Source organism: Vibrio sp. G-C-1 (assembly GCF_021728015.1).
Taxonomy (GTDB): Bacteria; Pseudomonadota; Gammaproteobacteria; order Enterobacterales; family Vibrionaceae; genus Vibrio; species Vibrio splendidus.
Genome location: NZ_JAKKCR010000007.1, coordinates 65,464 through 260,171 on the forward strand (window position 1 = coordinate 65,464; position 194,708 = coordinate 260,171).

Genomic DNA, 194,708 nt, shown 5'->3' on the forward strand with positions numbered 1-194,708 from the left:
CGGCACTGCCTTCGATGGTTCGAATCCGTCTCCCTCCACCATATTCTTCTTACCTCTTTCGAGAGTTAAGAGAACAACCTGATTGATGGGCTTATGGGAAAACATCAATTTAGGCTTACTTTGTGAAAAGTAAGACACACCCTGGAGGGGTTCCCGAGTGGCCAAAGGGAGCAGACTGTAAATCTGCCGGCACTGCCTTCGATGGTTCGAATCCGTCTCCCTCCACCATATTCTTCTTACCTCTTTCGAGAGTTAAGAGAACAACCTGATTGATGGGCTTATGGGAAAACATCAATTTAGGCTTACTTTGTGAAGAGTAAGACACACCCTGGAGGGGTTCCCGAGTGGCCAAAGGGAGCAGACTGTAAATCTGCCGGCACTGCCTTCGATGGTTCGAATCCGTCTCCCTCCACCATATTCTCCTTAATTGGAAAATCGAAAAGCCAACTCATTGAGTTGGCTTTTTTCGTTTCCGAGCTTTATATCTTTCTAAACGTACCTTGCCGAACCTATCTTTCTAAACACGGCCCTCAACTAACTAAACACCAACCCACACTACAGCAAAAAAGACTAAGCGAACTAGCCCATTCAAACATCAGTGATCCCATACTTCAGCATGACGCTCGCAAACCAGATAAGCAGCGCAACCTAAGCAATTGGTCGATACATGATCTTCACATTCATTCGCAATTATCTGTTTCTTCTGCAAAGTAATCTTAGGCTCCAATACGGGTTCAAAGAACTTTGTCATTACTCATAAAATCCGAATAAAATTAGTTAGTTAGTTAGTTAGTTAGTTAGTTAGTTAGTTAGTTAGTTAGTTAGGTTAATCCAATCTTTGAATAAGATACACCTCTTAATATTTGTCGTGATGACACTCTTCCTCTACTCATGTTACTTGTCTGTTCCACATGTTTCGTCATATTGGTATTGCTCCGTGAATCTAAAACTCTCCCCCCCCTCCCCAAAAAAATGCTCAAAGCCAATTCCCCAGCAGCAACTTACAGGTGCATATCATTAGACACAAAAAAGCCCCTGCTGATTTCTCAGCAGGGGCTTTCAATTATTTGGTGTCATTCCGAATAACTACATCATATTGATGTTGAGTTAAATCTTGGAATTAGCCTTGAATACCAACAATTAACCAAGGTGCATTGTCAGTTGTTAGGTCACGCTCTAGGTGCCAGATATCTGTGATATCTTCTTCAACGCCATCCGCAGTGTCACGGTAACGACCGCTGAACTGAAGGCTTAGCTGTGCTTTGCTACCATCGTGGTCTGCACGAACGATTTCAGCATCAACGTACATTACGTCTGTGTGCTGATCACCGTCTAGCTTATTACGCTCAGCTTTTAGGTCTTCAAATAGGCTTGGAGATACGTATTCTTCAATCGTGTTTAGCTCGTTGTGATTCCATGCACCTTGCAGTGTACGGTAGTGCTCACGAGAACCGTTGATGAATGCCGCTTGATCAAAGCCCGGTGGGTAGTTATGTGGAACATCGCTTTGTGCACCAAAACCGAAACCACCAGCAGAGCCTTGTGATTGAGGTTGTGCTTGCTCGAAGTTATGAACATTTGGCTGTTGCTTAGGTTGTTCAAACTTGTTCTGACCCATGCCGCCGAATGCTGGCTGTTGACCACGTGCATTCTGCTGATTCATTGAGCCCTGCTTCGCACCCAACATTCCGCGTAGAAATTTAAACGCTAGGAAAGCAATCAGACCCATAATTAGAATATCCATGAACTGGATACCTTCAAATGCGCCACCAAAGAATGCAGCTAAAAGACCACCAGCAAGTAAACCACCTAGCAGACCGCCCATAAGGCCTTTCTTGCTAGAGTTAGCTGCTGTGTTCTTACCCGTTTGATCTTGACGGATCGAATTCGTGTTTTGTTGTTTTGGTGCTGGAGCCGTTTTAAAGCTTTTGCCAAATGACTTACCACCACCAAACTTTTTCGCTTCCGCGATTGGCGTCACCGCGACTGTTACCAACAGGATCGCGACTAGTGAGAAAAATCGTTTCATTATTATCCTTTATAGGTTTTTTATCTTTCGACACCTTAATCATACTCGTTAACAATGAACAATGAAATATTCACGGCGTTTACACATGTATCATAATATTGCGGCTATTAATTGATTACTAAACTAGCGAAGGGATTGACGGCACTCTGGGGCAGCATTAAAATATTGAACGATGTTCATTTAATAGAAAGTACCCATGGCAAGACGAAACGATCATACTCGCGAACAATTAGTGCAATTAACCTTAAAAACGGTGACCGACTTCTTAGAAGAGCACTCTTATCACGAGTTAAGTCTACGCAAAATCGCCAATATGATTGGTTATGTTCCAAGTACCTTGGTGAATGTATTTGGCAACTACAACCTATTGCTATTGCATGTTGTTGCTCAAACATTAGATGAACTGGCGTCAGAATCTGCTGTAGCAGTTGAACAATCGAGCAATCCTCAGCAAGCTCTATTCAACCTTGCCTACTGCTACCACGATTTTGCACAAAAACACCCTCACCGTTGGCAGCTTATCTTTGAGCACAACATGAACGGTGAAAACCTTCCTGAATGGCAATCGAACCGTATCGATAGAATGACAGGTATGCTAGAGCAACTATTAATCGCGATTGCTCCTGAACATACTGAAAGCGAAGTCGTTAAAGCCAGCCGTGTATTATGGTCTGGAGTACATGGAATTACTCTACTTAGCGTTGATGATAAATTTTTCGCCTCTGAGCCTATCGATGGTAAAGAGTTGATCAATAACCTAGTCTCAAACTACTTAACCAACTGGTAATCATCCAAGGAAAGACAATGAACAACAGCAGCCAATCTTCGCTGTTAACGCAAAAAAGGTTCCTACCCTACTTTATTACCCAATTTCTGGGAGCCTTTAATGACAACATATTCAAAAATGTTCTGTTACTGTTTGTTGCTTTCGCAAGCGTAGACACGCTACCTATTTCCAGCAATTTATTCATTAATTTGGCCGCTGGCCTTTTTATTCTGCCCTTCTTCCTATTTTCTGCTTTGGCTGGTGTGCTGGCTGACAAATATGAAAAATCGTGGTTTATCCGTAAAGTTAAGCTTCTTGAAGTGGTGATCATGTCACTGGGTGCGGTCGGATTTATCTACGAAAGTTACGAAATATTACTACTGCTTTTGTTTTTGATGGGGACACAAAGTGCCTTCTTTGGCCCAGTTAAGTACGCCCTACTTCCGCAACAGTTAGAAACCAAAGAGCTTGTGTCCGGAAATGCTTTGGTTGAAACAGGCACATTCTTAGCCATCCTAATCGGTACTCTAGGTGCTGGTATTATTGCATCTGAAGAAAGCGCGAAGCTCATTGCTGCGATATGTATTGTTTCGTTCGCCGTACTCGGGTATGTATCAAGTTGCTTTATCCCACAAGCGCCAAGTAACGCACCAGATCTGAAAGTAAAGTGGCAGCCAGTAAAGCTAACCCGCGCAACACTCGCTATTGCCAAAAAAGACCGCCCAACCTTTCAAGCACTGATGTCGATCAGCTGGTTCTGGTTCCTCGGTGCAGCTTACCTCACTCAGTTTCCCAACTTCACCAAGGTTTACTTAAACGGTACTGAAAGCGCTGTCGCGTTTTTGTTGGCACTGTTCTCGGTAGGCATTGCGATTGGCTCGTTGGCTTGCGATAAGTTATCTAATCACCGTATTGAAATCGGCATCGTGCCAATGGGCAGCCTAGGTATTTCGATCTTCGGCCTGTTGATGGCGATATCCATTCCAGAGTCTTTGCCTGACTTTAACTCTTTCCATCAGTTTGTGACGTATTCAGAACTATGGCCGCTGTTTGCTTATCTTCTACTACTGGGGATCTCTGGTGGTATTTTTATTGTTCCGCTTTACTCTCTAATGCAGCTACGAGCAAAGCCAAATGAGCGAGCTCAAGTAATCGCCGGGCTCAATATCTACAACTCGCTATTCATGGTCGGGAGCGCTGTTTTAGGTATTGTTTGCCTTAGTATTCTGGAGCTTTCAATTCCACAACTGTTTGTACTGCTCGCGATAGGAAACACTTTGGTTATGCTGTATCTGTTTTATCAGGTGCCTATTTACGCTTTCCGTTTCTTTACGTGGGTGGTCACTCACACCATGTACCGAGTTAAACATAAAAATTTACATCACCTGCCAGAAAAAGGCGGCGCATTGATTATCTGCAACCATGTGAGTTATATGGATGCATTATTGCTGAGCGCCGTTTGCCCTCGCCTGATCCGCTTTGTGATGGAAGAAGATTACACCAAGTTGCCGCCTATTAGACGTTTCTTGAAAAGAGCTGGGGTTATTCCAATCTCCGCAACCAACCGTAGCTCTATTCGAAATGCTTTTAAAGAAGTAGAACGCGCTCTGCATGAAGGCCACATCGTGTGTATTTTTCCAGAAGGAAAGCTAACCTCTGATGGTGAAGTCGCAGAGTTCATGCGTGGTATGGAGCTGATTATCAAACGATCTCCTGTGTCAGTCATCCCAATGGCTCTCAAAGGGCTATGGGGCAGCTACTTCAGTCGTTATAAAGGCAGTGCCTGCAAAGGGTTACCAACCCGCTTCTGGACCAAGTTAGAAATAGAAGCTGGCAAGCCAATACTCGCTAAAGATGCCTCATGCAAAACTCTTCGGCAGTCAGTCTCAGACCTTCGCGGGACACTACGCTAGCTAACCAGCCCTTTATTCATATCAGCTGAACAAGCGTTAAGTTTTCCTTAACGTTTGTTCAATTCATTTAGACTTACTTATCATTTTATTGAACGTATAGTGGTCTCATTACAATAACGCGACAATACAACAAGACTCTAAATACAATGAACCTAAAAAAGTCTGCTCCATTTTATCTTGCTGCACTGTTTTGCTTAACACCTTGGGTAAGCTCTCCTACGGCCCTCGTTATTGGCTTCCTGCTTGCTAGTTTAGGTTTAGTCCCTGAGCATCTAGAAGTAGGCAAACTCACAAAGAAGTTACTGGCCTACTCGATTGTCGGCTTAGGCTTTGGCATTCAGTTTGAAAAAGCATTGGCGGTAACAGGCGACGGTATTGGTTTAATTGTCACGACCATCATTGGTACGTTAGTCATTGGTTGGTTCTTAGCCAAACGAATGGGATTGGATCGCACCACGGGTTACCTAATCTCTTCAGGTACCGCTATTTGTGGTGGTAGCGCGATAGCAGCTGTGGCACCTGCGATTAAAGCGGACGATGAACAGATTGGCTTGGCGCTAGCTACGGTATTTGTGTTGAACTCGGTAGCTCTATTCTTATTCCCGATGATTGGCCACGCGCTTGAGTTAAGCCAACAAACATTTGGTACTTGGGCCGCCATTGCAATTCACGATACATCTTCTGTGGTAGGTGCAGCTTCGGCTTATGGTGAAGAAGCACTGACGACAGCGACAACATTGAAGCTCGCTCGTGCACTTTGGATCATCCCAATCGCTTTAGTCAGCGCGATGATCTTCAAGAACGATCAAAAGAAGATTACGATTCCTTACTTCATTTTCTTCTATTGCGCCGCCATTGCTATCAGTGACTTGCTGCCACAATTTGAGATGGTCTACCAAGGGATCTTTGATGTGTCCAAACGCGCGTTGGTTGTGTGTCTGTTCTTAATTGGCTGTGGTATTTCTGTAGAGAAGTTAAAAGCAGCAGGGCCGAAGCCATTGATGTTTGGTATTACGATGTGGACGATGATTTCGACGGGTTCTTTGGCGTGGTTAACCCTTGCTTAGTTCGCAAAGAAACGCTTTAGCTGGTTGTTCGGTTACCTAGACACTCAGATTAGCGAGCCACAAAACAAAAAGGCAAAGCTCCAATGGGCTTTGCCTTTATCGTTTGTGGTAAAGATATTCTTTGTTGCAAAAATCACAAATCAAACAGGGGCTTATCACTCTTCTTGCTCTCTCTTTTCATTAAAACAAGTACCACAACCAACACAAATGCGGTGAGTTCGGCCAACGAGCGAGTCAACCCTGACGAAGTGACCGCTTGGCCTATCTGCAGTAAAACCGCAATGATGAGGGCAATTTTCATAATAAGACCTTATTCTATAATCCGTTATTTATAGGGCTTATTATGATGGATGGTTATAAAGATAATAAATTCTGTTTTGAACTATCTAATTGCTAAATTAACTAACCGCCTGACAACTTAGTCACCTAACAACTTCGCAAATAACGTCGAGGTAAGCGCTTACCTTTAACTCCTATGCTGAGACAACCAAGATGCCAATCCAGCGCGTGAGACCTTAATACCCTGCTGTTCTTGCTTAGGCATTCGATAATACTCAACAGGAAATTTGAACCGCTCAAGACGGCCATTCAATTGCTCAGCAAACCACTCTTTGGTTGGCAAATCAGCACAATCTACAATAGCGACAGGTCGAAACCCGAACTCATCGTCTTCAATAGGAACAATAAACGCCTGATTAACCTCAGACAACTGATTGAGTGCTCGCTCAATCTCTTCGCAATGAATGTTCTCACCACCAGAAATAAACTGATTGTCGGCGCGACCAATAATCGACACTTGTTCACCAACCCACTCACCAAGATCTTTGCTATCGAACCAGCCGTTCTTATCAACTAATGGCGTTAATTTACCTTGGTGGTAATAACCGGAAGCGAGCGTATCGCCGCCAATAAAGATACGTTGTTCTTCAATTTTCAGCTGGCGATGGTTAAGGACACAACCTGCAGTATTACTAGAATCAACGGGCTTCGCAGTCACTGTTGAAGCCGCTTCTGTCATGCCGTAGCCAAGCCATGTTTCAATGCCCATTTGTTGAGCTTCAAGCCCAAGAGCCTCAGGTATATGGCTACCACCCAAAAGTACATGCGTTAAAGTAAGTGCTTGCTTACTCTTTAGTAATCGATGTAGCTGAGTAGCGACTAATGAAGCGTGACTGCATTCTTCTATATCAGTCTCAAGCTGACCTGTGCCTATCTTGATGCAGCCACCAGCCGCTAACCAACGATGAACTATCGCTAGCCCCGACACATGGTACATAGGTAAACTCAGTAACCAAGTGTCACCTTGTTGATAACGAAACACCTCAAGCAACCCGACCGCCGAGCATAAATGTTGCTCAAGCGTGTGAGCCACTGCTTTGGGATTTCCGGTAGAGCCAGAAGTGAATACGATGCTCGCTAGATTTTGCGGATTGAAGTTGGAGTCTTGAGATGTCGTTATCCGATTATCATCACCATCGACCTTCACTTCATTTAAGCAAGACAAGGTCACCAACTGAGTATTTAAATCGACAGTCTCTGATTGCTCTATCCCGCTACTGTCCAAAAGCCAAAGGTAGCTTTGTTGACCCGCTTGATATAAGGAATCGAGCTTTTGCTTCAGGCGTAAGCGAGGTTGAGGCATGGTGAAAGCGCAAATAACACCCAAATTAAGTGCGGCAAGATAAGCAGGAATCACTTCAGCTTGATTCTTACCAACAATCGTCAGTACATCACCTTCAGATAGGCCTTGATGAGATAGCTGTTGTTGGTACTCACTCACGAGCACAGACACTTGCTGCCAAGTATAAGTGTGGTGAGTAGTCACTAACGCTGTTTGATGTGGGTTTTGCTGCGCCCACTGTACCCATAGCGGGTGATGATTAGATTGTGGGCGCATCATAAGATAACCAAATTATAGATTGAAAACGATCTAAGCCAATCGAACGATCAGCTTAAGAAGACCAAATCAATCGTTGCTGTTCAAGAGTAGAAACCGGAAGCTGACAACCTGGCCAAGAGACTTCGAGTTGTTGTTGATACAAACCAATAGTATCAAGCCCTGGCACTTCATTAGGTAAGTATTGTTGTGCTAATCGAGCAATCTGAGTTAAGCCAAGGCTCGACTCTATGCTTGAGCTTAATACAGGCTTAATGCCAAGTTGCTGTGCTCGCTCAATGATTGCCACACAACGCTCGACAGAACCAATAAGAGTTGGCTTGATCACGACAGCTTTAACACCAGTAAGGTCGCTAAGATCAAACTCTGGGCTTCGCACCGCTTCTTGCAATGTTTCGTCCCATGCAATCGCTACACCATGGTCAATGGCAAATGCCAAGCTGTCTTCTGGTTTTTGGCAAGGCTCTTCAATAAAGCTAATACGTTGACGCAGTGACGGCGCAATGTACTTGATAAACTGCTTAGCCTTTTCCGGCTTCCATGCACGGTTAGCATCAAGTCTTAAGGTTAAATCAGGGATCGACTCAAGGAATAAGCTGACAAGCATGCCATCACGAATCGCTTCGTAGAGACCGACTTTCACTTTCGCGACCTTCTCGCCTTTCATCTCATTCAGCACAGGGATCAGTTCATCTGGGTCTCCTGTACACAACGGCGCGGCTTGGTAGTTACCTTCAGCATTGAGTTCGCCTCGTAATTCCAACATCGCCATCGAAAAGCCAAACGCAACAGAAGGATATAGCTCATCAAAAGGCGTTTGAGGGTTATTGTGGCTCCAAAGCTCTAATTCGTGTTGAAGCTGAATGCCAGCTTGTTCGGCATCTTCTTGGCTAAAACCTGGCAAAGGTGCGACTTCGCCAAAGCCAGTTTTACCATCACACTCTAGTTGGATGATATAGCCAACGCGTTCGTTCAACTTATTGTCACGAAGAATCACGCCACTATCCATAGGCAATTGATAACGGTAGAGTTTAGCGTGACGCTGAGAATTCACTGAGTTCATAAAGTTTCCTAAAAAACGGGGAACATCAAAACAAAACGAGCCGCTATTAGCGACTCATTTTAAAGAAGAGAAAGACTATGGGTTACGCGGAAATTTGTCGAAATCAGGTCGACGCTTCTCGTTAAATGCGTTTCGGCCTTCTTGGCCTTCTTCTGTCATGTAGAACATCATGGTTGCGTTACCCGCCAACTCTTGAAGACCAGCTTGGCCATCACAGTCTGCGTTTAGTGCAGCTTTCAAGCAACGCAGCGCCATTGGGCTATGTTGAAGCACTTCACGACACCAACGAACGGTTTCTTTTTCTAGGTCGGCAACAGGCACCACGGTGTTTACCAGGCCCATGTCCAATGCTTCTTGAGCATCGTAGAAACGACACAAGAACCAGATTTCACGTGCTTTCTTCTGACCAACGATACGAGCCATGTAAGAAGCACCCCAACCGCCATCGAATGAACCGACTTTAGGACCCGTCTGACCGAACTGAGCGTTTTCAGCTGCGATAGTAAGGTCTGCCATCATGTGAAGTACATGACCGCCACCGACTGCCCAACCCGATACCGCTGCGATTACTGGTTTTGGACAAGTACGAATTTGACGTTGGAAATCAAGTACGTTCAAGTGGTGTGTACCTGAATCATCTTGGTAGCCGCCGTAGTCACCACGAATACTTTGGTCACCACCAGAACAGAACGCCTTCTCACCAAGACCCGTCAAAATGATTACGCCAACTTTCTCGTCATAACGAGCATCAGCCAGTGCATTGATCATCTCTTTTACGGTTTGTGGACGGAACGCATTGTGGACTTGAGGACGCGCAATCGTGATTTTCGCAATACCGTCGTCAGACTTGTGGTACTGAATATCTTCAAATTGACTGCTTTCATCGCTCCAGTTAACTGCCGCGTAAAGTTCTTCTTCTGTGATGCCTACTGTTTTAGCCATGGTGATTCCCATTGTTCTATTAGAGACCACGACTAACAAGTAGTCGTGACGGTATTGCTCTGCTTTTGATAGTGCTTGAGACTAGAGATCCGCTCAGTCTGATTAGCGACGACTGGCGATACATTGGATTATCAAGTTTGAAAACAACTCTGGTTGCTCAAAATGAACATTATGACCAGCGTAGTCGACCTGACTATATTCAAAGCCACTATTCTCAGCTAGCTCCATGAATTTACGATCTTTTTCTCCACACACATAATGCAATAAATGCTCATGAGATTTCAATGTGGCACGTAAATCCGGTTGCTTAGCTAACGAAGTAGATAACAACATATTTGCTACGGATACTCCAAGGTTACCACTACGCTTTATGACCAAAGTTTGTCTTTGCTCATGATTTAGTGAAGAAAAGACGCTTTGTTGATACCAATCGTCTAAAACATCTTCAATCGACTGCTGCGCAAAGCGAACAGCCCACTGCGTATCATGTACTAACCTCTGTGCTCTCTCTTCATCACATTCCAAGCCAAAGTTGCCACCTTCAATGATGACTTTCTCTAGGTTGAGCGTCTCAAAGCAAGGGCTTGTCACTCCATACATAGCGAGCCTTCCCCCCATAGAGTAGCCAATCACCACGATAGGGTAATCAGCAGGAAGATCGTTTATCGCCAATTGAGCAGTGATGCACTGGACAATTTTCTTGCAGCAATGATCAAACCCTACCGGATCGATAAAGCGACTTTGTCCGTGTCCGGGTAAATCGATGCAAAGAAGAGGAAAATTCTCGAGAAATGGATGACATGCACTCCAATCATCCCCGCTTCCGAGTAAACCATGTAAAAAAACAAGCAAAGGTTTGTCGGAAGGTTCTTGTACAGCTGGGTAATAATTGGAGTAAAGCATGTAAAGTCCTTAGGCTAATGCCTCGGTGAGCATTGAACTGAATTGTTTCAGTAAAGTAGACGCTTGTTCGGGAGGCGTCTTAACTTCAACGAGCAAGGTACCCTGACCCTGTTCGAAATGTTGTTCGATAATCGTTTGATAGCAATTCAAAGTTTCTGGCGCCGCATAACCAAGTTGGAACTGCGCAGCAGCGTGTTCAAAACTGAAACCATGAGGCATTTGATAAAGTGACTGTTTTTGCTGCTCTGGTACCGGCAACAAGTCAAAGATCGCACCACCGTCATTGTTGGTCACAACAAGAACCATCGGCGTTAAATTATGAGTCAGCAGAGCCAGTGAATTGAGGTCGTACAACAAAGAGGTATCACCAATCAACATCAGCAAAGGATTCTGGTTGGCTTTCACCACGCCCGCAGCCGTCGCCACCAAGCCATCAATGCCCGATGCACCACGGTTACTGTAAACTTGATTCGCAGATATTGATGACAGCATATCCACCAGCCTTACCATCAAGCTATTTCCCACAAATAGCTCTCTGCCTTTAAGTCTAGACGACAAGTCAACGGCAACACTGAGTTCCGTCAATTGGTCATTGTTGGATATTTGCGCGAGGGCGAGTTGCTGAACAGTATTTGCGACCTCGATTAAAGGAGCCGCCCAACCTGCATGTTGGCCTAATAAGGTGGGTAAATGCTGCTCTGACACCCATGAATCGATAGCAGCAACGATATGGGTTTGAGGCAGATGATCTTGGTTGATTCGGTGCGTATCTGGTGACACAACAATATATTGTGATGAGCAGAATGATGATGCTTGCGACTTTATCCAATGATTAAGGCGCTTAGAAACAATGCGCTCACCGAACTGAAGGATGAAATCACATTGGTTAAGTTGTTCTTTCGCTACATCACTCTGCATCCACAGATCATAATGTTTCCAATCACTTGTGATACCTGATTGAGGGTCACAAAAAACTGGCCAACCTAATGCAGTGGCAAACTGCTGAGCTTTTGTCGCTTGTTCAATATCGAGCGAACCGAGAATAACCACACCCTTACGCCCAAGATACTCACCTGGAGCAATAGGTTGTGTGTTCACTTGATTAGGTAAAAACGTTTGGCTGTAACAACCTGTTCCCGATTTCCACCCAGCGACACTGGATGTGTATTCCGCATACATTTCCGCGCTATTCGCAGAATATAGAGGTTCTGGGAACGGACAGTTTATATGAATCGCACCACCAACATTGCGTTGTTTCACTAGGGCGTGATCAACCGATGTCAGTAACCAATTCAGAGAAACTTGTGTACTAGGGCTTGGTAAGTTTAAAGCACTTTCAACATGGGAAGAAAAGATACCCTGTTGCTGAATCGCTTGATTGGCACCACAGTCGACCAAGTCGATGGGTCTATCAGAGGTCAGCAAGATCAGCTTCTCTCGTGTCAGCCCAGATTCAGCCGTCGCAGGAAGAAGGTTAGCGACAGCAGTACCAGAGGTAACAATCACGGCAACTGGCTTATCACTGGCTTTAGCTAAACCTAAAGCTAAGAATCCAAGACCACGCTCATCAAAGTGCGTGTGTAAGGTTAACTTGGGATTAGCTTCCGCTTCGAGAGTTAATGGTGTTGAGCGAGAGCCCGGTGCGACACAAACATGTTCAACACCGTTGCGTGCTAGCTCTTCAAGTAATGTGTGACTCCAAACTCTATTTAATACGGCTTGGTCGTGATTCATGACGCCACACCCAACGGCGGGTGATCCGAAATCAAGCTGAGTAAGGTCGACATCTTCTTGTTCAATTCTTGCCATTCATGCTCGGCAACCGACCCCGGCACGATCCCTGCGCCAGCAAACAGCTGTACTTGATCGTTTACAACTAACGCACTTCGAATCGCGACACAAAACTCCGCTCTTTGATGACTGATATAGCCAACAGAACCTGCATACCAGCCTCGCGCAAACGGTTCGTGTTCAAGAATGAAATCCATCGCCTCTTTACGCGGTAAACCAGCCACCGCAGCAGTCGGCTGTAATGCAGCAAGCAACTGTACACCGTTAACGCCATTATTAAGCTGGGCGTGGATATTACGCTTGAGATGCTGCACCTTACGCAAGCGCACAAGACGCGTATCCTTTTCAACATGAACTGTTTGAGAATGAGGAGTGAGGCGCTCAATGATGTCGTCAACCACATACTGGTTCTCATTGAGGTTTTTACTGTCTTGAGAAAGCCAGTTCGCTAACTCCATATCTTCTGTCGCGTTTTCTCCGCGACCAATGGTTCCCGCTAGAGCTTCAGTATCAAGCTCTGTCCCATATCGGCTATACAAACGCTCTGGCGTTGAGCCAATAAAGCTGTGTTTAGAATCCAATACCAACATAAAGTGAAAACTATGATGGTTTTGCAGGTAGCTGGCCTTGAGTAATTGAGCCGCGCAGATTGGCGCATCAAGCTGCAGTGTGGTTTTACGCGCTAAAACCACTTTCTTGTACTCTTCGTCACTAATGCCCTGAAGCACTTTATCGACCAAATTACCCCACTGCTCTCGTTCTGGAACGTGGTTAATCTGTTCAATGTGAGCCGACAAAGGTGCCAATATCGCCGCTTCTACAGAAAGCTTATTCAAAGCATTAATGGAGACAACGCGATCAGGAGACAAGTTAACCGCTAGCGACCAAGTGTCGTCAAAGCGGATCAATTCAACCTGAGGAAGGAAGAAAAACGATTCCATGCAACGACGGTTCTTTGCGGTATGTCCATCAAATGAACGTCCACCCCAGATTCGTTGGTCTTCACCAAGAATTGCGTACGCGGGAGCAGGATCAGAAAAAGTGTGCAGTTGACCGAGCGCGACGACCTCTTCACGAGTGTCACGTGACTGCCAGTAGAACTTTGGAAAGAGCGGTTGAGCATGAAGCCATTCTATAAATGCAAACGATGGTTTTTGCGTTAGAACTTCAACACAACGAACTTCACTTGCTTGGGCATTTTGTACTCGCTCAATCAAAGCGGAGATAGTTTGCTGGAAATGTGACAAATCGACCTCGTTCACATCTAAATTATTATTATATTAGTTTGATACTTTATGGGCAGCACCCACTTAGATCAAGAATCTACTATATCTTTTGAACATTCCTGTGATTTTAAGCGATCCAGCCTCTTTATTCATCTTAGACAACAACAAAGAAAGCGACTAATTAAAATTTAGAAAAGAGTGACAACAAAAAGACCAAACGTGACACTGAAATGCGACATTCATCAGATTTTTATTCTATCAAACCCCATTTTGCGGTACTTTAATAAAGTATTTAAATTAATTTCAGGAAATCGGCAATGCAAAATATCGGGATGTCGTCAAAACTCAACAGCGTATGCTACGAAATCAGGGGACCTGTACTCAAACATGCTAAGCGCATGGAAGAAGAAGGGCATAAAATACTGAAGCTTAATATTGGTAACCCCGCCCCATTTGGTTTTGACGCCCCTGATGAAATCCTTGTTGATGTAATCCGTAACCTACCGACATCTCAAGGTTACTGTGACTCAAAAGGCATCTATTCAGCCCGCAAAGCGGTTGTTCAGCACTACCAGAAAAAAGGCCTACGTAACCTTGATGTAGAAGACGTTTACATTGGTAACGGCGCATCAGAGCTTATCGTTATGTCTATGCAGGCGCTACTGGATAATGGTGATGAAATCTTAGTTCCCGCTCCGGACTACCCACTATGGACAGCGTCTGTTGCGCTTTCTGGTGGTACACCGGTTCACTACATGTGTGATGAAGATGCTGATTGGTATCCAGATCTAGACGACATGCGTGCAAAGATCTCACCAAAGACTCGCGGCATCGTTCTTATCAACCCGAACAACCCAACGGGCGCGGTATACAGCCGTGATTTCCTATTACAAGTTGTTGAGATTGCTCGTGAGCACGGTTTGATCATCTTCGCTGATGAAATCTACGACAAAGTGCTTTACGACGGTGCCGTACACACTTCAGTCGCAACGCTTGCTGAAGACGTACTAATGGTCACATTCAATGGTCTATCTAAGGCTTACCGCGTGTGTGGTTTCCGTGGTGGCTGGATGTTCTTAACGGGTCCGAAACACATAGCGAAAGGCTACGTTGAAGGGCTAGAAATGCTGGCCTCGATGCGTTTGTGTGCCAACGTACCAATGCAGCACGCCATCCAAACAGCACTGGGTGGTTATCAGAGTATCAACGAACTGATTCTTCCTGGTGGTCGATTGCTTGAGCAACGTGACCGTGCATGGGAACTGATCAACAAGATCCCTGGCGTTTCTTGTGTGAAACCAAAAGGCGCGATGTACCTGTTCCCTAAGATCGACACCAACATGTACAACATCAAAGACGATCAGAAATTCGTGCTCGATTTCCTTAAGCAAGAGAAGGTGCTATTGGTTCAAGGTACTGGCTTCAACTGGCCAAAACCGGATCACTTCCGCATCGTGACTCTGCCACATATCGAAGACCTAGAAATCGCGATTGGTCGTCTAGAGCGCTTCTTACAAACCTACAGCCAAGACGACCTCATCGAAGGTTAATTAGCACAAAGAAAGATGACTACAATTTGCTGTTTTAAAAGACTTTAACTTGTAATCAATCACTTCTATGCTTAAAGGGCTCCTGTTTGGGAGCCTTTTTTGTATCCGCTGTCTCGTATCACTATGTTGAACACATGATACGAGTGGAGCACAGTTTAGAAAGGACTCTTATGAAACAAAGCCATTTCTTTGCCCATCTTGCCCGTATGAAGCTGATTCAACGCTGGCCCCTGATGCGTTCAATCTCAAGCGAGAATATTTCAGAACATAGCCTGCAGGTGGCTTTCGTCGCACATGCCTTGGCATTAATTAAAAATAAGAAGTTTGATGGTCAGCTCAACCCCGAGCACATTGCTCTGCTTGGCATGTACCACGATACCAGCGAGGTACTGACTGGGGATTTACCAACTCCGGTTAAATACTACAACCCAGACATCGCACAAGAGTATAAGAAGATAGAAGCGGCAGCAGAGCAAAGACTGCTTTCAATGCTGCCAGAAGAATTCCGAGACGACTTCGCCCCGTTTTTGATATCTGGAACAGCAAGTAAAGAAGAGCAAAGCATCGTTAAACAAGCCGACACGATCTGTGCTTACCTGAAATGCTTGGAGGAGCTCAGTGCGGGCAATCATGAATACGAGCAAGCGAAACGCCGACTGGAAGAAACACTCGAACAGCGTAAAAGCCCAGAAATGGACTACTTTCTCACCACATTTGCGCCAAGCTTTGAATTATCACTAGACGAGATAAGCTAGCTGGGTATAACTTGAGTGTAATTAGCTAAATAAATCAGATTGATAGGTGCTATTTTGACTTCTCCACTCGAACCACCATTTGAACTCGAACAAGAATGGCAACATCGAAATGACGATGAACATAAAATAAGGCGTGATGACCATCGTAGCCCGTATCAACGCGATCGTGCGCGTGTGCTTCACTCTGCGGCTTTTCGTCGCCTCCAAGCAAAAACTCAAGTTCATGGCACCACGGTAAACGATTTCCACCGAACTCGCCTTACCCATTCGCTAGAAGCCGCACAACTTGGTACTGGCATTGTCGCTCAACTCAAGAAAAAGCAGCCCGAGTTTCGAGATCTTCTCCCCTCAGATAGCTTGATTGATTCACTGTGTTTAGCTCACGACATTGGCCACCCGCCTTATGGGCATGGTGGTGAAGTCGCACTCAACTACATGATGCGCGACCATGGTGGCTTTGAAGGCAATGCCCAAACGTTCCGAATAGTGACTCAGTTAGAACCCTACACCGAACATCACGGGATGAATCTATCTCGACGCACTCTGTTGGGGCTGATTAAATACCCTTCACTTCTTAGCGAAGTTCAAGCTAAATTACAGTCTGAGCCTGTTAAGCACCAACGACAACTCCGAGCCAAAGATTGGATGCCAGCAAAAGGCATCTACGATCATGATGAAGAACTTTTTAACTGGGTACTGGAGCCGCTTTCAAGCAGCGACCAACAGCTTCTAAAACAGAAAAGAAAAACGCATACCGAGCCACTTGAGCACAATAAGACCAAATATAAATCACTTGATTGTTCAATCATGGAGTTGGCTGATGACATCGCCTATGGCGTCCACGATTTAGAAGATGCCATTGTGCTTGGCTCTGTGACCAAAACACAATGGGTAGATTCAGCTTACCCTCAACTTAAAGAGATGGCCGATCCTTGGATTTGTGAACACCTAGATTCAATTACAGAGATGCTTTTCTCTGGTGAGCAGTATCGTCGAAAGGATGCGATTGGTGGGATAGTCAACGCTCTGTTGACCAGTATTTCGATTGAACGAGTGGATGCTAGCTTTGAGAATGTGCTGTTGGCTTACAATGCCGTGCTTGAACCGAGCATGGATGGCACACTCGATAAACTGAAGCACTTTGTCAGCGAGTTCGTGATTCAAGTGCCTCAGGTTCAAGTCATCGAATACAAAGGCCAACAGATCATCATGGATATGTTTGAAGCATTCAGCGCAGATCCTGAACGCTTGCTGCCACTGCCTATCAAGAAGCAATGGCTACAACATCAAGATGAATCAAGAAAGATGCGCGTGATTGCGGATTACATCTCATCAATGACCGATGACCTTGCGCAGAAAATGCATCAGCAATTGTTCTCAGCTCATACCGAGTTTTAATTCCTGACTCGTACCAGTGAATCGGCTTAATCTAAGTAGTTTTTCTCAAACACACCCGGCGGCATTTGATTGATTTGAAACTGAATCATTTGGTCAAATGCCGTTAGCAAAGGGCTAAAGTCACCATCACTCTCTAGCAAGCTAAGCAAATGATAGCCAGCTTCGACGGTAGAAAGGCTGTTTTCACTGGGCGCTTTACGGATTCGATAATTGCCCTTGAGCTCTTTCGGTAAATGAACCGTGCTCAGCGCATGCAAGTTACTCGACACCTGCCACATCTTGAACGCCTTCTTCCACGTCCCATCCAATAAAATCACACGCAGCTTCTTGCTTGGGCATGTCGCAGATTCAACTGAAACAGAGTTTTCGCTTGGGTATAAAATCACATGTTGGTAATGTTCATCGGCCAGCAATGCGTTCAATTGTTCGTTGTCTGAAAAGTCTTCACCGACAAGCGTCACGCTGTTATTTAGAGATAACGAGAGGATACGCGCAGTTCCCATCGGGCGATGCTCTTCTGATGGGTGCTGAAGAATGATAAGCTCAACATTCGATTCGAGTGGTGTAACCCACTGACAAATACAAGCTTTCAAAGCCTTGCTGCATTGGGGGCAATAACGAGACATGGATTTAATGTGTACCCTGTTTTAATTTTCACTTCACTTTTATGCGTCTTATTCCAATTTGAGCCAATACAAGCTTGGGTCGTATGGGATAGCAATGCGATTGCCGAGGGGCAATGGTGGCGGATCCTAACAGGAAACTTTTCACATACCAACTACTCGCACCTTCTGATGAATCTAGCAGGCTTATGGATCATCAGCTATCTGTTTCAACCGAATAAAAAACAGCTTGTTCTTGCTCTGCTTGTGATTAGTTTAGTGACTGGGATCGCTCTGCTGTTTTCGAGTATTCAGATCTATGTCGGCCTATCTGGCACTTTGCATGGGTTGTTTGGCTTATTCGCGCTCAGTGAGGCTTTAAACGGTAGGAGATCAAGTTGGCTGTTAGTATTGGGATTAATCGCTAAAATCGCTTGGGAGCAGCTTATTGGCCCTTCTAGCACGACTGGCGAACTGATTAATGCTCGTGTCGCGATTGAAGCCCACCTAGCAGGTGCATTGGCCGGAGGCTTCATATCTATCGCTTCATTTCTAACAAGTAGAAAAACGGATCAAAGTTGAATTCTTTCGCGGTTCTTTTCAACCGTCGCTTCACCTATCCCTTTCACACTCACCAAATCCTCAACATTCGTAAACGCACCGTTTTGATCTCTGTAATCGACGATCTCTTGGGCTTTCTTGTCCCCAACACCAACTAATAGCGCTGAGAGTTCTTCTGCCGTCGCAGTATTGATGTTTACCGTAATCTCAATGCCATCGTAAAGCTCAGCTTTAGTTGGGCTATCAGAAAACGCTGGGGAGCTCAGGGCCATCAGAAATGAAAGAAGTAGTGTTGAATATATCGTGCGCATAAACCGTTCCTTTGAACAAAAAACGTAACTTATGCATTTACCGCACTAGATAACACAATCACCAGACAAAAATAAAGCGGGTCACCTGAGTGACCCGCTTCGTTATACATCTTGTTTTCATCAGCTTGTTTGTTGGCTCGCAATTCTTATTTATCGAATAAACCTAATTTGCAAAACAACAACCATCGCATGTTGATTCTCGGTAGTCAGCCACCAAACAGGCTTAACTACCGAGCTAATCTAACTCAAGCTAACCTGAGCTTACTGACCTTGACCCACTACGTAGTATTCAACGTCTGCATTTTTACGCAGTACGTTTAGTACATTAGTAAGGTCTTGCTGATTACCAACTCGTTCCAACTGTGCACCAATTTGAGTGCTGTAAGCTGGGTTGATTTCAGCCGTTACTTTAGAAAGCTCAACAACAACGATGTTACCGTCTTGGTCTTTAGATTGACCAAACACAGCTTGACCTGCTTCTGGTTTCGCTAGAGCGAATACAGACGCTGCTAGTGGCGAGTTACGGTCAATCGTTTCAAGTTCAGTGAACTCAAGGTTGTTATCTGCAAGTACTGTTTCGTTGCCTTGCTTAAGCTCGTTCACTAGAGAAACACCTAGCTCAACTGCTTGTTGCTCAGCTTGTACAGCAGACAATGCAGCGACAACTTGATCTTTCACTTCAGCTAGAGGAAGAACTGTCTCGTCGCGAGTCTCTTCTACACGAACAACAATCACGTGCTCAGGTGCAACTTCGATAACTTCAGAGTTCAGACCGTCTTCTTTCACTTCAGGGCTCAAGATAGCTTGCATAACTGCAGGCGTCATCAGAACTTCCGGAGCGTCAACTTGAGAGATGAAATCTGTTGTCGTGATCTTCGCATTGATAGCTTCTGCAGAATCATCTAAGGAATCTGGGAATTCAAACGCTACTTTTTCTAGTTCAGTTTGCTGTTCGTAGAACTGGTCTACAGCATGCTGATCTAGTAGTTCTTGCTTAATCTCAGCCGCTACTTCTGTATAAGGCTGAGCTTGAGACGCTTTTACTTCGTCTAGCTTGATGATGTGGTAGCCAAAATCAGATTTAACTAGTCCAGTAGTATCACCAATATTCTCAAGAGCGAAAGCCGCGTCTTCGAATGCTGGGTCCATAACATCGCGTTCAATCCAACCTAAGTCACCGCCAACATCTGCACTACCGAAGTCGTCAGATTTCTCTTCCGCTAGCGTAGCAAAATCAGCGCCTGCATTTAGCTCGTTTAGGATTGACTGAGCTTTCGCTTCGTCATCGCCTTGAACTAGAATGTGGCTAACTTTACGTTGCTCTTCAGTTGAGTACTTGTCTAGGTGCTCTTGGTAGTATTTCTGTGCTTCTTCATCGCTTACTTCAAGCTGAGACTTAAGTGCTTCAGCTGAAAGCTCGATGTAAGACACCTTAGCTTGCTCTGGACGAGTGTAAGCTTGAGGGTTCTCAGAATAGTACTGTTCGATTTGCTCGTCAGTTAGTTCGATGCCTTTCGCTAGATCAGCAACAGACAGGGTCACTGTACGAATGTCACGAGTTTGCGCAATAAGTTTGCTTTGCGTATCGATTTCGCCTTGAAGAACAAATTCACTGCCTTGAAGCGCAGTCACAAGCTGGTTACGCATTAGGTCACGACGCATGTATTCAGCGAAGCTTTCTGCGCTGAAACCTGCACGACGCAGTGCTGATTGGTAAACTTCTTGATCAAATTGACCAGCAGTTTGGAACTGAGGCATTTCTAGAATCATTGTACGGATTTGAGAATCACTGATTCGTAGGCCTAGTGACTCAGCTTGCTGCTCAAGTAGAACATCGTTGATCATGCGATCAAGTACTGATTTACGGAAAGACTCTACGTATGCAGGGTCTGCAAGCATTTGAGCGAAGTAATCGCCAAGTTGAGACTGCATACGATTACGTTCGTTTTGGTAAGCTTGTTCGAACTCACCACGAGCAATTTCTGTGTTGCCAACTTTAGCTGCTGCGTTGTTACCGCCACCGGTGATGTAGCTGCCTACACCTGCGAATACGAATGACAGGATAATCAACCCAAGGATAATTTTTACCGCGATGCTATTCACGCCTTCGCGTAATCGATCCATCATAATTTAAGTGCTCTCCGGATATGAAGCATTGGCTTCAAAATAAAATCTATTCACGCGATATTATCAGAAAAAGAAATGCGCATCAGTAGGATGCGCATAATTTAAATAAGTTCAATGTGCTTTGCACACATACTGTCTAAGAATGAAACATCATTTTTCAAACAGTAAACGCATTTTACTGCCTTCCCCTCTCTAAAAGCGAGGTTTCAGCAGTGAAAATTAGTTACATGCGTCTTTAAGTGCTTTACCTGCTTTGAAGCCAGGTACTTTAGCTTCTGCGATTTGGATCTCTTCACCAGTTTTTGGGTTACGACCTGTACGAGCAGCACGAGTACGAACACTGAAAGTACCAAAGCCAACAAGTGCAACTTGGTCACCTGATTGTAGCGTTGTGCCAACTGCTTCGATGAAAGCGTCTAGAGCGCGACCAGCTGAAGCTTTAGAGATGTCTGCGTTTTCTGCGATTGATTCTACTAGTTGTGTTTTATTCACTGTTTTTCCCCTATGTGTCATCTGTGACTACTTCTCGATGACTGTACGTTCCATTTTGGTTTTAATTTAGCCGCAAGCCTTATTGCAAAAGGGCTGCCGCTTTAGTCAAATAACTTAGCGTCCAAAAAAAACGCTGACAAGCCTTTTCGGGTCTATCAGCGTAATTCTTTACTTATTTTTGCTATGCATCACTATTTTTTCACGTCAAACTCGACCCCTGACGGATCTCGTTCTAGCGCGACTTTAAGTACTTCATCAATCCATTGGACCGGAATCACCTTTAAGTCAGCGATTACATTGTCTGGAATCTCTTCCAAATCACGCTCATTGTCTTTAGGAATCAAGACAGTTTTGATGCCGCCACGGTGTGCTGCAAGCAGTTTTTCTTTCAAGCCACCGATAGGTAAAACTTCACCACGAAGGGTAATTTCACCTGTCATACCGACCTCAGCTTTCACCGGATTACCCGTTAAGCTAGATACCAATGCAGTACACATTGCGATACCCGCACTTGGGCCATCTTTTGGTGTTGCACCTTCCGGTACGTGAACGTGAATATCACGTTTCTCGTAGAAATCTGTGTTAATACCCAGATTTTCCGCACGAGAACGAACCACAGTCATGGCTGCTTGAATCGACTCTTTCATCACATCGCCAAGAGAACCGGTTTGCGTTAGCTTACCTTTGCCTGGCATTGATTCAGTTTCGATAGTCAGTAGGTCACCACCCACTTGAGTCCACGCTAAACCAGTCACTTGACCGATACGGTTACTCTCATCCGCTTTACCAAAGTCATGACGTTGAACGCCTAAGTACTCTTTCAGGTTATCAATGTTAACCGTTACAGACTTAAGGCTGCTGTCTAGCAAGATATTCTTAACTGCTTTACGACAAATCTTCGAGATTTCACGCTCTAGATTACGCACACCCGCTTCACGCGTGTAATAACGAATAATGCCAACGATAGCTGAATCTTCGATATTAATCTCGTGAGGCTTAAGGCCGTTACGTTGGACTTGTTTGTCCAGTAAGTGACTTTTAGCGATGTTCAGCTTTTCATCTTCTGTGTAACCCGACAGACGAATCACTTCCATACGGTCCAGTAACGGGCCAGGAATGTCCATTGAGTTAGACGTTGCAACAAACATGACGTCTGACAGATCGTAATCTACTTCTAGGTAGTGATCGTTGAATGCAACGTTTTGCTCTGGATCTAACACTTCTAGAAGCGCTGAAGATGGGTCGCCACGCATATCAGAAGACATCTTATCGATTTCATCTAATAGGAACAGTGGGTTCTTAACACCAACTTTAGACATCTTCTGGATCAGTTTACCCGGAAGTGAACCGATGTAAGTACGACGGTGACCGCGGATTTCCGCTTCGTCACGTACGCCACCAAGAGCCATACGAGTGTACTTACGGCCCGTTGCCGCTGCAATCGAACGGCCTAGCGAGGTTTTACCTACACCAGGAGGACCAACAAGACAAAGGATTGGACCTTTTAACTTGTTAATTCGATTTTGTACTGCCAAGTATTCAAGGATACGTTCTTTAACACGCTCTAAGCCGTAGTGGTCTTCATTCAAGACCTCTTCCGCTTTCGCTAAATTCTTTTTAACTTTTGAACGCTTAGCCCAAGGAACACCAACCATCCAATCAATGTAGCTACGTACTACTGTTGCTTCAGCAGACATTGGCGACATCATTTTCAGTTTTTGCAGTTCTTGCTCGGTTTTTTCACGAGCTTCTTGAGGCATTTTTGAATCTTCGATCTTCTTCTTCAGAGTCTCGAATTCATCAGGTGCGTCATCCATCTCGCCCAGTTCTTTCTGAATCGCTTTCATTTGCTCATTCAGGTAGTACTCGCGCTGAGATTTCTCCATCTGCTTCTTAACGCGGCCACGAATGCGTTTTTCAACTTGCAGGATGTCAATTTCTGACTCCATCTGGCCCATTAAGAATTCCAGACGTTCAGTCACATCTGCAATTTCTAGAACGTGCTGCTTATCAACCAATTTAAGTGGCATGTGCGCTGCAATCGTATCGGCTAGGCGTGCAGCCTCATCAATACCGTTCAGAGACGTTAGAACTTCTGGTGGGATTTTTTTGTTTAGTTTAATAAAGCCTTCGAATTGATTGATCGCGCTGCGAACAACCACTTCTTGTTCTTTTTCGTCAAGTTCTGAGGTTACAACGTATTCGGCATCCGCTAAGAAAAACTCACTCTCTTTGAACTGGTGAATTTTTGCACGCTGCTGACCTTCGACAAGTACTTTCACAGTACCATCAGGCAGCTTTAGCAACTGAAGAATAGTAGCGACGGTACCTACGTTAAATAGGTCGTCGATTGAAGGCTCATCAGTGTCCGCTTCTTTCTGTGCTACAAGTAGTACTTGTTTGTTAGCTTCCATTGCCGATTCAAGGCAAGTAATCGATTTTTCACGACCGACAAACAATGGAATAACCATGTGTGGGTAAACCACTACATCACGTAGAGGTAGCACGGGGATTTCGATACGCTCGGAACGTTCCAAGTTCATATATTTCTCTCTTCCGCTTTAACTTATAAAGCAGTATATGGGGCTTAAACGACTGGATTCAATGGAAGAATAAAAAAAAGGAGGTAATTGCTTACCTCCTTTTTCAATTTGAGTGACTTGTCTAAAAAAGACCTACTCTGCAACCGCGGCTTGGTTATCTGAGTTGCTGTAAATCAACAGTGGTTCTGACTCACCATTAATTACCGACTCATCTATCACAACCTTGCTTACATCTGTCGAAGATGGCAGTTCGTACATAGTTTCTAGTAGAACACCCTCTAAGATAGAACGCAGACCACGAGCACCCGTTTTACGTTCCATTGCTTTCTTCGCAATTGCACGTAGAGCATCGTCGCGGAATTCTAATTCAGTCTCTTCGATTTCAAATAATGCTGCGTACTGCTTAGTAAGCGCATTCTTCGGTTCACAAAGAATTTGAACTAGAGCTTCTTCGTCAAGTTCTGTCAGTGTCGTTGTCACGGGTAGACGACCAATGAATTCCGGAATTAGACCGTACTTCACGAGATCTTCAGGTTCAACTTGAGTGAACAGTTCACCCACAGTTTTTGCTTCATCTTTTGAACGCACTTCTGCGCCAAAACCGATGCTCGAACCTTTTTCTACACGTTGCTCAATCACTTTATCTAGGCCAGAGAACGCTCCGCCACAAATAAATAGGATCTTAGACGTGTCCACTTGCAAGAACTCTTGCTGTGGATGCTTACGACCACCTTGAGGTGGAACTGAAGCAACTGTACCTTCAACAAGTTTAAGTAGAGCTTGCTGTACACCTTCACCAGACACGTCACGCGTGATTGATGGGTTTTCAGCTTTACGAGAAATCTTGTCGATTTCATCGATGTAAACAATGCCGCGTTCTGCTTTCGCTACGTCATAATCACACTTCTGAAGCAACTTCTGGATGATGTTTTCAACATCTTCGCCCACATAACCGGCTTCGGTTAGTGTTGTTGCATCTGCCATTGTGAATGGAACGTCTAGGAAACGAGCCAGTGTTTCAGCCAGTAGCGTTTTACCACTACCAGTAGGACCGATAAGAAGAATGTTACTCTTACCTAGCTCTACGCCTTCAGCTGTCGTGTCACCATTACGCAAACGCTTGTAGTGGTTGTATACCGCAACTGCTAGCACTTTCTTCGCGTATTCTTGACCGATTACATAGTCGTCAAGATGCTCACGAATCTCACGCGGCGTTGGCAGCGATTCCGATTCTTTCTTAGGAAGAACATCTTTAATTTCTTCACGAATAATGTCGTTACAAAGATCGACACATTCATCACAAATGTAAACAGAAGGACCTGCGATTAACTTGCGAACTTCGTGTTGGCTTTTGCCACAGAAAGAGCAGTAAAGCAGTTTACCGCTACCACCCTCTTTGCTTTTGTCTGTCATTCGCTAACCTCTTAGCCTTTACTCTCTATGCTTGAGTGTATATCAATTTGAATCACTTTGCGTTAAACAATTGCCGTGCAATTATTGACCGCGGTGATTAAGAACTGAATCTACCAAGCCGTATTCTACTGCTTGATCAGCAGACATAAAATTATCACGATCTGTATCACGCTCAACAACTTCTAAAGGCTGACCAGTGTGCTCTGCTAATAGTTTGTTTAGCTTTTGTTTGATCGTTAGGATCTCTTGCGCGTGAATTTGAATATCAGACGCTTGGCCTTGGAAGCCGCCAAGTGGCTGGTGAATCATTACACGTGAGTTTGGAAGCACGTGACGCTTACCAGGAGTACCACCCGCTAGTAAGAATGCACCCATAGAGCAAGCTTGACCCATACAGACTGTGCTCACGTTTGGCTTGATGAACTGCATTGTGTCGTAGATAGACATGCCCGCTGTTACGCTACCGCCAGGTGAGTTGATGTAAAGATAGATATCTTTGTCTGGGTTTTCTGATTCCAAGAAAAGCAGTTGAGCCACGACAAGATTTGCCATGTGGTCTTCCACTTGACCTGTTAAGAAAATGATACGTTCTTTTAATAGACGAGAATAAATATCGTAAGAACGTTCACCACGGGAAGTCTGTTCAACCACCATAGGAACTAGTGCGTCCATAATCGATGGCATTGTATTTTTTTCTTGGTAGCTCATATTCTTATGTCCCTAAAATAAATGGCCCGAATGATTAAATCATACGGACCATTGTTAGCAGAATTGTTGACCGTACGTCAACCTTCTACGTCAGATATTACTATATTAAGCAGGTTGCTGATTCATTAGCTCGTTGAAGCTAACTTCTTTATCAGAAACTTGAGCTTTAGCGATGATTGCATCAATAGCTTGCTCTTCTAGAGCAACATTGCGCATGTTGTTCATCATTTGCTCGTTTTGCTCGTAGTAAGCAATAACTTCTGTTGGATCTTCGTATGCTGTAGCCATCTCTTCGATGATAGCTTTAACTTTCTCGTCGTCAGCTTTTAGTTCTTCAGTCTTGATTACTTCACCAAGAAGAAGACCTACAACTACGCGACGTTTAGCTTGCTCTTCGAACAGCTCACGTGGAAGTTGGTCAGCAGCTTCAGTGTTGCCACCAAAACGTTGAGCAGCTTGTTGACGTAGAACACCGATCTCTTGATCGATTAGAGCAGAAGGTACGTCGATGTTGTTTTCGTTAACTAGACCGTCGATTGCTTGCTCTTTGATGCGGTTCTTAACAGCTTGCTTAAGCTCACGCTCCATGTTCTTACGAACTTCAGCTTTAAGGCCTTCAACGCCTTCAGCTGCGCCGAACTTAGAAACGAATTCTTCGTTTAGTTCTGGAAGCTCACGAGCTTCAACTTTGTTCAGCTTGATAGAGAACTTAGCAGCTTTACCTTTTAGGTTTTCAGCGTGGTAATCTTCTGGGAAGTTTACTTCGATTTCGAATTCCATACCTGCTGTTTTACCAACGATACCGTCTTCAAAACCAGGGATCATGCGACCAGCACCCATCTCTAGTGGGAAGTTCTCAGCTTTACCGCCTTCGAACTCTTCACCGTCGATAGAACCAACGAAGTCGATAGTTGCACGAGAACCAGCGTCAGCAGCAGCTTCAACTTCAGTCCAAGTTGCTTGTTGCTTACGTAGAGTTTCGATCATCTCTTCAACGTCAGCTTCTTTAACTTCTACTGCTGGTTTCTCAACAGTGATGTTTTCTAGACCTTTCAGCTCAACTTCTGGGTAAACTTCAAAAGTTGCGTTGAATACTAGGTCAGCGCCTTCGTTGTTTTCAACTGGTGCGAAAGTAGGTGCGCCAGCTGGGTTGATTTTCTCTTTAACGATCGCTTCGATGAAGTGACGTTGCATTACTTCGCCCATCACGTCTTGACGTACTGCTTTGCCGTACATTTTAGCAACCATCTTCATAGGCACTTTGCCTTTACGGAAACCATCGAAACGACGGTTTTTCGCGATGTTGCGTAGTTCAGCTGTAACTGCATCTTCGATGTTAGCAGCAGGAACAGTAATATTAAGACGGCGCTCTAGGCCTTCTAGCGTTTCAACAGTAACTTGCATTATATAAACCTCAAAACTGGCTCAGTAATCTGAGCATATGAGCCGTAACTTAGCTTTAATTCAAAAGCCGACGTTGTTGGCTGCATTCTTGTGTAGTGCTCTATCCGAACACCTAATTTAAAATCGAGCATTGATGTCTGAATTGATTATTCAACCAAACACCAGACTAATCAGCGATATCTTCGTTCTTCACATGCTTATTGAACGTTCTCACGCAGTTATAAAACGTTTTCACGAACCTATAAAAAGCAGTGAAGCTTGTTTTCGGAAACAAGAAAGGTATCTCCGATTAGCCTCAGGACAGAAATTTTAGATGCGACATTCTAGCGATCTGTTTAATCTCTGTCGAGCCGTTCACCTCTGCATGATGATGAATGCTCTAAATTCGTCCAACTAAATGATACAAAAACGATCAAATCATCACTTAGCACAACAGAAATGGGGACAATAGCGACTTTTTCAAGGGAATCGAGGGCTTTTTTTGCTAAAAACCTTAAAAAGAGATCTTGCTCTTGTTTTACCCCTCAGAGTCGATAACTTTTTCAACAATCCCCGTTACAAACCCTTAACCTACCCCCACCTGTCGACTTTCTCCTTTCAGCAAAAACTACCGCTATTTGCTACCATAAATGAGAGAAGACGGGCTTGATTGATTACCAAAGAAATTAGCGGAGAGCCTTCATGTTTCAAGCTTTTAGAATCCCAATACTATTAATGGCCATATACAGTCTACTGATGGTATTTGGCGGTCATTGGGTGTGGAGTACAAGTCATGAAAGTTTGTTAAATGATCATCAATCTAAGCTAGACCGCTTTTCGGTTCATATTTCAAGCCAACTGGATAAGTTCGCGCACATTCCCGAGCTGCTTTCAAAAGACAAAGAGCTGGTCGATGCCCTTCACTCTCCAAGTAACTCTGCGCAAATCGAACTCACCAATCGCTATCTAGAGCACGTAAATTCGGTGATTCAAGCGTCCGACACTTATCTATTAGACAGCATTGGCACCACTATCGCAGCCAGTAACTGGAATCAACCGCGTTCTTTTATTCGTCGAAACTTTGCTTTCCGTCCCTACTATCAAGAAGCCATTCAGGGCAATGAAAATCAATATTTTGCGCTAGGGTCAACGTCTGGAAAGCGAGGCTATTATTATTCTTATCCGGTCTCCTATGCCGCTGAGATTATTGGCGTCATTGTCGTAAAGATGGATTTATCGCTGATTGAAGCAAGTTGGAAAGGCAAACAGAGTTTTTTTGTTGCTGACGATAAAGACCAAATCGTATTCATGTCGAGTAATCCTGAATGGCTGTTCAAAAGCCTTCAGCCGCTGAGCCAAGCACAGCAAGCTCGAATTCACGAAAGCAGACAATATCTCGATACCAAAATAGAAAGCCTTCACTTCTCTGGTGATTTCGAGAGTGCGACTAGCAATATTGAGTCTCCGCACAAGCTCGTCCAAGAGCAATTCTTTAGCTCATCACGCTTCTTAGCCGAACCGAAACTCACCATACGGGTATTTTCTCCGACCCACTTAGTTTGGTGGGATCTGGTGGCTTACCTAGTGGTTTTGAGCCTTATCTTTGCGATTATTTATCTAACGATGCAGCTCAATCACCATCGACAACAAAGGCGTGCCCAAATTGATAGGCTGCAATCTGAAGCCAAACAAAAGCTGGAATTTCAAGTGCTTGAGCGCACATCAGAGCTGCATGTCGAGATTAAACATCGTATCGAAACCGAACATGTACTGAGACAGACACAAGACGAACTCATCCAAGCCGCCAAACTGGCGGTGCTAGGGCAAATGTCGGCAAGCATCAGCCATGAGTTAAATAACCCTCTCGCTGCGATTCGCAGTTATGCCGACAACGGCCGACTGTTTCTTGCCAAAGAAAAGATCGATCGTGTCGATGACAACCTCTCGCGAATCTCAGCGCTCACTGATCGCATGGCGAAAATCAGCCACCAGCTTCGCTCTTTTGCAAAGAAATCCACCGCGGAAGAATTACATACGTTGCAGATACTTCCCGTATTACACTCGTCAAGAGAGCTGATGAAACCACAACTCAAGAGTGAACGAGTTAAGGTTAACGAACTCCCTGAAATCTTTGATGCTTGCGTGCTCGCCAACGCTATCCAATTGGAACAAGTGATCATTAATTTGCTGACCAACGCGATTCAGGCGATGGAACAACAAGACAACAAGCAATTGGCTATTCTGTTAGAGATTAGGGAATCCGACCATCGACAAGCCAGCACCTTGCTGATTCATGTCGATGATAATGGCCCCGGCTTCACTTCCCCTTCGAGCGGAGATTTTTTTGAACCTTTCCATACCACCAAGAAAAACGGACTTGGACTTGGGTTATCGATTTCTCAACAAATAATCCGCGGAATCAACGGCAAGCTCGTTACCGGTCACAGCCCTCAAGGTGGCGCTCGGTTCAGCATAGAGTTGCCCCTTGTTGAGCAAGAACAAAAAGAAAAAAAACCAACACCCAAACCAAAAACAACAGACTGAGATTAAACCGTTAGCAAGCTAGCTATTGAACAAGCGAGTCAACCAACAAGCAAAAAACTCAGCGATAATCAGAATACAAAGAAGTAAAGGAATCACTATGTGTCACGTCTATTTCATTGATGATGAATCCGACCTAAGAATGGCGATTGAACAGAGCTTTGAGCTCGCCGATATTGAAGCGGAGTTCTTTCCCGATGCCGAATCTGCTCTGCTCGCAATTCAAGAGAACGGCTTACCCCACGTAATCATCACTGATATCTGTTTACCGGGTATTTCCGGGCATGACTTGCTCAACACCGTAATGCACAAAGACAAAGAAGTCCCCGTAATCATGATCACTGGCCACGGCGATATCTCCATGGCCGTGCAAGCAATCCAAGACGGCGCCTATGACTTCATTGAAAAGCCGTTCGCCAATGAACGTCTAATCGAAACTACTAAGCGAGCGATAGAAAAACGCCAACTTACCCTTGAGAATCTTGAATTGAAGCGCTCTCTCAAGGCCAGTAAAGCGCTTGGACCAAGAATCATTGGTGACACGCAATCAATGACCGAACTGCGTTCTATCATCACCCACGTTGCCGACACTAACGCCGATATTTTGTTGTTTGGTGAGACAGGCACGGGCAAAGAATTAGTCGCACGATCCCTACATGAGCAAAGCAGTCGACGAGAACAAAACTTTGTTGCCGTCAATTGCGGGGCGGTTCCAGAAAATCTGATTGAAAGTGAGTTGTATGGCCATGAAAAAGGCGCATTCACAGGTGCTGAGAGTAAACGCATTGGCAAGTTCGAGTTTGCTCAAGGCGGAACCCTATTCTTAGATGAGATCGAATCCATGCCGATGCAGGCACAAATTCGCCTGTTACGTGTCTTACAAGAACGCGTCATCGAAAGAGTTGGCTCAAACGGATTGGTCCCACTTGATATTCGAGTAATCGCCGCAACCAAAGTGGACTTGAAAAAGGCAGCTGAAGAAGGGACTTTCAGACAAGACCTTTACTACCGATTGAATGTTGTCACCCTAGATTTACCGCCGTTGAGAAGCCGCCAAGAGGATATCCCAGCACTCTTCCACCACTTCTTACTGGTCGCTGCGGCACGTTATGGCAAAACAGCCCCGGCAATTCCACAGAAAGAACTGCACGAGCTTTTAGCCCACGATTGGCCGGGAAATGTACGAGAATTGCGTAACACTGCGGAGCGTTTCGTACTTTTAGGCAAACTATCTCACTTATCAGACAGCACCACTGAAACTACTCAAGAACTGTCTTTGGCAGAATTGGTATCTGACTTTGAAAAAAACACGTTGAAGCAGGCACTTATTGAATGCAATGGCAGCATCAAAGAGACGATGGAGAGGCTGCAATTACCGAGGAAAACCCTCTACGATAAGATGCAAAAACACCAGCTAACGAAAGAATCTTATAAGGTAGAACCAAACTAAATTAGATTTGGGAGCAAGATCACCTATACTTATTTCAATAACAGGATGTTATGCAATGAATATAATAAGGAAGTCGTTATGGGTGAGAAAACAAGAGTTCCCTCGATCACCGATACTTTCGAGATAGATGGTATTTTTTATACTGACAATCATGTCGATCTATACATGCCAGAATTAGAGGCAAAAAGAGCGCTCTATGAGCAGATTGATTCAGGTTCTAGATATGGCAAGATTATCGATGAGGAGGTTTAACCCTCCTCATCACTTCGTTGTTACTTCACTACCTACTTAGTGATGATCTCTGGCCCCATCAACGTGGTCGGTAACCATGTTGATACCCAAGGTACGTAAGTTACGATAATCAAGAACAAGAACATCACGCCAACCCACGGCAACGCTGCTTTTACCACGTTCATCATCGACATCTTCGCGACCCCGGCGGTCACAAACAAATTGAGCCCAACAGGCGGCGTTATCATCCCTATCTCCATGTTCACCACCATCATGATACCTAGGTGAATTGGGTCGATACCCAGTGCAATTGCAATTGGGAATACCAACGGCGCAACGATGATCAGCAAACCTGATGGCTCCATGAACTGCCCACCAATCAAGAGTAGAACATTCACCACAATCAAGAAGGTGATCGGACCTAAGCCTGCAGAAAGCATAGACTCAGTGATCATCTGAGGAATGCGTTCCTCTGTCAGTACATGCTTAAGAATCAGAGCATTGGCAATGATAAACAGCAGCATGATCGTCAACTTACCTGCATCATAGAGCGTGTCTTTGGTATCTTTATGGAAGAAGGTTTGGAACACCTTAACCAAAGCAGGCTTTGTATTCTTCTTGTCAGCGAAAGGCCCCATATCTTTATAAATAAAGTTGGCAATAAAGAACGCGTATACCGCTGCAACAGCCGCCGCTTCCGTCGGCGTAAAGATACCGCCGTAGATACCACCCAAAATGATGACAATCAGTAGCAGACCCCAACTTGCGTCTTTTGCTGCTGCGAACATCTCACCCCAGCCCACAAACGGCTGTGCAGGAATCTTCTTAATACGTGCTGCAATGTAGATAGCAATCATCAACATCACACCCGCCAACAGGCCAGGAATAACGCCACCGAGGAACATACGACCTACAGATACATCCGTCGCCGCAGCGTAAACAACCATAACAATTGACGGTGGAATCAAGATACCCAAAGTACCCGCATTACAGATAACCCCTGCCGCGAATTCTTTTGTGTAGCCGTTTTTGATCATACCAGCGATAACAATACTACCGATTGCTACTACCGTTGCTGGAGACGATCCAGATAATGCTGCGAACATCATACATGCCACAACCGACGCCATCGCTAAACCGCCGCGGAACCAGCCGACCATTGCGATAGCAAAACGGATAATACGTTTCGCCACACCACCGGTGGACATGAAGCTAGAGGCCAAGATAAAGAAAGGGATCGCTAAGAGTGTGTAGTGGCCTGCAAATGCATTAAACAGCGTTTGTGCAACCGAAGCTAGTGACGCATCAGAGTGCATCAACAAGAATATGACACTTGATAAACCAAGGGAAATCGCAATTGGTACACCGACCAACATGAAAGCAATTACCATTAAAAATAGAAATAACATTGCCATGTTCAGTCTTCCTTACCGTTAGATTTTGTACCCGACTCGTTCGCCTTATTTTGCTTAGTCGAATCCAATACCGCTGTCGCGTCTTCATCAGAACCCGCTAACACATCAGCTTTCAATGCATCCAGCTCTTCTTCGGCTTCATGGCCTGCAATCATGCGGTCAAGCTTGCCCGTCGCCACTTGATAAGCGATTTGGATGAATCGGAACGTCAGCATAGCCATACCAATCGGCAGCGCCATATAAGGAATAAAACGTGGCAGTTTCTCGTATCGCTCGCCTTCATTCAGCCAGTCAGCAAGAAACTGAAGCATCTCGGGCATTGGAATATCATCGGTCTCGTACCAAGCTCGCTCGGTCGCGAACGGGTACCAGTAATTCCAAGAACCGATAAGAAGTAAGATTGAGAATGCTAGGCAGCTTGTGACGGCGATTAACGCATACACTTTACGTAGCTTTTCTGGGGCAAGGTTGATGATCACATCAACGCCAATGTGGAAGTGTTTTTTAACGCCATAAGATGCGCCCACTAACACCATCCAAGCGAACATGAACACAGTCAGTTCTAGTGCCCACAAGATATTGCCATTGAATGCGTATCTGAATACAACATTGGCAAAAGTAAGTAGCGTCATTGCGCCAAGGAAAAATGCGATTAATGACTCTTCAATCACATCCGTAACTCTTCCGACTTTGGAAAAAAAAGAGGTTTCCAGTGCTGATTCGCTAGAATTTGGTTGTTCCATTTGAGGATTATCCATAATTGACTCCGCTTATAGTTATTTTAATAAGGAGTGGCGAAATGCACGCCACTCCCTTAGCGGTGTTATTGGTTTGAAGCTAACGCTGCATCGATAAGGTCTGAACCGATGTCTTTTTCAAACTTCTTCCATACTGGTTGAAGTGCAGCTACCCATGCTTCACGCTGTTCAGGCGTAAGTGTACGAACCTCACCACCGGCTTCGATGATGTTATTTTTGTTCGCTAGGTTAACTTTTGAAGATTCTGCATTACGTGTTTCAGAGACTTCTTGAACGATAGTGCCAAGCTGCGTACGTACATCTTCAGGTAGGTCTTTCCAGAAGTCGTTTGACGTTACAACTAGGTAATCCAAGATACCGTGATTGGTTTCAGTTACGCCGTCTTGTACTTCAAAGAACTTCTTACCGTAGATGTTTGACCATGTGTTCTCTTGACCATCGATAACCTTAGTTTGCAGGCCACCATAAACTTCTTTGAAAGACATCTTCTGTGGGTTAGCGCCTAGTTGTTCAAATTGAGCCACCAATACGTCTGATGCTTGAACACGGAATTTCAAACCTTCCGCGTCTTCAGGGTTGATAAGAGGCTTATTCGCCGACATCTGTTTCATGCCATTGTGCCAAAACGCTAGACCTTGAAGGCCACGACGCTTCATCGCATTCTTCAGTTTTTCGCCAGATTCTGAGTTTTGGAAACGGTCAACGGCTTCTACGTCTTCAAATAGGAAAGGAAGGTCAAAAATGCGGTATTTCTTAGTGAACTTCTCAAATTTAGACAACGATGGCGCCGCCATTTGAACATCACCATTTAACAGGGCTTCCAGTACCTTATTATCATCGTAAAGCGTTGAGTTAGGGAAAACTTGCATACAAGCTTTGCCATTCATTTCCGTGTTTACTCGCTCTTCCAGTAAAGAAGCGGCAATGCCTTTCGGGTGCTTATCCGTATTGGTTACATGACTGAATTTAATCACGATTTCACCTGGATCACAGTTTGCAGCAGCATTAAAACTTGTGAGCGCCAGAGCAGAGACAGACAGCAGGGTAAGAGGCTTAAACATTATTATTCTCCTTAGTAAACAAAACAGCCCTTCAATGGGAACTGCGTGCTTTCACTAAGGCAATTAGCGCGCCACATTAACACAAACCATTAACAACCCTTCAACCATAAGGCTTCATGATATTTGCCTGCTGCACTCGCCAACTCGCTGCAAAAATCAATGGGTGGGAAATGACACATAGAATATTTGTAAATGGGTGGGAGTTGACCAACGTATCACTAATGGATACGACCGAATGAGGTCTGACCAAGAGCCACATTGCCGATGATGCCTTGAAGTAATTTCGACCTATCCTGTAGAGTGCTGCACAACTTAGTCAGATTTACAGCCCCACTACTTACCAAGAGTTGATACTAATGAGTCAGATCTACCATCACCCAGTACAAATTTACTATGAAGATACCGATCACTCAGGTGTGGTTTATCACCCTAACTTTCTAAAATACTTTGAGCGTGCGCGCGAACATGTCTTGGGTAGCGATAAACTGGCGGAATTGTGGAACGAGCACGGACTAGGTTTTGCGGTCTATAAAGCCAACATGACTTTTCAAGATGGTGTTGAATTCGCTGAGATCTGCGACATCCGAACCTCTTTTGAACTCGATGGCAAATACAAAACGCTATGGCGACAAGAAGTGTGGCGTAAGAATGCGACCAAGCCTGCTGTGATTGGTGATATTGAAATGGTCTGTCTTGATAAAGACAAGCAACTGCAGCCAGTACCCGCTGAAGTATTAAAAGCGATGCTTGGAGAGTCGAGCTAACTTCACCTCACCAAGCTAGCTTAAAAGAGGTGAGACGACGAAAAGGTTCTCACCTCTATCTGCATGGGTAGCAAGTTTCCGCCAAGTGTAACCGCAAAGCGATACTGTTCGTCCAGCCGCCCTAAGCAACACTGCCAATCTGTAGAACTATCGGTTTTCTCAGTAACATCCAACCCAACTCCACTGTATATGCTGATTTCACCATGCAATCTAATTTCATCCTGCAAGTTTGGTTGAAAATCCGAAGCGTGAATTGGCAATGTTTGCTCCGTCAGATTGGAGAATTCGAACGAAAAGCTTCGCAACGATGTGGCCAGCCCCTTACCCGTCGCTTTGATGTACGACTCTTTCAACGCCCACAGATCGAAAAAACGCTCTCTCTGTTCTTCTTTGCTGAGCTCAAGTAAATCCGCCAATTCTTTATCTGAAAAGTAGTGCTTCATGATCGAGTCGATATTGGTCGAACTTCTTGCGTGTTCAATATCAACACCCAATTGAACTTGCTTCCCTTCTATCTGGCAAACTGCAATCAACAAATGTTCTTTGCTATGACTAATATTGAAATTTAACCCCGTCTTGAGTTGCTGTTCGACGACTAAACTTGGCTTTCCTTTCTCGCCATATTCAAAGCGCCACGCTTCAGGCATCAAATCAGAATAGCGAGACAGCACCTTTCTAAGGTAATTTCGAACATACAGAGCCTGAATTTGAGATGAGGGCATTCGATAGCGCTCAACTTTGGCTATCTCATCGGCTGTCAGTCTCTTTTTGAGCTGCGATACATTGTCTGGCTGGTCATCTAAATTACTCAGAGAACATAGCCACAAATCAACAACGGAAGTTTTCATTTAACTCGAACTCACTTCTAGAAATCACTCTTCAAAACACGATTGGAACAACCAAATCGAACAAATTTAACTCATCTATGATTTAAGTAAAACCTAGAGAATACGGGAGGGAAACACCCTTCATATACGGGCTTAAAACCAATTTTTTAAATAATAACAAATTAAAACACAGATCACACTTAGCCTTGCACAAGAGGCATCCATTAAATGTTACTTACAAAAACATGACATAGATCTCACCAAATCAAAATATAGAGTAAAAACACTAAATAACAACTCATAACCATTAATTATCAACAAGTTAATGAAATTGAAAATGCAAAAATCAAAACCATGCCAAATTCATCTGGTCTGAACAGATCATAGTGGCCTCTCGGAGCATTGTATCAATAAGTCACCTCGGGTAGCCTGCTCAACCATTAAACAAATTCACGCGTTTTCTTTGCGGATACCGACTTTTCAATTAGTCAGACTTTGAACAGGATTTTAATGGACATCGCCTCAACATTTGAATGCCACCGTCGCGCATGAAACACCTCCCCTACTCTCGTAAGTCAACGCACTTCGAAAGCCTAATTTCTATCTGGTTGCCGCCACTCAGCAACCTGAATTTTCAGCTGCGCTTCCCTAAATCTGTTTCAGATTTTCTTTCTTTAATTTTAAAAGCGCAGCCTCAAAACACGACATCACTTTCTGTGATTTCTAGTGGAGACTCATAATGAGCCAACCCGAGACAAATACACCGGAATCAGTCGACGATACTCGACTGAATAAACGCCTTAAAGATATGCCTGTCGCTATCGTTGGTATGGCGAGCATGTTTGCAAACTCTCGCTACCTGAATAAATTTTGGGACCTTATCAGCGAAAAAATCGATGCGATTACTGAAGTACCAGATACGCACTGGCGTCCAGAAGATTACTACGACTCAGATCGTACTACGCCAGACAAGTCTTACTGTAAGCGCGGTGGTTTCATCCCAGAAGTGGACTTCAACCCTATGGAGTTCGGTCTTCCGCCAAATATCCTAGAACTGACTGATACGTCGCAGCTGCTTTCTCTGATCGTTGCAAAAGAAGTACTTGAAGATGCCAAGCTGCCTGAAGGCTACGATCGCGATAAGATCGGTATCACGCTCGGTGTTGGTGGTGGTCAGAAGATCGCTCAAAGCCTAAATGCTCGCCTGCAATACCCTGTTTTGAAAAAAGTCTTCAAGAGCAGTGGCATCAACGACGAAGACAGCGAAATGCTGATCAAAAAGTTCCAAGACCAATACATCCACTGGGAAGAGAACTCATTCCCTGGTTCATTAGGTAACGTAATTTCAGGTCGTATTGCTAACCGCTTTGACCTTGGTGGCATCAACTGTGTGGTAGATGCTGCGTGTGCAGGTTCTCTAGCCGCAATGCGCATGGCACTGAGCGAGCTGGTTGAAGGCCGCAGCGAAATGATGATCACAGGTGGTGTGTGTACTGATAACTCGCCAACCATGTACATGAGTTTCTCTAAAACACCTGCATTTACCACCAATGAAACCATTCAACCTTTCGACATCGACTCAAAAGGCATGATGATTGGTGAAGGCATCGGTATGGTTGCTCTGAAGCGCTTAGAAGATGCAGAACGCGATGGCGACAGAATCTACTCAGTGATTAAAGGTGTCGGTTCTTCTTCGGATGGTAAATTCAAGAGTATTTACGCACCTCGCCCTGAAGGACAAGCAAAAGCACTGAAACGTGCTTACGACGATGCTGGTTTCGCACCGCACACGCTTGGCCTATTAGAAGCGCACGGTACAGGTACAGCAGCGGGTGATGTTGCTGAATTTGGAGGCTTAAACTCGGTATTCAGTGAGAACAATGAAGAGAAGCAACACATTGCGTTAGGCTCTGTGAAATCTCAAATTGGTCACACCAAATCAACCGCGGGTACTGCAGGTTTAATCAAAGCTGCATTAGCACTGCACCACAAAGTACTGCCGCCAACGATCAACGTATCGGCTCCGAATCCTAAACTGGATATCGAGAACTCTCCGTTCTACCTAAACACACAAACGCGTCCTTGGATGAAACGTGTCGACGGCACACCACGCCGTGCAGGTATCAGCTCATTCGGTTTTGGTGGCACTAACTTCCACGTTGTATTGGAAGAGTACACACCAGAGCACGCTCGCGGTGACAAATACCGTCAGCGCCAAGTGCCGCAAACGCTGTTATTCAGCGCAGAATCTCGTCAAGCACTGATCAATGAGCTCAAGCAGGTTTCAACTCAAGCTGCAGACGCTGCGTTCAAACTGGAAGCGCTTGCTGAACAACACGCTCTACGCGAAGTTGATGCTAAGCATGCTCGTATTGGTTTAGTTGTCACTGACCAAGCAGACCTTCAAGCGCAACTGACTCAAGCGGTTTCTATGCTTGAGAGCCAAACCAAAACACATTGGCAGATGCCAAACGGTACTAGCTACCGTGAATCAGCACTGATTGCTGAAAACGGTGCTGGTAAAGTGGCTGCATTATTTGCAGGTCAAGGTTCGCAATACCTAAACATGGGTCGCGAGCTTGCTTGTCATTACCCTGAGATGCGTCAACAGCTTGCTCAAGCGGATCAGGTATTTGGTCAACACAAGAAAACGGCTCTGTCGCAAATTCTGTTCCCAATTCCAACCTTCACACCAGAAGCAACCAAAGCTCAAGAAGCGGTGCTAACCAACACGGCCAATGCGCAAAGTGCGATTGGTACTGTGTCTATGGGTCAGTTCGACATCATGACTCAAGCTGGCTTCAAAGCCGACATGGTCGCAGGCCACAGCTTTGGTGAGCTAAGCGCACTATGTGCATCGGGTGTTATCTCGCAAGACGATTACTACCAGCTAGCTTTCGCTCGTGGCGATGCGATGGCGGCGATACCAGAACAAGGCGACAGCGGTACTATGTTTGCGGTCATCCTAGACGCAGACAAGCTTCCAGCCGTTGAAAGCTGCATCAGCCAATTCGAAGGTGTGAGCATTGCCAACTACAACGCTCCGACTCAATTGGTTATTGCAGGTCCAACAGCAACCGTTCAACAAGCAGCACAGGCGCTAACAGAACAAGGCTTCAAAGCGATTGCTCTGCCAGTATCTGGTGCTTTCCACACACCACTTGTTGCTCACGCTCAAAAGCCATTTGCTGCGGCAATTGATAAAGCTTCATTCAGCGCTCCAACGCTGCCGCTTTACTCAAACGCAACAGGCAAGCTGCACAGCAAAGACGCGAAAGCGATTAAGAAAGCATTCAAACAGCACATGCTGCAATCGGTTCGTTTCAGCGAACAAATTGAAGCGATGTACGAAGCAGGCGCGCGCGTATTCGTTGAGTTCGGTCCGAAAAACATTCTTCAAAAGCTGGTTGAAAAAACATTGGCTGATAAGAACGAAGAGCTTTACGCAATCAGCATCAACCCAAGCCCTAAAGGCGACAGTGACCAACAGCTTCGTTTAGCTGCGGTTCAACTGTGTGTGGCAGGTGTTTCATTAGACAACATTGACCCTTACCAAGCTGACATTGCTGAACCTGCAAAGGCATCACCAATGAACATCAAGCTGAATGCAACCAACTACATCAGCCCAGCTACTCGTAAGAAAATGGATCAATCATTAGCTTCGGGCAACGTCACCGAAAAGACTGAGATTGTTGAAGTGAAAGTTGAAGTCGAGAAAATCGTGGAAAAAGAAGTGATTAAAACAGAAATCGTTGAAGTACCTGTGGCTGCTCCTCAAGCTTCAAATGTACAACAGTCAACTGCTCCAGCACCAAGTGCACAAGTAGTAACAGCAGCTCAGCAGCCACAAGTGGCGCAACCTGCACCAGCGACTATCCAGCCAGCAGCTCAAGTAACGGTTGATGAGTCTTCACTGCAATCGTTCTTCAATGCTCAACAACAAGCAGCAGAAGTACATCAGCAATTCTTGGCGATTCCTCAGCAATACGGTGACACATTCAATACCCTAATGTCTGAGCAAGCGAAAATGGCAACAGCAGGCGTAGCAATTCCTGAGAACCTGCAACGTTCTATGGAAATGTTCCACCAGCACCAAGCTGAAACGCTAAAAGCTCACGCTCATTACCTAGAGATGCAAGCACACAGCAACAACTCAGCACTTAATATGCTGACGCAAGGTTCAGTACAAACGGCACAACCAACCTTCGTTGCTTCTGTAAATGCTCAGCCAGCGATTCAAGCTCCAGCTACTCAAACTACTCCAGCAGCTACCGTCCAACAGCCTGTAGCTCAAGTACAGTCGGCTCCTGTACAAGCTGCGCCAGTTCAAGCTCAGTCTGTTCAAGTTACACCAGTACAGAAAGCAGCTCCTGCACCACAAGTAGCGGCTCAAGCGGCAGCGTCTGTTGCAGCTCAACCTGTGCCAGTTAAAGCGCAACCAGCTCCTGTGGCTGCACCAGTAGCAGTACAAACAGCCGACGCTGAAAAAGTGATGCTAGAAGTCGTTGCCGAGAAAACGGGTTACCCAACGGAGATGCTTGATCTAGAAATGGACATGGAAGCAGACCTTGGTATCGACTCAATCAAGCGCGTAGAGATCCTTGGTACCGTTCAAGACGAAATGCCAAACCTACCTGAGCTGAACCCTGAAGATTTAGCTGAGTGTCGTACTCTTGGTGAAATCGTCGAGTACATGAACAGTAAAAGCATGAACAGCAAGATGCCAGCATCAGCGCCTGTGGCAGCACAGCCAAGCGCAACTGCTGCTGTTCAAGCAGCTAACGGTCTTGATGCGAAAGTCGTTCAACAAACCATGCTAGAAGTGGTTGCTGAGAAGACAGGTTACCCAACTGAAATGCTTGATCTAGAAATGGATATGGAAGCAGACCTTGGTATCGACTCAATCAAGCGTGTTGAGATTCTTGGTACGGTTCAAGATGAACTGCCTACTCTTCCGGAGCTAAACCCTGAAGACTTAGCTGAGTGTCGCACTCTTGGCGAAATCGTTGACTACATGAACAGCAAGCTTCCGGCTTTGGCACCTGTAGTCGCTCAAACTGCAGCAACTTCAGTTCAAGCAGCTAGCGGTTTAGATGCGGCTGTCGTTCAGAAAACCATGTTAGAAGTAGTCGCAGAGAAGACGGGCTACCCGACTGAAATGCTAGATCTAGCAATGGATATGGAAGCTGACCTTGGTATCGACTCAATCAAGCGTGTTGAAATTCTAGGTACGGTTCAAGACGAGCTACCGACTCTTCCAGAGCTAAACCCTGAAGACCTCGCTGAGTGTCGCACTCTAGGTGAAATTGTTGACTACATGAACAGCAAGCTTCCAGCTTCTGCTCCAGTAGCGGCTCAAGCATCTGCACCAGCGCAAGCAGTATCAAACGGTTTAAACGCAGAACAAGTTCAAGGCACAATGCTGAGCGTAGTAGCGGATAAAACGGGCTACCCAACAGAAATGCTAGACCTAGCAATGGACATGGAAGCAGACCTTGGCATCGACTCAATCAAACGTGTTGAGATCCTTGGTACGGTTCAAGACCAGCTACCAACATTGCCAGAGCTAAACCCTGAAGATCTAGCTGAGTGTCGTACACTAGGCGAAATCGTTGCTTACATGAACAGCAAGCTAGGTGCTAATGAAGTTCCTAACGCAGCACCTGCTCCAGAAGCAGCTACAGCCGCTGTAGAAAGTGCGAGCAATGACCTAAACCCTGCTCATGTTCAATCAACAATGATGGAAGTGGTTGCTGACAAAACAGGTTACCCAGCAGAAATGCTCGACCTAGCGATGGACATGGAAGCAGACCTTGGTATCGACTCAATCAAACGTGTTGAGATTTTAGGTACAGTTCAAGACCAGCTACCAACGCTGCCAGAACTAAACCCTGAAGACTTAGCTGAGTGTCGTACGCTTGGTGAAATCGTTACTTACATGCAAAGCAAGCTATCCGCTGCTGCACCCGTAGCGACTCCAAAAGCTGAATCAGTAACGCCTATCGCAGAAACAGCGACAGCGGAACTTCCTCCACACAATGAGGTAGCGCTAAAAAAGCTACCAGCGGCAGATAAACTCGTCGATTGTTTCTCAAAAGACGCTTGCGTCGTGATCACAGATGATGGTCACAACGCTGGTGTTCTAGCAGAAAAGTTGACCGCTAACGGCATTCAAGTTGCCGTAGTGCGTAGTGCCCTTTCTGCCGCGTCACCTTTAAACAGTGAAATCGCAAGCTACACACTCAACAGCGTCGATGATGCTGGTGTGACTGCAGTTATTAACGACATCGAAGCAGACCTTAAAACGTCAAACAAAGTGATTGCTGGCTTCATTCATTTACAAGCTATCGTTGATGCGAAACAAAGCAACGAGCAAGCGGTTAACTTGAATGCAGACTCCAGAGCTTCACTAACCACAGCGTTCTTATTCGCGAAGCACCTAAATGGCCAACTGAATGCCGTTTCTGGTCGTAGTGTGTTCTTCACACTAAGCCGTATCGATGGTGGCTTTGGTTACCTAGATACTAAGCAACTAGCGAATGCAGAACTCAACCAAGCCGCGTTGTCTGGTCTAACTAAGACACTGAGCCATGAATGGTCAAACGTGTTCTGCCGCGCATTGGATGCTGACGCTTCTATTGATGCTCGTCACCTAGCTGAAGCTATCACAGGTGAACTGTTCGATATCGATACCAACACGGTTGAAATCGGCCTTAGCCATGCAGAAAACGGGGAATCTGGTCGTGCAACATTGATTGCGGCAACACCAGGAGCTACACAAACGAAGAACAAAGGCGCTCAACTCACCAAGAGCGACAAAGTTCTCGTAACTGGTGGCGCTAAAGGCGTGACGTTTGAATGTGCACTGACGCTTGCTAAGCAATGTAAGTCTCACTTCATTCTTGCAGGTCGTAGTAAGCATATTACTTCAGATGAGCTACCTCAGTGGGCACAAGGCAAGCAAGAGAAAGAGCTAAAACCAGCGGCTATTGCTCACCTACAAGCAACAGGTGACAAACCAACGCCAAAGAAAGTTGATACCTTGCTAAAACCTGTATTGAGCAGCCTTGAAATCAACGCAGCACTTGCCGCTTTCAACGAGATTGGCGCGAGCGCTGAATACCTAAGTCTAGATGTATCGAACCATGAGTCAGTAGCGAAAACGCTGGCGAATTTCGAAGGCATCACAGGTCTGATCCACGGTGCAGGCGTACTGGCTGACAAGCACATTCAAGATAAAACACTTGATGAACTGAACATGGTTTACGGCACGAAAGTGGGCGGGCTAGAAGCGGTTCTTGGTGGTCTTGATAGCAGCAAGCTAAAACTGATTGCGATGTTCTCTTCGGCGGCGGGTTTCTACGGAAACACTGGCCAAAGTGATTACTCGATGTCTAACGAGATCCTAAACAAAGCGGCTCTACAACTGTCTGCGCGTAACCCTCAAGCGAAAGTGATGAGCTTCAACTGGGGACCATGGGACGGTGGCATGGTCAACGCAGCACTGAAACGTATGTTCACAGAGCGCGGCGTGTACGTAATTCCTCTTCAGGCAGGTGCAGAGCTGTTTAGTTCTCAACTACTGAACGAAACTGGCATTCAATTGCTGGTTGGCACGAGCATGCAAGGTTCTGACAACAAGGAAGCTGCTGTAAAAAAGCTTAATGCGGAGTCTGTGCATCTTGCAAAGAGTCCGCTGAATACAAGCATCACTGTGACACGTCATCTTGATCCGAAGGCATTACCTTTCATTCAAGATCACTGCATTGCAGGTAACCCAGTGTTACCGACAGTGTGTGCCATCCAATGGATGCGTGAAGTCGCAGAGCAACTGTTAGGGGTGAACGTTAGCGTTCACAACTACAAACTGCTTAAGGGTGTGATTTTTGATACTGATGAAGTGCTAGAGCTAACGCTTGTCTTGTCTGCAGACACTAAAAAGCCGTCTTCTGATGCTAAATCAAAAGATCAGCTAAAAGCGGTGATCAGTTGCCAAGGGCGACCACAGTATCAAGCTCAGTTGCAAGTTGCCTCTGTGCAAGTATCTGAAGATGTTCAACAAGCGTCAGTAGAACGCTTTGAGGCCAACACTTCAGCACCTGTAACAACGGCACAAGCTCTATACAGTGACGGCACTCTGTTTCATGGACCAAGATTGCAAGGTATTACTTCAGTGGAACGCTTTGACGACTTAGGCTTATTGGCTCAGTGCCAACTACCTCAGATTGAAAACAGCGACTGCGGATCATTTATTCCGAAGCAAGGTTTTGGTGATAGCCAGCCATTCGCGGAAGATTATTTACTGCAAGCCATGCTGGTATGGGCTCGATTGAAATACGGCGCGGCAAGCCTACCGTCTGCAATCGGTGAGTTTGTTTGTTACGCACCGATGCACAATGGCGACCAAGGTTGGCTAGAGCTGAGCGTGATAAAAAGCACGGCTCGTTCGCTGCAAGCTGATATCTCGCTTTACCACCAAGATGGTCGTTTAAGCGCGGTAATGAAAGGTGCCAAAGTCACCATCAGCAAGAGCTTAAATGACGCATTTTTACCAAAATCTAGCTCAGCAGTGTCGAAGAAAGAGGCGACTAAGAACCCAGAAAAGGAGCAATTGTCATAGTGACTGTTCCTACTAATAAAGCGATGCCATTGCGCATCGCTCTTTTAGCTCAGCCAGCAAACGCGGTTGAGCTTTCTGCCGACTTATCACCTTCGCTTCCAGAGATGGTTACTGTTGTGGTTGATGGCAATTTTAATCAAGCACTTAGCCGTGCTATTGAGACTGTAAATCAAGGCACTGCTGTTAAACTCTGTTTGGATTCTCACTCACCATCATTGTTGATGTTAAGTGCGCTGAATGCTGCTCAGAATAAGATTCACCCACACGCGAATTTGGCGGGCTTTGTTGAAGCTCTCGATCTAGATAATGGAGATAGCGTTCAGCTTGCTCTGGATATGTCACGCCGCCCCGCTTCAGATTTAAGCCATCAACAACAATACTCAACCCTATCTGCTTCGCAGCAGTTTAATGAGTTGTTGAATATGATTGAGGCAATATCGAGCCGTTCATTGCCGAGCCATTACTGGTTCACTGAGCCGAACAAAGCACGTGTTGCTGCGTTAACCTTCAGCGAAGAAAACCAGAAATCCACCAGCCTGATATTGACTCAAGCGACCGGTTTGCACGAACCAAAACCATTGCTATCCAGCGAACGTTTGATGTTTGTGGTTTCTGGCTGCGAGCAAACTGAATTGGTTTCTCAGTTAACCTCGTTAAGAGTGGAGCTTCAATGCGTTAACGAAGCGGCAGACAGCGAACTTGCTATCGCCACCCTGATGCATTCAAACCTAAGTCACTTCCAAAGCGTTCAGCACAATGCTGGCCGTGGGGCGAACATAGTGATTCAAGCCGCTTCAATTGATGCTGCAATACAAGAGATCACAGCGCTAGAAAATGCGTTGCCAAAAGTAATTGCTGACAATAGCCAATACAAAACGCCAGCGGGCAGTTGTTTCTCACCGAAGCCTCAAAGCAAAGGTGGCGTTGCATTTGTTTACCCTGGTGTTGGCACGGTTTATCCCGGTATGTTGCGCGAATTTCACCACCATTTCCCACAGTTATTTGCTCGCTTAGAACGCGAAGGTAACTTGAAAGAGATGCTACAGGCTGAAAAAACCTACGCTGACGACGCGCAAGAAATGTCGCTCAGTGAGCTGGCAATTGCAGGTGTGGGCAGTAGTTATCTGTTAACACAACTACTGTGTGATGAATTCAAAGTGCAGCCAGACTTCGCCTTGGGTTACTCCAAGGGTGAAGCTTCCATGTGGGCGAGCTTGAATGTTTGGAAAAACCCACATGCGCTGATTGAGATGACTCAAACTAGCCCTATTTTCACGACGGCTATTTCTGGCGAACTCACCGCAGTACGTCAAGATTGGCAGCTGAACGGCGACGAAAGCATCCAATGGAATAGCTTTGTGGTTCGAAGTGATGCACAAGCGATTGAGGCTCTGTTACCAGAATTCCCACGCGCTTATCTCGCTATCATCCAAGGTGACACTTGCGTACTGGCAGGTTGTGAAAGCACCTGTCGTGCATTGCTCAAGAAACTGGGTAAACGTGGCATTGCCGCTAACCGTGTTACCGCAATGCACACTACACCAGCATTGAGCCAACATAGCCAAGTGCGTGAGTTTTACACGCAACCACTGTTCGACGAATTGCCAAAGCATATCCGCTTTATCAGCGCAGCAGGTCTACCGACTGGCGCACCAATCAATATAGACAGCGACAGCATCGCCCTTTCGATTGCCGACACCTTCTGTTCAACGTTAGATTTCACCGCGTTGATCCAAAGTGCACGTCAACAAGGTGCGCGTCTGTTTGTCGAAGTAGGTGCCGATCGTCAAACCAGCACATTGATCGACAAGATCAATCGTAGCGACAACGTAGCCGACCAATACTGCACAATCGCTTCCAATGCCAAAGGCGGTGACGATGTTGTCACGCTCATCAAATGCATTGGTCAGCTCATTACTCAACAAATTCCACTGTCTGTCGAGCCACTTATTCAAGGGCTAGAACAACAGATCACCACCGCTAAGCAATTAAGTGGTGTGTTTCAAGGCAGCGCAGTGAATCATCAAGGAGAGCTAGTATGAGTTCTCAATCGAAGCCATCTCAATATCAAGCTCAAGCTCAGAACAAACAGCAAGTGAAGTGCAATAAGATCGCGATTGTCGGTATTGCTAACCAATACCCAGAAGCGGATACGCCAAAAGATTTTTGGCAAAACTTGCTGAATAAAAAAGATTCTCGAACCACATTAAGCGCTGAAAAGTTAGGAGCTAAACCTGAAAGCTATCAGGGCGTGCAAGGCGAATCAGACCGCTTTTACTGTGACAAAGGCGGCTACATCGAAAACTTCAATTTCGATAGCAATGGCTACCGCTTAACAGCAGAATCGTTCAACGGCGTAGATCAAAGCTTCCTATGGGCTTTGGATACCAGTCGTAAGGCTTTAACCGACGCAGGTATTGATCTGAATGCCGATGTTTTAGAGCGCACAGGCGTGATCATGGGTGCCCTTTCGTTCCCAACGACACGCTCAAACGACTTGTTTCTGCCGATGTATCACTCAGTGGTCGAGAAAGCACTTAAAGATAAATTGGCTAATGACCAATTTTCACTGCTACCAACCAATGAAACCGCGCAAGATCTCAACCCTATCAATGGCGCTGCAGCACACAACGCCTCTAAGTTAGTGGCTGATGCGCTAGGTTTAGGCAACGTGCAACTTAGCCTAGATGCGGCATGCGCAAGCTCAGTGTATTCATTGAAGTTAGCGTGTGATTACTTGAACACGGGCAAGGCCGACATGATGTTGGCAGGCGCGGTATCAGGTGCTGACCCATTCTTTATCAACATGGGTTTTTCGATCTTCCACGCTTACCCTGACCACGGTGTTTCGGTTCCGTTTGATAGCAACAGTAAAGGTCTGTTTGCTGGCGAAGGTGCCGGTGTTTTAGTCCTAAAACGCTTAGCTGATGCAGAACGTGATGGCGACAATATCTATGCAGTTGTCAGCGGTATTGGCTTGTCGAACGATGGCCGTGGCCAGTTCGTATTAAGCCCAAACAGCAAAGGACAAGTCCAAGCCTTTGAACGCGCTTACGAGGCTTCAAACCTAACACCAGACAGCATTGAAGTGATTGAGTGTCACGCAACTGGCACACCATTAGGTGACAAGGTTGAGTTAACCTCAATGGAGCGTTTCTTTGCTGACAAATTGAATGGTTCTAACCCGCCATCGATTGGCTCTGCGAAGTCAAACCTCGGCCACTTACTGACTGCGGCGGGTATGCCGGGGATCATGAAGATGATCTTTGCGATGAAAGAAGGCGTGCTTCCTCCAAGTATTAATTTGGACAAGCCCCTATCGTCGCCTGAAGGTTTATTTGGCCCACAGACTCTGCCAACGCAGGTTCAACCTTGGCCAAGTAAAGCGGGTAACTCAGAGCGCTGCGCGGGTGTTTCTGTATTTGGTTTCGGTGGTTGTAACGCTCACTTACTGCTTGAAGCGTATTCAGACACGAGTCATGTAACCCAGACTTTAGAGTCGGCATCTCCAAGCCTACAACCGTCTAATTTAAGCATTACTGGCCTAGCGTCTCACTTCGGTTCTCTGCAAAGTATCAACGCGCTGAGCACTGCAATTGAAACCAACAACGATGCTTTCATTGCTTTGCCTAAGAAACGCTGGAAAGGCTTAGACCAACATCCAGAACTACTGAATCAGTTTGGTTTACACGGCATTCCAAACGGAGCGTACATCGATCAATTCGATCTCGATTTCCTACGCTTTAAAGTGCCGCCGAATGAAGATGACCGTTTGATCTCTCAGCAGTTGCTACTGATGAAAGTTGCAGACGAAGCGATCAAAGATGCCAAGCTTGTGGCTGGCCAAAAGGTTGCAGTTTTAGTTGCGATGGAAACTGAGCTTGAGATGCACCAATTCCGTGGACGCGTAAACCTGCATAGCCAACTGGCGGACAGCTTTGCCAACATGGGTATTGAGCTAACACAAGACGAATACCAATCGCTAGAAACCATTGCGATGGACAGTGTGATGGACGCAGCCAAGCTGAACCAATACACCAGTTTCATCGGCAACATCATGGCTTCGCGTATCTCTTCATTGTGGGACTTTAACGGCCCTGCCTTTACGATTTCAGCCGCTGAACAATCAGTTGCACGTTGTATCGATGTCGCGCAAAACCTGATGTCGCAAGAATCCATGGACGGAGTCGTGGTTGCAGCCGTTGACCTTAGCGGCAGTGCAGAACATGTGATTCTGAAGAACAGCGTCAGCCCAGTGTCACTTGCTCCAAAATTCGGACAACCGCAAGACTGCAGTTGGAATGTGGGCGAAGGCGCAGGTGCGATTGTTCTTGTTGAAGAGAGTCGAGTAGCGAGCAACCAAGATACGGCTTACGGCAGCATCAACGCATTGGCCTTTGGTTCAAGCGAGAATAACAACGCCGTTGCTGATGAGTTACTGACTCAAGTCGGTATGAGCTCGAACGATGTTTCTCTGCTTGAGCTTAACCATGCACCAGAGTCTTCGTCATATCAGTCTTCGTCTCTAAGTTTAGCGAGCACAAGGACGACTCAAGCGAGTCAACGTGTTGGTCATTGCTCTGCTGCTTCTGGCATGGCAAGCCTGCTACACGGTCTGCTCAACCTGAACCTTGAGTCTCTGAATCCAAATATCAGCTCTAAGAGCGCGATTGTTGCCAACATAAGCGAAGGACAATGTTCACAGCTGCTACTAAGCCAATCGCGTGTTGAATCTCAATCACTTTCTGTTCGTTTAAGCAATGAACTGGCAAGTGATGCTAAGCGTCAATTGGTTAAACAAGTGACTCTTGGTGGTCGCGATATTTATCAACATATTGCCCAAACTCCAGTGACCAACTTGGCAACGATTCAACATAAAGCTTCTGGTAAACAAGCGGCAAGAGTGGCGTCAGTTCCAACGACAGCAAGCATTCAAACTGCCCTTGCGCAAAAAGAGTTAGAGAAGAAAGCATTAGCGCAGAACGCGGTAGAGCCAGTCATCGAAACTCCTACATCAGTATCCCCTACTCTGGCGCCAACTCGCCACAGTCAGCTAACAGGTAACCACAGCAATATGACTCATGTCCTATCCGCTAAAAATGGCACGTCTCAAATCGACGCTAATACGGATGCAGCATTACAGCCGTCTGTAACACCACACAACCAAGCTTTTGCTCAAAACCAGCAAGCAGCGCAGCAAGTACACAAAGCATTCCTGCACACTCGTGCCCAAGGCATGCAAATGGCTGATGCGTTATTAAAAGCACAGCTAAACGCAGTGACATCTGGTTTAGATAGCAATGCCCTGATTCAACAAACGACCAGCCAACAAACAAATAGTCAACAAACGACTGGCCAACAAACATCAGCTCAGTCTGTTCAAGCTCAACCGGCTCAGGTTCAGTCAACACCAGTCAACGTACTTGCGACACCAGCACCAGTAAAACCTATCCGTAAGCCTTGCATTTGGGATTACGATGATCTGGTTGAATACGCGGAAGGCGATATTGCGAACGTATTTGGCCCTGATTACGCGATCATTGATAGCTACTCGCGCCGCGTTCGTTTGCCAACCACCGACTACCTACTGGTATCTCGTGTAACCAAGCTCAACGCGACCGTCAACGAGTACAAGCCAAGCACCATGACTACAGAATACGACATCCCAGTTGATGCTCCGTATCTTGTTGATGGTCAGATCCCTTGGGCTGTTGCAGTTGAATCTGGTCAGTGTGACCTAATGCTGATCAGCTACTTAGGTATCGATTTTGAAAACAAAGGTGAGCGTGTTTATCGCCTGCTTGATTGTACGCTGACCTTCCTTGGCGACTTGCCTCGTGGTGGCGATACACTGCGTTACGATATCTCAATCAACAACTTTGCTCGCAATGGCGACACATTACTGTTCTTCTTCTCGTACGAATGTTTCGTTGGCGACAAGATGATCCTGAAAATGGACAACGGTTGTGCAGGCTTCTTCACTGATGAAGAGCTAGCCGACGGCAAAGGTGTGATTCACACTGAAGATGAAATTAAGGCTCGTAAGCTTGCAACTAAGCAACGCTTCGACCCTATGCTGCACTGCCCTAAAACGCAGTTTAACCACCAAGAATTACGTCATCTACTGACTGCTAACATTGCAGAGTGTTTTGGTCCAACTCACCAATCCAATAGCCACCAGCCTTCTTTGTGCTTCAGCTCAGAGAAGTTCATGATGATCGAAAAGGTTAGCCGTGTTGAACCGCAAGGCGGCACATGGGGACTTGGTCTGATTGAAGGTCATAAGCAGCTAGAGCCTGAGCACTGGTACTTCCCTTGTCACTTCAAAGATGACTCGGTAATGGCTGGTTCTTTGATGGCAGAAGGTTGTGGTCAACTGCTTCAATTCTTCATGATGCACCTTGGCATGCATACGCTTGTTCAAAATGGTCGTTTCCAACCGCTTGAGAATGCGCCTCAACAAGTACGCTGTCGTGGTCAAGTTCTACCACAATCGGCAGAACTGACTTACCGCATGGAAGTGACCGAGATTGGTCTAAGCCCTCGTCCATACGCGAAAGCCAACATCGATATTTTGCTGAATGGCAAAGTGATTGTTGATTTCCAAAACTTGGGTGTGATGATCAAAGAAGACGACGAATGTACTCGTTACCTACCTTCTCTAGAAACAGCTGTCGCAACCCCTGTTATCGAAAGCTTGGACCATAAAAGCTTGGGCCATACACCAGCAGTGAACCAACAAGCTTCAGCAAATGCGCCACTGATGGCGCAAATTGAAGACCTAGCAACTGCGCCAAATAAAGGTGTGGTTCCTCTTCAACACGTTGAAGCTCCGGTGACTCCTGATTACCCAAACCGCACACCCGATACGGTCCCGTTCACGCCATACCATATGTTCGAATTCGCGACTGGCGATATCGAGAAATGTTTCGGTCCTGATTTCTCAATCTACCGTGGGATGATTCCACCACGTACTCCGTGTGGCGACCTACAGCTAACCACTCGTGTTGTAGAGATCGACGGTAAGCGTGGCAACTTCAAGAAGCCTTCATCGTGTATCGCAGAATACGAAGTGCCAGAAAACGCATGGTACTTTGATGAAAACAGCCACCAGACTCTAATGCCTTACTCGGTATTGATGGAGATTTCACTGCAGCCAAACGGCTTCATCTCAGGCTACATGGGAACAACACTGGGCTTCCCAGGTGAAGAACTGTTTTTCCGTAACCTAGATGGTAGCGGCAAAATGCTGCGTAACGTCGACTTGCGTGGCAAAACGATCACCAACGATTCTCGTCTGCTTTCAACCGTAATGATGGGCACCAACATCGTACAGAGCTTCAGCTTCGAACTGAGTACTGACGGCGTGCCTTTCTACCAAGGTACAGCGGTATTTGGTTACTTCAAGGGCGCAGCACTGAAAGATCAGCTTGGTTTGGACAACGGTAAAGTGACTCACCCTTGGCACGTTGATAACAACCGCACGCCGGATGTAAACATCAACCTACTAGACAAAACGACGCGTTACTTCAATGCACCCGTTTCTGCTACTGGTGAAGTGCAAGAGCACTACCAACTGGCTGGCGGTCGTTTGAACTTTATCGATACGGTACAGATCACCAGCGATGGTGGTAAAGATGGCCTAGGTTACCTATACGCTGAGCGTACGATTGACCCAAGCGATTGGTTCTTCCAGTTCCACTTCCATCAAGATCCGGTAATGCCAGGCTCTCTAGGTGTCGAAGCGATCATCGAGTTAATGCAAACCTATGCGCTAAACAAAGATCTTGGCGCTGGTTTCCGCAATCCGAAATTTGGTCAAATCCAATCGGAAGTGAAATGGAAATATCGTGGTCAGATTAACCCTCTGAACAAACAGATGTCTCTGGATGTACACATCACTGCGATTAAAGATGAAGACGGTAAACGCATCATCGTTGGTGACGCAAACCTAAGCAAAGATGGTCTGCGTATTTACGAAGTGAAAGACATCGCGATTTGTATCGAAGAAGCCCCGGCTATCGATAAAGCTTAAGCCTGACACGGGACTAGGAAAGAAATAATTATGACAACTCAAACCACTATCAATAACGAAAAGCTATCTCCGTGGCCTTGGCAGATCGAAGAGAACACAACGCGTTTCGATAACGCAGCAATGTCGACAATCTTGAAAGATTTAAGCCTTGCTTGTTACGTTGTGAACCACCCAGAAAAAGGCTTAGGCGTAAGCCAACAAGCGGAAATTACATCGGGCGATTCAGCAAGTTCGGCGAACAACCAACCTGTTAGCGCATTTGCTCCAGCTCTTGGTACACAAAGCCTAGGCGACGAAGATTTTCGTCGCTGCCACGGCGTGAAATACGCTTACTATGCTGGCGCAATGGCAAACGGCATTTCATCTGAAGAGTTGGTGATTGCGCTTGGTCAAGCTGGCATTCTTTGTTCATTTGGCGCGGCGGGCTTAATCCCGTCTCGCGTTGAGCAAGCGATCAACCGCATTCAGGCTGCATTACCAAACGGTCCTTACGCGTTTAACCTGATTCACAGCCCAAGCGAACCCGCGCTAGAACGTGGCAGTGTTGAGCTGTTTTTGAAGCACAAAGTGAAAACGGTTGAGGCTTCTGCCTTCTTAGGTCTAACACCGCAGATCGTTCACTACCGTGCCGCGGGCCTTAGCCGCGATGCACAAGGTGAGATTCAGATTGGCAACAAAGTTATTGCTAAGGTAAGCCGTACTGAAGTCGCAAGTAAGTTCATGCAACCTGCTCCTGTGAAAATGCTGCAAGCTTTGGTTGATGAAGGCCGTATCACAGCAGAGCAAATGGAACTGGCACAGCTGGTTCCTATGGCTGACGATATTACTGCTGAAGCCGATTCTGGCGGGCACACAGATAACCGACCACTTGTTACTCTGCTTCCTACCATTCTAGCGTTGAAAGAAGAGATCCAAGCTCAATATCAATTCAAAACACCGCTACGTGTCGGTTGTGGTGGTGGCGTAGGTACGCCTGACGCGGCTCTAGCGACGTTTAACATGGGCGCTGCTTACATTGTTACTGGTTCAATCAACCAAGCGTGTGTTGAGGCTGGCGCGAGCGAACACACACGTAAGCTGCTTTCGACAACCGAAATGGCTGACGTAACGATGGCTCCAGCGGCAGACATGTTCGAAATGGGCGTGAAACTGCAAGTGGTTAAGCGCGGCACTTTATTCCCAATGCGTGCGAACAAGTTGTATGAACTTTACACTCGCTACGACTCAATTGAAGCGATTCCAGTAGAAGAGCGCCTGAAACTTGAGAAGCAAGTATTCCGTTCAACACTGGATGATATTTGGGCGGGGACTGTGGCGCACTTTAACGAGCGTGACCCTAAACAAATCGAACGTGCAGAAGGCAACCCGAAACGTAAAATGGCGTTGATCTTCCGTTGGTACTTGGGTCTTTCGAGCCGTTGGTCAAACACAGGTGAACAAGGTCGTGAGATGGACTATCAAGTATGGGCTGGCCCGGCACTTGGCGCATTCAACGCTTGGGCGAAAGACAGCTACCTAGATGATTACCAACAGCGTAATGCGGTCGACCTTGCTAAGCACCTGATGCACGGTGCGGCTTACTTAGCACGTGTTAACTTGCTGACTTCGCAAGGTATCAAGCTTGACCCAGAACTAGCACGTTGGAAGCCGACGCAAAGAATGGCATAGGCATTTCAATACAGCGTTAATTAAGCTCAACGAATAAAAAAAGCGACCTTAACGGGTCGCTTTTCTTTTGGTCATTTTTCTTAAGCTAGCTAAAAGATTAAGACTTCTGCATACGCTTTTTCAGTCGCGCTAAATCAATGGCGCTTGAACGAACCGTTAATTTGATGTGTTCGTAGTCGTACTCTTCTTTAACCACACTCATGTTTGAGCGAATCTCACCGATGATGCCTTGTCCAGAATAAGGGATAGTGATCTCTTCTTCGATCATGCCTTCTTCAGCAACACCAACGATGTACTTGTGCAGCTTCGTAATATCTAGCGGATCACGAGTCGACGTTAGCATCGCATCTGGGAATTCTTCGATCAGCTCTAATTGCTGTTCTTCAGTCAATCTATCGCACTTATTCAGCACTAATAGTTTTTCGCTACCCTCAACGCCCACTTGTGCTAATACGTCGTGTACCACATCAAGTTGTGCGCGGAACGAAACGTCAGAAGCATCAACTACATACAAAAGCAGTGAAGCATCATGCGCTTCTGCTAGCGTTGAGTGGAATGAAGCAACCAGATCGTGTGGCAGTTTCTTGATGAAACCAACGGTGTCTGAAACCAAGATACGAGGCTGAGTAATCGGCTGAAGTGCACGAACCGTAGTGTCTAGCGTCGCGAACAGTTTATCTTCACCCACCACTTCGGTTGCGGTCATTGCACGCATCATCGAAGACTTACCGGCATTGGTGTAGCCAACTAAAGCAACAGTGAAAAGCTCCGCGCGCCTTGTGCGTCGGGTCTTCATTTCATCTTGCACGCTTACTAGCTCACGCTTAAGCGCAGCAATTTGGTCACGTACGTTACGACGGTCTAGCTCTAGTGAAGTTTCACCTGCGCCCTGACCCATTTGACGCTCTTTATCACCCTCAGCCGTTTCACGAAGTCGTGGCACTAAGTAGTTTAGACGAGCGATATCAACTTGCAGACGAGCAGTACGAGTACGAGCGTGACGGCTAAAGATTTCGATGATGATGCCAGTACGGTCAAATACTTCCACACCCAAACTCGCCTCAACAGTACGCATTTGAGATGGGCTTAAATCACAGTCAAATACCACAACATCAGCGGCACCGTATTGGAAGTTGCCCGTTGGAAGATCATCAAAATCTAGCTCATCGATTTCAACATTAAAATCAAACGACTCATCAATAAAGTCTTCATCTTCTGCTTCTTCAATAGAGCCTTGATAACCAGTTAGGTGTGCAATTTCAGCAAGCTTACCGGCACCCAGCACATTCTGTCTTTGAGATGAACTGTGGTGTTGCGATTGTGTTCCGACGACTTTAAACCCTAGGGTTGTCACTAAGCGAGCAAGTTCGGCAAGAGACTCTTTTGCTTCGTCACCTTTAAAATCCGGTGTCGTAATAGAAATAAGTAAAGCGTTATTCGCCGCTGGTTTTGCTGTTAGTTTCATGTATTCTTCTGTTTATGCACCAAGGTGCAACCTAGTTTTTGGTCTAAAGTAGTGTGATCCTACGCGTTTCTACGTCAGCTTTATAGAGCTAAGGGATACTAAATCAAGATATTATTGCAGTAGAAGCATATATATCGTTTATCCCTCTGTTTTTATAAGGGATAAAAAGCAAGTATAGACAACGAAAAAGACAGCATCACATTACTTATGACTAGTTGGTGATACTGCCTTTGATTTAGACATGAACTTTGATTGTTAAACTAACTCAGCAACTAGAAGTTAGAAATCGATTCTCGCTTCGGTTTGAGCATCGAAGAATACCGCTTTGGATAGGTCAAAATGCAGTGGTGCCATTTGCCCAACGGAAACTTCAAATTCTGGCGATAAACGACACGCGACTTCTTGGTCGTTCACTTTAACCATTGCGATGGTATCTGGCCCTGTTGGCTCCAACACTTCCAATTGCAGATCTAGCTTTGTGGTTGCCGACACATCATCACCCTGCTGCTCAGTAATATGCTCAGGACGTAGCCCTATAACCAACTCTTTGCCATCTTGGTCGCGCATACTCTGTGGCAAGCGAATGTGGTGTTCTTGCTCAGCCGTGCCAGTTACTTTGATGATCGGATTCTGTTCATCATCCAAGTCCACCATGGTTTTAATGAAGTTCATTGATGGTGAGCCCATAAAACCCGCCACGAACATATTGTTTGGCTTGGTATAAATCTCTTGCGGTGTGCCTAACTGCTGCAGTTCACCGTCTTTCATTACTGCGATGCGATCCGCCAGAGTCATCGCTTCGATTTGATCATGGGTTACATAAACAATCGTGGTATTCAGCTTCTGGTGCAGACGTTTAATCTGATGGCGCATCTCAACACGCAACTTGGCATCCAAGTTTGAAAGCGGCTCATCAAATAGATACAGCTTAGGACGACGAGCTAGAGCGCGTCCCATCGCGACACGTTGACGCTGGCCACCAGAAAGTTGCGACGGTTTACGATCAAGCAACTGTTCGATTTGCAGCATTTCTGCCACTCGATTGACCTCAGCATCAATTTCTTGTTGCGGCATCTTGCGGATCTTCAAACCGAAAGCGATATTGCCGCGTACCGTCATGTTTGGATAAAGCGCGTACGACTGGAATACCATCGCGATATCGCGATCTTTAGGTTCAACCTGCGCCACGTCTATGCCATCAATTACAATCTCACCTGAGCTAATATTCTCTAGCCCAGCGATGGTGTTCATCAAGGTGGATTTCCCACACCCCGAAGGGCCGACAAGTATCAAAAATTCCCCCGAATCGATACTGATGTCGATGCCCTTTAACGTTTCGTTGTCCGCGTTGCGATAGGTTTTACGGATCTGTTTTAAATCTAATGTTGCCATGGGTAATTATCCTTTTACTGATCCTGCCGTTAGGCCACGAACAAAATATTTTCCTGCGAAGACATACACCAACAGCGTTGGCAGTGCGGCGATGATCGCGGCAGCCATGTCGACGTTATATTCTTTAACGCCAGTGCTGGTGTTGACTAGGTTGTTTAATGCCACGGTGATCGGCTGAGTATCTGAGCCGGAATAGACCACTCCAAACAAGAAGTCATTCCAAATCGCGGTGAACTGCCAGATCACCGTCACCATAATGATTGGTGTCGAGAGCGGTAATAAGATCTTGAAGAAAATCGTAAAGAAGCCAGCACCATCAAGCTTTGCCGCCTTGATCAATTCATCAGGAATCGAGATATAGAAGTTACGGAAAAACAGCGTGGTAAATGCCATACCGTAGATAACGTGCACAATCACCAAGCCGATGGTTGTGTTCGCTAGCCCCATCTTGCCGAGCATAGTTGCCATTGGTAGTAGCACTACTTGGAATGGAATGAAGCAGCCAAATAACAACAAACTAAAGAACAGGTTTGAACCTCTGAATTGCCATTTCGTCACGACATAGCCATTGAATGCACCGAGCAATGTTGAAATCGCAACCGCAGGAATCACCATTTGGAACGAGTTCCAGAAGTAGCCTTTGATGCCTTCACATTTCACGCCCGTACAAGCGGTGTCCCACGCTTTATACCAAGCATCGAACACCCACTCTTTCGGCAAGCTCATCAAGTTACCCGCCTTGATATCAGGCAGAGTTTTGAATGAGGTCAGCACCATCACGAACAATGGCATTAGATACACTAAACAGAAGAAAAGCAGTGCTGAATAGATAAAGATTCGTGCAAAATTGATGTTATTCATCATGACTTTTTCTCCCTAAGTTCAGAGTAAAGATAAGGCACGAGAATCGCTAAGATACCGGCAAGCATCATCATGGCACTGGCGGCACCAAGGCCGATTTGTCCACGAGTAAAGGAGTGGGCATACATGAATAGCGCAGGAAGATCCGATGAATAGCCCGGGCCACCCGCTGTCATTGCGGTCACAAGATCGAAGCTCTTAATCGCAATGTGTGACGTGATGATCACCGCGCTGAAAACCACTGGGCGTAAGCAAGGCAGAATGATTTTGAGATAGATAGTAGGTAAGCTTGCCCCATCAATTTGTGCCGCTTTGATGATTGAAGAATCGATGCCGCGAAGACCCGCTAAGAACATCGCCATCACAAAGCCTGAAGACTGCCAAAGTGCCGCGATAACCAAGGTATAGACCGACATTTCAGAGTTAACTAACCAATCAAATTTGAAGTCAGTGAATCCCCAATCTTGCATCAACTTTTCAATGCCAAGACCCGGATTAAGAATCCATTTCCACGCGGTGCCTGTCACGATGAATGACAACGCCATTGGGTACAGATAGATAGTTCGAATCGCCCCTTCTTGGCGGATATTCTGGTCAAGCAATACCGCCAAACCAACACCAAGCAAGATAGCAATCGCCATGAACAGAAAGCCAAACACACCGAGGTTAGTGATTGAGGTGATCCAGCGATCGTTGTCCATCAGCTTTTCATATTGGGTTAAACCAACGAAGTTAAAGCTCGGCAGAAATCGAGAGTTGGTGAACGACAACGCTGCCGTCCAAAAAATGTAGCCGTAGATACAGACCACGGTTACTAACGCGGTCGGCGCCAGTACAATTTTAGGTAACCAATGTTGCAACCTGTCAGCAAAACTCGGTTTCGGTGCAGGCTGGCTCCTTGTGGGTTTTGGAGTCGACTCAGTCAAAACATGCTCCATAACTTATCCTTGTTGCACAATCGAGCCAATGGCTTACCTTTCGGCACCACATCAGCATCACGCATATCAGAATTGGGAGTGAAGAGTAGATAGGCTCCCTACGAGCCTACCCACCCTGGGGGTTTGGTAAAGCAACACAACCCGTCACTCACGTGCGTTGTGTGTCGCTTATCAAGTTAGATTAGATAGCCGCTTTCACAGCTTTCGCTAACTTAGCCGCCGCTTCTTTTGGATCGGCATCTTTCTCGTTGAAGAAGTTGGTTACCACGTCGTAAATCGCGCCTTGAGCATAACTTGTCGTCGCTAGGCCGTGAGCCATACTCGGAACAAGATCGCCAGATTCAGCACTCGCTTTGAAGGTTGCCATTGAATCCAACGCACATTGGTCGAATTTAGACATGTCCATATCTAGACGTACAGGGATAGAACCTTTGTTAAGGTTGAAGACTTCTTGGAAATCTTTGGTAAGAATGGTTTTCGCTAGATCTTGCTGCGCTTTTTGGTTTTCTTTGTCACTTAACTCAAAGAACGCAAAGCTATCGATGTTGAAAGTGAACTGACCATCAGTCCCCGGTGCTGGTGCACAAATGTAGTCTTTACCTGGTACTTTGCCTGCCGCAGTAAACTCACCTTTCGCCCAATCACCCATGATTTGCATCGCGGCTTCGCCATTGATAACCATTGAAGTTGCGACGTTCCAATCACGACCTGGAGAGTTGCTGTCAATGTAGTCACGCATCTTTTTGAACTTGGTGAACACTTCCACCATCTTGTCGCCAGATAATACGTCCATATCAAGATCAACGAACGCTTTGTTGTAATCTTCACTGCCTAGTACATCGAGAGCCACCGCTTCGAATACGGTTGCGTCTTGCCAAGGTTGGCCACCGTGAGCCAGTGGAATGAAGCCAGCCGCTTTAATCTTGTCTGCAGCAACAAAGAACTCATCTAACGTAGTTGGAACCGTCACGCCTGATTTTTCTAAAACAACAGGGTTAGCCCAAAGCCAGTTAACACGGTGCACGTTGACAGGAACCGCCACATATTCGCCATCCCACTTCATCACTTTAGTCACCACCTCTGGCAGTAACTCATCCCATTGTTCTTGTTTAGCAGTCGCATCGAGAGACGTTAGAAAACCTAAACCACCCCACTCCTGAATATCATGACCTTTGATCTGCGCGGCAGATGGAGGATTGCCCGATACTGCTCGAGTTTTCAAAACAGTCATCGCACTTTCACCGCCGCCACCAGCAACAGCAAAATCTTTCCAAGTATGGCCTTGTTCTTCAATCATCTCTTTCAGTACCGCTGCGGATTTCGCTTCGCCACCGGCAGTCCACCAGTGGAGCACTTCCACTTCACCAGCTTGAGAAAATGTTGAGGCAGCAAGAAGAGATAGAGTAAGTAGGGTTTTATTGATTTTCATTATTATCTTCCATGTTTTAGCGGACTCGACGTCCGGTTCAATAAAGAGTCTACTTATTCTGATTGATAAGATTGAAACAAAAGGTAAGCCCTATGTAACACAATTGTTACATTACACTTCTAGGCCTGTGGGGATATAGACTTTGGCTTCTAAGCCGCCTTGAGAGGAGTTGCGAATAATGAGATCTCCGCCGTGTCCGTGCAGGATATTTCGGCAGATCCCGAGGCCAAGTCCGTGTCCTTGGTCGTCGGTTGCAAGCCTAAAGTAAGGTTCAAAGACCATCTCTAGCTTGTCTTCTGGAATGCCATTACCACGGTCTTGAATAGTCACGACCACCCAAAGCTCATCACCACTAACTTCCACTACGGCAGATGAACCATACTTAACTGCGTTGTCGATTAAGTTGGTCAGTACACGCTTAATCGCCAGTGGTTTCGCGACCAATGGCTCAATGACGACCGGCTCAAACTCTACCTTTGTTTGGTACTGGTTATGAGATTCAATCACAGAGAGCACCATTTCATTGAGGTCAATAATGGCATTATTCTCGTGTAGATCGGTGTCTCTTACCGCTTGCAAAGCACCTTTGACCATCATCTCGAGCTCATCGAGATCTTTATTGAATTTGTCTTTCTTTACTTCACTCTCCAACAACTCTGCACGCAATCTTAGACGTGTTATTGGTGTCTTTAAGTCATGGGAGATCGCAGAAAAAAGGTGCTCTCGGTCGGCAACATAGCGACGAATCCGTTGCTGCATGCGATTAAAGGCTCGGGTTGCGGTGACCAGTTCAGTCGCCCCTTCTTCTTTCAGTTGGGGTTGCTGAATGTCCATACTCATCTCATTAGCTGCTCTTGCTAACTTTTTCAGAGGACGCACTTGGCGACGAATCATCAAGTAAGTTAGAACCAGCAGAATAAGCGTTGAAGAAACTAAGAAGATCACCTGCTCTCTGCCAAGAATCGTATCGTCGAGTTTCACATATGGAGCAGGCAACAATGCCGCAATGTATACCCATTCGTGACTGGTCAATTCGATTTGTACAACCAGAATGGGTGGATTCAGCGGTTCTAACGTTAAAGTATGATGTGCCCAAGATCGCGGGAGATCGCTTAAGTAGATGTCGTTTTTAAGCAAGCGAAGGTGTTCAGGTCGAGAAAAATCCACCCGCACTGACGCCACTTTATTGAGTTTGCTACTCAAAACACTTTCTATCGCTTCAATCGAGGCGGTTTTTAAGCGGGTATCGGGGATCGGTTCGACAATCAAAGCCTCTTTATTGAAAGAAACGAAGAAACGCGTTCCCCCCATATTCCGTATTTGATCCAGCACGATATGACGATATTTAACGGGTAGAGATTGGAAAAAAGTCACCGTTGAAGCAAACATGTTCGCCATGCTCGACGAAGCAGAACGAATCCCTTCCAGCTCTTTGTGTTTTGATTCGCTATACCATATAGACGTTGCGATACCTTGAGCTATCACCACGGCTAACAGCGTCAACAATAAGGTTCTTGCGACTAACGAATTTGGTTTCAACCAACTCATCCAGTTCATACGAGATATTTCATCCGGAATACTTCATTGGAAATACTTTATTAGCATTACTTCATTAACAGTAGGTCATGCTTAGTGTTCATACTGAACCGGCACAGCAAGAATGTAGCCATTGCCACGCATGGTTTTGATGTAGTGAGGGTATTTACCACTGTCGCCCAGCCGACTTCTCAGGCGACTAAGCTGCACATCAATACCACGTTCAAAAGGCAGCGCTTCGCGGCCTCTGGTGGCGAAAGAGATGGTGTCACGATCGAGAACTTCATTAGGACGAGTTAAGAACAACATCAACAAAGAAAAGTCGCTGCCTGACAAGTCCATTTCTTCTGAATTTTCATTGTGGGAGATTCGATGCGCGAGCGTATCGAGCGTCCAATCACCAAAAATAATCTGCTTTGGCAGTGCATCACTTGGCTTGTCATCCACCACTTGAACACGGCGTAGTAGTGCTTTGATACGAGCCATTAATTGGCGCGGACTAAATGGCTTCGCAATGTAATCATCGGCACCAATTTCTAAACCAATAATTTGATCGGTTTCATCCGATACCGCTGTCAGCATGATGATTGGCACATTGGATTGCTTTCGAACTCGCTGACACAAGGTAAAACCATCGTCACCGGGGAGCATAACATCGAGCAGAATCAGGTCTGGATAACCTTGGCTTTGCAGGTGGGTTTCTAATTCAACACCGTCTCCAACAGAAGAGACATCGAAACCCGATTTTGTGAGGTACTCTTCCAGCAGCTCGCGGATTTCTTGATCATCATCCACCACGAGAATTCGAGTATTTGTTGGCATCGCCCAAACCTATTAAATTTACAACTTATTCACATAGTGTATAGGCTGGCCGATTATTTGATTATTGACATGTTTGTAAAGTTAGAAGAACGAACAGATAAAGATCACAACTTAGTGACCTCTATCTGTACTTAGCGACTCAAAGAATCATCGAAGGTTAAGAGGAGCAGCTGATTTCCATGGCTTTGCCCCACTCAGGCGGCAGCGCGGCAAGGTGTTCGTAGTCAGGATGTTCCGCATAAGGGTCTGCCAACACCACCATTAACGCATCAATATCACTACTATCACCACGCTCGGCTTTATCTATCGCAAGCTGAGCTAGGTAATTTCTGAGGATGTATTTAGGGTTCACCTGTCTCATCTTTTCACAGCGCTCTGCCACTGAACTGTCTTCTAATTCGCAGCGTTGTAAGTAGTTATCCATCCATAGCTTTGCTGCCTCGCGGTCGATAATCAAATCAATCACTTCCTGTGGCGGCAAGGTATCCAAGTTCGACAGCGTTCTAAAGAATCTTGGGTAGTCGACTTTGTTTTGCGACATCAACTCAAACATAGATTCAAACAAACGACTGTCACCTTCTTGTTTCGAAAGCAGCCCCAACTTACGACGCATCATCTGACTGAAATAACCATTCATTTGTGGTTCATATTGTTCGAGTGCAGCCTCAAGATCGGCTTTATCCACCAGCGGCGAAAGTGAGTGAGCCAGTGCCGATAGGTTCCACAATCCAATTCTAGGCTGTTGATTGAAAGCATAACGACCTTGGTAATCCGAGTGATTACAGATCAATCTTGGGTCATATTCATCAAGGAACGCGAATGGGCCATAATCGAAAGTTTGCCCGATGATCGACATGTTATCGGTATTCATGACTCCGTGAGCAAAACCATTCGCTTGCCACAGCGCGACCATTTCCGCAGTGCGATCAACAATCTCATTAAACATGGCTGCGTAGGGTTTATCTTCATCGAGGCATTCTGGGAAGTGCCATTCGATGACTTTGTCGGCCAATAATTTATGTTCTGCCAACTGATTGGTATAAAACAGGTGTTCAAAGTGACCGAAACGAATATGTGACTCAGCAGCACGCACCAACAATGCGCCCCACTCTTGCTTCTCACGATAAACCGGCGTATCGCTGGTCATCATCGCCAACGCACGTGTGGTTGGGATATTAAGACCCGCCATCGCTTCGCTACATAGATACTCACGAACCGTTGAGCGAATAACTGCACGACCATCGCCCATACGTGAATAAGGTGTTTTGCCTGCACCTTTTAGGTGTAAGTCGAACGTTTCGCCACTTTTCGCCACAACTTGAGCTAATAACAGCCCTCTACCATCACCTAAGTCCGGGTTATAAGAGCCAAACTGGTGACCTGCGTATTTCATTGCGACTGGCGAAAACTGCTCAGGTTCAACATTGCCAGATAACGTCTCAAGCAATTCCTCGGAAGCGTTTTCAAATGACGGAAAGCCAAGTTCATTCGCAAGATTATGGTTCCATGCGAGCCATTGGACATTGCTGAGCGGTGTAGGTTGAATTGGGGTATAGAACAGTCGAGGTAATGCGGTAAATCGATTGTTAAATGAAATAGAATCCCAGACAGACATGAGAGGCACACTGTAGATAAAAGATGATTTAAGATTATCACAGTTTGATAACAACTTCAGATGAGGTTACGCGATGAGCTTATGAGAGAAGATTGATTAGCTGTTTTACGAAGAGGAAAAGCTAAGTGGCTAGACTGATGAGAAGAGCCACATTCACGAGAGTAAGAGTTCTGACTTTGAAGACTTTTTAACAAGTGTATTCATAATAAAAACTGAAAATATTGAGCCATAAAACTGACTACATTAGAGCAAGAATACCCATTAGAGAAAGGGTAGAGAAAATCCAAGTGCGACTGATAACGCCGAAATTACTGTGTTGAATCATTTCTTGATGCTGCATATGTCTCTCCTCGAGAACGTGATGGTGTAACACCAATATATCGACTTTATGCTGATATCAGCAAGCACATTAATATTAACCTTTTATGACAACACCAAGAAACTTCTGTAACTATTCAACAATTTGATAAATCGAAAGCTATGCTCGACTGGTCGTCGAAAGCAGTGCGCCAGCCCCAATAAAGACACCTCCAGTGACACGATTGAATACCTTGGCTCGGCCTTTAGCAAACAACCAATTTGACGACTTCGCGCCCAAGTAGGCATACACCATTAGCCAAGATAATTCCATCACGGTGAAGGTCAAAGCAAACACGGTGAACTGTGGAACCAGAGCGATCGATGGGTCAATAAATTGTGGGAAAAGTGCGGTAAAAAATAGAATAGCTTTGGGATTGCTCGCGCCAACAATAAAGCCACTGAGGTAATGCTGCACAGCACTTTCTTTAACCGATTTAGAATCGGATTGTTGATTGGATAGGTTGTCGTAATCTTGCTGACTAGAACGTAGAGACTTCCAGCCAAGGTAGATTAGGTAAGCGGCTCCTGTCCATTTAATGACGTTAAACACCACCTCAGACGAAGCGATAATCACACCTAGCCCGGTAAACGATAACGTTAGAATTCCAGTAATCGCAGTTAAGCTACCCAGCGCGGTAAATATCGATAATTTAAAGCCAGATTGCACACCTTTGGTCATGCATAATAAAGAGCTTGGCCCGGGCGAAGCTGTCAAAATCAGCACCGCTAATAAATAATAAATCCATGTATCAAAGCTCATCGCGAATTCTCCTTAACTCACTAAAACGACTAAACATTGACCATCAATATGTGATAGTTATTCACATTAAGCAACTAAATAATATGCAACAAATCCTCAACGCTAAGTACGATATCCAAAATTTAGGCAATAAAAAACGCCATGCACTGCTGCATGGCGTTTAAATTAATACAGATAGGGTTTCTTTAATAACGAAGGTAACCCGAATCTAATCAAAGAAGCTTTTTCGATACAAAGCTTAGTCTATACAAACCTTAGTCTATAAAAAACTTAGTCTTTGTAGAGAGAGAACTCATCTGCGCAAGCCACTAGCTGCTCACGAGTGATCATAAATACGCCATGACCACCATTAGAGAATTCAATCCAAGTGAATGGAATCTCTGGGTACTGATCCATCATGTGAACCATTGAGTTGCCCACTTCACAGATCAGAATACCATCATCCGTTAAGTAGTTTGGCGCGTTAGCTAAGATACGACGAACCAGCTTCAGTCCATCAGTACCTGCCGCTAGGCCAAGTTCTGGTTCATGAGTAAACTCTTCTGGCAAGCTGTTCATATCTTCTTCGTCCACGTAAGGTGGATTCGATACGATCAGGTTGTATTTCTCTTTTGGCAAATCACGGAAAAGATCTGAACGGATTGGGAACACTTGCTGCTCCATGCCGTGATCTTGAACGTTCTGCTCAGCAACTTGCAATGCGTCAGTAGAGATATCAATCGCGTCTACTTCAGCGTCAGGGAATGCATGAGCACAAGCAATAGCAATACAGCCACTACCCGTACAAAGGTCCATGATGCGTGTTGGCTCTTCAGTTAACCAAGGTTGGAATTGAGCTTCGATCAGCTCACCAATTGGCGAACGAGGCACAAGAACGCGTTCATCAACGAAGAACTCTAGACCACAGAACCAAGCTTTGTTGGTTAGGTAAGCCGTTGGTGTACGATCATTGATACGCTTGATTACGCGCTCAACAATACGCAGACGTTCGCTGCTCGTTAAACGAGAGTTCATAACATGCGAAGGAACATCAATCGGCAGATAAAGAGTAGGTAAAATAAGTTGTACCGCCTCATCCCACGCGTTATCAGTGCCGTGACCATAAAAAAGGCCCGCTGCGTTAAAGCGACTAACAGTCCAACGAATCACATCTTGAAGCGTGTGTAGTTCTGATACCGCTTCTTCTACAAAAATCTTATCCAAAATTGTCTCCGAAAAGCGCTACAATACTGCTAATTACGTTTCTAATTAGAATTCATAACCTGATGAGCAAAAAAGACACCGACTTCGATGACGATTTCGCCCTATTCAACGATGCAGTAAAGGGCGTTAAAAAGTTGCAACAGGATACCATAGTCCAGCAGCCAAAAAGAAATGCCAAGCAAAAAGAAATTACTCGAACGGCAAGACAAGCCAGTGATAGCGAGTTTTATTTCTCGGATGAGTTCATTCCGCATCTTAGCGAAGAAGGCCCAACACGTTATGCGCGTGATGATGTCTCTAAGTATGAGGTGAAGCGCTTACGTCGTGGTGTCTACGTACCTGATGTGTATCTTGATATGCACGGTATGACTCAACAAGAAGCGAAACGCGAGTTAGGTGCCATGATTGCGCACTGCGTGAAAGAGAGCGTGGCGTGTGCCTGTGTTCAGCACGGTATCGGTAAACACATCCTTAAACAGAAGGTGCCTTTGTGGTTAGCGCAGCACCCTGACGTGATGGCCTTTCACCAAGCACCTTTAGAGTTCGGTGGTAACGGTGCGTTGTTGGTTTTGCTTGCTATTCCAGACAAATAACTCCGACTCTCTATTTCCCCCAACGTCAAAAACAGAAAAGGGCACCTCAAATCATTGAGGTGCCCTTTTCTTTGTTATCTTTCAGCCTACAGGTTAGATAAAACCTCGACTATGGATTGATGTTCCAAAGCAACTCGCCTTTTTGTGTCTCAAGGTCGAATTCAATGCAAGCCAAACCTGACGTCGGAAACATAGGTGGCGCCATGCCCGTTGCAAATTCTGCTGTTAAGTAGCCCACTAGAGGTAAATGAGAAACAAATAAAATGGTCTCTAGTTTTTCTACTTCTGCCATTGCTACGGTCAAATCAAACACGTCGTCGGACATTCCATAAGGCGTAATATCATCACAGGTTTCTACTTTCTTTCCAGAAAACGCCTGAGAGATTTCTAACCACGTTTCTTGTGCCCTTAAATATGGGCTCACAAGCACTTTATCGAATTGACTAATCCCCTGCTCATTTGCAGCTTGAGCCACTGCAAGAGATGCCATTTTCCCGCGCTTGGTTAACGCTCGTTCTGCATCCGAGTCCGCAAAATGTTCTGCTTCACCGTGGCGCATTATGAATATTTTCATGTTCAGTCCTGTCTACGTAACATTTCGAAAATCGATATATCCCATATCAGCGATACGCTACTTAGCGTTTGGCTCTCAAACTAGAGAAACCGCAGTCTATATAAATAATTATATCAAGTCACTTGCTAAAGAGTTCGACTTTCTTAACAATCTTATTAAAAGAAAATAAATCACTGATAAAAATCGATAAAAATGATTTAGAAGTCGCCAAAAAGCTCTTCATATCCCAAAATGTGATCGCAAGGTTTGCACCTCAAATCATCGCGTACATAATTTAAAAACCACCTTCTCTGGAGATGCTTCTGTGCATTTAAGCCCTAATGATGAACATCAATACCGTTACGTAACCTTGGATAACGGATTGCGAGTACTGTTAGTTCACGATCAGAACGCTCAAAAAGCTGCAGCCGCACTCGCCGTTAATGTCGGGCATTTTGATGACCCTACCGACCGAGAGGGTTTAGCGCACTACTTAGAGCATATGCTATTTTTGGGAACTGAAAAGTATCCAAAGGTCGGAGAGTTCCAAAGTTTTATCAGCCAACATGGCGGTAGCAACAATGCTTGGACCGGAACCGAACACACCTGCTTCTTTTTTGATGTTGAATTGAATGCCTTTGAAACCGCGCTCGATCGCTTCAGCCAATTTTTCACAGCACCACTTTTTAACGAAGAAGCACTAGATAAAGAACGCCAAGCCGTTGATTCCGAATACAAGATGAAACTCAACGACGACTCGCGACGCTTGTACCAAGTTACCAAAGAACTGGTGAATCACAATCACCCATTCTCGAAGTTTTCTGTCGGTAATATCGAGACGTTAGGTGACAGAAACGGTGAAACGATTCGACAAGAGATCTTGGCTTTCCACCAGCAACAATATTCAGCCGATCTAATGACGCTGACACTGTCTGGCAATCAATCATTAGACGAAATGCAAAGTTGGGTTGAGGAGCGTTTTAGCTCGATTACCAATCACAAACTACAAGGTAAAAAGGTTGCAGTTCCGATTGTTGGCGAATTAAGCACGGGTGTACAAGTACACGTTAAACCGATAAAAGAAGTACGAAAACTTATCTTAACCTTCCCAATGCCCAGCATGGACGAGCACTATGGGATTAAGCCATTATCATTCTTTGCACACCTTATCGGTTACGAAGGCGAAGGCAGTTTGATGATGCAGCTGAAAGAGAAAGGTTGGATTACTTCCCTCTCGGCAGGTGGCGGCGCAAGTGGCAGTAACTATCGTGACTTCACGATCAGTTGCTCAATGACCATCGAAGGCTTAACCAAAACCAATAACGTCGTTCAAGCAATATTTCAGTACATCAAACTCATTGAACAACAAGGCATCGAAGAGTGGCGTTATCTTGAAAAACGCGCCGTTTTAGAGTCCGCTTTCCGCTTTCAAGAGCCCTCCAGACCGCTCGATGTCGTCAGTCATCTTGTTATCAACATGCAGCACTATCAAGAGCAAGATGTAGTGTATGGCGATTATAAGATGTCGCACTTTGACGAAGAGTTACAACGCTCTTTGCTTCCCTACTTATCTGTCGACAACATGCGGGTCACCATCGTAGCTCAAGGCTTCGAGTATGATAGAGAAGCGAAGTGGTATTTTACGCCCTACTCCGTTACGCCTTTTAGCTCAGAGCAGACCCAATGCTTTACGTGCATCAACCCCGGCTGGATGTTTGAGCTGCCCAGTAAAAACCCATTTATTTGCTACGACTTAGACCCTGCTGAACTCGAAGGTGATGCTAAGCACCCACAACTGTTAGAAGAGCTGGATGGCTTTAAGTTATGGCACCTCCAAGACCATCAATTTCGAGTACCTAAAGGTGTGGTGTATATCGCTATCGACAGCCCACATTCAGTCGCCACCCCGAGAAACATCGTTAAAACACGCTTGTGTGTAGAGATGTTCTTGGACTCGCTTGAAAAAGATACGTATCAGGCTGAGATTGCGGGTATGGGCTACAACATGTATACCCATCAGGGCGGTGTAACACTCACGCTTTCGGGATTCAGCGAAAAGCAACCACAGCTGCTCAATATGATCCTTGAGCGCTTCCAAGCACGCGACTTTAGTCCAACACGCTTTGAAACTATTAAGCATCAATTGCTCAGAAACTGGAATAACGCGTCGCAAGATCGTCCTATTTCGCAGCTGTTTAATGCGATGACCGGAGTACTTCAGCCAAATAACCCGCCTTATTCCGTATTAATTGAAGCATTGGAAACGATTGAGGTCGATGAACTCTCTTCTTTTGTTCAAGCGATTTTGGCAGAACTGCATGTCGAAATGTTTGTGTATGGTGATTGGAAAAAAGCCGATGCACACAATATGGCTGAAACGCTAAAAGATGCATTACGTGTTCAAGACCAAGCTTACGAAGAGTCACTACGCCCATTAATCATGTTGGGTGAAAATGGTAGCTTCCAACGCGAAGTCGTATGTAATCAAGATGATTCAGCCATCGTGGTTTACTACCAATGTGCTGATATTTCACCTAAAAATATTGCGCTGTATTCATTGGCGAACCATTTGATGTCAGCCACCTTCTTCCATGAGATTCGTACCAAGCAGCAGCTAGGCTATATGGTCGGTACTGGTAATATGCCGTTGAACCGACACCCAGGTATTGTGTTATATGTGCAATCACCGAATGCTGGCCCAGCAGACTTGTTAGCCTCGATAGATGAATTCCTCAATGCCTTTTACATGGTGCTGCTGGAGCTTAACGACTATCAATGGCACAGCAGTAAACGCGGCCTCTGGAATCAGATTTCAACGCCAGATACCACCTTGCGCGGTCGCGCTCAACGTTTATGGGTTGCGATAGGCAATAAGGACTTGGAATTCAATCAGAGAGAGCGTGTCTTAGAAGACCTCAAAGGTCTAACACGCTCAGACATGATGCGTTTTGTGGTCAGCCAACTTAAACCTCGCACGGCAAATCGCCTGATTATGCATGCGCACGGTAATGCTCATAATGAGGAAGATAAGTTGTCGGCAGGTGTGGAGATTGGCTCAATTGATGAGTTTCAGTTACGCCCTAAAGACTGTGAGCTTGGCTGATAAAGCTGGAATGAAAATCATAAGGTTGATGTGAAAGCATCAACCTTTTTTCTTGGATGAAGCACAAAATCAGATCTCCTATTACGCTCCTTCGTCGCTTTAGGAGATGACGGTATTTTCGATTGCAATGCATTAACCACAATCCCCTATTAACACTAATAGCTTACTTTCAACCTCTCTTTCGTCACTCCCAAGAGGGAGGAACGACCGAGTTGGGAATCTTCCGACACACCGATAATATCAGGCAAAACACATCCCTCTCCTCGTCATTCCCGAGAAAGAGGAACGACTGAGTCGGGAACCTCCCACACCAAGCAACGCTACCAGACAGAACACATCACTCTCCCACGTCATTCCCGAGAAGGAAGAATGACTGAGTCGGGAATCTCATACCTTTAACACTCGCTCATAAAACAAAAAAGCCCGCATCAATTGCTTGATACGGGCTTGATAATCAATGTGCTATAACGTTACTTGTAGAGAGAGTTACTTATAAAAAGACTCATCCAAACCAGCACGTGTCAGTAGGCCATCGCATGGCGCAAAACGATCACCGTACTTCTTAGCGAAGTCGTTCATCATTTCGACCAATGACTTAATACCAATTTGATCCATGTATCGGAACGGACCTCCTAAGAATGGAGGGAAACCGATACCGAAAATAGCACCAATATCGCCATCACGTGGACTGCGGATAATACCGTCATCCAAACAACGAACTGCTTCGTTTAGCATAGGTAACACACAGCGCATCGCGATATCGTTATCGCTCAACTTAGGATCTGGTTGCAGCTTAAGCAGCTTGTAAACTGACTTATCGACTTCTTTCTTCTTACCTTTGTAAGTGTAGAAACCTTTGCCACTCTTACGGCCTTTACGGTTGTCATTCAAAAGAATATCGAACACATCAGGGCCTTGGAAACGGTCGCCTAGCTCATTCACTAAAATTGGAATAATCTTCGCGCCGATATCAACACCCACCTCGTCTAACAAAGTAATTGGGCCAACCGGGAAGCCGAAGTCCAATAACGTGCTGTCGAGCTTTTCAATCGGCTCATTTGCCAGTAACAGATGCGCCGCTTCATTCATGTACGGAGCAAGAATACGGTTCACGTAGAAACCAGCCGTGTCTTTAACAACAATCGGCGTTTTGCCTTGCTTCTTCGCTAATGCTACAACCGTCGAAATCGTCTCTTCTGACGTAGTTTCATGAGGAATAACTTCAACTAACGGCATTTTTTCTGCCGGGCTGAAGTAGTGAAGACCGACAACGTTTTCTGGTCGCTGCGCCTTCTCCGCAATCTTATGGATTGGCAGTGAAGACGTGTTGGTCGCAAAGATAGTCTCTGGCTTTGCATTGGCTTCAATGTCCGCAACCATTGATTGCTTAAGATCGAGGTCTTCAAATACCGCTTCAATCACCACATCAGTGTGATTAAAGCTCGTAAAGTCGATACCACCAGAAAGCTGAAGCATCTTACTTTCCAGACCAGCTTTAGTCAGAATGCGACGCTTACGCTGCTTATCGAACAACTTAAAGTTGTAGTTCAGCGCGTTCAGAACGCCTTCATTGGATACATCTTTAATGCGAACAGGCACTTTCGCTTTGGCAACGCTAACATGGCTGATACCAGCACCCATAAGGCCACCGCCCAGCACACCAACACGCTTAACCGCTTTGGGTTCTGCGTCTGCGCCGTGCTCTTTTTTCATTTCAGTGGTGGCAAAGAAAATCGAACGAAGGGCTTTGGATTCTGAAGTCATTACCAGTTCAGAGAAACGCTTCGCTTCATACTGAAGGCCTTTATCAAAACCGTTCTCAAGGCCGTAACGAATCACATCAAGAATCGCATCGGCTGCAGGGTAATTACCGCGTGTTTTCTGGTTGGTTTTCTTCGAAGCCTGTTCAAAAATAACCTTACGCCCAAGACCCGTGCGTGAAATAAGTTTCTCTTTGGTCGAAGCTTGGCTTTTAGACGCAAGACGCTTGCCTTTTTTGCCGCCTGAGTTCTTTTCAACAAAGCTCTTAGCGACTTCAAGCAAGATAGTTTCTGGCACACAAGCATCGACAACACCGAGCGATTTCGCTTTCTTAGCGCGCAACTGCTTACCCGTAAGAATAAGGTCAAGAGATGGCAGCAAACCGATAAGGCGAGGTAAACGCTGTGTACCACCAGAGCCTGGTAACAGACCTAACTGTACTTCTGGCAAGCCAAGGCGAGTCTTATCTGAGTCGGTACATACGCGGTAATCACATGCCAGCGCAAGTTCTAAACCGCCACCTAAACATGGACCGTGAATTGCTGCGACTACTGGATATGGAAGATCTGAGAGTGTTTGGAACATCTCCTGCCCTTGACGAGCAAGAGACTGTGCTTCGTCAGCCGTTTTACAAGCATCAAGCATTCGTACATCAGCACCAGCGATAAAGTTATCTGGCTTTAGTGAATGAACGATTAAGCCTTTAACTCGGCTTTGCTTTTCTTTTAACTGCTCGAAGATGGCTTTCATTTCTTCAGCAAAAGCCGCTTGCAGCGTGTTCATTTTCTCGTTTGGCACATCAATCGCTAACCAAGCAATATCTTGCTCATCGATATTAAGAGTAAATGCTGTCGCTTTCTTTTTGGTTAATTCAGTCGCCGACGTTGAATCTGGTTGAGCGACGGTTTCTTTTTCTGTTGTTGCATCAAGAGTCGTAGACATTATTCTACCTCCAAGATCATTGCTGCACCTAAACCACCAGCCGCACACGCTGTGTTCAGTGCCAAGCCGCCACCACGACGTTTCAGTTCACGCAGTGTTTGAGTCATCATGCGCGCGCCAGTCGCAGCAAACGGGTGCCCGTAAGCAATTGAGCTACCCAGCACGTTGAATTTTTCCATATCAATCTCACCGATCGCTTTGTCACGGCCAAGATTCTTCTGAGCAAACTCGTCACTTGCAAACATTTTGACGTTCGCTAGAACTTGGGCTGCGAATGCTTCGTGCATCTCAATCAGTGTTAGATCTGACAACTCTAGACCTGTGTTCTTCAACACTTGAGAGGTCGCGTAGGTTGGCCCCATCAACATATCCGTCTCAACACCAATCGCTGAGAATGCATAACCACGAATATAGCCAAGCACTTCCAAGCCTAGCTCTTTAGCTTTACCTTCGCGCATCAACATCACCGCAGCACCGCCATCGGTAAGAGGTGTTGCGTTGGCTGCTGTTACACTGCCGTACTTTCTATCGAATGCCGGGCGCAGTTTAGCGTAGCCTTCAACCGTTGAGTCGTGGCGAACGTTGTTGTCTTCCGCGAGGTACTTTTTATAAGGCGCTGGGAATGCCGTCATCACTTCATCTTTAATCTTGCCTTCTTTCCATGCTTGAGAAGCCAAAGAGTGAGAACGGTGAGCAAGCGCATCTTGAGCTTCGCGAGTAATACCATGCGTCTTCGCCATCTGCTCAGCCGTTTGCCCCATAGATAAACCGGTCGAGTATTCTGCGACGGCCGGTGGCACTGGCATCAGATCTTTGACTGAAAGTGTTTTAAGAATCTTCAGCTTCTGACCCATGGTTTTCGTTTTACTCAGCGCTAATAAATTTGCCGCTAACTTTTTCGAAACGCCAATAGGCAATACTGAAGAAGAATCCGCACCGCCTGCAATACCAACATCAATCGTGCCAGCCATAATGCTCTCGGTCACGTTAACTGCCGCTTGGAAACTGGTCGCACATGCTCGTGTCACACTGTAGGCATCGGTATTGATGTCCATGCCCGTACCCAACACGATTTCACGTGCAATATTCGGTGCTTCTGGCATTTGTACGACTTGGCCGAACACCACTTGTTCGATAAGCGCAGGATCGACATCTGTTCTTGCAAGCATTTCGCTCACAACCATTTTGCCTAGGTCAACCGCAGGCACTTGGCTAAATTCTGTACTCTGACGAGCGAATGGGGTTCGTAGTCCAGCGACAACGGCAACACGTTCTCCAGAACGCGTTTTGACTTCCTGTTTGCCCATGGTTTCTCCTTAAAGTTAAGAGGTCTGACCTGAAGCATTGTAAAGAAGTTGTTAATTAAATCAAACGAGCGTTTAAATAAACGTGATACGAGTATCTCACTGTTTGCAAATATAACTGCGCATTCAGGCGAACCTTTTTGGGGGAAAGGTTGTCGTAAGAGGCTAAACTATTGTAAGCAAAGACTGTTATCGCTGTGTAGGGAATGGTTTTCTTGAGGCAAAAAAAAACCACACAAAACTGTGTGGTCGGAATGTATATAAAGCAATTAACTTAACGCCAATTGAAATAATCAGTTTCCTGATTAGGAGAAAGTAAAGTCAGCCTTCAAAAGGAAGTGTCGTCTTGCTCAACATGCTAGCCACGAATGACTAACTAGACGACAAGGTGTACTATAGCTTGTTCGAGGCCTTAGATTTTGAAGTAGATCAATTTTAATGTGATTTTACGGTTTCCTGCCGATCGTTAGCCCTAAAAACGAAACAGAATATAAAAACGAAGCACAACGTATAGAGGACAGCTATACGCAGAGCAATTATGGAGGCTCGTGTGTCAATAATAAAAATGTTTGGAAAGAAAACAGCCAAGCGTCCGGTCAACTCTGATATGGACAAACAAAGAAAGTACGAAGCACTCGTTCGTGCCTATCATCGTGACCTCTTTCGCTACGCTTATTGGCTATGTAAAGACAAAAGCATTGCCGAAGATTTAGTACAAGAGACTTGCCTTCGTGCATGGAAGTCACTCGATAGCTTACAAGATGAAAAAGCCGCTAAATCTTGGCTGATCACCATCTTGCGACGCGAGAACGCTCGACGTTTTGAACGCAAACAGTTTGATCTGGTTGATATCGACGATCATGGTAACGATGCAAGTGTCAGCGATGACCCACATCATCAACACCTGTGGTTGCAAGCTCAGATCATGAAACTTGAAATCGATTACCGTGAACCCCTCTTCTTACAAGTGATTGGTGGTTTTAGTGGTGATGAGATCGCGGATATTCTCGACCTCAACAAAAACACGGTGATGACACGTTTATTCAGAGCTCGAAATCAGTTGAAAGAGATGCTGGATACAGAAGAGGCAGAGAGGGGGCAACATAATGGATGATTTGGAATTTCGTCGTCGTGTATTGTCGGAACCTAAGCAACGTACACAAGATATTATTGATGCAGCAGCAAACAGCGAAGCCAATAGTAACTTTCTAGACGATGTACTATCGCTTGATAAACAGATCCATTCAGCAATGAATGTGGATGTGCCAGACGATCTTGCTGATCGTATACTGTTCAATCAGACCTCAAGCGAAGAAAGCAAAGTAGTAAGACCTACGTTTGCTAGACGAGCGATGGCAATGGCTGCCTCGGTGGCATTTGTTGCTGGTTTATTGGTTGGCCAAGTTAACTGGGGCAATGCATTCGTTTCACCCGCGCAAGCAAGTTTGGCAGATACGGCAATGAAACATGTTGTCGATGAAAAGAGCTTTGTGAGTGCGCTTGATGAGAATGTTACTTCACAACAAATCAATGCCAAGATGAATCCGTTTGCATTTCAATTTGATGAAGCCTTCCCTTACCACGTCTATTACCTGAACCATTGTGGCTTTGGCAAGTCCAACGCAATGCACATGGTTTTCCAAGGCGAAAAAGGCAAGGTCACTCTGTTTTTAACTGGAATTCCGACTGACAAGTCTATCGACTTTGATGAAAAAGGCATGTCAGGCTCAGTAACACCGATCGATGGCAGCAGTTTGATCCTTGTAGGCGAAGATGGCGAGGATGTCTCTAAAATCGCCGAAAAGCTGACAAAAATGATCAAACCAATGAGCTAATTTGCTCTCAAAGCCCCGTAACAAAAGGCCCAGTAAGTATATCACTGATATTGCTGGGCTTTATTTATCAATAAACCGCAAAACCATTCACCGCAGATATACCTCTAGAGTTAAAACTCTAAAAAATGGCATTTATCACCATTTTCGTGCCAGATAGGCGTCATTTCCATAATTTTACACTCATTTTTTCCAATGGTCGGATTTGTATATCGTATACTTGCGAATAGGATCAGCCACCATTGAGCAATTGCTCAAATTAATCGCCCTGTAGAGGCGGATATATAAAGGATTAAATGAATGACTACCAACAACACGCGTCTGTTTAAAAAGTCTCTTTTAGCAGTAACAATCACACTGGCGTCTTCGCAAGCGATGGCAGCAGGTTTTCAACTTAACTCACAATCAGCAACCGGTCTTGGTCGTGCTTTTGCTGGTGATGCTGTAATTGCAGATAACGCTTCTGTGATGGCTCGTAACGCTGCAGCAATGTCTCTATTTGACTCATCTGAATTTTCAGTCGGTGTAAACTACATTGATACTGATATTTCAGTTTCAGATATTGAGTATGCTGGTAGCTCTGTCGACGATGCCAGTAATGGTAGCGGCACCCCTGTTCCTAATATCTATTACGTTCATCGTCTAAATGATCAATGGGCATTTGGTGCAGGTATTTATTCGAACTTTGGTACAACTAACAATTTCGATGATGATTTTGGTGGCTCTACACCTGTTGGCCTAACAGCGAAACAATTTGGTGGTACCACTGAAGTTAAAAGTATTAACTATGCACTAACCGCATCATACCGTATAAATAAACAATGGTCTGTTGGCGCTGGTTTAGATATTGTTCAAGGCAGTGGCAAACTTATCCGTGATACCGGTTCTGAAATGGCAATTCCAGGTGTTGTACCTAAGAAAGGACTAGACGTGGATGCGGATGGTATAGGTTTTGGCTGGAATGTTGGTACAGTATTCGAGCTAGACGAACGTAACCGATTTGGTTTTTCTTACCACTACAGTCCTGAAATTGAAGCTGAAGGCGATATGGTCTATCTAGATCAAGATATTAGCGATCAAAAACTTCTCATGCCACTACCAAGCATGGCTGAGTTCTCAGGCTACCATGAGATTGAAAACACTAAATTTGCTGTTCACTACTCAGTACAATGGATCGGTTGGAGCGCATTTGATGAGCTAAACACTTCTGGCGGCACAACTCTTAATACCTATGAATGGCAAGATGGTTGGCACTACGCTATTGGTGGTACTTATTTCCTAGATGAAGCTTGGACACTTCGTGCTGGTTATATGTACGACACGGCAGCGCAAGACGAAAAAACGTCTATTTCTGTACCAGATTCAGACCGTCAATGGTTCTCTGCTGGTGTAAGCTATGCATTCGAAAGACATCACACTATTGATTTCGGCTTCACATACCTAATGGGTAAAGATGTCGATGTTACGGAAACCGATCCGTTAGGACGAGAATTAACTGCAACTACTCGTGCAGACGCTATTCTTGCAGGCCTTCAATACAGCTACAGCTTCTAATATAAGCCAAGTAACAATCCCAAAGGGTCGCATTATGCGACCCTTTTTTATTGCCTAAACCACTGACCGACATCGATTTAAGCTTACAGCTGTAGCCTGCAGAGGTAAATTATGCCTACAAGTGTACGCTCAAACTTCGCAACACAGCCGAAACATTTAGATGATTTCTCTAATTCTTAAACACATTTACTCATTTAATCCCTAAAACACTGTTTTATTCGAATTTCATTTTTAAAGTAATAACTCTAAACGTAGAATCACGACACTAAATACTTATGATTCAGCGAACATAATAATGAAAATGAATAAGACTCTTCTATCTGCTGCAGTGGCAGTTGGACTACTTTCGACTTCTACCGTCACTCACGCGGCCGGTTTTCAACTAGCAGAATACTCAGCAACAGGCCTTGGCCGCGCGTATGCTGGTGAAGCAGCAATCGCAGACAACGCTGGTTCACAATGGCGTAACCCTGCCCTTCTTACTTATCTAGAAGGCACACAAGTTTCTGTTGGCGCTATCTATGTTGACCCGAACATTGATATCGACGGTACTTCTACGTCTATGATGGGTCACTCTACTTCATCAAACTCTAGTGATTTTGCACACAGTGCAGTAATTCCAAACTTTTATGTTTCTCATAAGTACAACGACAAGTTTGCATTAGGTTTTGCTGCTGGTACTAACTACGGCATGGAAACAGATCTAGGTAAAGATTTTGGTGGCGCAAACCACGGTAACGAAGCAAGCGTTACCACAATGGAGCTAAACCTAAACGCGGCATACCAAGTACTTGAGAGCGTATCTATTGGTGGTGGTGTTCGTTACATCATGGCTGAAGGTAGCTTTGGTGCAGTATCTACAGCGAACTCTCTAGTTCCTTTACCTGCAGGCACTGCTTTAAAATATATGGAAGGCGATGATACGGCTTGGGGTTGGCAAGTGGGTACAGCATGGCAGATCAATGAAAGCAACCGCCTAGGCTTTACCTACAAATCAGAAGTAGACCTAACTCTAGAAGGCTATGCAAAAGGCTTTGGTTTCAACCAAGCAAACCCAGCAGCTCACAAGAGCGGCTCAATGGATCTTGCTCTTCCAGCAACAGCGGAACTTGCTAGCTTCCACCAGCTTACTGAAAAAGTTGCGGTTCACGCAAGCATTAACTGGACAAACTGGAGCAGTTTTAAAGAGCTTGTTGCTGATTTTCCGGGTGAAAACAGCGTAGAAATCAAACAAGAGAACTGGGAAGACAACTACCGCTTTGCTCTTGGTACGACTTACCAAATGACACCTAAGTTAGCTTTACGTTCTGGTATTGCATACGACACTTCAGCGGTAAGTGAAGAACACCGTACAGCAACGATCCCAGAAACAGACCGTACTTGGTTAAGCATTGGTGCTGGATACCAATGGTCTGAGCAATTAACTCTAGATGCCGGCTTCACTTACATTTTAGCGAAAGATGCTAAGATGCATGAAACCGATACTGCTGCGGATTTATTTGGCGGTAGCTTCGAAGGTGAAGTGACGGGTAGCATTTGGCTAGTAGGTATCCAAGCTAACTACCGTTTCTAATCTGGTTACTTAATCTAAAGTAGCAAATATAAAAAAGGCTCGATGTTATTTTCAACATCGAGCCTTTCTTTTATCAGTTATTCAAAATCTTATATCTAGTAATCTTCTAAGTATCCGTCAATGAAATCTTCTTCTTCAAGATCGACTTCTTCCGGTTCGATTTCGGCTTTAAAGTCACGACGCTGAATGTAAACTTCACGAGTCAGAGCATATGGATCTGGCGAGTCATCCAACAAAGCTTCTTGAGAAACTAACTGAGCTCGAGTCTCCATACCTTCAAATGCCCACTTTCCGAGGCTCGCCCAGAAGTTCAACAGAGCTAAAGGCACATATAAACTATCCACTTGCTCCGTCACTTCACGAGTCGTAATAGGACCATAACCCGGCACCATAAAGTACGGCCCATTCCCTACCCCATAATGACCAATCGCATCAGAAAACGACTTGTCGTCATATTTGGTGATACCCGCTTCACTGGCAATATCGATTAGGCCTAACAGACCAAAAGTTGAGTTAATCCAAAAACGGTTGAAATGGTCGAGTGCTTTCTCGCCATTACCCATGAATATGTTGTTCACCATGCTCGCAGGTTCGTCTAAGTTGGCTAAAAAATTTGAGATACCAGAACGAACTGGAACAGGGGTGTAGCCAACATAAGCGAGAGAAACAGGACGAACTAAATAAGGATCAAGATATTCGTAGTTGATATCCCACATCGCTCGATTGAACCCTTCGAAAGGGTCATTCGGGTGGGATTCTTCGACGTATTCAGAGGTTTCGAGGTTATTATCGTTCGTGCTTTCATCTGGCGCACTAGAACAGCCCACCGTTAAGCTTGCGATAAAAAGTAAACTCGAGAGTCTTAAAACACTGACAGACATATCACCTTTTCCATAAGGAATAATAAAAAAAGGCCAGCAATCGCTGGCCTCAATTGTTTGCGTAAGTCTATACCGTTTATTGCAAAATCGGAATAGCTAACACCTATGCAAAATGATGATTAATATTGCTTATTGATATTAATGGTCACTGGAGCGCCCAGTTCAACCACTTCACTTTCACCGTACCAATCACCATCGCGAGTTGAAACGTTACCATCTGTATCAAGCCTAGCTCTAACCATCAGAGTTTCAAGGCTAGACAACTTCGAGCCTTCCATCATGCTGTTACCATCATCGAGAACAACAGTGCGTGGGAAAGAACCCAATGGGTAACGGGCTGCAGCGACCGGCATTGGCGAACCATCAGCTCTATGTACCGAAACAACCAGCACAGACTTAGGATCAGCGTTCACATCGCCAGATAGTTCAAGCGTTACTGCAACGCTCTTACCTTGGTCAACACCCATGGTGTCGCCCATTTTCTTCTGAGCACTTTCAATACTGCGTGACAACATCTCGTAGCGACTGTCTTGTGGACCAATCATCTGTTGCATGATGCTCCAGTACTTCACAGCACCCGGATAATCTTGACGTTCAAAAGAATCAAACGCTAGCAGTGAGAACACTCGAAGGTCGACATAATCGTTTTGGATCAAACGGCTCAAAATCAAACGCGCTTGGTTTTGATCGGCTTCATCAGGTGAAAGCATCAGTGCTTGAGCAAAACCTAGCTGAACATCTTCATTCTTAGGCTCAAGTTTGTAAGCTCTTTCCATAGAATCTTTCGCTGTTTCTGCGTCACGGTTTGCTAATGCAATACGACCAAGCAGTAACCAACCAGTTGAATCTTTTGGTTGATAGTGAAGACGAGTACGAAGCGCTAGAGTCAAATCTTCAAGTTCATCATCGGTAAGCGTTCCACCTTCTGATGACATTAACTTTTTAGACAACTCAGGAAGGTTTGAACTCACTTCTTGCCAGTGTTGAACCTTATCTAATGCACCAAACTGAAAGTACATACCATAAGTCACAACCAGAACCAGGATCACTGACGGTACAACGACACCCAGCGTAGATATTTGTGTTCTCTTGATTTTTTCTTGCGTTGGAACGTCATCAAGTAGCGACTGTTTTAAGTCAGCGATCAGTTCTTGTTGGTTATCAACAAGGCCTTCTTCAGCTTCTACCTCTAATTCAACTAAGCGATCTTTATAGAAGGCTTTATTCAACTCATCGCGAAGCACGTCATCGTTGTTTTCCTTCTTGTTCAAAAAAGGCAGAACAATCAATAAAACTGCGGCTAGCGAAAGGACAATTGTAGAAATCCAAAATAGAGTCATTACTGTTTATCTCCGTCGTTCTCTTCGTCGAGTAACGCTTTTAAACGTGCTTCTTTGTCTGCATCCCAGTCTTTATTGGACTCTACTGCTTTTGATTTTGACTTTCTGCTTCGTAAAACAATCAAACCAAAACCTAATACAACAACCGCAAACGGACCAACCCATAGGATAGATGTCGCTAAGGTCAGTGGTGGGTTGTACGTTACAAAGTTACCGTAACGAGCAATCATGTAATCAATAATTTCTTGCTCAGACTTGCCATCTTTTGTCATCTCATACACTTTTTGACGCAAGTCGACCGCAAGTTCCGCGTTCGAATCACCAATCGTGTTGTTCTGACATTTTGGGCAACGAAGCGTATTGCTCAAATCTTTAAATTGTTGCTCTTGATCAACCGTATCAAACTCATGAAATTCGATAGGCGCAGCCGTTACCGACGCAGAGATAGCGAAGGTGGCAAACATTGCTACAAGTGTTTGTTTAATCATTTCGCCTCCTCCAATAACTCTTGGTACATCGGCTGAAGCGTCGATGCCCAGTTAGTCGGGTTCACGTCACCAACATGGCGGTAACGAACCACGCCGCTGGCATCAATGAGGAAGGTCTCAGGAGCGCCATATACGCCAAGGTCAAGACCTAACATACCGTTACCATCGAACAAGCTGATTAAGTACGGGTTGCCCAGTTCTTTTAACCAACCAACCGCTTTATTGCGATCATCTTTGTAGTTAAGACCAATAATCTTAACGCCTTGATCCGCTAACTTATTCAGGTAAGAGTGCTCTGCATAACAAGTAGGACACCAAGTCGCCCACACATTAAGAAGCAGAGGCTCACCTTTAAAGATAGCTTGATCATGAAACTTACCCGGCTGTTCCAAATCCTCTAGACCAAACTCAGGAACCTGCTTACCAATCAATACGGATTCAAGTTTAGTCGGGTCATCACCCGACTGGTTACGCATCAATTGAGTTGCAAAGATTCCAGCTAGAACCATGAACGCAATCAATGGAATGAATAAAATCTTCTTGTTCATTCGAATTAAGCCTCCTGCTCTTGAGCCGACTTTTTCGTTGGCTTACGGAAACGGTAACGACGGTCACTGATAGCAATCACACCACCAATCGACATGATCAAAGAACCCGCCCAGATCCAACGTACAAATGGTTTGTAGTAGATACGTACAGCCCAAGATTTGTTGTCGTCTAAACGCTCACCCATTGCGATATAAAGGTCGCGCGTTACGCCACGATCAATCGCCGCTTCAGTCATCATAGACTTAGCTGTAGTATAGAAACGTTTTTCAGCGTGAAGCGTGTTGATGTATTTGCCTTCTTTGGTAATTTCAAAGTCAGCGATGTAACCATCGTAGTTAGGGCCATCTTTGTCACGAACCCCTGTAAACAGGAAGCTGTATTCTTCAAGTTGGTAGCTTTCGCCTGGCGCTAAACGCACATCACGTTCGATGCTGTAGTTTTGTACCATCGCGATACCGATCACTGTTACGGCTAAACCCATGTGACCACAGATCATTGCCCAATGGCTACGAGGCAGCTTAGTCAGGCCCTTCATGAAGGTATGACGGTGTGTTGCACGCTCATGCAGCTCAAAGCCGTGCATGAAGAAGATCCAGAACGCCATCACCCAACCAGCAAAAGCAGTACCACTGAAGCGGTCAGCTAGCATGGTCACCATTAGTGCACTTAAACCTAACGAGAAGATACCCGAAACTAACATTGGCTTAATAAGCTTAGACAGGTTGTCACGTTTCCAACGGATCAGTGGACCGATACCCAATAGGAACGAGAACGGGATCATTAACCAGAAGAACAACATATCAAAGAATGGTGCACCGATTGAAACCGAGCCCAGCCCTAACTGCTTATGAACAAGTGGTAACAATGTACCCACTAACACAACCACTAACGCAGCAATCAATAAGATATTGTTGCCGAGTAGTGCGTTTTCACGAGAAACCAAATCAAAGTTACCACGGACACGAACCGATGCGCCTTTAACAGCAAACAACAGCAGTGAACCACCGATAACGAACACTAGGAAACCTAAAATAAACATACCACGAGCAGGATCTGACGCGAATGCGTGAACCGATACCAAGATGCCCGAACGAACTAAGAATGTACCTAGTAAGCTTAAAGAGAATGCAGAGATAGCCAGCAATACTGTCCAGGCTTTAAATGTGCCACGCTTTTCTGTTACCGCAAGCGAGTGCATCAGCGCTGTACCAGCCAACCAAGGCATGAATGAAGCGTTTTCTACTGGATCCCAGAACCACCAGCCACCCCAGCCAAGTTCGTAGTAAGCCCACCATGAACCAAGTGCGATACCTACCGTTAGGAATAACCAAGCAGCGATTGTCCAAGGACGAGACCAACGAGCCCAAGCCGTATCTAGACGACCGCTCATTAGAGAAGCAATAGCGAAAGAGAACGCAACCGAGAAACCTACATAACCCATGTAAAGCATAGGCGGGTGAATAATCAAACCCGGGTCTTGCAGTAATGGATTCAAGTCACGGCCATCGACAGGAAAGTAAGGCAGTGTACGTAAGAACGGGTTAGACGTTACGATAATGAACAGCAAGAAGCCGACAGTAATCAAACCCATGATAGCCAGTACGCGAGCCACAGACTCTTGAGGCATACCACGGCTAAACGTCGCTACTGCAACCGTCCAACCCGCTTGGATAAGAACCCAAAGCAGTAATGAACCTTCATGAGCACCCCAAACCGCTGTGATTCGGTAGTACCAAGGAAGTTGGCTATTCGAGTTACTTGCTACGTATTGAACCGTAAAATCATTGGTGTAGAACGCGTAACACAAGATAAAAAACGAAATCGCTAAGAATCCGAACATACCCCATGATAGCGGTCGTGCACTATTCATTAATAATGTGTTATTTCGAGCTGCCCCATACAGCGGGAGCACACTCAATAGCAATCCCAGCCCTAAGGACAGGATCATGGCAAAGTGGCCGATCTCGGCTATCATTGAGCACTTCCTTCTTTTTGTTCTGTCGAGTACTGCATTGGCTCATGGGTTTTCTTCATTGCTTCAGCAACTTCAGAAGGCATGTACTCTTCATCGTGTTTCGCTAAGACTTCGAAAGCTTCAATTGTTGTCGCATCTTTCAGAACGCCTTGAGCAACAATACCTTGCCCTTCACGGAAAAGATCAGGAAGAATGCCATCGTATAAAATCGTTACTTTAGGACCAACATCTTTCAAGTCAAAGCTTACACGTAGTGATTCGTTGTCACGGCTTACAGAACCGACTACAACCATGCCACCAATACGCAGACGTTGGCCAACTTCAGGTTTCTTGCCGTCTTTGCCGTTAACAAGCTCAGTTGGCGTGTAGAACAGATCCATGTTCTGGTTAAGCGCATAAACCATTAATCCAACAGTTGCACTGATACCAAAAAAGATCGCTAAGACAATGCCCAGCCTCTTTTTACGTCTTGGGTTCATAGAGTGTTCTCCATATTTTTTGCTGCATCGATACGAGCTTGACGATCAATCTTAGCTTGTACTTCATTTAGTAATTGCTTACCACGACGAACGCTTAAGACCAGTAAAATGATCATCGCGAGGAATGTGATTCCAAATGCACTCCATACATATGAGGCGTAGCCACCCATGGCAAAGAAATCACTCAGAGATTCAAAATACATAATTACCTACCCTACTACGCTTTATCAGCCGCGAGTTTACGAACCCACGGACGGTGACTTTCTTTACTGATGATTTCGTTTCTAAAACGAACCATAGTCACAGCACCAAAGAAAAAGGCGAAGCCGAAGATGTTGAGAAGAAGCGGCCATAGCATGTCACTTGAAATAGAAGGCTGGTCGAACTTAGTAATCGTCGCGCCTTGGTGAAGTGTATTCCACCACTCAACTGAAAAGTGAATGATAGGTAGGTTGATGACACCAACGATCGCCAAAATACCGGCTGCTTTCGCTGCGGTTTTTTGGTCGTCAAACGCGTGGTGCAGTGCAATCACACCCAAGTATAGGAATAGAAGAATCAGCTCTGAGGTCAAACGTGCATCCCAAACCCACCAAGCACCCCACATTGGTTTACCCCAAACAGCACCGGTTAGCAGCGCTATGAAGGTAAAGACAGCACCAATAGGCGCCATAGCCAATGCAGCCATGTCTGATAATCTCACCTGCCATACCAAGCCGATAAATGCCGCAATTGCCATCGACATGTATACGCCCATCGACCAAATTGCAGACGGAACATGGATATAGATGATACGGAAGCTATCGCCTTGTTGGTAATCAGAAGGCGCAAATGCAAGCCCCCACACAGTACCTACTGATAGACACAATAGCGCTAGGATAGAGAACCACGGCAGAAGTTTACCAGCAAGCTGATAAGAGGTTTCTGCTTTGGCATAGGGATGGAGCCATTTCCACATGTTGTAATCTCACTCTTACTTCATATTGCTTACAGCTATCACAGCTATAATTATTATAATTTATTTGGCTTACTGTCTCTTTCAGTGACTCTATGAGTTTAAAAGCTTCAATTAGTTCACTCTGAACAAACAAAGTGGAAGTGAGTGCTTGGTTAGCTAGTTTTAATCAGATAATTAACTAGTTAACACTCACTCTCAGCGCTGCGCTTATGGCAAATGGGGTGAGCGTCATTGCGCCCATTAGCATTGCCCCTAACACAGCTAATTGTCCGTTATACGCAACGCCTAGTGCTGCCGCATCAATCGCGGATGTAGCAAATATAAGAATTGGGATATACAACGGCAAAATAAGCAGACTTAACAGCACACCGCCTTTTTGTAATCCAACGGTTAAAGCGACACCAATCGCACCAATAAAGCTTAATGCAGGCGTACCAACCAATAACGTTAAGACCACCGATAACCAAGTATCGAAATCCAAGGACAGCAGTACCGCTAACAACGGACTGATCAATATTAATGGTAACCCTGTCAATAACCAGTGCGCTATGACCTTGGACAATACTACCAACTGCAACGGGATGGGCATCAGCATCATCTGCTCGAGGGCGCCATCTTGGAAATCATCTCGGAATAATCGTTCGAGAGAGAGTAATGCAGAAAGTAAAGCAGCAACCCAAACAATGCCCGCTGCGATACGCGCAAGTAGGTTTGGCTCAGGGCCGATACTCAATGGGAAAAGGGTGATGACAATGATAAAAAACCACAGAGGGTTAAAGATATCGGCTTGGCGACGAAATGCGATCAACAGCTCACGTCGAATGATCGTTGTCATTGAAGAAATCATATTACTCACCCAACTTTATTTTTCTTAGTTTCGGGCTATCAGCAAACATATCTTGGTGTGTGGTTAATAACACAATGCCACCGTTGTCTGCATGCTGAGAAAAAAGAGACTCTAGAACTTTAACGCCCTGCTTATCAATGGCTGTCAGCGGCTCATCTAGAATCCACAACATTTGCTTACTTAACCACAGACGAGCCAATGCTACACGGCGCTGTTGACCCGCCGAAAGTTGTCCTGCAGGCACGTCTTCTCGTCCAGCAAGGCCGACTTGAGCCAATGCATTGTAAAGTTCTTCTTTACTCGTTCCACTGCTGTGAATCGATTGATAGAAGCTCAGGTTTTCATAGGCACTAAGCTCGCGTTTTACGCCAGTTTGGTGACCAAGAAAAAGCAAATTTTGGTGATACACATCTCGACTCGTTTCAATGGACTCACCATCCCAAGAGATAGTGCCTTCATCACGATCACCTAAGCCGGTGATAATCCTAAGGAGTGTCGTTTTCCCAGTACCGTTACGACCTTCAACTTGAACCAGCTCACCGGGTTTCAATTGAAAAGACAACGATTCAAATAGAACCCTGTCGTCACGAATAGCAGTTAAATTTGAGACTTCAAGCATAGGTAAATTTAGTCGAGTAATGAAAGGGCTATAGTAGCACACCAATATGGTGACAAAACAGGACTAGGCGTTTTCGATAGAACAAACTCCGTAAGAAACTGTTACCACCGCATCACAATTTACACATTTTCATCAACAAACAAGATACTGCCTTAGATACAAGCACTTATAAACATCGTTCTATATAGAGCTGTCAGGCACAAAAAAAGAAGCCGAAGCTTCTTTTAAGAGGAGTGCACGATAAACATCAATTACTCAATACGCAGCGAGCGCTCATTTTAACGACGTCGAGTTGGGTCTCTGCGCTTATGAGATGCATCTGGTTGTTCATCGTACGATGAAGGGTTACTTCTTAGCGAAGGAATTTTTTCCTTACCCGCGAGCTTATTCTGCAGAGACATCATCAGCTCAGCTTCAGCTTTAGGTAATTCACACTCTTCGATCAGTTCGTTTATCCCTGCACCAAGCTGAACCATCTTCGTTGCACGCGTGTACAAGCGCCCATCGGTATCAACATGTTCCAGCTCTACAATGCGTTCATTCAAGTGCTTTATTAGATCTTGCTGTTCCGTCACTTTCTGACCAAGGCCAACCACGACAGAGCGGACCTCAAGCAATTGCTTGCTCGATTTTTGAAGCTCTTTGTCCAAGTTACGAACTTGCAGGCGTGACTGATCGAGCTGCTTTTGAATCGCACGTTTTACTTTGCTAATCAAAATCACGATGAATAACGTAAAAACCCCGACTCCGGTAATCAGAGCAACAGGGCTTAAAGGAAGCGCTTCAAACATTACAGGTGAGCCATCTCATCCCATTCGTCTTCGCTTAGTAGTTTATTTAGATCTACTAAGATAAGCAGCTTGCCATCACGGTTACTTACACCTTGGATGAACTTAGCACTTTCATCAGTACCAACACTTGGAGTAGTGTCGATTTCAGAAGAACGTAGGTAAACCACTTCAGCAACGCTGTCTACTAGAATGCCAATGACTTGACGCTCAGATTCAATAACGATGATACGAGTGTTGTCTGTGATTTCACCTTGCATCAAACCAAAGCGAGAACGAGTGTCGATAACAGTAACAACATTACCACGCAGGTTAATAATACCTAGAACGTAATCTGGAGCACCCGGTACTGGAGCAATTTCACTGTAGCGAAGTACTTCACGTACCTGCATAACATTAATGCCGTAAGTTTCTTCTTCTAGCTGGAATGTCACCCATTGAAGTACTTCATCATTGGTTGGGTCTTTTCTTACTTCAATTTCACTCATATGAGACATATTTAATCCTCTTGCCGTCGTTACCGACCACTATTATTAACTTGATGCGTTTATTGTTAGCCTAATGCTTATTACTAGCTTAATGCTTTTACATCTAGCCCTGCGTTTAGCATGGCGATCAATGCTTCAACATGAATCAAAGCACACATTTTTTCTTTTACCATACCAGCGAGCCATGGGCGTTTACCTGCCATTTCTCGCCAACGAACTTTATCTGTATTAAGAAGCTCGGTACCTTTAAGTTCAGTCCCCGCGAGCCCCCATAAGCTTTCGCCAAGCATCACTATATATTGATAGTTTTCTTTGTATTCATCATTCGTTAGTTTCTCAGGCATCACCCACTTTGCAGTGTCGACCACATCTAACTGACTATCTCGATTTGTTTGCAAACCTAAATACCAAGCAGGCTTACCAATCAAATGGCTTAGCTCTTCAAGGCGATGAATACCACCAAGCTCATCAAGAGGAACAGCAAATGTTACCCCGTTGACGTCAAAATACAGTACCTGAAAATCTTCTGTTCGAGCCGTAGTTTCCCAAGAGGTAAACCGTTCAATACCGCCAGATTGAGTTTCAAGCTCAACCTCGGGCTCACTGACAGATTCAATTTCTGACTCTTCAGTGTGAGTTTCGTCTTGCAGAGCTTCAACGTGCGACTCTTCAGCTATTGGTGACTCTTCAGCTATTGGAGACTCGGCTTGCTGCTCAATTGGTCGATCAACAGGTCGATCAACAGGTCGATCAACAGGTCGATCAACAACCATTGATGAATCTGACTCTGGTAGGTTCCAATCTTGAATCTCAGGCTCTACAGAAAGCTGAACGGATTCCACCGCCGCATCAAACATCTGCATGTCTGCTTGCTGAGCGATTTTCTGCGTGTTCTGATCCATTAATTCATCAAGATTCAGTTCATCAACCACGTTCGTCGCTTCTAAGCGGCTCAGTAATTTTTGAACGTCTTCCAGATTGGGCACTTCAAATTCAGCTTCTCGTAACTCGGCATAGGTCGAGTAACTCGAATGTTTGGGCTCTGGCTCTGGCTCTGGCTCTGGCTCTGGCTCTGGCTCTGGCTCTGCAGATGATGACTCATCGCTGGTCTCGTCAACAAAAAATTCGTCAGAATCCAGCATTTCATCACCTAACAGCGCAGTAAAGTAATCATCAAGTGCTTGTTCACTTGATAAACTTGATCGCGCCATTGTTGATTCTTTATTCGCGCTCATTTATCGCCAGCCTTTCGAGATAAATAAGCAGCTGTTTGTAAGCAAATACACCACGACTACCCGATGCAAAATGAGATGCTGGTAAGCGCTTTAGGCTAGCATCTCGAAACTTAGTGTCTATCGGCACAGCGGATGTCCAAACTTGATTTGGATAATCTTCTTTTAGCTGAGTTAATGTTTGCAGTGATGCTTTAGTTCGCTTGTCGTACATCGTCGGGACAATCGTCACCTTAAACGGTGTTTTGCGAGACTTCTGCATGATAGCCAAAGTGCGAATCATGCGCTCTAAGCCCTTCATTGCCAAAAACTCAGTCTGTACCGGAATCAAAATACGGTCACTGGCAGCCAATGCGTTGACCATCATCACGCCCAAAATCGGCGGACAATCGATAAGCACATAGTCATAGTCGTCTTTCAAAGCGGCCAAAGCACGCTTCAAGATCAACCCCATACCGCTTCGATTTCCCATCACACGGTCTAATGTTGCCAAAGACATGTGCGCGGGAATAATATCGATACCTTCGACTTCCGTTTGTAAAATCAAAGGTCTTACTGTCGGCGCGTTAAACTCACGCAACTGAAATAGATCAAACAGACTCGATTCCACCGTATCTGAGTCGTAACCCAGATAGGTGGTTAGTGATGCATGCGGGTCAGTATCAACCAACAGAACACGGTGCCCCTTCAACGCAAGTAAACCTGCTAGGGTCACGGTCGAGGTCGTTTTACCAACACCACCTTTTTGGTTTGCAACACTCCAAACAATCATTTCGATTTACCTAAGCTAACCCAACTTCAACCAAAATCCTTTCCGCAATGCGGTCTAGAGGGAGGTCTTCAGTAGAAATGCCAGCTTTTGCTACAGCTTGAGGCATACCATATACAACACAGCTATCTTCGTCTTGCGCCCAGATTGTCGAGCCCGCAGTTTTTAACATACGCGAACCTTCTCGACCATCAGCGCCCATACCGGTCAGTATCATAGACAAGACTTTGTCACCGTAGATCTTCGCTGCAGAGCCGAAGGTTACATCCACACAAGGCTTGTAATTCATTCGGTCGCCGCCATCGATAATTCTTAAGCGAGCAGATCCTGCACGGCCGTCAACCATCATCTGTTTACCACCAGGAGCAAGATAAGCCACTCCAGGTTTCAACACATCTCCGTCCTGTGCTTCGCGAACCTCAATCTTACATAAGGTATTCAGTCGGCTTGCAAAAGCGGCGGTGAACGTTGCGGGCATATGCTGAACTAACACAATCGGATGTGGGTAGTGTGCAGGGATGCGCGTCAAAATTTTCTGTAGTGCAACAGGGCCACCCGTAGAAGTACCAATTGCAGTTAATTGATACTTTTTACCCGAAGCTCTGAATTTCGCCGTTGATGCAACCGCTGGTTTCACTGCTGAAGCTGCTGCTGAAATCGGTTGGCGCAATGGTGTTGAAGTTGTTGCTGGTGTAGCTGTAGCTCGTGGCGCAATCGGAGCACGGCGCATAAACGCACGCTTTGCTGCAATCTGAATCACACGTTGTTGAAGCAATGCGACAGCATCATCACGGTTACGAGCGATGTCTTCAAACTTCTTAGGTAGGAAGTCTAGAGCACCAGCGTCTAACGCATCTAACGTTGCTCTCGCACCATCATGCGTTAGCGATGAAAACATTAAAATAGGCGTTGGCGACGCAGCCATGATTTCACGAACGGCGGTGATGCCGTCCATGACAGGCATTTCGATGTCCATCGTGATTACGTCAGGTCTCAGCTGTTTCGCTTTCTCAACCGCTTCTTTACCGTTTACTGCTACATCAATGACTTCTAGGCGAGCCTCTGAGTTGATGATCTCGCTAACGCGACGACGAAAAAAACTCGAATCATCAACGACTAATACTTTAATCGCCATATTTATCCTTAAATTAAATTCTTGACGCAGCTGCGTACTGCTTCAACAAGTCCGGCACATCTAGAATCAATGCAATGTGTCCATCACTTGTAATTGTCGCGCCTGCCATTCCTGGCGTGCCCTGTAGTAGTTTATCAAGTGGTTTGATAACAACTTCTTCTTGGCCAATAAGCGTATCAACAACAAAACCAACACGTTGGCTACCAAGTTGTACGATAACAACATGGCCGTGTCCTTTACGCGATTCCACAATACCCGCTTTAGGTGCCAGCCAGTTTTGCAAGTAGAACAACGGAATAGACTTATCGCGAACGATAATCGTCAGCTGTCCATCTACCACGTTTGTGCGGCTTAAATCTAGGTGGAAGATCTCGTTTACAGAAGCCAGGGGCAATGCAAATGGATGTCCGGCAACACCGACCATCAAGGTTGGTAGAATCGCCAGCGTCAATGGAACCTTGATCGTGATCTTGGTGCCTTGTCCCATCTCTGAATCAATATCAATCGAGCCATTCAGTGTGTTGATCGCTGTTTTCACAACGTCCATACCTACACCACGACCAGAGATATCCGAGATCTGCTCCTTGCTTGAAAAGCCAGGGGCAAAAATAAGATTGAAACACTCTTTGTTTGATAAGCGAGACGCTGCATCTTCGTCCATCAGACCGCGTTTAACCGCAATAGTACGAAGCTTATCAGGGTCCATACCGCCACCGTCATCAACGATAGCCAGTTCAATATGGTCACCTTCTTGCGAGGCAGATAGAATCACTTTACCCGTTTGTGATTTGCCAGCTGCAATACGGGCTTCAGGCATTTCAATACCGTGATCCACAGAGTTTCTCACTAAGTGAATCAGTGGATCGGCAAGTGCTTCAACTAAATTCTTATCAAGATCCGTTTCTTCCCCGCGCATTTCAAGAACAATGTCTTTCTTCAAACTACGAGCAAGGTCGCGGACAACTCGTGGGAAACGACCAAAAACTTTCTTGATCGGCTGCATACGAGTCTTCATTACCGCACCTTGGAGGTCTGCGGTAACAACATCTAAATTCGAGACAGCTTTTGCCATCTCTTCATCGTTACTGTTTAAGCCAAGGCTTACAAGTCGATTACGAACCAACACCAGCTCACCCACCATATTCATGATGGTATCCAGTGTTGACGTGTCGACACGAACTGTAGCGTCGGCTTGTTGTTTCTTCGCTGGCGCTTTAACTTCAGCTTTCGCTGGTGCTTCTTTAACAGCGACCGGTGCAGATGGCTTAGGTGCTGCTTGTGGAGCCGGCACTGGAGCAATAGGCTTCGCTGCAGCAGGTTTAGTTGCTGCATCTAGCTCTTCAATAGTTGGTCCATTACCTGAACCATGTAACTGGTCTAGTAGCTTCTCAAACTCTTCGTCGCTCATCAAGTCATCACCTTCAGACATCGCCGAAACGGGTGCGGAAGAAGGTGCTGGCGGAGGAGGAGGCGGTGAACCTACTGCAGTCGGGCTCTTGCCCGCGCCATGCAGTTCATCTAATAACTTTTCGAATTCGTCATCCGTAATATCACCACTCTCAGCAACTGGCTGAGGAGCAACAGGCTGAGGAGCAACAGGAGCTGGCGGCGGTGTTGGTACAGAAGATGCTGTTGGTGAACCACCTTTACCATGAAGCTCATCAAGCAGACGCTCAAACTCATCTTCAGAGATATCATCCACTGAAGATGCACTAATGCTTGCGCTTTCGACGATCGGTTCAGCAGGCGCTTCAAAAACGGGTTCAGCGATTACTGGTGCTGGGGCTTCTACTGGAGCAGCTTCATCGGTCGACTGTGGTTTACAGAGGCGGTGAAGTTCATCCAATAAAGCTTGATCAGCTGGCACTAAAGGTTCCTGATCTTGCACGGCTTGAAACTGTACATTAACTGTATCTAGAGCCTGCAGCATGGTATCCATCAAACCTGATGTTACGCTGCGCTGGCCGTTTCGTAGAATGTCGAACACATTCTCAGCACCATGACAAGTATCCACCAGCTCAGTCAATGCTAGGAAACCAGCACCACCTTTTACTGTATGGAAACCACGGAAAATAGCATTTAATAGGTCTTTGTCGTCAGGGTTATTCTCAAGCTCTACCAGTTGTTCTGATAGGAGTTCAAGGATCTCTCCTGCTTCGACTAAAAAGTCCTGAAGAATATCTTCGTCTAAATCGTAGCTCATACGTTACCTTTAAAATCCAAGACTGGATAACAAATCGTCGACTTCATCTTGAGATGCAACAGCATCTTCACGCTCTTCTGGGTTCAGAATTGGACCTTCAGGCGCAATAGATGCTTTCTTCTCTGACTCTGGAGTTGGCTCTGTTTGATTCGCACCGAATACGGTGAGAATCTCGACCAAACGTCCTTCAACCTCATTCACCAAGGTAATAACTTTGCTAATTATCTGCCCAGTTAAATCTTGGAAATCCTGAGCCATCAAGATTTCAGTCAATTGTCCACGTAGTTCAGTACTATCGCCTTCTACTTGGACAAGCAATCCATCAATGCGGTGACATAAAGCTTTAAATTGTGCCAGCTCAATGCGGCCATGCATCAGTTCATTCCATTGAGGCCTTACTTGAAGTAAACACTCGTGTAGGTTGTCTGCAATTGGCATACAACGATCGACAGCGTCCATCGTCTTATTTGCCGCAACTTCCGTTTTATCAATGACATACTGAAGGCGATCCCTTGCGTCAGGGATTTCATCATTTGCGATAACGCTGATGCGCTCATCGAAATTGAATTGAGTCAAAGAGTCATGGAGGTCGCGAGTCAAACTTCCTATTTCTTGAAGCATTGGATTGTCTTGAAGACTAAAATTGTCTTCATAAATGCTTCTAACAAGAGAATCAGCATCTTGCTGCTTATCGTTCTCAAGCAGCTCTACTAATTTTTTTGCTTGTTCTAATGAAATCATCCTGAGTTCGGCCTTACTCCGCATACTTTGTGCGCTTAGGCTATCGAGATAAACAGAGATCTTATCGGTCAGTGTTTGCCTAGAAGTGCCTAAAACTTATTGATGCTTATAAGCGATCAAAAATCTTATCAAGTTTCTCTTTCAGCGTTGCAGCAGTGAAAGGCTTCACAATGTAACCATTAACACCCGCTTGCGCTGCTTCGATGATCTGCTCACGCTTCGCTTCCGCAGTGATCATAAGCACTGGAAGATGCTTAAGTTCTGCATCTGCGCGAATGTGTTTAAGCAGGTCAATACCTTGCATGCCTGGCATATTCCAGTCAGTTACCACGAAATCAAATTCGCCTTTTTTCAGCATAGGTAACGCGGTTAAGCCATCGTCTGCTTCTTGAGTGTTGTTGAAACCTAAATCGCGAAGTAGGTTTTTAACAATTCGGCGCATCGTTGAAAAATCATCAACAATGAGAATTTTCATGTTTTTGTTCAAATTAGCCTCCACTGAATAGAATCAGTGTTGTTAGTCGTTCTGTGTCCAAGCACTTAACTTAGTGCGTAAACGCTGCATAGATTGGCTCAGTATTTGGCTGACACGAGATTCGCTGACACCTAGTACTTCCCCAATCTCTTTTAAATTGAGTTCTTCGTCGTAATAAAGCGAAAGCACGAGGCCTTCCCTTTCCGGAAGTTGTTTTATCGAATCGATCAAAGCTTGACGAAATGACTCATCAGCAACCCCTTGAAAAGGCGTGTTATCTTGAGAGTCTTCATTCGGAGATATTACATCATCTGAGACGCCTAAATCTTCGATTCCGACAAGTCTTGAGCAATTAATATCAGTTAAAGCGTTGTGGTACTGGTCTAAACTCAGCCCCATGTGCTTTGCCACTTCGGCATCACTTGGGTCGCGATTGAGGGTACCCTCTAATTCCGCGATTGCACTGCTGATTTCTCGATTGTTTTTATGAACCGATCTCGGCACCCAGTCACCACGGCGAATGTCATCCAACATAGCTCCGCGAATCCGAATACCTGCATACGTCTCAAAGCTTGCGCCTTTGGTACCATCATAGTTTTGTTGCGCTTCAATCAAGCCAATCATGCCAGCTTGAATTAAGTCATCAACCAAGACATTAGGCGGTAATCGCCCCAACAAGTGATGAGCGATACGTTTAACCAACACAGAATACTTCTCAAAAAAAGCCTGTTGGCTATTGTGATTAGCATGTTGATCGTAAGTAAGCGCTTTATTCACCAAATGGTTCCTCTATAAATTCAGTACGATTCAGCAGCCTTTCAACAAAGAACTCCAAGTGTCCACTTGGCGTTTTTGGTATTGGCCAGGTCAATGCTTTATTAGCCAAAGAGCTGATTGCCAATGCAGCTGGAGAGCGAGGGTACGCATCTACTACGATTTTCTGTCTCTTGACTGATTGACGTACTTTATCATCTAAAGGAATACATGCTACGAGTTCGAGGCTCACATTCAAGAAGCGCTCTGTGACCAAAGTCAACTTTGCAAATAATTCTCGGCCTTCGCGGTAGCTTCTGACCATATTTGCAACAATTTTGAATCGCTGAACTTGGTGCTCTCGGCTCAAAAGTTTAATCAGTGCATATGCATCAGTGATTGAGGTAGGCTCATCACAGACCACAACAACCACATCTTGCGCCGCTCTTGAAAAGCTAATTACCATGTCTGAAATACCCGCAGCGGTATCAACCAACAAGATATCCATCTCATCTTCAAGCGAACCAAATGCACGAATCAACCCAGCGTGTTGAGCGTGTGAAAGTTCAGTCATGCTTTGCGTACCAGATGTCGCTGGAATAATTCTAATTCCGTGCGGCCCTTCGACAATCGCATCCTTAAGTTCACATTCGCCAGCCAACACATGACCCAGGTTTCGTTTAGAACGAATGCCCAGCATGATGTCTACGTTAGCCAGCCCTAAGTCGGCGTCCAGTACCATGACTTTCTTGCCTTGGCGAGCCATACAAATGGCCATACCTAACGTCACATTCGATTTACCGACGCCTCCCTTACCACCGGTTACAGCGATAACTTTTGTGAGTGAAGGCTTGGTTAAGCGACGGAGGCCGCTAGCTTGATCGTGTATCATATTCTCATTCATATTTATCCGCCGCCTAGAGCCCTTCAGAATCGCTATTCCAGTAATGAGGTTCATTCTCTGTAGATTTTTCTAATAACTCATTGGCCTTAGCAATCATATACTTTGGCTGAGCTATGACGATATCTTCAGGAACTCGTTGACCATTTGCTATGTAAGCAACTGGTAATGCATTTTGTATTACCACACTGATGAACTCACCCAAGCTAAGGGATTCATCCAGCTTAGTCAGGATACATCCCGACAACGGGATTCTTCTAAAGTGTTCAATGGTTTCTTGTAGTACTTTGCGCTGTGCGGTTGCAGGCAACACAAGGTAACTATTGATAACGGAACCACTCTCTTGCATCAATGTGTCTAACTGCTCGGATAGGCGAACATCTCGTTGTCCCATGCCTGCAGTATCGACCAGAATCAGGCGACGATTACGTAACTGATATATTACATCGGCCAATTCACTAGAATCTTTAGCAACTCTTACAGGACAACCCATAATTCGACCATAAATCGATAACTGCTCATGTGCACCTATACGATATGTATCCGTTGTCACTAGTGCGACGTTGTCGGCGCCATATTCCATGGCTGCGCGTGCAGCTAGCTTAGCAACCGTCGTTGTTTTACCTACGCCAGTCGGGCCCAACAAGGCCACAATACCACCGCGTTTTAAAATATCTTTTTGCGTGACAGAGATCTGGTCAGCAACCAGTGCTAACAAGGCCTTCCATGCACGTGCCGGCTTGGTATCTTCAGGAATGTAACAGGCCATTTGATCGGCAAGCTCGGCAGATACACCCATACGCTCAAGGCGTTTGATAAGCATTGCTCTGAGCGGTTCACGACGTTCAACCTCTTGCCACATTAGTCCTGATACTTGATGCTCTAATAGACGACGAATCGAGGTCATCTCTTCACGCATCGTCTCCATTTCAGCATCTGAACCTTTCGACTGAGGGTTCTCACGACCACGATCATAACGGGTAGGATCCAAACGAGGTGCTGGACGCTCTACTCTGCGGTCTTCGGCAATCAATTTAGATAAGCCTGTTTCACGAGCAAATGCTGAATCCAGGCTCCCGTGAGATTGCTGGTTACCAGAAGACTGTTGGTTGCCAAGAGACGGCTGGTTGCCGAGAGACTGACGATTACTATGTGGCTGATGATTACTATGCGGCTTATGACCCGTGCTGGATTGGCGATTTAGCAATGCTGACAACGAGTCTTCGTTTTCAGCACGGTGTTGTGGCTCATCATCGGCACCATGACTGTATTGCTTTAGCATATTCGCAAAGCGTTTGGTCATTGAGCGTCCACCTTCAGCATTCGTCTGTAAGCTAACCTTGTCATCGTCTAATTGACGACGCCCTGCCGGTGCTGCGGGCGCGGCCATTTGCGTATATTGGCTTTGCGCAGGCTGCTGAGGTTTATTTAATCTCTGGCTCGCTGTCGACGGGCTAGATTCGCCATCAATAGCGGCAACAATTTCCACGCCACCTGCGACCTTTTTGTTAGACATGATCACCGCTTCTGAGCCAAGTTCTTCTTTAACTTGGAGCAGTGCGGTTCGCATATCTTTTGCAAAAAATCGTTTAATTTTCAATTCGATCGTCCGTTCTAATTAGGCGGCTTAATTACCAACAGCTTGTACTATACGTATCTGCTTTTCGTCCGGTATCTCTTGGTAAGATAACACTCTCAAGCTTGGGATCGTGTTCTTCACGAACTTAGCCAGAGTTGAACGCAATACACCAGAGGTCAGTAGCACTGCTGGCTCACCTTTCAGCTCTTGCTCTTGTGTGGCATGGCTGAGTGAGGTCTGTAAACGTTCGGCTAAACCAGGTTCAATACCAGCAGATTCTCCGCCGGATGCCTGCATGGTTTGATGCAAGATTTGTTCCAGCTCTGGGATCAAGGTTATCACGGGCAACTCTGGCTCTATACCATTGATTTCTTGAACAATTAGTCGTTTCAAAGAGATACGAACAGCCGCCGTAAGTATGTCAGGTTCTTGACTCTTACTTGAGTACTCCGACAAAGTTTGGACTATTGTTCGAATATCACGAATTGGAATGGCTTCATTCAATAGGTTCTGTAGCACTTTCACAACGACGCCAAGCTGTAACTGGTCCGGTACAAAGCCTTCCACCAGCTTAGGCGTTGAACGGCTAAGCATCTCAAGTAAGTTTTGTACTTCTTCGTGACCAATCAGTTGTGATGCGTTATTCGTTAGCTGTTGACTGAGGTGAGTGGCCAACACGGTTGATGAATCAACAACCGTGTAACCTAAGGCTTGCGCATGTTCACGCTGCTCTTCACGAATCCACACAGCTTCTAGACCAAAGGCAGGGTCAATCGTCGGCTCACCATCGATCATTCCATACACTTGGCCTGGGTTAATGGCTAATTCCATATCCGGCTTAATCTCAGCCTCACCAACCGCAACCCCCATTAAGGTGAGTCGGTAACTGTTTGGCGTCAATTCTAGGTTATCGCGGATGTGTACTGCTGGGATCAAGAAACCAAAATCTTGAGACAGCTTCTTACGCACTCCTTTAACGCGTTCAAGCAATTCGCCACCTTGGTCTCTGTCAACTAGAGGAATCAAGCGGTAGCCAACTTCTAAGCCAATAATATCAACAGGCTGAACATCATCCCACGAAAGTTCTTTCTGAGAACCCGTCTCCCCACTCGCTTCAACCGTAGCTGGAAGGTTGGGTTGTTCAGCTTTTTTCTTGTTCTTTTTATCAATGTAATAGGCACCTGCACCTGCAACGACAGCAAGGCTCAAGAACGAGAAATGAGGCATACCCGGCACAATACCCATGATGCCAAGGATAGCGGCGGTGATCATCAAGGATTTAGGATTGTCGAACAGTTGGAAGAAGAGCTGTTGCCCCATATCTTCATCAGTATTTTGACGCGTTACCATCATCGCAGCAGCGATAGAAAGTAATAACGATGGAATTTGAGCAACCAGACCATCACCGATAGTCAGTAGCGTGTAGATTTCGATTGCTTCACCAAAACCAAGGTCAAACTGAACCATACCAATACTCAAGCCACCAATAATATTGATGAACAAGATCAAGATACCGGCGATCGCATCACCTTTAACAAACTTAGATGCACCGTCCATTGAACCGTAGAAATCGGCTTCTTTGGTCACTTCAAAACGTCGAGTACGAGCCTGATCTTGGTCGATCAAACCTGCATTTAAGTCGGCATCGATTGCCATCTGCTTACCCGGTAAAGCATCAAGGGTAAAACGTGCACTTACTTCCGAGATACGACCCGCACCTTTGGTGACAACCATGAAGTTGATGATCATCAGGATCAAGAACACCACCAAACCAACCGCATAGTTACCACCGATAACCACGTTACCAAAGGCTTCAATAACGTTACCGGCAGCATCACCACCCTCATGGCCATGGAGCAATACCACACGTGTCGAAGCAACGTTCAAGGCCAAGCGGAGCAGAGTCGCAATCAGGAGTACGGTTGGGAATGCAGCGAAGTCTAAAGGCCGACGGGTATAAACCGAAACCAATAGCACAACCATAGACAGTGCAATGTTGAAGGTGAAGAACATATCCAACAAGAAAGCTGGAATGGGCAACACCACCATAGCAAGCGTTGCAAGCACCATAACAGGCGCGCCAATCGCAGGCATGGCACGGTTAGGAATTTTAGGTAGCTTGTCCGCAAAAGGCAGGGTGAATTTCATAAATCTAGGCAGTTTCGCTATGTTGTAGCTATCTCACTAAGCAGATTGAGGCCTAGGTCTAAGCTATGTTGCTATGGGCTAATATGTTCGGAATTGATATAGCAAACACTGTACCAACATCTCACGTCAAATTATCGCCATCACCTCGGAAACAAGAGGTGTAGCTAAGTTGCTATTATCAGGGTTCATCAAGCTGAGCTCAAGCAATTGATCTAATGTCGTAAATCAGGTGGGATCGGCATATTAGAATCTTGCAGTTTTGGCCTCTCTCCACCTTTTTTTCGGTATTGCTTAAGTTGGAAAACATATGCAAGCACTTGTGCAACTGCCGCAAACAGACCGTCAGGAATTTGTTGTTCGAGCTCTGTGGTGTGATAAAGCGCCCTAGCCAATGGCGGTGCTGGAATAATATAGATGTCATTTTCTCGTGCGATTTCACGGATCTTCATCGCCATGTGATCGACACCTTTAGCAACCACAATTGGTGCCTTATCTTGATTCTGCTTATAGCGCAGCGCCACTGAAAAGTGCTCAGGGTTGGTCACAATCACATCCGCTTGAGGAACGTCAGCCATCATTCGACGTTGAGCGGCTTCTCGTTGCAGCATACGAATACGACCTTTCACTTCGGGCTTACCCTCAGTGTCTTTGAATTCGTCTTTGACTTCTTGCTTGGTCATCTTCAGCTGATCAGCGTGTTGCCAGATCTGGAATGGGATATCAATGGCGACCACGATGAGTAGAGAACAACTGATCAATAGGATAAAGTTGAGCAAAATATCTAAGGCATGGAATATATTCTGTGGATACACATCCATACTCAACTGCATCAAGTCATGTTGAGAAGCTTGAATCAGGTAAATGGCCATGCCCGATACCAAAGCCACTTTCAAGATAGATTTCAGCAGTTCAACCCAGCTTTGTAAGCCAAACATACGCTTGATACCACTCAAAGGGTTGAGCTTAGATGCTTTTGGCATAGCCGCTTGCATTGAGAAATTGACCCCACCAACACCCGCAGCGCCAATCACAGCAGCAACGAACAAAGTGATGAGAATCAAGAACAGTGGAAACAACAAGTTTACTAATGCGCCACCCGCTATTTCCAGTAGCTTGTTAGTATCAAAAATCTCGTCACGACTGAGTGAAAACAGGCGTTGCATGGCCTCGAACAAAGCCTTCGCCATCGATTCGCCAAACCACATTAAAGAAATCGCACCGACTATCAATACCGATGCTGACGCCAGCTCTTTTGACCTTGCAACCTGCCCTTTCTCTTTGGCCTGTTGCAAGCGTTTGGGCGTGGCGTCTTCTGTGCGTTCTTGACCGTCTGACTCTGCCATTTCAGTCTCCTAGCAATCTAACCGGATTAGACGACATATCTGTTGCTCGCCTTGTATCCAAAATAGCTCATAGTGGCTAAACAATCCGCCAAGGATGTACCAACAAAGTAACAGACCCACGAGTAGCGCAAATGCAAAACCCAAAGAAAATATGTTTAGCTGAGGTGCCGCACGTGTCATTACACCAAATGAAAGGTTAATCGTCAGCAGCGCAATAATACCCGATAACGACATCGCTAATGCTGTTTTGAACATGATGCCAAGCCACAATGCCAGCTCTCTGAAATCGACGGCGGTTAAAGACCCACTGCCAATCGGCAAGGTTTTAAAACTAAACACCACCAGTTGCAACATTTTCAAGTGACCATCGGTCGCCAGGAAAAACATGGTCGCCAACAGCATGAACAGTTGGCCAAGTACTGGCGTATTTTGACCGTTCGCAGGATCGACCATAGAGGCAAAACCCAAACTCGATTGCATACCTAAAATCTGACCGAGCATAACAAAAGTTTGAATCAAAAACTGAGTAACAAACCCCATGGCGACACCAATCACGATTTGTTCAAATACCGTCAAGAATCCTTGGAAGGACAGCAGCTCGATCTCTTTAGGAACAGCTGGGATTGCGGGCATCACAGCAAAGGTGATCGCCAAACCTAAATACAGACGGATACGCGGCGACACAAAGCGTGCCCCTGTTACCGTCATCACCATCAGCATGGCTGAGATGCGAGTGTATGGCCAAAAATAATTGGCTAACCACTCTAGTACAAGGCTCGTTGGGTATTCCATATTGGTTTAATACAGAACTTGCGGCAAGCGTTCGATGAGTTCGAAAAAAAACTCCATCATCATCTGAGTCATCCAGTGAGCAAACATCATCAACGCCAATAACGTCACGATCAAACGCGGTAGGAAACTCAATGTTTGTTCGTTGATAGACGTCGCAGCTTGGAAAACCGCTACGACTAAACCAATCAATAGGCTAGGAATAATAATGGCACATACCATTATCAGTACCATCCAAAGTGCATCTCGGAACAACTCTACGAATATTTCAGGATTCATTATTCCCCCAGCTACAAGGCAAAACTGCCGGCGAGAGTGGAGAGTATCAAGTTCCAACCATCAACAAGGACGAACAGCATCAACTTAAATGGTAACGATACAATCATCGGTGACAACATCATCATACCCATAGCCATCAATACCGAGGCGACCACCAAGTCGATGATTAAGAAAGGTAAGAACAGCATAAAGCCGATTTGGAAAGCCGTTTTCAACTCCGACGTGATAAACGCTGGAATCAGAACCGCCATGGAAACATCTTCAGGGTTAGTCACTTCCGCACCCGAGATCTCAACAAAGGTTTCTAGATCTTTGATTCGGGTTTGTTTGAGCATGAAAGACTTGATCGGGCCTTGGGCAACATCAAATGCCTGTCGTGCCGATATTTGTTCATTGAGATAAGGCTGAACCGCTTGCTCATTCACTTGATTGATCACTGGTGACATGATGAAAAAGGTCAAAAATATCGCGATACCAATAATCACTTGGTTTGAAGGCGTTTGTTGGAGACCCATCGCCTGACGCAAAATAGACATCACCACCACAATACGGGTGAACGACGTCATCAAAATTACCATTGCCGGCAAGAAGCCAAGCATGGTCATTAGGGCCAATATCTGTAAATTGATCGAGTAGTCTTCACCGCCATTGGCGTTGGTGGTCATGGTAAAGGCAGGAATGCCACCACCATTACCCGTTAAACTACCAGTGGTCATGGTTTGCGATTTAGCTTGGTCTTGTTCCATCGTGCTGATGGTAACCGACTCTGAGCCTGCTGTATTCACTGGAATGACGGTGCCATCTTCAGCCTGTGCAAATACCGACACACTGAACACGAAAGAACAGAGGAGAATGAGCTGAACCAACAACGCTTTTACCACTCGAAAAGATCCGATTTGGCAAAGGTAAGATGGGGTAAAAAGTCCGTTACTTGTTTGCATCTTTTTTAATTAGCTGGGAAAGCTGACTTGAAAATGTACTTTTTTCCAGCATCTCCTGAGTAAGAGGTTTATCGAGCTTAGAGATCAGCTGAATCGACTGTGTGGTAATGCCGACTAAGAACTGTTCATCACCTGCTTGCACAATCGCAATGCGTTCTTTAGTACCAACAGGAATTTGCCTAACAATCGCCAAACCTTGTTGATTCGACATCGCAGGCACTTGCATTCGCTTGAGTAACCAAGCAATAAATAAGATGAAGGCGATAACGAAAATTAGCGACCCAAAAGTGGTCGCTAAATCTAGAGAAGGAGGCGCGGCAAAAGCAATAGAAGGCGTAGACAACAGCCCTATTCCCAATGTTCCACGGGACAAGCTTGTGATTTCACGAAACAAGCCAGTCATTCCGCGAAACAAGCAGGTCATTCCACGAAACAAACCCGTCACTCCGCGAAACAAACCAGTTATCCCGCGAGACGAGCCCACCAATCTTTTTGGCGAAAATCGCATTAACGTAGCTTCTTAATTCGTTCTGTTTGGCTAATTACATCAGTCAAACGAATACCAAATTTGTCGTTCACCACAACCACTTCTCCGTGAGCAATCAGAGTACCGTTAACCATCACGTCTAGTGACTCACCAGCAATTCTATCGAGCTCTACAACCGAACCTTGGTTCAATTGAAGTAAGTTACGGATACTGATCTGAGAACGGCCAACTTCCATCGAGATAGTCACTGGGATATCCATGATGGTATCCAGTTTACGACGCTCATCTTCAGAAATCGGAGACGATGAATCAGTTAGCTCATCAAGTGGCGCCGCAAGCACATCATCAACATCAATTGATGGTGCTAAAGGGTCTTCACCAAGTGCTGCAGCCCATTCGTCTGCTAGCTTTTGATCTTCACTAGGTTCCATTACCAATTCCTATACTTTTATCTATTTTGCTATTCGTCATCATCGCTGTTTTCGAGCTCAGACATTAGGTCTTTGCCTAGAAAAGCGAGATCAGTTTTGACCACACTTGGTCTTCGAATTTTTTCCGAAATCTGTACCGCGAGTTTTTCACCCGCACGCCCCATTTTCACACGATACGTTGGTAGTTCTTCAACAAACATCGTCGCGTGTTCAGGCATGTTCATGGGAATGACATCTCCTGGGCGCAGCTCCATCAAATCACGTAGAGAAATATCTTGCTCTAACAAGTTCACACGAAAGTTAACGGGTACATCCATGATTTCATCACGCAATGCCGAACTCCAACGAACGTCAGTTTCCATTTTGTCTGATTGAACACCAGCGTCCAACAATTCACGAATCGGCTCAACCATGGAATAAGGCATCACGACGTGGAAGTCACCGCCACCGCCATCCACTTCAATGTGGAATGAACTCACAACAATCACTTCTGTTGGGCTCACAATGTTCGCCATACTTGGGTTCACTTCAGAATCCAAGTATTCAAACTCAACCCCCATTACTGGAGACCAAGCTTCTTTGTAATCTTCAAAAACAATTTTCAGCAGTAACTGAATAATTCGTCTTTCTGTTGGCGTGAATTCACGGCCTTCAATCTTGGCGTGGAAACGGCCGTCCCCACCGAAAAAGTTTTCTACAAGAATAAATACAAGGCGTGCTTCCATAGTGATCAGCGCCGTGCCTTTCAACGGGCGGAAACGAACCATGTTTAAACTGGTGGGTACATACAATGTGTTTTGGTACTCACCAAACTTCATCATTTGTACGCCATTGATCGACACTTCAGCCGTTTTACGCAACATGTTAAACAAACTGATACGCAAATGACGTGCAAAGCGCTCGTTAATAAGTTCAAGGGTCGGCATTCGACCACGAACAATTCGATCTTGTGAAGAGAAGTCGAAATTAACCGCACTGTCGTTATCAGCTTCTACGCTATCTTCAACTTCTTCAACATCATCTACGCCATGTAATAGCGCGTCAATTTCGTCTTGGCTTAATAAATCGGTCACAAATTACCTACTGAATCACAAAATCAGTGAATAGCACTTTTTCAATAACAGGCTGGCCAACAGCTTGAGTCAGGCTTGCTTTGATATCTTCCGTTGCCTTGTTACGCAGTTCAACTCGCCCAGTGGGTGAACGCAATTGATCGACCGTTGCCGAGGCGAACGTGGCCAGTAGCGTACTTTCCACGAGTGGAGAGTGGTAACGAGCCAGGTCTTCATTCTTACTGCCCCGAACCATCATCTGTGCTTTTATTTGAACTAGGCGATCTTTTTTATCACCTGTCACATTAAACAAAAAAGGCTGAGGGATATTAACATACATAACGGGCTCTGCAGCGACCACAGCAGTGGCTGGCTGAGACGGAGATTCAGAGGCGCTATCATCAGAGCCTAAGAAAAAGAGCAGCGCACCACCTACACCAAGCAGTAACACGACTACGGCAATAATGATGATAAGGAGCTTGCTCTTCCCTTTAGGTGCATCTTGTTCTTCTGCCATACTTTACTCTAACTTCCTGTTCTTTCGATTAACTGACGGTTCTTTCTATTAACTAACAGTACTTTCTATTAACTGATGGTTCTTTCTATTAACCAAGCGTTCTTAGCCTGATATTAGGCATAATAACTAATTCCATCACGCTTTGATGCGACATTCAATTCAAGATTGCTGCCACTATCAAGGTTTTCATCACCTTGGCCATCATTTGTGCGGTTAGCGCCGGATTGTTGCTCACCATTGTTGTATCTATCTTGCCCCTGACCGGAGTTCTGTTGTTGAACTGACGAATCGGCTAACTGTAGCCCTTGTTGAGCAAGCATCTCCCTCAAGCGAGGTAAGGTTTGTTCAATCACCTCTCTTGCCTGTTGATTACTAACCGTAAAGTGCACATTTGCCACGTCATTATTCATGGTCATGCGAATTTTCATCTGACCCAATTCTGGTGGGTCGAGACGGATGTCCAAGTTCTTGAGGTTCTTAGACATCATCATTTGGACTTTTTCCGCGACCTGTTCATTGGCTAGCTCTTTGGTGAGCTGTAAAGGCGCTTGTTGAGCTGCTTGAATTTCAGCTCGCGTAGGTGCTGAACCAACCGTTGCTGTACCTTGTGCGCCAGCCGCAGAAGCGATCTGCTGGGCAAAGGTCGAGTCTTTAGAATCTTCTTTAGCACCCGCTTTACCCAAACCAGACAATGCAGCGGCACCAGCGCCCGCTTTAAGAAGCGCATCAGTCGAGCCTGCTTTTGTGGCCGCTGGCGTTGCATTCATCGCTAGGCTTTGTGCCGTTAAGCTAGGATCTAAGGCCGCTTGCTGCTGCATTGGAGCTGCATTCCCTTGTTGTAATTGCTGAGCCGCTGTCTGTTGAGCCGCATGCGCATTATTGGCGTGCAGCATTGCCGCCTTATCCGTAATAGCATTAATTGCTGATTGAGAAGCGACCTGCGCTGATACTTGTTGTGCAGCCGTCGCTACTGCCGCTGTTGATGCCACCGCGGCTAAGGCTTTGGCTTCATTTGAATCAGTATTGTCCCAATCAATAGCGGCGGGTTCACCGGGAGTGCTGTTCACGTTCGGAGCTTGGCTTAGTAAAGCCGTTGCTTGCTGTTGAACATTGGTTAGTTGTTGATTCAAGACTTCTAAGTTAGAGGTTGCTTGAGCCAACGCAGCTTGCTCATCGACCGTCAACTTAGTGCCACTTTGTTGCTTTTGAACCAGACCATCAACAACAAACTGTTCTGATTCGATTTGTCTATTCAATTGGTTTAACGCTTTGGTATGGGTATCAACCTGTTTTGCAAATTCCATATCCGCTGCTGAGAGTGCTTGACTCTGATCGGCAGCAACCACACTAGCCGCGTTCTTTTGGCGCAACTCTCGGCTCATACTCGCTTCAATTTGTTCTGGGGTGACGCCTTTATCCATCAACTGTCGAATTTCAGCATCAGTCAGCTGTGAAACACCCTTACCTCCGGTAAGTGCGGCAATTTCAGAATCGACCTCAAGACTGTTTTCTTGGTTTGCTGTATTGGTTTGTTGTACCGATTTACCCACCGTGTCGGTCGCAAGAACGCCCACAGCAGTTGCACCTACAATCTTGCCCTGTGCTTCATCAACCTTCACTTGCTGAGGCAAGCCTTTGCCGTTGTCAGGCTGATTCAGTGTTTTGTTTGCCTCGTCCAACTGACCAAGCAATTTATTGCCTTCACTCATCGCAGCACTAGCTTGAGATGCCCCCTGAGCATTCAGCTCTGCGGATTGTGAATCAGAATCACTATTGACCAGAGCTTTCTGGGACTGGTCACCTTTGGGCTGAGCCGCAGCCAAGGCATCGTCATCAGACGGTTTCGACGAGGCTTTATCGCTCGACGGTGAATTTAGTTCAGACGTCTGTTCAGTAGTTGCGTTGCTAGTAGCCGTATTTTCAACATCCGTCGCTACTTTAGCCTGCTTGGTTTGAGCTTCGCTAGCCTCATCAGCGATCTTAGACTCAGTTGAATCACCTTTAGTCTTTTCAGCTGATACTTCGTCTTCCGCAGAGGTCTGTTTTTCGTCTAATTTTGAGGCGTCATCAGTGTCTTTTACTGCCGCTTTGCTGTCACTTTCTTCAAAGCCTAGCGCTTCTTTAAAAGACTCTAAGAAACCTTTAGAGTCGCCGGTCTCTTCTACCTTCGAAGAGGCAGAACCGGTATCCAACAACGATGACGTTTTGTTGGTCGCTGAATTTGAGGAAAGGCTAACATTCATATATACAAGCTCTATCTACTAGCTTTGCTGCCATAAATCGGACAACAAAAAGAAAGTCGGGTGCTTTTCATGCCTTTGCTGGGCATAACGCGCAATTTTATATAAAACGCAGCAAGAAACATGCCTATTAGTTCTGTTCTCACAATCTGAACGGCAACACCTTCGTCATTCAGGGCTTAGGATCACATCTTCTTTCGGCCATACATCAGGGTCGAGAACTCATCCATTTGCTTTTGTTCTCTTTGATCTTGCAGCTTTGCCTTCTCTTTCTGTTTTTTCTCCATCAACCACTCGTAGGATTTACGCTTTTTACGTAGCTCCATCCAGTAGTTTTGGCAGTTGTCGACTTGGTTTTTAAAATGGTGCTCCGCTTCTCTCTGTTTAGATAATGTTTCATCTAGTTGAGTTAAGAAACGGTTCAAGTGACCATACTGACTCGCTGTGAGTCCAGCTTTTCCGCGGTCAATAAGTTGCTGACAGTAATCAAGTCGGTACTTTTCAATCTGAGCGACCTGCTCATAGTAACCTTGAAGCTCTGAATTCGCTTTGCTGAGCGCCAATACGGCTTGGTTCTCTTGGTCCTTGGCTTGATCGAGCAAAAATTCTAATGCGTTATCCATGACTAACCTTATTCATTCGTTAGCCACCCAATACATGTTTCAACATGTTGACACACATGTCATAGGGAACCGTTTCTTTCATTTTTTGCTGTAGGTACTCATCCAACCTCGGTTTCAAGGTGAAGGCACTATCAATGGCAGGATCAGTCCCCGGTTTGTAAGCGCCAATCGATACCAAATCTTGGTTTTTACGACAGATAGACAGTACTTGGCGCACCGCTTTCGACATCAATACATGTTCTTCGGTGGTGATTTGCGGCATAACACGACTGACGGATTTCTCAACATCAATCGCAGGATAATGTCCGGCATCGGCCATCTCACGCGATAAAACAATGTGACCATCAAGAATCGCTCGTGACGCATCGGCAATCGGGTCTTGTAAGTCATCACCTTCAGTTAAAACGGTAAAGAAAGCCGTGATAGAACCTTGTTCATCGTTGCCGTTACCCGCACGTTCCACCAGCGCAGGAAGCTTGGCGAATACTGATGGCGGATAACCTTTGGTTGCTGGCGGCTCACCCACAGACAGAGCAATTTCACGCTGAGCCTGAGCAAAACGGGTCAATGAATCCATTAATAAAAGAACATCTAAACCTTGGTCGCGGAAGTACTCAGCTACAGCCAGTGCAGTTTGACAACCTTTCAATCGCATCAGTGGCGATGAATCCGCAGGAGCAGCGACCACCACAGATCGTTTTCGTCCATCTTCGCCAAGAATCTCTTCAATAAATTCTTTAACTTCTCGTCCACGCTCACCAATTAGACCTACCACCACCACTTGCGCGGTTGTGCCTCGAGTCATCATCCCTAGCGTGACTGACTTACCGACACCGGAACCAGCAAACAGACCAATACGCTGACCTTTACCTACCGTCAGCAAGCCGTTTATGGCCTTCAAGCCAACATCGAGCGGTTCAGATATAGGTTTTCGAGCTAAAGGGTTGATTGGCTCAGCGTTAAATGAAGCGCGTTGTTCGGTATAGATTGGACCTAGCCCATCAAGTGGATTACCCACCCCGTCGATCACTCGGCCAAGCAATTCCATTCCGACAGGGATACCGCTTTCAGTGGTCACGGGGGTCACACGAGCGCCAGGTAATATCCCAGTGATTTGTTCACTCGGCATCAAAAATAAGTTATCGCCAGAGAAACCGACGACTTCGGCCTCCATCTGACCAGACATGGTTTCTACTAAACACAGGCTGCCGATGGGTGCTTTACAACCGGTCGCTTCAAGCGTTAAGCCAACAACGCGTACTAACTTACCAGAGGCTATTGGTCGCGATTTTAGCCCTTCGACTTTGTATTGGCTAAGACGATTTGCTAATTCAAGCATTACTCATGACCCTGATGACGGTTTGCGCCACAGAAGTTTTGAATGACGTTTTTCACACGGTCTTCCATGCGGTAGTTAACGCTCGACTCACCCGCTTCGATTTGTACGTCCCCACGGTTGAGTGCGGGCTCTGCAACTAACGTCCAATTGCGGCAATCCAATTCAGTTTCGCCATACGCAGAACGAATAATCGCGACGTCTTCGGGATTAAGCTTCAATGTGATCGCATGACCTGAGATCGGCAACGACTCGACCGACTCTTTGACGGTATCTAATATGATTTGTGGGTTGGTTTGCACTTCAACATGAACCACTTCTTTGACCATGGTCAATACCATGTCCACCAATTGCTTCTCTACCTGAGCGTTCATCAGATCTAACGGTTGAGCAAACTGGTTGGCTAGCCCCATAAAGATGGCAACTTGCTGCTGAATGTACTCTTGACCAGCAGTCACGCCTTCAAGCTTGCCGGCTTGGTTGCCTTCTTCGTGGCCTGCAGCAAACCCTTCTTCTTTACCTTTATCGTAACCCTGTTTAAAGCCAGCTTCTTGGCCTTGATGAAGCCCTTCCTGATAAGCACCTTGCTTAATCAGTTCGATTTGCTCTTCAGTCAGAACAAGCTCTTCGTCTTCAATGGCTTCTTCAACCGTCGGCATCCAACTAGGATCGTAATTAAAGGCCGTTTCTTTGGCTTGTTTATTCACATCAGAGGTGTAGTCAGGCAACCCCCATTTCTGAGGTTGGGCAACCGTATTATCTTCTTCAGGGCGAAGGAAGCCGCGTTTTCTATCACCTGACATATCAGTACCTATCTATGAATGCGTCCAGCTGCATTGTAAATTCAAGCCGTTGAACGGAGTTAATCTTGGGTTCGAGATTGGATAAAGAAAAGCCCCAACAGTGTGGGGCTCTTGAGGTTTCTGTATTAAAGGAACTCGTCGGCGCCACCAGACAGCATAATCTCGCCACTGTCTGCCATCTTCCTCGCAATACCCAATATCTCTTTTTGAGCCGCTTCCACGTCGGAGACTTTTACTGGCGGCATCGCCTCAATGTCGTCTCTCATCATATCGGCAGCACGTTTAGACATGTTCTTGAAGATCTTCTCACGTAGACCGTCATCAGCACCTTTAAGCGCTTTTTGTAGAACGTCTTGTGGAACATCACGCAGCAGTCGCTGAACACCTTGGTCATCAACTTCAATAAGGTTTTCAAAGACAAACATAAGATCTTGAATCTGCGTTGCCATATCTTCGTCTTGATCACGGATTTGATCCATCAAGACACCTTCCACATTATTGTCCATGTAGTTCATGATCTCAGCCGCGGCTTTCAGGCCACCAATTTTGGCAGCTTGAGCACCCGCTTGACCCGCAAACTGTTTCTCCATGATTTCGTTCAATTCAGCAAGAGCCGAAGGTTGAACTTCTTCAAGGTTAGCGATACGCATCATCAGATCCAGACGAACTCTTTCTGGGAATTGAGACAGAATCTCAGCCGACTGATCAGAATCGAGATACGACAATACAATGGTTTGAATCTGAGGGTGCTCGTTGATGATGATACTCGCCACCTGACGAGGATCCATCCACTTAAGTGAGTCCAAACCTTTCGAGCCAGTACCAAGAAGGATTTGGTCAACAAGGTTATTCGCCTTGTCTTCACCCAAGGCAGCAACCAGTGCATTACGCATGAAGTCTTCACTGCCCATACCAATGTTGGTGTACTTCTGAATATCATCTAAGAAAGCACGGTGAACCGCTCCCACTTTTTCTTGGGAGAGATCAGTCGCTCGCGCCATTGCACTACCCACACGCTGAACCTGTTTTGGCTCTAGGTGACGAATAATACCAGCAGCATCTTCTTCATTTAAACTTAGCAACAAGATCGCAGCGCGTTCGTCGCCTGAGATAGAATCGATATCCACGCTAGAGACATCAAGCACTTCACCGCCTTCCGTTTGTTGTGGAACTATTTCGTTAGCCATCTACCATCCAATTCTTAACTACTTGAGCTGCTAGCTCTGGTTCATTCGCTACAAGTGCACGTACTGCTTTCAGCACGTCTTCGTCTTTATGAAGGTTAGGTAAGTCGATGCTTGAACCAAATTCAAACAGCTCGCCACCTTCAATATCACCACCAATTAAGCTGGTTTCGCCGTCGGCGCCAATTGGCATACCATCAGGGCCGTACATTTGATCATCATCGTCAGCTGCTGGGTTAAGCAGTTTCTTCATTGCAGGGCGAACAAGTACCAATACCACGACGATAATAACCAACGCGCTCGCAAACCAACGTACCCAATCATTGAAGTTTGGATGCTCCCAAATTGGCACATCAGCGACAACATCCGTCACTTGTGGTGCGAACTGCATGCTTAACACATTGAGTAAATCGCCACGATTTTCATCAAAGCCGACAGTACCAATCAGTACCTGACGAATCGCATTAATTTCGCTGGCAGGGATTGGCGTATGAACCACTTCGCCCGTATCAGGGTTCAGTGATTGACGGTCTTTGATCGCTACCGATACCGTCTGTCGGTTAACCGTGCCACTCTGTTTACGTTCATGGCTGATGGTTGTGTCTAGCTCAAAGTTTCGGGTCGCCTCTTTGTGAACCGAGCCTTGCCCCGTCATCGAACCGTCTTTCATCTGAGCGACATCTTGGGGAATTGAAGCATCTGCAGGGGGCTGGTTACTCAAAGCGCCAGGAATACCAGCCACAGTGTTGCCGTTGTTATAATCTTCTAACGTGTATTCACTTCGAGTCGCTGGCGTATTCGGGTCAAACCGTTTTCTTGTTTGCTCCACAGCACTAAAATCGAGTTGAATATCAACCTGAGCGGTATAGTTACCAAACCCAAGAATAGGAATTAGGATAGAGTCAATTTTTTCACGCAGTGCTTGCTCTTGATTACGCTCTAACTCATGTTCTTTACGACGCGCAGCTGACATCGGGTCTTGAGAACCTGAGTTCAACAGTCGGCCATGCTGGTCGGTCACAGTGATACGTGAGGTTTTCATTCCCGGAACGGCACTTGCTACCATGTCGACAACAGAATCAACTTCTTGCTGCTTGAGGTTAGTACCCGTTTTCAGAGTCAGGAATACGGAAGCTGAGGCTTCTTGATTGTGACGAACAAAGACACTCTGCTTTGGCAAGGCCAATAAAACCTGAGCTTTACGTACCTGTTTCATCTGCTCAATGGCTTTCGCAAGCTGTCTTTCACGACTTAATTTAAGGCGCTCTTGCTCGACACGTTGTGATACACCAAAACCCATGTCTTGCATGAGAATGTCATCACCTGCGTTTCGCTCTTGATTCAAACCCGCTCGTACCATATTAAGCTTTAATGAGTTGTACTCACTAGCCGGTACCGAGATAGTGTTACCTTCAAGAGTGTATTCGATCTTTTGTAGATCCAAGTAATCAAGTACGGGAATCAACTCTTCTGTTTCATAAGCCCCTAATGGACGCATTTCTGGCTCTTTCACCCAGAAAAACAGCATCACAATCAGCGCTACACAGATAGAAATAGATAGGACTAAGACGACCTGACGAAGTAAATCGAGATCACCGACGGCCATATCGAACTTAGAGGAACTGCGTTCACCTAGATCGGGATTTTGCCCTTCTCCGTCAAGCTCAGAACCTGCAATGAGTGCATGGTCATTGCTGTCGCTTACGGTTAAATCTGTTGTTTGACTATTATCTGCCACTATTTAATTACCCAACTTATACCGGCATATTCATCAGCTCTTTGTACGATTCGACCAATCTATTTCTAATTTGGATCGTCGCCTCAAAAGCCACACTAGATTTATTACGAGCAATCATCACGTCCGATAGAGACACGCTTTGGTCACCACTATCAAAACGAGCTTGAAGATCACCTGAGGTCTTTTGTAATGAGTTCACGTTATTAATGGCCTGCGTCAGCATGTTGCCAAAATCTGCACCGACCGCTTGCCCCGTTGCAGCAGGACGCGCGCTAGCAGCTTCAACCATCATTGCCTGCATTTCGCCTTGTAAACCATCTATTCTCATCTACTACCTCAGGAGTCAAAATTATGACTATCTATTTAGCTGTATTATTGACAGAGCAATTAGCGTGCCACACATTAAATTGACTAGACATCGTATTACACTAGTCAGAAAGCTGACACTACTAATCTATCCTCAGTTTGGGATATCTATTCCAGCATCGCGCATTTTCGCCAACTTATAACGCAATGTGCGAGGGCTAATGCCCAACTTTTCTGCCATTTCTTTGCGTCGGCCATTACAAGCGATCAGCGTCTCAAGAATAATCGCATACTCTTGATCTCGAAGCTCATTTCCAAGCCCTTCGCTGGCAGCCGAGACTTTACCAATAGGGTTCGCTTCAGCAATCGGCTTGATGTCTGGCGCTGCAACACTGTTGCCTTCCACAATTTGCTGTAGACCACTTGCGTCTTGCCAATCGACACCTTCAAGCAAGATGTGCTCACCTGAAATATTTTCTTGCTCACTCAAAATTAGAGCGCGCTGCACGACATTATCCAGTTCACGCACATTACCCGGCCACGGATAATTGACGAGCTTACTGAGGGCTTGCTCGGACAGAACAGGAACGGGCATACCAAGTTTGGTGCAATGGCGCTCAACCAAGTGCTTCGCAAGCGGCTCAATATCGCCTTTCCGTTCACACAGTGCTGGCCAAGTAATTGGAAATACATTAAGGCGGTAGTATAAATCTTCACGGAAATTCCCTTCAGAAACATACTGCTTTAGGTCGCGGTTACTGGTTGCCAGAACACGAACATCCAGCTTGATACTCTTACGGCTACCAAGACGTTCAACTTCGCGCTCTTGCAATACGCGCAGTAGTTTCGCTTGTAGGCTAAGATCCATTTCACTGATCTCATCCAACAAAATAGTACCGCCTTGAGCTTGCTCAAATTTACCAGGACAAGCTTGAATAGCACCAGTAAATGCGCCTTTATCGTAGCCAAACAGTGTTGCTTCCAACATGTTATCTGGAATCGCGGCACAGTTAATCGCAACAAACGGACCGTCTTTACGGCTCGAAGCGTTGTGAATATAGCGAGACATGACCTCTTTACCAGAACCACTTGGCCCCAACACCATGACGTTAGCATCGGTTTTAGCCACCTTATCAGCCAACATCATTAGTTTGATGCTTTTCTCATCGGCAACGATGGCATCGCCATTATCATCCGATTTTACCGGAGCGTAACGGCTCACCATATTGAGCAGTACTTCAGGCGCAAATGGCTTTGCCATATAGTCTATAGCGCCCTCTTTCATTGCGGCAACGGCGTCTTCAATGTTGGCATACGCTGTCATCAACAATACTGGTAGATTTGGCCAATGCTGCTTGATATTTCTTAGCAGTGCTAAGCCGCCCATACCTGCCATCTGCACATCAGAGACAACAATATCAACGGAGTTCGATTTCAATTTTACCAGAGCATCTTCCGCACAATCCGCTTCCAGCCATTCATAGCCAGCAAGCGCGAGAGTGTCGACAAGGGCTTCGCGTAGACCTTCATCATCTTCGACGATTAACACTTTGCTTTGAGCCATAGGATTCTCCAGTGTAAATTCAGTTAAAACTTATTAGTCTTCAGAAGAAGCGCTTCTTTCCAGCGGTAGACACATGGTAAAGCATGCGCCGTCCCCTTCTTCTGATATCAATTCCAGTCGGCCTTCATGTGCTCGACAGACCATTTGTACAACGGCTAAACCTAGACCTGTACCTTGCGAACGAGTGGTAAAGAAGGGTTCCATAATTTTACCTTGAAGCTCTTTCGGTACGCCGGGGCCACTGTCTTGCACTGATATCTTAAGCTCGCCGTTTACGGGCCTAAAAAAAACATCAATCTGCGATTCTTTACCCGCAATTTGAGCCGCATTCAAAACTAGGTTGCTCAGAGCAGAAGCTATAGCATTAGCATTGCCAAACATCTGAGTCTCTTCGCCTTCCACTTCCTGGCAATAATCAATCTGGTTCGATTTTAATGCCGCTTCCACCATTGGGTGAAATTCAGTGATCAGTTCAGCAACGGTAAATGGCTTCACAACCTTGTTGTCGCCACCTTTAGCAAACAACAGCATGTCATTCACTTGCTTCTCTAAGTCATGGAGCCTATCCATAAGCTTAGATTGAAAGCGCGTTTTTGTTGCTGGCGGCAGGTTCGGCGCGGCAAGGTTTGATGCATACAGCATCGCACTAGAGAGTGGCGTACGAACCTGATGTGCCAACGAGGCTACCATTCTGCCTAGCGACGACAAACGCTGAAGATCACTCACGCGAGACTGTAGAAGACGAGTTTCTGTCAGGTCAGTGATCAAGATTAGCTGACCTGTAGTCGAGGCTGAAATCGCCAAGCGCACTTTACGCCCGTTCTTCAATGAGATCTCATGTCCATCATCGTCTTTTGGGTCAAAGGCACTTTGAATCACCGAAAACCACTTCTCGCCCACCAGTTCCACACCTAAAATTCGATGCGCTTCTGGGTTCGCTTCCCTTACTTCACCATGAGTATCTAACAAGATGACACCTGCTGGCATCACATCAAGCACTTGCTTATAGCGCTCAACCTGCTGTTCAACTGAATCTAGGTGTGACTGATTTTCTGATTCGTTAGATCCGTGCATGTCAAAAATTTGCCTCAAATACTAAAACAGCCTGACACGTAAAACACGCGTCAGGCTATTTGCTATATTTATCACATAGTTAAGCAAGCAACAACTCGACTATGCCCTCTCTATTCTCTCAACCAAAACGATGCTTTAACTCAACACCCGTCTTAATTTGATATCGCTGAACACGAATCTGAGCTCTATCGCTGTAGATTGTACTTCCGCATTTTTTCAACCAGAGTGGTTCTGCGCATTCCAAGCATGTCTGCAGCACGGGCAACAATGCCACCCTGCGCTTCCAAGGCTTGGTTAATCATGTTCACTTCCATATCCGCCAACAGCTCTTTCAAATTAACACCTTCTGGTGGTAACTCTTGAGGCGCATTCGCGTTATCGGCAAGATCATCTTGCTGGTCAAAGCTGAAATCTTCTGAGAACAAATCAGAAAGTGCATCACGTTCTTGCTCTTCTTCCGACACAAAGCGATTAAATTCAGGCTGGAACTCAGGGATATCACTGTATCTATATTTAGTGGGTAGATGATTCACATCAACCAAGCTATTCGGATACAGGATAACCATTCGCTCAACGAGGTTCGCTAGCTCACGAACGTTACCTGGCCAGTAGTGCTCCATCAAAGAATTGATAGCACGAGCCGTGAAGCAGATAGGCATACTGCCTTCCGCTTCCATTCGAGTCATTAGTTCTTGAAGCAACAGTGGAATATCTTCTTTACGATCTTGAAGCGCCGGCATTTCAATCGGGAATACATTCAAGCGGTAATAAAGATCTTCACGGAACGAGTCATCGTCGATCATGTCTTCAAGATTGCGGTGTGTTGCTGCAATCACACGAACGTCAGCTTTAATGGTGCTGTTGCCACCTACGCGTTCAAAACAGCGCTCTTGCAGTACACGCAACAACTTAACTTGCATTGCCATTGGCATATCGCCAATTTCATCAAGAAACAGTGTGCCACCTTCAGCCAATTCAAAGCGACCTTTTCGTGCGGTAATCGCACCAGTAAATGCGCCCTTCTCATGACCAAACAACTCACTTTCGAGTAAGTCCGGTGGAATAGCACCACAATTCACAGGCACGAAAGGCCCAGAACGGCGCTTAGAGTGATAGTGAATATTACGCGCTACGACTTCTTTGCCGGTACCAGATTCACCAAGAATCAGCACGTTCGCTTCCGTAGAAGAGACTTGTTCAATTAAGTGACGTACTTCTTGAATACCAGCACTTTGCCCTACTAGGCTGCGAAACAGTGTGTTCTTGCGTGCCGAAGACACCACTTGAACACCCTTGCGGCCTAAGAAATCTTTACAGTGCCTTAATGCATCACTTAATTGCGGGTAGTTAAGGGGAAGTTCAAGCTCGCCAACATAGTTAGTTAGCTCGTCAACCGGGTGATTGTTTTTACCAATCACCAGTAAAGGGATGTGATTGGCGTGAACAAGCTTTTCATTCAGTAATGCGTTGAAGCCTTTACCTTTAATGGTACCAATAATGCAGCCGGCCCACTGTAGTGACCAGTCAACTTTACGTGCTTGTTCAGAGCTGATTACTTCGCAGCTCTCTCCTACAAACTCTAATATTGTGCTTAAATTGTGACGATCTTGAGCGCTATCGTCGACGACAAGCAGTTTTGCCAAACCTTGCATAAGTAGGAATTATTGCCTTTATTTTGGTGCGATGCGGAAAACGGTGAGCGACGTAATCGATAAAACAGAGAAAAGTATCAATGATTATGGTCTACGTGGACAAATTTAGGAAATCAGCAACGAAAAAAGCCACTAGGCTATCTAATGGCTTCTATTTTATTTGATTAAAAAAATAAGGCAACCAACCAATTAAGGGATATGAGATTGGTTAAAACTGCAATTTTTCTTTAAATACCTACGTCAGCAGACGTCAAGTTGTGATATTCGTTCGGAATTTGGTCCCAAGCGCTCTTAATTTCGCGGATAATATCGATAACATCATCAATAGCCTGTGGGTCATTTTTGTGATTTGCCGCAGAAATTTGCGTGATCATGAACTCATAAAGTTGATCTAGGTTTTTCGCAATATCGCCACCATCGTCCATAGACAGGCAACTACGTAGGCTAATAATGATATCCAGAGCCTTACCAAGTCGCTCGCCTTTCACTGGGATGTTGCCCGCTTGCATTGCCGCTTTACCTTGAATCAAGCGCTCGATAGCACCTGCCATTAGCATTTGTACAATCTTATGCGGTGAGGCAGCTGTTAGCTGACTATCCACTGATACCTTTTTATATGCCTGTAAAGAACCGCGCATAGTAAACCTCTTTTATAAAAACTTTTTGTATTGTTGAACTGATTTAGCGCCGTGACGGTATTTGTGTAGGCTCTTACCTACTCGACTCGTCTCTGACTGCATCAATTCGACTAATTTTCTGGTTCTGGTAATGGCTTCAAACCATTCAGAACTTTGCTTAACGTCGGGGTGTGAGTCGATTATTTGAAGCACGTTTTGCAATAACTGTTCTCTGTTATCGACAAGCCGCGTTATTTCTTCAGCATTAATTTCACTAAATTCAAGCTTAGAGATAATTAATTGATCGAGTTCACAAAGCTCTTGCAGCTGACTGTTCATCTATTAGCCCAACGCATTCATCATACTGCCCAGTTGGGATTGCATCTTGCTAGTCGCATCTTGCATGGCAGTAAACTTAGAATGTGTACGGTTTTCTAGGCTGTCCATACGGCGATCGAGTGCGCTTTGGTCATCAACCAAGCGGTAGTTTTGCTCGACTAAGCTCTTTTCTCTAGTACGAATCGAACCTGTGATACCTGTGATACCTTGAATCGCATCTTCCACTTTTTTGGCGAAACCGTTGTTGCCGCCAAAGAACTCACCCAACTTATCGAAGTTATTATTAAGTTGACGATCAAGCATGTCGTAGTTGATTTCTAGCGAGCCTTGCCTAGTGGTAGTGATACCAAATTCAGTCAATGACTTGAGATTATCAGGCGCGCCTTCAATACTTGATGAGAACACCCCTTTCAATCGCGAATCGGCATTACGTACAGTACTGTCGCCAGAAAGCGGCCCTTTTTGGCCAGTCGTTGGATCAACGCCCGCCAAATTCTTAGACACTTGATAAAACTGATTGTAAGAGTTAACGAAAGCTTCAATGTCTTGGCGCACACTATTACGGTCGTACTCAACACCAATTTCAGCCGGTGGCTTATCTTTTGGCGTTTTTCCTTTCACCGTAATATCGATACCTTCTACGGCATCTTCAATCACATTGTTATTACTCGAAAGCTGTGCAACGCCGTCTAGAACGACCATTGAATCTTGCCCCGCCTGAACTTCAGCCATACCGCTATAGGTATCAAAAGACTGCTGTGCCTGTTCGAGCTCAGCTTGCGCTTTATCGACTTTATCTAAAAGCTCACGCTCTTCGGGTTCTAATTTCGCACGCTCAATTTTTTTGGCTTGTTCGGCGGTCAATTCGCCTTTTTGAACTTTCTCAGCCAAATCGGCTTTTTCTTGTGAAATTTTATCTTCGATACGCGCTTGTTCAGCTTCAAGCTTTTGCTGAGCTTCTTTCGGCGTCACGTAGGAATCGGTCAGAGTACCCGAGGCAGCATTTGACCACCCCGGCACGTCAGGCGCCTTCTCTATCGCTTTTTCATCAAGCTCAAGTTCTGGTGTGTAGTAAGAATCTAAAAGAGTTCCTGAGGCTGTTTCAGTCCAACCTGGGATATTGTCTTCGGGCATCACAGACTTTGACGCAAAAGCTGCGTCTAGGGCAGCTTGACCATCGGCTGCAGCTTGCTCGCCGTAACTAAGACCTTGAGAGTCTCCGTCAACATCTGAGGTAGAACCGGTTTGGGTTGCTGGGATAACATTGCCGTCTTCATCGAGTTTTTCACTCGCATTTGGGTCATCGTTAGCGATCGCTTCATCGATGAGTTCAACGGCTTTTCCAGCAGGAGTTAGAGCAAGAACATCTTGAGCAGCAAGGCGCGCTTTCTCTAGCGCCTTCACGCGCTCTTCTAGAGTTTTGTATTCGAGTTGTTTTAGAGGGTTAGCAGCATCAGACTCTACATTAATGCTGATCTGCTGATCTGAACCAGACTGGTTCGAGGCGACAATAAGTCGTGGGCCTTCGACATCATTGATAATAGATGCACGAACGCCTGGATTGCTATCTGCGCCGTTTATACTGCGAACGACATCGATAAGTTTCGATCTGTCGCCAACTTGCACATCAAAGCTGTCATCACCAAGCGAAACCTGCAGCTTACCCGGGCCAAATTTCATGTCCTCTGACAGTACATCAGAAGCCACTTTATGACTCTGGGCAAGCTGCAACACATCGATGGCATATTTGCCAGCGATCGCTTCGGTAGTCGCGGTTGCAGAGACAAGACCTTCATCGGTACTTTCAACTGTTCGCACAGCAAAAGCTTTTTCCTGACGAAAGTTTGTCATCAGGTTTTTCATCGAATCAAGGGATTCTCTGAGTCTTCCATAGGCACTAATGCTGGTATCGATTCGCGTTCGTTCATTATCAATTCGTTGCTGTTTAGGTACACGCTCCGAATCAACAATTTTGCTGACCATGGAATTGATATCCATGCCAGACGAAATCCCCATTGGGCCAAAACTCATTAAACCACCTCAATAATACGACTTAAACCTTCACCTCAAATATTCTACTATTTGAGTTTTGGGCTGCTAGGCGCCTTAGAATCTCAAGCATTTCTTCATCAGGAATCTGGCGAATAATATCACCGGTGGTGGTCTCATAAATAGTGACCACATCTCTCCCCGACTCTTCATCGACTTTAAAGGCAACACCCTTGTTGAGAGAGGAGACAAACTCGTTTACCTTCTCTACCATCTTGACTCGCTCTTCATCGTTTAACTGCTGTCTATCTTGAGCTAATTGAATCGCAGCTTCGGTAGCTTGCTCTTTCGATTTTTCTACCTTGCCATAAGATGTTGCTTCTTTCAGTCGTGAAATGTTCGACGCACTACTACCTTCATCGCTTGCAAATTTAATGCCATTAGGTGAGCCATAAGGCTGGATGTTCGATGCGTTGGATGGAATTTCCATAACACTCTCCCTCCCTCCTTTATGAGCCAAGCAGTAAAACTCTACCCAGAGTAGAATTTACCACTACTTACCAAGGTAAGTTTAGCCCAATAAGCTTAGAGCTGCTGATGGTGACTGCTTCGCTTGAGCTAGGATAGAAGTACTCGCCTGTTGCAGAATTTGAGACTTCGTCATTGCCGTTGTTTCTTTCGCGTAATCGGTATCTTTGATACGGCTCTTAGATGCATTAACGTTTTCGTTGATGTTATCTAAGTTGCTGATTGCATGATCAAAACGGTTTTGGAAAGCACCAAGAGAAGCGCGGTTACTGTCCACTGATTTTAGTGCGCCATCAATAACAGATACGGCTTCGTTCGCACCAGCAACCGAGGTTACATCGATATCGTTAACAGTCACGTCTTTAGCGGCACCGATACCTAGCTCGCCCGCAAGGCTGCCACCAAACTCAACATCACCTTCAACTTTTTGACTTGAAGCGAAAAGTTGCAATTTGCCGCCTTCACCAACAGACGCTTTAACATCTTCACTTTGGCCATTGATGTACGTTGCTAGCTCTTCGATATCGTTGCCTTCTTTTGCAGAAATAGACAGCTCTTGAGCTTCACCAAACTTATCGTTGTATTTGATAGTCAGATCAGAACCTGCGCCTACACGCCAAGAAGCATCTTTGCCTTCTTCTACGCCGTAGCTTTTGCCACCCATGTCTTGAGTGTCGGTACGCATGTTATTCATAGTCAGCATCACTGCTTCACCAGAATCAGCACCGATTTGGAAAGATTGGCTACCGTAAGTACCGTTAAGAAGCTTGTTACCACCAAAAGAGGTCGTTTCAGCGATACGGTTAAGTTCTGTGTTTAGAGCAGAGACTTCTTCCTGGATCGCAACACGTTCAGATTTGCTGTTTGAACCATTTGAAGATTGAAGAGAAAGGTCACGCATACGTTGCAGAATGTTGGTTGACTCATTCATTGCACCTTCAGCTGTCTGTGCAATAGAGATACCGTCATTCGCGTTTTTCACAGCCATATCTAGGCCACGGCTTTGCGACGTTAAGCGGTTAGAAATTTGTAGGCCTGCAGCATCATCTTTTGCGCTATTGATTTTATAGCCAGAAGACAAACGCTCCATTGATTTTTGAGTACCTTCAGCCGCGCTATTTAGGTAGCGCTGAGCCGTCATTGCAGACACATTAGTGCTTACATTAATCGCCATAGTTGATCTCCTTTAGGCATTTTTTAATGTACTTATGTGACTCTCACCTCACACAAATACATGTCAATTTTGTTTATGCACCAGTGTCTCTCTCACCTTACATTGGTACATATCATTTCTCTCAATCCCTTTAACGGCCCCTTAATTAGAAGCTTTAATAAAAAATGTGCTTTTTTTCATATTCTTTTCAACAACAAAGAAAAGTGTGATCGGGATTCAATTAATCGAGCGACATTCGCTAAAGTTTCCATTCAGCTTGGATTAATGGGCGTGGTGTTGAATATAAAAACCAAAAAAGATCCCTGATATCTCGTTCTACTCGATTCTGGGATGACGAAAGACTGCTTCGATGTAGTAAGCGAGGAAATCATCATTTCCCAATTCCCGTCATTCCCTACAGTGAGGAACGAACGTGATAGGGAATCTCGCTTTTACTCCTGCTCACCGATAGCGCACTTTTCCAAATACACCTTCGCCAAATTGCAGGCAATAAAAAACCCAGCCGAAGCTGGGTCTGTTTAGCGCTCATCTCTCACCACGAGCTAATTTGTGGAGGCCTTACATTAACACTTATGATTCAATAACGCTTAATAAGTCAACGTGGCTTTTCAATCGATTAACCTAGTAGGCTAAGTGCCGAGTTCGGAGCTTGCTTCGCTTGAGCAAGGATCGAGCTTGAAGCTTGAGAAAGGATCTGAGACTTAGTCATCTGGGTCGTTTCTTTCGCGAAATCGGTATCTTTAATACGGCTCTTAGATGCATTAACGTTTTCGTTAATGTTGTCTAAGTTGCTGATAGCATGGTCGAAACGGTTTTGGAAAGCACCTAGCTCAGCACGGTGGCTATCTACATACTTAAGGGCCGCATCGATTACTGCAACAGATTCTTGTGCACCACCAACTGACGTTACATCAATCGTATCAACCGTTACTTCTTTACCCGCTTGCATGCCTAGTTCACCCGCAAGTGAACCAGAAAACTCAACGCTGCCTTCAACCTTGTTATTACCTGCAAACATTTGTAGGTTGCCGTCTTCAGTTACAGACGCTTTAACAGAATCTTGTTGACCATTGATGTACGTTGCTAGCTCTTCGATGTCATCGCCCGCTTTCGCAGACACATCGATTTCTTGTGCTTGACCGAAGTTATCAGTGAACGACATTTTTAGGTCGTTTGCACCAGCTTGAACGTTCCAGTCTTTGTCTTTCGCGTTCTCAGTTTGGTAGCTTTTACCACCCATCTGAGCGTTATCAGAGCGCATGTCTTTCAGTTGAAGCATTACCGCTTCACCATTATCCGCACCGATTTGGAATGATTTAGTACCGTGAGTACCGTTAAGCAGCTTATTGCCACCGAAAGACGTTGTTTCCGCGATACGGTTTAATTCGTCATTCAATGCTGTTACTTCTTCTTGAATCGCTACACGCTCAGATTTTGAGTTTGAGCCGTTTGAAGATTGTAGAGACAAATCACGCATACGTTGCAGGATGTTGGTTGTCTCGTTCATTGCACCTTCAGCAGTTTGTGCAATAGAGATACCGTCGTTCGCGTTACGTACAGCAACATCAAGGCCGCGGCTCTGAACGTTCAAACGGTTAGAGATTTGTAGGCCCGCAGCGTCATCTTTCGCGCTGTTGATTTTAGAGCCTGAAGCTAGACGTTCCATTGATGTTTGTTGTGCGCTGTTTGCGTTGTTTAGGTAACGTTGCGCTGTCATCGCTGAAACGTTTGTATTTACATTCACTGCCATGGTGATTTCTCCAATTGATTTTCCGGTATAGCGGTTTCCGACGTCTCGGAAAACCAAGTAGTTCTCTCAAAGTTACTTTTAATAACGGCTCAAAATCCCGAAGCTTTAGAAAAACTTTTAAAAAACCACAAATAAAATATTAATTTGATATTTATCAGCAGGTTAAATTTACTGATTTTCTAAAGCAGCTATTGAATTTAATTAGGTAAAGATCCTAATTTGTTCAAAAAACACGCTAACCGTCGTTAAAATTGGTCAACGCTCAGAAATGATCAATCACCAAAGATCATTGATGGGCATAAAGATTATGCAATTTATCTAGCCAAGGAGAGCATTTGTAACGAAGAAAATGGGTTGAATGGAAACTTAAGGATCAGAAAACTAAAGTTAGAAACCAGTGGGGAAACGCAAAAGACAGGAAAACAAAAAGGTAAAAATAAGAAATATAGGAAACAGAGATATAAAGAACAGAAAGGAAAAAGCCCCTTTTCCTTTGAGAGAACCGGGGCTAGTTGGCAGGTCAGAGCCTGTGTGGAGATCATCGAGAAATGAACACATTTCTGACGCGCCGTTGCACTCTTACCGTAAAAATGAATAGCAGGTGAGAGATGAGAGAGCTAAACACTCATAGTAAGTATGCTTGCCAGTTTCCCTTGCTGCATGGCTCACGTCTGAACACGAGTAGCAAGTTCAACCAATAACTATTGCAATAGTGTCATTGCAGAGTTAGGCAACTGTTTTGCTTGAGCAAGTATCGAAGTACCTGCTTGTTGCAGAATTTGTGATTTGGTCATTTGCGTCGTCTCTTTCGCAAAGTCCGTATCTTTGATTCGGCTATTTGAAGCGTCTACGTTCTCTTGAACGTTTGCCAAGTTGTTAATACTGTGGCTTAGACGGTTTTGTTTCGCACCTAAATCAGCACGCTGTGAATCTACGTATTTCATTGCAGAATCAATCACGCTAATAGCATTCTGTGATCCTGCTACGCTCATCAAACTAATATCTTGAACCGATGTTGCACGACCTTCACTCTTAATACCTAGCTCAGAAGCTAAGCCACCAGAAATAGACATAGCCCCTTCAAGGTCAGGTTCAGCAACAAATAGTTGAATGCGACCATCATCGGTAACCGATGCGTTCACAAGATCAGATTGACCATTAATGTAAGTAGCAAGCTCTTCGATATCATCACCCGCTTTGGTATTAATATCTAAAACGATGTCTTCACCTGACTTTGTTTTAAATTCGAGCTTAAGATCGCGAGCTTGTGCTGGTACTTCCCAACTTTTGTCTTTACCGTTTTCAGAATCAAACGTTGTACCACCCATACGGAAATCATCAGCACGAACACTAGTAAGGCCCATAATCATCGCTTCACCAGAGCTAGAACCAATCTGGAATGATGCTTCACCAAATGAACCATTCAACAGACGACGACCACCAAACGAGGTTGTCTCTGCGATACGGTTAAGCTCATCTTGAAGTGCCGAAGACTCTTCATTGAGCGCGGTACGTTCAGCTGCGGTATTAGTTCCGTTTGATGATTGAATCGCCAGATCACGCATACGTTGTAGTACGTTGGTTGATTCATTCATCGCGCCTTCAGCGGTTTGTGCAATTGAAATACCATCATTGGCATTACGCATTGCCACGTCTAAACCACGTGATTGCGCCGTTAAACGGTTAGAGATTTGCAGACCGGCTGCATCGTCTTTCGCGCTGTTGATTTTATGCCCTGATGACAAACGTTCCATAGAGGTCGCTAAATCATTAGACGCTTTATTCAGGTAACGTTGTGCTGTCATAGCAGAAACGTTAGTGCTTACATTAATAGCCATTTTGCTCTCCTTATGAGTTCGCAAACTTTCTGCGAAGCGGCCAGCTTTACTCTCATATGGATAAGCACTGACCGTGTATTACTCGCTAAACCCTATGCAAGGTTTAAGATCTGTATAAATCATTTTATGACCAATACATATACAAGTTATATGCCAAGTTTAATACTGTTTTAATTAAATTTTAATATACATAAAATCAATCACTTAAATTAAAACTTAACTCGATTTGGTTTAACTGGCTTAGGGAACAAAAAGTACCTTCATTGACCCATTGCCGCTTTTTGCCGCTATTTTCAAACAGATGACACCCTGTATAAAAAACCGGCAAAGGTTGAAGTGATTCGCTCGTACGGCATAGCACATACGGCAAAGAATCTAACTTCAATGGTGAGTGTTAGTTCACCACTAAATACCGATTGATCATTAAATATAGTTAAACAAGGTCAGGTCTTTGGTTTTACCAAACGCTTGTTGAGAAGCTTGCAATGCTCGTGAGTTTTCATTGAACTCAATGATGGCTTTCGAGTAATCCAAATCTTCAAAGTTGCTTTTTGCTTTGGCTAAAGACAACTTAAAATCTTCATGTTGCTGTTCTTGGATATCAAGCGTATTCAATCGCGCACCGACATCCGTTCTCGCTTTGGTCAAATGAATAAACGCAGCATGGAACTCTTCGGTTGCTTGTTGCAACTTTGCCGTCGCTGATGCGTCAGACACGGATGATTCTGCAAGTTCTGCTGCATCTTGGAAGGTGTCAAATATTGAAAATGAGCTTCTTGGCTCCAAAGTAATCGAGTCGCCTTTGGTGATTTGACCTTTGATTTGAATACTCAAACCTTCATATTCAATACCTTTAGATGGTTCAAAATCTTCCACAGATACAGTACTACCATCTTTTTCTAGTTGATAAGCAAACTGACCATTTTGCATATCGACAAAAGTAACTTTGTAAGTTGAATCATCTTGAAAAGACTCATTTGTGGCTCGTTCAAGTAACAATGCAGAGGCCGGCTTCAAATCATATTGAGGCTCATAATCACCAAATGGGTTATCGATTTCCATAAACAGCTTGCTGCCCGGATCATTCATCGCCATTTCAAAACTACTTGCAACACGCATCTTGCGTTGGTAATCATCACCGGCATAGCTGACATGACCTTTATTATCTCGAAAGAAGGGTTGATTCTTCGGCTTAGTGCCAGCAAATGTGTAGTTACCTGACTCGTCTTGAGAATTAGACATATGCAAAAAATTACTCGCTAATTCTTGAATTTCACGCCTCTTTGCAAGACGATCTTCTGGTGATAACGAACCATTTACCATTTCCATCACGGTACGTTTTGCTTCATCTGCAAAATCCTCCGAATTAGAAATCATTACTTCTTGGTGCTCCAATCGATTGCGGACCAGGACAATGGCGTCACCATATTGCTTAAGCTGCTCTGACTGCTGACCAATGTTTTGCAAATAATGCGTAGCCAACGGATCATCACTTGGCGACTGCAACTTCTTACCGGAAGCAAGTTGCGCTTGATTGTGATGTACCTTATTTTCTTGACGGCGCAAGTCATTTTGTACTGACTGATAATTGTGGAAGCTAGAGATGCGATTCAACATTTATACCTTCCTATCTCAGAGCCAAAATAGTGTTAAACGTATCATTGGCTGCTTGCATGATTCGCGAAGAGGCCATATACGCTTGCTGAAATTTCATCATATTTGCCGCTTCTTCATCTAGGTTAACTCCAGACACTGAAGCGATACGTTCTTGAGCTGACTCTTTTTCCAACCTAGCGATATCACTCAGACGATTTGCCGTTGATGACTTCAGTCCCGTATTAGTATTCAAGTTGTGGTAAAGCTCTAAAATCGTAGATTCACCATCGTTCAAAACTTTTTCAGTTTGAAGATCTTGCAGTTTACGTAAGTTACCGTTGTCACCCTCTGATGGGACAAGGTTTGCCGTAAATTTATCGTTTGCCACGGCTCCAGAGGTCAACTCGAAAGTCGTGCCATTAATCGTAACCGGCCCCTCAGGTGGGTACGGCTGAGGCTGCATTAAAATATTGCCTTTCGGATCAGTCACGGCAAACTGCTCACCTTTTGGTGAAACAATCACTTCAAACTCACGCAATTGACCGGCCGCTAAGATCTTGAACCCCGCAGAGCCTTTCGCGAACGTGGTCGAGGCTTCATAACTTTGCGCGGCAATATCTCTAGGGTCTTTGGTTTCCATCTGAATCTGAGCAGCAAAGTTACGCGTTGGACGCAGTAACAGCTTCTCACCCAATTCAGGAGGGTTTCGAACTTCGACTCGCATCCCATCTAGATAAAAAGCATTGCCTGCTGAATTAGTGCTGACTTTTACCGTTTCACCATCCGGCTTGGTCACGACATATTCACTGCCATCATACTTAAGACCATACTCGCCACCTTTCAAGGCAGAGGTGTCATCAATATATACGGCAACATCAGCCTTTGATTGGCTACCCGCCGTCACGCGTGATTTCGCCACTCGCTCAGAGTTCACATCGGTGAAAATATCTTGGCCAACGTTGCCATTGAGATCTAAGCCTTGTGATTGAAGTAAATTTACTTTCTCCGAGAAAGCCGTCGCCAAACGCCCAAGCTCATCCATGATGTCAGGAATGTGTTCGTCTCGCATATCGAGCATGGCACCGATTTTCCCATCGATATCATTACTGGTAATCGGCTTCAAAGACTTACCTTCAACAATCGCCAGTCGACGCTGATGCGTATCAGGTAAACCGTCAACTAGCTTCAGTTGACTTGCTTCACTACCAGAAACCAAGGTATGACCATTACCAATATGGACGTTAAATCCTTCCGCATTCGAGCGCGGCGTTACCGTCACCTTGGTGTAGCCAGATAGCTCATTGATCAGCTTTTCGTGCTGATCTCGTAAATCATTGTGAGGTCCTGGGGTTCGCATCATCAGACGCTGAACGTCGCGAATCTCAACCGCAATTTGGTTAACACGTTCGATGCCGACTTCTAATTTTTTGTTGGTAGAATCAGACTGTTGACGTACCGTTTCATGAAATTCATTCAAGGTTTTAGTTAAAAGCCCAGCTTTCTCTAGCACGACCTTGCGCGCACCCACATCATTCGGGGTATCGGCGAGTGTCTTAATCGAATCAAACCACTCATTGAGGTTTTCTGGAATCTTCTTCGAAGCAGCCGATGACAACATGCCAGACAGCAGATCAAGGTTAGCTTCGGTATCGCTTTTGTTAGCGGCATTAGTTGTCGATAAGTTAAGTTCTTTAACGGCAAACTGATCCCAAGAGCGGCGAACATTTTCCACATGCACACCCATACCGTAGGTTTGCCCACCGTACTGGCGCGGGTCATTCACACCTTGAATCACAGATTGGCGGCTATAGCCCTCTGTGTTGGCGTTAGAAATGTTATGACCTGTGGTGTTGAGCTGTCTCTGAGCCGTAAGAACACTTTGTGCCCCTACATTCAGAAGATCCGACGCCATAATGCCCCCAAAAAACTTAACAAAACCAGAATGAACTGATTAACTGATTAACTACAACCGCATATTACTAAGACATAAGCAATATATGCGCCAACACAAACAGTGGAGAGTTAAAATACGATAATTTATTGAAGTGTAAGGAGATAACTATGGATTACGCGTAAGAACTGAAGAGGCGGAGAAGAAAAGAGCCTGCCAGTAGCAAGCTCTCTATGTTGATTGATGACGCTAGTTCATCTCATCAATCTTGGCTTTAACTCGTAAAACCTTGTCTGCATAGTTAGGGTCAGTTGCGTAACCAGCCTGATGAATGCCTTTGATGAAATGCTCTGAATTGCCCTGATGCTGTAGCGCCGTTTCGTATCTTGGATTTTCATTCAAGAATTTCACGTAATCATTAAAGCTATCTTCGAAATTAGAGTAAGAACGGAAAGAAGCTGACTCTTTAACGGCTGTTTTTCCATGGAACTCAAGCGTTTGGGTTGCGACCTTATCGCCCTTCCAACTTCTATCTGCTTTGATGTTAAATAGGTTATTGCTGTTACCCAAAGAGTTCTTAATCATCTTAGAGCCCCAACCTGTTTCAAGGGCCGCTTGTGCTAATAGCAGTGACGAATCAACACCGAGTGCGCTCGCCGCTTTTTCAGCGTAAGGCTTCATCGACGTAACAAACGATTCTGGCGAACCAAATGAAGCGGGTTGTTTTGCTGCTGACACGTCTGTTGTTGACTTAGCAGATTGAACTTCAGAGACTTTCTCTTCTGAACGACCAGAATATTGAGGTCTTTCCAACGAGGTATCAAAACCTTCACTGCGAACCTTATCTTCTGTCGCGTCGCTTACTTGACCAGCGCTTAACTGAGCTACAATCATGTCCGCAAGGCCTAATGAACCTGAAGCACTCAACTCACTCGCCATTTGGTCATCTTGCATCTGACGATAAAACTGTTCGTTCTGGCTGTTCAGCATATCCGACTTAAAGCTAGAGTTCGCATCACGCATCGACTTAAACAACATCGACGTAAAAATGGATTCAAACTGTTTTGCCGCCGCGGTTAATGCTTCTTTCTCGCTGCCTTCTTCACCGTTTACGGCTTGTTGACGAAGACGGTCTAGGCTGCCGATATCGTGAATAAAGCCGATGTCATTGTTATTTTTAATCATGCTTTACTCCTTAGATAATGATCAACTGGCCTTCAATCGCACCGGCTTGTTTCAGTGCTTGAAGGATTGCCATTAAATCAGAAGGTGCAGCGCCTACTTCATTGACTGCGCGTACCAAATCGTCCAGCGTTAGGCCCGGTTCAAATTTGAACATCTTGCCATCGCCTTCCGTGATTTCGATATCAGAATCAGGAACCACTACCGTTTGGCCACCAGAGAATGCATTCGGTTGGCTTACGTTGAGATTTTCTTTGATTGCAACCGTCATACCACCGTGGGTTACCGCCGCCGCTCTTAGACGAACGTGCTTACCAACCACAATGGTGCCGGTACGAGAGTTAACTATGATTTTTGCAGAGCCCTCTGCAGGATCAAATTCGATGTTTTCAATTGCCGATAAGAAAGCCACACGTTGGCTAATTTCTCGAGGTGCGCGAACTTTTACAGACGTCGCGTCAACCGCTGAAGCCATTTGTGGGCCTAGGAAATTATTCACCGCATCAGCCAAACGCTGAGCCGTTGTAAAATCGGATTGGATTAGGTTGAAAGTGATGTAGTCACCACGGCCAAATGGAGTTGGGATTTCTTGTTCAACCGTCGCACCGCTAGATATGATGCCGACATTAGGGTTGTTTCCGACGATTTTAGAACCGTCGTTACCTTGTGCACTAAAGCCACTTACTACCAAGTTACCTTGCGCGACCGCATACACCTGACCGTCTAGACCTTTCAGGAAAGTCTGCAGTAAGGTACCACCACGCAGGCTTTTTGCTGATCCGATAGAAGACACCGTTACGTCAACTTCCTGGCCCTGCTTAGAGAATGCTGGGAGTTCAGCGGTAACAATTACCGCGGCGACGTTTTTAGTTTTTGGCTTGGTGCCGGGCGGCAATTGGATGCCAAAGTTTTGCAGCATTGCGTTAAACGTTTGATCGGTAAAGGGAGTTGTCTCACCTGTCCCCGGCAAACCCGTAACCAAACCATAACCGACAAGTTGGTTACTACGAACACCCGCCACTTTTGCCACGTCTTTAATACGCGCAGCATGGGCACTGGTGGCAAGAAATAGCATGCCGAATAGTACGAGTGTGAGTTTTTTCATTGAGTAACCTGTCTGTATTGCTTTAGTTTATAATAACTTAGCGAAATATTTGTGATTGATGAGGGCTGTCAGTATCTCGACGCTCTATCAAGCTCTACAGAGATACATTAAAGAATCGTGCCAAGAATCCAGGCTCTTGCATATCTTTCTGCACGCCCGTACCTGAATACTGAATTCGTGCGTTAGAAACACGGTTTGAAGCGATGGTATTTTCGAAGTCTATATCATCAGGACGGATGGTGCCGCTTAGGCGGATGTACTCATCGCCCGTATTCAGTGTCATCCACTTTTCGCCACGGACTACTAGGTTACCATTGGCTAATACTTCGATAACTTCAACGGTAATGTAGCCGCTGATGCTGTTACTTTGGTTGGCTGACGCGTCACCCGCAAAGGTGTTGGTGTTGCTCAGATCATAAGAAAAGTTGTACTTGTCGATTGTCAGCTCTTGTCCACCGACTGCCAGCGGCTCCATCGTTGCATCGTTCGACTTAGACATGTCTGCGTTGGCTTTCTTGGTCGCTCGAGTATTCTCGTCCAACGCCACGGTAATGATGTCACCAATACCACGAGGTTTTGAGTCGTCATACATGCTGCCAATGTGATTAACATTGAACAGTGAGCCCGTTGCTGCTGCGTAGTGTTCTGGTTTTTCTTTTGGATTGATTGGCGCCCATGCTGGGTCACCAGCAACTGGATCGGTTCGACCACGAAGTGTATCGATAATGCCTGAGCTCTCTTGCGCTGACTTATCACCTTCCACGGCATCAACCACTGTGGTTGCGTTTTCTTCTGCCGGAGTCTCAATAGGATCCAAAACAGAACACCCCGTCATAGACATAAACAGAGCTAAACAAAAAATACGTTTCATGGCGATATACTCTCAGCAGGCAATGGTAAATAGATCAATTGGTAGAAACACGTCAGTTAATTGTAAAAATCTATTAATTATCAATAAGTAAATGGCTAATAAACCAATTACAGCTGTTGGTTAACAAAGCTCATCATCTTGTCTACCGACGAGATAACTTTCGAATTCATTTCGTAGACACGTTGAGCTTCAATCATATTCACCAGCTCTTCGGTTACGTTGACGTTCGATGTTTCGAGCATCGACTGACGAATATTACCTAAGCCATCAAAGCCAGGAACACCCTCTTGCGGGTCGCCACTAGCACCGGTTGGTAAGTAAAGGTTTTGACCTACAGGCTCTAAACCACCTGGGTTTACGAAGTCAGTGATGGTGATTTGGCCAACCACGACGTTGTTTTGCTCACCACGTAGACGTACTGATACTTCACCGTCGTTACCAACAGTTACCGAAATCGCATCTTCAGGAATCACGATTTCTGGTTGCAGAGCATAGCCTTGACCTGATGTAACGATCGCGCCGTCACCGTTCAGAGTGAACTGACCATTTCGGCTGTAACCTGTTTCGCCGTCTGGCATTTCAACTTGGAAGAAGCCGTCGCCTTCAATCATCATATCTAAGCTGTTCGACGTCGTTTGCGCGTTACCGTGAGTGTGCACTTTTTGAGTTGCGACTACTTTTGAACCTGCACCTAACATCAAGCCACTAGGCAGCTCAGTATTTTGAGACGATTGGCCACCTGGCTGGTTGATATTCTGATAGAACAGATCTTCAAACACCGCACGGCTCTTTTTAAAACCAATGGTCGAGGCGTTGGCAAGGTTATTCGAAATTGTTGAGATATTGGTTTGTTGTGCGTCTAAACCTGTTTTACTTACCCATAATGCTGGATGCATAGTAAATTCCTTTAAATTCTATTAGCTCATACGAAGCAGTGAATCAGACGATTTGTCCATTTCCTCTGCCGTGCTCATCATCTTGACCTGCATTTCAAACTGACGTTGCAAGTCAATTAGGCTGGTCATTTCACCTACAGCATTTACGTTACTGCCTTCGATAGCACCTTTAAGCAACGTTACCGCTGCATCTGCTTCGTATGCCTGATCTGGGTTTTTCGAACGGAATAGACCATTCGTATCTTTAAACAAACTTTGGTTGTCTGGGCGTACAAGTTTAATACGGTCAACAATCGCTAACTCTTCAGCTGGAGCGCCTTGAGGAATCACCGAAATCGTACCATCTGTACCAATTTCTACTTTGCTGATCGGGATTGGGAGCGTAATTGGCGCGTCATTCTCACCTAACACCAAGTGACCGCTTGCATTGGTTAACAAACCGTTTTGGTCAACCTTTAGATTACCATTACGCGTTAAACCTTCACGGCCTGTGTTATCCATCACTGAAATCCAACCATCACCTTGAATAGTGACATCAAGATCTCGGCCAGTGGTAACCACACTACCTTGTGCGAAATTATGACCCGGACGTTCTGTCATGCTGAAAACACGAGTAGGCATGCCTTCACCGTACGCTTGCATTGAACGTGCTTGTGCTAAGTCAGCACGGAAACCCGTTGTACTTACGTTGGCAAGGTTGTTAGCACGTAGCTGCAAAGCTTGCATATTTTGCTTAGCGCCACTCATGGCAAGAAACAGTGCGCGATCCATAATTTTGCTCCAAAAATCATCTTCTGGGGCTAATAAAGCAAACACTGTGCCAATATTTTTAACTGTTATTTATCAATAATTTAAATAGAAAACAAACAAGAAAGGTGATCATCAAAGGATCATTGAGGAAGAATTGTTGCCAGTGGCATTACCGGGCGGCAATAGTGGCGGCAAATAGAAAAGTAAACAGCCATATCAAATTCAACAACAATACCCAATTCAATAACATTGAATTGGGTATTCGCAGATGATTCAAACGCTCGAAACGATTAACGAATCTGAAGAATATTCTGTTGCAGTTGGTTGTGTACTTCTAGAGAACGCGAGTTCGCTTGGAAGTTACGTTGAGCAGAAATCAAATCAACCAGTTCTTGAGTCATATCGATGTTCGACTGTTCTAACGAGCCGTTATTGATGCTACCAAATGAACCTTTGTTCGATTCACCCCAGATCTTATCACCAGAGTAGCTAGTAGAGTCCCATTGAGTGCCGCCTTTCTTATCTAGACCTTGCTCATTGGGTACACGAACCAAGCCAACACGACCAAGCATTACGTTTTCACCATTTGAGTAAGTGCCCAGAACAGTACCTGATTCATCAAAATCTACTTTTGTTAAGAAACCTGTTGTCGCACCATCTTCATTAAACTTGGTTAGTTCAAATGGAGCAGCAAACTGAGTTGATGAATCAAGACTGAAATTAAGTGTTTGAGTTACATCAGCGCCGTTTAAATCAATAGGAGTAGTACCGGCTCCTAATTGCTCTGATATAATCGGCTGGCCGTTATTAAGGCTAGCTAAAGTGCCATCATTATTAAAGCGCATTGTATGGCCAACCTGACCCGCTGCATTTGTCGCATCACCACCAGTGATGTTGACTGGCTTCTCACCCTCTCCATCTGTCATGGTGTAGTACGTCTGCCAAGTATTCGGTTGAGTTTGATCTTTAAGGTAGTAAGTCGTTAACTTGTAAGACTGACCCATAGAATCGTATACCGTCGAAGATGTCGAACGATTATACGTATCAGAATCATTAAAGTTAAACGCAGCCGGATCTTTAAGATCACCATTTGCAGGTAAGTTGACCCCTACTTCAATATTTCCAGTTTGCTTTGGCTTGCCGAATTCAGCAGGAATACTAAGTGGTTTGGGTGCATATGAGGATACTTCCCCACTTTCGGGATCAACTGCATAGCCAAGAAGAAATTCATCATTCGAGGTTACCATGAAGTTGTCTTTATTTAAGTGAAAAGCACCGTTACGCGTTAGTTCGTTGATCTCTGGCACCATGCGGTCTTTCGATACTGCAAAGAAACCTGTACCACTGACACGCAGGTCCATTGGGTTATTTGTATAAATACTTGAACCTTCGTGGAACTGTTGCGCAACTTTACTTGCTTGAGCACCACCACCAGGAGTAGTCTTTCCGTTAGTAAACAACGAGCTTGAATACACATCGCCGAACTCTGCTCGAGACTCTTTAAAGCCAAACGTGTTTGCATTCGCAATATTGTTACTGGTTGTATTCAAGTCTAATTGTGCAGCGGATAGGCCGCTCAAAGCTACATATGACATTCCAATATTCTCCTAATCTCTCTAGCTAGCATAATCACTCTTTTAAAGAGTTACGCTTTACCAACTTCTAGTACTTCAGCAAGTCGTACTGGCGATGTAAAACCAGCCAGATTGAGTAGTACGTTGCCATCACCCTTACCAAGAAGCACACTGTTCACGTTCGCATAACTGGAAACTTGGAACTCTGTGTTCTCGCCATCCAGTAAACCCGACGCTTTCACGTTGTATTTACCAGCCGGTAATGGGTTACCGTCTTCGTCTTTTCCATCCCATTCAACACGTGTGTCGCCTGATGGTTTAGAGCCGATATCAAAAGTGCGAATCAATTGACCAACTTCATTCTCAACACGGACGATTACATTGTCCATTGCCTGAGGAAGCTTAACCATTGACGCCATACCGCCATCACCGGGTTTCACACCTGCCGCACCAGGAACCAATACATCGCGGCCAACCAAAGAGGATGCCTGTAATGCTTGGTTAGAAGTCATTGATGAATTCAAGCTTTCAAACTGTGTATTCATTTTGCCAATGCCATCTACGGTCGCAAATGAAGCCATTTGCGCAATCATCTGGTCATTGCTAACCGGCTTAAAAGGGTCTTGTTGGGCTAATTGCTTAGTCAACAAAGATAAGAAGTCTTCTTGTTTAAGATCCTGCTTACCTGTTGTTTCGTCGGGCTTTTTCGCGCCATCTTGAAGACTCTTAAGCTGGTCAACATAGGACAAGCCGCTTTGACCAACATTGTTGTTGATTCCAGCCATTTGTTACCTCCTTATCCTTATTGACCCATCTGCAGCGTACGCAGCAGCATTTGTTTACTCGAGTCAGCAACCTGCACGTTTGTTTGGTACGCGCGTGATGCCGAAATCATGTTGGCCATTTCTTCCATAACGTTCACGTTAGGCTTGTAGATATAGCCTTCGTTATTCGCTAATGGGTGATCTGGGTTGTACTCCGCGCTCAACGGCTTATCGCTTTCCACAATACCTAATACTTTCACAGGCACAGTGTGACCACTGTTGCGTGCTTTATTTAACTCAGCGCCGAACACTGCGTGGCGAGCCTTGTAAGTTTCTTCAGCAGAACTACTTACACTGTCCGCGTTCGCAAGGTTGCTCGAGGTCGTATTTAGACGAACAGATTCAGCACTCATCGCTGAACCAGTCACATTGAATACATTGAATAAACTCATCTAATTATTCCCCTTTAATCGCTTTAGTTAAATTCTTGAACTTACTTCCTAGGAAGTCGAGAGAGGCTTGATGCCTAATTTGGTTTTGCATGAAAAGGTTTCTTTCCAAATCCAAATCAACCGTGTTGCCATCTCCTGTATCAGGTTGGGTAGGAATTCGATACTTCGTTTCCCCGTTCACCGTTGTTGAGGCAGAAATGTGCCGACCATCTGTACGGCTAAGACCAATGCTTGCCCCAGAACTTGCCGCTTGCAGCGATTTCTTAAAGTCTAATCCTTTTGCTTTATACCCAGGCGTGTTTGCTTGCGCGATATTGGTGGAAAGCACCTCAGCGTTACGCTCACGTACACCAACGGTGTGCTGGTGAATGCCTAAAGCATTGTCAAAAGAAATAGCCATGTAAACCTCAACTCAAGAACTGACTGTTATGAGATAACCAAAGCAATATATATACCAACTTTTAAAACAAAGCGGGCTATCAATACTTTTACAGGTTACTCGTGGGTAAACTTGCAATATACAAGCCAAAAAATAGAGTAAATTGGAATGTCACTCTGACTTAAAGATATAGGTTAAGCCGGAAAAAGAAAACCCAGCACTTGGCTGGGTTTTGAAATTAGGCAGTAACGTTGCACCTAAAACTGGTGCCACTCATTACTTTAATTTGTAGATGATGCCTGGATTACAGCGAACCATTTCAAAACGATCCGTTAAGCCTGTTAGCGATTCAGACGCACCCAATAATAGGTAGCCACCAGGATTCAGGCTGTTTGCCATCTGGTTAAGTACCTTTGATTTCATATCAGGCGAGAAGTAAATCAGCACGTTACGACAAAAGATGATGTCGAACTTACCTAACAATGCATAGCTGTCCATCAGGTTCTGAGGGCGGAAGTTCACCATGCGCTTAACGTTATCTTTCACTTTCATACGGCCATCGCCCGCATCTTCAAAGAAAGTACGACGACGCTCAGGAGAAAGTCCACGTCCCAATGCAAGGTTGTCGTACGCGCCAGTGCGGCACATATCCAACATACTTGCTGAGATGTCAGTTGCGGTAATCGATACATTTGGCAACATACCTGGCTTACGAGCTTGAGTCTCAAGAATCGTCATTGCCATTGAGTATGCTTCTTGGCCTGAAGAGCTTGCCGCAGACCAAATCTTAATAGGACGTTTATTTGCCGCTATTTCCGGTAGAAGTTTATCCGCAAGCACAGCAAACGGGTAAGTATCACGGAACCAAAGTGTCTCGTTCGTCGTCATGGCATCGACTGCAGCCACGCGCAGCTCACGGTTTCGACCTGTTACTACATCTCTCAACAAATCAGACAACGAAGCTAACTTAAACTTCGTTACTAATGGGCTTAGACGGCTGCGCACTAAGTACTGTTTGCTGTCACCTAATACAATGCCACATTGAGATTCTAAGAAACGGCTGAAATCGCGATACTCTTGATCACTTATTGTTATAGCAGTCATTAATGTCTCTTTTAGTTAGTTAACGCAGCTTTTACCGCTGCACCAAGCTCATCGGGGTTGAACTTCGCGATAAAGGAGTTAGCTCCTACACGCTCAACCATGGCTTGGTTAAATACACCACTCAATGATGAGTGTAAAATTACGTATAGATCTTTAAGTTCGGCGTGACGACGAATCTCAGCAGTCAGCGTATAGCCATCCATTTCTGGCATTTCGATATCTGAAATCACCAATGAAATCTGATCGTAAATACTGCCTTCTGATGACATCTCCACCAGCTTCTCATAGGCTTCTTTGCCATCTTTCACCGAAATTACTTCAAAACCAATCGACTCAATCGCACGCTGAACCTGCTTACGAGCAACCGTTGAATCATCAGCAATCAAGATACGACGAACCAATTCTTTACCTTGTTCTACTTCTGCGATTTCTTCAGCAATTTTGCTGTCCATTGTTTCATCAACAGGAGAAATCTCCGCTAGAATTTTTTCCACATCAAGAATTTCTACCAGCTCATTATCAATGTTGGTGACTGCAGTCAGGTAATGGGCTTTGCCTGCACCATCTGGCGGCGGAAGAATCGATTCCCAGTGCATGTTAATAATGCGTTCTACTGAACTGACCAAGAAACCTTGAATGGTTCGGTTAAACTCAGAAATAACCACAAAACACTTTTCAACATCCGTTGTAGGACGGCCACCAATCGCTAAGCTCAAATCGATTACAGAGATCGTTTGGCCACGAATGTGTGCTACACCTTTAACCAGTGGGTTCAAGTTTGGCATTTTTGTCAGTTTAGGGCACTGAAGTACTTCTTTTACTTTAAAAACATTAATGCCGTAACGCTGACGCCCCATTAGGCGAAAGGTTAGTAATTCTAATCGGTTTTGACCGACGAGTTGCGTACGCTGATTCACCGAATCAAGAATACCCGTCATGAGCTCATCTCCATATCAAACTTTTTTGTATAAAAAGTGTTAGTCTACTGCAGGCTACGAACCACTAGAGAAACGGAATGATATATCATAAAACAAATCTGCCGCTTTTTTCCATAGCAATGTGTAGAGCTACTTTTAAAACTGTCGCTAAGTTTATCGGCATTTTATCAATATTGTTTAGTTTTTTTGTACAAGCTGCGACTCCAGAGCAAATTGAAATGATTCAGTCTGCGGCGGAGCAACACATCCTAGAGACAGTTGAGCAGCCACAAGGCGGCGAACTCTTTGTTAACTCAGCAAATGTGGACTCTAGAATCAAAGCAACAGATTGCCCTATTCCTCTAGATACCAGCGCCTCAACCACCAGCAATACCCGTAGTAGCATTACGGTTTTAGTGCAATGTGTTCCTGATGAGTGGCGAGTTTACGTGCCGGTACGCCTTTCAATGTCAGTACCACTAGTCACAACAACACGCTCACTAGCAAGAGGCGAAATCGTTGGTCAATACGATGTCACCACCGCTATGATTTCGCTTAACAAGTTTCGTCGCCAAGGTTTCACCGCTCCCCAACAAGTGATCGGCGCTAAGGTAAAAAAGAACCTGAGGCCAGGTGATGTTGTCGAAAGAGGCGATATCTGTGTCGTATGCCGAAACGAGAAGGTTATCATACAGGCAGTAAAAGGTGGCATGACCATTACCACCAAAGGGACTGCGCTTACGGATGGCTCAATGGGTGATCAAGTAAGAGTGAAAAATGATAAATCACAGCGTATAATTGAAGGTATTGTTACCAGCATGTCTGAAGTCACGGTTTACTTTTAACTCTTTACTTCTAAATTGACGGTATCGTTAGTTATTTTGCTCTCAACTTTAACGCCAAAATATAACTGCTGCGGTGTTTTGTCCCTTTTCGACTATTGAGCTAAAAATTGTTAAAGTATTCGAACCCTTGGTCGATATTGATTGTACAGGTTCCCATTTTTGAAGAAAAAGGCTTAACTATGGCAGGCATTGATAATATTCGTTCAGGGCAAACCCTAACGACCACTAACCGACCAACTGTACGCTCTGATTCTAGCTCTGAGGCATCACGTTCTGATGTATCAACTAAATCACCAGCAAGCAAAGACGCGGTTTCACTAAGCCAACAAGGCAAAGCGATTGGTCAGCTCCATCAAGACATGGCTGCACAACCAAGCTTTGACTCTGTAAAAGTTGCGGCAATCAAAGAAGCGATTGCGAACGGTTCATACACTGTCGATCCAGAGAAACTGGCTGACAACATGATCAAGTTCGAAGATGAATTAAAAGGCCTTTAAGAAAACACTAACTTTTTATTGAAGTTATTATCTTAAAGTACACGAGGTTATAAATAGGTTTACGTTATGGCGGCACTAGCAGATTTAGTTAATTTTCAACTTCAAAATGCCAAAGCCTTATCTGAATTATTGAGTTCAGAGAAAACCGCTATTACGAGCCGACAATCAAACGATATTGAGCGAATCGCCAAAGAAAAAGTGGTCCTTGTTGAACAGCTAAGATCAACCGATCAACGAATTGCTACCCATACCAATATCTCAGAATTGACCGAGAACCCTGAACTTGCTCAGTTAGTCGCGACCATAAAGTCCATAGTGCACGACTGCCACCAAGCGAACCTAGTCAATGGCGAAGCCTTGAATCGAGCGCACCTCAGTTTCAAAAAACTCAGCAATATGATGCAGCAAAGCCATGGTAAAATTGGTATGACTTACAATGCCGGTGGCCAAACGCATACGATTTCTACGCTGGGAACCAATGTAAAAGCCTAATTGGGCTAATCTTCTTCGCACAACACCCTTCTTTCTTGTATCTGTATCTGTATCTGTATCTGTATCTCAGCCTACCCTTCTCGCTACACCGTCAAAGTATCTCTATCTGTAAATGCCCCTAATAAACGATAAACACAAAAAAGCGGCAAGTATTTTCATACTTGCCGCTTTTACATTCACTGTCGTTATTTATTGCCGCCCTGCCATCTGGAAAGCGAGAGCAACTTATACAACTCGTCGGTCATATGACTTAAATGGTCATAAAGACTAGAACAGCGTTTGTTGTCTCTTCTCTGGTACAGCTTGAACTTCGCCGTAATCGCGCAACTGTTCCATCTTACGAATATCGAGCTGAAGTTCGGTCACGTAACTATCGCCAACAGGATAACTGCGCACCACTTCAGCACCACGAATCACGCCATCGACAGCACCTGTCGTTCGCTCAGTACCTAATCGCTGATCTGACAGTTCAGCTCGGCCACTCACTCGCATACCATACACTTGCTCGGCAAGCTCACGATAGGCATCAATTTTAGATGCTCTCATGGCACGGATACGTTTCTCTTCGTCATTGCGGCCTGATTGCTCACTGATACTTGCGTAACCAACGGCAACTAAGAAGTCGTCTGGCCTCATACTTTGCAATGGCTGGCAGCCAACAAGCAGTAAGGCAGCAATAACAAATATTAACTTCTTCATCTCGAACTCCTAAGGGCGAAGAATAACTGTGTAAGGCTGAGTCATCGTTGGATCAGAACGAATAATGACACCATCTTGAGTTCGAATACTGTTCAGAGTATCTAGATCTCGACCAATACGATCCGCTGGCAAAAAGCCTTGCGCGGAAGCAACCACTATGCGAGTTTGCATGCCAACAACACGAGCATTTACTAACACACCGCCTTCTTGACGAAGCATAGTGCCTGTTAGTACGTACTGTACATCTTGCTCTTGAGCTAAGTCTTTCCAATCGCGGCTTAACGCGAAGTCACCTTGGTGAGTCACTTGAATAGAACCGGTTGTTTTGAAATCAACCACCTTAAATCCACGACGCTGAAACTGATGAATGAAACCTTCTGATACCGAGTTTCCTAACCAGTTTGTTGTGTCCATGTGTTGCAGGTCAACAAACGAAGTAATCGCTATCGGGGTTCTTGCTGAGATACTCGTATTCGAAATGATCAGATCTTCGGTCATACTTTCCACGAAAAAATCCATGGTATGACGAGGGCTATCCATCAACATAAACTGACTGCCTGAATACTCAGACTTGCCGTTATAGATTGGCGAATAAGCGCATGAGGTCAATAACATGACACTCATTACTACGAGCCATTTTTTCATTCTCTTATCTCCAGATAGTTTTAGTGCTCCCTGTTCCAATATGTTCTCACCATTATTCTTTTCAATGGATTACAATGTTGGAACAGTCTTTGCTTTTCATTAATGGTTCAGATTAAGAAAAACGCACTTAAGTCAGCTTCAAGCTTATAGTTATTTGTTAAGCAATATTTATACCCAACTGGTAACGAATAGATGAAAAAAATAATTTCTTACTTATTTTCAATAAGTTCACTGATAACCATAAGCTTCAGTGCTCATGCCTCTTGGTATGAAGTTACCGGTACCGCAGCCATCGTATCGTCAGAGGAAACGGCAAGGGTCCATGCGCTGGAAGACGCGGTATATAAAGCAATCCAGTTCTCAGGTGCTGATATTGGTAGTATCTCCAACCTCACGCCCTATCTAAACGCAAACAAGAAAGAGTTTCAATTTACCAATCATGAAGTGCGCTACATCTTGGTAGAAAAAGAGAAAAAACGCAGTGGCAATATAATGGTCACTGCAAGGATCGACATCTATCCTTCGGCAAATGCTTGCCATGAGAGCCAATACAAGAAGACATTTTTGGTCGGCAACATTGATGTGACTTCCCCACAACAAGCTGTAATGGGCAGAATCTATAATATTGGTGATGATTTTAGCCATGTCGTTGACCGACAACTGGCCCAAGAATCTCGTAGCTTTGTTTCTGTTGGCACAACCAATTACGATATCGACAAGCGTCGACCGGAAGTGATCAAAATGATCGCACAAGACACGGGAGCACAGTACATTATCGGCGGTGATATCACCGATTTAACTGCGACCATTGAATCCAAGCTTCTAAAAGACGACATTATAAACCGCCAGTTTGCGTTAGAGATGCAAGTCTTTGACGGTAAGACAGGTCATCAGGTTTATAACCGTAGCTATCGTGAAGTGGCAAAATGGCCTTTTGCTAAGACCAGTGAGGTTGATACGCGCAGTGCTCGTTTCTGGGCATCAACCTACGGCAGTATGATGCTTCGCGTCAGTCGCAATATTATGTTGGACTTAGAATCAGAAGTATCATGTAAAATCACGCTTCCAGAGGTGGCAGCAGTATTTGGTAACACGGTGACCATTGATTTAGGTCGAATGCATGGCGTGCAACAAGGTGACAAACTGCAACTGTGGCACACCGGTTCGTTTATCGACCAACGAGGCTTGCCACGTAATAAGGTCTCTCAAAGTGATATCACGCTGACGGTTTCTCGCGTGTATGAAAATGAAGCCGAGCTCACGATTGATCAGCCAAGTCTTGCTGGAAGCATTCAAATTGGTGATGTAATGCAGAAAATCATGTAGTTAGCGACAAGCTCACTTCATAGTTTCTAATAAAGCCTTAGCACTTTTGTTAAGGCTTTATTTTTTTCATGATGATTAGTTTCGGTTTTAACGTATTTGTCGTAACCTTATTAATAACATAATCATCATTTAGCAAACTATGAGCCAGAATAATCTAATTGGTGCGACCGGTTATCGATTTATATCGAAAGGCCAAACCGCTTTTAAAATCCACATCCATACTCCTGAAGATACGGTGTTACATCGTTCTGTCGGTTTTGTTCGTATGGGTGAAGACAAAGCACTAAAGAAAACCATCAAGTTAAGAGATGAGCTTGGCAGACAGCTCTGGGGAAAGTTTTGGCCAAAAGTTCTTAGAGAGCCCTATCTGATGACGCGTTTACCGCACAGTTTAGAACCTAAAATAGTATTCAAACCAAACCCGACTCAGACAGATCCCGAACATCGAGATGAGTGCTACATCGCTAAGTGGCGCGTATTCTCTGAAAGTGGTGAATACAAATACAGGACCAAAGTATGTTCTATACGGAAACACGGTCGACTTGCAGCCTACAGCCAAACCAAACGAGCGCTGCTTGAGGCCCACAAAGACGTGATTGAGCTACTTATCTTTATGGGACGACTGAACAGCATCGATCTGAAGTAGTATCGACCTCAGTAAAACGAGTTAACTGAAAATCAGCTTGCCATATTTATCAGATACAAAAACAGCCGCTTTGCGGCTGTTTTGATTTATAGGCTATATCATTGTGGTGCTTTAGCATGTTTCTATACCCTAAATTGACCTCCTAGCTTCGGCATATCTCTGCCAGTGTCGTCAATCGACGCTTTGACTCTTTCACATAAGGGTTGGTTTGATCCCATGCGTAGCCTGCCAAAATTGAGCACACCATCTGCTTAATCTTCGGATTAGGATCTTGATAGAAAATCACATCCTGCAAAGTACCTGAGTACCAGCCCTCAACATAAGTTCTAAATGTGTTTACGCCAACCATCAATGGATCGGCATAATCACGATCCCAATCAACCTTCTCACCATTGAGCTGCTTTTCCACGCACTCAACCGCAAACTGAGCCGACTTCATCGCAATCGTCACGCCTGATGAAAACACAGGATCAAGGAACTCACCGGCATTGCCCAATAGCGCATACTTGTCTGTTGCAAGGTGTTTTACGTTGGCAGAATAACCGCCGATTTCGCCCGCAGGGTTTGGATACTCTGCATTTTCCAGTATCTCAGCCAAACCCGGCTCTTCCGTTGCCAGTTGCTTAATCGCGGCAATCTTGTCTTGTGGGTATGATTCAAAGAACTTAGGCTCCCCGACAATACCAAACGAAGACACTCCGTTACTAAACGGGATCAACCAATACCAAACATCAGGGTTGGTTGGGTGCACCGAGATCAGGATTTTGTTGCGGTCATATTCAAGGTCTGTCTCCGTCGCTGAAATATGATCGTTAATGTGCGTAAAAATAGCTTTACGTGGAGGAAGCGATGATGGCTCTTCTAAATCAAGCATCTTAGGTAGCACGCGACCAAATCCACTGCCGTCCAGCACGTATTGAGCCTCTAGCTGATAGCGTTCTCCATCAAGCACTTGTACGTCTAAAATGGTACTTTCTTCAGTGAAGTTAATACCCATCAACTCATGTTGATAATCGATGGTCACACCTTGCGCTTCAGCCGTGTCTGCTAACACCTTATCAAAGGCACCTCGCTGAACCTGAAACGTGGTTCCCGGCCCAGCAGAGAACTTATCTTCAAAATTAAACGCGGTGTACACGCCATTTTTACGAAAAGCGGCACCATCTTTGAATTGGAAGTGAGCGTCAGCCACCGCTTCGCTCATGCCAGCTTGTTCAATCACTTCCATACAAGCAGGTAATAGACTTTCACCAATGGAAAAGCGCGGGAAAAGGCTCTTTTCAATCACTCGAACATCGATGCCTTTCTTATGAAGCAAAGACGCGGCAATAGACCCTGATGGCCCCGCTCCGATGATCACTACTTGAGTTGACAGTTTTTTCATTAATTTAAGCCATGTTTGTTATTATTTATTGCGCGCCAGCTTTCAATTCAAGAAGCGTATGACCAAGACCAATATCGTCGGTACGAGTTACCACCTCAAAACCCGCTTCTTCAACGATCTCTAAGAAATCTTCACTGCGGTAAAAACGGCTGTTGCCATTTGCCAAGCAGGTAAAGTAGAGAGACGTCGCGTTTAAGCTATAAGAAGCCGCATCGTATTTCTGTGCATCCCAAAACAGTTCAAGGATATAGACAGTCGCGTCTTCTGACATATGAGAGCGAACACGCTTTAATATGCTCAGAATCTCCATTGGCGAGAAGCAATCAAGGAATTGGCTCATCCACCACACATCGGCGCCCGTTGGCAGTACTTGCTGTTTGTCGAGCATGTTGGCTGGGAATGGAGTCACTCGGTCTCGATGGCCATGTTGTGTCGCGTTTGCCATTGCCATTTCTAGTTGCTGTGGCAAATCAACAATCGTTACCTCAACATCTGAATCGTGATTGCAGCACTGCATCGCCCACTTACCGGTGTTACCACCGATATCCACCAGCGATTTAGGTTTCTTGCTGAAGACTTTCTCAAGCAAAACAGGGAACGAACGGTCCGAATAGAAGTGATCGAACTTAAACCAACTCTCTTTGGCTTTTTCTGGCAATTGAGACAAGCCTTGGTAAATGGTTTCCCAATCACCCAGCTCCTTCAGGCCGGCAGGTGTGCCTTCTTCAATCGCTTCGGTTAGATGCATCATCGCTGCGTAACAAACATCGGCTGTGAAATCCATGTTTGCGTTAGTCATACCATCGTGCAGAAGGTAAAAACCAAGGTTGGCCATTTTATAGTTAGGTTTGTCCCAAATAACAATATGAGCACTTAACGCCATATCAAGCAGAACTTTTACGCCGTACTCAGATACGCCCGTTATTTCCGAAAGAGTCTCTGCAGGTAAACCATCATTACCCGCGTCATCTAACGCTTTCAAGATACCTAAATCACGAAGTGTACGGGCAGTATGAAAAACAATGGGAGCGAAAGACAATTTCTGCGCTTCTGTTTTTGCTTCTAATGCGTTGAATGGATCTAATTTATATTCCGACACGAAAAACCTAACTTTAAATAATAGAGGATTACTCAGCTGCCATTTGTGCAAGCTTACGTTTAATATCAACGTTTAAGTTATTAACCCAACGGTTGTAATTACGGTGTATTTCACCATCGTCGTACTTCAAATTCTCTGATTCAACGTAAAGAATAGAGTAAAACTTATCACTATAAGGAATTTCAATCACAGCATGGTGTGAACGAACATACAGTTCTGCACGGATCAAGCCAGGCTTTATTTCTGAAACCAACCAGCCTCGGTTTTCAGCAGACTCATAAATAGCTGATTTCACCTGTTTACTTTGAAGATTAAGTGCAACTGGAGTATCCTCAACATTCATTACAGGTTGGACACGTCCACACCCTGCAAGAACGAATATGAATAACATTGAAACGGCTATTTTTAGTAATTTCATTTAAATTCCTTACCTGTGTTTATTTATAAGCACGCATAGTATTTAGTTAGACCCAAAGCAAATCAATACTCTATGTCAAATCAATCCCAATTAATGTCGTTTAATATTGAGAAATGGTCTGCAAATTCTGCGGGGCTCAATTCCGTTGCCCAATGGCAAGCGTGGAGCACTAATTTAGATTGGCCACAAGATGGCTCAACTGAATTTAAAGCCATCCCGCCGATGATGCGTCGCCGAATGAGCCTGCAAAGTAAGCTTGCCGTCCAAACTGCATTGACTCTATTAAAAGACACCTCGGTTGATTTTCTGGTTTTTGCCAGCCGACATGGTGAGCTGCACCGAACTGCCACATTGATTCAATCAATCTTAGAAGGTGATGACGCCTCACCAATGGCGTTCTCGCAGTCGGTGCACAATACCGCTGCTGGTCTCACAACGATTGCCGCAAAAGCGCCGATTCCACTGACCTCTATCGCTGCTGGGCAAGATACCTTTCATAACGCCCTGATTGAAGCTTACCTTTATCTTCACCAATACCCATCGCATCGTGTCTTAGTCATCGACTTTGACCAACCGCTGCCTGAGCTTTATCAAGAATACGAAACTCAGCACTATGCCGATTATGTTCTGGGTTTAGTGCTCACGACTGGCAGTGAATACTCTATTACTAGAACAGTAGAAGCCAACCAAGTATCTTCCGGGTTACCACAAGGGCTACAAACGCTCCAACATATCTTATTGGGTACAAATAAGTGGACTGTTGCTGGCAAGCACCAAACTTGGTCGTGGATAAATAACGCCAAGACAGGAACACAGCAATGAGCAAGTTAGACCAATATTGGCGAGTGTTTGCGACAGGATTCTGCTTTACCACCTTTGGGCTGGGAGGCTTAGTTCTCAGCTTTTTGATCTTGCCTTCGATCGCACTCACCACATCAAACACCATTCAAAGAGAGCTCAAAGTTCAGCGACTGATTCGCTTCTCATTCAATGCTTTTTGCCAAATCATGAAGTTCACAGGAGCAATTGATTACAGAATTGATGGCGCCGAACTGCTACGTAAAGATCGCAACTGCATCATCGTTGCCAACCATCCGAGCTTAATCGACTATGTGCTGATCGCCTCTCAACTTCCTCAATGTGATTGCCTCGTCAAAGCGGCAATATGGGAAAACCCGTTTATGAAGAGAATTGTTAAAGCAGCGGGTTACATACCCAATCAAGCACCTGATGATCTTTTAGAACGTTGTGAAGAACGCTTTTCACGTGGCAATGTACTGCTGGTTTTTCCCGAAGGGACTCGCACAACACCAGGAATTGAACCATCATTACAACGTGGTGCGGCGCAAATTGCCACTCGAACACAAACCGATTTACGCGTGATTCATATTACGGTTTCTCCGACATTCTTAACGAAAGAGAAAAAATGGTATCAAGTTCCTGCTACGAAACCCTTTTTTCATATCGCGGTGAAAGGTAAAATAGAAGTCGCACCATTTATTGAGAATGCAAATAACTTAACTTCGGCAGCAAGACGCCTTAATCATCATCTTGCACATACTATATTCCCTTCCGAAGAAAACATTTAGCTCATCAATAAAACAACCGGCGATATCGGCATTTCGAAAATACCTCGCATAATGTAGAATCGCCCCCTTAAAGCAGCATTCAGATAAAGCATTAAGTAGGCCAAAGTGGAAACATTACACAACGAACTGAAACAACTGATCATCGACGCATTGAACCTTGAAGACATGAGCATTGATGAGATTGAAACAGAAGCTCCACTATTTGGTGATGGACTTGGACTAGATTCTATCGATGCACTTGAGCTTGGTCTTGCTATCAAGAAAAAGTACAACATTGTTATCGATGCCGACGATTCAAACACTCGACAGCACTTTGCGTCAGTTGAAAATCTAGCGAACTACATCTCTTCTCAAACAAACAACTAGACAGATCTTTATGACACAAGTGAACCAACAAGAAGTATACAATCAGGTTAAAGATGCGCTTATTGAGCTGTTTGAGCTTGATGCCGAAGATATCACGCCTGAAGCACACCTTTATCTCGACCTAGACCTAGACAGCATTGATGCGGTTGATTTGGTCGTTCATTTACAGAACGTAACGGGTAAGAAGATCAAACCTGAAGAGTTCAAAGCAGTACGCACCGTTAATGACGTTGTGGAGTCTGTGGTTGAACTATTGAAGGACGCCTAATGCGTCCTCTGCTGACTTTATTGTCGGCAATCATACTTTTCACTTATCCAATAGCGGTTTACTTTGGACTCAACAAGTTTGGCCTACAAACCGTTGGTATCGTCTTAGCCGCTATCTTTGCTGTCCGCATTTTCACCGGCGGTCAGGCTAAGATCAAAGAGCTAAAACACCTAGCTTGGATCAGTGGAAGTGCCGGAATTGTTCTACTGGCATTAGGGTTAGCCTTCAAACAGCATGGCTGGTTAACCTATTATCCCGTCATCGTTAATGTTTGTATGTTGGCTGTATTTGCTTCAAGCCTATGGCAACCGCAAACCATTATCGAACGTCTTGCTCGACTCCAAGAGCCTGAACTTCCGCAAAGTGGCGTTGATTACACACGAAAAGTCACCAAAGTTTGGTGTTTGTTCTTTGTTATCAATGGCTCTATCGCCCTTTACACCTGCTTCCAGTCTCTTGAAATCTGGACCCTATACAATGGCTTACTCAGCTATTTGTTCGCCGGGTTACTCTTTGCAGGAGAGTGGGTGGTAAGACAGCGCATTCGTCAGAGTTAAATTGTTATGACCCAAACCGTATCTTACATCTCATTGTCTGAACTCCTCAGTCAAAACCGAGCCCCTGAATCTATTGTCTGCTTTGACGACAATAGTGAGATTACTTGGCAAACATTTAACGACGACTTATCTCAACTCGTGAACCTTTTATCTTCATCCCATTTTCAACGAGTTGCGATTTGTACCCAAGACAGCTGCCTATTTTCGGTGGCCTTTTTGGCATGTGCTGTCAGCAAAAAACACATCATCTTACCGGGTAACTATCAACCTTGTGCACTTGCCGAGCTGAGTGAACATTTTGACTGCCTGTTAGTTGATGACTCGATTGGTGAAGTTGATGTTAGTAACGTTCGCAATATCCAAAACTTATTGGACTCAAACCCCAAAGCACAACAACCTCTAATCGATAATCTCGCGACCATGGATTTGGCAGCCATCCAATTGACCCTGTTTACTTCAGGTTCAAGTGGCACACCAAAAGCGATAGATAAAACATTAGAACACCTAGATATTGAAACTGCTCAGTTAGATAAAAACTGGGGCGATTTACTTAAGGGCAACCGAGTCCACAGTACGGTCTCACACCAACATATCTATGGTCTGTTGTTCCGAATTTTATGGCCACTTTGTTCTGGTGTTCCATTTGCTCGACACAATCTTGAGTACCCTGAACAAATCCTATCTCACGCTAACAAACAGAGCGTGCTGATCAGTAGCCCTGCGCTACTCAAACGATTAAAACACGAGACAGCGTCTGCACAGCTAGCTGGTGTGTTTTCTTCTGGTGGCCCTTTACCAACCGAATCGGCCCACCAAGCTCTTAACTTGTTAGGACATTTGCCCATCGAAGTTTTTGGTAGCACCGAAACCGGCGGTATCGCATTTCGTCAGCAAGAGAGCGCTCAAACACCTTGGCAGCTTTTTGACTGTATTGAGGCTAGTCTCAACAGTGAGAATTGCATTAAGTTATTGTCGCCGTACATCGACAAAAACAACTGGTATCAAACCGCTGATGAGTGCGAAATGGTCTCGAGCAATCAATTCATATTGAAAGGCCGAACCGATCGAGTGATCAAGATAGAAGAAAAACGAGTATCACTGGTTGAAGTCGAAAAGCGACTAGAGCAACTTCCTTGGATCAGTGAGTGCGTGGTGATTCCATTTGAAGAACCTGAGCGCTTAATCTTAGCATCGGTTTTGGTATTATCAGATCAAGGCCAAGCGAAACTCGCCACCATGAGTAAAGGTAAATTCTGGTTGATGCTGCGTTCAGAGTTGAGAAAGTGGTTAGAACCGATCGCTATCCCAAGAAAATATCGTGTTGTTGACGAAATTCCCCTCAACAGCCAAGGTAAGCGGTTAACCTCTCACATAGAGCAGCTCGTAAAATCATAGAAATCGCTTATCGTGTTTTACACTGAGACTGTCTTTTTATATTTTTGTCACAACACCCATTTTCAGCCCAAGGATTCTAAGCACGCGCTATGGATAAGAGAAAACCAAACGTCATTGCTGTTGACTCTGTAGAGAAAGAATCGACTTTGACACTCCATGTTACTGGGGACATCACCGATTTTAAGGGGCACTTCAAGAGCTTCCCTATTCTTCCGGGTGTTACACAGATTGATTGGGCACTTCACTATGCAGTTCAAGAGCTGAATGTCCCTGGTTACTTTAAAGGCATGGAAGTCATCAAGTTCCAACAGCCGATCCTGCCTGATTCGACCATTCAGCTGTCACTCAAGTGGGATGCTGACAAAGATAAATTGAGCTTTAGTTACACGTCGAACAATGGCGAACAAACTCACTCTTCAGGCAAAATGAAGCTGGGAGAGAAAAGTGAATAGCGCTGAGGCGGTTTCTCAACACGCACTTGAAGAAAGCAACTACAAGGCTTGCTTCCTAATTCCGTGCTTTAACCACGGCGCAACCATGCCCTCGGTGGTCTCATCACTTCTTAATTTCGAAATTCCGATCATTATTGTTGATGATGGCAGTGAACTCGAGACCAAACAGTTTCTGACTCCACTTGCCGATAGCCCAAGCGTGACTTTGGTAACACTTCATCAGAACCAAGGCAAAGGCGGCGCAGTAAAGGCGGGCATTAAGCGAGCGCAAGAGCTCGGCTTTAGTCATGCCATTCAGATTGATGCTGATGGGCAACATGACCTAGACGCCCTACCCGCATTAATCCAAGCTTCACAAACTAAGCCCCAGCAACTTATCTCGGGTCAGCCGGTCTATGACGAGAGCGTGCCTAAGGCAAGGCTCTACGGACGCTACGCGACACATATCTGGGTATGGATAGAAACCCTTTCTTTATCAATTAAAGACAGCATGTGTGGCTTTAGAGCGTATCCAATCGATAAGACGCAAACCGTACTGAATAAATACGATGTCGGTTCGAGAATGGACTTTGATATCGAGATTCTGGTTCGCCTGTATTGGGAAGGCTGCGATATCAACTTCGTTGAAACGCGTGTTATCTACCCAGAGAATGGTATCTCTCATTTCGATGCACTGTGGGACAACGTAAAAATCAGTTGGATGCACACGCGACTGTTCTTCGGCATGCTGCCAAGAGCACCAAAACTGATCGCGCGTCATTTCAAGTCGGATTCAGCGAAGAAGTTATCGGCTGAAAATAGCCAAGATTCCTCGGCAGATTCAAGACAGGTAAATTCCGAACAGATAGGTTCAGAACAACCCCATTGGTCACGTACTCAAGAACGCGGCACTGTGCTGGGAATCAAACTGTTATTGGCCGTTTATACCTTGTTAGGCCGAGGCGTATTTAATCTGATTTTGCGCGGTGTGATGCGTTACTACCATCTAACGGGCAAACGTGCACGAAACGCCTCAGAACAGTACCTATTTCAGCTTAAGGCATACGCTGAACAACAGAATATAGAGTTACCAGCGGAATTAACCAGTTATAACCATCTGCTCTCGTTTGGCCATACCATGCTAGACAAGTTGGCTGCATGGAAAGGGGATTTTTCGGTCGATAACCTGAGCATTCATGGTCAAGAACAATTTGAGAGCATGGTGGCAAATAAGCAAGGTGTGCTAATCCTAGGTTCTCATCTTGGCAACATCGAACTGTGTCGAGCTTTGGGTCGCAGACACTCAAACATCAAAATCAATGCACTGGTTTTTACCGAGCACGCTGAGCGTTTTAATTCGGTGATGAAAGCGGTCAACCCGCAGTCTGATTTAAACCTGATTCAGGTAACTTCAATGGGGCCTGATACTGCTATCTTGTTGCAACAGAAGCTGGAACAAGGTGAGTGGATTGTGATTGTTGGCGATAGAACCTCCACCAGCAAAGAGAGCCGTTCAGTATGGGCTGAGTTCTTGGGTAAGGAAGCGCCCTTCCCTCAAGGGCCATTTATGTTAGCCTCTGTTCTCAAAGCGCCAGTATTTCTATTATTTGGGCTACGTGATGATTCACAATCTAAGCCGCATTTTAATGTCTATTTCGAGCATTTTAGCGACAAGATAGAACTCCCCAGAAAGACTCGCGAACAATCTTTACAGCAAGTCGTGCAAAAATACGCAAATCGACTTGAGCACTACACACTGAAAGCACCGCTTCAGTGGTACAACTTTTTTAATTTTTGGACATTGAGCAAGCACCATGACGAAAAAGAATCCAAATAGCATCACCTTTGGTGCCGAACGCCTCACGATTGAGGATGTTGTCGCTATCTCACAAGGCGCAAAAGCCTCGATGAACTCAAGTGAAGCCTTCACATCTAAGATCGACCGTGGGGTCGCTTTCTTAGAGCGCCTACTGAAAGAAGAAGGCGTGATTTATGGCGTGACAACGGGCTACGGTGATTCATGTACCGTAGCAATTCCACCAAACCTTGTTGATGAATTGCCATTGCATCTAACGCGCTTTCATGGGTGTGGTTTAGGCGAAATATTGTCTCACGAACAATCTCGTGCAGTATTAGCAACGCGCCTTTCTTCTTTATCGCAAGGTGTCTCTGGTGTGACTCATGATTTGCTCAACCAGATCGTTACTCTGATCAACCAAGATATCTCACCACGTATTCCTCAAGAAGGATCGGTGGGTGCCAGTGGCGATTTAACGCCGCTGTCTTATCTGGCGGCCGCACTCATCGGTGAGCGCGATGTTATCTACAAAGGTGAAGTTCGCCCTACTAGTGACGTCTACAAAGAGCTAGGAATTAACCCTATCAAGCTTAAGCCAAAAGAAGGCTTAGCATTGATGAATGGCACGTCAGTAATGACGGCTCTGGCTTGTATCGCCTACAAACGTGCAGAATATCTAGCTCAGCTGTCGACTAAGATAACGGCAATGGTATCTGTGGGTATGCAAGGCAACGACTTCCACTTCGATGAAGCCTTGTTCGCAGTGAAACCTCACCCTGGTCAACAACAAGTTGCTGCATGGCTGCGCGATGACCTGCAAGCCGATCGTCCGCCACGCAACAGTGATCGCCTACAAGATCGTTATTCACTGCGTTGTGCTCCACATGTTATTGGTGTGGTTCAAGACTCTCTACCTTGGCTACGCCAAATGATTGAGAACGAGCTGAACAGCGCTAATGATAACCCAATTATCGATGGCGACAATGAGCGCGTACTGCACGGTGGACACTTCTACGGTGGCCATATCGCAATGGCAATGGATACCCTAAAAACAGCGGTAGCCAACCTTGCAGACCTACTTGATCGCCAAATGGCACAGCTAATGGACTACAAGTTCAATAACGGCCTGCCATTTAACCTAACAGGCGCTGAAGGCGAACGTAAACCAATCAACCACGGTTTCAAAGCGGTACAGATTGGCGTTTCAGCTTGGACAGCAGAAGCATTGAAACACACCATGCCGGCAAGCGTGTTCTCTCGTTCAACCGAGTGCCACAACCAAGACAAAGTCAGTATGGGCACCATCGCAGCTCGTGACTGCTTACGCGTTCTTGAACTGACTGAACAAGTAGCGGCAGCATCACTTCTGGCGGGTACACAAGCGCTTGAACTTCGTAAGCGTCACAACGAGCTTGATGAGCACCACATGAGTGAAAACCTAAAGCATATTCGCGACGAAGTGCTTAAAGAGTTTGAATTTATCGTAGAAGATCGACCACTTGAAGGCGATCTACGCCACTTCATTGCTCGTATTCAAAGTCAACACTGGTCACTTTACTCATAGAGTAGCTAACTTCATAAAGTAGCCAACCCTTTACGCAATATTGTTGAGAGCGATTTATGTCTGAAATCCTTCATCCATTACAATCTGAGGTGACTCTGATTACCTCATTCCAAGATGCCGACCCGATGGGCGTGATCTATCACGGTAATTACTTCCGATTTTTTGAAGAAGTAAGGAGCATCATGATGAATAATATTGAGTACAACTACCATGAGATGAAGGACTCAGGCTACATGTGGCCGATCATCGACACGCGTGTAAAGTACATTAAGGCGATACCGTTCAATCATCAGATCAAGGTATCGGCTAAGTTGACTGAATGGGAAAACCGCCTGCGTGTTGACTACGAAATTCACGATGCCAACACAGGTGCTCGCATGACACGCGCCCACACCATGCAGGTTGCGGTGACCATTGAAGAACAAGAGATGTGCTTCGCTTCACCGAAAGTGTTTACAGATAAAGTCGAGCACTGGCACCAGTTTGGCTGCTTACCCCAATCAACTGAGCAGCAACCAAGCGACCAACAATCAGACCAACCTCAAGTATCTAACACACAGCAGCAGGTGAAACATGAGTCTGTTTAAACGCAGTCGCAAACACATCAGCATCGCACTACTATGGCTTGCCTCAATGATGGCGAGTAGTTTTGTTATTGCTAATGAAAGTACAGCTACGGTTGGTTCTATTTCAGATCTGCAAACAGTATTAAGCGCAAACAACATAGTGCGTGGTGAGTTCACCCAAACGCGCAACATGGAAATGTTCGCCCAGCCTCTAACATCACAAGGTACTTTCCTGTTAGACAAGTCGAATGGTTTGCTTTGGACACAAACTACCCCCTTTCCTGTTAGCTTGGTGCTAACCGATAACAAACTGAGCCAAAGGTTTGCCGATCAACCCGCTAAAATCATCACCGATAAAGAAAACCCAATGGCGTTTTATTTCAGCCATATCTTCTTGTCGGTGTTTCATGGGGATACGCAAAAACTCCAAGAACAATTCTCACTCGACTTTGAGCCTGCAACCACTACAAACACTGATGAAAGTGCAAACGCAAGTTCACAAGACACACGATGGACACTCACTCTAAAGCCGAAAAGTGCTCCGATGAACGCGGTATTTGAAGCCATTACTCTGCAAGGTCAAAATGATATTGAACGCATTGAACTGAGAGAGATTCGTGGAGACAGCACGGTGATCGAATTTAGTCAGTTAAGCCATCTACCGGAAGTATTATCAGATGCTGAAGCGCAACAATTCCAACTCTAGTCTTGCCCTTGTTTGGCTTGTTGTCGTCATGCTATTTAGCGGATTGTTGATAAAACAATTCGCTTTTTCTTCGTCGGTACCGATTGAAAGCAACATCCTAAAGTTACTACCAGAAAACCAGCAAGACCCAATGGTAGAGCAAGCCTTTCAGCAGATATCCAGCTCGATGAGCGAGCAAGTGGTGTTTATCATCAGCGCCCCCGATATCGAACAAGCCATGGTTGCGACCGACGCTTTTGAAAAAGCTCTCAACCAAAGAGCCTTTTCAAGTCAGCCAACTCTGTTTCAGCAAGTTCAAGGCAAAATCAGCGCCAGCACTCAAAGCCAATGGAGCGATTTCTACTTTCGTCACCGAGCTCAACTGCTTACCCAGCAACAAAAAGAGACGCTGACCCACTCGCCGGATTCACGAGCTCAATACGTCATTCAGTCTCTGTACAATCCGTTCTCAGGCGTCACTGCAGCCGAACTGTCGATGGATCCATTTCTACTATTTCGCGACTACATCAGTGCTGTTGGCGTTCAATCAAGTAACTTTGTTCTGAAAGAGGGATACCTCACCGCTCAATCTAATGACCAAACTCATATTTTGGTGACGGCGACTTTGGCGGGTTCACCTTATAGCTTGGCCATTCAAGAGCAACTTCCCGATCTTGATTCAATTGAGCGCGAAGTCGAAAAGCAGTTTGGCGTCAAAGTGCAGCATACCGGTGTGGTGTTCTACGCCAATTACGGTACCGAAAGTGCGAAATCAGAAATCAGTACCATTGGTTTGGGCTCTTTGGCCGGTGTTATTTTATTGGTGTGGCTGACGTTTCGTAGTGCCCTACCACTCGCCTTATCTTTACTCTCAATCAGTACTGGGTTATTGGTTGCGCTGGCAAGCACCGTCGCTATCTTCGGCAAGGTTCATCTGTTTAGTTTGGTGTTTGGCGCTAGCTTGATTGGCGTATCCATCGATTACTCCTTTCACTACCTGACTGACCGCTTGGCAGCTGGAAGTAAATGGCAAAGTGACAAAGGCTTGAAACACATTATCATTGCGATCACCTTAGGTCTTATCACCAGCTTGATTGGCTACTTAGGTTTGTTGGTCGCGCCTTTCCCGGGATTGCAGCAACTTGCTCTGTTTTCGTCGATTGGACTGATCGCAGCTTACGCCAGCGTGGTGTGCTGGTATCCGGTTTTAGCGGCAAAACCAAGCCAAGAACGCCCTCTTCCGTTGTCGAAGCTTTGGCATACTTGGTTAAGTCTCTGGAGCAACCAAAAGTTTAGAATTGGCTTACCATTAATAGTGACTGTCGTTAGCTTGATATCACTCAGTCAAATTCGCTACGACGACGATATTCGCCAACTTCAAGCGATGCCAGATCAACTCAAACAGCAAGAGCAAGCCATTACTGAGATATCAGGATTAGGCAGTGGCCAAAATATGCTGCTGGTGACCGCTAAGAGCGATCAAAAGCTACTCAAAAAACTGGCAGAAATCACCGCGAGCTTAGACTCTTTAATCGATAGCCAAGGTATCTCAGGATATCGCAGCATCAATCAGCAGTTGTTAAGTAAACAAGACCAGCATGATAACTATCAATTGGTTGAACAACTCTATCGCCAGCAAAGCCATATCTTACAGAACACTCTTGGTTGGCCTAGCTTTCCAGAATTACCTAAGTTCGAAGCAATCACGGTATCTGGGTTTTTGGAATCACCGGTGTCAGAACCTGTTCGACCACTTTGGTTAAAACCTATCGATGGACAAGCGGCGTCAGTCATTTTGATCAAAGACGTTACAAACTCAGCTCTGTTCTCTCAATGGCTCGATTCAAGCTTTGCTCAGCAACAAGGTGTTAAATACCTTAATAAAGCCGATGAAATCTCCGCTCTCTTTGCGGAATACAGAGTCAAGATCACCGAGCTATTATTGATAGCTTTGGCCGCTATTGGGATGGTTTTAGGTTGGCGCTACGGTGTGAAGCAAAGCCTATTAATGCTGTTGCCTTCATTGATTGCCGGAGTCGCAGGTCTAGCGGTCACGGGCATTTTAGGCTCGACACTGAATCTGTTTAACCTGCTTGGGCTGATTCTAATTTTAGGGATTGGTATCGACTATACCCTGTTCTTTGCTGAGCAGAAAAAATCGCTAAGCACCTTATTAGCGATCACCCTATCGGGTCTCACAACGTTGCTTTCATTTGGCTTATTGTCACTAAGTCAGACTCATGCCATTCATAGCTTCGGTGTTACTGTTCTGACAGGGATCTTTGTCGCGTGGCTACTTTCGCCACTCGCGATCAACAATAGCAAAAACGTAGAAAGACCAACTTCTCGAGAGGTTTTTAGATGATCAGGACATTAAAAATCACCTTCGTCACGCTAGTGGGTGTAATGCTCAGTGCCTGCTCGATGGTTTCTCAGCAGCCAACTGGTGCAAGTGTGTCTATCAACAATGACACCGAGCTAGCACTACCATTGCCAGCTGAACTAGGGTACTCCCTCACGGCCAGTCAGCTCATCAGCGCTACGTGGGAAACCGATACGCAGCAACTTCCGGTTCAAGTCGAAGTGACAGCGGATAAAGTGGTTTTGGCGGGGTTTTCTTCTTGGGGTACTCGCATCCTATCGCTGCAATATCAAAATCATGTGATTGATACGCAGGTTTTGTCTGGGCTTGGCGCAACTTTGCCACAACCTGAACAGGTGCTATTTAATTTGATGCTGACCTTATGGCCGACTGAAGCCTGGACTCAGCCTTTGCAAACCATAGATTGGCATCTAGTCGATACTGACAATACAAGAACCGTGTTTGACGACGACCAACAAGCCATTATTCGTATCGAGTATCAAGCAAAAGCCAATGAACCGAAGCTCTCTGGAGACATTGTTTTCAAGCATTTGATTCAAGGCTACACCATCACCATACAAACGTTGAACTCAACGATTGTCGATAACCCAAGTAAGAGCTGAATACTATGCCTATTTATATCCAAGACTGTGGTTTCCACTCTGCGTTAGGCTCAAGCGTTGCTGACATTCATGGCTGCCTCAAAGGGGCGCGTGAATCGAACATGGTTGAAGTAAGCGATATGCTGAATGATGGTAAGCACACTATCGTGGGTAAGGTCGGGGGCGAACTGCCAGAGGTTCCATCCAATCTCACACAATACGCCACTCGTAACAATCAACTGGCGTTATCAGCTCTAAATCAAATCCAAGACTCTATCGAGCAAGCAAAATCACAATTTGGCGCAGATAGAATTGCTGTGGTTATCGGCACAAGCACCTCGGGGATTTCTGATGGTGAAGCTGCTTTCAAACATAAATTGGCAAACGGTGAGTTTCCTGAGCATTATCACTACTCCAAACAAGAGCTAGGGAATACCTCAGAGTTTGTTAGTCAATATTGCTCGTTGACAGGGCCAAGCTACGCAATCTCGACCGCCTGCTCATCAAGCGGCCGTGTTTTTCTTACCGCTCAACGCTTGTTAGATTCTGGAATGGCGGATGCAGTGTTGGTTGGAGGTGTCGATACCTTATGTAAACTTACGCTCAATGGCTTCCATGGCCTTGAAGCGCTTTCAACGACACATTGTCAGCCTTTTAGTACTTCTAGAGATGGTATTAATATCGGAGAAGCCGCCGCATTTATGCTGCTTAGCAAAATAAAACCATCGAACAACTTACCCAATATTGCTCTGTTAGGTTGTGGTGATAGTTCTGATGCGCACCATATATCAGCCCCTCACCCTGAAGGAAATGGCGCAGAACACGCCATGAGAAAGGCACTGAACGCTGCACAGCTAACAGCAGAGGACATCGGCTATATCAATGCCCATGGCACCGCTACGCCTCTCAATGACTCAATGGAAAGCAAAGCCATTCATCGTATTTTTGCAAACAAGGTTCCCGTCAGTTCCACCAAGCCACTCACCGGGCATACTCTTGGAGCCGCGAGTGCGATAGAAGCAACAATAGCATGGCATATTTTAAAATATGACTTACCGCTTCCCTTACAAAAATGTCAGGATAAAGCTGAGGATATTGAGATTGATTTGGTAAACTGTGCCCAGAAACTTAAAGTAAAGAACATCTTAAGCAACTCTTTTGCTTTTGGTGGCAACAACATTAGCCTGATTTTTGGTGTAGTAAATGACTGATATCCCTTCTGTAGACCAACTCCTCCCACATGATGACCCGATGATATTAATCGATCGTGCTATCAGCGTAGAGGCGTTATCGATTCACTGCCAAGTGGATATTGGAGCACATAACCTGTTCTTTAACGCAGACACTCAAACCGTACCCGCTTATGTTGGTATCGAGTTTATGGCGCAGTCGGTTGCCGCTTGGTCTGGATACCACGCGATAAAAAACGGCACCACTCCACCCATCGGGTTTTTACTGGGTTCTCGTCGTTACAAATCACTTTGTGACCAATTTTCTCAAGGGCAAACCCTTGATATCTACGCCGAGCAACTGATGGAAGACAGTGGCATGGCCGTGTTTACCGCCAGAGTCGAAGACCAAGGCGAATTGATGGCTCAATGCCAACTTAATGTCTATGTGCCAACTGAACACAAATTACAAGAAATGAAAACTAGGAGCCCATCATGACCCGTCAGGTATTAGTCACTGGTGCCAGTAAAGGCATTGGTAAAGCGATCGCTATTCAACTCGCAAAAGACGGGTTTGAAATCGCCGTTCATTACATGGGTGACAAGCAAGGTGCCGAAGATACCTTAAAGTCGATCACTGAATTGGGTGGCGCAGGACGTCTGATCCAATTCGATATCAGCAATCGCAGTGAATGCCGTGAAACGCTTGAATCAGATATAGCTAAACATGGCGCTTACTATGGTGTAGTAAATAACGCGGGCATTACTCGTGATACGGCCTTCCCTGCCATGACGGAAGAAGAGTGGGATGGCGTGATCCATACCAATCTCGACAGCTTCTACAACGTACTTCACCCGTGCGTAATGCCTATGGTTCAAAAACGCAAAGGCGGTCGAATCGTTACTCTGGCGTCGGTATCTGGCATCATGGGCAACCGCGGTCAAACCAACTATGCGGCGGCAAAAGCCGGCGTGATTGGCGCGACTAAGTCTCTGGCTCTTGAGCTCGCAAAACGCAAGATCACAGTAAACTGTGTTGCTCCAGGATTAATCGATACCGGTATGGTTGATGAGCACGTGAAAGATCACGCTCTACCTCAAGTGCCACTGCGCCGCATGGGCGAGCCAGAAGAAGTGGCTGGCCTAGTCAGCTACCTAATGTCTGATATTGCAGGCTACGTCACTCGCCAAGTAATTTCTGTCAATGGAGGCTTAGTATGACCCACCGCGTTGTTGTAACTGGCATGTCTGGTGTTACTGCCTTTGGTAATGATTGGCAGCACATCGAGCCAAAACTGAAAGCGTGTGAAAATGCCACTCAATATATGCCAAGTTTTGAGCAATACGATGGCCTCAACACTAAGCTAGCTGCGCCTATTGATGACTTCCAATTACCAAAACACTACAAACGTAAACAGGTTCGAGGCATGGGTCGGGTTTCTCGCTTAGCCACTGTCGCGACTGAAGATGCTTTAACACAAGCCGGATTAATTGGACATGATGTTCTAACTAACGGAGAAACGGGCATTGCCTACGGGTCTTCAACCGGCAGTACTGATGCCGTAGGTGCGTTTGGTGTGATGCTTAATGAGAAATCGACACGAGCAATCACAGCAACTACCTATGTTCAAATGATGCCACACACTGCTGCGGTCAACGTTGGACTGTTCTTTGGCTTGCGCGGGCGCGTGATTCCCACCAGCAGTGCCTGCACTTCAGGAAGCCAAGCGATTGGTTACGCTTATGAAGCGATCAAACACGGCTACCAAACCGTGATGGTTGCTGGTGGTGGTGAAGAACTATGCCCAACTGAGTCTGCCGTTTTCGATACCCTTTTTGCTACCAGTTTAAAAAACGACACACCAGAAAAATCCCCTAGCCCTTACGACAGTGAGCGCGATGGCTTAGTTATCGGTGAAGGCGCCGGCACGCTTGTTCTTGAAGAATATGAACATGCCGTTGCTCGTGGCGCAAAAATCTACGCTGAGATTGTCGGCTTTGCCAGCAACTGCGATGCGGCTCATGTGACTCAACCTCAAATGGAAACCATGCAAGTTTGTATGGAGAAAGCACTCAAAGACGCACAGCTTCCGGCTGAAAAGATCGGTTATGTTTCTGCTCACGGTACCGCAACTGAAAAAGGCGATATTGCAGAAAGTAATGCTACAGCGAACATTTTCGGAGAAGTGCCAATCAGTTCATTGAAAAGCTACTTTGGTCATACGCTTGGTGCGTGTGGTGCAATTGAGGCTTGGTTAAGCCTAGAGATGATGCATTCAGGCTGGTTCAGTCCAACATTGAACCTTGAAAACATTGACGAACGCTGCGGTAAACTTGATTACATCACGGGCTCAGGCCGCGAACTGGATGTTGAATACCTAATGAGCAACAACTTTGCCTTTGGCGGGATCAACACTTCCATCATCTTCAAAAAAATCTAGGATAGATAATGAAAAACTGGCTAGCTCTTGCTGTTGTCTTTTTACTCGCAGGTTGCAGTGCTCCGAAGTATTCGGGCAATGCACTTCCTGAAGCAAACAACATCGAAAATATCACGATCGTGGAAGATGTAAAAACACGCAGCATTTTCCTCGATTCCATGCTCGATTGGTGCCTGAACAATCAGGTCAAATGTAAAGTCGTTGCAGACGGTTCAGAACATAATCCAGAGGACATTACGCTTGATTATGTCTCTCGCTGGAGTTGGGATTTCAGAACCTTTGTGGCAGACGCCAAGATCTCAGCTTATCAAGATCAACAGCGCGTAGGCAACGTAGAATTTAAGGCACCTAATAGCGGCAATTTATCAAAGTTTGGCGACGATATGGAACGCATTAAAGCGATGATGGATATCTTGTTCGATAAGAAAACAGCGGCTCAAGCGACCCAACTGATTGCTGACGACAAGCTATAACGAATCCAGTTCTGATCAGCAGAGTTCGGTTCGACAAAGCTCTAATCGAAAAAGTTCTAATCGACGAAGCTCTAAGCGACGAAGCTCAAGACAAATAAAAAGGGTCAGTAACCAAGTTACTGACCCTTTTTTGAATCTAGCATTAGCTCAATTAAGCGTTAGCTTCACGCTCAGCGATGAACTCAAGAGCCATCTTGATGCGAGCGATTACGCGCTCTTTACCAACAAGCTCCATTACTGCATCAACAGAAGGAGACTGACCGCCACCTGTTACTGCTACGCGAAGTGGCATACCGATTTTACCCATGCCGATCTCTAGCTCTTCACATACTGCTGCAATCACACCATCTTTGATGTTTGCAGTAGTGAAATCTTCAAGTGCTTCAACCTTAGCAAGAGCAAGATCTAGTGGGCCTTTAGCAACACCACGTAGGTGCTTCTTCGCTGCGCCAGCTTCAAACTCAGAGAAGTCTTCGTAGAAGTAACGAGACTGCTCAGCAAGTTCGATAAGCGTGTTACAACGCTCGCCAACTAGCGTGATCACTTCAGTGATCGCTGGGCCGTTTGTTGTATCGATCTTTTGTGCATCTAGGTGCCATTGCAGGTATTTTGCAACGTACTCAGGCTCAGAAGTCTTGATGTAGTGGTTGTTCAACCAAAGTAGTTTTTCAGTGTTGAATGCAGATGCAGACTTGCTGATTGCGTTCAGGCTGAAGAATTCAATCATCTCTTCTTGAGAGAAGATCTCTTGGTCACCGTGAGACCAGCCTAAACGAACTAGGTAGTTGTTTAGTGCATTTGGTAGGTAACCTTCGTCGCGGTATTGCATTACTGATACAGCACCGTGACGCTTAGAAAGTTTCGCACCGTCATCACCAAGAATCATTGCACAGTGAGCGAAAGTTGGAACTGGCGCGCCTAGTGCTTCGTAGATGTTGATTTGACGAGGTGTGTTGTTGATGTGGTCTTCACCACGAACAACGTGTGTAATACCCATATCCCAGTCATCCACTACAACTACGAAGTTGTAAGTTGGAGCACCGTCTGTACGACGAATGATTAGGTCATCAAGTTGGCTGTTCGCGATTTCAATGCGACCACGGATTTGGTCATCAAATACTACGCTGCCTTCTTTAGGGTTACGGAAACGGATAACGCATGCATCACCTTCTTTTGCTGCTTCGTTTGCTGCAACAATTTTAGGGTGGTTCGCATCGTAACGAGCCATTTCTTTGTTTTCTTCTTGTACTGCACGAATCTCATCAAGCAGTTCTTTAGACGCGTAACATTTGAATGCTTTGTCTTCAGCAAGTAGCTTATCAACCATTTCGTTGTAACGGTCAAAACGCTTAGATTGGTAGTAAGGACCTTCATCCCATTCCATACCCATCCATTGCATGCCTTCTAGAATTGCATCAACCGCTTCTTGAGAGTTACGCTCAAGGTCCGTGTCTTCGATACGCAGAACGAATTCACCACCTTGATTCTTAGCGAATAGCCAAGAGTAAAGTGCAGTACGTGCACCACCAACGTGAAGATAGCCAGTTGGGCTAGGAGCAAAACGAGTTTTAACCGTCATTTAAATACCTTGATTATGTAGGTGATTCTTTTAGTGATTGCCATTACAAAGCCTGCAACAGAAAAATATCACTAAATTTTGGGCGCTATTTTATCACCACCGCTTAAATCTACAATCAGTAGTGAATGATTAATGCACGGATCTTGTGCGAAAGCGACTGTAGAAAGGCCAAATCCAGCTTCGATGTAGCAAATCTATAGCCTGAGCCAGTAAATTATAGCCATGCTTTTCTTTAACTCTCGCCTATCCCACAAACTTAACCCACCCATTCATATGCCACTAAGATCAAATTCTTGAATTTATGTTTGACCTTACCCTTACGGTAAGGTTTATGTTGGGCGTAGATGAGAATTGGAGTATCGATATGAAGCATTACACAACCGCACTCAACGGCCTAAATTGCATGGGATGCGCGAAGAAAGTCCGCACACTGTTTGATGGTCTCGATAATACGAAGATCAACGACATATCGCCGACATACATCGATATTTCCACTCCTTTTAGTTACGTTCAACTCAACGAACAACTAGCGACGCTTGGTTATAGCATGGGTAATAAACTGCACCTTTCGCTATCTGGTCTTAGCTGCGGTAAGTGTGTGAGCAAGCTGACTCAGACGATTCAACAAACTGAGCAAGCCTCAAATCTAAACGTCACCAAACATGAATTGTCGTTGGTTACTCTGCTTGAAGAATCCGAGATTATTGAGCTAGTCGAAAGTGTGGGTTATCACGCAGCTCCCTACTCTGAAGCCAATGACCTTTTATCTAATTCAGATTCAGAAGAAAATAAAAAACCAACGCCGGCTGAACCGACACAAGCTAAAACTGCAGCTAGCCAATATACTTATCACCTTGTTCTTGAGGGAATGACGTGTGCAAGTTGTGTTTCTTCGGTAGAGAAAGCGCTGAAAAAAAATGATTTCGTCGACCAAGCTCAGATCAACCTCGCTGAACAGACAGCCTTGGTCTTCACCTCTAAAACACGTAACGTCATCGAAAACGCTCTAATAGAATCGGTGAAAGCCGCAGGTTACGGCGCCGAGTTCGTTGATGACGCGGCAACTCAACAACAAAAACAGCAAGAACAACAACTTCGTACCCAAAAAGCTTTCCTAAAGAATTCAGTAAGCGCGCTGTTTATCGGTGCTCCGCTGATGGCGTGGGGTCTGTTCGGTGGCAGCATGACCATTGCTACATTTAACGACCAATTAGCTTGGGGATTAGTTGGTGTGGTCTGTTTGATACTGCTTGCGACTTCAGGACGCAGCTTCTTCACTAACGCTTGGCAATCACTCATGCATAAGCGTGCGACCATGGATACGTTAGTTGCTTTAGGTACGGGCGCAGCATGGTTCTACTCTATGCTGGTTGTGCTGATTCCATCATGGTTCCCAGAACCATCGCGTCATGTCTATTTTGAAGCAAGTGCAATGATTGTCGGCCTTATTTCTTTAGGGCATTACATTGAAGCCAAAGCCAAAGCACGCACTACGAAATCTTTACAGGCACTGATTAACTTACAGCCTCAAACAGCGGTAGTTATTGTCGATGATAAAGAACAAACCATTGCCGTAGAGGCGATTCAAGTCGGTATGCAAGTACGAGTGAAACCGGGAGAAAAAGTCCCGGTTGATGGTGTTGTGGTATCTGGCGAATCTTATATCGATGAATCGATGCTGACTGGTGAACCGCTTCCCAACGTTAAATCGATTAATGATGGGGTTTCTGCGGGCACCATTAATGGTGATGGTAGTTTAATCATTGAAGCGACTGGGATTGGCTCAAGCACCATGTTGGCTCGAATCATTCAAATGGTTCGCCAAGCACAAAGCAGTAAACCAGCAATCGCCAAGCTTGCCGATTCTATCTCAGCCGTTTTCGTTCCGGTTGTGGTCGCAATCGCAGCCGTTGCCGCCTTAGTTTGGTTTTTCTTTGGCCCACAGCCAAGCGCGAGCTACATGCTCGTAGTATCAACCACAGTACTGATTATCGCCTGTCCATGTGCGTTAGGCCTAGCAACGCCACTGTCGATTACTGTTGGCGTGGGTAAAGCCGCTGAGTTTGGCGTTCTTATTAAAGATGCGGATGTATTGCAGTCTGCCAGCAAGATCGATGCTGTTGTGTTTGATAAAACAGGTACGTTGACCCAAGGCAAACCAACCGTTCAACAGGCCTTTTACTCTAATCTAACGGAGCAAGAGTTACTGGCTTATGCTTATTCAGTAGAAGTGGGATCTGAGCACCCACTCGCCAAAGCCGTTTGCCAATATGCAGAGAGCCTACAAATTTCAGCACTACCTCATAGCGAGTTCGAAAACCAACGAGGGCTTGGCGTACAAGCAACAATTAGCGGCAAGAACGTGCAAGTCGGCTCACTTAAGTACCTAACCCAATTAGGCATCAATACTGAGATTGGCGCAGATTTTATCGAGCTTTGCCGCTCGCAAGCATGGACACCCATCTTCGTTGTAATCGATCAAAAACTCGAAGGCATATTGGGCATTTCAGACGCGTTAAAAATAGATAGCAAACAGGCGATAGCTCAACTAAAATCCGCCGGAATTCACACTGTGCTATTAACAGGCGACAACGATTCTGTTGCTCAAGCGATTGGTAAAAGTGTCGGTATCGACGAGGTTATCTCGGAGGTGCTTCCAGAGCAGAAAGCTCAGCATATTGTTCAGCTGCAACAACAATATAAGAGTGTTGCTATGGTCGGAGACGGTATTAACGATGCACCAGCTCTTGCTCAAGCAGATATAGGAATCGCAATGGGCAGTGGCAGTGATGTCGCGATTGAAAGTGCGCAAATGACGCTACTCAACTCATCGCCATTATCAGTAAGCAATGCGATCGAGTTGTCCCAAGCGACCGTAAGAAATATGAAGCAAAACCTGTTTGGTGCCTTCATTTATAACTCGCTTGGTATTCCTATCGCAGCCGGTGTGCTCTACCCATTTTTCGGATTTCTGCTTAGTCCTGTCGTTGCAGGCGCTGCGATGGCGATGTCGTCAATTACGGTAGTAAGCAATGCCAACAGATTAAGACTTTTCAAACCCACACATTCTAATATCAACAAAAACCATATTCATGAGGTTAACCATGATTCGTAAAATTATGACTCTTACAGCACTCGCTGCAATTTCAGGACAAGCTCTCGCGACTGATGTTCTAAACCATAAGTCTCCATACTGTGGCTGCTGCACAGAATGGACAGAACACATGCAAGACGCAGGTTTCGATGTCACAGAGAAACTCCATGATGACATGAATCCTATCAAGCAGAAGTTAGGAGTAACGCCAGAGCTGGCTTCTTGCCATACGGCAGAGATCGACGGTTACGTATTTGAAGGGCACATTCCAGCAGAAGACGTTAAAGCCTTTTTAGAAAACCCACCACGCAATGCGATTGGCTTAGCGGTTCCAGGTATGCCAATGGGCTCACCGGGCATGGAATATGGCGATAAGAAAGACGAGTATTCTGTGTATGCGTTTAATGAAGAAGGTCAGGTGTTTGAGTACCGTCACTACAACGGAAAATAAAGCTTAACTAGACCAACGCAAAGCAATAAAAAGAAGTCATAAAAATAGAGCCTAGCATGAGTAAACCCAAGACTGTGGTTTACTTGCTAGGCTCTTTGCTTTTGGACAGTAAAGCAAATCTTGTCGCGGCACCAACCGGGCTGTTAGTGCCGCTATATTTCTCCTCGCTAATTGGCTAAGAAGCTATTTAACAAAAAGCTATTTAACAAAAAAACTAATTAGCGAAGAAGCTCACTCGGCTAATAATCTAATAGACTAAGCAGCCAAGTGAATCGGCTTAGAAGCCGTAAGAAGCACCGAATACGAATGCGTTGTTCTGCTTAGAATCGCCGTTTGCGAAATCTACACCGTTAGCTTGGCTACGGAACTCAAAGTAAGGTTGAACACCTTGACGAGTCCATGTAGCACGTAACTCATGATCCATCGCTTCAGCATCAATCATGTATACGTTGTTGTAGCTAAGTGCTAGGTCAGCATTCACTGTGTAACCAATGCGGTTATCCATGCGGTAATCTGTATCAGCATTAGCCGAAGTATCATCGATGTGTGCACGAGTACGGTTGCTAATAGAAATACCGTTATCGAAGTTGTAACCGATCTTAACTAATGGACGGAACTGAATGCTCTCACCTGCAGAGAATAGGTGTTGGTAACCAGCAGCAACCCATAATTTGTCAGTAATGTTGAAAGATTGCTCACCACCGACAGTGATGCCTGGAGTAGTATTACCTGCACCGCCATTTTCAGATTCAAGTTTGCCCAGTTGGATGCCATCAAACTCAGAATAAACCGTGAAACCGCCTAGAGAGTTGTCAAACGTGTGACCAGCTTCTAGCGTAGAAGTCATATCAGAACCGTGGATACGGCCATCGTCATGAATTTGGATGTTACCTGTAACGTAAGAAGAACCAGCAAAAGCACTAGAAGCAAAAGCAAGAGAAAGTGCACTTAGAGCGATAATTTTTTTCATAGTAAACTGCCTTAGTTTGATTTTTTCAGCGGCACATCTTCGGTACATCATTCACCTTCACCGCTTGAGTAGTTAGTTGCCTCCCTGGCATGAAATCTATGTTGCTCGAATTAATTTGCGTTTCAAAATAAAAGAATGAGCAGAGTGATCTCTCTCACTATCAAAAAAGAACAAGTTATTTAACACATTAAAATCAGTCACTTAAAAACATAAAAATTGATAAAAAACTCAAGATTAAAAAACGAACAGATCAGGATTACATTATTTTACGATGCGAAATTAGATTTAGTTGGTTGAATCACACCTGATTTAGAGTTTTTGATGAGAGACTTATTTTTTGAAGAGAATAATGAGAAGCGCGTCACTTTTGCGATGGAACTCACCTTATGTACATTGTTGACGATATACATAAAGGCTATTTCTATATGTTTCAGTTTAAGAGAAGTAGCTAACTTGATTTGGACGAAAAAAAAGCTCCCACTCTTATCTGAATCAGATAAAAGCTAGGGAGCTCTTCTATTAATGTTGCTTGTCGATTATTTTACCAAAGTTACTCGACTTACTTTCTCGCCACTTTCAGAGATAGAGCGGATGTACGTTTCACCAGAAACCGAAGGACGTTGCTGCTCATCATAAGTCAGCCAGTTTTCACCATCAGCAGAGTATTGAAGCTCTACACCTGGGAATTGAACGTTCATCGCTAGCTTACCATCAACAACCTGAGCACCCGGAACTGGTAGTCGGTAATCAATACCCGCTTTCTCGAGCTTAGCCAGCTCACGTTGACCAACAATATTCGCGAAGCGATTAAAGTCGCTGTTTAGAGCCTGCTTATTCACTAAGTCAGTATCTTGAGAGTACTCAACGCCCACTTTGTAGTCGTTTTCCCAATCGGCTCGGTGCCATGCACGCTCAGCTGCTGCAAGAACACGAGGGAACACCATGTATTCATACTGCTCGTCAGTACGTACAGTTTCAGACCAAAGCTGCGCTGACAAACCGTAGAAAGGTTTCGCTTCAATCTCACCTTTACCACTGAAGCCATTGCCGTCACGGTCTAATGACGTTTCTGCGTTTTGTGGCATGTTCTCTGGAGCAAAACCAAACATCTTACGAGTATCGGTTGCACGCGTTGCCCAGTAGTAACCACGTTCTGCTGCGTCTACTTCGTATGGCATATCCATGTATACGTAATCTGGGTTAGAGACAATCACGTCATAACCTTTCGCTGACCAGTCGTACACTGATGAAGTGCCGCCCCAGTAAAGAACGTCCCAGAAGTTAACGCGAGTCGTTTCAGTAGCGAAGCCAGATTCACCCTCTTCCACATACTTCAAGCCATCTTGCCAAGCTTGGAAGTGAGGAATTCCTTTGTCTGCAACAATTTTTGATACTTCTTTTGCAAAGTAGCCAGGTAGGTGACCGAAATCACTCACTGAACCATCAGCAATCAAAGACTGACATTGTGGAGACTGTTGGAATGGTTTGTCTTGCTTGTCTAGCTCAATGTTACCTTTCCACGCCACTTTATCTTGAGCATCAACATCTTGAAAGCCTGCGCCTAGCTTGATGTTTTTCGCTTCATCACCACCAAAGTGCCAAGTCGTTAGCGGCATACCCGCCTCATTGTGCATTGCTGCAATTTCAGTAATCACTTTATCAACAAAGCGAGTCGATGACTCCATACATGGGTTGATGAAGCTGTGCTTATCGTAGAACTGAATCGTCGTCACGTTTGAAGTATCTTGTGGGTCCATCAAGCGGTATTCACTTGCTTCCGCTTCTTTACCTTCCGCCATTAGGCGAGTGTAACGCGCTTCCATTGATACCACAGCAGAACGAGCGTGTGCTGGCATATCAATTTCTGGAATTACTTCGATGCTGCGCGCTTTTGCGTAGCTTAAGATCTCGACGTAATCCGCTTTACTAAAGAAACCAGAGCCAAAGTTGTCTGTTGTTGGACCTGAACCTAGCTGAGGCAGTAAACAGCTTTGCTCCTCCAAATCAAAACAACGATTAGACCCTACATCCGTTAGCTCTGGTAACCCCGGGATTTCTAAACGCCAGCCTTCATCATCCGTTAAGTGAAGGTGCAGTTTGTTCATCTTGTAGGCTGCCATTTGATCTAGCGTTGCTAGGATGGCATCTTTTGAGTGGAAGTTACGAGCAACATCCACCATCACACCACGGTAGTCAAAGCGTGGCGCATCTTGGATCGACAGTTGTGGTAATGATTCAGCATTCTGACTGTCTATTAGGCCAAAAATAGACTGAACTGCGTAGAAAGCACCTGTTTTATCAAACGCTTTAATCGCAATCCCCTCTTCCGAGATGCTTAGTTCATAAGCGCCAGATTTCGCTAAATCACCCGTAAACTGAGTAGGAACAACAGCAACACTAACAGGTAGGTCGCCACTCACATCTACGTTTACCACATCTGCACGTTCTTCAATTGCAGCGAACTGCTCAGAATCAAATGCGTCTTTAGGTAGGGCAATACCACCAGCAATGCTCACTGAACCTTCGCCCGCTTCTACCGACATTGGCGTTGGTAGTAAAGTGGTTGATACATCTTGCGTTGCCAGATCAGCATTATTTTCAAAGCGAGTAACCGCTGTTGCCATGACATTGTTGTCATCAGGTGTACGCTTAAGGTTGTTTCCTTCCAAACCGGTTACGAACGACGCGACATCTTCCGTATTCAATGAAGCAATCATCTTAGGTTCAGCGTTTGGCGCAGTTACGAATGCACCCGGCATAAAGTCAGTTTCAAACAGTTGCCAGTACTCACTCGTTAACGGAAGAATCACTTCTTCACCAGCAGCAAAACCATCGAACTTATCTGTAGGTTCTAGTTTGTGTAGGTCGCCCGTTACACGAGTGATTTTAAACTGCTCATTATCAACATCTAAGATAAGGCGAATACTGTGGAAGTAGATAGTCCAATCTTTCGAATCGATCGCTTCACCGTCATTGGTCAGAGTCATGTTCACTTTGTTACATGATGCCCACTCTGCGCCTAAATCCTGACAAGCCATGCCTTCGTTTGCGCCGTGGTTCGTCAAAATTTCGTATTGCACATCAAGGTTATCAGCCAGTGCATTAACCACCTTTTGTTCTGGTGCTTGTGTTACCGCACACCCCGTTAAACCAGCAAGTACCGCTACAGATAGTAAGTTTCTCTTCAACATCGTATTCACCCATAAATTTAAAAAATTGAGTCAGAAGCAAAATAGAACGCTTCAAAAGTTAGATTAACTATATGGCCTTATTTTTCGCCGTGAATTAAATCAAGTTAATAAAGTGATCGACTTCAAATCTAAAAAATATTGATAAAATTAACCTTATTAAAATCATAAAGTTACCGACATCGACAGTTCCGTCAGTTTTATTTTGACGTAATATTTGAGAATTGAATCACAATCTTTTGAAAGGATTTCATAAAATCGTGTCGTTGTTACTGAGAAAGGTTTAAGAGTTTGTTGGTGTTGTTATACTTTTCGTACAAACAACGTGACATCGTTCTCAAAAAAAACCGTTAAAAAACACCGTCAAAATCGATTTTGACGAGTTTAATACTTCCTAAAGGAGCTCCCTTTGCGCCCATTCTTCTACATGGTTTTATTCGTTCTCGCTTTTTCAGCTAGGCAAGCGGTCGCCGAGCCCCTTTATTGGCAAGCAAAAAAGGAGGATCTGACACTCACTATCTTAGGTTCCGTGCACGTTGGGGACGAGAGTATGTACCCACTTCCTTCAGCGATCATCAACGCGCTAAAAAACAGTGATGGGTTAGTTATCGAAACGGATATCAGAAAGTCTGATGGCGTTGTATATCCCCACAACAAACTCACTACTGCCGATGTACTCAATGAAGAACAGCTGCAATTATTAACCGACATATCAAAATCGTTGGAGATGCCGACGCAACAACTGCTCAGCTCGCCGCCTTGGGCGACTTCTCTCTCCATACAGATGCAGCAACTAAAAAACCTTGGTTATGGCTCCGCCGGCGGCGTTGATGCGACGCTAGCTTACAAAGCGACTATCCAAGATGTTCCGGTTATCAGTTTAGAACCATTACAATTCCAAATAGACCTGATGACAAAACAAAAGGATGACGGTAAGGAATGGTTAGTCAGTAGCCTTGAGGAATTTGACCAAACTGATCGTGTGGTTCATTGCCTAATTGAAAGCTGGAAAGCGGGTGATTTAGCGAAGCTGGAAGCCTTCGCAGAGCTGTCTGAGATGTCGCTTGAACTCGAGAAAGCATTCTTAACTGATCGCAATATCGACTGGGCAAACAAGCTATCCGCCAATGATTGGAAACTCGATTCAAATGGGAATTATTTGATCGTGGTTGGCGCCTTGCACCTAGTTGGCGAAGGTAACCTTTTACAGTTGTTAAAAGAGAAAGGTTTTAATGTCACTCAACAATCACAAAGCCAACAGGCTCAGTGTCAATTTGAGGTTAGTGACGACAACTAACTAAATTCGGGACCATGACCTTCTCATAATATAACCATTACCTAATAACAGAATCATTACATTTAATAGCACCATAACGGTGCTATTATCTTTCGCTCTTTTTATACACGGTGTTGTTCTCATGAAACCAGTACTCTTCGCTTTACCTTTAGCCATCGCGATCCTGATGCCCACGGCAGCGTCTGCCAAAGAAACTTGTACCATCGAACAGTTTCAAGCCATCGACATTCAGCCTGATACAAAAGGCGGCGTGCTAGATAAAGAAAGCGGACAGTTTTTGATTACTGAAAAGCCACCCATGCGATGCGCGAATATTACTTTCACGACGTCTACGACACGCAACCGTATCGCAAGCCAAATGAATGGTAATTTTGAAGCAAGCTTTTACGATGGCAAGACAGGTAACTCTCACTCGGTGACTTTTAACGAAGATGAAGTACAGGCAGGCTACATTCGAATTGGTCCAAATAACCCTGTTGAAGCTTATGTTTGCTTTGTTACCTCAGAGACGCCAATCAAGAACATCACTTGTGATGTGAAGTAAACAGATTTGGGACGGGCTTATTGAGTCAATCCTTTTCTCTATGCGGGATGTTTAGAACAACAAGAGATTCCCGACTCGCTCCTTCGTCACTCTAGGGAATGACGCACATACCAAAATGCAAAAAAGTCGTAGCCCTTCTCTATAATAAATGGTCTACGGCTTCTTTAATGTGGCGTTGAAGAGCTTATTTTGAACATCAGGCGAACCCGTTGACCAAGTGATTATCTTTATCCTGAAATGCAAAAAAGGCTTCTCATTTCTGAGAAGCCTTTTTCTTAATGTGGTCGGTGAAGAGGGATTCGAACCCCCGACCCTCTGGTCCCAAACCAGATGCGCTACCAAGCTGCGCTATTCACCGAGATATCTAACTGGCTGATTGCCTGTCGATGAAGCGTATAATACGGATTCTGAATTTATGCGCAAGAGCTTTTTTCACTCTTTTTTACAATATCGAATCGTTCGAACAAAAGACGTACAACCTAACGGCTAATGTGACGAAAAACACACACTCAACAACAAGTATTTAACTTATGAAACAGGATTGATCCAGATCAGTGAATTGATAACGCTACTTAATACACTAAGCCATGTCATATAACTTTGAGGTATACACATGGACTTTTGGCTAGAACTCCTATTTGGTAATGCAGTGGGGCTATCTTCAATGATAGTAATATTCGGGGCTCTGGGTCTCATGATGTTCTATGGAGGCTTCTTCATCTACAAAGTTATGACTGAAAAATCTCCTCACTAGAATCGCTCAGCCTAAGTCATCTACTTTTAAGTATCATTTTCTTTGGGTGGATGTAAAAACGCTTTGCACCGGAGCAGGCTTATTGTCTTCTCCGGTTTTTTCATTTTTAAACCCGGCCTCAACTTAGGTATACTTACCCTATCCTTCTCCAACTTGAGATACACACTATGTCTCATGATGACGACTTAGATCTATTCCAAGAAATGATGGGCGATGTTAAACGTATCGACCATGACACCGCCGAACACCAGAAAGTACACCGAGTCACAGAATCTCACCTTGCTAAGCGTGAAGCCGCTATGTGGCTGTCTGACGACGAGAAAGACTACTTATCATTAGACTACTCACCAATGATCAAGCCAGACGACGTCATTGCTTACAAGAAAGATGGTGTACAAGAAGGCGTATATAAAAAGCTGCGCTTAGGCAAATACCCTATTCAGGCCAAACTCGACCTTCATAGGAAAACACTGAAAGACGCTCGTAACGAAGTACTCTCATTTTTACGCCAGTGTTTAAGAATGGATGTTCGCACCGTTATCATTGTTCACGGTAAAGGTGAGCGCTCGAACCCACCAGCAATGATGAAAAGCTACGTGGCGAATTGGCTCACGCAAATTAACGACGTTCAATGTGTTCACTCTGCTCAGCAATTTCATGGTGGTACTGGCGCAGTCTACGTTATGCTCAGAAAGAGTAATGAGAAAAAGCTAGAGAACAGAGAGCGCCATCAAAAACGCACCAGTTAACTGGTTGAAACAGATAAGTACACTGATATCGAATTGCATCAAGATCGATATTTCGTGCCTAGACTCACACCAAGTGCTAAAATTGTCCTCAGTTAACGAATCCCAACTCAAAGCAACTATCCAAAAGTTGCTTTTTGTTTATCTATATTTCCGTTGTGAAACGCTAAGAGAATATCATGTCACAAGAATCCCAAGCTAAACGCCTTAATAAATACATCAGTGAAACTGGTTTTTGCTCACGCCGCGAAGCCGACAAACTCATTGATGCAGGCCGAGTTACTATTAACGGTAAGATCCCTGAAATGGGTACTAAAGTCTTGCCCGGTGATGATGTTGAGATCGACAATAAACCTGTTCGCTCAAAAGAGAAGCCGATCTACATTGCTCTTAATAAACCAACAGGCATCACCTGTACTACTGAACGTGATATTCCTGGCAACATCGTCGACTTTATCGGCCACCACAAACGTATTTTCCCTATTGGTCGTCTAGATAAGCCTTCTGATGGTCTTATCTTCTTGACCAACGATGGCGACATCGTAAACAAAATCCTACGTGCCGGTAACAACCACGAGAAAGAATACGTGGTGCGTGTAGATAAGCCGATTACGACTGAGTTCTTGAAGCAAATGGGCGCTGGCGTTCATATTCTCGATACTGTTACCTTGCCATGTAAGGTCGAGAAAGAAACCAAATTTTCGTTCCGAATCACACTAACGCAAGGCCTTAACCGCCAAATTCGCCGTATGTGTGAAGCATTGGGTTACGAGGTATTTAAGCTGCGCCGTGTTCGTATTATGAACATCTCATTAGACGGCATTCCTAACGGGAAATGGCGCTACCTGAGCGACGAAGAGATCACTGAAATTTTAGCGATGTGTGAAGGCTCTGTAAGTACTGAAGATGCATCAAAAATGAACGCGAAAGGTCAACGCATTCGCAAAGCGACAGACGCAAAACTTTTTGATAGCCGTGAAGAAAACCAAACTTCCACAGCGCGCCGTAATCAAAACGAGAACCGTACTCGCACCTATCGCGGTAATAATGCGGATGAATTCCGTCATGCGCCTAACTCGAAACGTGGCCGTAACTCATCGAATGGTGAAAGCGGTGGCAATACCGAGAACTGGAAATCGAACTCTCGTTCAGAGCGTTCTAATTCAGATAGAAACAGTTCGGATCGCACCCGCACAGATCGCAACAATAACGATCGTCGAAGCGGTAAGCCTGCACCGAAGCGTGTTGGTGGTACTTTAGGTCTGAAGAAGTAGTCATAATTCGTCCTCAATGTACAAGCACATTTCAGGATAGACACTCAATATAAAAGCGCCCGCTAGGTTAATCTAGTGGGCGTTTTTGTTTGTCATTCGGTAGTTGTATCATCATGACAACGACAATCTATAAACATAGATCAGCAAACTGACCGCGAGTCAGTAGCGCTAAGTCTTTTGGGTCGAGTTCAATTTCTAGCCCGCGCTTCCCTGCACTCACGCATATCGTTTCAAAATCTGTCGCGCTGGAATGAACAAAGGTAGGCAAGGCTTTTTTCTGACCAAGAGGGCTGATCCCACCCACCACATAACCCGTGGTTTTCTGAGCAATATCAGGGTTCGCCATCTCTGCTTTTTTGCCTTTTGCCGCTTTTGCCGCAAGCTTCAGGTTTAGCTTCTGATCAACGGGAATAACGGCAACAGCTAAATCTTTAGCTACGCCATTCAAACAGAACAAAAGCGTTTTAAATACACGTTTGGGATCTTGACCAAGCGCTTCGACAGCCTCTAATCCATAATTCGTGTTATTCGCATCGTGGTGATATTGATGCACGCTATGAGCGATTTTCTTTTTCTTGGCGAGATTGATTGCAGGGGTCATAACAAATCCAAACGATAGATAAACAAAAAGCGACGCCTCGGCGTCGCTTTAGTTAAATTTATCATGGTGCTAGAGTCAATCTAATTTAGCACCTATTGACTCTATCAACTGGGTTTAATTACTTGTAAACCATTTGACCAGAAGGTGCGTACTTGTTCACGTCAACTGGGCTGTTCGCTTCTAGGTACTCTTTCAGTACTTCAGCATCAACAAAACCTGTGTTCACGTAACCAGGGTGACCAGAAAGTTTAGGGTAACCGTCGCCACCAGCCGCGTTGAAGCTTGGCACTGTGAAACGGTATGTTTCGTCTAAACGAAGCTGTTTGCCACCGATGAAGACATTCGATACTTCACCATTTGCTACTGTCATTGAAATGCCAGCGAACTGCGCGTAAGCACCAGAATCGATTGGTTTCGTCGCCACAACGTTTAGGTAATCTAGAACTTCTTTACCTGTCATGTCTGTGTAAGTCAGGATGTTTGCAAAAGGTTGTACCTTCAGTACATCTTTGTAAGTGACATTGCCCGCTTCAATTGAGTCACGAACGCCACCAGAGTTCATCACAGCGAAGTCTGCTTGTGCACGCTCCATGTGAGAAGTCGCAATCAAACGACCTAGGTTAGTTTGTTGGAAACGCACCACGTTACGATCGCCTTCAAGCTTGCCATTTGTCTCAGCAATTTGAACTTCTAGCTGTGCTTGACCTTGCTCTTGGAAAGGACGTAGGAATTCAAGCAACTCTGGATCTTGTGCGATCTCATCTTGAATAAGAACACGTTGCTTCTTACCGTCAATCTTAACTTTCTTCTTAAGGTTAACTGGAACCAGATCGTAGCTCACCATCTCTAGCTCGCCGTTACGGAATTCGTAATCAGCACGACCTACGTACTTGCCCCACTCGTGAGCTTGAACGATGTAGGTACCATTCTGTACGTCTGGTTTACATTCATCACCCGGCTTGAAGTTTTTCTTCGCAACGTTAGGGCCTTCCATACATACAGGCTCTTGAGAGTGACCACCAACGATCATGTCTAGGTCGCCTTCGTTTAGGTAACGAGCAAGTGCTACATCACCCGGTGCGTTAACACCACGTTGGCCGTTTTCGTAGTGACCCATGTGAGTCACAGCGAAGATTAAGTCTGGCTTCTCTGTTTCTTTAAGTTCAGCGATCAGCTTCTTCGCTTCTTCTTTAGGGTCACGGAAATCAATGCTCGCGATAAACTCAGGGTTACCGATTTTTGCCGTATCTTCAGTGGTTAGACCGATAACCGCAATCTTGATACCTTGCTTTTCAAACATCTCGTAAGCTTGGAACTTGCGTTCACCTGTTGCTTTGTCATAGATGTTTGCAGATAGCATTGGGAAGTTAGCCCAGTCGATCTGCTTTTGTAGTACGTCTAAAGAGTTGTCAAACTCGTGGTTACCCAATGCCATTGCATCGTAACCAATTTTATTCATACCTTTGAAATCAGGTTCTGCATCCTGAAGATCTGACTCTGGCACACCGGTGTTGATGTCACCACCAGATAGAAGCAACACGCTACCGCCTTCTGCTTCAACTTCAGCACGAAGTTGGTCAACAAGCGTTTTACGCGCAGACATGCCGTATTCACCGTATTTGTTCTGCCAAAAACGACCATGGTTGTCGTTAGTGTGTAGAACCGTTAGCTTGTAAGTTTCGTCTTGGTTCCAATCTTGAGTTGATTGAGACGCACACCCAGCTAGAGTAGCTAGGATTGCAGCACTTAGTGCTGTCTTTAGAATAAGGCGTTGCTTCATTGTCATACCTTTGAACTTTTTAGGGGAATCCACTGCTTTTTATAATCTATTGCGACCCCTTTCCTGGAGTTCGAACAATAAGACTTCAACATGACTAATCTTAAATTAACATTCTAGATGTAACACGACGATTTCATATTTATGTCGAATTGGTCACGCATAGATCGGCAGTTAAGTGTAACAAAATTATGAGATTACACTCAAACTTCCCCTGCATCACAGGCAATCGTTTACTTATAAAGTGTGATGAACATCAGTAATTTACTATAAACAGGACAGAACTCACACACCTATACCACTTTCTTAGGGAATCAGAGGTTCTGTTAACAAAGATTTAATCATCTGCCGTTGATTAGTACTTTGAAAAACTGGTTAGCTAACGACTACACAGCTTAGTCATCGAAAAATAGCTTAGTCATAGTCAAAACAACTTAGTCATCGAAAAACAACTTGGTCATCGTCAAAATAGGCCGAGGCTTCAGTGAACTGAACGGATGTCCAGTTAAAAAAAAACGCCCAACTCTAAGAGTTGGGCGTTTATCTTATGCTGTTAAATAACCACTTAAACTCACTAACATTAGCGATTTAATGCTAGTTATTTAGCATCAGACAAAGCTATTTGATATCGATGTGGTCGAAGCCTTTGATAAGGTCATCAAGTGCTTTCATCTGCTTCAAGAACGGCTCTAGTTTATCTAGAGGTAGCGCCGATGGGCCATCACAGCGTGCTTGATCAGGGTTAGGGTGAGCCTCCAGAAACAGACCCGCAATACCCGTCGCAATACCCGCTTTAGCAAGTTCAACGGTTTGCTCACGACGACCGCCAGAGGCTGCACCTGATGGATCACGCATTTGAAGCGCGTGAGTCACATCAAAGATGATTGGGCTGCCGTTTGATGATTTTTTCATTACACCGAAACCAAGCATATCAACAACTAAGTTGTCATAACCCATGCAAGAACCACGTTCACAAAGAATGATGTTGTCGTTGCCACACTCAGCAAACTTATCAACGATATTACCCACTTGATCTGGGCTCATGAACTGAGGCTTCTTCACGTTGATTACAGCGCCAGTCTTAGCCATCGCTTCAACAAGGTCAGTTTGACGAGCAAGAAACGCTGGAAGCTGGATTACATCAACCACATCTGCAACAGGCTGAGCTTGTGCTTCTGTGTGGATATCCGTAATAATTTTCACGCCAAAGGTATCTTTCAGTTCTTGGAAGATTTTAAGACCTTCTTCCATACCTGGACCACGGTATGAGTGAACTGAGCTGCGGTTTGCTTTATCGAAAGACGCCTTAAATACGTAAGGGATGCCCAACTTCTCTGTGACTTTCACGTAATGCTCACAGATCTGCATTGCTAGATCGCGAGATTCAAGAACGTTCATGCCTGCAAATAGCGTAAATGGCTTGTCGTTAGCAATTGGCATATCACCAATGTGAACTGTTTTCTGTTCCATCATATTCTCTCTAAATAATTATTAATTAGTGAACAACCACTGTCTTTTCGTTCATGACGTTCACTTGAGATTTCAGTAACTCAGATGCAGGGTCATCTGGGCATTGGTCGATAAAGTATTGATAATCCGTTGCTGCAACTTGATGACAGTCTAGCTGCTGATAAATAAAGCCACGGTCACGGATTTCGTACGGATCATCCGGCACAAACGTTAACGCAAGATCGGTACACTTCAATGCAAGCGTATAACGCTCTTCTCGCAGTAATGCACTCTTAAGCAACGCTAGCCACTTACCAATAATCGTTGGGTGGTCGGCAACCTCTAAGTGCTCCGCTTTCACCTTAGCGAGTGGGCCATCATGTCCGATTAACCAAGCTCGTAAAGTTTGCACGCCAACATACTCACCGTTGTAAGGATTAATATAGACGGCTGCTTGCCCGTACCAACTCACTTTAAGCAGAAACTGAGTCGGAAAAGAGACACCCTCTACAGGGAAGCCTAGCTTGCGACCAAGAAAAAGGAAGATTGCCCCAAGACTGACAGGGATGCCTTTCTTTCTCTCGAGCACTTTATCGATAAACGCGTTTTCCGATGAGAAGTAAGCGTCTTTATCGCCTGCGAAGCCCCACTCATAAAAGAATAGTCGAATAAAAGATTCAAACTTCTGTTGCTCGTCGGTTTCATTAACCAAAGCAAACTCAGCGTCTTTTAACAATCTCGCCAGTTCTTGCTCAGCCCAGCTGTCTTGAGTTTCTGGGTTAATCGCTTTATTTAAGATCAATGCACCTTCAGCTAACTCTAGCTGGTCAAAGTCTTCATCAAAAAATTCGTACATACGTAACTAACCGAAATAAGGAGATAATTAACCGAAAAATGTTGGTGTCTTAGTCATTGCAATTTTGCCTGCCATCGCTAACCAGCCAAGCGCACCAAAGAAAGAGAAAACTCTCAATAGCTTGTTTTTACCCAACTTAAGTGCAAAGAAGCCCAGTGCGATGTAAGCCATAACACAAGTTAGTTTTTCGGTTAACCATGGCGCTGCTGGTGTAAATGGAATAAAGCCAGTGATAAAAATCAAACCAATACCCGATAGCAGCAGCAACGAGTCATTGATATGAGGGAAACGCTGCAAGAAAGGATGCTTAAGCTTTGGTGAGTTAACCATCATCAGAGCGAAACGAATCGAAAGAAGTAGCGCGCTGATAGCAATCGTTAGTAGGTGAAAATGTTTTAAACCTTCGTACATGGTATTCCTTTATATTTTTATATGTGCTTTCGTTAACACGAGCCAAACAATACCCGTTAATGCCCTGTATTTCTGCGTTAATTCTCTGTATTTCCGCGTTAAATGCATTATCGAGTTAAGTGTATTGTCGAGTTAAAGGTATCAATTTAGCAAGTTCATCATCTATTGCTCACAAGATGATTAACAGCAGCCTATGAGCAACCACTATCTATGAACAGTAACGACCCAATGTCACTCGGTCATTACCACCGTAATCTTTTTCTGTAACCACATCCAAGTAGCCCAGTTGCTGCATTATCTCACGTACCGCCAAGCCTTGGTCATAGCCGTGTTCAAATGCTAGCCAGCCTTCGTTTTCTAAAAAACCGCGTGCGTTTTCAGAGATGTATCGAATATCAGCTAAACCTTTCTCTTCAGCAACTAACGCTGTGATCGGTTCAAAACGCACATCACCTTGAGATAAATGAGGGTCATTCTTCTCAATGTAAGGTGGGTTCGAGACAATCAACGAGAACTTCACAGCTTCTTTTTCAGAATTCACCGAGTTCAAAGGCTCAAACCAACTGCCATGTAAAAAAGTGGCGTTAGTGATATTTAATCGCTGAGCGTTTTCTGTAGCAAGTTGCTGCGCTTCAGGGCGAAGATCAATACCCGTCACTGGTCGATTCGGCATCTCAGACGCCAATGCTAACGCGATAGCACCTGTGCCCGTGCCTAAATCTAGAATCGCACCTTGTTTGCCGTAGGTTTTATCCAAAGCGACTTCAACCAAACGCTCGGTATCCGGGCGCGGGATTAAAGTAGAAGGAGAAACTTTTAACGGCAGCGACCAAAACTCACGTTCACCAACAATATAAGCCACAGGCTCACCGGTTAAGCGACGTTTTAGAAGGGTATGGAATTCGGATTCCTGTTCTGAAGTGAGATGCTTCTCAGGCCAAGTCAGTAGGTAAGATCTAGGTTTATCTAAAGCATGACAAAGCAGTACCGCAGCATCAATCGAGGGCGATGTGTTATCGCCCTCTTGAAGCTGTACGATTGCTGACTTTAAAGCACTTTCAACCGTATATGCTGACTGCATAGTAATTAGTTGTGCTCAGCAAGTGCTGCTAGTTGATCGGCTTGGTGCTCTTGTAGAACAGGATCAAGCAGGCTTTGCATATCACCTTCCAGAACTTCGTTCAGGCGGTAGATAGTTAAGTTGATGCGGTGATCAGAAACACGACCTTGAGGGTAGTTGTACGTGCGAATACGGTCACTACGGTCACCAGAACCTAATAGGTTACGACGTGTATCTGAAATCGCAGCAGCACGACGCTCTTCTTCAGCTTGAACGATACGAGCCGCAAGAACAGCCATCGCTTTCGCTTTGTTTTTATGCTGAGAACGCTCGTCTTGACACTCTACTACGGTACCGGTTGGCAAGTGAGTAATACGGATTGCTGAATCCGTGGTGTTAACGTGCTGACCACCCGCGCCAGATGCACGGAAAGTATCAATCTTAAGATCGCCCGCTTTAATTTCTGGTAGATCAGCTTCTGGGATCTCAGGCATAACCGCAACAGTACATGCTGATGTATGAACACGACCTTGAGACTCAGTCTCAGGTACACGTTGTACACGGTGACCGCCAGACTCGAACTTCATTGTGCCGTAAACAGCGTCGCCACTGATTTTAGCGATCATCTCTTTAAAGCCGCCCTGCTCTGAAACATTGCTGCTCATCACCTCAACGCGCCAACCTTTTTTCTCGGCAAATCTAGAGTACATGCGGAAAAGGTTACCCGCAAAAATACCCGCTTCATCACCACCAGCACCGGCACGAATCTCTAAGAAACAGTTACGCTCATCGTTTGGATCTTTTGGAATCAGAAGAATTTGCAGCTCATCAGTCAGACGTTCAATGTTCGCTTTCGCATCTTTGATCTCTTCTTGAGCCATTTCGCGCATTTCTGCGTCGTCTTCATTTGCCATCTCTTCAGCAGCTTCTAAATCTTCTTGAGCTTGCTGGTATGATTTGAAGCACCCCGTCACCTCTTCTAATTGAGAATACTCTTTTGACAAGGCACGGAATTTGTCTTGATTCCCAAGTACACCGGGATCACCAAGTAGATGTTGAACTTCTTCATAGCGTTCAACAAGTGTTTCAAGCTTTATTAGAATCGAGGCTTTCATAATGTCTTATTCTGTTGGAGGTCGAATATTATTGAGGGTTTTCTAAGCCCAAACTCTGTCTAATGACCATTAATTTTGCAGGTTCTCCTTGCTCAGCTGCACTTTGAAGTGCACGCGTTGGAGCATGGATCAATTTGTTTGTGAGCTTATTACTTAGCTCAAGTAAGACTTTCTCAGGGTCACCGCCTGCGGCAAGTGATTGTAAACTCTTACTTAATAAATCTTCTCGGATTTCATTGGCCGATTTACGGTAATCACGAATACTGTCTACCGCTTGCAGTGAACGCATCCAACTCATGAACGCGGCGCTTTCTTCACTAACTATTGCTTCAGCTTGAATCGCTTCTACTTTTCGTTGTTCAATATTGCCATCAACGATCGACTGCAAATCGTCAACGGAATATAGGTAAGCATCATTCAGATCGCCGACCTGAGATTCCACATCACGAGGAACTGCAATATCAACCAACAACATAGGTTGATGTTTTCTTGTCTTAAGTGCGGTCTCTACCATGCCCTTACCAATAATAGGCAGCGGGCTTGCAGTTGAGCTGATCACGATATCCGCTCTATGCAAATGGTCAGGAATCTCATTCAGGCTGATCACTTCAGCACCAAACTCTTCAGCTAGCCCTAAAGCACGTTCACGAGTTCGGTTAGCCACTATCATCTTAGTGCAGCCATTCGCAGAAAGGTGTTTAGCCACCAATTCAATCGTCTCACCCGCACCAACCAATAACACGGTTGAATCAGCAATCGACTCAAAGATGTGTTTAGCTAGCGTACAGGCTGCGTAGGCCACAGAAACAGCACTGCCACCAATTTCAGTTTCAGTTCGAACACGCTTGGCGACAGAAAATGATTTCTGGAACAGTTTTTCCATTGAAGCATCAACAGATTTGTTCTCTCGCGAGTCCGTATAAGCTTGCTTCACCTGACCTAAGATCTGCGGCTCACCCAATACCAAGGAGTCCAAACCACAAGCTACGCGCATTAAATGTTTAATCGCGGCCTGCTCTTCATGGACATAAATGCTGGGTTTTAGCTCTTCAGGGCTAACTTGATGGAAAACTGACAACCAATCGATGAGCTTGTTTTTTGCCACGCCTTTGACGTCACAATACACTTCAGTTCGATTACAGGTAGAAAGTATGACACTTCCATTTACGTGTGCATTTGCGTTAAGTTGCTTGAGTGCCTCAGATAATTTATCTGGACCAAAAGCGACTTTTTCTCGCAATTCAACCGACGCTGTATTGTGATTGATACCTACGGCAAGCAAAGACATGTATCAGAAGTTCTCGATCAGGGAATGGAAACAAGGGGCGAATTTTACTTGATGCATGGCTCTATTTAAAGAGCAAGCGGGATTTGTTTTCCTGACTTCGTGAATTCAATGCTATAGTTGAGACGTTTTTTAGATAAATTTGAACAAGTTGTGAGCAAATATGAGCAAGCTTCGTAAAATCACGTCTCTTATTTTTATAACCATAATTATGGTGGGTTGCTCTTCTATCCCAGAACAACCGACCAGCGTCGAGTGGCAAAGTCACCAAGATCGGCTTTTACAGATAGAAAACTATCAAGCCTCAGGCAAGCTCGCTTACATTTCTCCAGAGCAACGCCAAAGCCTAAATTTCATTTGGAAGCATTCCCCAAATCAGAGTCAATTAAGACTGACCACTTTCCTTGGTCAAACCGCCTTGAACCTCACCATTGACCCATCGGGTGCCAAGGTAGTCACTTATGATGACCAAGTTTTTACTCATGCAAGTGCTTCCGTTCTTGTGGAACAACTTACTGGATTACAGATTCCCATTGACCATCTACCACAATGGTTCCTTGGCATTCCAGACCAAGCCGATAGCTACCAATTGAACACCACCAACACGCTTGAATCTCTCACCAAACAAGTTAGCAACCAACTATGGACACTGAATTTTGATAACTATCGAAATACAGGGATGCCGAGTACACTATTATCTGGTGAAGACAACAAGAACTCTAGTGAAGACAACACTAAGGTAGAGACAATCCCACTCCCTACTCGATTGTCATTCAAGCAAGACGAGAACAAAATCAACATTGTAGTTTCGAAGTGGACACTGAAAAAATGATAACAACGCCAACCCACTGGCCTTCTCCGGCTAAACTGAATTTATTTCTTTATATCACTGGTCAACGTAATAATGGTTATCACGAACTTCAGACCTTATTTCAGTTTGTCGAATTTGGCGATGAGCTAACAGTTAGTGCAAATCAAGAAACCAGTGCGATCACAATAACCCCTGAAATTCCAGGCGTTGCGACAGAAGATAACCTGATTTGGAAAGCCGCAACTGCCCTCCAACAATATACATCGACCTCTTTCGGTGCGGATATTGAACTCAAGAAAGTGTTACCAATGGGAGGTGGCATTGGTGGGGGCTCTTCAAATGCAGCAACCGTGCTGGTCGCGCTTAATTATTTATGGCAACTCAACCTCTCTGATGATCAACTTGCCGAAATCGGTTTGCAGCTTGGTGCTGACGTTCCGGTCTTCGTTCGAGGCCACGCCGCCTTTGCCGAAGGGGTTGGAGAACAGCTACAGCCCGCTAATCCGGATGAAAAATGGTATCTCGTTGTCAAACCTCAAGTGAGCATAGCAACTGTAGACATATTCACACATTCAGAATTAACTCGAAATACGCCGAAGCGAGCACTAGCAACGCTTCTAGAGCAAGAATACGTAAACGATTGCGAAAAAATTGTGCGAATGCTGTACCCAGAGGTTGATAAGCAACTTTCATGGCTGCTACAATACGCGCCGTCGAGATTGACTGGTACGGGTTCATGCGTTTTTGCTGAATTTAGCAGCAAAAAAGAAGCCGAATCGGTGCTAGAGCAACTGCCTGACACAGTTTCCGCGTTTGTCGCGAGAGGACGAAACATTTCGCCTTTGAAAGAAACTTTGGCTGAATACCAATCAGCCCACCCACAATCTATTTAAAACTGGACGCAACCCGAGGTTTCCACCGTGCCTGATATGAAGCTATTTGCTGGTAACGCAACACCTGAACTAGCCCAACGTATTGCTGATCGTCTATACATCTCTCTTGGCGATGCTACTGTAGACCGTTTTTCTGATGGCGAAGTCGCTGTTCAAATCAATGAAAACGTTCGTGGTAGCGATGTATTCCTGATTCAATCAACTTGTGCACCAACCAATGACAACCTTATGGAATTGGTGGTAATGATTGACGCAATGCGCCGTGCTTCTGCTGGCCGTATTACTGCTGTAATCCCTTACTTCGGTTATGCCCGTCAAGATCGTCGTGTACGTTCTGCTCGTGTGCCTATTACTGCAAAAGTTGTTGCAGATTTCCTTTCTAACGTTGGTGTTGACCGCGTTCTTACTATCGACCTACACGCAGAGCAAATCCAAGGCTTCTTCGATGTACCTGTTGATAACATCTTCGGCACTCCAGTTCTTCTAGAAGACATGGCTAACCGTGGCCTAGAAAACCCAGTAGTGGTTTCTCCAGACCTTGGTGGTGTTGTACGTGCTCGTGCAACCGCTAAAGCGCTAGGTGATGTTGACATCGCTATCGTTGATAAGCGTCGTCCACGTGCTAACGTTTCTGAAGTAATGAACCTAATCGGTGATGTTGAAGGCCGTGACTGTGTTATCGTTGATGACATGATCGATACTGGTGGCACACTGTGTAAAGCAGCTGAAGCGCTTAAAGAGCGCGGTGCTAAGCGTGTATTCGCTTACGCAACTCACGCTGTATTCTCTGGTACTGCTGCAGAAAACATCCGTAACTCAGTTCTAGACCAAGTTATTGTTACAGATTCAATCAAGCTTTCTCCAGAGATGGCTGCGACAGGCAAAGTGACTGAGCTAAGCCTTTCTCGCATGCTTGCTGAAGCAATTCGCCGCATCAGCAACGAAGAATCAATCTCAGCGATGTTTAACTAATCAAAGCTCTATAGCTTTGTTGTAGAAAAGCTTTGTTTTAGAAACTCGTGAGAGAGACACATTAAGCACTTCATTGAATGAAGTGCTTTTTTTATGTCTAACCAATATTAAGCCGCAATTCACCACAGTCAGGAATCATCGTGTTGCTATCAGCTAGCTCGCACCTTTTTCATAAACTGTGATATCATACGGCGCTTTTTGAAATCCCAAGAGAGATCCATACCTTGAGCCAACAAATAAAACTTCTCGTTGGACTGGCTAATCCAGGTCCAGAATACGCCAAAACTCGCCACAATGCGGGTGCTTGGGTAGTTGAAGAATTAGCGCGTGTACATAACGTGACACTAAAGAACGAACCAAAGTTCTTTGGCCTAACGGGTCGTATCATGGTTCATGGTGAAGATCTTCGCTTGCTGATCCCAACGACTTTTATGAACTTGTCAGGCAAAGCTGTTGCTGCCTTAGCAAAGTTCTACCAAATTAAACCAGAAGAGATCATGGTCGCTCACGATGAGTTAGATCTTCCTCCAGGTATTGGAAAGTTTAAAAAAGGTGGTGGTCATGGTGGACATAATGGTCTGAAAGACATCATCAGCAAGCAGGGTAACAATAAAGAATTCTATCGTCTTAGGTTAGGCATTGGCCATCCAGGACACAAAGATAAAGTTGCAGGTTATGTATTAGGCAAAGCTCCTGCGAAAGAGCAAGAGTGTATCGAGGCTGTCGTTGACGAATCGGTTCGTAGCCTAGACATCTTATTAAAAGATGGCCTACCAAAAGCACAAAATCGCTTACATACGTTCAAAGCAGAATAAGGTTTATATCATGGGTTTTAAATGTGGCATCGTTGGTCTACCAAACGTTGGTAAGTCAACTCTGTTTAACGCACTGACTAAAGCAGGCATCGAAGCAGCAAACTTTCCATTTTGTACAATCGAACCAAACACAGGTATCGTTCCGGTTCCAGATCTACGCTTAGATGCATTAGCAAAAATTGTTAATCCACAGAAGATCCTTCCAACGACAATGGAATTCGTAGATATCGCAGGCCTAGTTGCTGGCGCATCTAAAGGTGAAGGTCTAGGTAACAAATTCCTAGCTAACATCCGCGAAACTGATGCTATCGGTCACGTTGTACGCTGCTTTGAAAACGAAAACATCGTTCACGTTTCAGGTAAAGTATCTCCAATCGAAGATATCGAAGTGATCAACCTTGAGCTTGCTCTTGCCGATCTAGATAGCTGTGAACGTGCAATCTTCCGTAATGCTAAAAAAGCAAAAGGCGGAGATAAAGACGCTAAATTTGAAACTACAGTTCTTGAAAAGCTTCTACCTATCCTGACTGAAGGTGGTATGGCTCGTACTGTTGAACTTGGCAAAGAAGAAGTAGCAGCAATCGACTACCTTAACTTCCTAACGCTTAAGCCAACAATGTACATTGCAAACGTTGCTGAAGATGGTTTTGAAAACAACCCTTACCTAGACGCCGTTCGCGAATATGCAGAAAAAGAGAACAACGTTGTTGTTGCTGTGTGTGCTGCAATCGAATCTGAACTTTCTGAGCTTGACGATGAAGATCGTGAAGAGTTCCTAGCTGACATGGGCATCGAAGAACCAGGCCTTAACCGAGTGATCCGCTCTGGTTACGAGCTATTGACTCTTCAAACTTACTTTACTGCAGGTGTTAAAGAAGTTCGTGCTTGGACTATTCCTATCGGTGCAACAGCGCCGCAAGCAGCTGGTAAGATCCACACCGACTTCGAGAAAGGTTTCATCCGTGCAGAAGTAGTTGGCTACGAACATTTCATCGAGTTTGGCGGTGAAAGCGGAGCAAAAGATGCAGGTAAATGGCGTCTTGAAGGCAAAGAATACATCGTTAAAGATGGTGACGTAGTTCACTTCCGCTTCAACGTATAATTCTGATTAAACATCTAGAAAAAAGGCCAGTGAATTCACTGGCCTTTTTGTTTTGCCCCTTTAGAAATAGCCCCACATCCAAAACTTAACTTCCTATATATATCGCCTTTTAGACCTGTTTTTTGTCGACAAATACACCTCTTTGCCTAAAAAGAAACCGAACAGATGTTTATTCGCGATTTATTCAAAAAAAAAGTTGACGGGTTTCGCTCAACTCCGCATAATGCGCCCCGTTCACAACGAAGCGGCAACGTCTCGAAATGAGCAACAATTTGGAAATGGCTACTTAGCTCAGTTGGTTAGAGCACATCACTCATAATGATGGGGTCGCAGGTTCGAATCCCGCAGTAGCCACCATTTCCTAAGCACTCTGTTTGTTATTAAACATCTGTCTCTTAACAACAAAGAGTTTTTAGGAAAGTAAAGCGGTCGTGGCGGAATTGGTAGACGCACCAGATTTAGGTTCTGGCGCCGAGAGGTGTGAGAGTTCAAGTCTCTCCGACCGCACCATATTGAGATGTCTTAATTGATATCATTGTTGGGCTATCGCCAAGCGGTAAGGCACTGGCTTTTGATGCCAGCATTCCCTGGTTCGAATCCAGGTAGCCCAGCCACAATTTAAAGTGTAATTATCTTTAAAAAGATAATGGCATTGGAAGCGAGATTATATTATATTACTTCGCTCTCAGATGGCTACTTAGCTCAGTTGGTTAGAGCACATCACTCATAATGATGGGGTCGCAGGTTCGAATCCCGCAGTAGCCACCATTCTTTCTTTATGAAAGAAAAAGTACAAACAACGTTACTTAGACAAACCATAAGTCTTCTTAACTATACTCTTCGCTAGAGTAAAAGCTTTGCTGCGGTCGTGGCGGAATTGGTAGACGCACCAGATTTAGGTTCTGGCGCCGAGAGGTGTGAGAGTTCAAGTCTCTCCGACCGCACCATTATTTAGATATCTTAATTGATATCCTGTTGGGCTATCGCCAAGCGGTAAGGCACTGGCTTTTGATGCCAGCATTCCCTGGTTCGAATCCAGGTAGCCCAGCCATTACAACGTTACTTAGACAAACCATAAGTCTTCTTAACTATATACTCTTCGCTAGGCTCTTTGCTTAGTTGAGAGGAAAGCTTTGCTGCGGTCGTGGCGGAATTGGTAGACGCACCAGATTTAGGTTCTGGCGCCGAGAGGTGTGAGAGTTCAAGTCTCTCCGACCGCACCATTATTTCTCTTTAATTAGAGATAAAATAGTGAATACAAAAAATTCATTATTGGCTACTTAGCTCAGTTGGTTAGAGCACATCACTCATAATGATGGGGTCGCAGGTTCGAATCCCGCAGTAGCCACCATTCTTTCTTTATGAAAGAAGAAAACAAACAACGTTGTATTGAATCACCAATGTCGATATAACTATAAAGATTTGCTGCGGTCGTGGCGGAATTGGTAGACGCACCAGATTTAGGTTCTGGCGCCGAGAGGTGTGAGAGTTCAAGTCTCTCCGACCGCACCATTATTT

The 194,708-nt window shown here is 45.1% G+C and carries 165 protein-coding genes, 12 tRNA genes and 1 pseudogene; 67 read left to right on the plus strand and 111 right to left on the minus strand.

Annotation, left to right across the window (positions count from 1 at the left end; all coding sequences use genetic code 11):
- Positions 1-143: 143 nt before the first annotated feature.
- Together L3V36_RS12040 and L3V36_RS12045 are read left to right on the plus strand one after the other, a co-directional pair.
- Positions 144-228, plus strand: a tRNA-Tyr gene (locus L3V36_RS12040).
- A gap of 102 nt (positions 229-330) precedes the next feature.
- Positions 331-415: transfer RNA gene (locus L3V36_RS12045), tRNA-Tyr, on the plus strand.
- Between the two features lie 705 nt (positions 416-1,120).
- Here the strand turns inward: L3V36_RS12045 and L3V36_RS12050 are convergent.
- Positions 1,121-2,029: a TIM44-like domain-containing protein gene (locus L3V36_RS12050; RefSeq protein WP_065682109.1), complete on the minus strand. Its 909-nt coding sequence runs from the start codon at positions 2,027-2,029 to the stop codon at positions 1,121-1,123.
- Between the two features lie 196 nt (positions 2,030-2,225).
- Here L3V36_RS12050 and L3V36_RS12055 point away from each other — a divergent pair, with 196 nt between their 5' ends.
- The 3 genes from L3V36_RS12055 (at position 2,226) to L3V36_RS12065 (ending at position 5,775) form a co-directional block, all read left to right on the plus strand.
- Positions 2,226-2,816: a TetR-like C-terminal domain-containing protein gene (locus L3V36_RS12055; RefSeq protein WP_004736110.1), complete on the plus strand. Its 591-nt coding sequence runs from the start codon at positions 2,226-2,228 to the stop codon at positions 2,814-2,816.
- Positions 2,817-2,833: 17 nt separating this feature from the next.
- Positions 2,834-4,708: an MFS transporter gene (locus L3V36_RS12060; protein WP_102447238.1), complete on the plus strand. Its 1,875-nt coding sequence runs from the start codon at positions 2,834-2,836 to the stop codon at positions 4,706-4,708.
- Positions 4,709-4,854: 146 nt separating this feature from the next.
- Positions 4,855-5,775, plus strand: coding sequence for a putative sulfate exporter family transporter (locus L3V36_RS12065; RefSeq protein ID WP_004736106.1), 921 nt, complete (start codon positions 4,855-4,857; stop codon positions 5,773-5,775).
- Positions 5,776-5,908: 133 nt separating this feature from the next.
- Here the strand turns inward: L3V36_RS12065 and L3V36_RS12070 are convergent, their stop codons facing one another.
- From L3V36_RS12070 to L3V36_RS12100, 7 genes are all read right to left on the minus strand, one after another.
- Positions 5,909-6,076, minus strand: coding sequence for a hypothetical protein (locus L3V36_RS12070; RefSeq protein ID WP_004736103.1), 168 nt, complete (start codon positions 6,074-6,076; stop codon positions 5,909-5,911).
- A gap of 165 nt (positions 6,077-6,241) precedes the next feature.
- On the minus strand, positions 6,242-7,675 hold the full coding sequence (gene menE, locus L3V36_RS12075; RefSeq protein ID WP_102452861.1) for an o-succinylbenzoate--CoA ligase: 1,434 nt from the start codon (positions 7,673-7,675) through the stop codon (positions 6,242-6,244).
- A gap of 52 nt (positions 7,676-7,727) precedes the next feature.
- Complete coding sequence (menC, locus tag L3V36_RS12080; protein WP_102447236.1) at positions 7,728-8,735, minus strand: o-succinylbenzoate synthase; 1,008 nt, start codon at positions 8,733-8,735, stop codon at positions 7,728-7,730.
- 75 nt (positions 8,736-8,810) lie between these two features.
- Positions 8,811-9,677 carry a 1,4-dihydroxy-2-naphthoyl-CoA synthase gene (gene menB, locus L3V36_RS12085; protein ID WP_029222208.1) on the minus strand — a complete coding sequence of 289 codons (867 nt, stop codon included), beginning with the start codon at positions 9,675-9,677 and terminating at the stop codon, positions 8,811-8,813.
- A gap of 102 nt (positions 9,678-9,779) precedes the next feature.
- Positions 9,780-10,580, minus strand: coding sequence for a 2-succinyl-6-hydroxy-2,4-cyclohexadiene-1-carboxylate synthase (gene menH, locus L3V36_RS12090; RefSeq protein ID WP_017091509.1), 801 nt, complete (start codon positions 10,578-10,580; stop codon positions 9,780-9,782).
- Between the two features lie 9 nt (positions 10,581-10,589).
- Positions 10,590-12,314, minus strand: a complete 1,725-nt coding sequence (menD, locus tag L3V36_RS12095) for a 2-succinyl-5-enolpyruvyl-6-hydroxy-3-cyclohexene-1-carboxylic-acid synthase (RefSeq protein ID WP_102447235.1) — start codon at positions 12,312-12,314, stop codon at positions 10,590-10,592.
- Entirely contained in the window at positions 12,311-13,618 is a 1,308-nt protein-coding gene (locus L3V36_RS12100; protein ID WP_029222207.1) for an isochorismate synthase MenF, read from the minus strand. The genes menD and L3V36_RS12100 overlap by 4 nt, the downstream gene beginning before the upstream one ends.
- A 296-nt stretch (positions 13,619-13,914) precedes the next feature.
- Between L3V36_RS12100 and L3V36_RS12105 the strand changes: the two genes are divergently transcribed.
- The 3 genes from L3V36_RS12105 (at position 13,915) to L3V36_RS12115 (ending at position 17,300) form a co-directional block, all read left to right on the plus strand.
- Complete coding sequence (locus L3V36_RS12105) at positions 13,915-15,147, plus strand: pyridoxal phosphate-dependent aminotransferase (protein ID WP_004736094.1); 1,233 nt, start codon at positions 13,915-13,917, stop codon at positions 15,145-15,147.
- A 170-nt stretch (positions 15,148-15,317) separates the two neighbouring features.
- Positions 15,318-15,902, plus strand: a complete 585-nt coding sequence (gene yfbR, locus L3V36_RS12110; RefSeq protein ID WP_017076767.1) for a 5'-deoxynucleotidase — start codon at positions 15,318-15,320, stop codon at positions 15,900-15,902.
- Between the two features lie 54 nt (positions 15,903-15,956).
- Positions 15,957-17,300 (plus strand): anti-phage deoxyguanosine triphosphatase, encoded by a 1,344-nt coding sequence (locus tag L3V36_RS12115; protein WP_017076768.1) that lies wholly within the window; start codon positions 15,957-15,959, stop codon positions 17,298-17,300.
- Positions 17,301-17,326: 26 nt separating this feature from the next.
- Here L3V36_RS12115 and L3V36_RS12120 read toward each other — a convergent pair whose 3' ends face one another.
- The gene (locus L3V36_RS12120; RefSeq protein ID WP_208775056.1) at positions 17,327-17,926 is read right to left on the minus strand and encodes a DTW domain-containing protein; all 600 of its coding nucleotides are present in this window, start codon (positions 17,924-17,926) and stop codon (positions 17,327-17,329) included.
- A gap of 9 nt (positions 17,927-17,935) precedes the next feature.
- Here L3V36_RS12120 and rrtA point away from each other — a divergent pair, with 9 nt between their 5' ends.
- A complete protein-coding gene (gene rrtA, locus L3V36_RS12125) occupies positions 17,936-18,484 on the plus strand; it encodes a rhombosortase (protein WP_029222361.1) in 549 nt (182 codons plus the stop codon).
- Here rrtA and L3V36_RS12130 read toward each other — a convergent pair.
- The 8 genes and pseudogenes from L3V36_RS12130 to L3V36_RS23945 all read right to left on the minus strand — a co-directional run.
- Entirely contained in the window at positions 18,475-18,774 is a 300-nt protein-coding gene (locus L3V36_RS12130; protein ID WP_061024991.1) for a ComEA family DNA-binding protein, read from the minus strand. The genes rrtA and L3V36_RS12130 overlap by 10 nt on opposite strands.
- A gap of 261 nt (positions 18,775-19,035) precedes the next feature.
- On the minus strand, positions 19,036-20,901 hold the full coding sequence (gene ppiD / locus L3V36_RS12135; RefSeq protein WP_208775059.1) for a peptidylprolyl isomerase: 1,866 nt from the start codon (positions 20,899-20,901) through the stop codon (positions 19,036-19,038).
- Between the two features lie 219 nt (positions 20,902-21,120).
- Entirely contained in the window at positions 21,121-21,414 is a 294-nt protein-coding gene (locus L3V36_RS12140) for an HU family DNA-binding protein (RefSeq protein WP_012604504.1), read from the minus strand.
- A 170-nt stretch (positions 21,415-21,584) separates the two neighbouring features.
- Positions 21,585-23,936 carry an endopeptidase La gene (gene lon, locus L3V36_RS12145; RefSeq protein ID WP_017076773.1) on the minus strand — a complete coding sequence of 784 codons (2,352 nt, stop codon included), beginning with the start codon at positions 23,934-23,936 and terminating at the stop codon, positions 21,585-21,587.
- A 132-nt stretch (positions 23,937-24,068) separates the two neighbouring features.
- Positions 24,069-25,349: an ATP-dependent protease ATP-binding subunit ClpX gene (clpX, locus tag L3V36_RS12150; protein WP_004736081.1), complete on the minus strand. Its 1,281-nt coding sequence runs from the start codon at positions 25,347-25,349 to the stop codon at positions 24,069-24,071.
- A gap of 81 nt (positions 25,350-25,430) precedes the next feature.
- On the minus strand, positions 25,431-26,057 hold the full coding sequence (gene clpP, locus L3V36_RS12155) for an ATP-dependent Clp endopeptidase proteolytic subunit ClpP (RefSeq protein ID WP_004736080.1): 627 nt from the start codon (positions 26,055-26,057) through the stop codon (positions 25,431-25,433).
- A 105-nt stretch (positions 26,058-26,162) separates the two neighbouring features.
- Positions 26,163-27,461, minus strand: a complete 1,299-nt coding sequence (gene tig / locus L3V36_RS12160) for a trigger factor (protein WP_004736079.1) — start codon at positions 27,459-27,461, stop codon at positions 26,163-26,165.
- A gap of 335 nt (positions 27,462-27,796) precedes the next feature.
- Positions 27,797-27,979, minus strand: a pseudogene (locus L3V36_RS23945) (hypothetical protein); the annotation flags it as partial.
- Between the two features lie 163 nt (positions 27,980-28,142).
- Between L3V36_RS23945 and L3V36_RS12165 the strand changes: the two are divergent.
- From L3V36_RS12165 to L3V36_RS12175, 3 genes are all read left to right on the plus strand, one after another.
- Positions 28,143-29,984 carry an ATP-binding protein gene (locus L3V36_RS12165; RefSeq protein ID WP_208775061.1) on the plus strand — a complete coding sequence of 614 codons (1,842 nt, stop codon included), beginning with the start codon at positions 28,143-28,145 and terminating at the stop codon, positions 29,982-29,984.
- Positions 29,985-30,081: 97 nt separating this feature from the next.
- Positions 30,082-31,431 carry a sigma-54 dependent transcriptional regulator gene (locus tag L3V36_RS12170; RefSeq protein ID WP_017080353.1) on the plus strand — a complete coding sequence of 450 codons (1,350 nt, stop codon included), beginning with the start codon at positions 30,082-30,084 and terminating at the stop codon, positions 31,429-31,431.
- Between the two features lie 78 nt (positions 31,432-31,509).
- On the plus strand, positions 31,510-31,683 hold the full coding sequence (locus L3V36_RS12175; RefSeq protein ID WP_208775062.1) for a hypothetical protein: 174 nt from the start codon (positions 31,510-31,512) through the stop codon (positions 31,681-31,683).
- A 32-nt stretch (positions 31,684-31,715) separates the two neighbouring features.
- On the opposite strand, the gene L3V36_RS12180 is transcribed toward L3V36_RS12175, so the two are convergent.
- From L3V36_RS12180 to L3V36_RS12190, 3 genes are all read right to left on the minus strand, one after another.
- Positions 31,716-33,077, minus strand: a complete 1,362-nt coding sequence (locus L3V36_RS12180; protein ID WP_004736074.1) for a TRAP transporter large permease — start codon at positions 33,075-33,077, stop codon at positions 31,716-31,718.
- A 2-nt stretch (positions 33,078-33,079) separates the two neighbouring features.
- Complete coding sequence (locus tag L3V36_RS12185; RefSeq protein WP_017076776.1) at positions 33,080-33,835, minus strand: TRAP transporter small permease; 756 nt, start codon at positions 33,833-33,835, stop codon at positions 33,080-33,082.
- A 65-nt stretch (positions 33,836-33,900) separates the two neighbouring features.
- Entirely contained in the window at positions 33,901-34,896 is a 996-nt protein-coding gene (locus L3V36_RS12190) for a TRAP transporter substrate-binding protein (RefSeq protein WP_004736072.1), read from the minus strand.
- Positions 34,897-35,252: 356 nt separating this feature from the next.
- Between L3V36_RS12190 and L3V36_RS12195 the strand changes: the two genes are divergently transcribed.
- The gene (locus L3V36_RS12195) at positions 35,253-35,660 is read left to right on the plus strand and encodes a thioesterase family protein (RefSeq protein ID WP_016795211.1); all 408 of its coding nucleotides are present in this window, start codon (positions 35,253-35,255) and stop codon (positions 35,658-35,660) included.
- 20 nt (positions 35,661-35,680) lie between these two features.
- On the opposite strand, the gene L3V36_RS12200 is transcribed toward L3V36_RS12195, so the two are convergent.
- Positions 35,681-36,508 carry a 4'-phosphopantetheinyl transferase superfamily protein gene (locus L3V36_RS12200; protein WP_061024982.1) on the minus strand — a complete coding sequence of 276 codons (828 nt, stop codon included), beginning with the start codon at positions 36,506-36,508 and terminating at the stop codon, positions 35,681-35,683.
- A 718-nt stretch (positions 36,509-37,226) separates the two neighbouring features.
- Between L3V36_RS12200 and L3V36_RS12205 the strand changes: the two genes are divergently transcribed.
- The 4 genes from L3V36_RS12205 to pfaD are packed head-to-tail and all read left to right on the plus strand — an operon-like array spanning position 37,227 to position 54,810.
- A complete protein-coding gene (locus L3V36_RS12205) occupies positions 37,227-45,107 on the plus strand; it encodes a type I polyketide synthase (RefSeq protein WP_208775064.1) in 7,881 nt (2,626 codons plus the stop codon).
- Positions 45,107-47,149, plus strand: coding sequence for a PfaB family protein (locus L3V36_RS12210; protein ID WP_102452856.1), 2,043 nt, complete (start codon positions 45,107-45,109; stop codon positions 47,147-47,149). The genes L3V36_RS12205 and L3V36_RS12210 overlap by 1 nt, the downstream gene beginning before the upstream one ends.
- Positions 47,146-53,142, plus strand: a complete 5,997-nt coding sequence (locus L3V36_RS12215; protein WP_208775065.1) for a beta-ketoacyl synthase N-terminal-like domain-containing protein — start codon at positions 47,146-47,148, stop codon at positions 53,140-53,142. The genes L3V36_RS12210 and L3V36_RS12215 overlap by 4 nt, the downstream gene beginning before the upstream one ends.
- A 30-nt stretch (positions 53,143-53,172) precedes the next feature.
- Positions 53,173-54,810 (plus strand): eicosapentaenoate synthase subunit PfaD, encoded by a 1,638-nt coding sequence (gene pfaD, locus L3V36_RS12220; protein WP_102452854.1) that lies wholly within the window; start codon positions 53,173-53,175, stop codon positions 54,808-54,810.
- A gap of 97 nt (positions 54,811-54,907) precedes the next feature.
- Here pfaD and hflX read toward each other — a convergent pair whose 3' ends face one another.
- The 10 genes from hflX to prmB all read right to left on the minus strand — a co-directional run bounded on the left by hflX (position 54,908) and on the right by prmB (position 67,191).
- Positions 54,908-56,275, minus strand: coding sequence for a GTPase HflX (gene hflX / locus L3V36_RS12225; RefSeq protein ID WP_017076784.1), 1,368 nt, complete (start codon positions 56,273-56,275; stop codon positions 54,908-54,910).
- A gap of 279 nt (positions 56,276-56,554) precedes the next feature.
- Positions 56,555-57,667 (minus strand): sn-glycerol-3-phosphate ABC transporter ATP-binding protein UgpC, encoded by a 1,113-nt coding sequence (ugpC, locus tag L3V36_RS12230; protein ID WP_208775067.1) that lies wholly within the window; start codon positions 57,665-57,667, stop codon positions 56,555-56,557.
- Between the two features lie 6 nt (positions 57,668-57,673).
- The gene (locus L3V36_RS12235) at positions 57,674-58,531 is read right to left on the minus strand and encodes a carbohydrate ABC transporter permease (RefSeq protein ID WP_102481567.1); all 858 of its coding nucleotides are present in this window, start codon (positions 58,529-58,531) and stop codon (positions 57,674-57,676) included.
- Positions 58,528-59,466 carry a sugar ABC transporter permease gene (locus L3V36_RS12240; protein WP_010439457.1) on the minus strand — a complete coding sequence of 313 codons (939 nt, stop codon included), beginning with the start codon at positions 59,464-59,466 and terminating at the stop codon, positions 58,528-58,530. Before L3V36_RS12240 ends, L3V36_RS12235 begins: the two co-directional genes overlap by 4 nt.
- A gap of 181 nt (positions 59,467-59,647) precedes the next feature.
- Positions 59,648-60,895 carry an ABC transporter substrate-binding protein gene (locus L3V36_RS12245; RefSeq protein ID WP_048664276.1) on the minus strand — a complete coding sequence of 416 codons (1,248 nt, stop codon included), beginning with the start codon at positions 60,893-60,895 and terminating at the stop codon, positions 59,648-59,650.
- Between the two features lie 111 nt (positions 60,896-61,006).
- Positions 61,007-62,452, minus strand: coding sequence for an ATP-binding protein (locus tag L3V36_RS12250; RefSeq protein WP_017076787.1), 1,446 nt, complete (start codon positions 62,450-62,452; stop codon positions 61,007-61,009).
- A gap of 72 nt (positions 62,453-62,524) precedes the next feature.
- Positions 62,525-63,253 carry a response regulator transcription factor gene (locus L3V36_RS12255; protein ID WP_017076788.1) on the minus strand — a complete coding sequence of 243 codons (729 nt, stop codon included), beginning with the start codon at positions 63,251-63,253 and terminating at the stop codon, positions 62,525-62,527.
- Positions 63,254-63,410: 157 nt separating this feature from the next.
- On the minus strand, positions 63,411-64,868 hold the full coding sequence (locus L3V36_RS12260; RefSeq protein WP_102455753.1) for a protein adenylyltransferase SelO: 1,458 nt from the start codon (positions 64,866-64,868) through the stop codon (positions 63,411-63,413).
- A gap of 478 nt (positions 64,869-65,346) precedes the next feature.
- On the minus strand, positions 65,347-65,988 hold the full coding sequence (locus L3V36_RS12265; protein ID WP_208775069.1) for a LysE family translocator: 642 nt from the start codon (positions 65,986-65,988) through the stop codon (positions 65,347-65,349).
- A 270-nt stretch (positions 65,989-66,258) separates the two neighbouring features.
- A complete protein-coding gene (prmB, locus tag L3V36_RS12270; RefSeq protein WP_017076792.1) occupies positions 66,259-67,191 on the minus strand; it encodes a 50S ribosomal protein L3 N(5)-glutamine methyltransferase in 933 nt (310 codons plus the stop codon).
- 62 nt (positions 67,192-67,253) lie between these two features.
- Here prmB and smrB point away from each other — a divergent pair, with 62 nt between their 5' ends.
- A complete protein-coding gene (smrB, locus tag L3V36_RS12275) occupies positions 67,254-67,784 on the plus strand; it encodes an endonuclease SmrB (protein ID WP_004736048.1) in 531 nt (176 codons plus the stop codon).
- A gap of 109 nt (positions 67,785-67,893) precedes the next feature.
- On the opposite strand, the gene sixA is transcribed toward smrB, so the two are convergent.
- Entirely contained in the window at positions 67,894-68,358 is a 465-nt protein-coding gene (sixA, locus tag L3V36_RS12280) for a phosphohistidine phosphatase SixA (RefSeq protein ID WP_017076794.1), read from the minus strand.
- A 304-nt stretch (positions 68,359-68,662) separates the two neighbouring features.
- Here sixA and L3V36_RS12285 point away from each other — a divergent pair, with 304 nt between their 5' ends.
- A complete protein-coding gene (locus L3V36_RS12285) occupies positions 68,663-71,440 on the plus strand; it encodes an insulinase family protein (protein WP_208775070.1) in 2,778 nt (925 codons plus the stop codon).
- A 486-nt stretch (positions 71,441-71,926) separates the two neighbouring features.
- On the opposite strand, the gene fadJ is transcribed toward L3V36_RS12285, so the two are convergent.
- Together fadJ and fadI are read right to left on the minus strand one after the other, a co-directional pair.
- On the minus strand, positions 71,927-74,143 hold the full coding sequence (gene fadJ, locus L3V36_RS12290) for a fatty acid oxidation complex subunit alpha FadJ (protein ID WP_017076796.1): 2,217 nt from the start codon (positions 74,141-74,143) through the stop codon (positions 71,927-71,929).
- Positions 74,143-75,450: an acetyl-CoA C-acyltransferase FadI gene (fadI, locus tag L3V36_RS12295; protein WP_017076797.1), complete on the minus strand. Its 1,308-nt coding sequence runs from the start codon at positions 75,448-75,450 to the stop codon at positions 74,143-74,145. Before fadI ends, fadJ begins: the two co-directional genes overlap by 1 nt.
- Before the next feature lie 562 nt (positions 75,451-76,012).
- On the opposite strand from fadI, the gene L3V36_RS12300 reads away from it, so the two are divergent.
- The 4 genes from L3V36_RS12300 to L3V36_RS12315 all read left to right on the plus strand — a co-directional run bounded on the left by L3V36_RS12300 (position 76,013) and on the right by L3V36_RS12315 (position 80,406).
- Positions 76,013-76,561 carry a sigma-70 family RNA polymerase sigma factor gene (locus L3V36_RS12300; protein ID WP_004736042.1) on the plus strand — a complete coding sequence of 183 codons (549 nt, stop codon included), beginning with the start codon at positions 76,013-76,015 and terminating at the stop codon, positions 76,559-76,561.
- A complete protein-coding gene (locus L3V36_RS12305) occupies positions 76,554-77,282 on the plus strand; it encodes a DUF3379 domain-containing protein (protein ID WP_061024966.1) in 729 nt (242 codons plus the stop codon). Before L3V36_RS12300 ends, L3V36_RS12305 begins: the two co-directional genes overlap by 8 nt.
- A gap of 297 nt (positions 77,283-77,579) precedes the next feature.
- Positions 77,580-78,833, plus strand: coding sequence for an OmpP1/FadL family transporter (locus L3V36_RS12310; RefSeq protein ID WP_017104858.1), 1,254 nt, complete (start codon positions 77,580-77,582; stop codon positions 78,831-78,833).
- 295 nt (positions 78,834-79,128) lie between these two features.
- Positions 79,129-80,406 carry an outer membrane protein transport protein gene (locus tag L3V36_RS12315; RefSeq protein WP_102447222.1) on the plus strand — a complete coding sequence of 426 codons (1,278 nt, stop codon included), beginning with the start codon at positions 79,129-79,131 and terminating at the stop codon, positions 80,404-80,406.
- Positions 80,407-80,501: 95 nt separating this feature from the next.
- Here the strand turns inward: L3V36_RS12315 and L3V36_RS12320 are convergent, their stop codons facing one another.
- The 60 genes from L3V36_RS12320 to L3V36_RS12615 form a co-directional block, all read right to left on the minus strand.
- Positions 80,502-81,287 carry an MlaA family lipoprotein gene (locus tag L3V36_RS12320; RefSeq protein ID WP_017076800.1) on the minus strand — a complete coding sequence of 262 codons (786 nt, stop codon included), beginning with the start codon at positions 81,285-81,287 and terminating at the stop codon, positions 80,502-80,504.
- Between the two features lie 119 nt (positions 81,288-81,406).
- The gene (gene ccmI / locus L3V36_RS12325; protein ID WP_004736037.1) at positions 81,407-82,627 is read right to left on the minus strand and encodes a c-type cytochrome biogenesis protein CcmI; all 1,221 of its coding nucleotides are present in this window, start codon (positions 82,625-82,627) and stop codon (positions 81,407-81,409) included.
- Entirely contained in the window at positions 82,627-83,115 is a 489-nt protein-coding gene (locus L3V36_RS12330; protein ID WP_004736036.1) for a cytochrome c-type biogenesis protein, read from the minus strand. The genes ccmI and L3V36_RS12330 overlap by 1 nt, the downstream gene beginning before the upstream one ends.
- Positions 83,112-83,663, minus strand: a complete 552-nt coding sequence (locus L3V36_RS12335; RefSeq protein ID WP_017076803.1) for a DsbE family thiol:disulfide interchange protein — start codon at positions 83,661-83,663, stop codon at positions 83,112-83,114. The genes L3V36_RS12330 and L3V36_RS12335 overlap by 4 nt, the downstream gene beginning before the upstream one ends.
- 5 nt (positions 83,664-83,668) lie before the next feature.
- Positions 83,669-85,639 carry a heme lyase CcmF/NrfE family subunit gene (locus L3V36_RS12340; RefSeq protein ID WP_017084525.1) on the minus strand — a complete coding sequence of 657 codons (1,971 nt, stop codon included), beginning with the start codon at positions 85,637-85,639 and terminating at the stop codon, positions 83,669-83,671.
- Positions 85,636-86,118, minus strand: a complete 483-nt coding sequence (gene ccmE / locus L3V36_RS12345) for a cytochrome c maturation protein CcmE (RefSeq protein ID WP_017076805.1) — start codon at positions 86,116-86,118, stop codon at positions 85,636-85,638. The genes L3V36_RS12340 and ccmE overlap by 4 nt, the downstream gene beginning before the upstream one ends.
- Positions 86,115-86,321, minus strand: a complete 207-nt coding sequence (ccmD, locus tag L3V36_RS12350; RefSeq protein ID WP_004736230.1) for a heme exporter protein CcmD — start codon at positions 86,319-86,321, stop codon at positions 86,115-86,117. Before ccmD ends, ccmE begins: the two co-directional genes overlap by 4 nt.
- Positions 86,322-86,335: 14 nt before the next feature.
- On the minus strand, positions 86,336-87,076 hold the full coding sequence (locus L3V36_RS12355) for a heme ABC transporter permease (RefSeq protein WP_004736229.1): 741 nt from the start codon (positions 87,074-87,076) through the stop codon (positions 86,336-86,338).
- A gap of 178 nt (positions 87,077-87,254) precedes the next feature.
- Complete coding sequence (gene ccmB, locus L3V36_RS12360) at positions 87,255-87,923, minus strand: heme exporter protein CcmB (protein ID WP_004736228.1); 669 nt, start codon at positions 87,921-87,923, stop codon at positions 87,255-87,257.
- A gap of 1 nt (position 87,924) precedes the next feature.
- Positions 87,925-88,542, minus strand: a complete 618-nt coding sequence (gene ccmA / locus L3V36_RS12365) for a cytochrome c biogenesis heme-transporting ATPase CcmA (protein ID WP_012603450.1) — start codon at positions 88,540-88,542, stop codon at positions 87,925-87,927.
- Between the two features lie 278 nt (positions 88,543-88,820).
- Positions 88,821-89,333, minus strand: a complete 513-nt coding sequence (locus L3V36_RS12370) for a DUF2802 domain-containing protein (RefSeq protein ID WP_102494865.1) — start codon at positions 89,331-89,333, stop codon at positions 88,821-88,823.
- Positions 89,333-89,827 carry a chemotaxis protein CheW gene (locus tag L3V36_RS12375; RefSeq protein WP_004736225.1) on the minus strand — a complete coding sequence of 165 codons (495 nt, stop codon included), beginning with the start codon at positions 89,825-89,827 and terminating at the stop codon, positions 89,333-89,335. Before L3V36_RS12375 ends, L3V36_RS12370 begins: the two co-directional genes overlap by 1 nt.
- A gap of 74 nt (positions 89,828-89,901) precedes the next feature.
- Positions 89,902-91,053 carry a chemotaxis protein CheW gene (locus tag L3V36_RS12380; protein ID WP_208775072.1) on the minus strand — a complete coding sequence of 384 codons (1,152 nt, stop codon included), beginning with the start codon at positions 91,051-91,053 and terminating at the stop codon, positions 89,902-89,904.
- Positions 91,040-91,822, minus strand: coding sequence for a ParA family protein (locus tag L3V36_RS12385; RefSeq protein WP_017076808.1), 783 nt, complete (start codon positions 91,820-91,822; stop codon positions 91,040-91,042). Before L3V36_RS12385 ends, L3V36_RS12380 begins: the two co-directional genes overlap by 14 nt.
- A gap of 10 nt (positions 91,823-91,832) precedes the next feature.
- On the minus strand, positions 91,833-92,954 hold the full coding sequence (locus L3V36_RS12390; RefSeq protein WP_017076809.1) for a chemotaxis response regulator protein-glutamate methylesterase: 1,122 nt from the start codon (positions 92,952-92,954) through the stop codon (positions 91,833-91,835).
- A gap of 13 nt (positions 92,955-92,967) precedes the next feature.
- Positions 92,968-95,157, minus strand: a complete 2,190-nt coding sequence (locus tag L3V36_RS12395; RefSeq protein ID WP_208775073.1) for a chemotaxis protein CheA — start codon at positions 95,155-95,157, stop codon at positions 92,968-92,970.
- Positions 95,158-95,166: 9 nt separating this feature from the next.
- A complete protein-coding gene (locus tag L3V36_RS12400) occupies positions 95,167-95,898 on the minus strand; it encodes a protein phosphatase CheZ (protein WP_004736219.1) in 732 nt (243 codons plus the stop codon).
- 106 nt (positions 95,899-96,004) lie between these two features.
- Positions 96,005-96,373 carry a chemotaxis response regulator CheY gene (gene cheY, locus L3V36_RS12405; RefSeq protein ID WP_016767062.1) on the minus strand — a complete coding sequence of 123 codons (369 nt, stop codon included), beginning with the start codon at positions 96,371-96,373 and terminating at the stop codon, positions 96,005-96,007.
- 42 nt (positions 96,374-96,415) lie between these two features.
- Positions 96,416-97,150, minus strand: a complete 735-nt coding sequence (locus L3V36_RS12410; RefSeq protein WP_017076812.1) for an RNA polymerase sigma factor FliA — start codon at positions 97,148-97,150, stop codon at positions 96,416-96,418.
- A complete protein-coding gene (locus L3V36_RS12415) occupies positions 97,143-98,030 on the minus strand; it encodes a MinD/ParA family protein (RefSeq protein WP_004736216.1) in 888 nt (295 codons plus the stop codon). Before L3V36_RS12415 ends, L3V36_RS12410 begins: the two co-directional genes overlap by 8 nt.
- Positions 98,031-98,043: 13 nt before the next feature.
- The gene (gene flhF, locus L3V36_RS12420) at positions 98,044-99,627 is read right to left on the minus strand and encodes a flagellar biosynthesis protein FlhF (RefSeq protein ID WP_017095930.1); all 1,584 of its coding nucleotides are present in this window, start codon (positions 99,625-99,627) and stop codon (positions 98,044-98,046) included.
- A gap of 27 nt (positions 99,628-99,654) precedes the next feature.
- Complete coding sequence (gene flhA, locus L3V36_RS12425) at positions 99,655-101,754, minus strand: flagellar biosynthesis protein FlhA (RefSeq protein ID WP_004736214.1); 2,100 nt, start codon at positions 101,752-101,754, stop codon at positions 99,655-99,657.
- A 212-nt stretch (positions 101,755-101,966) separates the two neighbouring features.
- On the minus strand, positions 101,967-103,097 hold the full coding sequence (gene flhB / locus L3V36_RS12430) for a flagellar biosynthesis protein FlhB (protein WP_004736213.1): 1,131 nt from the start codon (positions 103,095-103,097) through the stop codon (positions 101,967-101,969).
- A gap of 9 nt (positions 103,098-103,106) precedes the next feature.
- A complete protein-coding gene (gene fliR, locus L3V36_RS12435) occupies positions 103,107-103,889 on the minus strand; it encodes a flagellar biosynthetic protein FliR (RefSeq protein ID WP_004736212.1) in 783 nt (260 codons plus the stop codon).
- 6 nt (positions 103,890-103,895) lie between these two features.
- A complete protein-coding gene (gene fliQ / locus L3V36_RS12440) occupies positions 103,896-104,165 on the minus strand; it encodes a flagellar biosynthesis protein FliQ (protein ID WP_004736211.1) in 270 nt (89 codons plus the stop codon).
- An 11-nt stretch (positions 104,166-104,176) separates the two neighbouring features.
- Positions 104,177-105,106, minus strand: coding sequence for a flagellar type III secretion system pore protein FliP (fliP, locus tag L3V36_RS12445; protein ID WP_208775075.1), 930 nt, complete (start codon positions 105,104-105,106; stop codon positions 104,177-104,179).
- Positions 105,093-105,530 (minus strand): flagellar biosynthetic protein FliO, encoded by a 438-nt coding sequence (gene fliO / locus L3V36_RS12450; protein ID WP_108092089.1) that lies wholly within the window; start codon positions 105,528-105,530, stop codon positions 105,093-105,095. The genes fliP and fliO overlap by 14 nt, the downstream gene beginning before the upstream one ends.
- 83 nt (positions 105,531-105,613) lie before the next feature.
- Positions 105,614-106,024, minus strand: a complete 411-nt coding sequence (gene fliN / locus L3V36_RS12455) for a flagellar motor switch protein FliN (protein WP_004736208.1) — start codon at positions 106,022-106,024, stop codon at positions 105,614-105,616.
- Positions 106,025-106,053: 29 nt separating this feature from the next.
- The gene (gene fliM, locus L3V36_RS12460; protein ID WP_017087925.1) at positions 106,054-107,097 is read right to left on the minus strand and encodes a flagellar motor switch protein FliM; all 1,044 of its coding nucleotides are present in this window, start codon (positions 107,095-107,097) and stop codon (positions 106,054-106,056) included.
- Positions 107,098-107,104: 7 nt separating this feature from the next.
- A complete protein-coding gene (gene fliL / locus L3V36_RS12465; protein WP_017087926.1) occupies positions 107,105-107,593 on the minus strand; it encodes a flagellar basal body-associated protein FliL in 489 nt (162 codons plus the stop codon).
- Positions 107,594-107,706: 113 nt separating this feature from the next.
- On the minus strand, positions 107,707-109,836 hold the full coding sequence (locus L3V36_RS12470) for a flagellar hook-length control protein FliK (RefSeq protein ID WP_017095933.1): 2,130 nt from the start codon (positions 109,834-109,836) through the stop codon (positions 107,707-107,709).
- A gap of 182 nt (positions 109,837-110,018) precedes the next feature.
- A complete protein-coding gene (gene fliJ / locus L3V36_RS12475; RefSeq protein ID WP_004736204.1) occupies positions 110,019-110,456 on the minus strand; it encodes a flagellar export protein FliJ in 438 nt (145 codons plus the stop codon).
- A gap of 19 nt (positions 110,457-110,475) precedes the next feature.
- A complete protein-coding gene (gene fliI / locus L3V36_RS12480) occupies positions 110,476-111,795 on the minus strand; it encodes a flagellar protein export ATPase FliI (protein ID WP_010439337.1) in 1,320 nt (439 codons plus the stop codon).
- Positions 111,795-112,595, minus strand: a complete 801-nt coding sequence (gene fliH / locus L3V36_RS12485; RefSeq protein WP_017095934.1) for a flagellar assembly protein FliH — start codon at positions 112,593-112,595, stop codon at positions 111,795-111,797. Before fliH ends, fliI begins: the two co-directional genes overlap by 1 nt.
- A 125-nt stretch (positions 112,596-112,720) precedes the next feature.
- Positions 112,721-113,782, minus strand: a complete 1,062-nt coding sequence (gene fliG / locus L3V36_RS12490) for a flagellar motor switch protein FliG (RefSeq protein ID WP_004736200.1) — start codon at positions 113,780-113,782, stop codon at positions 112,721-112,723.
- Positions 113,775-115,517, minus strand: coding sequence for a flagellar basal-body MS-ring/collar protein FliF (gene fliF, locus L3V36_RS12495; protein ID WP_017091069.1), 1,743 nt, complete (start codon positions 115,515-115,517; stop codon positions 113,775-113,777). The genes fliG and fliF overlap by 8 nt, the downstream gene beginning before the upstream one ends.
- 16 nt (positions 115,518-115,533) lie before the next feature.
- Positions 115,534-115,845 carry a flagellar hook-basal body complex protein FliE gene (gene fliE / locus L3V36_RS12500; protein WP_004736198.1) on the minus strand — a complete coding sequence of 104 codons (312 nt, stop codon included), beginning with the start codon at positions 115,843-115,845 and terminating at the stop codon, positions 115,534-115,536.
- Between the two features lie 132 nt (positions 115,846-115,977).
- On the minus strand, positions 115,978-117,387 hold the full coding sequence (locus L3V36_RS12505; protein WP_017095936.1) for a sigma-54 dependent transcriptional regulator: 1,410 nt from the start codon (positions 117,385-117,387) through the stop codon (positions 115,978-115,980).
- 33 nt (positions 117,388-117,420) lie between these two features.
- Positions 117,421-118,461: an ATP-binding protein gene (locus tag L3V36_RS12510; RefSeq protein ID WP_017095937.1), complete on the minus strand. Its 1,041-nt coding sequence runs from the start codon at positions 118,459-118,461 to the stop codon at positions 117,421-117,423.
- Between the two features lie 185 nt (positions 118,462-118,646).
- Positions 118,647-120,113 carry a sigma-54 dependent transcriptional regulator gene (locus L3V36_RS12515; RefSeq protein ID WP_004736195.1) on the minus strand — a complete coding sequence of 489 codons (1,467 nt, stop codon included), beginning with the start codon at positions 120,111-120,113 and terminating at the stop codon, positions 118,647-118,649.
- A 227-nt stretch (positions 120,114-120,340) separates the two neighbouring features.
- The gene (fliS, locus tag L3V36_RS12520) at positions 120,341-120,751 is read right to left on the minus strand and encodes a flagellar export chaperone FliS (protein ID WP_017087931.1); all 411 of its coding nucleotides are present in this window, start codon (positions 120,749-120,751) and stop codon (positions 120,341-120,343) included.
- 12 nt (positions 120,752-120,763) lie between these two features.
- Complete coding sequence (locus tag L3V36_RS12525; RefSeq protein WP_017095938.1) at positions 120,764-121,069, minus strand: flagellar protein FliT; 306 nt, start codon at positions 121,067-121,069, stop codon at positions 120,764-120,766.
- A 3-nt stretch (positions 121,070-121,072) separates the two neighbouring features.
- Positions 121,073-123,100 carry a flagellar filament capping protein FliD gene (fliD, locus tag L3V36_RS12530; protein WP_017095939.1) on the minus strand — a complete coding sequence of 676 codons (2,028 nt, stop codon included), beginning with the start codon at positions 123,098-123,100 and terminating at the stop codon, positions 121,073-121,075.
- Positions 123,101-123,122: 22 nt separating this feature from the next.
- On the minus strand, positions 123,123-123,548 hold the full coding sequence (gene flaG, locus L3V36_RS12535) for a flagellar protein FlaG (protein ID WP_017087933.1): 426 nt from the start codon (positions 123,546-123,548) through the stop codon (positions 123,123-123,125).
- Between the two features lie 81 nt (positions 123,549-123,629).
- Positions 123,630-124,760 carry a flagellin gene (locus L3V36_RS12540; RefSeq protein WP_017087934.1) on the minus strand — a complete coding sequence of 377 codons (1,131 nt, stop codon included), beginning with the start codon at positions 124,758-124,760 and terminating at the stop codon, positions 123,630-123,632.
- A gap of 616 nt (positions 124,761-125,376) precedes the next feature.
- On the minus strand, positions 125,377-126,510 hold the full coding sequence (locus L3V36_RS12545) for a flagellin (RefSeq protein ID WP_017095940.1): 1,134 nt from the start codon (positions 126,508-126,510) through the stop codon (positions 125,377-125,379).
- Between the two features lie 701 nt (positions 126,511-127,211).
- A complete protein-coding gene (locus tag L3V36_RS12550; RefSeq protein ID WP_017085293.1) occupies positions 127,212-128,348 on the minus strand; it encodes a flagellin in 1,137 nt (378 codons plus the stop codon).
- Positions 128,349-128,771: 423 nt separating this feature from the next.
- The gene (flgL, locus tag L3V36_RS12555; RefSeq protein WP_065682137.1) at positions 128,772-129,965 is read right to left on the minus strand and encodes a flagellar hook-associated protein FlgL; all 1,194 of its coding nucleotides are present in this window, start codon (positions 129,963-129,965) and stop codon (positions 128,772-128,774) included.
- Positions 129,966-129,975: 10 nt separating this feature from the next.
- Complete coding sequence (flgK, locus tag L3V36_RS12560) at positions 129,976-131,856, minus strand: flagellar hook-associated protein FlgK (RefSeq protein ID WP_208775076.1); 1,881 nt, start codon at positions 131,854-131,856, stop codon at positions 129,976-129,978.
- A gap of 228 nt (positions 131,857-132,084) precedes the next feature.
- Positions 132,085-133,020, minus strand: coding sequence for a flagellar assembly peptidoglycan hydrolase FlgJ (flgJ, locus tag L3V36_RS12565; RefSeq protein WP_208775078.1), 936 nt, complete (start codon positions 133,018-133,020; stop codon positions 132,085-132,087).
- A 10-nt stretch (positions 133,021-133,030) separates the two neighbouring features.
- The gene (locus L3V36_RS12570; protein WP_017076828.1) at positions 133,031-134,122 is read right to left on the minus strand and encodes a flagellar basal body P-ring protein FlgI; all 1,092 of its coding nucleotides are present in this window, start codon (positions 134,120-134,122) and stop codon (positions 133,031-133,033) included.
- Between the two features lie 94 nt (positions 134,123-134,216).
- The gene (flgH, locus tag L3V36_RS12575) at positions 134,217-134,993 is read right to left on the minus strand and encodes a flagellar basal body L-ring protein FlgH (protein ID WP_017076829.1); all 777 of its coding nucleotides are present in this window, start codon (positions 134,991-134,993) and stop codon (positions 134,217-134,219) included.
- A 107-nt stretch (positions 134,994-135,100) separates the two neighbouring features.
- Positions 135,101-135,889: a flagellar basal-body rod protein FlgG gene (gene flgG, locus L3V36_RS12580; protein ID WP_004736180.1), complete on the minus strand. Its 789-nt coding sequence runs from the start codon at positions 135,887-135,889 to the stop codon at positions 135,101-135,103.
- 21 nt (positions 135,890-135,910) lie between these two features.
- Positions 135,911-136,660, minus strand: a complete 750-nt coding sequence (locus tag L3V36_RS12585; RefSeq protein ID WP_004736179.1) for a flagellar basal body rod protein FlgF — start codon at positions 136,658-136,660, stop codon at positions 135,911-135,913.
- A 269-nt stretch (positions 136,661-136,929) separates the two neighbouring features.
- Positions 136,930-138,234 carry a flagellar hook protein FlgE gene (gene flgE, locus L3V36_RS12590; protein ID WP_017085298.1) on the minus strand — a complete coding sequence of 435 codons (1,305 nt, stop codon included), beginning with the start codon at positions 138,232-138,234 and terminating at the stop codon, positions 136,930-136,932.
- 50 nt (positions 138,235-138,284) lie between these two features.
- Positions 138,285-138,998 carry a flagellar hook assembly protein FlgD gene (flgD, locus tag L3V36_RS12595; protein ID WP_017085299.1) on the minus strand — a complete coding sequence of 238 codons (714 nt, stop codon included), beginning with the start codon at positions 138,996-138,998 and terminating at the stop codon, positions 138,285-138,287.
- A 17-nt stretch (positions 138,999-139,015) separates the two neighbouring features.
- Complete coding sequence (gene flgC, locus L3V36_RS12600) at positions 139,016-139,429, minus strand: flagellar basal body rod protein FlgC (RefSeq protein ID WP_004736176.1); 414 nt, start codon at positions 139,427-139,429, stop codon at positions 139,016-139,018.
- Between the two features lie 4 nt (positions 139,430-139,433).
- Complete coding sequence (flgB, locus tag L3V36_RS12605) at positions 139,434-139,829, minus strand: flagellar basal body rod protein FlgB (protein ID WP_004736175.1); 396 nt, start codon at positions 139,827-139,829, stop codon at positions 139,434-139,436.
- A gap of 255 nt (positions 139,830-140,084) precedes the next feature.
- Complete coding sequence (locus tag L3V36_RS12610) at positions 140,085-140,912, minus strand: protein-glutamate O-methyltransferase (protein ID WP_004736174.1); 828 nt, start codon at positions 140,910-140,912, stop codon at positions 140,085-140,087.
- A gap of 11 nt (positions 140,913-140,923) precedes the next feature.
- On the minus strand, positions 140,924-141,850 hold the full coding sequence (locus L3V36_RS12615) for a chemotaxis protein CheV (protein ID WP_004736173.1): 927 nt from the start codon (positions 141,848-141,850) through the stop codon (positions 140,924-140,926).
- Positions 141,851-141,927: 77 nt separating this feature from the next.
- On the opposite strand from L3V36_RS12615, the gene flgA reads away from it, so the two are divergent.
- The 3 genes from flgA (at position 141,928) to flgN (ending at position 143,663) form a co-directional block, all read left to right on the plus strand.
- Entirely contained in the window at positions 141,928-142,674 is a 747-nt protein-coding gene (flgA, locus tag L3V36_RS12620) for a flagellar basal body P-ring formation chaperone FlgA (protein ID WP_017085300.1), read from the plus strand.
- A gap of 179 nt (positions 142,675-142,853) precedes the next feature.
- Positions 142,854-143,171, plus strand: coding sequence for a flagellar biosynthesis anti-sigma factor FlgM (gene flgM / locus L3V36_RS12625; RefSeq protein WP_004736171.1), 318 nt, complete (start codon positions 142,854-142,856; stop codon positions 143,169-143,171).
- A 66-nt stretch (positions 143,172-143,237) separates the two neighbouring features.
- Positions 143,238-143,663, plus strand: a complete 426-nt coding sequence (gene flgN, locus L3V36_RS12630; protein WP_004736170.1) for a flagellar export chaperone FlgN — start codon at positions 143,238-143,240, stop codon at positions 143,661-143,663.
- A gap of 267 nt (positions 143,664-143,930) precedes the next feature.
- Here flgN and flgP read toward each other — a convergent pair whose 3' ends face one another.
- Together flgP and L3V36_RS12640 are read right to left on the minus strand one after the other, a co-directional pair.
- Complete coding sequence (gene flgP, locus L3V36_RS12635; protein ID WP_017095996.1) at positions 143,931-144,362, minus strand: flagellar assembly lipoprotein FlgP; 432 nt, start codon at positions 144,360-144,362, stop codon at positions 143,931-143,933.
- 9 nt (positions 144,363-144,371) lie between these two features.
- Positions 144,372-145,007: a FlgO family outer membrane protein gene (locus L3V36_RS12640; protein ID WP_004736167.1), complete on the minus strand. Its 636-nt coding sequence runs from the start codon at positions 145,005-145,007 to the stop codon at positions 144,372-144,374.
- A gap of 192 nt (positions 145,008-145,199) precedes the next feature.
- Here L3V36_RS12640 and L3V36_RS12645 point away from each other — a divergent pair, with 192 nt between their 5' ends.
- Entirely contained in the window at positions 145,200-146,333 is a 1,134-nt protein-coding gene (locus L3V36_RS12645; protein WP_208775080.1) for a flagellar assembly protein FlgT, read from the plus strand.
- Positions 146,334-146,472: 139 nt separating this feature from the next.
- On the plus strand, positions 146,473-146,979 hold the full coding sequence (locus L3V36_RS12650) for a Fe3+-citrate ABC transporter substrate-binding protein (protein WP_065206832.1): 507 nt from the start codon (positions 146,473-146,475) through the stop codon (positions 146,977-146,979).
- 142 nt (positions 146,980-147,121) lie between these two features.
- Here the strand turns inward: L3V36_RS12650 and L3V36_RS12655 are convergent, their stop codons facing one another.
- Genes L3V36_RS12655 through L3V36_RS12665 form a run of 3 tightly spaced genes read right to left on the minus strand, consistent with a single transcriptional unit; the run spans position 147,122 to position 149,880 of the window.
- Positions 147,122-148,363 carry an NAD(P)/FAD-dependent oxidoreductase gene (locus L3V36_RS12655; protein WP_208775082.1) on the minus strand — a complete coding sequence of 414 codons (1,242 nt, stop codon included), beginning with the start codon at positions 148,361-148,363 and terminating at the stop codon, positions 147,122-147,124.
- Between the two features lie 25 nt (positions 148,364-148,388).
- Complete coding sequence (locus L3V36_RS12660; RefSeq protein WP_208775084.1) at positions 148,389-149,462, minus strand: methyltransferase; 1,074 nt, start codon at positions 149,460-149,462, stop codon at positions 148,389-148,391.
- A 28-nt stretch (positions 149,463-149,490) separates the two neighbouring features.
- Positions 149,491-149,880 carry a hypothetical protein gene (locus L3V36_RS12665; RefSeq protein ID WP_017084503.1) on the minus strand — a complete coding sequence of 130 codons (390 nt, stop codon included), beginning with the start codon at positions 149,878-149,880 and terminating at the stop codon, positions 149,491-149,493.
- A gap of 72 nt (positions 149,881-149,952) precedes the next feature.
- On the opposite strand from L3V36_RS12665, the gene L3V36_RS12670 reads away from it, so the two are divergent.
- The 18 genes from L3V36_RS12670 (at position 149,953) to L3V36_RS12755 (ending at position 166,146) form a co-directional block, all read left to right on the plus strand.
- Complete coding sequence (locus L3V36_RS12670; RefSeq protein WP_208775086.1) at positions 149,953-150,702, plus strand: beta-ketoacyl synthase chain length factor; 750 nt, start codon at positions 149,953-149,955, stop codon at positions 150,700-150,702.
- Positions 150,699-151,469, plus strand: a complete 771-nt coding sequence (locus tag L3V36_RS12675) for a lysophospholipid acyltransferase family protein (RefSeq protein WP_017095990.1) — start codon at positions 150,699-150,701, stop codon at positions 151,467-151,469. Before L3V36_RS12670 ends, L3V36_RS12675 begins: the two co-directional genes overlap by 4 nt.
- Before the next feature lie 105 nt (positions 151,470-151,574).
- Positions 151,575-151,835: a phosphopantetheine-binding protein gene (locus L3V36_RS12680; RefSeq protein ID WP_004736154.1), complete on the plus strand. Its 261-nt coding sequence runs from the start codon at positions 151,575-151,577 to the stop codon at positions 151,833-151,835.
- A gap of 10 nt (positions 151,836-151,845) precedes the next feature.
- Positions 151,846-152,103 carry an acyl carrier protein gene (locus L3V36_RS12685; RefSeq protein ID WP_102445121.1) on the plus strand — a complete coding sequence of 86 codons (258 nt, stop codon included), beginning with the start codon at positions 151,846-151,848 and terminating at the stop codon, positions 152,101-152,103.
- Positions 152,103-152,660: a septation protein IspZ gene (locus tag L3V36_RS12690; protein ID WP_017084500.1), complete on the plus strand. Its 558-nt coding sequence runs from the start codon at positions 152,103-152,105 to the stop codon at positions 152,658-152,660. Before L3V36_RS12685 ends, L3V36_RS12690 begins: the two co-directional genes overlap by 1 nt.
- Before the next feature lie 6 nt (positions 152,661-152,666).
- Positions 152,667-154,055 carry an AMP-binding protein gene (locus tag L3V36_RS12695; RefSeq protein WP_208775088.1) on the plus strand — a complete coding sequence of 463 codons (1,389 nt, stop codon included), beginning with the start codon at positions 152,667-152,669 and terminating at the stop codon, positions 154,053-154,055.
- 89 nt (positions 154,056-154,144) lie between these two features.
- The gene (locus tag L3V36_RS12700; protein WP_102557478.1) at positions 154,145-154,507 is read left to right on the plus strand and encodes a 3-hydroxyacyl-ACP dehydratase; all 363 of its coding nucleotides are present in this window, start codon (positions 154,145-154,147) and stop codon (positions 154,505-154,507) included.
- Complete coding sequence (locus L3V36_RS12705) at positions 154,500-156,323, plus strand: glycosyltransferase family 2 protein (RefSeq protein WP_208775090.1); 1,824 nt, start codon at positions 154,500-154,502, stop codon at positions 156,321-156,323. Before L3V36_RS12700 ends, L3V36_RS12705 begins: the two co-directional genes overlap by 8 nt.
- On the plus strand, positions 156,301-157,848 hold the full coding sequence (locus L3V36_RS12710) for an aromatic amino acid ammonia-lyase (protein ID WP_208775092.1): 1,548 nt from the start codon (positions 156,301-156,303) through the stop codon (positions 157,846-157,848). Before L3V36_RS12705 ends, L3V36_RS12710 begins: the two co-directional genes overlap by 23 nt.
- 56 nt (positions 157,849-157,904) lie before the next feature.
- Positions 157,905-158,435, plus strand: coding sequence for an acyl-CoA thioesterase (locus L3V36_RS12715; RefSeq protein WP_102449227.1), 531 nt, complete (start codon positions 157,905-157,907; stop codon positions 158,433-158,435).
- Entirely contained in the window at positions 158,422-159,120 is a 699-nt protein-coding gene (locus L3V36_RS12720) for an outer membrane lipoprotein carrier protein LolA (RefSeq protein ID WP_017095986.1), read from the plus strand. The genes L3V36_RS12715 and L3V36_RS12720 overlap by 14 nt, the downstream gene beginning before the upstream one ends.
- Positions 159,092-161,464 carry an MMPL family transporter gene (locus L3V36_RS12725; protein ID WP_208775095.1) on the plus strand — a complete coding sequence of 791 codons (2,373 nt, stop codon included), beginning with the start codon at positions 159,092-159,094 and terminating at the stop codon, positions 161,462-161,464. Before L3V36_RS12720 ends, L3V36_RS12725 begins: the two co-directional genes overlap by 29 nt.
- Positions 161,461-162,084, plus strand: coding sequence for a DUF3261 domain-containing protein (locus tag L3V36_RS12730; RefSeq protein WP_208775096.1), 624 nt, complete (start codon positions 161,461-161,463; stop codon positions 162,082-162,084). Before L3V36_RS12725 ends, L3V36_RS12730 begins: the two co-directional genes overlap by 4 nt.
- 5 nt (positions 162,085-162,089) lie before the next feature.
- Complete coding sequence (locus L3V36_RS12735; protein ID WP_208775102.1) at positions 162,090-163,274, plus strand: beta-ketoacyl-[acyl-carrier-protein] synthase family protein; 1,185 nt, start codon at positions 162,090-162,092, stop codon at positions 163,272-163,274.
- Positions 163,267-163,731: a hotdog family protein gene (locus tag L3V36_RS12740; protein ID WP_102447594.1), complete on the plus strand. Its 465-nt coding sequence runs from the start codon at positions 163,267-163,269 to the stop codon at positions 163,729-163,731. Before L3V36_RS12735 ends, L3V36_RS12740 begins: the two co-directional genes overlap by 8 nt.
- Positions 163,728-164,453 (plus strand): 3-ketoacyl-ACP reductase FabG2, encoded by a 726-nt coding sequence (locus tag L3V36_RS12745; RefSeq protein WP_145572152.1) that lies wholly within the window; start codon positions 163,728-163,730, stop codon positions 164,451-164,453. Before L3V36_RS12740 ends, L3V36_RS12745 begins: the two co-directional genes overlap by 4 nt.
- Complete coding sequence (locus tag L3V36_RS12750) at positions 164,450-165,673, plus strand: beta-ketoacyl-ACP synthase (protein WP_017076635.1); 1,224 nt, start codon at positions 164,450-164,452, stop codon at positions 165,671-165,673. Before L3V36_RS12745 ends, L3V36_RS12750 begins: the two co-directional genes overlap by 4 nt.
- A gap of 8 nt (positions 165,674-165,681) precedes the next feature.
- Positions 165,682-166,146, plus strand: coding sequence for an Sbal_3080 family lipoprotein (locus L3V36_RS12755; RefSeq protein WP_102447593.1), 465 nt, complete (start codon positions 165,682-165,684; stop codon positions 166,144-166,146).
- Between the two features lie 151 nt (positions 166,147-166,297).
- Here L3V36_RS12755 and gltX read toward each other — a convergent pair whose 3' ends face one another.
- Positions 166,298-167,725, minus strand: coding sequence for a glutamate--tRNA ligase (gene gltX / locus L3V36_RS12760; RefSeq protein ID WP_208775104.1), 1,428 nt, complete (start codon positions 167,723-167,725; stop codon positions 166,298-166,300).
- 301 nt (positions 167,726-168,026) lie between these two features.
- Between gltX and L3V36_RS12765 the strand changes: the two genes are divergently transcribed.
- Positions 168,027-170,840 carry a heavy metal translocating P-type ATPase gene (locus tag L3V36_RS12765; RefSeq protein ID WP_208775106.1) on the plus strand — a complete coding sequence of 938 codons (2,814 nt, stop codon included), beginning with the start codon at positions 168,027-168,029 and terminating at the stop codon, positions 170,838-170,840.
- A complete protein-coding gene (locus L3V36_RS12770) occupies positions 170,830-171,270 on the plus strand; it encodes a DUF411 domain-containing protein (RefSeq protein ID WP_208775107.1) in 441 nt (146 codons plus the stop codon). The genes L3V36_RS12765 and L3V36_RS12770 overlap by 11 nt, the downstream gene beginning before the upstream one ends.
- Positions 171,271-171,547: 277 nt before the next feature.
- Here the strand turns inward: L3V36_RS12770 and L3V36_RS12775 are convergent, their stop codons facing one another.
- Positions 171,548-172,240 (minus strand): oligogalacturonate-specific porin KdgM family protein, encoded by a 693-nt coding sequence (locus L3V36_RS12775; protein ID WP_004736127.1) that lies wholly within the window; start codon positions 172,238-172,240, stop codon positions 171,548-171,550.
- Between the two features lie 536 nt (positions 172,241-172,776).
- Positions 172,777-175,431: a beta-N-acetylhexosaminidase gene (locus L3V36_RS12780; RefSeq protein WP_208775109.1), complete on the minus strand. Its 2,655-nt coding sequence runs from the start codon at positions 175,429-175,431 to the stop codon at positions 172,777-172,779.
- Between the two features lie 406 nt (positions 175,432-175,837).
- Here L3V36_RS12780 and L3V36_RS12785 point away from each other — a divergent pair, with 406 nt between their 5' ends.
- A complete protein-coding gene (locus L3V36_RS12785) occupies positions 175,838-176,725 on the plus strand; it encodes a TraB/GumN family protein (RefSeq protein WP_208775111.1) in 888 nt (295 codons plus the stop codon).
- Positions 176,726-176,846: 121 nt separating this feature from the next.
- The gene (locus tag L3V36_RS12790; RefSeq protein ID WP_102447585.1) at positions 176,847-177,269 is read left to right on the plus strand and encodes a hypothetical protein; all 423 of its coding nucleotides are present in this window, start codon (positions 176,847-176,849) and stop codon (positions 177,267-177,269) included.
- A gap of 281 nt (positions 177,270-177,550) precedes the next feature.
- On the opposite strand, the gene L3V36_RS12795 is transcribed toward L3V36_RS12790, so the two are convergent.
- Positions 177,551-177,627, minus strand: a tRNA-Pro gene (locus L3V36_RS12795).
- A 255-nt stretch (positions 177,628-177,882) separates the two neighbouring features.
- Here L3V36_RS12795 and L3V36_RS12800 point away from each other — a divergent pair.
- The 3 genes from L3V36_RS12800 to rluF all read left to right on the plus strand — a co-directional run bounded on the left by L3V36_RS12800 (position 177,883) and on the right by rluF (position 180,043).
- On the plus strand, positions 177,883-178,023 hold the full coding sequence (locus L3V36_RS12800; RefSeq protein WP_004736246.1) for a DUF3149 domain-containing protein: 141 nt from the start codon (positions 177,883-177,885) through the stop codon (positions 178,021-178,023).
- Between the two features lie 167 nt (positions 178,024-178,190).
- Positions 178,191-178,772 (plus strand): DNA endonuclease SmrA, encoded by a 582-nt coding sequence (gene smrA, locus L3V36_RS12805; protein WP_017076135.1) that lies wholly within the window; start codon positions 178,191-178,193, stop codon positions 178,770-178,772.
- Between the two features lie 176 nt (positions 178,773-178,948).
- On the plus strand, positions 178,949-180,043 hold the full coding sequence (gene rluF, locus L3V36_RS12810) for a 23S rRNA pseudouridine(2604) synthase RluF (protein WP_004736244.1): 1,095 nt from the start codon (positions 178,949-178,951) through the stop codon (positions 180,041-180,043).
- Positions 180,044-180,170: 127 nt separating this feature from the next.
- Here rluF and ybaK read toward each other — a convergent pair whose 3' ends face one another.
- From ybaK to hemA, 8 genes are all read right to left on the minus strand, one after another.
- Positions 180,171-180,644 (minus strand): Cys-tRNA(Pro) deacylase, encoded by a 474-nt coding sequence (gene ybaK / locus L3V36_RS12815; protein WP_017076861.1) that lies wholly within the window; start codon positions 180,642-180,644, stop codon positions 180,171-180,173.
- 118 nt (positions 180,645-180,762) lie between these two features.
- Positions 180,763-182,424: a bifunctional UDP-sugar hydrolase/5'-nucleotidase UshA gene (gene ushA / locus L3V36_RS12820; RefSeq protein ID WP_054542527.1), complete on the minus strand. Its 1,662-nt coding sequence runs from the start codon at positions 182,422-182,424 to the stop codon at positions 180,763-180,765.
- Positions 182,425-183,039: 615 nt separating this feature from the next.
- Positions 183,040-183,894 (minus strand): 3-deoxy-8-phosphooctulonate synthase, encoded by an 855-nt coding sequence (gene kdsA, locus L3V36_RS12825; RefSeq protein WP_175400146.1) that lies wholly within the window; start codon positions 183,892-183,894, stop codon positions 183,040-183,042.
- 22 nt (positions 183,895-183,916) lie between these two features.
- Entirely contained in the window at positions 183,917-184,726 is an 810-nt protein-coding gene (locus L3V36_RS12830; protein ID WP_017084479.1) for a SirB1 family protein, read from the minus strand.
- Between the two features lie 27 nt (positions 184,727-184,753).
- The gene (locus L3V36_RS12835) at positions 184,754-185,137 is read right to left on the minus strand and encodes a SirB2 family protein (RefSeq protein ID WP_004736238.1); all 384 of its coding nucleotides are present in this window, start codon (positions 185,135-185,137) and stop codon (positions 184,754-184,756) included.
- A gap of 208 nt (positions 185,138-185,345) precedes the next feature.
- Complete coding sequence (gene prmC / locus L3V36_RS12840; RefSeq protein ID WP_017089053.1) at positions 185,346-186,218, minus strand: peptide chain release factor N(5)-glutamine methyltransferase; 873 nt, start codon at positions 186,216-186,218, stop codon at positions 185,346-185,348.
- A gap of 5 nt (positions 186,219-186,223) precedes the next feature.
- On the minus strand, positions 186,224-187,312 hold the full coding sequence (gene prfA, locus L3V36_RS12845) for a peptide chain release factor 1 (RefSeq protein ID WP_004736236.1): 1,089 nt from the start codon (positions 187,310-187,312) through the stop codon (positions 186,224-186,226).
- A 28-nt stretch (positions 187,313-187,340) separates the two neighbouring features.
- Positions 187,341-188,600 (minus strand): glutamyl-tRNA reductase, encoded by a 1,260-nt coding sequence (gene hemA / locus L3V36_RS12850; RefSeq protein ID WP_017095765.1) that lies wholly within the window; start codon positions 188,598-188,600, stop codon positions 187,341-187,343.
- Between the two features lie 160 nt (positions 188,601-188,760).
- Here hemA and lolB point away from each other — a divergent pair, with 160 nt between their 5' ends.
- From lolB to L3V36_RS12920, 14 genes are all read left to right on the plus strand, one after another.
- Positions 188,761-189,429, plus strand: coding sequence for a lipoprotein insertase outer membrane protein LolB (gene lolB, locus L3V36_RS12855; RefSeq protein WP_102447583.1), 669 nt, complete (start codon positions 188,761-188,763; stop codon positions 189,427-189,429).
- Positions 189,426-190,301 carry a 4-(cytidine 5'-diphospho)-2-C-methyl-D-erythritol kinase gene (gene ispE / locus L3V36_RS12860; RefSeq protein WP_198594789.1) on the plus strand — a complete coding sequence of 292 codons (876 nt, stop codon included), beginning with the start codon at positions 189,426-189,428 and terminating at the stop codon, positions 190,299-190,301. Before lolB ends, ispE begins: the two co-directional genes overlap by 4 nt.
- A gap of 27 nt (positions 190,302-190,328) precedes the next feature.
- Positions 190,329-191,273 carry a ribose-phosphate pyrophosphokinase gene (locus L3V36_RS12865; protein WP_012603389.1) on the plus strand — a complete coding sequence of 315 codons (945 nt, stop codon included), beginning with the start codon at positions 190,329-190,331 and terminating at the stop codon, positions 191,271-191,273.
- Positions 191,274-191,497: 224 nt separating this feature from the next.
- A complete protein-coding gene (gene pth, locus L3V36_RS12870) occupies positions 191,498-192,088 on the plus strand; it encodes an aminoacyl-tRNA hydrolase (protein WP_010439162.1) in 591 nt (196 codons plus the stop codon).
- Positions 192,089-192,098: 10 nt separating this feature from the next.
- Positions 192,099-193,190, plus strand: coding sequence for a redox-regulated ATPase YchF (ychF, locus tag L3V36_RS12875; RefSeq protein ID WP_026012356.1), 1,092 nt, complete (start codon positions 192,099-192,101; stop codon positions 193,188-193,190).
- 280 nt (positions 193,191-193,470) lie between these two features.
- Positions 193,471-193,547, plus strand: a tRNA-Met gene (locus L3V36_RS12880).
- 68 nt (positions 193,548-193,615) lie between these two features.
- Positions 193,616-193,700: transfer RNA gene (locus L3V36_RS12885), tRNA-Leu, on the plus strand.
- A gap of 29 nt (positions 193,701-193,729) precedes the next feature.
- Positions 193,730-193,804: transfer RNA gene (locus L3V36_RS12890), tRNA-Gln, on the plus strand.
- Positions 193,805-193,881: 77 nt separating this feature from the next.
- Positions 193,882-193,958 (plus strand) — tRNA-Met (locus tag L3V36_RS12895).
- A 94-nt stretch (positions 193,959-194,052) separates the two neighbouring features.
- Positions 194,053-194,137 (plus strand) — tRNA-Leu (locus L3V36_RS12900).
- Between the two features lie 29 nt (positions 194,138-194,166).
- Positions 194,167-194,241, plus strand: a tRNA-Gln gene (locus L3V36_RS12905).
- Positions 194,242-194,328: 87 nt separating this feature from the next.
- Positions 194,329-194,413, plus strand: a tRNA-Leu gene (locus L3V36_RS12910).
- A 51-nt stretch (positions 194,414-194,464) separates the two neighbouring features.
- Positions 194,465-194,541: transfer RNA gene (locus L3V36_RS12915), tRNA-Met, on the plus strand.
- 76 nt (positions 194,542-194,617) lie between these two features.
- Positions 194,618-194,702 (plus strand) — tRNA-Leu (locus L3V36_RS12920).
- Positions 194,703-194,708 lie beyond the last annotated feature (6 nt).

What these genes read in the sequence shown, in the direction of transcription:
- L3V36_RS12050 (WP_065682109.1), bottom strand. Translation starts at nt 2,029, where the DNA reads ATGAAACGATTTTTCTCACTAGTCGCGATCCTGTTGGTAACAGTCGCG.
- L3V36_RS12055 (WP_004736110.1), top strand. Translation starts at nt 2,226, where the DNA reads ATGGCAAGACGAAACGATCATACTCGCGAACAATTAGTGCAATTAACC.
- L3V36_RS12060 (WP_102447238.1), top strand. Translation starts at nt 2,834, where the DNA reads ATGAACAACAGCAGCCAATCTTCGCTGTTAACGCAAAAAAGGTTCCTA.
- L3V36_RS12065 (WP_004736106.1), top strand. Translation starts at nt 4,855, where the DNA reads ATGAACCTAAAAAAGTCTGCTCCATTTTATCTTGCTGCACTGTTTTGC.
- L3V36_RS12070 (WP_004736103.1), bottom strand. Translation starts at nt 6,076, where the DNA reads ATGAAAATTGCCCTCATCATTGCGGTTTTACTGCAGATAGGCCAAGCG.
- menE (WP_102452861.1), bottom strand. Translation starts at nt 7,675, where the DNA reads ATGATGCGCCCACAATCTAATCATCACCCGCTATGGGTACAGTGGGCG.
- menC (WP_102447236.1), bottom strand. Translation starts at nt 8,735, where the DNA reads ATGAACTCAGTGAATTCTCAGCGTCACGCTAAACTCTACCGTTATCAA.
- menB (WP_029222208.1), bottom strand. Translation starts at nt 9,677, where the DNA reads ATGGCTAAAACAGTAGGCATCACAGAAGAAGAACTTTACGCGGCAGTT.
- menH (WP_017091509.1), bottom strand. Translation starts at nt 10,580, where the DNA reads ATGCTTTACTCCAATTATTACCCAGCTGTACAAGAACCTTCCGACAAA.
- menD (WP_102447235.1), bottom strand. Translation starts at nt 12,314, where the DNA reads ATGAATCACGACCAAGCCGTATTAAATAGAGTTTGGAGTCACACATTA.
- L3V36_RS12105 (WP_004736094.1), top strand. Translation starts at nt 13,915, where the DNA reads ATGCAAAATATCGGGATGTCGTCAAAACTCAACAGCGTATGCTACGAA.
- yfbR (WP_017076767.1), top strand. Translation starts at nt 15,318, where the DNA reads ATGAAACAAAGCCATTTCTTTGCCCATCTTGCCCGTATGAAGCTGATT.
- L3V36_RS12120 (WP_208775056.1), bottom strand. Translation starts at nt 17,926, where the DNA reads ATGTCTCGTTATTGCCCCCAATGCAGCAAGGCTTTGAAAGCTTGTATT.
- L3V36_RS12130 (WP_061024991.1), bottom strand. Translation starts at nt 18,774, where the DNA reads ATGCGCACGATATATTCAACACTACTTCTTTCATTTCTGATGGCCCTG.
- ppiD (WP_208775059.1), bottom strand. Translation starts at nt 20,901, where the DNA reads ATGATGGATCGATTACGCGAAGGCGTGAATAGCATCGCGGTAAAAATT.
- L3V36_RS12140 (WP_012604504.1), bottom strand. Translation starts at nt 21,414, where the DNA reads ATGACACATAGGGGAAAAACAGTGAATAAAACACAACTAGTAGAATCA.
- lon (WP_017076773.1), bottom strand. Translation starts at nt 23,936, where the DNA reads ATGAACTTGGAACGTTCCGAGCGTATCGAAATCCCCGTGCTACCTCTA.
- clpX (WP_004736081.1), bottom strand. Translation starts at nt 25,349, where the DNA reads ATGACAGACAAAAGCAAAGAGGGTGGTAGCGGTAAACTGCTTTACTGC.
- clpP (WP_004736080.1), bottom strand. Translation starts at nt 26,057, where the DNA reads ATGAGCTACCAAGAAAAAAATACAATGCCATCGATTATGGACGCACTA.
- tig (WP_004736079.1), bottom strand. Translation starts at nt 27,461, where the DNA reads ATGCAAGTTACTGTTGAAACGCTAGAAGGCCTAGAGCGCCGTCTTAAT.
- L3V36_RS12165 (WP_208775061.1), top strand. Translation starts at nt 28,143, where the DNA reads ATGTTTCAAGCTTTTAGAATCCCAATACTATTAATGGCCATATACAGT.
- L3V36_RS12170 (WP_017080353.1), top strand. Translation starts at nt 30,082, where the DNA reads ATGTGTCACGTCTATTTCATTGATGATGAATCCGACCTAAGAATGGCG.
- L3V36_RS12175 (WP_208775062.1), top strand. Translation starts at nt 31,510, where the DNA reads ATGGGTGAGAAAACAAGAGTTCCCTCGATCACCGATACTTTCGAGATA.
- L3V36_RS12180 (WP_004736074.1), bottom strand. Translation starts at nt 33,077, where the DNA reads ATGGCAATGTTATTTCTATTTTTAATGGTAATTGCTTTCATGTTGGTC.
- L3V36_RS12185 (WP_017076776.1), bottom strand. Translation starts at nt 33,835, where the DNA reads ATGGATAATCCTCAAATGGAACAACCAAATTCTAGCGAATCAGCACTG.
- L3V36_RS12190 (WP_004736072.1), bottom strand. Translation starts at nt 34,896, where the DNA reads ATGTTTAAGCCTCTTACCCTGCTGTCTGTCTCTGCTCTGGCGCTCACA.
- L3V36_RS12195 (WP_016795211.1), top strand. Translation starts at nt 35,253, where the DNA reads ATGAGTCAGATCTACCATCACCCAGTACAAATTTACTATGAAGATACC.
- L3V36_RS12200 (WP_061024982.1), bottom strand. Translation starts at nt 36,508, where the DNA reads ATGAAAACTTCCGTTGTTGATTTGTGGCTATGTTCTCTGAGTAATTTA.
- L3V36_RS12205 (WP_208775064.1), top strand. Translation starts at nt 37,227, where the DNA reads ATGAGCCAACCCGAGACAAATACACCGGAATCAGTCGACGATACTCGA.
- L3V36_RS12215 (WP_208775065.1), top strand. Translation starts at nt 47,146, where the DNA reads ATGAGTTCTCAATCGAAGCCATCTCAATATCAAGCTCAAGCTCAGAAC.
- pfaD (WP_102452854.1), top strand. Translation starts at nt 53,173, where the DNA reads ATGACAACTCAAACCACTATCAATAACGAAAAGCTATCTCCGTGGCCT.
- hflX (WP_017076784.1), bottom strand. Translation starts at nt 56,275, where the DNA reads ATGAAACTAACAGCAAAACCAGCGGCGAATAACGCTTTACTTATTTCT.
- ugpC (WP_208775067.1), bottom strand. Translation starts at nt 57,667, where the DNA reads ATGGCAACATTAGATTTAAAACAGATCCGTAAAACCTATCGCAACGCG.
- L3V36_RS12235 (WP_102481567.1), bottom strand. Translation starts at nt 58,531, where the DNA reads ATGATGAATAACATCAATTTTGCACGAATCTTTATCTATTCAGCACTG.
- L3V36_RS12240 (WP_010439457.1), bottom strand. Translation starts at nt 59,466, where the DNA reads ATGGAGCATGTTTTGACTGAGTCGACTCCAAAACCCACAAGGAGCCAG.
- L3V36_RS12245 (WP_048664276.1), bottom strand. Translation starts at nt 60,895, where the DNA reads ATGAAAATCAATAAAACCCTACTTACTCTATCTCTTCTTGCTGCCTCA.
- L3V36_RS12250 (WP_017076787.1), bottom strand. Translation starts at nt 62,452, where the DNA reads ATGAACTGGATGAGTTGGTTGAAACCAAATTCGTTAGTCGCAAGAACC.
- L3V36_RS12255 (WP_017076788.1), bottom strand. Translation starts at nt 63,253, where the DNA reads ATGCCAACAAATACTCGAATTCTCGTGGTGGATGATGATCAAGAAATC.
- L3V36_RS12260 (WP_102455753.1), bottom strand. Translation starts at nt 64,868, where the DNA reads ATGTCTGTCTGGGATTCTATTTCATTTAACAATCGATTTACCGCATTA.
- L3V36_RS12265 (WP_208775069.1), bottom strand. Translation starts at nt 65,988, where the DNA reads ATGAGCTTTGATACATGGATTTATTATTTATTAGCGGTGCTGATTTTG.
- smrB (WP_004736048.1), top strand. Translation starts at nt 67,254, where the DNA reads ATGAGCAAAAAAGACACCGACTTCGATGACGATTTCGCCCTATTCAAC.
- sixA (WP_017076794.1), bottom strand. Translation starts at nt 68,358, where the DNA reads ATGAAAATATTCATAATGCGCCACGGTGAAGCAGAACATTTTGCGGAC.
- fadJ (WP_017076796.1), bottom strand. Translation starts at nt 74,143, where the DNA reads ATGTCTACGACTCTTGATGCAACAACAGAAAAAGAAACCGTCGCTCAA.
- fadI (WP_017076797.1), bottom strand. Translation starts at nt 75,450, where the DNA reads ATGGGCAAACAGGAAGTCAAAACGCGTTCTGGAGAACGTGTTGCCGTT.
- L3V36_RS12300 (WP_004736042.1), top strand. Translation starts at nt 76,013, where the DNA reads ATGTTTGGAAAGAAAACAGCCAAGCGTCCGGTCAACTCTGATATGGAC.
- L3V36_RS12305 (WP_061024966.1), top strand. Translation starts at nt 76,554, where the DNA reads ATGGATGATTTGGAATTTCGTCGTCGTGTATTGTCGGAACCTAAGCAA.
- L3V36_RS12310 (WP_017104858.1), top strand. Translation starts at nt 77,580, where the DNA reads ATGACTACCAACAACACGCGTCTGTTTAAAAAGTCTCTTTTAGCAGTA.
- L3V36_RS12315 (WP_102447222.1), top strand. Translation starts at nt 79,129, where the DNA reads ATGAAAATGAATAAGACTCTTCTATCTGCTGCAGTGGCAGTTGGACTA.
- L3V36_RS12320 (WP_017076800.1), bottom strand. Translation starts at nt 81,287, where the DNA reads ATGTCTGTCAGTGTTTTAAGACTCTCGAGTTTACTTTTTATCGCAAGC.
- ccmI (WP_004736037.1), bottom strand. Translation starts at nt 82,627, where the DNA reads ATGACTCTATTTTGGATTTCTACAATTGTCCTTTCGCTAGCCGCAGTT.
- L3V36_RS12330 (WP_004736036.1), bottom strand. Translation starts at nt 83,115, where the DNA reads ATGATTAAACAAACACTTGTAGCAATGTTTGCCACCTTCGCTATCTCT.
- L3V36_RS12335 (WP_017076803.1), bottom strand. Translation starts at nt 83,663, where the DNA reads ATGAACAAGAAGATTTTATTCATTCCATTGATTGCGTTCATGGTTCTA.
- L3V36_RS12340 (WP_017084525.1), bottom strand. Translation starts at nt 85,639, where the DNA reads ATGATAGCCGAGATCGGCCACTTTGCCATGATCCTGTCCTTAGGGCTG.
- ccmE (WP_017076805.1), bottom strand. Translation starts at nt 86,118, where the DNA reads ATGAACCCAAGACGTAAAAAGAGGCTGGGCATTGTCTTAGCGATCTTT.
- ccmD (WP_004736230.1), bottom strand. Translation starts at nt 86,321, where the DNA reads ATGTATTTTGAATCTCTGAGTGATTTCTTTGCCATGGGTGGCTACGCC.
- L3V36_RS12355 (WP_004736229.1), bottom strand. Translation starts at nt 87,076, where the DNA reads ATGTGGAAATGGCTCCATCCCTATGCCAAAGCAGAAACCTCTTATCAG.
- ccmB (WP_004736228.1), bottom strand. Translation starts at nt 87,923, where the DNA reads ATGATTTCTTCAATGACAACGATCATTCGACGTGAGCTGTTGATCGCA.
- ccmA (WP_012603450.1), bottom strand. Translation starts at nt 88,542, where the DNA reads ATGCTTGAAGTCTCAAATTTAACTGCTATTCGTGACGACAGGGTTCTA.
- L3V36_RS12370 (WP_102494865.1), bottom strand. Translation starts at nt 89,333, where the DNA reads ATGTTTGAAGCGCTTCCTTTAAGCCCTGTTGCTCTGATTACCGGAGTC.
- L3V36_RS12375 (WP_004736225.1), bottom strand. Translation starts at nt 89,827, where the DNA reads ATGTCTCATATGAGTGAAATTGAAGTAAGAAAAGACCCAACCAATGAT.
- L3V36_RS12380 (WP_208775072.1), bottom strand. Translation starts at nt 91,053, where the DNA reads ATGAGCGCGAATAAAGAATCAACAATGGCGCGATCAAGTTTATCAAGT.
- L3V36_RS12385 (WP_017076808.1), bottom strand. Translation starts at nt 91,822, where the DNA reads ATGATTGTTTGGAGTGTTGCAAACCAAAAAGGTGGTGTTGGTAAAACG.
- L3V36_RS12390 (WP_017076809.1), bottom strand. Translation starts at nt 92,954, where the DNA reads ATGGCGATTAAAGTATTAGTCGTTGATGATTCGAGTTTTTTTCGTCGT.
- L3V36_RS12395 (WP_208775073.1), bottom strand. Translation starts at nt 95,157, where the DNA reads ATGAGCTACGATTTAGACGAAGATATTCTTCAGGACTTTTTAGTCGAA.
- L3V36_RS12400 (WP_004736219.1), bottom strand. Translation starts at nt 95,898, where the DNA reads ATGATTTCATTAGAACAAGCAAAAAAATTAGTAGAGCTGCTTGAGAAC.
- cheY (WP_016767062.1), bottom strand. Translation starts at nt 96,373, where the DNA reads ATGAAAATTCTCATTGTTGATGATTTTTCAACGATGCGCCGAATTGTT.
- L3V36_RS12415 (WP_004736216.1), bottom strand. Translation starts at nt 98,030, where the DNA reads ATGAATGAGAATATGATACACGATCAAGCTAGCGGCCTCCGTCGCTTA.
- flhA (WP_004736214.1), bottom strand. Translation starts at nt 101,754, where the DNA reads ATGAAATTCACCCTGCCTTTTGCGGACAAGCTACCTAAAATTCCTAAC.
- flhB (WP_004736213.1), bottom strand. Translation starts at nt 103,097, where the DNA reads ATGGCAGAGTCAGACGGTCAAGAACGCACAGAAGACGCCACGCCCAAA.
- fliR (WP_004736212.1), bottom strand. Translation starts at nt 103,889, where the DNA reads ATGGAATACCCAACGAGCCTTGTACTAGAGTGGTTAGCCAATTATTTT.
- fliQ (WP_004736211.1), bottom strand. Translation starts at nt 104,165, where the DNA reads ATGAATCCTGAAATATTCGTAGAGTTGTTCCGAGATGCACTTTGGATG.
- fliP (WP_208775075.1), bottom strand. Translation starts at nt 105,106, where the DNA reads ATGCAAACAAGTAACGGACTTTTTACCCCATCTTACCTTTGCCAAATC.
- fliO (WP_108092089.1), bottom strand. Translation starts at nt 105,530, where the DNA reads ATGACCTGCTTGTTTCGCGGAATGACTGGCTTGTTTCGTGAAATCACA.
- fliN (WP_004736208.1), bottom strand. Translation starts at nt 106,024, where the DNA reads ATGGAACCTAGTGAAGATCAAAAGCTAGCAGACGAATGGGCTGCAGCA.
- fliL (WP_017087926.1), bottom strand. Translation starts at nt 107,593, where the DNA reads ATGGCAGAAGAACAAGATGCACCTAAAGGGAAGAGCAAGCTCCTTATC.
- L3V36_RS12470 (WP_017095933.1), bottom strand. Translation starts at nt 109,836, where the DNA reads ATGAATGTTAGCCTTTCCTCAAATTCAGCGACCAACAAAACGTCATCG.
- fliJ (WP_004736204.1), bottom strand. Translation starts at nt 110,456, where the DNA reads ATGGATAACGCATTAGAATTTTTGCTCGATCAAGCCAAGGACCAAGAG.
- fliI (WP_010439337.1), bottom strand. Translation starts at nt 111,795, where the DNA reads ATGCTTGAATTAGCAAATCGTCTTAGCCAATACAAAGTCGAAGGGCTA.
- fliH (WP_017095934.1), bottom strand. Translation starts at nt 112,595, where the DNA reads ATGTCAGGTGATAGAAAACGCGGCTTCCTTCGCCCTGAAGAAGATAAT.
- fliG (WP_004736200.1), bottom strand. Translation starts at nt 113,782, where the DNA reads ATGGCTAACGAAATAGTTCCACAACAAACGGAAGGCGGTGAAGTGCTT.
- fliE (WP_004736198.1), bottom strand. Translation starts at nt 115,845, where the DNA reads ATGAGAATAGATGGTTTACAAGGCGAAATGCAGGCAATGATGGTTGAA.
- L3V36_RS12505 (WP_017095936.1), bottom strand. Translation starts at nt 117,387, where the DNA reads ATGGCTCAAAGCAAAGTGTTAATCGTCGAAGATGATGAAGGTCTACGC.
- L3V36_RS12510 (WP_017095937.1), bottom strand. Translation starts at nt 118,461, where the DNA reads ATGCACGGATCTAACGAATCAGAAAATCAGTCACACCTAGATTCAGTT.
- L3V36_RS12515 (WP_004736195.1), bottom strand. Translation starts at nt 120,113, where the DNA reads ATGCAAGGTTTGGCAAAACTGCTTGTCGTCGACGATAGCGCTCAAGAT.
- fliS (WP_017087931.1), bottom strand. Translation starts at nt 120,751, where the DNA reads ATGCGCGGTTCTTTACAGGCATATAAAAAGGTATCAGTGGATAGTCAG.
- L3V36_RS12525 (WP_017095938.1), bottom strand. Translation starts at nt 121,069, where the DNA reads ATGAACAGTCAGCTGCAAGAGCTTTGTGAACTCGATCAATTAATTATC.
- fliD (WP_017095939.1), bottom strand. Translation starts at nt 123,100, where the DNA reads ATGAGTTTTGGCCCAATGGGGATTTCGTCTGGCATGGATATCAATTCC.
- flaG (WP_017087933.1), bottom strand. Translation starts at nt 123,548, where the DNA reads ATGGAAATTCCATCCAACGCATCGAACATCCAGCCTTATGGCTCACCT.
- L3V36_RS12540 (WP_017087934.1), bottom strand. Translation starts at nt 124,760, where the DNA reads ATGGCGATTAATGTAAGCACTAATGTGTCTGCAATGACGGCTCAGCGC.
- L3V36_RS12545 (WP_017095940.1), bottom strand. Translation starts at nt 126,510, where the DNA reads ATGGCAGTGAATGTAAATACAAACGTTTCAGCGATGACAGCGCAACGT.
- L3V36_RS12550 (WP_017085293.1), bottom strand. Translation starts at nt 128,348, where the DNA reads ATGGCTATTAATGTAAGCACTAACGTTTCTGCTATGACAGCACAACGT.
- flgL (WP_065682137.1), bottom strand. Translation starts at nt 129,965, where the DNA reads ATGTTGAATCGCATCTCTAGCTTCCACAATTATCAGTCAGTACAAAAT.
- flgK (WP_208775076.1), bottom strand. Translation starts at nt 131,856, where the DNA reads ATGGCGTCGGATCTTCTGAATGTAGGGGCACAAAGTGTTCTTACGGCT.
- flgJ (WP_208775078.1), bottom strand. Translation starts at nt 133,020, where the DNA reads ATGATTAAAAATAACAATGACATCGGCTTTATTCACGATATCGGCAGC.
- L3V36_RS12570 (WP_017076828.1), bottom strand. Translation starts at nt 134,122, where the DNA reads ATGAAAAAACTCACACTCGTACTATTCGGCATGCTATTTCTTGCCACC.
- flgH (WP_017076829.1), bottom strand. Translation starts at nt 134,993, where the DNA reads ATGAAACGTATTTTTTGTTTAGCTCTGTTTATGTCTATGACGGGGTGT.
- flgG (WP_004736180.1), bottom strand. Translation starts at nt 135,889, where the DNA reads ATGCATCCAGCATTATGGGTAAGTAAAACAGGTTTAGACGCACAACAA.
- L3V36_RS12585 (WP_004736179.1), bottom strand. Translation starts at nt 136,660, where the DNA reads ATGGATCGCGCACTGTTTCTTGCCATGAGTGGCGCTAAGCAAAATATG.
- flgE (WP_017085298.1), bottom strand. Translation starts at nt 138,234, where the DNA reads ATGTCATATGTAGCTTTGAGCGGCCTATCCGCTGCACAATTAGACTTG.
- flgD (WP_017085299.1), bottom strand. Translation starts at nt 138,998, where the DNA reads ATGGCTGGAATCAACAACAATGTTGGTCAAAGCGGCTTGTCCTATGTT.
- flgC (WP_004736176.1), bottom strand. Translation starts at nt 139,429, where the DNA reads ATGAGTTTATTCAATGTATTCAATGTGACTGGTTCAGCGATGAGTGCT.
- flgB (WP_004736175.1), bottom strand. Translation starts at nt 139,829, where the DNA reads ATGGCTATTTCTTTTGACAATGCTTTAGGCATTCACCAGCACACCGTT.
- L3V36_RS12610 (WP_004736174.1), bottom strand. Translation starts at nt 140,912, where the DNA reads ATGACTGCTATAACAATAAGTGATCAAGAGTATCGCGATTTCAGCCGT.
- L3V36_RS12615 (WP_004736173.1), bottom strand. Translation starts at nt 141,850, where the DNA reads ATGACGGGTATTCTTGATTCGGTGAATCAGCGTACGCAACTCGTCGGT.
- flgA (WP_017085300.1), top strand. Translation starts at nt 141,928, where the DNA reads ATGATATATCATAAAACAAATCTGCCGCTTTTTTCCATAGCAATGTGT.
- flgM (WP_004736171.1), top strand. Translation starts at nt 142,854, where the DNA reads ATGGCAGGCATTGATAATATTCGTTCAGGGCAAACCCTAACGACCACT.
- flgN (WP_004736170.1), top strand. Translation starts at nt 143,238, where the DNA reads ATGGCGGCACTAGCAGATTTAGTTAATTTTCAACTTCAAAATGCCAAA.
- flgP (WP_017095996.1), bottom strand. Translation starts at nt 144,362, where the DNA reads ATGAAGAAGTTAATATTTGTTATTGCTGCCTTACTGCTTGTTGGCTGC.
- L3V36_RS12640 (WP_004736167.1), bottom strand. Translation starts at nt 145,007, where the DNA reads ATGAAAAAATGGCTCGTAGTAATGAGTGTCATGTTATTGACCTCATGC.
- L3V36_RS12645 (WP_208775080.1), top strand. Translation starts at nt 145,200, where the DNA reads ATGAAAAAAATAATTTCTTACTTATTTTCAATAAGTTCACTGATAACC.
- L3V36_RS12650 (WP_065206832.1), top strand. Translation starts at nt 146,473, where the DNA reads ATGAGCCAGAATAATCTAATTGGTGCGACCGGTTATCGATTTATATCG.
- L3V36_RS12655 (WP_208775082.1), bottom strand. Translation starts at nt 148,363, where the DNA reads ATGAAAAAACTGTCAACTCAAGTAGTGATCATCGGAGCGGGGCCATCA.
- L3V36_RS12665 (WP_017084503.1), bottom strand. Translation starts at nt 149,880, where the DNA reads ATGAAATTACTAAAAATAGCCGTTTCAATGTTATTCATATTCGTTCTT.
- L3V36_RS12670 (WP_208775086.1), top strand. Translation starts at nt 149,953, where the DNA reads ATGTCAAATCAATCCCAATTAATGTCGTTTAATATTGAGAAATGGTCT.
- L3V36_RS12675 (WP_017095990.1), top strand. Translation starts at nt 150,699, where the DNA reads ATGAGCAAGTTAGACCAATATTGGCGAGTGTTTGCGACAGGATTCTGC.
- L3V36_RS12685 (WP_102445121.1), top strand. Translation starts at nt 151,846, where the DNA reads ATGACACAAGTGAACCAACAAGAAGTATACAATCAGGTTAAAGATGCG.
- L3V36_RS12690 (WP_017084500.1), top strand. Translation starts at nt 152,103, where the DNA reads ATGCGTCCTCTGCTGACTTTATTGTCGGCAATCATACTTTTCACTTAT.
- L3V36_RS12695 (WP_208775088.1), top strand. Translation starts at nt 152,667, where the DNA reads ATGACCCAAACCGTATCTTACATCTCATTGTCTGAACTCCTCAGTCAA.
- L3V36_RS12700 (WP_102557478.1), top strand. Translation starts at nt 154,145, where the DNA reads ATGGATAAGAGAAAACCAAACGTCATTGCTGTTGACTCTGTAGAGAAA.
- L3V36_RS12710 (WP_208775092.1), top strand. Translation starts at nt 156,301, where the DNA reads ATGACGAAAAAGAATCCAAATAGCATCACCTTTGGTGCCGAACGCCTC.
- L3V36_RS12715 (WP_102449227.1), top strand. Translation starts at nt 157,905, where the DNA reads ATGTCTGAAATCCTTCATCCATTACAATCTGAGGTGACTCTGATTACC.
- L3V36_RS12720 (WP_017095986.1), top strand. Translation starts at nt 158,422, where the DNA reads ATGAGTCTGTTTAAACGCAGTCGCAAACACATCAGCATCGCACTACTA.
- L3V36_RS12725 (WP_208775095.1), top strand. Translation starts at nt 159,092, where the DNA reads ATGCTGAAGCGCAACAATTCCAACTCTAGTCTTGCCCTTGTTTGGCTT.
- L3V36_RS12730 (WP_208775096.1), top strand. Translation starts at nt 161,461, where the DNA reads ATGATCAGGACATTAAAAATCACCTTCGTCACGCTAGTGGGTGTAATG.
- L3V36_RS12735 (WP_208775102.1), top strand. Translation starts at nt 162,090, where the DNA reads ATGCCTATTTATATCCAAGACTGTGGTTTCCACTCTGCGTTAGGCTCA.
- L3V36_RS12740 (WP_102447594.1), top strand. Translation starts at nt 163,267, where the DNA reads ATGACTGATATCCCTTCTGTAGACCAACTCCTCCCACATGATGACCCG.
- L3V36_RS12745 (WP_145572152.1), top strand. Translation starts at nt 163,728, where the DNA reads ATGACCCGTCAGGTATTAGTCACTGGTGCCAGTAAAGGCATTGGTAAA.
- L3V36_RS12750 (WP_017076635.1), top strand. Translation starts at nt 164,450, where the DNA reads ATGACCCACCGCGTTGTTGTAACTGGCATGTCTGGTGTTACTGCCTTT.
- L3V36_RS12755 (WP_102447593.1), top strand. Translation starts at nt 165,682, where the DNA reads ATGAAAAACTGGCTAGCTCTTGCTGTTGTCTTTTTACTCGCAGGTTGC.
- gltX (WP_208775104.1), bottom strand. Translation starts at nt 167,725, where the DNA reads ATGACGGTTAAAACTCGTTTTGCTCCTAGCCCAACTGGCTATCTTCAC.
- L3V36_RS12765 (WP_208775106.1), top strand. Translation starts at nt 168,027, where the DNA reads ATGTTTGACCTTACCCTTACGGTAAGGTTTATGTTGGGCGTAGATGAG.
- L3V36_RS12770 (WP_208775107.1), top strand. Translation starts at nt 170,830, where the DNA reads ATGATTCGTAAAATTATGACTCTTACAGCACTCGCTGCAATTTCAGGA.
- L3V36_RS12775 (WP_004736127.1), bottom strand. Translation starts at nt 172,240, where the DNA reads ATGAAAAAAATTATCGCTCTAAGTGCACTTTCTCTTGCTTTTGCTTCT.
- L3V36_RS12780 (WP_208775109.1), bottom strand. Translation starts at nt 175,431, where the DNA reads ATGTTGAAGAGAAACTTACTATCTGTAGCGGTACTTGCTGGTTTAACG.
- L3V36_RS12790 (WP_102447585.1), top strand. Translation starts at nt 176,847, where the DNA reads ATGAAACCAGTACTCTTCGCTTTACCTTTAGCCATCGCGATCCTGATG.
- L3V36_RS12800 (WP_004736246.1), top strand. Translation starts at nt 177,883, where the DNA reads ATGGACTTTTGGCTAGAACTCCTATTTGGTAATGCAGTGGGGCTATCT.
- smrA (WP_017076135.1), top strand. Translation starts at nt 178,191, where the DNA reads ATGTCTCATGATGACGACTTAGATCTATTCCAAGAAATGATGGGCGAT.
- rluF (WP_004736244.1), top strand. Translation starts at nt 178,949, where the DNA reads ATGTCACAAGAATCCCAAGCTAAACGCCTTAATAAATACATCAGTGAA.
- ybaK (WP_017076861.1), bottom strand. Translation starts at nt 180,644, where the DNA reads ATGACCCCTGCAATCAATCTCGCCAAGAAAAAGAAAATCGCTCATAGC.
- ushA (WP_054542527.1), bottom strand. Translation starts at nt 182,424, where the DNA reads ATGAAGCAACGCCTTATTCTAAAGACAGCACTAAGTGCTGCAATCCTA.
- kdsA (WP_175400146.1), bottom strand. Translation starts at nt 183,894, where the DNA reads ATGATGGAACAGAAAACAGTTCACATTGGTGATATGCCAATTGCTAAC.
- L3V36_RS12830 (WP_017084479.1), bottom strand. Translation starts at nt 184,726, where the DNA reads ATGTACGAATTTTTTGATGAAGACTTTGACCAGCTAGAGTTAGCTGAA.
- L3V36_RS12835 (WP_004736238.1), bottom strand. Translation starts at nt 185,137, where the DNA reads ATGTACGAAGGTTTAAAACATTTTCACCTACTAACGATTGCTATCAGC.
- prmC (WP_017089053.1), bottom strand. Translation starts at nt 186,218, where the DNA reads ATGCAGTCAGCATATACGGTTGAAAGTGCTTTAAAGTCAGCAATCGTA.
- prfA (WP_004736236.1), bottom strand. Translation starts at nt 187,312, where the DNA reads ATGAAAGCCTCGATTCTAATAAAGCTTGAAACACTTGTTGAACGCTAT.
- hemA (WP_017095765.1), bottom strand. Translation starts at nt 188,600, where the DNA reads ATGTCTTTGCTTGCCGTAGGTATCAATCACAATACAGCGTCGGTTGAA.
- lolB (WP_102447583.1), top strand. Translation starts at nt 188,761, where the DNA reads ATGAGCAAGCTTCGTAAAATCACGTCTCTTATTTTTATAACCATAATT.
- ispE (WP_198594789.1), top strand. Translation starts at nt 189,426, where the DNA reads ATGATAACAACGCCAACCCACTGGCCTTCTCCGGCTAAACTGAATTTA.
- ychF (WP_026012356.1), top strand. Translation starts at nt 192,099, where the DNA reads ATGGGTTTTAAATGTGGCATCGTTGGTCTACCAAACGTTGGTAAGTCA.